We start from the raw sequence: 230,686 nt of genomic DNA, 5'->3' as shown, positions 1-230,686 counted from the left end.
TGCTCTAAAAAATTCTTCCGTTAATTCCGTGTCAAAATCTCCTAGTTTCGGATTTGTTAATTCACCTTGAAATACAATATATGAGCGTCCGCTTATATCAATCGCGACAAATCCTAACGATTCATCCATCGGTACATACGCTGAACCGTAGCGGTTAATCCCCTCTTTATTTTGCAACGCTTCTTTCAAGCAATTTCCGAGTACAATTCCAACATCTTCAATTGTATGATGCGCATCAACGAATACATCGCCTTCCGCCTCCACTTGCAAACCGAATCTTCCATGCCTTGCAAATAAAGTTAACATATGATCAAAAAATCCAACTCCCGTTTGCACAGAAACATTCTTGCTTTCATCAAGCTGCAAACTTAATTTTATTTTTGTTTCTGTCGTTTCACGTATTTGACTGGACTCACGCATTATTCTTCCTCCTCAAATCTTATTTGAATTGCTCTCGCATGCGCATGTAACCCTTCTTTATTTGCAAGTTCTACAATATGATGTTGTACATCTCTTAACGCTTCCTCCGTATAAGATAGAAAGCTTGATTTTTTCACGAAATCATCAACTGATAACGGTGAGAAAAACTTTGCCGTTCCACTTGTCGGTAACACATGATTCGGTCCTGCTAAATAATCACCGAGCGGTTCCGGTGCATATGGTCCAAGAAAAATAGATCCTGCATGTTTCACATACGCTAGAGCATTCATCGGCTCTTTTATATGTAACTCTAAATGTTCTGGAGCGATTTCATTCGATAACTTTAGTGCCTCATCTAAAGAAGGAACGATAAAGATGGCTCCATTTCTATTTATCGATTCACGTGCGATTTCACTTCTTGGTAATGTCGCTAGCTGTCTTTCTATCTCTCTTTCTACTTCTTTCGCTAACTCTATACTCGTTGTAATGCAAATTGCTGTTGCTCTCTCGTCATGCTCCGCTTGTGATAATAAATCAGCAGCAATATATTTTGCATTGCCGGTTTCATCAGCAATAACTACAATTTCTGATGGTCCAGCAATCATATCGATATTTACTATTCCGTATACTTCTCGTTTCGCTAGAGCGACGTACAAATTTCCTGGTCCAACTATTTTATCCACTTTCGGAATCGATTCCGTCCCGTATGCTAAAGCAGCAATTGCTTGCGCACCACCTATCGTATAAATTTCATCTACTCCTGCAAGGCTTGCAGCAACTAAAATATGTGGATCAATTCCTCCTTGATTCGGCGGCGTCACCATTACAATTTTTTCCACGCCTGCGATTTTTGCTGGCAATACATTCATTAATACTGACGAAGGATACGAAGCAGTTCCGCCTGGCACATATACCCCTACATTTTCTAAAGGCCGAATGATTTGTCCTCTAATGATGCCCTCACTCGTGCAATCGAACATCGATTGTCTTTTTTGCTTTTCATGATACGAAATAATATTTTTCTTTGCCTCTTTTAACGCATCTAAAAATGAATTCTCTACAAACCTACTCGCTTGTTTTATTTCTTCCTCACTTACACGAAACTCTTTAACCTCCACACCATCGAACTTTTTTGTATAGAAAGATACAGCCTCATCTTTACTCTCCCTTACATTTTGAACGATTTCGTTTACACTTCTTTGAACAGTTCCTTCTATTATATTAGCGTTTTCTCGTAGCAACTTTATTTTCGATAACGCAACTTGGAAATCCTCACAAACTATCTCCATTACAAGCCCCCCTATTTTCCTGACAAAATTTCTTGCTCCATCATATTTATAATACTGAATATTTCGTCTTTTTTAGTTTTTAATGCAGCCTTATTTACAATCATTCGAGCAGATATAGAACACATTTCCTCAAATACAATGAGTCCATTTTCTTGTAATGTTTTTCCTGTTTCAACAATATCAACAATCGCATCTGCCAATCCAAGAATAGGAGCGATTTCTACAGAACCTTCTATTTTTATAATCTCTACATCCTCCCCTTTATCATGAAAATAGTTAGAAGTAATATGTGGATATTTCGTAGCAATGCGTTTCTTCCGGTAACTCTTCGGATTATAAGTAGGAATAGAAGCAACACAAAACTTACACACGCCTACTCCTAAATCCAACATTTCATAAACATCTTTCTCGTTTTCCATTAAAATATCTTTTCCAACGACCCCAATATCAGCTACTCCATGTTCTACATAAGTAGCAACATCTACTGCTTTCACTAAAATAAATGAGATATCTGTATTTCTACTTTGAAAGACAAGCTTTCGTCCTTTATTTTTGAGCTCCGAACAATCAATTCCAATCTGCTCAAACAATGGAATCACATGCTTCTCTAATCTTCCTTTCGTTAACGCAATTTGAATGTTACGCATGAAGTTTCTCCTTCTTTCTGGAATACCCATTTCTCTTTCCATACATATTCCACTAATGATTCGTTCTTTGCCTCTACGACCGTTACTATTTTATTTTTTCTAGCAAATTGAAAGGTGTCGTTTAAATTAGGGAATAAAGATAGCTCTACTTTTTTCCCATCCTTTTGAAGTGAATTTCGTAATCTTTCCGCTTCTGCTAATCTATTTAACTCATAATGAATCATAATATCTATTTTCTTTCGTTCATATGGTTCTTGCTGCTCTTGCAGCGCCTTCACAATTTGATTGACTTGCACCGCGAGTCCAACAGCCGGTAGCATCTCTCCAAAATTCCCAATTAACTCATCATATCTTCCTCCACTAACAATTTCTTCTCCAATTTCATATATATACCCTTTGAAAATAACACCTGTATAATAATCCAAATGTTGAATCATACCTAAATCAATTGAGATGTAAGATCCATAGCCTAGTTTTTCAATCGCTTCATATATTTCTTTCACTCTGGCAATCGCCATTTTCATTTCATTACTTGAGGCGAGTTTTTCTGCTTCCTCAATAACTTCTAAATTTCCAAATAGCCTTGGCAATTTCTCAAGTAATCTTACTGTTTCATCACATCGATCTAATTTTTTTTCTCTAATAAAATTTGATAGAGCAGCATAATTTTTACTTTCAATATATGTTCTAAGCACACTCTCTTCTTCATCACAAATGGAGAGTTTTTTTACAATACATTTATATAACTGTACTTGCCCAATCTCAATTGTAAAAGATTGCACCTTTAACTTTTGAAGTGCCTGAATAACACTTATTACGCATTCAATTTCAGCTCTTACATTATCAATCCCGATAATTTCAATACCACTTTGTACGATTTCATTATATTTTCCAGAATGGGACTCATTCGCCCGAAATACATTCCCGCTATACGTCAGTTTAAGCGGAGTATCCCAGCTCTGCGTTCCCATCACTCTCGCTAAAGGAATTGTCATATCTGGGCGTAACACGATAATCCGTCCCTTTTCATCAAAAAATTTATACATCTTTTCCTCATCTATCGGCCTGCTTCGAAATGCAAAAACATCATAAAATTCTATTGTCGGTGTCCTTATTTCTTCATAACCTCGCTCTAAAAAAGTACGCCTTAATTTTTGTTCTACTTCTTCAATTAACGTACATTCTTCGAATAAATAGTCTCTCGTTCCATTTGGGTTTGCACGTTTCCATTTTGTCATCTAAATTCTCACACCTTTCCCTTTCTAATGTATGCCTATTTCATTCACCTAAACCGAAAATAAAAAGAGCCTTGTAGACAAAATACCTACAAGGCTCTTTAGTAGAGTGTAGGTACAACGGGAATAACCCTTGTACCTACACGTTTTCACGCTAGGTTCAAGGGTTTTATGTATGATGATGTAGTTGTGTAAGCATTTTAATAGATTGCACGATATTCATAATACTTACTCCCTTTCTACTCTGATTTTTACATAGTATATAACACTTAATTCTGAATGTAAATACATTTTAAAAATTCCGTTATTTCTTAATATAAAGCTACTTTCCTTTCATACTCTCCAATTTCTTGTTCATATTGCATCGTAATACTAATTTCGTCTAGACCATTTAATAATTTCTCTTTCCACATTTTCTCGATTGTAAAATGAAACCTGTGCGTACTCGTTGTAATTACTTCATTCTCTAAATCTACTTCTATTTGTTCTCTCGCATCAGTTTTGGCAAGTTGTTCTCGCATTACTTTATCCATTACAATTGGTAACATACCATTTTTCATACAATTCATATAAAAAATATCTGCAAACCCTCCGGCGATAATAACGCGGAAACCATAATCAGCAAGCGCCCACGGAGCATGTTCTCTTGAAGAACCGCACCCAAAATTATCACCTGTAATTAATATACTTGCCCCTTTTCTTTCTGGAGCATTAAGAGGGAAATTAGGATTTTCATGACGCTCATTATCGTAACGCCACTCATCAAATAAATACTGTCCAAATCCCGTCCTTTCAATTCTCTTTAAATATTGCTTCGGAATAATTTGATCTGTATCAATGTTGTCATTCATAAGTACTGCGGCAGTACCTTTATGAATACGAAATGGCTCCATCGTAACTCTCCTTTCTAATATCAACAAAATGACCATATAACGCAGCTGCTGCTGCCATTGCTGGGCTAACTAAATGCGTTCTTGCTCCTTTTCCTTGTCTTCCTTCAAAGTTACGATTTGAAGTAGATGCACAATGTTCTCCTTCCGGCACTTGATCCGGATTCATTCCAAGACACATTGAACATCCAGGCTCTCTCCATTCAAACCCCGCTTCTTCAAATATGCGATGTAATCCTTTTTGCATTGCTGCTTCTCTTACCTTTTTAGACCCAGGAACAACGAGGGCTCGCACACCGTCTTTTACCTTTTTCCCCTTTACAACAGATGCGGCAATTTCTAAATCAGATAGCCTGGAATTTGTACAAGATCCTATGAAAACATGCTGAACTGGAATTTCAAAAGTGCTTTGTCCAGGACTCAATCCCATATACGAAAATGCTCTTTCATCATTTTCATCACGCTTTTCTGGTAATTTTTCATCAATGCGAACACCCATACTAGGATTTGTTCCCCAAGTAACATACGGTGCTAAATCCGTAACGTCTATCGAAATATGCAAATCATAAATTGCATCTGAATCTGTATAAAGCTCCGACCATTTTTCCGTAAAAGTTCCATAGTCTTTCGGTGCATATTTACGCCCTTTTACATAAAAAAATGTTTTTTCATCTGGTGCAATGATACCAGCTTTCGCTCCTCCTTCAATTGCCATATTGCAAAGTGTCATTCTCTCTTCCATTTCCATAGCATGAATCGTCTCACCGTAAAATTCCATTACATATCCGGTTCCAACTGCTACGCCGTACTTTGAAAGGAGATGTAAAATAATATCTTTTGCATAAACACCTTTCTGTAACTTTCCTTTTAATTCAATACCCATCGCTTTCGGTTTTCGTTGCCACAGCGTTTGCGTTGCTAATACATGCTCTACTTCACTCGTACCAATGCCAAATGCTAACGCTCCGAAAGCACCGTGGGTTGCTGTATGACTATCACCGCAAACAATCGTTTTCCCTGGCTGCGTGAGTCCAAGTTCTGGTCCTATAACATGGACAATCCCTTGCTCTTCATCACCAATATCAGCTAATGACACTTGAAATTGTTTGCAGTTCTCACGAAGTGTATCCAATTGCTGCTTCGCAATACGATCGGTAATATTCCAAACATCTTTCGTTGGAATATTATGATCCATCGTTGCAAATGTTAATTCTGGTCTCCGAACAGTTCTATTTGTAAGCCGCAAGCCTTCAAAGGCTTGCGGTGACGTTACTTCATGAACGAGATGAAGATCGATATATAATAAATCCAATCCATTTTCGTTTGTCGCAACTACATGTCTCTCCCAAAGCTTATCTAGTAATCTTTTCCCCATTATCTTCCTCTCCCTACTAGCGCTTGCTCTTCCATCTCTTGAATAACTGCCTTCGTAAATGAAGTTGTCGTCTCATCTCCCCCAATGTCTGCTGTATATTTTCCCGATTGAAGAACTGCAGATATTGCGGATTCAATTGCAGACCCTTCTCTCATTAATCCAAATGATTGTCCAAGCATCATTGCAACAGAACGCATCATCGCAATTGGGTTCGCCTTATTTCTCCCCGCAATATCCGGTGCTGATCCGTGAATAGGCTCGTATAACGAAGGACCATTTTCAGCGTGGCTTGCTGATGGAAGCATTCCTAACGATCCCGCTAATACAGAAGCCTCGTCACTTAAAATATCACCAAATAAATTTTCTGTTACGATAACGTCAAATCGACCTGGATTACGAATTAATTCCATAGCAGCTGCATCGACTAGAATATGCTCTAATTCAACATTTGGATAGCGAAGAGCTACTTCTTCCGTAACAGTTCGCCATAATTTACTAGACTCTAAAACATTCGCCTTATCAATAGACGTAACTTTTTTCTTCCGTTTGCTCGCTAATTGAAAAGCATACGAGACGATACGTTCAATTTCATGACGATGATAAGTAAGAGTATCTGTTGCCACTTCTTCTGTTCGTTCTTTCGGATAAGAAAAATAAATGCCACCTGTTAATTCACGAACAACAACGAAATCAATTTCATCAGCGTTTTTTAATGGCGATAAATGTGCAGTTGCGCTTTCTACCGTTACAGGTCGAACATTCGCAAATACACCAAGTCCTTTCCTTAAAGCTAATAATCCTTTCTCTGGCCTTTCTTTCGCACCATCCCACCGTGGGCCACCAACCGCTCCAAGTAAAACCGCATCACTTGCTAAACAAGCGGCAAGTGTTCGCTGCGGTAATGGTTGCCCAGTTACGTCAATAGCACTCCCACCAAAGTACTCATCTTGTAAATGAAAATGATGTCCATATAGCCTCTCTACCATATGCAATACTTCCTTCGCACTTTCCATAATTTCCGGACCAACACCATCACCAGCTAAACAAACAATACGTTTTTCCAACTTAAGCACCCCTTCAACTGAATTTTCAGAACTTTAATTAGATAAGTGAGGAGAACTTTCCTCACTTATCTAACATTTACTTTACAAGCGCTATAAAAGATTTCAATTTCCCTGCCGCGTGGACATAAGCTCTCGCCGAAGCTTCCAATACGTCTTGTGCAACACCAAAACCTGATACTTGATGCATTCCTTCTTTTAATTCAACATGAACATGGGCAAGTGCGTCTTGACCTTGCGTAATAGATTGTATGCGATAATCTGCCAATTCACATTCTAATCCTAAAATTCTTTGGATTGCATTGTAAATTGCTTCAATACTACCAGAACCAGTCGCTGCATCTTCGTATACGTTTCCTTCCTCATCCTTCAGCACAACTGTCGCACATTGTGTACTATTTGATACGAAGTGCACTTGTAATTGCGTAATGTTATATTGCTGCGCCGCAAATGCTGCTTCACCAAGCATAAGCGCTCGTAAATCTTCTTCAGTAATTTCCTTCTTACGATCAGCTAATTTTTTAAAAGCTTCAAATACCGCATCACGTTCTTCCTTTGTAAATTCATAGCCTAGTTCTTTCATTTTTTCCGTAAATGCGTGACGACCAGAATGTTTTCCAAGTACAAATAGATTTTGAGATTCACCTATAAGCGTCGGTTCAATAATTTCATATGTCGTCACTTCTTTTAAAACACCATCTTGATGAATACCTGATTCATGAGCAAATGCATTCGCTCCAACAATCGCTTTATTTTTTGGTACAACCATACCTGTTAAACGACTTACTAATGTACTTGTCGCTTTAATTTCTTTTAACGTCATAGAAGACTCTGCTTCATAGAAATCTTTTCTAATATGAAGAGCAACTGCGACCTCTTCTAGAGCTGCATTCCCCGCTCTTTCTCCAATTCCATTAATCGTTCCTTCTACTTGCAATGCTCCGCCTTCAACCGCAGCTAACGAATTCGCTACTGCCATCCCAAGATCATCGTGACAGTGACAAGAGAAAATTGCTTTTTCATACGAAGGAACAGATTCTTGTAAGTATTTAAAAAGAGAATAATATTCTTCTGGATTCGTATATCCAACTGTATCAGGAATATTGATTACATTCGCTCCTGCACGAATCGCTACTTCTACTGCTTCAGCTAAAAATACTCTCGATGTTCTTGTTGCATCTTCTGCTGAAAATTGCACTGTCGGAAATAACGATTTTCCGAGCGTAACCGAGCGATGAATGCTATCTAATACATCTTCTTTTGACATACAAAGCTTATATTTCATATGAATGTCACTTGTAGCTAAAAATACGTGTAAACGAGGAGAGACAGCACCTTTCACCGCTTCATAGGCTCTTCGAATATCACTTTCTTTCGCTCTAGCTAAACTCATAACCGTAGCATTTTGAATGGTATTTGCGATACGTTTTACCGATTGAAAATCACCTTCAGAAGCTGCTGCGAATCCCGCTTCCATTACATTAATACCAAGTCTCTCTAGTTGCCTTGCAATCTGCAATTTCTCTTGTTCATTTAAATTAACTCCTGGTGATTGTTCGCCATCACGAAGCGTCGTATCCATGAACAAAATCTGCTTCATATTATTTAATCCCTACCTTTACTCGTGGCTGTACGAAAGGCATCATTTCGCGTAATTTACGTCCAACTACTTCGATTTCATGTTCATTTTCTTTCTCATTTGTCGCCTGGAAATGTGGTCTTCCTGCTTTATGCTCTGCAATCCAACCTCTTGCAAATGTACCATCTTGAATTTCTGCTAACACTTCTCCCATCGCTTTCTTCGTATCTTCAGTAACAACGCGTGGTCCTGATACGAAGTCGCCCCACTGCGCTGTATCTGAAACTGAATATCTCATATTTTCAAGTCCACCTTCGTACATAAGATCAACAATGAGTTTCAATTCATGTAAACATTCAAAATATGCAAGTTCAGGTTGATATCCTGCATCAACTAACGTTTCAAATCCAGCTTTTACTAGCGCAGTTACTCCGCCACAAAGCACAGCTTGCTCTCCAAATAAATCTGTTTCTGTTTCTTCCTTAAACGTTGTTTCTAATACACCAGCTCTCGTCGCTCCAATTCCATCAGCATAAGAAAGTGCTTTTTCAGTCGCAACTCCTGTTGCATCTTGATATACTGCAAACAATGCAGGAACAGCTCCGCCCTCAGCAAACGTACGGCGCACTAGATGCCCTGGGCCTTTCGGCGCTACTAGAAATACATCTACATTAGCTGGCGGTTTTACTTGATCAAAGTGAACATTAAAGCCATGTGCGAACACAAGAGAATTCCCGCCTTGTAAGTTTGGTGCAATTTCAGCTCCATATACTTCTGGCTGCAATTCATCAGGTAGTAGAATCATTACTACATCCGCCTGTTGTGCTGCTTCCGCTACTGTATATACAGAAAAGCCATCTTCTTTCGCCTTATCCCATGACTTTCCTTTTCTCAGTCCAACTACTACATCAAATCCGTTATCACGTAAGTTTTGCGCATGCGCATGACCTTGCGATCCATATCCGATAATTGCTACTTTCTTGTCCTTTAATACATTTACCGTTACATCTTTCTCATAATAAACTTTTGCCATTTTCATTTCCCCCTATATTTAAATAATTATTGAATTAACATCACTTGTTTATCTTGTTTTTTCATACTACGCGTAAATGCTGTTACACCTGTTCTAGCAATTTCTTTCAAACCGTATGGACGAAGCAATTCAATTAACGCTTCTACTTTCTCCTGGGTACCTGTTACTTGCACCACTATGGAATCCTTTCCAACATCTATTACAGCGGCTCGGAACGGTTCAATTAAACTATATAATTCTGCTCTTGTTACACTTGAAGTTGCCACTTTAATAAGCGCGAGTTCTCTAGCAATCATTGCCTCTTCTGTAATATCAGAGACTTTTAGGACATCGATTTGCTTATGCAGTTGTTTAATTAACTGTTCAACTTGCTGTTCACTTTCAACATGTACAACAATCGTCATCCTTGAAATATCCGACGATTCCGTATGCCCTACTGAAATACTTTCAATATTAAAATGTCTACGTGTCATAACGCCTGTAATTCGATTTAACACACCGCTTTGATTTCGAACTGTCGCTGTAACAATTCTCTTCACCTTTTCTCCACTCCCTCCATTTGGTGAACCCCTTTTCCTGGGGCAACCATCGGTATAACCTTTTCAGATTGAAGTACGCGGCAATCAATTAATACTGGTTCTTGTAATTCAATCGCATGCTTTAATTGCTTCTTTGCAAGAAGTGGATCATCAATACGGACGCCTTTTATGCCGTATGCATTCGCAAGGGCAACAAAATCTGGTTGACACGAAAGTATGGAGTGCGAATATCGTTTATTATAAAACTCATCTTGCCATTGTCTTACCATTCCTAAAGCTTCATTATTTAAAATAAACACTTTAACTGGTAAAGAATGCTCTTTTAATACACTTAGTTCTTGCAGGGTCATTTGAAATCCCGCATCACCGACAATGGCAATAACTAATTCCTCTGGCTTTGCAATTTGTGCACCAATTGCTGCTGGAAATCCAAATCCCATTGTTCCTAAGCCTCCAGAAGTTACCCATTTATCTGGATTTTTCAGCGGATAATATTGTGCTGCCCACATTTGATGTTGCCCAACGTCTGTTGTTACAATGGCTTTTCCCTTCGTAATTTCATATAGCATATCAATCGCGTATTGAGGTTTAATACTTTCAGAATTTCGTTTATAAGTTAATGGATATTTTTCTTTTCTACTCTTTAATAAAGAGAGCCATTCATGATGATTTTCTTTACTTCCTTCTGTTTGAAGTAATACTTCTAACGCCCGCTTCGCACTCGCAACAATTGGAATTTCAGTCGGCACATTTTTTCCGATTTCCGCTGGATCAATATCTATATGTGCGACAAGCGCTTCTTTAGCAAAATATGCTAAATTCCCAGTAAGACGATCGTCAAATCTTGCTCCTATATTTATAAGTAGATCACATTCATATAACGTCATATTAGCCGTGTAAGAACCGTGCATTCCTCCCATCCCAAGAAATAATTTATCATCAGGCGGAAAACCACCAAGACCAAGTAATGTATGCACAACAGGAATTTGATATTTACGAGCAAAGCTTGTTAATTCTTTCGATGCCTTTGCATGTAATACACCTGCTCCAGCTAAAATTAACGGCTTTTTTGAAGTCGCAATCGCTTGTAATAATTTGTTTATTTGTAGTAGATTCGGTTCGTAATTAGGCTGGTATCCTGGTAAATCCATTTGTACATCACTACATCGCTCACCTTTCTCTACTACCATATCTTTCGGAAGGTCAATTACAACTGGGCCCGGTCTTCCTGTTCTAGCTATATGAAATGCTTCTTTAATAATTCGAGGTAAATCCGATGCTTTTCGTACTTGATAATTATGTTTCGTCACCGGCATCGTAAGCCCCATAATATCAGCTTCTTGGAAAGCATCACTCCCGATTAACGTTGTTGCTACTTGCCCTGTAAATACAACAAGCGGTAATGAATCAATCATCGCGTCAGCTAGACCAGTAATAACATTTGTAGCACCAGGCCCGCTTGTTGCAATTACAACTCCTGGATTCCCTGTAATTCTTGCATATCCTTCAGCGGCATGAATTGCACCTTGTTCATGCCGCGTTAAAATATGCGGAATCTCACAATCATAAAGCGCATCATATAGAGGTAAAACAGCACCACCTGGATAACCGAAAATCACTTCTACTCTTTCCTTTTCTAGCGCTTCTAACAATAGCTGTGCACCAGTTGCCAGTTTCTCTTCTGTTTTTGAAGACATTTTTCTTATAAGCCCCCTTTTTATACCCTTTATAAAATAAAAAAATCCTACGTCCACACTCCAGCTATGTGCTGAAGGGACGAAAGATTTCGCGGTACCACCCTTCTTTGCAAGAATACTCTTGCCTCAGTGACTCGGGATGAGTCTAGCTAATAACGGAGCTACCGTCTAAGCCTAGACAAATGCTTCAGCTTAGCACTCAAGGGCGATGTTCGTCGACGTGAACCATCGGTTTTCAGCAACCACCGACTCTCTGTGAGGCTTCACAATCAACTACTCCTCCCTATCAACGTTTTATCATGTCATAAAGAGTTATTATCCAACTTTATTTTCTTCGTAAATTTTCTCACCATCTTCTACAACTAATTTACGAAATTCTTCTAATAGACGATTTGTATGTGGACCTGTTTTTCCTAAACCAATCGTTCTACCATCTACTGTCGTAACAGCAATGACTTCAGCAGCCGTTCCTGTTAAAAACACTTCATCAGCTACATATACATCGTGCCTTGTGAATAATTCTTCTCTTACGTCATACCCAAGCTTTTCGCCGATTTCTAAAATTGCGTTTCGTGTAATACCTTCTAACGCCCCAGCAGAACTTGGCGGTGTAATTAATTTATTTCCTTTTACAATAAATACGTTATCTCCAGAGCCTTCAGCTACATACCCTTGATCATTTAACATAAGTGCTTCTTGTACTCCAGCTAATTTCGCTTCGATGCGAACTAAAATATTATTTAAGTAATTTAAAGATTTTACTTGAGGCGACAAAACATCTGGGCGATTACGACGCGTTGCAACTGTTATAATTGGAATCCCTTTTTCATAATATTCTTGTGGGAATAAAGATAGTTGTTCTGCAATTACTACTACATTTGGTTTCGTACAAGAATCGGGATCTAATCCAAGATTCCCTGGTCCTCTTGACACAACTAGGCGGATATATCCATTAGATAGTTTGTTATGTCGAATCGTTTCAACAACGATCTTCATTGCTTCTTCTAACGTATATGGAATTTCTAACATGATGGATTTCGCTGATTCATATAACCGGACAAGATGCTCTCTCAAACGGAAAACATTACCGCTATACACCCTAATCCCTTCGAACACTCCATCGCCATATAAATAGCCATGATCATATACTGAAACTTTTGCTTCGTCTTTTGGAACAAATTCTCCATTTAAGAAAATCCATTGCTCGTTCACTGGAAAGCGCCCCCTATGTTCTATGAGTTTTTTATTGTTTCCTAGTTTACTCTCCTTTCTAAATAAATCAAGTGAATTTTTAGAAAATTTTTAATTTTTAATCGTACGTACATCTTTGATTATATTGATTTAACAGCATTGTTAACGTTTACAAAAAGTCAAAAAATTTTTTTCGCCAATTTCCACTAAAAAAAATATTTGTTTAAAAGAAGGATTTTTGTCAATTGATACGAATCTATTGTATTCAATAAACGGACGTCCGTTTTTATAAATTCGGGAATATACAACGACTTTTGCTGAAAAAGGGGGAAAATAATAAAAATAACGCTGTCTAAAAATAACATTCATATTTTTCATTTCGTAATCATAATCCTATTTTTAAAAAACAATTTGTCAAAATGAAGGAGGAAATCAATATGGCGTGTGTACAAATTAAAGGAACGAGACAAGAGGTAGTAGAAATGCTTCAACTATTTGATCTAATGGATACGAAAGGTTTTTGTAAATTCGATAATTATGTAGAGGTAGAACCAAATAATAAAGAACATAATAATTTTATTGCTTCAATCGGCATTCATTCAAATACTTCTTCCGCCCAAGATACTTTAAACGATCAGTTCGTAAGTCAAATGCTTACTGGTGTATATAACGACTAAACAAATATTCTCTTCCTACCATCTTTTCATAAATATATGGTAAAAACTTGAGCATACTAACGACTAGATGGTAGGAGGTGAGAATTATGGCTAGAATTGGCGTTGAAAACTCGTTAACAGATGTTCAACAAGCTCTTCAGCAACATGGACATGAAGTCGTTACACTTAACTCAGAACACGATGCACAGGGGTGCGATTGTTGTGTTGTAACTGGGCAAGATTCTAATATGATGGGTATTGCAGATACATCAATAAAAGGATCGGTAATTACAGCTCATGGTTTAACAACAGATGAAATTTGTCAGCAAGTTGAAAGTCGCATTTAAATTTTTACAAATTACAATACACAAAAGAAAGAGGGCTCCTTTTCAAAAGGAGCCCTCTTTTTTATATTCACCTAACGGGAAAGTAACATATACTGGATGAAAGCCCTACCTCTCTCTCATCATTACGGTTCCACTGACCGCTCCTTGATTCACTAGTATACATATAAAGCTTACATATACAATTTATAGGGTTTGTTCACAAAAGTTGTTGGTAAGACTACCCGATCTTTCGCAAACTTTTCGTATTATATTCATAAGATTTATTTACTTTACACTAGCTTTAACCGAGACACGAATTAAAATTTTAACACCAATACAATAACTTGTCAACATTTTTTACAAATTAAAAACAGACATTAACGGTTTGTCTGTTTTAGAATGGAGCTTTTTCTTTTATTACATATACAACAAAACCGCTTACTAACATAAATAAGCCAACTACTAAGTTTTTGATATTAATCATAAATTCCTCTCCCTTATTCCACACATCATATATATTTACAGTTCAATTATTCCGATCATCCTAAAGCGCACTTTTTCTAATATATCATAATTCCTAAAAAATGCAAGTTTACTTGTGACGACCATTTACAAATTTATCTACAGTGCTTGGTACAGTATTTAGAGCTTTTTCAATTAAATGTGTACTACTATTGAGATGCAATACTTGCACACCGTTAGAACCAACTACTAAAAAAGCAACTGGGCTAATAGAAACCCCAGCCCCGCTTCCGCCTCCGAATGGATGATTTTGCTTGTTCTCTTTATGCTGCCCTTGTCCGCCATTATGTTTTTCAGAAATAAACTCCCCTTTAAAGTCACTTCCACCAGCTCCAAAACCGAAAGCCACTTGAGACACTGTTAATACTACATTTCCGTCAGCTGTTGAAACTGGACTTCCAACAATCGTATTTACATCTACCATCTCTTTTAAATTTGTCATTGCTGTTTTCATTAAATTTTCAATTGGATGTTCCATTATGTATTGCACCCTTTCCTCATTATTCTTTTTTATACTTTCCAAAATAGAGGAAGTCATACTTAGTTTTCCTATTTTAAAAAAACATTTTCACTTTCCAATTGGATATTACTCCCTGTACAGGCTCGGATAAAGTGAAACTTTAATCAGTGGGGTTTTGTTCATCCCCCACTGATTATTAGCCTTCACCAATCGGGCGTTTACGGGCAGCCCGACTCCCACCTAACTTCTTCGCCCCAGCCGAATTTTGAGGCGGGAGTCTTACTGCTCGCAAATAGCGGGATAAAAACAGTAAAGAGAAACATACTATTATTGAACCTTGTTATGAAAGGAGTCCTTACTTTGACTGAGAAATTTGATGAATATAAAAAAAGAGATCGAATAGATAGTGATTATAGTGACTATAAAGAAGAATACGCGGCTGAAGTTGCACCACAACGTATTGATTATGATGATAAAGATAACGATGATGTAAGATCATCTGCAGCTGGATCGACTGCTGGTTTTATTGCTCTTGCTTTAGCAATATTATCGCTATTTACATTCCCAACACTGTTTGGTCTTGTGTCTGTTTTACTCGGTATTTACGCATATAATCGTGGGGCTACTGTAACTGGCGGTATCGCTGCCATTGTAGGTGGTATCGCTGCACTTATTGCGATTTTATTCCGAGTGGCGCTTATTGGGTTATTGTTCTCTCTTTTTTAAAATGAAAAAGGTATCTCGCTTTATGCGGGATACCTTATCCTGTAAATACATCTTCTGATGGATATTTAATTTTTTGTTTCGCTGGTCGTGCCAAAGAGAAAACAAGTGTTAACGGTCCGATTAATCCACAAAACATAACAAACATAATAATACATTTTCCAAACGCCGATAGCTTCGCAGTAATCCCCATTGTTAATCCTACTGTGCCAAACGCTGAAATTGTCTCAAATAATAACTGAATAAAACTGAAGTCTTCTGTAAGCATTAATACAAATACCGCTGTAAAAATAAGTATTTGACTAGCAACGACAATTGCTAACGCTCTCGTTACTGTCGACATTTTAATCGTACGATGAAATAAAACAAAATCCTCTTTCTTTCTAAAGAAAGAAAGAACTGATGTAATTAAAATAACGAATGTCGTTAACTTAATTCCACCACCTGTCGATACACTTCCTGCACCAATAAACATTAATATCATCGTAAATAATATCGACGACTCTTCCATGCCGCCATAATCTATCGTGTTAAAACCGGCTGTACGAGGTGTAATTCCTTGGAAGAACGAAGCCCATAACTTTTCATTTAAAGATAGTTGTCCCAAAGTCTTCACATTATTATATTCCAATACAAAAATCACAATCATCGCAATAATGTTAAGTGCTATCGTTCCAACAATCATGATCTTCGAGTGAAGTGATAATTTTCGGAAACTGCGACTATACCATATATCAATTAATACCGTAAACCCTAGCCCTCCTATTACAATTAAAGAACAAATCCCAATATTAACAATAGGATCTCCTACGTATCTTGTTAAATTATCTGGCCAAAGCGCAAAACCGGCATTATTATATGACGCAATAACGTGAAAAATACTATAGTATAAACCTTTTCCAAATCCAAACTCTGGAATAAAGCGAATCGATAAAAAGATAACTCCAATTAGCTCAATACAAATAGAAAAAATAAAAACTCGTTTCACTAATTTCACAAGACCACCAATATTTGTTTGATTAAATGCTTCTCCAATTAATAGTCGGTGACGTAAACCAATTTTTTTACCTAATACCCAAACAATTAAAATGGCTATCGTCATAAGACCGAGACCACCTATTTGAATTAAAAACATAATAACAATTTCACCAAACATCGTAAATGTACTTGCAGTATCTACAACGCCTAAACCCGTTACAGTCGCTGCCGACGTAGCTGTGAAGAAAGCATCTACCCAACTAATATGTACTTTCGTTGCAAACGGTAACTTTAATAACAATCCTCCGACCACAATTAAACAAAAAAAGCCTAATGCTAAAATTTGTGGTGGATTTAATCGTATAATGCGATTATACACCCCTTGTTTTTTTGCTACTTCCATATCACTAACTCCCTTTATCAAGTGAAGCTTTTATCCCCTCATAAATAAAGACCCTTTAAGAGCCTACAAGTAGCGGGATAACCCTTATATTCTCATAATATAGTTGAGCATAATCCTTTTTTTCATAGATTTCAACTTTTATTTATATTCAGACTCCTATTATTTTACAAAAGAATATTCTCTATTATATCTCCACTTATACTATAACTCTTACACCTACAACTATTTTACCCTTTTTTCAAATTCCCATATCTTTCACGCCAAGTTCACACGAGGGTCACATCTACCTTTTATAGTATACGTATCGGAGCTGTTCCTCCCTAATTTATAAGACATTCCCCAGTGTCTAGAAGCAGCTTCCATCCCTAATTAAATTGACATAAATTGTCCCCTTCCTTGACCATCCTATATGTGATGGTCTTATTTTTTTACTCTCTCTTTCTTCTTACTTAAAACTCCCTCCCTCTTTCACTCTATGTTCACATCTAGGTCACATCTATCTTTTATAGTGTATGTATCGAAGTTGTTCCTCCCTAATTTATAAGACATTCCCCAGTGTCTTGAACAGCTTCCATCCCTAATTAAATTGACATAAATTGTCCCCTTCCCTAGGCCATCTTTTATATGATGGTCTTATTTTTTTGTTTACTCTATCTTTTATTTGAAACTCCCTCTCTCTTTCACTCCATGTTCACATCTAGGTCACATCCACCTTTTATAGTATATGTATCGAAGTTGTTCCTCCCTAATTTATAAGACATTCCCCAGTGTCTAGAAGCAACTTCCATCCCTAATTAAATTGACATAAATTGTCCCCTTCCCTTGACCATCCTATATGTGATGGTCTTATTTTTTTGTTTACTCTATCTTTTATTTGAAACTCCCTCTCTCTTTCACTCCATGTTCACATCTAGGTCACATCCACCTTTTATAGTATATGTATCGAAGTTGTTCCTCCCTAATTTATAAGACATTCCCCAGTGTCTAGAAGCAACTTCCATCCCTAATTAAATTGACATAAATTGTCCCCTTCCCTTGACCATCCTATATGTGATGGTCTTATTTTTTTATTTTCTTATCCCTATTTCTCAGCAGAAATGCCTGCTTCACAAATCTATAAAAACAACATTATTCACGGTGTCTTCGTATACGGCGGCTTATTAAAGGTATTGGCAAAAGAAAGTATTATTCGTTTCTTTAAACATTTTGGACCGGTAATGGCAATTGGATTTAGTACATCTAGCTCTAATGCATCTCTTCCATTTGCAATGAAAACTGCACAAGAAAAACTTGGAGTTCCAAAAGCGATAAGCTCTTTTGTACAACCACTAGGTGCAACGATTAATATGGACGGCACTGCTGGTGTACCAGGTGTTGGACTTGTAATGCTTACGATGGTTTTAAATCAAGTAAACCTACCAGTAGAAGGTATTGCTTTAATTATCGGTATTGATCGCATCCTAGATATGTCTAGAACAGCTGTAAATATTTCCGGTGATGCAATTTGCGCAATGATTGTCGCGAAATCAGAAGAAAAATATAATACAGATCAATCGGCAGCATCTTAAATCAAAAAAGGAGTGAATTATCTCACTCCTTTTTTGATTTGCTTCCTTTTTTCGAACGATATTCTTTTCCTTTGTTATCATTACCTGTTTCAAATTCAGTACTAAACTCCTGCTGGAATTGTCCTGATTTTGGTGAACCTTGATTTCCGCTACCTTTACTACCATTACGATTCGTCATATTTCTACCTCCTTCCTTTACTAGTAGTATGGTACATATTTTCTTTTTTATAATCTTTTACATACGAAAGAAGACCTCCACTATATAAGGAAAGCCTTCTTTGTCATTACGTAAGCGTTTTCTTATTTATAATTATTTAAATAAGTTTTTTAGAAATAGATATCATTACATTCATTTCGTCTTCTGAAAGTGCAGAGAATCTTTCTTGTAAATATTTCTTTTTCTCCTCTTCCATTTTCGCCACTAAATCTTTCCCTTGTTCTGTAATCTCTAAATATACAACTCGGCGATCTGATGTAGAACGTGAACGAGTTACAAAGCCTTTATTAATTAATTTTTCTGTAACAGCTGTAATATGACTATTCGACACATTTAACTCATTCGCTACACGTGATACCATTTCTTTATTCGTGCGATTCAATATTCTAAGGACGATGAACTCATTCCACGGTATGTAACCACCAAATATTTTTCCAATATCATTACGCAGCGTGCGAAACATAGCAAAAACATTTGTCGATAGTTCTTCCATTAATTGCTCTCGATTTTGAGACAACTTTGACAGCCCCTTTTATTTCATTTAGTTAAATAAAAACCTTATTAATAATTTTACATGAAATCTTACTTTTTGTCACCTTATTTTCCCATAATTCGTAGTTTTTTAATAAATATTTCATGGTACAATGAAATTGTTTTTCCAGAAAAAGGAGTTGGGATAGTGAGTGGAGAAGACAAATTTTCTAATCTCAGTCTAAAAGATAAGACTATTATTATTGGTGTTGTTATTCTTATTCTCATTATATTCTTTGCATTTATATTCTTTGTATATGTAGGAATCTTTCAAATTACAGGTATAGAATATTCATCACGAACAGCTCTACTACTCTTTTTTTCACTTATCCTTTTATTAGATGGTATTACATATTTTATATTCATTTTCTTTAAAGTACTCCTATATCCAATGATGACAAACATGCCAAATTGGCTCTCAATTGCTCTTCTCTCCATTATTGAAGTTACACTAGATTGGTTCGTCATTCATACTGCCGACTACTGGATAGAGAGCGTACAAATGTCCAACATAGCTGAACTATGTGTCGCACTATTCCTTTACACACTAAATAAATTATTTAGTGATAAGAAAGAGTAAGAATACAAGCTTTTCTATATAAAAATTGGTACAATAAAAATAAATCATACTAAAGAGGTGTTACTTATGAACTTACTACAATGGGCTGATAAAGGCATGTCCTTTGATACATATGTAAATGAAATGAAAGTAAACCAATACGAGCTACTGCACATTTACAATAACTTTTTAATTCCAAATGAATTACTTCCCGTTTTAGAAGAACGTCAAAATGATGGCTGGCGCGTTATCGTACTAACAGCTGACTGGTGCGGCGACGCTCTTTTATGCGTACCTGTTATGAAACGAATTTCTGAAGTTGCAAATATTGATATGACATTATTAATTCGTGATGAAAACTTAGAATTAATGGATCAATATTTAACAAATGGAACAGCCCGCGCCATTCCAATCTTTATCTTCATTGATAAAGACGGAAATGAACAAGCCGTCTTTGGACCACGCGCTCCAAAAGTACAAGAATTAGTAACTTCCATGCGTTCTACACTGCCTGAAAAAGAAGATCCAACATTCGAGGAAAAGCAAAAAGAAATGTATGCTAATTTCCGTGCTACCTTAGCTGATGATACTTCTCTTTGGGAACATGTAATGGAAAGCATGATTGAAAAAGTAGTAAAATAAAAACCTGCCGATTTCGGCAGGTTTTTATTTTACTAAATTATAATCTTTTTTTTCTGAGAATATGCAGCATCTACGCACTCTGCTAAACGCTCCATCTCACCCATATATACCGCACGCGTCATCCATCCAGTCAACTTGTACATAATCTTATATAAAAAATTCTTCGGTTCAAATTCTACGATTAAAGTAAGCGATGTACCTTCTTCATCCTCTTCTAACATATAAGTTACGGCAGTATAACCTTGCTTCATTTCACATCCAATTGATACGATATAAGGTGCTTCACACTCTAAAATTTCCGCCTCAAACTCATATATTTTCTTACCCATCTTTTGCACAGATACATATTTATCACCTTCACGGGGATTGTTTATATCTACATTTGGAGGATACCTATTTTCTACCATAAAGGTACTCCATTCCATTATTTTCTCATCATTATTTACATAATCAAACACAACATCAATTGGTGCTGGAATTACTATTTCTATTGCAAAACTCACTAAACTGCTCCTCTCAAATACCCTATAAATTTTATTTATATAAATATACTAAAATCATTATGTCATATTTTACATAGTGAAATACAAGTAAATGAGAGCAAAATTTTTATTTTCTCCTGCTATAAAAGAAATACCCTATAGAATTGACCTTTTTCAAGCGTCTAATCTATAGGGTATTTCCGATAATTTATTCTTACATAAGGAAGAAATAGAATACCGCTGCTAAAATGAAACGATAATAAGCGAACGGTGTTAGTTTTACACGAGCTAATAATTTTAAGAATGACACGATTGCAAGCATCGCAACAACAAATGCTGTAATAAATCCAGTTGCAAATAATGGTATATCAGCCGTGCTTAAAATATCCCAACTTTTAATTAAATCTAATCCACTTGCAGCTACCATCATTGGCACTGCTAAAATAAACGTATATTCCGCTGCCGCTGTATGTGAAACACGAGCTAGCAAACCACCACTTATTGTAGATCCAGAACGAGAAAATCCTGGCCAAAGTGCTAAACATTGGAACATCCCAATTGTAAATGCTTGCTTATATGTGATTTCATCTAACGTTCTCGCTGTACTTGGTTTTGAAAACTTCTCAGCAACAATCATTAAAATACCACCAGCTACTAAGCTAATAACAACCGGTCCTGGACCGAATAAAACTTCTTTAATTGCACTATGGAATAATACACCAAGAATTCCAGCAGGAATCATCCCGATAATAATATGTAATAAATTTAACGATGGTCCATCTGTTACTTTCCCTATTCCGACTAATGACCATAAACGCTTCCAAAATATAACAACAACTGCTAAAATCGATCCCAATTGGATAACAACTTCGAAAACTTTCGCTCTCTCATCGTCAAATCCAAGTAAATGACCTGTTAAAATCATATGTCCTGTTGATGAAACTGGTAAAAACTCTGTTAAACCTTCAACAGCACCCATGATTATTCCAATTAACCAATCAGCCACAAGTAGTGCCTCCTTAATAACGAATATGTAATTTTTTCACACCTTATCATAATACCTTATCCCTTTTCAAAGTGCATCCTTTTTTTATTGATTGCATTTGTTGTATACGCGTATTTCTTTTCTATTTTTCGATTAAATTGTATGATAGTAAGAGTTTGTTTTTTACGTTGAAAGGGGATTTTATGAAAGAAACTACTTCATTCTCACAAAAGTTAAAGCAATTCGTATTACTCTTTTTCCCGATTTTTGTAACGCAAATGTCATTATTTGCGATGAGCTTTTTTGATACGACAATGTCAGGACATGCAAGTCCTACTGATTTAGCGGGTGTTGCTATCGGAACAAGTATATGGCTTCCAGTTAGTACGGGATTAACAGGTATTTTAATAGCTACTACTCCTATTGTTGCACAGCTCGTTGGATCAAAGAAAAAAGAGGACGTTCCCCACGTTGTCATACAAGCAGTATATTTAGCAATTTGTGCTAGTTTCGTTGTTATCCTTATCGGATTCTTCACTGTTTCACCTATTTTAAATGGCATGCAATTAGAAGAACCTGTGGAACGTATTGCAGCACAATTTTTAAGTATTATCGCGATTGGAATTATTCCTTTATTTACTTACACCGTCTTACGTGGATTTGTTGATGCATTAGGAAAAACTCGAACAACAATGATTATTACATTACTATCATTACCAATTAACGTAGTATTAAATTACTTATTAATTTTTGGTAACTTTGGCTTTCCAAAACTTGGTGGTGTTGGTGCGGCAATCGCTTCTGCAGCAACATATTGGTGTATTTTAATTATTACAGTCATTATTATTCGTACGAAAGAGCCTTTCGCTTCTTTCAATATCTTTAAACAGTTATACCGCCCTTCCCTTACAAGCTGGAAGGAATTCCTGAAACTTGGTGTCCCTATCGGATTTGCTATCTTTTTTGAAACAAGTATTTTCGCTGCGGTAACACTTATGATGAGTAATTTTAGTACGACAACAATAGCAGCACATCAAGCAGCTATGAACTTTGCTTCCTTGTTGTATATGACCCCTTTAAGTTTAGCAATGGCAATGACGATAGCCGTTGGATTTGAAGTCGGGGCAAAACGATACAATACTGCAAAGCAATATGGATTTATCGGCATTGGTTTAGCTCTTGCTTTTGCTCTTTTATATTCAATCCTTCTCTACTTCTTTGATGATGAAATTGCTTCTATTTATACGACAGATGCAAATGTCCACCATTTAGCAAAAGAATTTCTTATCTTCGCGATTTTGTTTCAAATTTCAGATGCGATTGCAACTCCAGTACAAGGAGCACTTCGTGGTTATAAAGATGTAAATGTTGCCTTAATTATGACATTGATCGCCTATTGGGTAATCGGTCTACCTCTTGGCTACATATTAGCAACTTATACTGATTGGGCAGCAAAAGGGTATTGGATCGGCCTTATTATCGGTCTAGCATTTGGAGCAATCTTCCTGCTTATCCGTCTCTTTCAAGTTCAGAGAAAATATACAACGCAAAACAGCCGCTAATGATATAGCGGCTGTTTTCTTCATGCATATTTTTTCTTGTAACGTGTAACATAATGAAAAAGAAAGGTGGATACATATGGACGAAAAACAAAAGAAACAATCATTCGATGAAGAATTCGCCCCTGAAATTTCACCTGGATATCGGCAAGATGTACATAAGCCACCGAAATATAAAAACACCTCTTTTTTAATGGGCATTACCATTTTTGCAGCTGTATTACTCGTACTCATTATTTTCGTCTATTTTTAATGAAAGGTGGCTTATTATATGAAGAAACAAGAATCTAATCGTTCAAAAAGAACTGTTAAAACAGAAAAAGGATATGCAGGAGATTCTGTCCATACACTGAAACAAGTTGAGCAAGGAAACTTATACATTGCTCAAAAAGAACTTGGGCAACAAAATGAAAATCTTTAAAATCCATTTGCTCTTTGAAGTGCACCCGAATAGTGGTACATGAAAAAATCCCTCCGTTGAATTCGCATACTAAGTATGTAAATTCAACGGAGGGGTTTTTCATTTGAAGAGAAGCGTACATTACCCAGAAGAAGTAAAGTGGCAAGGGATTGATTTTATATTGACGGCCCCCAGTATTTTAGACGTATCTAAAACATTGAAGGCCAATTTGTTTTCTAGTTAGTCACTTATTACAAGTAAAAGCTGTTAAGTTATCTTACAGATTTTCTGCAAAAAGTTTCGGTAAAAATATACTGAATTGACTCATTTCTTCTACATTGTGTTTATATAAACCACTTAGATTAATAAATGGTGGTAATCCTTTCGGGAAAATGAATGTAGAAGTCATTACTGTACCGTTCTCGGATTTTTCGTATTGATGTATTACTTGTGAAATTACATCGTCATCATCATCTAAACATGAACCCATTAAAACATGGCTGTAATGGGTATTTATAGGACAATCTTTAGGCTCTTCCCATCTAATTCTTAGCGGGAATTCTAGTCCATCTCCCGCAGATTCAATCGAAGCTGATATGGCTCCTACGTGTCCATGTACTTTAGGGTCAACTAACCACTTAAAATCAACATGTTCTTCTGGATGCCATAGTTTATATCGTTCAGAGTTATCAATATTATCCCACCACCAGTCAATCATTTCTGGTGTTACGTCATTCAATGCATGTTCAACTACTATTGATACTTGGTTTTTCATTTTTATACCCCCTATTTTTTAACCAACATAGTGTCGGTTATTTATATTTATTATTATAGTTTGTGTATCGCATGCGTTCAATAAACAGAAATAGCTGATCTGTTGTATTCTGAACACCTTATGAAAATATGTCTAAAAAAATTTAGGAGGAAAAAATTTAAAAATTCATATACTGATTTACGTATAGCTCATACTGATCTATAAAGTGAAACTTTAATCGGTGAGGATTTTGTTCGTCCTCTACTGATTATTAGCCCACATCAATCGGGCGTTTACCGGCAGTAAGGCTCCCACCGAACTTCTTTGCTCCAGCCGAATTTTGAAGTGCAAGTTTTACTGCCCGACAAATAGCGGGATAAAACTGCCACTTTATATGAACAAACCAAAAGCGTTACATATAGAGGGAATATTCTGATATCATAAACTGGAATACCCTAATTTTAACTTAGAAACGAGGAACAATTATGGACTCTTACAAACAATATATAAAAGAAGCTCTGCCTAATCTTTCTATACACTCATATAAACAAAATGAAGAAGGCTGGGATAACATAGCGGCTATAGTAAATGATGAACTACTATTTCGTTTCCCGCGAAAACTTGAATATGCAAAGCGGATTCCTTTAGAAAAGGAACTATGCAAACTTCTCTCTCATTCGCTACAAGAAATCGAGGTTCCACAGTATTGCCTATTATATAAAAATGATACTGATACTGCTCCGCTTTGTAGTTACTATACTCTCATTCACGGTGAACCGTTAAAAACAGAAATAGTTACGAAGTTAGAGCAAAAAGAACGGACAATAATTATTGCACAATTAGCTACTTTCCTTGCGGCTCTACATAGCATTCCTTTAAAACATGTTAAACCATTAGGATTTTCTATCGAAAAAACACTTACCTACTGGAAAGTGCTACAAACAAAATTAAATCAGTATGTTACTAACAGTCTTACTTCACTCCAAAAATCAGCCTTAAATCGTCTATTCGAAAATTTCTTTGCCAATATAGCTAAATCTACCTTTCAAAATACAATTATTCATGCTGACTTTACACATCATCACATTTTATTTAACACCCTGAACAAAAACATTTCAGGTGTTATCGATTTTGGAGATGCTCAAATTGGCGATCCCGCTTTTGATTTTGCCGGGCTATATTATGATTTCGGACATGAATTTACTACATCTGTATATGAACAATACTGTTCCCTTATTTCTCACAATGATCCATTACTTATTCACCGTATCACTACCTTTTATCAATACAGCCCTTTACTACATAATATTATTTATAACTTTGAAACAAAAAATGAGCTTGAATTCATAGCGAGTACAGATCAACTGAAAGTGATACTGCAGGGATGAGATTACATTCTCTCCCTATAGTCCCTCTCTTCATACATCATTAACTTTTTATCCATTTCAACAATGACTTTATACAGTTGAAACGCCTGTAAAATTTGCAGTTGAATTCCAAAAGGAGCATTTTGTTCTTTTAACCATTGAAATACTTTCGTTTCATCTTTCATTGATTATTCCTCCTCTTATAAAGTGAAACTTTAATCAAGGGGGGATCCCCTATTGATTATCAGCCCTCACCAATCGGGCGACCCCCAAATAGCGGGATAAAATTTACTACAAATATACCGTAAATGATGAAAAGCTTTTCATGTCAATAATAAAAAGGATGCAAAATTGCATCCTTTAATGTACAATATTTTTCTTCTGCAACACTTTCTCTTTTGCCTCTTCTACTTGGCATTCACTACGAAAGGCACAGCTCATACACTCTGAACGATAATTACGCTCTGTGTAGTGTTCAGGTTGTTGCAGCATTTCTTTCATTCTAAATAAATCATCCATCCCAGTTATAATATCTTCCTGTTTTGGAATGTACTCATACTTAGTTCCTTCTATTAAATTAATAACTTCGATTTTTCCAGGAAGAATGCCGAAAGCTTTATAACTAAATACAGTCATTAGCTTCTGACAAAGAGCAAGAATTTCCTCATCCGCATCGACAACATACTTTTTAATTGTAAATGATTCTGTACTCCACTCACCAACTTCAAATGTCAATGAAATATGAACACCTAACTCTTCCATATATGTTCGAAACTTCTCATATAAAAATAACGGTGGCGCCTGACACTCATCTCTTTCAACAAACTGTAATAAGTGATCTATTAACTTCGCTAAAACAATATAGTACTCTGCTTTGGAAGCAAACATATTAACCCTTACTTTTTTCCAATATTTCTCTATTAATATTAAAAGTAAAATTTTCGTTTGTTGGCCCGCTGGTAGTGTGTAATACTCATTAATAATTTGATTCACAATCATTTGTGCTATTTGTTGCCATTCAAATGAAGATGGTTCTCTTCTTTTTATATGACGGAAATAAAATTTATGTGGACAACGCATAAAATCATATAAATGATAATCTGTCATCGTTTTAATTGAGATTCTCTCATGCAATTGCTCTTCATCTCCCTTCTGCCATTAAGAAAGGTGTTTTACAAATTCAGCTCCAAACTGTAAACATTTCTCTACATCTTCATCTTCTGGCGTTAATTCTACTTTTAGTCCTTCTAACACAACTGTTGCCCCGCGCTCCTGCAGCTTTTCTATTAAAATATCAACCGCTACACCGTATTTCGGATAAGCCGAGTCACAAGAACCGAATGCTGCTGCTTTTTTACCAGTTAAGTTAATCGCATCCATTGCATCATAAAAATCTAAGAAATCATCAGGAAGGTCACCGTCTCCCCAAGTATAGGCTCCTAAAATAATACCATCATATTGTTCTAATATAGAAGCTTCTGGTGTATCCATAATATCAATGACTTCAATCTCATTTTCTGTTTCACGAATCACACCCGCAATATGATCGGCCATTTCCTCTGTATTTCCACTCATACTTGCATAAATCATTATTAACTTACTCAACTGAATCTCTCCCTTTACTATGTATCGCTTTTTCTGTTTGACTTGTATTCTTCTCGTCTGCATATTCAGAACGAATTACATTTCGTTGCCACTCAATATGCTTATCGACATCTTTATTTTTATTTTCTAATCCCCTTCGTAAAAGGTGAAATGTTTTTCTCATTAAAGTTCCTCATCTGTTTCATTGATAATAATTATCAATTTCAATTATATCATTAGATTAATTGAAATTGATTATCAAAGTCAATAACTATTTTTAAAAAAATAGTTAAAATGTACAAGCTTGTCCGTTAGCTATTCATATACTATAAATGAGCATAGTTCTTTCTCAGCCCTCTCTGACGGAAGAAATAGAAGCAACTGCGATAGAGCGCAGTTGCCTTTTTTTATACTTTTCTATGATTTTAGTAACCTTATCGTTGTTTCTAAAAATAATTCTACTCCATAAATTAAAGCCGATTCATCCACATCAAATTTCGGATGATGATGGGGATAACAAGTATCCATATTTGTATTCCCTGTTCCTAATTTAATGAAACAGCCAGGTGCTTTTCTTAAATATGCAGAAAAATCTTCTCCTCCCATAGAAGGTTCAAGATGCACAATACGCTGATTTCCGAACAATTTCATCGCGCTTTCTTCTACTATTTTTGTAATGTACTCATTATTAACAACTGGATCATATCCGTAACGATACGTATATGTATAATCCCCTCCATGTGCTTCTGTAATTCCTTTCACAATTTGCTCAATTTTCTCTTTTGCTTCCGCTCTTAATGTTTGATTAAAAGATCGAACAGTTCCCATTAAAGTTGCTGCACTAGGAATGATATTATCGGCCATTCCCCCATGAAATTGTGTTACTGACACTACCCTATGCATAAAAGCACTTGTGTTTCTTGATACGATATATTGTAAGTTTGTAATAATCTGTGCTCCGATAGCGATAGGATCTATCGTTTCTTCTGGCCGTGCCGCATGACCGCCCTTTCCTAAAATTTCAATTGTAAACACGTCTGGCGCTGCCATCATAGGACCATATACAATACCTATTTTCCCGCTCTCCAATCCAGACATAACATGCAAACCTATTACATAATCAACGCCGTCCATAACACCGGCCTCTACCATTTCTTGTCCGCCACCAGGGTACACTTCCTCTGCGTGCTGAAAGAATAGACGAATCTCACCATCAAAATCTTCCTTTATATTTGATAGCGCCTCTGCTGTACTTAACAAAATAGCTGCGTGAGCATCATGCCCGCATGCATGCATTATTCCTTTATTCATAGACGTATAAGGTTTCCTTGTCTCCTCTTGAATTGGTAACGCATCTATATCAGCTCGAATCGCAACTACTTTCCCTTGTTGCCTTCCTCTTTTAATTGCTAGCACACTGTACTGCGTTGGTCTCGTTACTTCAAAAGAAGAAAATGAGCATAATGTATCATATATAAATTGTGAAGTTTCTTTTTCATGAAACGATAATTCCGGATACTTATGGAAATGCCGTCTCCATTTCATTATATTTTCTTCCGAAATAAGACTCTTCCACACTCTATTCATGATAATTCCCTCCTTTTAATAGGATCTAGAAATTTAAAGTTTGCTCAGTCTCTACCGATTAATAGGAAACAAATATTATATTTTCGCGTATTCTTATAATCCACTTTTATGTATTCATACAATCCACTTTCTATTTACATGTCAAACCCATTACAAATTCATGCTGAATGTAATATAATTGCTAAGTTAGGGATTTTCTTTTTTAGTATTTAGTGCTAATATCAGAAAAGAGCCTTTTGTCTTATTTTTACCTAAAATGTGGAATTTTGTTTTTTTCACAATAATGTAGGACATGATACCTACAAAGAGCTATTATTTCATTAAGAGAGGGAAAGACATGGAAAGATTAAAAGAGATATGGTCTCGACCACTCACACAATGGGTTGCAAAAACGGTTTATTACCTTGCAATTTTATTTGCATTACTTTGGTTGTATGGATTCCATGATACAAACACAAGTACATTTATTTACAATGAATTCTAGGGTGGGAACGTTATGAAGTTATTAGAACAAATTGAAAAGTGGGCTGCAGAAACGCCTGATCAAACCGCTTTTGTTTGGCGAGATGCGAAAATTACGTACAAACAATTAAAGGAAGATTCTGATGCGTTAGCACATTGGATTTCTTCTGAGTATCCAGATGATCGTTCACCAATTATGGTGTATGGCCATATGCAACCTGAAATGATTATTAACTTTTTAGGATGTGTAAAAGCTGGACATGCTTACATTCCTGTAGATTTATCTATCCCAGCTGATCGTGTACAACGTATCGCTGAAAATTCTGGTGCGAAATTACTTTTATCAGGGACCGAAGTAACTGTAACTGATTTACCCGTTCGCATTGTAAGTGAAGACAACTTAAAAGATATTTTCTTTACTCATAAAGGGAAAACTCCAAATCCTGAACATGCGGTAAAAGGTGATGAGAACTTCTACATTATTTACACATCAGGAAGTACAGGTAATCCGAAAGGGGTCCAGATTACTTATAACTGCCTTGTTAGCTTTACAAAATGGGCTGTAGAAGATTTCAATTTACAAACAGGGCAAGTATTCTTAAATCAAGCACCTTTCTCATTCGATTTATCTGTAATGGATATTTACCCATCATTAGTAACAGGTGGTACACTTTGGGCAATCGATAAAGATATGATTGCACGTCCAAAAGACTTGTTTGCTTCTTTAGAGCAATCGGATATACAAGTATGGACTTCGACACCATCTTTCGCAGAAATGTGTTTAATGGAAGCATCTTTCTCTGAGAGTATGCTACCAAACATGAAAACATTCTTATTCTGCGGTGAAGTATTACCAAATGAAGTGGCTAGAAAATTAATTGAGCGTTTCCCAAAAGCAACAATTATGAACACTTATGGTCCAACAGAAGCTACTGTCGCTGTAACAGGTATTCATGTTACAGAAGAAGTGCTTGATCAATACAAATCACTTCCAGTTGGCTACTGTAAATCAGACTGCCGCCTTCTTATTGTGAAAGAAGATGGTACGATTGCACCTGATGGTGAAAAAGGTGAAATCGTAATTGTCGGTCCAAGCGTAAGCGTTGGATATTTAGGAAGCCCTGAATTAACAGAAAAAGCATTTACTATGATTGACGGTGAGCGCGCCTATAAAACAGGCGATGCTGGCTATGTTGAAAATGGTCTTCTATTCTATAATGGTCGTCTTGATTTCCAAATTAAGCTTCATGGTTATCGAATGGAATTAGAAGAAATTGAGCATCATCTTCGTGCGTGTTCTTACGTAGAAGGAGCAGTTATTGTTCCAATTAAAAAAGGTGAAAAATACGATTATTTATTAGCGGTTGTTGTTCCTGGAGAACATTCATTTGAAAAAGAATTCAAATTAACATCTGCAATCAAAAAAGAACTCAATGAGCGATTACCAAACTACATGATTCCACGTAAATTCATGTATCAATCTTCTATTCCAATGACACCAAATGGAAAGGTAGATCGCAAAAAATTATTGAGTGAGGTTACAGCATGACCGCATATGGATCATTTTATTTTTTCGCTATAGTGGGCATTTTATTAATACCTACTATCATAGCTGGATTAAAAGGTAAAATGTTGCGTAAATATAATGCCTTTTTAACATTATTAATGCTTGTTATTATCTTCTCTGATAAACCAAAGCAAGCAATAATGTTAGCCGCATTTATTATTTGGCAATACGCCCTTATTAAAGGCTATTTATTATTAAGAAAACAAAATAATAGTACATTTAGGTTTTATATAGCTGTTATTTTATCGATTTTACCACTTATTTTGGCAAAAATCGCACCGTTTGTACCTGAGCTAAAGTTTGTCGTATTTTTAGGAATGTCCTATGTAACATTTAGAGCAGTACAAATGGTATTTGAAGTTCGTGATGGCTTAATTAAAGAGCTTTCCTTCTTTAATTTTTGGGAATTCGTTTTATTCTTCCCAGCTATCTCAACAGGACCTATCGATCGTTACCGCAGATTCCAAAAAGATATTCAAAAGCCACCTAGTGCAGAAGAATATCAAAACTTACTATATACAGGGCTAAACCGTATTTTCCAAGGTTTCTTGTATAAATTTATTATTGCTTACTTAATAAAGCAATATTTTATGGATCCGGCATTCGCTCAGCAAGATACAATCCTATCAAATATGATCTACATGTATAGCTATAGTTTATATTTATTCTTTGACTTTGCTGGTTATAGCTCATTTGTAATTGGTGTAAGTTATATGATGGGAATTAAAACTCCAGAAAACTTTAATAAACCATTTATTAGTCGTAACATTAAAGACTTCTGGAACCGCTGGCACATGAGTTTATCATTCTGGTTCCGTGACTTTATTTACATGCGTTTCGTCTTTTTTGCAACGAAGAAAAAGCTAATTAAAAACCGTTACACAATTTCGTATATCGGTGCATTTTTAAACTTTTTCATCATGGGAATATGGCATATTACTGGTGAGCATGTGTATCAATACATTATTTATGGTCTTTATCACGCTGCCTTGTTTATCTTGTTCGATATTTTCGAACGAAGAAACAAGAAGCATAAGTTTTGGCCAAATAATAAATTTACGCATGTCCTTGCGATTGTAATTACGTTCCACGTTGTATGTTTCGGTTTCCTAATCTTCTCTGGACACCTTAACAGATACTTTTAATGCACCCTTCTTATACTATTAAGAAGTTGCACATATAATATATTTCGGATATAAAGGAGATTTTAAAAATGGCAGAATTCAAAGAACAAGTATTAGATATTTTAGAAGAAGTATGTGAAAACGATATTGTGAAAGAAAACTTAGATGTTCAATTATTTGAAGAAGGTATTCTTGATTCTTTCGCTGTAGTATCTTTATTAGTTGAATTCCAAGAGCGTTTAGATATTGAAGTTTCTATTTCTGATTTTGACCGTGATGAGTGGGCTACACCAAATATGGTTATTAAGAAGTTGGAAGAAATCCGATGAACAAAGCAAAATTTGGTCCGATGCTTTTAGCATTGGCCCTTTTTGCTGTATTCTTACTTATTCCTACGCGCTTCCTACTTCCACTTTTAAGTGATGAGAAAGTAGAACAAGCTGCGACTTCTTTAAAAGAAGAAAAGATTCAAAGTATGATTTTACAGCAAAAGATGTTAGCAGATCCGAAATATCTTCCGATGTACGGTTCATCGGAATTCGCACGTATGGATGCTTTTCATCCATCGAACTATTTCAAAGTAAAGCCTGAAGGATTCACACCATTCCTGCTTGGACGCGGCGGAACACAAGACCTTGTACATGTATTAAACTTCGCATCTACAATGGATCAATTGAAAGATAAAAAAATGATATTCGTTCTTTCTCCGCAATGGTTTGTACCACAAGGTATTGATGAGACACACTTTGCACCTAACTTTTCAAAACAACAAGGTTACCACCTCATTTTCAACGATGATTTAAAACCTGAAATGAAAAAACAAATTGCGAAGCGTTTATTAAACTTTGAGATTGTAAAAAAAGAAACTTTACTAAAAATTTCGCTTGAAGGTATCGCCTACGATGATACAAAGTATAAAGTAAAAGCACTTGCTGCTAAACCTTTCGCTTATATTTATCGTAACATTTTAGATCGTAAAGATTTATTTACAGCAATGTTTGATATTAAGCCGCATAAAGAAACGCTTGATCCATCATTGAAACAAATGAACTGGGAAGAGACTCGTAAGCATGCTGATCAAACAGGCGCAGTAGAATCAGGCTCTAACGAATATGGTATCGAAGATGATTACTTCAATAGCAAAATTAAGAAGAAATTAAAGCAACGTGAAGGTTACTTAAAAAATGATGCTTATGACCAATCACCAGAGTATGAGGATTTACAAATTGTACTTGATTTATTAAAACAATCTGGTGCAAAACCACTCTTCATTTCTGTTCCTGTAAAAGGTCCTTGGTATGATTACGCTGGCTTCCCGAAAGAAAAACGCGAATTATACTACAATAAAGTTCATGAGCAAATTAAGAAAGCTGGCTATCCAATTGCTGACTTCTCAAATCATGAATATGATAAGTACTTCTTAAAAGATCATATGCACTTAGGTTGGAAAGGCTGGGTTTACATCGACGAGGCCATCCAACAATTTTATAAAACAAACTAATGAAAAGACCGCTTGAATTATTCAAGTGGTCTTTTTCTATATATATTTTGTAATTGTTCAATTACATCTTCTACTTCTTTCATGACCCGCTCCACTACGTGCTGAGCTGGCTCTATTCGTGCTAATGATGATGCTTGTCCCGCCCAAAGCGACATATACTCTCCCTTATTTTGCTTCGCTGCTTCTTGGCGTATTTTAGAAGTTAATACATTTTGGACTGGATACATCGGAAGCCCTTCTTCTTTTTCTTCATGTCTCTCTATAAATTCATTACGAATACCCCGTGCATATTTCCCGGAAAACGCACGGGTTACAGTTGTACTCGTATCTGTACTTTGTAATACGGCCTCTTTATATGCATCATGTGTAATACTTTCTTCACTCGTTAAAAAGGCTGATCCCATTTGAACAGCTTCTGCCCCTAACGCAAATGCCGCAACAAGCCCTTGTCCGTTCATTACACCACCTGCTGCGACAATCGGAATATGAGGTACTGCTGCTACTAATTGTGGAATTAACGCAAACGTACCAATCATAGCTTCACGTTCTTTCCCGATAAACGTTCCTCTATGCCCTCCTGCCTCGCTACCTTGCCCGACGATAATATCTACCCCTAACTTAGCAAGTGCTTTCGCTTCCGCTACATGGGTAGCTGTTCCGATAACTTTTATCCCTTCCCTTTTCAAATCATCTATTTCTTCTTTTTCTAACGTTTGAAATGCAAAACTAACGACTGGTACCTTTTCCTCTAGTAGTACTTGTAATTGCGCTTTATAGCTTTTCGGCAGCTTTAGCGCCTGCTCTCCCTCTATACCTAGTTCTCTATTCACCGCTTCAAGTAATACGTTCGCCTCTTTTACCTTTTCTTCTTCTATCTTTATCTCTTTTGTTAAAAGTAAATTAACACCAAATGGTTTATCTGTTAACTCCCTTATCTTATAAATAGCTTCACGAATTTTTTCTGGGCCCATATAGCCAGCTCCAAGCGTACCTAACCCTCCGCCATTACTTACAGCTGCAACGAGATCTGGCGTTGTAATAGCACCTGCCATCCCCGCTTGAATAATAGGATTTTTCACTTGTAAGATCTCTGTAACTCGGCTTGTAAACATCTTTTCCCCTCCTACTTTCCTTATACCTTCTTTATATGACATACTTTCCCCTCCTTTTACAAGGATTGAACCATCACTACGCGAATATATTGAAAGAGAAGGAGGGAATACAATGATTTATCCAAATGCATTAAAACAAGGTGACACTGTAATGGTTATCGCTCCATCAGGCCCACCAACGTCCGAAAATGTTTTAAAAGGCGTGAAAGTATTAAAAGAGATGGGATTATCCGTAATAATTGGAAAGAGTGTTTATGAAAAATATGGATATTTAGCTGGAAGTGATCAAGTTCGTCTTGATGATATACATGAAGCATTTGCAAATACTGAGGTCAAAGCGGTTTTTTGTGCACGGGGTGGTTACGGAAGCGCTCGCCTTCTCCCTTACATCCAATATGAAATTATTCAACAGAATCCAAAAATTTTTTGGGGATATAGCGATATTACGGCTTTGCATATCGCTTTTTCACGTTATGCGGAGCTGGTTACTTTTCATGGCCCAATGATTGAAGAATTAGGCAAAGGTATAGATTCTCTCTCTTTATCTTCTTTCAATCAACTTTTCCATCCGTATTCATCTATCTTATATGCATCAGAATGTATCGTACCTACCTCTCCATGTACAGTTACAGGCGCATTAGTTGGAGGGAATTTAACTGTATTAACAAGTATAATTGGCTCGCCCTATGAGATAAATACGGCAAATAAACTTTTATTGCTTGAAGATATTGGTGAAGAACCGTACCGCATTGACCGGATGTTAAATCAACTACTTTTATCTGGACAGTTTAATGAATGCAGTGGCGTAATTTTTACAAGTTGTCACGACTGCAACCCTTCTAAACCATCCCAATCATTGCAAACAATATTATATGAATATTTCACACCATATAATATACCTGTGCTATTCGGTTTACCAATTGGACATATAAGCCCAAATATCGGTATTCCCCTCGGAGCTACAGCAACAATAAATACAAATAACAAAACTGTTTCTATTTCTACTGGTATAGCCACTCCTTGTTCAAATTAAAAAGGAAAAGCTACTAAGCTTTTCCTTTTACTTATAATAATTAAAGATTCGTCCAGATGCGATATCTGCGATTTCTTCTGGAATAAATGTTTTACTCATATCTGTTCCAACATTTAATACAGCTGTCGCATCTTTCTCGATGCTACCAAATAATTCTTTTCCACGTATCGTAATAAGGGGTGTCCCTTCTGGCAACACATCTTTTACAAATTCCAATTGCGTAAAGAATGGAACGATCCATCTGTCCTCTCCTTGGAAATGACGCAAACGAAGTGTGCCTTCTGTTGCCCCGTCCTCTGCTTCTAATGAACCAGCAACATAAAACTCCGTTGTTAAGAGCAATTCATAAAATTCCTTTTGCTTTTGTTTATCCTCTCCTGCTAAAACGAGTACTTCTTCTATTTTCTTTACTGGAATTTGCTTCATATGATGCCACCCCTATTTTCAAAATGATTATACTTAGATTATACGAAATATTCTTATTTTTTTCTACATAATTCCGCAATTATTTTCTTAAAATAATTTTAAAACATCTTCAGTCATAACGATTTTAGCAAATTCATCATGCAAGTTTACAAGTGTCATATTGTGAATGTCCTCTGCACTATACTCTATCCCGTCCAGACCTTTACGATTGAATGTAGCCGTCGCATCGCTCACTAAATACGTTGTAAATCCTAAATTACCTGCCATCCGTGTTGTAGTCTCCACACAATGATTTGTTGTTAATCCTACAATCACTACAGTATTACATTTTTGCTCTCCTAATTGTTCTTCTAAATTTGTCCCAATGAACGCGCTATTAACAGATTTCTGAATAATCACCTCATCTGGCAGTGGTTTCACTTCTTCCTTAAAATTCACCGTTTCCGCATATTGATAAAACATCGACTGAACATCTTCTTTATTTACATGTTGAATATGAAAAACTGGTAGTTTCCTTTTTCTCCACTCTTCTAACAAACTTTTCATATTTTCTTCCGCGAAAAGGTTATTCCTCATGCCCCAGTACGGCAAGTTGAATGCTTCTTGTACATCAATGATTAGAAGTGCTACTTGATTAAGCATACTATCCTCCTATTTAATTGGGCTGTAATTGAAACAGAAAACCAAGTTGCTGCGACGCAGTAATAAAACAAATATACGTGCAAAGCTCTACAATTTCTTTTTCCGTCCAATATTGTTTTAAGACATGAAACATATTATCATTTATCGCCTTTCGGTCATGGACAAATGTATGTGCAAAAGTAACTGCTACACTAATTTCTTCTACCTTTTGCATATCATCAGGTCTTCCCTTTGCCATACAGTATGGACATTCATTCCCATACGCTAATGTTCGTCTCACTTGCTCCTTCAACTCTGCTGAAAGAGTTCCTTTATTGTACATTGTATCCTCTAACGCACTCCACGAATGTAATATATCCGGATTATGACCTAATAACTTTTGAAACTTTGTATCTCCTACATTTGATAATGAAATCCTCTCCATCATTTCCCCTCCTATTTCCTTCTGTTTTATTGTAAAATAAATAAAGTTCACTTTACATTTCATATGAATCTTAATTTATATTTTTCCTTTACAAAAAATATCATTTCACTGGAGGTTTATTTACAAATGCAACTAGACCGTGTTGATCGAAAAATTTTAAATGAATTATATAATGATAGTCGCCTTTCCATGCGCGAATTAGCAAAACGAGTAAACTTATCCGCTCCGTCTACTACAGAACGTGTTCGTAAACTCGAAAGTGAAGGCGTTATTCAAAAATACACAATCGATATCGATTATAAGAAAGCTGGACTCGTTTTAGATTGCATTTTAGAAATTACTTTAAAAAATGGTGATACAACACGTATGCAACAGTTTATTCAGTCTTATCCATCTGCAAGTTTTTGTTACCGAGTAACAGGAAGCTTATGCTATATTGTAAAAATTTCTGTTCCTTCACTCGTAGAACTTGAAGAATTTATTAATGATGTTTCTTCATATGCAACGACAGTTTCTCATATCGTATTATCAGAAGTATCTCTTACTCCGGATATTGAACATATCTTCCCAGAAGTTTAATTTATTTTTATTCATAAAATATTAAAAAACCCCTTACAATAAGAATAAAAATAATATATTATGTATTAAAATACATAAAGTTCGAGAAAGGGGCTTTACATTGAAAATCTGGTTTTATGAAAAAACGGCACAATTAGACGACTTGCTTGGTATTTGGGACAATGTTCCGACCATCCCTCGAATTGGTGAAAAAGTGGAGCTTTTAAAAACAGTCCGCACTGTTACAGATATAAAATATGTAAAGAACGGTAATAATTTTCGTGTAGAAATTATTACAAATTAAAAAGTAGCTCCTAGCGAGCTACTTTTTAATTATCTATCATGTGCTTTCTTTATTATAATTTTATCTTCTTCTACAGAAACTGTTACATAATCATTTTCCTCTAACCGAAGCTTATTTACAGCTTCATCTGATAGTTCTACAGCCATTAATCTATCCGTTACGATCACTTGGCTATATATTTCATTTTCTTCTGATGTATTCACGACTTTTTCTTCGTCTATGAAGCGAACAGGTGGCACACCAACTTCTTTTACTGTACGCCATTGTTTCCAAATGTAAGGAATTAACCACAGTAGCCCAACAACCGCAAGGCCAATACCAATCCATAAATTACTTTGTGCCTGCAATTCCGTAATTGAGATTGCATCACTTCCCTCTCCACTTACAAATTGTATACTTGTCGCAATCAAATTATTAAGAGCGTGCACAGCAATATTCGTCCATATATTTTTTGTCTTTATGTATAGAAGGCACATAATAACACCGAACATGAAAGCACCGATAACATCAAAATGTCCTAGTCCAAAAATCAGAGAGGATATAATAACCGCTCGTTTAATCCCCCATTTATAAGCCATTCGCTGTAAAAAGAAGCCCCTAAATATAACTTCTTCCATAATAGGTGCTAATACACATGCTGAAATGAAAGTAAATATCGTCATATATATGTTACTCGTATTAATAACATTTCCGTCTTCTAGCATAATAATTAAGAAATCAGGTAAAGTATGTGCTAATATATAGAATTGAATTTGGGATATACCGACTGAAAAAATCATTCCCATTATCGTTGCTAATATAATTAACCCCCAATGTAACCGGCTGGGCTTATCAAAAAAACTTTTAAAAACAACATTATTTTTACTTGTTTTTAAATATAGCCATAATAGTGGAAATACGAAAAATATTGATATTTGTGACATGAACTCTATCGTATTGTCAGAAGCTCCTGATAAACTTAATGGAATCATCGTTAGGAATATCCCTATAATCATCCATCCAAAAAAACTACGTAGCCTTATACGTGAAAATGCATATTGCATATTGAACACCTCCAGAGATAGTAAAAATAAAGTGAAACTTTAATCAGTGGGGGTGTTCTTCATCCCCCACTGATTATCAGCCCTCACCAATCGGGCTTTTACGGGCAGTTGATTCCCCACCTAACTTCTTTTCTTTCGCTGAATTTTGAGGTGAGGGTCTTACTGCCCGTTAATGCGGGATAAATGGTCGGATAACTAAATTATAATATGAATATAGTTGAAAATCTTCCTATTTTTCTCAAATAATTTCAAACAACATATCTCTTAAAATACCGTATTACTTTCCAGTTAAAATCTAGGAGAGCGTTATGTAATAAAAATCCCCGTTAACACGGGGATTTTCTCTATTATAATACGTCACGTTTTTGGAATAATACACTTGATGCTACAAGTAATACAGCAAAGTATACAACTACAAGTAATAATGAAGTTGTAAACGTAAATTCTGTAAATGGTGGTTCCATTCCACCACTAACTAATTTATTGCTATCGTAAACACTTAAATTTAAATGGAAGAACACAACAAATTTCGCTACACCTTTTGCAAACATCATTAGTACCATATTAATTACTCCTTGTAAGAAAAACAGGAACATCGTAATAATTAATGGTAATACAGAATTTCTAAATACGTTTGCTAAGAAAAATGCAAGCGTCGCAAAGAAAAATGGTGATAAAAGTTGATATACAATTGTTTTTAATACAATTCCTAATGTTAATTCAGTTTTACTACCATCCATTACAATTCCGCCAATAATCATTGCGATTAACGTGCTAGCAAATATGATAAATAATATAGTAAGTAACACTGTAATATATTTAGAGAACAAAACTGTAATTCGTTTTCTCGGACGGATTAATAACTGCTTAATTGTACCTTTTTGAAACTCATCAGTAATTGTACGAGAAGCAATCGTGATTCCAAAAATTGTTGCAAATAAGATAATTAAACCAATCTCTGAGCTTACAAAATCGAAATATGATCCTTTAAACTCATTTCCTCCTCCCCATTTCAGCATCCCTAAAACTCCCAAAATCTCCAATGCTGTAATTACACCTATTAAAATGTACATACCTTTTTTCGCATGTAACTTCAAAAATTCATTTTGAATTAATTTAAACATTACGCTTTCACTCCCCCTGTAATCGCTAAGAACTCATCCTCTAACGTTTTATTTTGAACTGTCACACCGTACACAAGTACATCAGCATGCACTAACTGTTTTACAATTTGCGGAATCTCTTCTTTCATTATAGATGTCACAATTACATTTCCTTGTACTTTCCCTTTAATAATTTCGTTCGCTTTCTGAACTTGACCTACTTCAAATACAACTACAACTGTTTCATCATCTTTCGCTTGTTCATGTAAGTTATACTCTTGTACAAACTCACCTTGCTTTATAATAACAACGCGATCACACATTAATTCAATCTCACTTAATAAATGACTTGATACAATGACCGCAATATTTTCTTCTTTCGCTAATCGTTGTAAATAATCACGAATTTGGCGAATACCAGCTGGATCTAATCCATTTGTCGGTTCATCTAAAATTAATATTTTCGGCTGATGAAGTAACGCCTGTGCAATTCCTAAACGCTGTTTCATACCAAGTGAGTATGTTTTTACCTTTTTATGAATGGCATGCTCTAATTCAACAAGCTTTACAATTTCAGCGATGCGTTCTTTACTAATTGGGGTAATTGCCATGTTTGCAAACTGCTTTAAGTTCTGCATACCTGTCATATAATCATATAGCTCAGGATTTTCTACAATTGCGCCAATTTGCTCTAACGCCTTTTCACGCTCCGTGCGAATGCTATGACCACAAATTGTAATATCGCCTTCTGTCATTGATATAAGACCTGTCATCATCCGGATTGTCGTCGTCTTACCACTTCCATTTGGTCCAAGGAAACCGTACACTTCTCCTTCTTGAACTTCAAATGATAAACCGCGAATAATTTCTGTTCCACCAATTCTTTTTCGAACATTTTCTAATTTTACTACTACGTTTCCCAATGCTGATTCCTCCTTTAAACTTCTAGTTTTTTGTCGATTATGCGACCTGTTATATAAACAAGTAAAATAAATACTCCGACAGAAAAACAAATACTATATATATTCATAAGTTTTTCTTGATAGAGCAGCACATTTGCTCCTGATGATTCATCTATATACACTAACTTTGTTATTAAAGACGCTGTAGGAGCAAGACCGCCCAACATTCCGTATATAGTTCCTAATACTTTTGTTACTATTAAAAATAAGAAAAATATAATTGGATATTCTAACTTCTTCTTTTTCAAAGAAAACACTTTAACGCTAGCTACTACAAAAAGCAAAACAAGCAATATACTAGAAAAATTAAATATATATATAATAGTACTAAATAGGTGCTTTAATGGATTTAATACACTTTGGGTAAATAACACTTCATAGAGCTCTGTACCTTTTATTATTTTCATAGAAATACTATATAAAAAAATAGAACCTATTACTTCAAAAATAAATAAACCAATTGCAGTATATAACAATATTGCTAAAACAATTTTTTTACCTGATATCGGTGTTAACCGAAATAATGTGCTTTCAGTCATTTTTCCAAATGCAGAAAATGCCTGAATAAATATCAATGCTAAAAAGATTATATATACTAGGATAACCAAACCAACTATAATTGTTTGCCTTACCTCTCCTGATTCTTGCTTAATATAATTCCCCAAACTTACGAAAGCTACAGCTACAACGAATATAAATGATAACAATGAAATAATAATTTGCCTTTTATTTACATTGTACATATATATTATGCTCGACTTCACCTTCTAAACACCTCCTTAAACACATCCGTGACAGCTTTTCCTCTCTGAAAACGTAACTCTTCTACATTTTCGTGAAGTACAATTTCTCCATCTTTTAAAAAGACCACTTCATCAAAAATATTTTCAACTTCATTTATTAAATGAGTTGAGATTAGTATTGTACAATCTTCTCTATAAAATTGTAGAATGAGATCTAATACGTGCTCTCTAGAAACTAGATCAATCCCGCCAAGTGGTTCATCCAGTACATATAACTTCGCTTTTCGAGAAAACGTTAAAATAATTTGAAGCTTTTCCACCATCCCTTTTGATAATGCTGTAATTTTTTCTTCTAACGGTATTTTAAATTCCGCAATCGTATCTACTGCTTTTTGAATATCAAAATCTTTATAAAAATCTCGATAGAAAAATAAAGCATCTTTTACAGTCATCCAATCATCAAAAACTGGCTTATCAGACATAAATGAAACGATTTCTTTCGTCTCTAATCCTACTTTTTTACCGTTAATTGCTATACTACCTTCTGAAGGATGCTGCAGGCCTGCAATCATTTTCAATAACGTGGTTTTCCCACTTCCGTTATCCCCAACAAGCCCAACAATTTTTCCTTCTGTAATCTCTATATTTAACTCACGGATCACTGCTTTTAATCCGTACCGCTTCCATAAGTTTTCTATTTTTAATAACTCTGTCATTCGCTCTCCTCCCTTTTCTCATGTAACGAAGAACGAAGGATTGTAACGATTTCTTCTTCTGAAAAACCTAAATTGTCCATTCCATCTATAAAAGAATGAAGTAATTCTCTCGCCATATCTTTTCGCAGCTCCATAATTTTCTCCCCTTCATTCGTTACATATCGTCCCATTCCTCTACGCGTTACAACAACTCCATCCCGCTCTAGTTCTTGAAATGTACGTTGAATCGTATTTGGATTTACTTGTAATTCACTCGCTAATTCACGTACAGAGGGAATTTTATCGCCAGGCAATAAATGACCCGTTACAATTTCTTTTTTTATGTATTCCATTACTTGGATGTAAATTGGTGTGTTTGGAGAAAACTCGATTTTCATTTCTCCCCTCCTGTCTTAGTGTGTTAGTTAAATAGTACACTAAGACAAGCGTCATGTAAATACTTCCAATTAAAAATGTAATAAAAAGGCAGTGTAACTTTTCGTTACACTGCCTTTTTGTAATAACATATAAATATATTACTTGTTTGAATTTAAATTCATTTTACTTTTACTTGATTTAGCACGGATTTAAACGTATTAATCACTGTATCTACTTCTTCATAACTAATTGTAAGGGATGGTTCAATACGAATTGTTTTTGAGTTAATTAATGTTCCCGCAACGAGAATACCTTGATCAAACATTGCCTTTGACACTTCGTAACCAATCTCGTCTTTATGGAATTCAATACCAATCATTAAACCTTGACCACGAATTTCAAAGATTTTATCTTCGTGTCCTTCTGCTGCTTGTTTCAATCCATTTAAGAAATACGCCCCAACTTCAGCAGCACGTTCTGGTAATTTTTCTTCCAATAATACATGGATTGTTGCAATTGCAGCAGCACATGCGAGAGGATTCCCGCCAAACGTTGTTGTATGCATAAATGGATTTTCAAACCAACTTTGGAATACTTTTTCTTTCGCAACAATAGCTCCCGCTGGCATTACACCTCCACCAAACGCTTTCGCAAGACAAATAATATCCGGCACAACATCATATAAATCTGCTGCAAACATTTTTCCTGTACGGCCCATTCCAGTTTGTACTTCATCGAAAATAAGGAGCGAATCAAACTCATCACAAAGCTCTCGCACTTGTTTCAAATAATTTTCTGGAGGTAAAATAATGCCGCCCTCCCCTTGAATTGGCTCCAAAATAACTGCTGCAACATCTTCTCCTACTAATGCACATGTCTCAAATGTTTTTCTCATCATATCAATATCGCCAAATGGGACATGACGGAAACCCGGAATTAATGGTAAAAATGGCTTACGGAACATTCCTTTTGCCGTCCCAGATAAAGCACCAAGGCTCTTACCATGGAAAGCACGAGTTGTAGAAATGAAAGTTGTTCGTTCACTATACATTTTTGCTAGTTTTAATGCTGCCTCTACACTTTCTGTTCCACTATTTGTGAAGAAGGCATATTTCAAATCACCAGGTGTAATATCCGCTAAAATCTTTGCAAGAATCGCTCGAAGTGGATCTAGTAAATCCTGACTGTGCAATGCTTGACGCTTTAATTGATCTGTTACAGCTTTTACTACTTTCGGATTACGGTGACCAACATTATAAATTCCGAATCCACCTAAACAGTCAATGTATTTCTTACCATTAATATCCATAAAACAAGATCCTTCATCAGACCATTCTACTGCTGCAAATTGTCCATCTTTTGTTACTGTTTTTCTATAAGCAAGAAAACCAGGATTCACATGCTCTCTAAATCCGTCTACTGTTTCTTTTTGAATCCAATTTGCCTCTTCTTCAGATACTTTTTCTTTTTCAATTAACTGTAGTACTTTCGTAATATACTCATTTACATTTAATTCTTTCTCATTCAATTTATTTTTCACGTTCGTTTCCATCTAATTCACCTCTACATTTTTTTTATTTGCAAACCAACCAATAGGTTCTACTTCTAGATTTATATTAATCTGCTTAATTTCTTGAAATTCTTCTAAACCAAACGTTCCTAGACTACGACCTATACCACTTTGCTTATATCCGCCCCAAGGCGCCTCATTGTATGTTGGATGATAGCTATTAATCCACGTAATTCCTGCGCGAAGCTTGCGAATTACACGCATTGCTTTCGCACCATCAACAGTAAATACCCCTCCAGCTAAGCCATAATCTGTACCATTTGCTAACCCAATTGCTTCTTGTTCATTTTCAAACTTTTGAATTACTACAACAGGACCGAAGATTTCTTCCTGGACAATGCGCATATCAGGTTTTACATTAACAAAGACCGTTGGTTCAATAAAGAAACCCTGATCTTTTCCATCTGTCAGTATTCGCTTACCTCCACAAGCAATGTCTGCGCCTTCGTCTTTCCCAATTTCAATGTAGCGTAATACTTTTTCCATATGTTCTTGACTTACAAGTGGTCCCATTTCTGATTCAGGATTATCACCAGGCCCAACGTTAATTTGCTGCGCTCTCTCTACAAAACTATTAACAAATTTATCGTAAACGCTTTCTTCAACAAGGATTCTCGATCCTGCTGAACATACTTGTCCGCTACCTGCATAAATACCAAATAGTGCATAATCAATCGCCGTTTCAAAATCTGCATCTGCAAAAATAATATTTGGTGATTTGCCTCCAAGCTCTAGCGAAATCTTTTTCATATTATCTGCTGCCGTTCTCATAATGTGCTTACCTGTTTTTGTTCCACCTGTAAAGGAAATCATATCCACTTTATGACTCGCTGCAATTTCATTCCCTACTATTGGACCAGCCCCCATTACCATATTGGCAACACCTTTTGGTAGCCCTACTTTTTCAAGGATTTCGAATAGCTTTGTCGCAGTAATTGGTGTCACTTCAGAAGGTTTAAACACAATTGTATTTCCAGCTGCTAAAGCAGGTGCTATTTTCCATACACTCATCAATAGCGGATAATTCCATGGAACAATTAATCCACAAACACCAACTGGCTCTCTTACAACCATCGCTTGCATCGGATCGGCTACATGATATGTTTGACCATCTGGCTTTGTAATCAATCCGGCATAATAGCGAAAACAAGCCGCTGCATCTCCAATATCTCCTTCTGCCTCACGGTATGTTTTTCCATTATCCATTGTTTCAAGGTATACTAATTCTTCCATATTTTTATCAATTTCATCTGCTATTTTAAATAAATATGATGCCCTTTCAGCAGTAGATGTTTCTGACCAAATTCCGCTATCAAAAGCCGCTTTTGCCACTTCTATTGCGTATTTTGCATCCTCAATCGTTCCCTCAGGTGCATATGCTATACCCTTGCCATTCGCAGGGTTAATAATCATCCTTTTTTCTTGATTACTAGAGTCTCTCCATTCACCGTTTACATACATTTTTAAATCTAGCACTATATTGAATCCCCCTTTATCGATTGTTTATATATTTATAAGCAAATTTCATGCCAATATTTAAAATTCAAAAGAATCATACATAAAGTGAAACTTTAATCAGTGAGGGTTTTGTTCATCCCCACTGATTATCAGCCCTCACCAATCCGGCGTTTACGGGCAGCAGGGCTCCAACCTAACTTCTTTGCTCCACCTGAATTTTGAGGTGGGAGTTTTACTGCCCACAAATAGCGGGATAAACTGACTATTTTCTTAAAAATAACAAACATTTTATGCATTTCCGCATACACTATTCCATTTTGCATAAAGTGAGACTTTAATCATTTCCGCTACCGCCTTCACCACTCGGGACTTGAATCCCAGAGAATATGTACATGCTGTGCGCACACAAAAAGGAGAAGTCTATGTGACCTTCTCCTTTTTTAGGAATATGAGATGATATCAGCCGCTATCTCTTTTTCACTAACAATCTTTTGATATTTACGACTCACTGAAGATTGGCTGATTCCAAGAGCTTTTGCAGCCTTAGTCGTTGTTTTATACTGCTTCATTGCAAGTAAAATCAATTGTTCTTCTACAGAATGTAGTGCTTCTTGTAACGGTAATACTCTTGTAATAACTGGTTTTGATTTTTTAAAATCATAGCCAGTTGTTAAAAACTTACTAACAAACTCAGCTTCAATTACCGGATCATCTGCTGATACTACTAAACGTTCAATCATATTTTGTAATTCACGTACATTTCCTGGCCATGAATAAAACTCTAGTAAGTTAAGTGCATCCGGAGTTAGATGATAATTTTTATTATATTTTTCATTTAACTGTTGTAAAAAATGAAAGGCAAGTACTGGAACATCTTCCATTCTCTCTCGTAGAGGAGGAACTTCCAATGGAATTACATTTAAGCGATAAAATAAATCTTCACGGAACGTTCCTGCCTCTACCATCTTTTCAAGACTCTTATTTGTAGCAGCAATGATTTGCACATTTATTTTCATAGGTATTGTACTTCCGATAGGAATTACCTCTTGTTCTTGTAGGACTCTAAGTAATTTCACTTGCAAATGTAAAGGCATTTCTCCAATTTCATCTAAAAATAAAATACCTTGGTCAGCTCGCTTAAAATATCCTTCTTTTCCATTTTTATCGGCTCCTGTAAAAGCACCTTTCGTATAACCAAATAATTCACTTTCTAACAAAGTTTCTGGAATTGCACCACAATTTAATTTTAAAAATGGCTTTGAAGATCTGTTTCCAAGTTGATGAATTGCCTGGGCAATTACTTCTTTTCCGACACCAGATTCTCCAGAAATAAGAACGTTGGAAGAAAAATCTGCTATTTTTTTAGCTTGGTTAATAATTTGCTCCATTTTCGGACTACAGTAAATAAGCTTCTTAAGAAAACGATCTTTATTTTTAAAATCATCTAATTCTTTCTTATATTGCTCTGATATCTTCTTTATTTCATGTAATTCCGTCTTCAATCTCGTTGCTTCTGTAATATCTCTTGAGGCAATAATAATGCGGTGAAGCTCTCCGTTTTCATTAAATACAGGATTTCCAACTGCCAATATTTTTCTTCCGCTTTTTGTTTCTTGTACAACTGATACCTTTTTTTGTTGTTCCAGCACTAATCGTGTGACAGATGGACTAAATAATCCTTTCTTTTCTAAGTCTAAAAGATTTTTTCCTAAAAGATCTTTCAAATTACTCCCCCAAAAATCATTGATAACGGTTTCACTGTAACGAATTAATTCCCCTTTATGATTAACAACTAATATTTCATCATAAATACTAGACAAGATTGCATGTAAATCTTTATTTAAATCCTTTATATATTCAATTTCCATCGCCATGTCCTCAACCATCGGCAAATCTTGTACGATAATAACCATTCCTTCAATGCTTTGATCAAAGTTTGGAATAGGACTGTAGTCAACTAATACACCCATCTCATTTGTGATTTGTAATTGATTCAAAATTGTCTTTCCCGTTGCAAATACGCTATTAATTTGTTCTTCATTAAAAATTTGTTCCGCTGGTACATTCATCACTTTTTCAGGTGTAGATTTAATCATCTTCAAACCAGATTCATTGCAATTTACAATTTTCTTTTCACGGTCTACTACAAAAATCCCCATCGGAATAGACGTTAAAATAATTTTCAATATATCAACACTCTGATTTTCTTGTTTAAATAGTTCTGCAAAAATATCTTCTCTTCTTATATATCCTATTAACTCATCCATTTCATTTTTCACTATGGCAATCGGCGCTCCAATAATTTGAAAAAGAGCTGTTAAAGAAATATTTTTACTAAGATAACATATTGTATCTAGCGAAACTGCATTTGAAAGCAACGCCTTGGAATTTAACTCCTTACTGTTTGATAGCAGATCCTTGACATGAACGTATGCAAATAATTTCTCTCCTCTTTTTAAAAATAGAAAAGGTTCTTTTATATTTTCAACATCTATATTCCGTTCCTTTTCGGATTGATCGATAGGTAGAGAAACAATGGGTCTAATTTTATTACGAGCAATGGAAAACATTCTGCTATTCCTCCTTTGGACTACTTAATTTGTATTGTATCATTAAATACAGATTTTTTTAATTAATCTGATAATAAACTTTTTTTCCTTTATTTAATAAAAAAAGGAAGATGAGTGCCTCCATCTTCCTCATTGTTCTATCATTAATCGCTACCACTAACGAAAAGGTCTTCTTGAATATACGCTAATACCATACCTGGAATTACTTTATCGCCTGCCTCTACTTCTAAAGATTGAACTTCTCCACTACATCCCATCTTAATTACTTCCAGTTTACCATTCATATCTTTAATAGAAAATAATGGCTCCCATTCATAAACTCGAGAATCCTTATTAATAGACACTTTTTCAATTATTCCATAACACGGACTCGTAATAATATCATAATACATAATCAATCATCCCTTTCTTTTATTCTATTAATATTGTTCTTCTAACCTTTGTGACTGAAGAATCATATAGAAAAAGCTTTGAAACTCCTCTATGTCCTCTACCTCAATTCCTAGCCTTGTTGCCCAATATTGTTCCTCTCCAATATCTTCTTGGCTTAATAAAACCATTCTCCCATTTTGAATTGAGGTAACCATTGCTTTTCCAAGAAACTGTTGTGAATACGTAACAGCTATATCGTAACGATGACTATTCGACACAATACAGTAATAACTGATTTGTTGTCTCTCCACTTCTTCTAATAAAATATCCAGTTTCATTTTAGCCCTCCCTTTAGGTTAAAAATGCAACCAACCTCTTAGGCGCGATGCTTCTACAATCTTGCGAACCCCTTCAATATAAGCAGCAATTTTCATATTTACTCCAAAGCATTTAGAAGTATCAAGTACGTTAGAAAAACTAGATGTAATTTTCTCCTTTAAACATTGATCAACATATTGCTCCGTCCAGTAATATCCTTGGTTATTTTGACACCATTCAAAATATGAAACAATCACGCCACCAGAGTTTGCTAAAATATCTGGAACAACCAAAATTCCCTTTTCCTCTAACATAGTTATCGCCTCTTTTGTTGTTGGTCCATTTGCAGCCTCAATGATAATCTTACATCCAAGCTTTCCTGCATTATGCTTTGTAATGACTCCTCCAATTGCCGCCGGAATGAGTACATCACATTCTTTTTCTAACAACTCCTGATTAGAAATTGTTTTACTAAAGAGATTCGATACTACACCGAAAGAATCTCTGTTTTCTAGTAAATAAGGAACATCTAGACCGTCTGGATTATAAATTCCTCCTATAGCATCTGATACCCCGACTACTTTCACACCAATATCATATAAATATTTCGCCAAATAACCTCCAACATTCCCAAACCCTTGAATAATAACTCGCATATTTTGCAAAGGAATTTGTTTTAACTCACTTACTAACTGAAGTGTATACAATACACCTTTAGAAGTTGCTGTTTCCCGTCCTTGTGATCCTCCTAACATTAATGGCTTCCCGGTTATAAAGCCTGGAGAGTCAAACTCCCTAATATGGTCATATTCATCTAGCATCCAAGCCATAATTTGCGCATTTGTATACATATCAGGTGCCGGAATATCTTTCGTCGGTCCCACAATTTGACTTACTGCTCTTACATACCCACGACTCAGTAACTCTAGTTCTCTAAAACTCAACTCCTGTGGATTACAAATAATCCCGCCCTTTGCGCCTCCATATGGCAGTCCTGTCACTCCACATTTCAAGCTCATCCAGCCAGCAAGTGCTTTTACTTCTTCTGCCGTAACATCTGGATGAAATCTAATACCACCTTTTGTTGGCCCTGCTGCGTCGTTATGCTGAGCGCGATACCCTTGAAATACCTTTGTTGTTCCATCATCCATGCGAACAGGAATGCTTACTTCTAAAAAACGCATCGGTTTTTTCAGAAATTCGAATACTTCGTCTGGATAACCTAAAAAATGAAGTGCCTCTTTTAATATAGCTTGAAATTCCTCTAAAGGATTTTTAACTTCAACTTCAACTGTATTTGTATGCTTTTCTGATTGAATCGGCACGATAACACCCCTCTTTATATTTTTACTAATTGTACAAAGCAATAATCATGCCAAGTGAAAATACTATGTTAATCCTATCTTGTTATCCTCCTACTTATGAATCTTTGAATGACTTATGCAATACTGCATGATTACCAGATATAAAACACAAAAGACATCGAAATTTATCCGATGTCTTTTGTGTTTTACACTTCCTGTACTTCTTCAAAATGCATTTGCGGAGGAGCTGAACGGAACATATTTGTAATATATAGAAGGTACCCAATTCCAATAGTAGCCCAGCAAAGCCCTAGAATAAGTGAATGAATATTGAGGTTAAACCATAGTACTGCTACAGTACCAGCACCTAAAATAGGCATAACTAAGAAATTTAAACAATCTTTTATCGTTTTATATCTTTTTTTCTTAATTACATAGTAGGAAATTACAGATAAATTAACAAATGTAAATGCAATAAGCGCTCCAAAATTAATAAGAGATGCTGCCGTTTCTAAATCAATGAATATAGCGGAGAGCGAAATAATTCCTACAATAACAATGTTATATACTGGAGTTCTCCAGCGGGGATGAATGTATCCGAATATTTTCTTCGGAATTACATTGTCTCGCCCCATAACGTACAATAATCTGGATACACTTGTATGAGAAGCTAAACCAGACGCAAGTGTCCCCATAAGCGTTCCTACTAAAAAGAAAGCTTGAAATAGTTTTCCTCCAACATATAGCGCGATTTCTGGAGACGCTGATTCTTTATCTTTAAATACAGATGTATCTGGAAAAATAGACTGTGTAAAATACGTAGTAGTAATGAATAAAACTCCACCAATTAAAGCAGTAAGAAAAATAGCTCGAGGAATTGTTTTCTCCGCGTTTGGTGTCTCTTCTGAAAATGTAGTTACTGCATCAAAACCTAAAAATGAGAAACAAAGAATTGTCGCACCTGCAACTAACGGTGATATTTGTATATCCGATTGAAAAAACGGCTGAATGGAAAAAACTTCTCCTGTTCCCTCTCCCGCTAATAAACCTTTTATAACTAGAAAAACAAACACGGCCATTACTAACACTTGAAATATTACTAAGAACGTATTGAAATTAGCAGTAACATTTACGCTAATCATATTTATTAATGTAACCAGGAGAACAAAACCAATGACCCATACCCAACTAGGAACACTTGGAAAAAATGCTGACATATAAATTCTCGTTAATAGTGCGTTCACCATCGGTAGAAATAAATAATCCAATAACGCGGACCATCCAACAAGAAACCCAAGCCTTGCACTAATTGTCTTCTGCGTATACGTATAAGCAGATCCTGCGGTAGGAAAAACCTTTACCATTTTTCCGTAGCTTGCAGCGGTAAACAACATTCCTGCTAATGCAATAAGATAAGCTCCTGGAACATGACCGCCCGTTTTTTCAGAAACGATTCCAAATGTATCAAATCCAACCATCGGTGTCATATACCCGACCCCTAGCATAACAATTGACCAAAGTCCTAATGAACGTTTTAAACCAACTACTTTTCCCACCTATCATTCCCCCTACTTTCTCTATCTAATTTCCATTTAAAAATCGACAGTTAAAAGGAAGCGTTTTCAATTAACTAAATATCACATCAAGTATTACCTCCCTTTTCGTTACTTTTTAAATATTCATGCAATTTTTAAGCCAAAATTTCTAGACTTTGAAAATTCAATATTAAAAAGAACGTATAGGTGTAGTTGGACCTCATTTCTTCTCATTTTTTATTCATTTTTACATAAGTTATTCAATCTCTCATACCACTAAATATGAAAATAAAACTTTAACCCGTGTATTTTCTTTATCCCCACTTCCTCGCAAACTGGGCTTTTACAAGATTAAAACATTTTCATGAAATAATAACATTATGTAAACCATTCATAGCAAAAAAGCTGTCTTCTCTATAAAGACAGCTTTTTCTATAACACTATATTAAAAATTGAATACGAAGTCATCGTCAGCTAACTTTTCAACGTTCGTTGCTTTTACGTAACCATTTCCTTTTACAGAGAAGAAATCATGGTTTTTCGTATCTGTACGTAAACCATTTAAAACGATTGGGTTAATTTCTTCTTCTTCAAACTTCGGCTCAAGCCCTAAGTTCATAAGTCCTTTATTCGCATTGTAACGAACGAAACGATTTACATCCTCTACAAGACCGATAGAAGTGTAAATTTCTTCTGTATATGCCATTTCAATTTCATATAGTTCCATTAATAATTCTTGCGTTTCTTTTTGCACTTCTTGTTGATCTCCTGCAGAAAGTTCTGCGAAGATTTGTTGTGCTAAAATACCGACGAATACGCCGTGAATGGACTCATCACGAATTATTAGGTTAATAATCTCACCACTTGCCGTCAATTTCCCTTGACCTGCTAAATAAAGTGGATAGAAGAATCCACTATAGAATAAGTAACTTTCTAAGAACACACTTGCTACCATTGCCATGTATAACTCTTTTTTCGTTACTTCAGACTTTAATAAACGACGATAGTAATTAGTAACAATACCAGCTTTTTTCTCAAGTAATGGATGGTTATCTACCCATTCAAAAATATCATCAATTTCTTCTTCAGTAGCTAACGTTGTGAAAATATGACTGTAACTCTTCGCATGTACTTCTTCCATAGCGCCCATGAAAGCTAATACACTTTTCGCTTGTAAATTTTCAAGATGAACAAGCACAAGAGGCATCCCTTCGCCACCTTGTTTCGTATCTAAAAGTGTTAAACCACCTAATACACGCTTATAAGCAATTTGCTCTTCTCTTGATAATTGTGCCCAAGTATTTTTGTCAGAAGACACTGCGATTTCTTCTTCTGTCCAAAACTGAGCGATGTTTTGCTTCCAAAACATTAAACTAAAATCATCTTCTTTTTTGTTCCAGTTTACCGCACGCATTAAATCGCCCCTTCTCTAAATAAACATAAAAAAATTGATAACTAAGCATGAGCAGGGTTCAGAAAAACCCTGCTCATAATGTCTCACTTTTTATATTAAACGGTACAAGCCACGCACTCTTCTACGCTTAATTTACGTGTTCTCGTATAATAAAGACTCTTCAAGCCTTTTTTATGTGCATAAATGTAGTAACGTGCTAACTCACGTGTTGAAATATCACTATTAACATAAAGAATAGTACTAATTCCTTGGTCAATATGTTCTTGAATTTCCGCGATTAAATCAATTAATTTAAACTGATTCATATCGTAAGAAGATTTATAGTACCAGAATGTATCTTTTGATAAATACGGCATTGGATAATATGTTGTCGCATTCGCATACGTTCTTGATTCAATTTGACTTACGATCGGCATTACGCTTGAAGTTGCATTTTGAACGTAACTAATCGATTGTGTCGGAGCGATTGCAAGACGATATGAATTATATAACCCATTCTTCTTCACTTGCTCTTTTAAACTTGTCCAATCTGCTTTTGTTGGAATATGAATTCCTTCAAATAATTGCTGAACTTTTTCAGTTACTGGGCTGTAATCTGTCGTTTCATACTTTTCAAAGTATGTGCCGTTCGCATAATCAGACTTATCGAAGTCTTTAAATGTTTCGCCTTTTTCTTTAGCGATTTCCATACTTTTCTCAATCGAGTAGTAATTTAACATCATAAAGAATGTACGAGCGAACTCTTTCGCTTCTGCACTTTCATATGCGATTTTATTTTTTGATAAATATCCGTGTAAATTCATTGCTCCAAGTCCAACTGAATGAAGCTCATCATTTGCTTTTTTCACAGTTGGCGCATTCGGAATGATCGTCATATCAGAAACAGCTGTTAAAGCTTCCATCCCCGCATGAACTGCTTCACGAATTTCTTTATTTTCCATTACATTTACGATATTTAACGATCCTAAGTTACAGTTAATATCACGACGGATAATGTCATCTGTACCGTAATCATTTATTTCAGAAGTTTCTTGAAGCTGGAAGATTTCTGTCTCGAATGTTCAACCGAGTTCGCTACTACTCAGTCCGTTGCTCATGCAACTGCTGTATGTCACCATACAGGACAGACTATATCATCACCTACAGCATTACCTGGTTAGGTGCTCCGCTTTTCGAACGCCAATCGCTTGCGCTCTACTCCCAAATGGGATAGTCGTTAGGCTTTTACTTATCTTAATTCAGAAAGTCTCTTATTACTTTATGTTGTCCGATAACTCTGCTATACAAAATAATAAGATACATTCTGAACTTTTATATTTTCATTCTAAGATAAGATTTAGCACGGTAGGTTACCTCAAACTTGAGGCTTTCCCCGTTTAACGGAGTGTTCGACTAGCATTTCTACTAGAAGGTGCTACATATTTAACACAAGTTCGACATCTTCACAGTTCCAATATCCTTCAATGGATGCTGGTTATTTGCATTTGATTTAAACATTAAGTATGGATAACCAGACTCAAGCTGGATCATAGCGATTTTAATCAGCATATCACGTGCACTAATATCTAGTGGCTTCTTCTTCACTTTCGGATTGCTCATTAATTCATCGTACATTTCATCAATATCTATATCATCTAAATGTTTTCCGTACTCTTTAAATACTGTATAAGGCGCGAAAACATGGAAAGGTTCGTTTTTCTCAGCAAGTTCAAAGAACTTACTTGGAACGATAATTCCGATTGATAGAGACTGAATACGGCTCTTCTCATCGGCATTTATTTTTTTTGTATCAAGGAATTCAATAATATCCCAATGGAAAATGTTTAAGTATACAGCACCGGCACCTTTTCGTTGGCCAAGTTGATTCGCATATGAAAACGAATCTTCAAGCAATTTCATAACAGGTACTACACCACTTGCGGCGTTATCAATACCTTTAATTTGCTCACCACGTGCGCGTAGCTTAGATAAGTTTAAAGCTACTCCACCACCGATTTTCGATAATTGCATTGCAGTATTAATGTTAAAGCCAATTGAATTTAAGCTATCATCCATCTCTAACAAGAAACAAGACACCATTTCTCCTCTTCTGCTTCTTCCCGCATTTAAAAAGGTTGGTGTCGCTGGTTGGTAGTTTTGTTTTACAATCATGCTTGCGAAGTGTTTTGCCTTCGCAACATCACCGCGTCCTAAGTATAATGACACAATTGCTACACGATCTTCATAGCTTTCTAAGTATTGTTTTTGATCATTCGTTTTTAACGCATAATCTTTATAGAACTTAGATGCTGCCATATAAGATTGGAACTCGAAGTTTTCACCATAAGCGATGTTATATACTCCCTCTACTTCCTCCAAGCTATACTCGTCCAGAACGTTGTAATAGTAATCGTGTTCTTTCATATACTCCATTCGCTCTGCCACGCTATTAAAATGAACGGTATTCTCTCTAGCTTCTTCCATAAAGACTTCTAACGCCTCTTTATCTTTATGAAGCTGATAAAAACCGTCCTGCATTTGCGTGATTTCATTATTCAGTTCAATGTGTCGCAATCTCCCGCACCCTTTCTTTAAAATATTCTACATCATTATTTGTTCCAGATAACTCAAATTTTGATACAATAGGCACTTCATATTTAGTAGAAATTTTGTCAGCACTTGCACCGAACATGTCTCCCCAATTACGATTGCCGCTTGCAGATACGCCTTTTAATTTTTCATTATTGCGTTCTAAAAAGTCTAAAACACGTTCCGGTACATTGCCAAAACCTGTTGTATACGTAATAAGAATAAAGTCTTCATCTAATACTAGAGCTTCATCAATTTGAACGGCCGGCATATTTAATTTGTGGATGAAACGCTTCACGTTTCCTGTCATAGAATCATATGCAACTAACATTTCCGACCCTCCCTCTCCAATATATATTCTCTGTATGTCGTTTCTTGTTTTCTCTATATATTGTATTACGTTTCAAAATAAGACACAAGATATATGTATAAAATCTTTATTTTTTTAACTTTTACTTTTCGACATGATCATCGTTTTTTTTCAATACAAAGACTATGAAACAACATTCTAAAACTCATGTCAATAAAGTGCTTTTCAAAAAAGTTGTCAACGCATTTAACCTCATTTTAAAAAAGTTAGCAATATTTTTTGTCGTAAAACAGTAAATGCTGGAGGATTATATTTCTCCAGCATCACGCAAAAAAGAACAGACATTAAACGATAATCTGTTCTAAACAACGATTACATTTATCAATTTTACTTTATTAAATATTATACATACTCTTTCGTTCCTCGTTACATACTAAAAGATAACTATTATAGAAAAAGATTATTATTATGGAACTTCAATTTATTTATGAAAAAAATTATTCCGGGTGCTCAATACGCAAAATATCTTTTATAAATATATGATGTGGATTCTCATCTTTATCGAGCATTGTACATACAGGAGCTTCTTCATCAAAGTATACGATCATTCCTTCTACGTACTGATATGTATGTTGAACTTGTACAGTTACTTTAATTTCTACAGCTTGCTCATATGCTCTTTTTATTTTCTGAAGCATTTTTGCTGAACATTTTCGTTTCTCTGGATACATAACCATTCCCATAAACCTATTCCCAGCTCTATCTTTCCACATATAATCCCAATGCGGTAAAATGCCTTGTTTAAAATCTCCCATAATTCTCCTCCCCTTTATCTTCTATTTATGAACGTGGTGTTTCTGAATATGTATAAATTACCTGTCCACCGCGCTGTGCGTTCCCGATAATATGTTTAAAATCTTCTCGACTTACAACAACTTCCCTGAACGTATAAAATACATCTTTCGTCGCAACATACTCCTTTATTTCACCATTTTTCAGCTGATCCAAAATTGCATTTGCTAATTGTTCATCCATGTATTTCACCTCTCTGCAATAGTTTATTTTATCGCATCTTCTATAGGTCGACAACGGTAAATTTATCCCGTTACTATTATGTAATTCACTTTCATTACTTTTATAGCTATATCACTTTATTATTTTCGCACTAAATATCATATACTAACATAGCTACTTCTCTATATCAAACTTTTTGATGCTCTGTATAACAAAGTTCCAATCCACTGTTTGTTATTTTATTTTATGCTACAATATATGCATAGAACTAGGAGGGATACTATGATTCGGAAAGCAAAAAAGACAGATGCGATAGGAGTAGCACCTTTACTGTATAACGCTCTGCACGAAATTGCTGAAAAAATCACAGGTAGCACAGTTGAAGCAAAAGTGATACTAGGACTTGAAACATGGTTCGCAAAAGAAAATAATCGATTGAGCTATGAAAACTGTTTAGTGGCTGAACAAGATGGAAAGGTAGTTGGAGTTATTGTCGTTTATCACGGTAGTGACGCTGAACAACTTGATGCACCAATCGTACACCACTTAAGAGAACTACATGAAGACGAATCCATTACGTTAGAAAAAGAAGCTGAATTTGATGAGTATTATATTGACACGTTGTCAGTTTCAAATATGTACAGTGGACGTGGCATTGGCTCTAAATTAATCGATGCAGCTGAACTTCATGCAACTGAAAAAGGTCATGAAAAAATCGCCTTACTTGTTAATTTAGAAAACAAACGCGCTTTTTCACTATATGAAAAACTTGGTTACAAAAAAGATAACATCGTTATGCTCGTTGGTGAACCGTATGCCCATCTAATAAAACCATTACGGTCATTAGTTTCTATATCTTAAAAGGACAATTCTTTTTGCTTGTTATGTAAAGAAAGAGGCTGCCAAAGGGACAGCCTCTTTTATGTTAAATTCGTATTTAATACATTTCCATCCATTGCCTCACGAAATGTATACGTTGTACATCCCCATGGCTTTCTATGGAAAATAGGCGAACCTGACCACCCCATTGCCCTCAGTTCAGTCCCAATCATCACATTAAAATAACTATGACCTACAAGAGCAATACGTCCGTGTACGAGCGCATAGCGGTGTAACATATTAGCAGCTTGCCTTGCTCTTTCTCGTACTTCCTTATAAGACTCAACATCCTTACTATAAGCAGCTATCCATAGTGTACGTCCAATAAACATCCATACATTAGGTTTACATTTCAACCATTTTGGAGCATAAAAACCTGTCGGAATTTCAGCTTCCCTAAAAAGAGGATTTTGCACAAAAGATAAAGAATCCATTAATTCGGTTGCTGATCGCACAGCACGCCTCTGATCACTCGTTACGACCAATTTCGCTGTTGTAATCGCCTCAATTGTTTCAATCGGTATATGAGCTTCTTTTACCGTAGTTCCTAAATCATATTGCTTCATCCATTCACGAAATGAAATAATTGTCATTGGCTCTATAGTACTGTCCAAACGACCATGACGAATAAAAGAAATTCGCATTCTTTCCACTCCCCATTCATCACTTACGAACTATATTATGTACTATTTCTTATTGCCATCATACCATGCATAAGAAGAAAGTTATATATCATTACATATCCCCACTACTATTATGCGTTATCGATGCATGCACACCATCCAGTCCATCAAAATATGTAGTTGTTTCATGTTGACGCATTTTCTTCAACTGTATATAAGAAAATAAAAATAATAAAATCGCTATAAAGCTCCCCACAATTTCAAACATCATTTTACCGCCCCTAATTTCTCCTACTTTAGTAGGTCATTGTATCTTTTTTATTATACTCCCATATAAAGATGTATGCATTTTCATCATTCCTCTCCTAACAATATTTTTTTACATATTTTCTTACAAAAAGTGAATATTTTTTGAATTTTTACTTTGGAAACATTTACAAATTAGTAAATATAGTTCAAAATAAGAGGAAATAAAAAAAGCCCAAATTATTCTTTTTTGGGGAAAACTGTAACAAGGAGAGTTGCTTATGCAGATCGCAGAAACTGGAGATATCATTGAATTTAAAGGTGGAATGCAAGGCCGTGTTCAAAAAGTAAATCAAAATTCCGTTATTGTTGATTTAACAATTATGGAAAATTTCAGAGAACTAGATATGGAACCTCTTACAGTTGTAAGCCATAAAAACTATACTGTCATTAATCAACATGCATAATATAATAGAAAGAAAGGATCTGTATATCATACAGATCCTTTCTTTCTATATATATTAACGATTATCAACTGTTTCTGGATATAGATCGTGATTCATCATACGGTAGTCTGCCATTTTCTCATACTTAGTTCCTGGGCGACCGTAATTACAGTAAGGATCGATTGAAATCCCACCACGTGGTGTAAATTTCCCCCATACCTCAATATAACGTGGATCCATTAATTTAATTAAATCATTCATAATAACGTTCATGCAATCTTCGTGGAAGTCACCATGATTTCGGAAGCTAAATAAATATAGCTTTAAAGATTTACTCTCTACCATTCTTTGTTCTGGAATGTAGCTAATATAAATTGTTGCAAAATCTGGTTGTCCTGTTTTCGGACATAAACTTGTAAATTCAGGACAATTGAATTTTACAAAGTAATCACGATTTGGATGGTTATTATCAAATACCTCTAAAATTTCTGGACTATATTCAAATAAATATTTTGTATTTTGATTTCCTAATAATGTTACATCTTTTAAATCTTCATCTAATCTTCCTGCCATTTTAAACATCCCTTCTCATTATACGCCGCGTTTATTTCCCCATACTAACGCATGAAGCTGAGGCAATACTTTCGCATCATTCATTTCTTTACAATTAACAGCTTTTTCAATAAGCCACTCATACTTATCTAATAATTTTTTAATAAGCATTGCATCATCCACTGTTTTCGTATCATCGTTCCCTACTTGTAAGAAAAATGGTACATCCGGATAACGTTCGTGCATCTTAACTGCATATTCAAAGTCATAATCATCGAATACGACTACTTTTAAACTAATATCTTTTCCTGCTAGTTTCTGAATAACATCATCTAACTTCTGAAAATCTGTTTTCATTGTTGAACTTGGTGGTTTTGGCGAAATCGTTACCTCATCAATTTGAAGTAACCAATCTTGCCATTTACTCCCTTGTGTTTCGATCGCCGTTCGCATCCCATTTTCTTTTAATATAGAAAGAAGCGACTCAATATTTTTCAATAAAACAGGATTTCCACCCGAAATCGTAACATGAGAGAAATTTTCTCCTCCAATTTCAACAAGCTCATTCCAAATGTCTTCCGCTGGCATTTGTCTAATTTGATCTTTCGCCGATCCATCCCACGTAAAAGCCGAATCACACCAAGCACAGCTATAATCACAGCCCGCTGTACGGATAAACATTGTCTTTTGTCCTACAACCATTCCTTCACCTTGAATGGTCGGACCAAATATTTCTAAGACGGGGATTTTACTCATCGAGCATCCACTCCCGTCTCACTTCCGCATAACTAGTCGGTGTCTCAAATAGACGAACAAATTCAACACGCGCTCCTTTGTATTCATTCGCACGATTATCTTTTGTTAATGCTTCTGCCATCTTTTCATAAATCCAAACTACCATATTTTCAGCAGTCGTATTCATTGCTGGTAATGTTTCATTTAAATAACGATGATCTAAATAAATTTCTATTTCATTTTTCCAAATTTCTTTTATATCTCCAAAGTCAATTGCAAGTCCTATTTCATTTACATATCCACTAATTCCAAATACAACTTTATATGTGTGGCCATGTAAATTTTTACATTTACCTTCATAACAGTGTAAATGGTGTGCTGCATCAAATGTAAATTCCTTGCTGACCATTACTCTTTTATTATGATATTGAAGTTGTTCACGCTGAATATCCTTGTCCATTTTTTGCAAATTTTCTACGATGCGAAATCCAAAAAAGTTATCCATTAGTTGTTCGCTCCTTCGCGTTCTTGTAAGTACGTATCTAATCCTGCTTTACGAAGTTGACATGCTGGACATTCACCGCAACCATCACCAATGATTCCGTTATAACACGTTAATGTTTTTTCTCGAACAAACTCGAATGCTCCAAGTTCATCAGATAATTTCCACGTCGCTGCTTTATCAATCCACATAAGCGGTGTATGAATAACAAACGGATAATCCATGGATAAATTTAAAGTAACGTTTAACGATTTCACAAACACGTCACGGCAATCTGGATAACCACTAAAATCAGTTTCACATACACCCGTTACAATATGACGTGCTCCAACTTGTTTTGCTAATACAGCAGCAAATGATAAGAATAATAAATTTCGTCCATCTACAAATGTAGATGGCAATTCACCTTCTTCATGTGTAATCTCCATATCCGTTCTCGTTAACGCATTTGGAGCAAGTTGATTTAATAGACTCATATCTAGTACCGTATGTTTAATTCCTAGCTCTTTCGCAATTTCCACTGCACAATCAATTTCTAACTTATGACGTTGATTGTAATTAAATGTTACAGCTTCTACTTCTGCAAACTGCTCTATCGCCCAAAATAAACATGTTGTACTATCTTGTCCACCACTAAAAACAACAACTGCTTTTTCTTTTTTCATTTCACTCATTCTCCTTCTCTACTACGAATAAGAAGAAAGAACGTTCTTGAACTGTCACAATAAAAAAACAAAACAATACCTAAGGATATTGTTGTTTCCATAGTTTTTTATAGAGGGAGTTCGCGAACCTCTCCCATGCGGTGCATGGAATTTCTTCTTTCATTGACAAAACATATTGTAACATATTGTATACTACCAGAAAAAATTTCTGATTTTTCCGCCATTTCATATCTCATTTCTCTCATTTTATAGTATGATTAATTTAATGTGAGAAGAGAGGAGGCATTCCACTGAAACTCTTTATTATTTACCTCTTTTTAAATATATTATTCATTCTCGTTACGATGCTTATATATCACTTATTTTGGAATCAAAAAGGAAAACGGTCTCCTAAATTAAATTCAGCTATATTTATTGTATTGTGTTGCCTCGCTACCATACTATGTATCACATTTGCAGCAAAAACAAATAATGGTTTTCAATTTGATATGCGTCATATCGTATTAATTGTCGGTACATTAACAGGAGGACCTATTGCTGGTGGTTCTATCTTAGTTGTATTAAACATATATCGCGTATTATTAGGAGGAGTCGGTGTTTTCCCATCCATTATTGCTTCTATTCTTCTATTTACGATTCTATTGTTAACGTACAAACTATTTAATCGCAGCTCAAATCATATAAAGATTCTACTTGCTATTTTTTATAGCATCGCCTATGGAATTGGTTGGATACCTTTTTTCCTTGCAGAAGTAGCAAATAAGACCGAGTATATACCACATATTATTATATATGAGCTATGCACTATGATTGGTACCATTCTTATTTTGTATTTGCTACATATACTCCAAATGCAAATTCGTCTACAAAATGAACTTATGAACGCTGAAAAATTTCATTTAATCGGCGAAATGGCGGCTTCTATCTCGCATGAAATTCGTAATCCTTTAACATCTACGAAAGGTTTTTTACAACTATTGCAGTCCGGTACATGTACTGAGCAAGAACGGAAATTATATATCGATATAGCCATTAACGGTATCGAACAAGCAAATCATGTTCTTACAGACTACTTAACTTTTGCAAAACCGAGTATTGAAAAAGAACAACAATTACAAGTAGAGGATGAGTTACTTCATGCGTTATCTTTAATTACACCTCTCGCCAATTTAACAAATGTTCGTATGCATTACATAAAACAAAGTACATCTTTCTTTATAGCTGGTGAAAGGCAAAAGCTGAACCAATGCTTATTAAATATTTTAAAAAACTGCATTGAGGCTATGCCTAACGGTGGTGACCTTATTCTTACATTAGTTCCAGACCATAAACATATACAATTGTATATAAAAGATACAGGCGTTGGTATGGATCCAGAACAAGTAAAACGCCTCGGGTCCCCCTTCTACTCGACGAAAGAAAAAGGGACCGGACTCGGGATGATGGTCGTCTTCAGTGTCATTCAAGCAATGAATGGAAAAATTGATATTATTAGTGAAAAAGGAACAGGTACAACATTTTTATTAACTTTCCCAATCATACAAAAAACGTGATGAAATTCATCACGTTTTTTCTGTTCCTTCAACTAATTCTGCAAAAGCTTTTACTTTTCCATGTGGTTTTTGATTCTCTTTCCGAGCTTTCCAAGCGCGCTCTTCTTCTCTCTTTTTCTTTGACATACTTTTCAACTCCTTTTCTCTTCTCCATGTAGTATTCCAAAATGAGAAAGAAAACTATGCATGAGTAAAAAAGGAAAAGAAGCGGTTCACCGCTTCTTTTCCTTTTTCCCACTATTTGAGCGCATCCCGATTGGTAAAGAATAATAATCAATGCGGAATGCCACCCAATGATTAAAGTTTCACTTTATCGCTGTAAAATTGCATGTTTTGCTTCTTTTAACTGTGTAAGATGCCTTTGTTCGTGCAAATCCAGAAATTGAACCCATTGGTATAAATTCAAATCATTAAAAATAGGATGTTTCAATCCATTTTCAAATAATTCTTTTTCATCTATCACACTATGAAGTGCATGTAATAATTCTTGTCGTGAATGTTCTAGTAATTGAATTCCTTGCAGTTTTTTCATTAATGTCTCTGTTGGTTTCATTTGTTGAGGAGCTTCCCGTTTATATGTGCGATCAAGCGTAAGTTGGAGGTCTTTAAATGGAGCAAGCTTTCTTTCTTTTTTTTGCAAAGCATATACAAGGGCAGATGTGACAGACTGTTCAACTAAATGTAAATGATGCAAAATTTGAATAATACTCCATTTATCACGACGTGGCTTTACATTCACCTCAGTATCATTTAACATTTCAATTTCTGATAACAGCGTGCTTCGTGTAGACTGTAATGAGTGGACTAAAGTTTCTAAACTAACATCCATATTAGATTGAAGCATAATGCTTTCCCCCCTTTTGTTGGTGAAAAGAGGTGCTCCTTATTAGAAACACCTCTTAAATAATTCTGAATTTTCTTTTATTATCTCATCATTTTTCCATTATGTCGATGTTAAACATGTGAAAAAAAGCGCATGTTTTTTACAATTTTGTGTCGTCAACAGCACGTAACCACGCTTCAATTTCTGTAATTACACTTTTTACACAACCTTCAGCAAATGGCGATGTTAAATTTGCAACTTCTACTAATTCTAAGAATGATTTACTTCCACCTTGCTGACAAAGATTCACATAATCTTCCCAAGCCTCTTGTCTATTATCTCTTGCACGTTTCCAAAATTGCAGCGCACAAATTTGAGCTAACGTGTAGTCAATATAATAGAACGGTGAGCTATAAATGTGACCTTGACGTTGCCAGAAACCACCACGCTCTAAATAATCATTATCTTCATAATCACGATGTGGTAAATATTTCTTCTCTATGTTACGCCATGCTGACTTACGTTCTGCTGGCGATGCTTCTGGATTCTCATATACATAATGTTGATATTCATCTACAGATACACCGTACGGTAAAAATAGAAGTGCTGAACTTAAGTGTGAGAAATAATATTTTTCCGCATCTTCTTCAAAGAATAACTTCATCCATGGCCATGTAAAGAATTCCATACTCATTGAATGGATTTCACACGCTTCATATGTTGGCCAATTGTATTCTGGAATTTCATACTTACGACTTTCATATACTTGGAAAGCATGACCAGCTTCATGTGTTAGTACATCAATGTCACCAGACGTTCCATTAAAGTTTGAGAAAATGAATGGCGCTTTATAATTTTCAATATATGTACAATATCCACCACCAGCTTTTCCTTTTTTCGCAACTAAATCTAATAAATCATTATCTAGCATGAAATTAAAAAATTCATCTGTTTCAGCTGATAATTCTTTATACATCGTTTTCCCGTGATTAATAATCCAATCCGCATCACCTTTTGGAGTTGGGTTACCTGTAGCAAACTCAAAGTTTTCATCATAATAAGCGAGCTTTTCTACACCAATGCGTGCTTTTTGTCTATTTCTTAACTCTGTTGCAACCGGAACGATATAATCTAATACTTGCTGGCGATAGTTCGCAACCATTTCAGCATTATAATCTGTACGATACATTCTCGCATATCCTAATTCAACAAAGTTTTTAAAACCAAGTGTTTTTGCAATTGTTGTTCTCACTTTAACAAGCTCATCATAAATACGGTCTAACTCTTCCTCATTCCCGGCTAAAAATCCGTAGTATGCTTCACTTGCTGCTTTACGTTCGCTTCTTTCTTTTCCTTGCATGAACGGAATAAGTTGTGATAATGTTCTTTCTTCTCCTGCAAAGTCAATTTTTGCAGATGCTAACAACTGTGTATATTGTGAAGACAATTTATTCTCTAATTGCAAATCTTTCACTACTTCATCTGAATATGTTTTTAAATCACATTCAGCTAAAGCAAATAATTGCTTTCCATAATACGCTTCTAATTCTTCACGGAATGGAGAATTCATTAACGCCTTATAATATTTTGTTCCGTAGCCTTGTACAACCGGGGAGTATTCATCAAAGAAATCTTGCTCTTCTTTATAAAAAGCATCTGTCGTATCAACAGAATGACGAATGTAACAAAGATTCCCCATTGTACCAAAATCATTGCGAATTTCATTGATTGAATTAATTACTTGTTTTTGTTCTTCAACCGTTTTTGCATTATCGAACTTTTCTAAAGAAACAGTAAACTTCTCTTTTAATTCTTCAATATTTGGCCGTTTATATTCATAGTCTTTAAATGACATGAACGCGCCCCCTCTCCATTATATGTATCATTACTATAATTCAATGCTTACTTACAAATATCCTCTTATTTTTCAGCAAAATACAGTAGATACTGTCATGATTACATGTAAACAAAAAAGCCTTGGATTTCTTTATCCAAAGCTCCTTTGGAACATATTGTTATTTTTCATACTTTCCAATCTTTTTTAATAGATCAAGTAATTCATCCTTTTCATCTTTCGTTAACATTTCGAAAGACTGATGTATAACTTGCTCATGCCCAGGAAAAATAGAAGCAATAAAGCTCTCTCCAGACTCCGTTAATTGTGCATAAATAACACGTCTATCATTCGGGCACGGGATTCTCTTTACTAGTCCTTTTTTCTCTAGCTTATCTACAACGTATGTAATGCTGCCACTAGCTATTAAAATACGCTCACCGATTTGCTGAAGTGGTTGGCCTCCTTTATGATATAGTAGTTCTAATACAGCAAACTCAGTTGGATTTAATCCGTTACTTTGTATGGATTTATTTGTAGTATCCATAACAGAACGATGTACACGGGATAATGCAATAAATACTTTTAAAGATTGAGAAATATCTGCTCGCTCATTATTTGATGTCATACCATTTCAACCCTTCACTTAAATTCTCCACAACAAAAAGAAAAGCAATGTAGTACTTCATTACAATTTCCGAATGAATATTCACTCATCCCTTTTCCTCTCCCTAATGTAATGCAAATGATTCTTGAATAAAAACATGACAATTTTAACATAGTTTATATATAATGATAATAAAAAAGAAGGAGTACCAAATTTGAAATTCAAATTACAAAGCATAGTTTTTTACATACTGCTTGTTATACTGCCAACGATAGGGATTGGTGCCGCATTTTTTTCGTATCACACTTATCAAATGAAACAGGGAAACAAATTATCTGCTCATACTGTTCTCTTTTTATATAGAGACTATTTAGACCATCACCTTGGTGAAGCGATTTCTGCCTTAGAAATGCTCGCAAAAGTCGTAGGTACCGAGACTGGTAACATAAATGGAATTAAACAAATTGTACATGATACAGATGGAAACGATGCACGATTTTCTGGTCTATATTACGCTACACCAGAAGGAATCATTACAATCGCATCAGAAGGTGAATCAAGGCCTGTAGACGTCTCAGACCGTAAGTATATTCAAGACGCATTACAAACTAAGAAAACAACTGTATCATCTGTCATTACAGATCGCGTCCTTGGACATCAAGCTATTATGATTGCCTCGCCAATATTTAATAAACAAAAGGAACTCTCTGGGTTATTGTTAGCTAGTTTACGCTTTGACTACATTTCATCCTCTTTAAATGCTATTAAACCACAATATCATTTCGAAGTAACTGATAAACATGATGTAGTTTTTCTAACCGATGATAACAATGAAACAAGTGATGAGCATTCTAATATGCTTACTACCCCACTCCAAAGATTAAACTGGAAGGTCTCCGTTTCTCCGTTACCTATTCATCAACAAACCTTATACCAGTTAGTTTCAATAGAATGTATAGCTACTTTATTTTTAATGTCTATTTTATTTTTACTCGCTCAATATATGTTATTAAAACGGCAAACAAAACTAGAAAGACAACAAAATGAACTACAGAAGATTGAATTGGTTGGAACTTTTGCGGCTAGTACAGCTCACGAAATCCGTAATCCCCTTACTGGAATTAAAGGACTCGTTGCTCTATTAAAAGAGAAATATAGAGATGAACAGGATCAGTTCTACTTTTCAGTAATTGAACAAGAAATTGAACGTATTAATGAAATTGTAAGCGAATTTCTTATTCTTGGAAAGCCGACTGCCATCATTGAGCAAACATATGATGTAAGAACGATTCTTAATGAGGTAGCATTAATTATTCAATCTGAGGCGAATCTACATAACATTGTATTTCATTTACATTTGCCAGACCACCCTGTTCATATACTTTGCTCAAAAGACCATATGAAACAAGTGGTTTTAAACATTACAAAAAATGCAATTGAAGCTATGGCTTCTGGTGATACATTAACCATTGTAGTAACAAACAATGAAAAACACGCACAACTGCAAATTATTGATACTGGAAAGGGAATTCCAAAACATATTCAAAAACACCTCTTTCATCCGTTCTTTACTAATAAAGATACTGGAACAGGTCTTGGGCTTGTCATATGTAAACGAATTGTAGAGATGTACAACGGGCATATATTTATTGATAGTAAAGAAAACAAAGGAACGACAGTTCATATAGAGATTCCATTACACATAGTATAATTATCCTTATCCAAAAAGGATAATTATACTTATTTCATAAAACCAGCCACAAGCATTCTCCAAAAATTGCTCGATTTGCCTTCATACCCAATTTGAAAAATAGGGCCCTTTATAATTGAAATCCATTTCGGTGTTTGTTTTTCTTTGTAACGCTGATACTGTACGATAAGCTTGTCCAATTCTTGACTAACTTGAATGGTCTCCATACTGTTTAATCCACTTGTTAATCCTAAATGAATCATTTCTTCACGTTTCATATGAATATCATGCGAAAGCTTTTCTAATGTGTACTTCCTTTTTACATTAAACATCCATATCCCCCTTATTATTCTTCCATGCTCTAAACGTCTCTTCTACTTTAGCCCTTTAAGCATTTAATCCTATTTGAAGAATCAGAAAATTTAACATTTTCCCCCTGTAATTTACAAATCTTTACCCTCACTTTGAGAATTATTACAAATTATTCTATCTTTGTAAATACATTCGCAATAATAGACATTTTTTTCATCTTCTTTTTTTGTAAATGCTCAGTAAACAGTGGGTTCTCTATTTTTAATGTACTTTTCTTCGACATTTTTTGTTTAATTTATGTGAAAACGCAAAACATAATGATGATTGATAAAGTGAAACTTTAATCAGTAGGGATTTTTCTCCCTCCAACTGATTATTAGCCCTCACCAATCGGGCGTTTACGGGCAGTGGATCTCCCACCTAACTTCTTTGCTCTAGCCGAATTTTGAGGTGGGAATATTACTGCCCGCAAATAGCGGGATAAAATAGAAAGGAAATATTTAAATGCGCAAATATACTATTACATTTCTCGTCTTCACCCTGTTCATACCCTTCTTCCTATTTCCTATTCAAGCAAACGCTCATACGAATAAAGTTGCTATTGTCATCGATGATTTCGGCAATAATATGAAAGGAACTGATAGGATGTTATCACTTCCTATTCCACTCACTATTGCTGTTATGCCATTTCTTCCTTCTACTAAACAAGATGCAATAGCTGCCCATAAAAAAGGGCATGAAGTTATTATACATATGCCCATGGAGCCAATTAGAGGAAAAAAAGAGTGGCTTGGACCGAAAGCGATTACAACAGATTTAAGCGATGAAGAAATAAACAATCGACTCGAACAAGCAATTCAAGAAATACCTCATGCAATAGGAATGAACAATCATATGGGATCAAAAGTAACCGCTGATGAAAGGATTGTACGTCTTATACTTTCTGCCTGTAAAAAACACGGTTTATTTTATTTAGATAGTAAAACAAATCCTAATAGTGTTGTCCCAAAAATCGGTAAAGAATTAGGGGTGTCTATCATTGAAAATCAATTATTTTTTGATGATGTATATACGGCAAGTCATATTTCAAGACAAGCCCAATTACTCATCAAAAAAATTCAAGAAAAACCAATCATGGTAGCTATCGGGCACGTTGGTCCTCCAGGTGAAATTACATCACGTGTTATTGAAACTTCTATTCCTAAAGTTCGCGAACATGCAGACTTCATTTTTTTATCTGATTTAGTATTATCTCCACCTCCTGTTTCAAAATAAGATTCATTTCTCGTACTAAAAAAGGTAGCTATCTACATATAACAGATAGCTACCTTTCCTTTTTAACTTAAATATGATCTACATGACTCACCCTAAATCCCTTTTTCTCTATCTTTTCAATTAATTGCTTTAATCTTTTTTCATTTAACTCATCTGATATATTTACGATAATACGGCGAATATATTGATCACCATTATCAAGCGTAAACAGTCCACCTATATTGTATGCCTTTAACAATGTCCCCAGCTCTTTAATTGTTCCCTTACAATCTTGTGTTGCAATTGTTAATATATAACCACCCGTCCGCATACCGAACGAATCTTCAATAACATCAAATACATTAGAATGTGTTAAAATACCGACAAATTCATTATATTCATTTAAAACCGCTAAAAACGGGAGACGACGAATCACGTAAAAAGCTCTAAAAAAAGAATCCTTTTCAAAAATAAACGAATTTGAATCTTCCAGCACATCTCCTGTACTTACATGCTCTAATCCGCTATTACACTTCTTCTCTAAAAGATCTACTTTATAAATAATCCCCGTGAATTCCTTCTCATCTTCTGCTAATACGGGGATCGCCCGAAATCCCGTTTCATTCATAATTTGCAAAGCCTTTTCACCAGAATCATTCGTTTTGCAAAATGTCACCTGCTGTTTTGGCAGAAAATGATATTTAACTCGCAAAATATGTTCCTCCTTACATGTCAACATGTAATCTATATATAATAAGGAGATCTATATTTTATGAGTGAAATTTACTTTTAAAACGCTTTCATTTTTATATAATGGTAACCACTATGAATACACCTTTATATAACAGAACTTTTTGCCCCTTTTATCATTAAAAGCTTTACGTGATAGTTCATTAAATATTCTATACCTTCCAACCATTTTTTCGCTTCTTCTGGTGATTTTCCCCACACAATCATTCCGTAATTATGAACAAGGACTACTCCTCCACCTTCAGTAAAATTCGGAACATTACTTTCCAATAAATCAGCGAATTTTTTTTCATCTTCTACAATTGGAATTGTCATTTCTGTAATGCCTTCTTTGCCAAAAACACGTTCCACGCTGCGTTTTTCGAATGTTACTTCTCCTTCTTTCCCATATAGCTCTGACATTAAATGACTATCTACAGTCTGTACTTGCAAAATACATTCTGCACTGCTTTTTTTATAAATATCCGCATGCATAAACGACTCTGAAGCTGGTTTTTCTTCGTTTTCAAATACTGGCTCACACATGCAATTTACTACAATAAAGTCTTCTTCAGAAAATACTCCTTTATCTCTTCCCTCTACATTTATCAAAAATGTTAATGGCTCTTTTGACGTACACATCGATAAACTAATTTTTGTACCATAAAACCAATCGCGAAGTGCCAGTTCTGCCTTCACATCTTTTAATTCGTTCCATTTCTTCAGAAAAAATAACATTTCGTCACCCCCGGCGTAATATTAATATAATGTTCAAATCCTTTCTATGTAAAAGGAATGTTTTTTGATTATTCTAAAAATTTAATTGAATTATCACACGAGAATGCCTTTTTGTCAATATGGTTTCAGCACCTCTCGGAAAAATAGACATATCACCTATAAGTACTCCTGTCTATTTCTTACTTGATTTTGTACATATAAAAAATACGTTATTCTTCTTATTAAAGAATAACGTATTTTTCTCATTTATTATTTTTTTATTGCGTTATATAAAAATTGTGCATATTGTTCACGTGTTACGAAATTATCCCCTAAAAAGTTCCCATTCCCGTCACCTTTTGATATGTTATTATCCTCTAAAGCTTTCACATATCCTTCTGCCCAATGACCAGTTGGTACGTCTTTAAAGTTCTCCAAATTACTTTCATTTGCTTTTAACTGAAATACTTTTTGTAATACTACTGACATCTCGTACCTAGTTAATACTCCTTCTGGACGAAACTTCCCTGTACCATCTCCTTGCATAATTCTAGCTTGTGCAACTGTAGCAATATCTTGCTCAAACATATGCCCTTTCGTATCTGTAAACATTTCTTTCTGCTCTACTTTATTTTCTAATTTCAAATACCTTTGTACTAAAGATGCAACTTGTCCACGGGTAATATTATCCCCAAATCCAAATTGTCCATTTCCATATCCTTTAAAAATATTTTCTTTCGCTAAATAATTAATTGCTTCTTCTGACCAATGTCCTTTTGGTACATCTTTAAATTCTACTACTTCTACTTTTTCATCTTCTTTAGAAGTGTTATCTCCTTTACTTTCTACTACATTTTGAATTACAGATCCTGTAAAGAAGATTCCTGTATCCGCAAATGGATCTTTCACTCCAAATTCATATACTTTCTCACCTGGTGTACTCCATTTCACTACATCATTACTATACGTACCACCATCACTCTTCAGACGGATTTTTGTAGATACCTCGCCGTCTTTCTCGTATATAGGTACTTTTACTTCTTTATTTACTTCTGTATCCTCTAAAAAGACTTTTTGGTTTTGAACATTAATATAAGCTTTCTTACTTAGTTCTATTACTGGTCTAACATCACGGATTTCATTTGCAACAAAACTTAAATATACTAACTTATTCAAATTACTAACTGGCGATAAGTCTGAAATATAATTTGCTTCTAAATCAAGCTTTTGTAAGTTTACTAGATTTGATAATGGAGTAATATCCTTTAACTCATTATTAGGTAAATCTAATTCTGTAAGCTGAGTCATTTTAGCAAGTGGTGTCACATCTTCAATTTGATTACCTGCTAAAGTTAAGTATGTTACATTTTTCAACGCGCTTAATGGAGCAACATTCGTAATTTTATTATCTGCTAAATTCAAGTAATCTAGTTGTTCCATTTTCGCTAATGCTGTTACATCTTCTATTTGGTTGCCTGATAGATATAAACTTTTTACATTTTTCATTTCAATTAGTGGTGCAACGTTTGTAATTTTATTATTACTCAAATCAAGAGATTCTAAATTATCCATCTTAACAAGTGGTGTTACATCTGAAAATTCATTACCACGCAAAGCTAAATGATTTAATTGCTTTAAATTCGCAAAGAACGACGGATCTGTTATCTTCGCATTCGCAACTGTTAAAGATTTTAAATTTGGCATATATTTTAATGCACTATAATCAAGAATCTCATTCGTGTTTAAAAACAAGTCCTTTACTTGTAATAACTCTTCTTTCGTAATTGGTGTATTTAAATCTTTTCTATTAAATACTTTTTTATTAACAAGTTCTCTTAATTTGTTATCTGTTATCATATTTTGATTATCAACTGGATTATCTGTTTCCGTATTGCCTGAATTAGAGTTATCATCTGGTTTCTCTGTTTCTTTGTCGCTTACAGTTGGATCTTTAATTTCAAATTGAACTTGATATTTGTGATCGTATCCAATAGCTGGAATAAGTATATGCATTTGCATATTATGCTTCTTCTCAAATTCACCAATTTCAAATTGAACTACTTTCGTCCCATTTTTCCTCTTATCTTCTGACAAAACTTTTACATCATGAAATACACCAGGCTGGTTTCTATCTTCTATTCTAAGATATTGAAAATAATCGCTATCTTGCATTGTTACAGTAACAATTTTTTTCCCGTCTTCAATTGCTACTTTAGGATTTTTTATGTACTGAGAAACCATAGATGGCTCATCTTTTTGATCCTTATATATTTTAATCTCAGTATCATACGTGCGATCACTGGCTGCTGCTAACGACTGGTTTGCTTCAATTTTTATTGCTGCTAACGCTGGAGTAGAATACGCAGCAAATGGAATAGCCAATGTGGTTGCTACTACTAGAGCTTTAATATAACTTTTTTTCAAAATAATATCCCCTTGTCTTATATATATTTTAATTGATAATACCTATCAATTACTAACGTAATAAATGATAATGAATCTCATTATCATTATCAATGAGAATATTACATTGAGTTTATATTTCCATAGATAAAAAATTAAAAACCCTTTACTCAAAGGGCTTTTTTACCTATCGTATGAAGAATTTCACTTTTTTCCTTTTCATTAATAACACCAATTTTTTGCAAAATGTTTGCATACAATACAAGTTTATTATATATCCGTTCTGACATACTTCCCCTTCTTTCCTTCGACCAACTTTTTTTGTATTGGTAAATTATATGAACGAGATGAGAAAATGTGTCCACTTTTTGCATAAATACAAATCTTTTATTTTGTTACTTGCTGATAGTAAAACTCCCACCTAAAAATTAGGCGGGAGTCTAGAGGTATTCAATTCATTTAGCACATTGTCCATTGAATATTATGCTTTTTGACTTCTTCTTCAAAACTATAAGGCATTTTCTTATCACAAATGATATGTTGAATATGAGAAAATGCTGCTATTCTATAATTCCCTTTTACGCCTACCTTTGTATGATCACATAAAATATATGTTTTCTCAGCTAGCTTAATCATCGCTTCTGACAGTTTCGCCTTTTCTAATTCAAAGCTAGAAACCCCAAAACCTGGCAACAACCCATCAATCGAAACGAATGCTTTATGAAAATGAAATTGATGGATTACTTGCTGTGAAATAGACCCTGACACCCGTGAATGTTTTGGAGATACTTTTCCACCAATAAATAAAACCTCACCGTGAAACATCTTTTTATTAATAGAAGATATTAATTGTGTCGCTACTGGGAAAGAGCTCGTAACAATCGTCAAATTTTTACGATGAACAAGATACGGTACCATTTGAAGTGGTGTACTTCCATCATCAATTGCAATAACATCTCCATCTTCTACAAACGTTGCTGCCTTATACCCAATTCTTTTCTTTTCTTCTATATGCAGCATCTCTCGTTCTAACATTGGTGCCTCTATTCCAGCTCCCGGAAGTTGAACGGCTCCACCATACACTTTCTTCAACTTTTTTTCACGATCTAATTCTTCTAAATACCGGCGAATCGTCTCTGTTGATACAGCAAACTCTCTCGCTAATTCTGAAACTTTTACTTTCCCTTTAAACTCTACCTTCTCAAGAATTGTTCGCTTTCTTTCTTCACCTACTACAGACATAGCCTCACCCCATTTATATCTACCTCATAAACTGCCTTACTTATACAAAGTTATAATTTTCTTTGTAAGTAGAAACCTCTTCATGAATATGAATACCACGCTTTTCTAATTCGTCAAAAATGATTTGTGGATTTTCAAAAGCTTCTTCAGGAGTAATAACACCGACTTTATTAACTACTCCTTTTGCAATTAACTCTGTAGCGACTCCGAATGGGATTCCAACATTTCTTGTATAAGCTCTTAATTTCTCCCAACCTACTACAGAACCGTCAGATAGCGGATGTGTATGATATAACACATGCCTTTGTTTTTGATTATTTTTCATACCTACTACTTCTACATGAAGTGCATAACCATAAAGCTCTGTTTCTTGTCCTTCTTTCGATTTTAGTAGATACTTCGAAATACAATCCATAATACCTATTTCTTCACCATTTATTTCAATTTGATCATTACGCAATATACCATAATCATATAAAGCACGAATGAGCTGCATATTTTGCTCAGGCCAAGTACCTCTCGTTTCTATCAGCCCAACACCTTTGTCCTCCAGCGCCTTCGCCAACGTAATCGTTTCTGAATGCGGGATTATATACTGCGTTGTTTTTCCGTAAGGCGCTGGTAATTCAATTTCTCTTGGGCGCGCAAACGGAGGTACTTGCTGAAATTCACCGCCTTCATACACTGTACGCGATGGTAAATGTGGATCATATTCATATGTCGTTGTTTCTGTAATTGATGCTGAAAAAGCAATTGGGCGATATGAGCCATGGCTTACTCGAACTGACTCTACAGTATCTAGCTGATTTGCTGCATGCATAGCCATCATTTGCGTTACACCTGGCGTCATACCAAAACCAGGTAAACATGTTTTTCCGTTTTGAACAAATATAGAATGGGATTCATTCTCTTCACCAAATCCATTCAAGTTCACACCGTGACAGCCGGCATCTGCAATACAACGAGTGGACAATCCATTTAACTTTATCGTCGTGCCATCCATTACAATGTCATAGCCTTTCATTTTTGCAACAGTATCCTCATGATTTGTCACATCGACTTTTACAAAATCAACGCGAGGATCATTTAACCACTCTACTACTTTTCGGCCTTCCTCTTCATTAAAATCGGCGACCGTAATCGTCTCAAAAGATGAAAATTGAACTAAATCTAAAATTGCTTCACGACAAATTTTACCTGCTCCACCTAAGCAAAATACTTTCACCCTATAACAACCCCTTTAGCAATACTATCAACTAAACGATTAATGTCTTCTTCATGTACATCACCGATATTTCCAATACGGAACGTATCTACTTTCGAAATTTTCCCTGGGTAAATAACAAATCCGTACTGCTTTAATTCGTTATATAATTGCTGAAATTCAAATCCTGCTTCTGGATAAATGAAAGATGTAATAATAGGAGATTGATATTTTTCATCTACTAGTGGATTAAATCCGATTTCTTTCATTCTATTCACTAATAGTTTTTGATTGTTATAATATCGATTGTAACGTGCTCTTACTCCGCACTCTTTTTCTAGTTCCAGGAGCGCTTGATAAAAAGCGTGTACAACATGTGTAGGTGACGTAAAACGCCATTTTCCATTTTGGTTTTCCATCGTTTCCCACTGATCGTATAAATCTAAAGATAATGAACGTGCCTGCCCTTGACACTTCAACAATTCATCACGCTTTGCGATAACAAAGCCGAATCCAGGCACACCTTGAATACACTTATTCGCACTACTAATTAGAAAGTCAATTTGCATCTCAGCGATATCTATTTCAATACCACCGAAACTACTCATCGCGTCAACCAGTGTAACTTTTCCGTATTGTTTTCCCAATTTACATACGTCTACAATTGGATTAATAATACCTGTAGTTGTTTCACAATGAACAACTACAATATGTGTAATCTCTTTATCTTGTTGCAATAACTGTTCTACTTCTGCAATATTAGTAGGCTCCCACTCTTCTGTTTGACTGACCACCACATCTATATGTAACATCTCTGCCATTTGTACAATCCGCTTACCGTACGCACCATTTGTACAAACTAGCAGCTTTCCGTTTGTAGGAATAACAGAACCGATTACTGCTTCAACCGAAAACGTACCGCTTCCCTGCATTAAAACTGTTGTGTACTTTTCTTCTTCCTTTGTTGCTAACGATACAAGCCTATTTCTTACATCTTGCACCATCGTGTTATATTCAACATCCCACGTACACCAATCATATAACATAACTTCTTTTACAGTTTTTGTTGTCGTTAATGGTCCTGGCGTTAATAATAAGTAGTGATTTTCATTCATGATCCTATGCCCCTTTTATGAAATAATAAGTTCTTGTTTCTCGATATGTTCCAGTACGTTTTTGATTTCCTGCATCGTTTCAATCGTAAAATGTGCCCCATTTTCAATGAAACGATTACGAACTATCTCCATTTTTTCACGAAGCTCTAACAGATCCATATTCTCAACTTCCTCTTCCGTTAAACCGAGCTCACTACTGCCAAGAATTACACCAACTGTCCACATTCCAGCATTTCTACCCTCTTTCATATCTGACACGGTGTCTCCAACTTTTATCATATGATTCATTGGATATACACCAAGCTCCATCGCATTTTTATAGCACATCCACGGATAAGGACGCCCCGCTGGAACATCATCTGGCGTTACAAGAAAATCAGGTTTATATCCTTGTAGTGCTGCTTCTTTTTCTACAATGTCCATCATTTCTCTCGTATAACCAGTCGTTGAACCAATTTTAATTCCTCTTTCACGTAAAGAAGCAATCACTTCTTTTACTCCATTAATCGGCGACGCATAACGCGGTAAAATAGCGAAGAGAATCTCTTCAAATTCTTCATACATCTCCTGAATATCTGCTTCTGTTGGTAATTGTCCGAAAATACGATTCCACTCACTTGCAATACGAGGCATCTCTGTAAGTGCCCTTACATGATCTATTTTTAATAACCCCATTGGCTTACGGGCTTCTTCTGCTGTAATTTCAACACCGCGTTTATGGAAGATCTCCATAAATACTTCCAGTGGTGCAAAACATCCGTAATCAACCGTCGTACCAGCCCAATCAAAAATAACTGCTTCAATTTTCATTCTATTCATCACCCTTCTCACTTATCTTTTTTGCCATTGTGACGTTCGGTTACGAAGTGCTTTCGTTCCCCATTCATATACAACTCTTACTACAATATTTGTAACAACAATAAGTACACTCATTGCAGCTGCTGGTGCTACATTTCCTGCATCATCCATATTTACAATTGATACAGCAGCTAGTTTAAAATCAGCCGCATACAAGAACACGACTGCCGATACAGTTACCATTGAATTTACGAAGTAGTACATAACCATTTCTAAAATGGCTGGTAAACACATCGGTACCGTTACTCGAAAGAAAGTTTTATAAAACGGTATGCTCATCGACTGCGAAACAAGCTCAAACTCTCGGTCTAGTTTCTTTAAAGCCGTCGTTGCCGTAACGAATGTTACAGAGTAGAAATGAATGATATTTACTAATACTAAAATGGCAATTGTGCCATATAAAGAATGAAACGGATTTGTTATTGAAAGTCCTAGAATTTGAATTGTTGGTTGACTGAAGAAAAAGACATATCCTAATCCAAGTACTAATCCAGGAATCGCTAACGGTACAATTGAGAAGAAATAACCTACTTTTCTTAAAAATTGTAGCTGTTCTATTTTTTCAATCGCATAAGCGAACACAAATGTTAAAATCGCCCCGATAACTGCCGTAACGGCTGAGACAATTACACTATTTTTAAATGCTTCAAGTCCGTCTCCTGTCAAACTTGAAAAATTAAAATGCTCAAATGTAAAACTCATATTATATGGCCATACTTTCACACTTGCAGCAATACCAACTGCCACAAATAAAAGAATGATCATAAGCGTTACTACGCTACAATATACGAATGAAATAACATCTCTTTTCTTATTATTTATTATTCTGTAAGGTACTGCCTTTGAAGATAAGAGATTCGCCTGTTTCCTTTGCGTAATACGATCAACTGCAAATGAGAAAATAGCTGGGATTAATAAAATCATTCCGACAGTTGCGCCCATGGACATATTTTGCTGTCCAATTACTTGCTTATATACGTCAGTAGCAAGCACATTATATTGTCCACCAACAATTTTTGGTGCCCCAAAATCAGTGAAACTAAGTGTAAATACAACGAACATCGCACTAATTAATCCGTATTTCACACTAGGTAAAGTAACCGTAAGAAACTGCTTCGCTTTACTTGCACCTAACATATTAGAAGCTTCATATAAACGATAATCAGAACCTTGGAAAGCAATTAATAAAATAAGGAATGCTTGTGGAAATGTATACATAACTTCAGCCATTACAATTCCTACTGGTCCGTATAACGGTATTTGTATTCCTTCAAATAAACCAAACATCCCTTTTGTTATTAATCCTTGATTACCAAATAAATATGTAAGCGCAATACCGTGCATCATCGTTGGTGCGAATAATGGTAATAATGCTACATATTGAAATACGCGCTTTCCAAAAACATTGGTACGAGCAATCGCATATGCATAAGCGAACGCGAGTGTAACTGAAATAATTGTTGTAGCGCCCGAAATCCATATCGTATTTTGTAATGATTGTACTAGCGTTGGTGTTGTGAAATATTTACTGAAATTCGCAACACCAACGAAAGCTCCGTCTTTATCGTAAAAGGCTTGTGTAAATAGTTGTAATAGAGGCAATACAAGCATGATAAAAAATGAAAGAAGCATACCAATAATTAATAGTCTTTGTATCCACTCTTCTTTACCGATACGTCTTTTAATCTTTTTTTTCGCACTTTCCACCTTTAAATTTTCTAACATCTCCATCTATACAATGACCTTCTTTCCATATGACAACATATGATTTTCTGAGAAAGAGATTTGAATTGGCTTTCCTTTTCTAATAGCAGTTTCCTCTACTTCTGATGCCAATATATCCACTACAATTTTCTCGTTATAAAGGTGTGTTTTCTCTTCTATAACCCGCACTTCCGTCCGGTATACAGAGCCGCGAAATTCCATGCTTTCTACAACTGTTTTAATACCATTATTTTGTACAACTGTTACATGTTCCGGACGAATTGCATGTTCTTCGTTATTTTTCGAAAAGAAATTAATAGAACCAATAAAATCTGCCACAAACGGATTGGCTGGTCTTTGATAAATCTCCTCTGGTGTTCCAATCTGCATAATTTCCGCATGATTCATTACAACAATTTTATCAGCCATCGTTAATGCCTCTTCTTGATCATGCGTTACCATAATAGTTGTTACTCCCACTTTTTCTTGCAAATCGCGCATTTCTCTACGCAACTTTTCACGCACTTTTGCATCTAAAGCTGATAACGGCTCATCGAGTAACAAAATATCGGGAGACAGAGCGAGCGCACGTGCAAGTGCCACTCGCTGCTGTTGTCCACCAGACATTTGAGCAGGATATTTATCTTTTACATTCAGCAAATCAACAAGTTCTAACGCCGATAGCGCCTTCTCTTTTACTTCTGCTTTTCCATATTTTTTTGTCTTTAAGCCATATTCAATATTTTCAAGTGCTGTTAAATTCGGAAATAATGCATACGATTGAAACACCATTCCGAAGTTCCTCTTTCCGGGAGGTAATGCTGTAATATCTTTTCCATCCACAGCTATACTACCTGTTGTTGCCTCTTCTAGCCCTGCTAAAATTCGAAGCAATGTTGTTTTCCCACAACCACTTGGGCCTAATAAACATACAAACTCATTTTTTTTCACAGTAAAAGAAATATCTTTTAACGCTGTAAATGCATCAAACTGTTTTTGAATGTGTTGAATTGATAAATATTCGCTCATTTTTTCTCTCTCCCACTCACTTACTTTTTCGGTTCTGCTTTTTGGCCAAACTCTTTTTCCCATTTTTCTAAAATTTTGTCGCGATTTTCTGCTGCCCACTTAAAGTCATTCTTTTTATATAACTTTTCTGTCACATCTTTAGGGAATCCATCTGGAAGTTTATAATCATTTTTAATTGTCGCAAATCCATTTTTCTCGAAGTATAACTTCATTACATCATCAGTAATTGCCCAATCTAAAAATGCTTGCGCTAATTTATCATTTTTTGCATTATCTTTTTTAATAAGTGCGTTCGCTTCTACTTCCCAACCTAATCCTTCTTTCGGCAATACAACTTCAACTGGTGCACCTTTTTGTTTCTCTTTCAAAGCACTATAAACCATTGATACACCCACTGGATATTCACCTGCACCTGCTAATTTCGCTGGTTTTGAACCTGAATGAGTATAAGTTGCCATATTATCATGAAGTTTCTTCATGTAATCCCAGCCCTTATCTTCTCCCATAATTTGTAGCCATGCAGAAACTGTTAAAAATCCTGTTCCAGAAGAAGCTGGATGTGGCATAACTAGTGTTCCTTTATATTCTGGTTTCGTTAAATCTTCATATGATTCTGGCATCGGTAAATTTTTCTTCTTCAATTCTTCTTTATTCACAGCAATCCCCGTCATAAATGCAGTATTTCCTACCCATTTTTCTGGTTGCTTATCATCTTTAAATTGCGGAAGAACACGATCTGCTCCTTTTGGAGAGTATCCTTTTAACATATCTTTTTTATCTAAAGCTAATAGACTAGACGCTGCAGTTCCCCATACAACATCTGCTTGTGTATTTTTTCCTTCAGCTAGCAATTTCGCAGTAATTACTCCTGTTGAATCACGTACAATGTTCAACTTCACATCTGGATATTTCTTTTTAAAAGAATCAAGATAAATTGGTACAAGTTCTTCTTCGATCGCTGTGTAAACAGTTAATGATCCAGATAATTTATCATCTTTTACTTTCGCCCCAGCACTTTCTTCTTTCTTTGCACCACACCCCATTAATAACGAAAATACCATTCCAGTTGCTACAGCTTTAAAGATTGTTTTTTTCACTGTCTCTCTCTCCTTTTACAAATCTTATGTACAACTCAAATATAAACAACTAGTGTAAAAGCAGTATTAAACCAACATTAATCTTTTGTTTGTTGTTTGTTTTTGTGCAATACGTTGCTACTTCTATGTTTTTTCGCATTTTTCTGCCAATATCCAACGTGAAATTTACAAATAATTAAAAAAACCTTTATAATCCCACAAAAAAATGAGGCGTTTGTAAAAAACGCCTCATTTTTGTTTACCTTTTTTTGAATTACGATTTGCGTACTTCGCACTATTTTCTCCTTCATACTCTACTGCAAATTCTGCATCGGGTAAGCTTTCTTTCGGAGTTTTATTATTATTAATTGCTGCATTTTGTTTTACTTTCCTTTTTACCAACATACTCACCTGCTCTCACTAAATAACTTTCTATTCTAGTTTGAAACAACTTAAAGTAATTATTACTGGGAAGTGTTAACAAGTACATAAGAGCTTATATATGGAAATACTACATACGAACAAGCCATTACAAAAAGGAGCGATGACTTTGAAGGAGAAAGAAACGATCCAATCGCCAATTTTAGACGAAACGCTCCCTCATCAAATGAATTTTCCATCTTTTAAAGGCACGGGCAAAAAGATGCAACAACCTTTTATAAATCAATATGATGTTGTAATTGGAGACAGTAAATACGATTCCACTAACAGTCCTCTTAATAATTGGAGTGATGAGGTAGATCCTGCCATTATGGCTGGGGAAGAATGGATACATCCTACAAATGATATTGGGTGGATTTCAGAAGAAAATCAAGAGTTGCTAAAAAACGAAGTTGATAATAAAAATGAAGCTTTTATGCATCCGCAATTTGGCATTAACGACTAAAAAACCATTCTACCTAACATAGGTAGAATGGCTCCATACTATCCAATAATAATCCGCTCTTTCGGATATTTATAGCGAGGTGGTTGCTCTCTTCCGCCACTAGCTAATATAAATGTTAAAATACCGACACGTCCGATAAACATAAGTACAATGAGTACAAGTTTACCAACCGTTGTTAAATCTGGCGTAATGCCTGTTGATAGGCCTGTTGTCCCGAAAGCAGAACAAACTTCAACTATTAAGCTCATAAGTGGTACATTTTCTGTAATGGATAAAATAAATAGCGCTGAGGCACATAATAAAATCCCCATCGTCATAACGACAGATGCTTTCAACACATCCTCTTCATGTAGCTGACGTTTGAAAACTCGGACTGTTCTCCCGCCCCTTGCAAATGTATATAACGATAATATACTAACAGCAAATGTTGTTGTACGTATTCCACCCCCAACTGAGCTTGGAGATGCTCCAATGAACATTAATATACTCATAAATAAAAGCGTTGGTTGTGATAATTCACGGATATCCATTGTAGCCAGTCCACCACTTCGCGTCGTCACAGATTGGAATAGCGTATAAAATACAGTTTCATGCCATGACTTTCCTACTAAAAAATGATTTCGTTCTAATAGAAAAATCATAATTGTTCCAACAATAACGAGTGCAAAAAATGTCGTTGTCGTCAATTTTGTAAATAATGAAAAGCGAAATAGTTGCTGTTGCCTTTGCCTTTTACTAAGGAATTGCTTTACTTCCATTAATACCGGGAAACCAATAGCTCCTAAAATAATAAGCAACATATGAATCATTTGAACAATGTAATCTTTTTTGTACGGAATAAGTGATTGTCCTGTTAAATCAAATCCTCCGTTCGTTGTTGCACTCACAGCGGCAAAGAAACCATGAAAATAAGCTTCTTGCCAAGTCGGGAAATATAATAAAAATCTTGTACCTAACAGTATTGCTCCAATAAGTTCTATCGAAATAATTACAATTAAAATAGAACGCATTAATTCTACAAGGCCCGATAAATTTCCTTGGTTATGGTCTGCCATAATTAACCTTCTTCTTTGCAAACCTATCTTTTTACCCGTTATAATCCAAACGAATGTACCAAGTGCCATAATTCCTAATCCGCCTAATTGTAAAATCAAGGCTAAAACAATAATTCCTGCTGTTGTAAACGTATCTGAAATAGTAACAACAGAAAGTCCCGTAACACTTACAGCACTAACAGATGTAAACAGCGCATCTATAAATGTCCATTTCACACCAGGCTTCGTAACAAATGGCAAACTAAGTAAAATCACCGATACGACTACCGCTAGTAAATAAAATAAAACGATAAGTTGCACGGGACGTAATTTTTGTAAAAACTTTTTTATATCTCTCATTCCATCACTTCGCTACCTTTTTTCTATCGATTAAATAAAGAAAAATCATCACTTTCTTCATTTGTAAATAACTTCTCGAATAATTTCGCAAATACCATTCCGTATACAGTTCCATTTCCCCCATACGGCAGTGCGTAATATAAATTATGTATTTCTTTATCTTCTTTTAAAATAGGGAGACCATCATGACTGCCACCAAATGCTGCTGCCCAATAGTACTCTGCCTGTATATTTTTATACTGCGGGAACATTTCTTTTACAATATTAATAAGGATATCACGCTTATGCAATAATTTCGTATCACCGATTGGTTGAATTTGTATCGCTTCATCTAATCCACCTACAATAATGCGGTTTTGATACGTTCGAAAATATAAGTAAGGCCGTGCTGTTTCCCAAATTAATGATTGCTCATGCCAGCCTTCAAAATGATCTATTTTATTTGTTACAACAGCATAAGATGTTTCTACTGTTGTGTTTTTTTCTTTCTTTCCAAAGATTGCTTCATAACCTGTCGCCATAATAATATTCTTTGCTACGATTTTATTTCCTGTGTTCGTGTAACAAATTAAATCATTTTGGATTCGTTTAATATGTAATGCCTCTGTATGCTCATATATAGTAGCACCCATTTGTTTCGCTTTATGCAAAAGACTATGCGCTAATAAATATGGATTCACTTCTGCATCACCGTTTGTATATAACGCTGCTTGTTTTGCAAATGAATAACGCTTCTTAATATCAGACTCTGTAAAATATTCAACCGGAAACCCATAATGGCGTAACGTATTATATTCTTCTTGTAAAAATGAAATATCTTCATCTCTACTTGCATAATACAAACTATTTCGTGGAATAAAATGGGGATCAATATCGAGAGTTGGCACAACTTTCTCCATTGTTCTAAGCGCTTCATAACAAAGTCTATATGCTCGCACCCCTTTCTCTTCACCAAATGTATGAATAAGAGAGGTCAACGATTTATCATGAACAAATTGTAGTAATCCTGTATTTGCAGCTGTGCTACCACATGCAATTGCTCTTTTTTCAATGAGCATAACACGCATTCCAATTTTAGCTAACGAATACGCTATATGAGCACCCGCTTCTCCACTTCCAATTACTAGCACATCACATATCATATCATTTTCTAACGTTGGATAACAAGGTACAGAAACTCCAGCACTCCAAAACAACTTACCAGTCATAAGCTTCATAATTATACTCCTACAATGTATTTTTCTCCTCCCTATGTTTCGTCATTTTCCATAAAAAAATCCAACTAACATACGCTAGTTGGATTTCTTCTTTTTAATTAGAACGCTCTTCAAGCCAATTTCCAACCGTCGGATATGTTTGCTTTACAGCCGTTCCACCATACACAATAGACATATGTCCTGTTGGTAAACATACATACTGTTTATCTGTGCTAGAAATATGATCAAGTAAAGCCTCTACTTGACATGGCAAAGCAATATGATCACGTTTCGCGGAAATATTTAAGACATTCGCCTTAATATTTGCAAGGTCTACCTTTTGTCCGCGAATAACGAGTTCACCCTTCACTAATTTATTATTTTGATAAAAATCACGAATCCATTGTCTATAAGATTCGCCTGGGAATGGAATACCGTCACCAACCCATTTTTGAACTAACTTCCAGCTTTCGACGAAGCGCTCATTTTCTGAACGATCGACTAAAGCAACATATGGACCAACGAAGTTTGTAATTGGTTTTAACATCTTATTTCCGAAATCAATCATTTCTGGCGGAATATTTCCGAATGTATCAACCGCTTTATCTAAATTGAAATATTTCTCATCTAGTAAAGGACCGTATAATCCTGTTTCAGAGAAATCAAAAGGACTTGTCATAAAAATCAAGTTACGAATTGGCATGTGCGGATGAAGTGCTGCATAAATAGATGTTAATGTTCCACCCATGCAATAACCAAGTAAAGAAATCTCGTCCGATTTTGCAGTTCTCATTACTTTTTTCACTGCTTTTGCAATATAATCGAACACGAAATCATCAAATTTCAAATGACTATCTTCTAAACCAAATGTGCCCCAATCAAGCATATATACATCAAAACCACGATCTACTAAATATTCCACTAAACTATTTCCTGGAGTTAAATCCATAATATATGGTTTATTAATAAGAGCATATATTAATAAGATTGGAACTCTCTGCGTTTTTTCTTGTTTTGGAATGTAACGATACAGCTTCGTTTTATTCTTCGTCCAAATAACCTCTTTTGGTGTTAAACCAACTTGTGGTTCTGGTTCGCGTAATAAAATTTCGCTCGCTCTTTTCACACGACGATATGCTTTGCGATATTCTTCTGGGTACAACTCTAATTGCTTTTCCCATTCTGTTACGAATGTAGTCATTTTTTTATCCCCTTTTCGGTCGATTTCTTTCTAAAAAAAAGAAGTGCATTCCTGCTATGGATATGCACTTTTTTCTTACTTCATTACATGTATAATCCGCCGTTAATGTTTAATTGCTGACCAGTGATATACGCACCGTCACGGCATAGGTATACTACACCTTTTGCAATTTCATCAGCTTGACCAAAACGTTTTTTCGGGATTTTCGCAACGATTTTTTGACGCACTTCTTCTGGTACTTCTGCTACCATTTCAGTATCAATAAATCCTGGGCAAATTGCGTTTACAGTTACATTTGTTCTTGCAAGTTCTAAAGCTAATGATTTTGTAAATCCTAGCATACCTGCTTTTGCTGCTGAGTAATTTGTTTGTCCAAATCCACCAGCTTGGCCAATAATAGAAGAAATACTAATGATTCTTCCTTCTTCTGCTTCCGATATGTATGGAAGTACTGCGCTTGTCGTATTGAATACGCTGCTTAAGTTCACGTCAATTACGCGCTCCCAATCTTCACGATTTAATTTTTTGAATGTACGATCTCTTGTAATACCAGCATTATTAACAAGAATATCAACTTTACCAAAATGATTCACAGCTTCTTCTACAAGTCTGTTTGCATCTTCTACTTTAGAAACATCCGCTTGAACTGCATAAACGTCATGTCCTTCTTTTCCTAATTCATTTACTAAGTTTTCAGCTGCTTCTTTACTGCTGTTATAGTTAATAACAACTTTTGCTCCCTCTTGTGCTAATGCTACTGTAATTGCTTTCCCAATTCCTTTTGCCCCACCTGTTACGATTGCTACTTTGCCATTTAATTGAACCATTTCTTTTCCCCCTTAAATGAATTTGTGAACGATTGTTATGAATCATTTTGGTACTCATACTAATAGAGTCCATATATTAATTATGTTTCGTTGTTTATTCATGAAAAAGAGATTCTCCCTCTCTCTTTTACACGTTATAAACAAACGCTTTTATCATTTTTTATTTTCTGGCTTATTCGCAGGCTTTACTTCTTCTTTTACAGGTACTTGTAGTTTAGCTAGTACCGCATTTTGCTTTTCTAGTAATTCTAGAATTTGATCAACTTTCGTTTCTAACGTGCGAATATCTTGTTTTACTTTCGTAACATCACGCTTTAATGTAGGAGCTTGTCCTAATGAATCCACTTTCTCTTCTAGAACTTCCTCGATGTTATCAACTTTATTTTCTAAGTTAATAACAAGCGTAGCTACTCTAGCGATATCCTCTTTCGTTGGCACATTCACTTGTTCTAAATAACTTTTTGTCGTATCATTTAATGCTTTTTGATAAAACAAATTCAAGTCTAGAACGCTGCCCATCCAAGCAGAATATTCTTCTGTTTTAATTGTTTCATTGAGCGCTTTCCCCCAAAATGTTTCGGTTTGTTCATAAGCATTTTTCCATGCTTGCAATGGATCGAATTTTTGATCAATCACTTCGCCTACACTCCCTTTTTCGTTTTTGAAACAATTCAACCTATTCACTATTTTCTAATATTCCGAATAAAACTTCAAGTATATATTTTATTTTTCTTTATTTTCTAACAAATGTATTGACATTAAAAACAGATAGGTGTAAATTGCACTTATAAGCAAAAAATTCCATCTAACTGATTCATGAGGTGATGCACAATCATGCTACATAATGAACCAGAACACCCAGAAAGTTTGGAAAAAAACCAAGCGAAACAACCAAACTCCATGCCAAAAAACTTCTTAGTTCCTTTCTTACTTCTCTGTCTAAAAGACTGGAGTCTTCATGGTTACAAACTCATTCAAATGCTAATGGACATCGGCTTTTCTTCTGTTGACCAAGGTAATGTGTATAGAACATTGCGCAAGTTAGAAAAAGAAAATCTCATTTCTTCCACTTGGGATACAAGTGAAGGCGGGCCAGCGAAACGAATTTATTCTTTAACTGAATATGGAGAGCAATATTTATCAACATGTGCGACTTCTTTTGAACATTATCAAAATATGTTGCGGACGTTTTTCACGTTATACACCAATGCATTCTTTCCATTTTCTACTTCTCCAGAAAAGGATGAAAAGGATTCTTCATCTTCACCTGGTGGTAAAGCAGAGTAATCTGCGTTCACAATATGCAAAAAAACATTTGGAGGTCAAACAATGGAAACTAAGCCATACGAATTAGTCGATGCATTTTGGAAAAACTGGTCTCAATCTCTTTCCCTCTTCTCTTCAGCTGGGAAACAATTAGAGCAACTTACTTTAGAAACGTTAAAACAACAACAAGACGCTTTGCATAAATTAACATCAGGAGTAAATGAACTAGAAAAAGAACTACAACAATTCACAGCTCAGTTCAATAACCAATATACAGATTACGTGAAGCAATTAACTGGTAACTCCTTAAATGATCAAATTAACGAGTGGCAAGGGAAATGGAATGAGCTTTCTACTCAAATGCATCAACTTACTGTTTCTCCTACGAAAACATCTTTGTCTATTCTTACTCAAACTAGCGGTCAATTTGAAGAAACAACAAAACACTTTATTGAACAACAACAATCGCAACGCGAAGAGGTTCAAAAACAGTTAGAAGTTTTTTTGGGAGAGTTCAAGTCCAAACAACTAGAACTCGCAAAGCAGTTCGAGGAAAACTCAAAAAATCTATTTACTTCCATCAAGTAAGAAAAATGTGGCAACTAACTGCAGCACAAACAAAACTCTTTCTTCCTCCTACTACATCAAGATGGCTTACATTTTTCGATATGGAAAAGAAGGAGGACAAAATGAATCCATTCCAAGAAGCACAAACTGTTCCGGAGCTTCGTTATGATGAGATTCAAGTCGGTGATCAAGCATCTCTAACAAAAACTATTACGGATGAGGACGTTATCAATTTTGCAAAATTGACTGGAGATGTAAATCCTATTCATATTTTAGACTCTTTTGCAAAAACGACAATGTTTAAAGAACGTATTGCTCACGGTATGCTCGTTTCAAGTTTTATTTCTACCGTTCTTGGAACGAAACTCCCAGGCAAAAATACGATTTATTTATCCCAAAACGTTTCATTCCGTGCTCCTGTCAAAATCGGCGATACACTTCGTGTAGTGGCAGAAGTAATTAAAAAACGGGATGATAAAAAAATCATTACATTACAAACAAACATCTACAATCAATCCGATGATATCGTCGTGGAAGGTACAGCGACAATACTGAAAAAAGAGTAGCAAATTTGCTACTCTTTTTTCTATCCAAGAACTTCTAAACTCACCGATTACTTCCGTGTATGAGCACGTCGTTTCCACATAAAATAACGGTACCAGTTCAGATAGTACTTAGCTGAACTGGACTACTCATAAGGATGTGTATCAACATGGTAAAAACAAACAAATTACTAGTTCCAGGTGCAGAACAAGCGCTTGAACAATTTAAATATGAAATTGCGCAAGAATTTGGTGTAAGCTTAGGATCTAACACAGCATCTCGTTCTAACGGCTCAGTTGGCGGTGAAGTAACAAAACGTCTTGTTGCTTTAGCTCAACAACAATTACGCGGATAATTATATAACATATGGCTTAGAGGCAGATATTCTCTGCCTCTTTCTTTTTTAACATACATAATAGTTCTTCTTCACATACTAGTAAGAGCAAATTGAAAGGAACGATATGTGACATGAAACGGATTAACATTAGCATGAGCCCTCCCCGTGTTCTTACATTATCTTTTATTACGCTATCAATTATTGGTACATGCTTATTAAAATTGCCAATTGCTACAACAACATCTATTTCATGGCTCGATGCCTTATTTACAACGGTTTCTGCTTGTACAGTTACAGGGCTTGGTGTTGTGGACACTGGAAAAGTATTTACCTTATTTGGCCAATGCGTAATTTTAACGCTTATACAGGTTGGCGGGCTCGGCATTATGAGCTTTGCTGTTTTAATTGCAATTATGCTCGGCAGAAAAATTGGTCTTCAAAACAGAATTTTATTACAACAAGCATTAAACCAAACAAATGTCGGTGGAATCATTCGTCTTGCAAAAGCATTATTTTTATTTTCTTTTGCTGTAGAATGTATCGCTACTTTACTTCTCTCTTTTGAATGGGTGCCAAAATACGGGATTGCCAAAGGTATATATTATAGCTTTTTTCATTCTATCTCTGCCTTTAACAATGCTGGCTTTTCTGTATGGAGCGATAATTTAATGTCCCACTCTCATAGCGTTCTCGTCAATCTTGTTATTTCTTCTCTCATTATTTTAGGGGGAATTGGTTTTACAGTGATTGTAGATATAAAAAGAAAGAAAAACTTTAAAAACCTTACATTGCACTCAAAACTTATGCTCTCTTCTACTCTAATCGTCAATATTATTGCTACAGCTTTTATTTTTATATTCGAGTTCCATAATTCAATTTCCATGAGAGGTTTTACACCCTTTGAAGAAGGTATGGCTGCTTATTTTCAGGCGGTTTCGACGCGCACTGCCGGGTTTAATACTGTTGATATCTCTGCATTATCAAAACCTTCTCTTTTATTAATGATGCTTCTTATGTTTATTGGTGCTGGCAGTGCTTCAACTGGTGGTGGGATTAAGTTAACAACTTTTTTAATTATGTTTTTAGGCGTATTTAAATTTTTGCATGAACAAGATGATATTGTCGTGTTTAAAAAATCCATTAAAGATACGCTCATTGTCAAATCTTTAACGATTACCATTATTTCAATTTCGTTTATTTTTCTTTCTATTTTAATTTTAAGCATCACTGAACGAGTTCCTCTATTAATGAGTGCTTTTGAAGTATTTTCAGCATTTGGAACTGTCGGCCTTAGCATGAATTTGACACCACACTTAACAATCATCGGCAAAACAATTATTATCTTTATGATGTTTTTTGGAAAGATGGGACCTTTAACATTAGCCTTTTCATTTGCACGTAAAAAACAAAAGAAAATAAAATATCCAAACGAAGATATTTTAACAGGTTGACAACCGTATAAATTATCCATATAATGAGAGTACAATAGCATATCTCCAAAGGGGAGTAGCGTCCAAGAACTATTTCTTGGAAACAAAGTCGTCATTACGTAGAACTCAGTTCTTCCGGCTTTGTTGGCATTTTCATTACATATGTCTAGCAAGACCTTTGCCTATCAACGGCAGAGGTCTTTTTTGTTTTTACCAATTCCTTCCACCGTTGATGCGCAGGAGTATGGGGAAGCTAAACAGTGGGGAACTTCTTCACTTGTTTAGCATTTATAGAAATGAGAGGAGAATGTACATGGATGTATCATTATTATTGGAGTATGGTTGGGTATTACTCATCCTAATTGCACTAGAGGGGATTTTAGCGGCTGATAACGCTCTCGTTCTCGCAATTATGGTAAAACATTTACCAGAAGAAAAACGAAAGAAAGCACTATTTTATGGATTAGCAGGAGCGTTCGTTTTCCGCTTCGGATCACTATTTATGATTTCGTTCCTAGTCGATGTATGGCAAGTGCAAGCAATTGGTGCGATTTACCTTATGTTTATCGCGGGAAATCACTTATTTAAAACGTATGTTAAAAAGAATACACATGAAGAAACAGAAGAAAAAGAAGCAAAGAAAAAACAAGAGAACTTTTGGTGGACTGTATTTAAAGTCGAAGTTGCTGATATCGCCTTCGCTGTTGATTCAATCTTAGCTGCTGTTGCATTAGCAGTGACTTTACCGAAAACAGGATTAGGTACGATTGGCAGTCTTGATACAGGTCAATTTATCGTTATCTTTACAGGTGGACTTATCGGATTAGTTATAATGCGATTTGCAGCAACTGCTTTCGTACAAATATTAAAACGTAAACCAGGACTTGAAACTGCAGCATTCTTAATTGTAGGTTGGGTTGGTGTGAAATTAGCGATTTATACGCTAGCACACCCTGCTTTAGGTGTCCTTCCGCACTCATTCCCAGAATCTACTCCGTGGAAGCTTACATTCTGGATTGTATTAGTCGGAATCGCAGTTGGCGGTTGGTTCTTCTCAAAAGAGGTAGAAGTAAAAGTAGAAAAGAATTTAGACGAAAAAGCGCTGTAATTACAGCGCTTTTTCTTTTTTGTTTCAATTCCCTCTCTATTTTCAGAAAAAATTCCATTATACTACCTTTTGTAATCGCTTTCTTAATTTATGTATGTCCTTTTTGTGAAAGATTGCACAAACTTATTGAAACTGTGAACAATTCCATGTACTTTATTCTTATAAGGAGTATTTATAGATGATGTACTAAAGGAGCGTATTACTCATGCTAGAACAAGGATTAGACTATGTTGTAAAACTGGCTAAGAACAAAAAGCAAATACTAGATACAAATCCAATGCAATATTTCATTCGTGCTGCACTTGCTGGTATTTATATCGGTTTTGTTATTGTACTATGTTTTAAATTAGGTAACTTTTTTCACATTGCAGATTCACCAGCAACATATTTAGCTTCCTCCATGTTTTTCGGAATTGCTCTCGTACTTATTATGTATGGCGGTGCTGAATTATTTACTGGAAATACAATGTATTTCACAGTGGCAACTTTACGAAAAGAAACAACGATTTCTGATACACTTCGTAACTGGGTTACTTGTTATGCAGGTAACTTAGCTGGCGCTTTATTCTTTGCCTTACTATTTTACGCAACTGGCATTTTCGGAGCAATCGATCATGGTCATTTAATGAATACAGTCATTGAAGGAAAAATGAACACACCTACAATGCAATTATTCTTTAAAGCAATTTTATGTAACTGGCTCGTATGTCTTGCCTGCTTCTTACCTTCTCAAGTAAAAGGTGATACAGCAAAAATATTGATGATAATGATGCTCGTTTTCACATTCTTCTTATCTGGCTATGAGCATAGCATTGCAAATTTATCATTGTTTGCCTTATCTTTAGTTTCACCACATCCTGATACAATTACTTTCGCTGGGGCTATTCATAACTTAATTCCAGTTACAATCGGTAACATTATTGGCGGATCGGTATTTGTCGGTATGGTATATCATTACTTAACAAAGAAAGCACCTGTTGCTAAACAAGAAGAAACTGAATTAGTAGTAGCTCAAACAGAGGAAATTATTCCTTTACAAGCACATATGAAACATTAAAAACTCCAAAGTTTTACTTTGGAGTTTTTAGCTTCCCACATATTTAATGACAATATGAGGATTAATTTCTCCTTGCTCTTTCCCCTTCTCAATTCTCTGTTTCATCTGATGCATACCGATGACATCATTTGTATGAAGGTGAATTTCATTAACATATAGACCTTCTCTACAAAAGGCTTCTACAAATTCCGCCCCATTCTTTTGCCTCCATCCCATGTTAAAGTCAAGAGAGAGGATGTTTACCTTATTAATCCGAACAAATTGTAACGCAGATTCTACTGTAGTTGCCAAAAGATATCCATACGGGCAACTTCTTTGATCATCCATATATACATTCATTTTCTATCTCCTCTCTATTTTGCATATGTGACCAACATATAACATATTGCTCCAAGGCTAATAAAAGGTCCAAACGGCATTTTGGTTCTTATTTTTATACGTTTTAACGCTATACCTATTCCGAAAAAACAAAGACTAAAGCAAGATGCTAAAAATAAAGTTATAAAAACCCCTTTCACTCCCACTATAAATCCGAGTAACGAAAGTAATTTTACATCACCTCCGCCAAGACCATCTGGATGAATCCTTTGCATGCAATATAACAAAATGAATATAGTTCCACTACCAGCTAAACTATCTATCCAAGTAACTAACGGTACAAAAATACATTCTAAAATAAGCAAAAGTGCAAACCAAATTAAAATACGATTAGGTATTAGCATATATACTAAATCTGTAACTGAAATAATAAGAAGTAAAGAAAAGAGCGATAAAATGATGATGAGCTCTCGTTCTATTCCAATTACATATACAGTAAGAAAAAATAAACTCCCTGTAACAAATTCAAATACTATGTACAAACATGAGATTTTTCTTTTACAATTCGTACAACGCCCTTTCTGCATACAAAATGAAATGATTGGAATAAGTTCTTTCGGCTGTAACGTATACTTGCAGTAGTGACAATACGAACGCGGTGTAATAATAGATTCACCTATTGGAACCCTCATTGCGATTACCATAAAAAAAGAACCAAACACCATACCCACTAACAATGCATATAAATAAGTGAACATCCCTTCCTCTCCTTTCCAAAAGAACATAGCAAAAAAAGGAGAGAACTTCTACTTCATATTATCTTTATTCTATTAAAAAAGCAGGCCGTTTTCCGGCCTGCTTTCCCCTATTTTACACGATGAAATACACTGCTTTTAATGGTCCATGTACTCCGACAACAAGATTCATTTCAATATCCGCAGAGTTACTCGGTCCTGTAATAAAGTTAATACAAGATGCGACCGCTTCACCTTTTTCCACACGAGAGTTCATATGTTGAACTGCTTGTGTAATACGAGGTACAAGTGTTTCACGTGGAATAATAGCAAGGTATACAGTCGGTAAAAAGTGTAAAGAACGCCCTTGGCCTTTATGACTCTGTACAACAATCGTACCAGATTCAGCTAAAGTATAATCACTAAATGCGATTCCAATATTCGCTTTTTCCGCTATACGCATATTCTCTTCTTTTTTCTCAGGATCCCATACATTTACTTCAACATCTTGCTTTGGAAGCTCTTCTTTAAATAAAGAAGTCAATCCATAGGAATCAAAACGTTCATCTGCTGATAATATAATAGGTCCTCCGCCGTTTTCAACGATTACTTTTTGAATATCTTCACGTAAACGGTCGTTTGTCGTTTCCACAACAGTTGTATGAATGTTTGTACATTGATTTTTAAATACTTCTAACAATTCTTCTTGGGAATAATCTTTTAACGTTTCTACATTCACATTACTTTTCCATGCTGGACGTTCTACGCCTTCTGTTTTACGCGCGCGTCCAAGTTCTTTTGCGATATTATCTAGAAAGGACTCACGGTTTTGAATTAATCCTGTCATTATTTGTCCCCGCCTTTCTTATGATCTTTATACCAATCACGGAATCTTTCTTTACTTGGAGCCGGGAATTCACGAATATCTGTCCAGTTTTTAAGTGGCCCAACGCCTTTTGATACACGGTTGCCAGATGTAAATGGACTCATTGCTGCCGGTGCCATTTTTGATCCGATTTTATATAAAGCCGCTGAAGAAGCACCCATACTAAACATTTTCATTGCTAATTTTTCTGCAAGTGGAGCACGTCCTTCTTGCTCAACGATAACTTGACGATGTTTTAATAATAAATCATGCAATGGAATTTTTACTGGACAAGCTTCTGTACATGCTCCGCATAAACTAGATGCATAAGGAAGCTCTTTGTAATCGTCATACCCACCTAAAAGTGGTGTTAATACGGCACCAATTGGTCCTGAATAAATAGAACCATATGAATGTCCACCAACGTGACGATATACAGGACATACGTTAACACAAGCAGCACAACGAATACATTGCAATACTGAACGGAATTCTGATCCAAGAATTTGAGAGCGGCCATTATCAACAACGACTAAATGAAACTCTTCTGGTCCATCTACCTCTTCCTCTTGAATTGGTCCTGCTACTGTTACATAACTTGTTAATTTTTGACCTACTGCACTACGACATAGTAAACCAACTAAAACATCTAATTCTTCCATTGTCGGAACCATACGTTCCATACCCATTACTGCAATTTGAGTTTTCGGAATCGACATAACAAGATCGGCATTACCTTCGTTCGTTACTAAACAAAGAGAACCAGTATTTGCAACAGCGAAGTTACAACCTGTCACACCAATTTCTGCATCCATAAATTTCTCACGAAGCTGTTTACGAACAAACTTTGTCATTTCGTATGGATCATCTGAATTTTCATATCCAAGTTTTTCTTTGAATACATCGCGAATTTGCGTTCTATTTTTATGAAGTGCAGGCGCAATAATATGTGATGGTGGATCATTATCTACTTGCAAGATATACTCTCCTAAGTCACTCTCTAACACTTCACAACCAATCTCTTCAAGGGCGTGATTCATACTAATTTCTTCAGTTACCATTGATTTTGATTTTACAACTTTTTTCGCTTGTTTCTTTTTCGCAACGTCTTGAATATACTTTGCCGCATCCTCTTTCGTTTTTGCAAAGTAAACGTGACCGCCTCTTTTTGATACATTTTCACTTAACTGCATTAAATAATAATCAAGATTCTCTAACGTATGTTGACGAATTTGTTCACCTAGTTCACGCCACTCTTCCCAGTTTCCTAATTCGTCCGCTGCTTTTAATCGATTTGTATATAATCTCGTTTGTGCAGAAGATACCGCTCCGCGCATAAACGAATCTTGAATTCCATCGCCTACGCGATCATTAAATTTTTTCTCACTGATTTTCATAGACATAGCTTATGTTCCCCCTTCATGAGCGACTATTCAGTACCTCAGCAATATGCATTACTTTTACTTCTTTACCTAAACGCTCAATACGTCCGCCAATGTTTAACAAACACCCACAATCTGCACCGATTAAATAATCTGCACCTGTTTCCATTACACTATCTACTTTTTCATCCACCATTTGCTCAGAAATAGGTGTCATCTTAACTGAAAACGTTCCCCCAAACCCACAACAATTTTGCTCGTTTGGCAGTTCTCTTACAGTTAATCCTTTTACGTTTGATAATAAAATCCCTGGTGCCTCTTTTACTCCGAGCAGGCGTGTCATATGACACGATTTATGAATAGTAGCAATCCCTGGTAAACTTGCACCAACGTCTGTAACTTTTAAAACATCTACAATAAATTGTGTAAATTCATATGTTTTATCAGCAACCTTTTGTGCACGTTTAGCCCATTTTGGATCATCTTTAAAAACATGCGGATACTCATGAAACATTGTCGCACAAGAGCCAGATGGTGTGACGATATATTCTGCATCTTCGAAAGTTTCAATCATATGTTTCATCGCTTCTTTTGCCGCTTCTACATGGCCGCTATTATAAGCAGGCTGACCACAACAAACTTGTGTTTCTGGAAATTCAATTTCACAACCTAAACGCTCCAATACTTCAACTGTTGCTTTACCGACGTTTGTTTCAAACATATCGACTAAACAAGTAACAAATAAAGTAACTTTCATAACTATAATTCCCCCTCATTACAACTTCGCCAACAATCATATGGTCATCTGATGACTAAGATTAGAAGAAGTAGGCTCAACCATGGCCTATCCTCTCCCTCTTCCAAAGAAAACGCTTACTTAATCTCTCTCTATTTTATCAGAAAATTAGATTTTTAAAAGATTAAATTACGAATTTATATCGCTTTTACCTGTGACAATATGTTCTACATTTGTTAAATGATCTAGCATCGCTTGCTGCGCTAATTCCACATCTTGCTTTAACACCGCATCATATATAGATTGATGCTCCTCTAAAAGTCGTTCTGATGTTGTTTGTTCACCATATAAAATAATGCGTCTTGATTCACCAATTGTTTCAGCAATCATCTCTGAAACATGATTCATGAGCTCAAGTAAGATGCTATTATGCGAAGATTGTGCGATTCCCATATGGAACTGAAAGTCTGCTTTTTCACCAGCTTTTTCATCTCCAATGCTTTTTGCCATTTCATCTAACCAATGTTTCATATTTTGCAAATTATCATCCGTACGTTTTGCCGCAGCTGCTCGAACTGCCCCCACTTCAAGCACCTTCCGTACTTCTAATAAATTCAAAATATCCTCTTTCTTCATTAATAACTTATTATTTAATGATTTTGTTAATGAAGAAGAATCGAAATTCTTTACATATGTACCTTCTCCTTGTTTCATTTCAATTAAGCCCATTGCTCTGAGCGCACTTAGCGCTTCACGAACTGCAGATCTGCCAACTTGAAACTGCTCTGCTAATTGATGAACAGGGAGTAGCTTGTCACCAGGTTTTAACGTACCATTTTTAATCATTGTTAAAATAGCTTCAGATACTTCTTCGTAAATTTTTTTTGGTTTAATAGATTTGTACTCCAGTTAAATCACCTCAGTATCTTCCAAACAACAATTGTAACGTTTTATAAGAAATTAACATCCATAACTATTTTAGAACGAATTAGTAAGAAGTACAAATGTTTTGTTCATAAAATAGTCAAATTTTTGATATTTGTTCGATATTAATTAATATATTTCCGTGTAACTATAAAGAGCATGTCTCCGAAATTAGAACATGCTCTCCTCATCTTGTACTTTTAATTTAATAATAACTGTCGTTCCCTTACCTTTTTCACTTTCTATTCTCCACTCACCATCATGTATATGAACAATTTGCCTTACAATTGCAAGGCCTAAACCTGTTCCACCGTGTTGACGACTTCTCGCTTTATCTACTCGGTAAAAGCGTTCCCCGAGATTTTCTAAATGCTCTGTATCAATACCTATTCCTGTATCTTTTATGTGCAATTCACAGGAATCATCAATTTGCTTTAATGTTATTATGATATCCCCGTTTTGATTTGTATAACGTATCGCATTATCTAACACATTATGAAGTACTTGTTGCATGCGATCATCATCAATCATTACGATAATTTCAGGATTTAAATTCGTTGAAATACGAAGTTTTTTTTCTATAAACTGTAACTCGTACGTATCAAGTACGTCTTCAATAAGCTGTGAAAAAACGATAGGTTGTTTCTTTAGAGGAAAGTGTTCACCTTCTAGCTGCGCTAAATCTAATAAATCATGAACGAGGCGCTGCATGCGATCTGCTTCTTTATGGATGAGTTGCGTTACTTTTTCCTGCTGCGGCCCCTTTGCCACACCGTCTAAAATAGCTTCACTATATCCTTTAATATAACTAAGTGGTGTTCTAAGCTCATGCGAAACATTAGCTAAAAACTCCTTACGCTTTACATCTTCTGTTTCTAAAGAATTTGCCATTTTATTAAAAGCTTTTCCCAATCGTCCGATTTCATCTTCTGAAGAAATTGTAATCCGCTCTGAGAAATCTCCAGTAGCCAAATGATTTGCAACCCGTTCCATTTGCGAAAGCGGTCTTGTAATAGCAATAATAATTTTTCTACCAATCCATATTGTAATTAGAATCATAGCAAGTGCTAACGGCGCTAAAATAAGGCCCATATCAAATATTAAATCTTTTATACTTTTTAAAGGAATATAGGAGTATACAATACCAACTAATTTTTTATTATCTAAAACAGGAATGACAACACCCATAATATTGCGATTAAAATGTTCTTCATACCCTATCTTAGTCACAGTTTTCCCATCTAATAGTGACTGTCTATCCCCTTCACTTATAAGAGAATGATGGTGCACATCGAAAGGCAAACATGCACTTAAATCACGCGGATTATACACGAAAAGAACATCTGAACTAGATATTTGATCGTATGCTCTTACTTTCTCTTCAAAAGTGGATACTCCTTCACGTTTATCATATTGCGTAGCAAGACGCTTCCCTTCCATTACTAATGAATCTTTTAAATTGTCCACGTATAGCTTTTCATATGAGTATAAAGATACAAAATAAAGAAAGGAAACTGTTACACATACTGCACATACTACTGTAAGCCAAAGCTTTTGTACCATCGTAAACATACGTTACACCTCAAATTTATAACCTACACCCCAAACGGTTTGAATGTAGTTTCCATTTTCTCCGAGCTTTAGACGCATCGTTTTCACATGCGTATCTACTGTTCTTGTACTTCCTGCATAATCATATCCCCATACCTTTTCAAGCAATTGCTCCCGACTAAATACTTGTCCATTATGTTGGCAAAGAAAATATAGTAAATCAAACTCTTTAACTGTAAGTGACACTGCTTGTCCATCCGTCTCAATTCGTCTACTTTTTTCATTAATAAGAATCGGTCCAAATTGAATCTCTTCTTGCTGTTCTTGCTTTGTATATCGTCTTAAAACAGCTTCCATACGAGCAATTAGTTCCCCAGGACTAAACGGCTTTACAATATAATCATCTGCTCCCATACGTAAGCCGTTCACCCTATTCCACTCTTCACCTTTTGCTGTTAAAAATATAATAGGTACATCCGACGTTTTTCGAATCTCTTTACAAACTGAAAGCCCATCCATCTCTGGCATCATAATATCTAGTACAACGAAATCGTAATGATCCGTTTCTAATTTTCGAAGTGCCTCTTTTCCATTTTCAGCTTCTCCCCACTCGTATCCGAAGTTATCTAAGTACATTCCGACAAGTTGCCTCATATCACTTTCGTCATCTACAACTAGCACTTTATATTTACTCATTGTCCTTCCCCTTCTCTCTCTATGAGTTGAAACGGTCCTTTTCCGACTTTAATTGTTTGTTTTATTTTCATATTCTTCATATCCATTACGCATACTTCATCGCTATCATAACTAGCTACATATCCTTCTGCACCACTTTTCAAAAATGCAAATGGATTAGATCCTACTTCTGCAAATCCTACCTCTTGATACGTACTTGCATCAAACTTTCTAAGCGTATTCGAACCGTGACTTAGCGCATATACATACTTATCATCCTTTGTTATATTCACTGGCATAAACGGAGCATGTAAAGAACGAACCATTTCTCCGCTCTGTAATGAATACACTAATACTTTCTCATTCACCTGACTTCCATCACCATGTCCGCCAATCCATATTTCTTTCCCATCAGGACTAATCGTCGCTCCTGTTGATGCTGGGGGAATCATAAAGGATTGGATAGCCTCTTTTTTCTTTGTATCAATTGTTGTTAGTTTCGTATCATAAAAATTTAGTACAGATAACTGATTATGATGCTCTACCATCGTTATCGGTCCTTTTCCTGTTGAAACACTCCCTGTCTCTTTCCCTTCTATCGTAAAGAACCTTACCTTTTGAGCATTTTGATCGGCAGCAAATAATTGTTTTTTGTCTTCTGATACGACTACATTCACAATTCCTTTTCCTGTCTTATATTTGTCCACCTGTCTTCCTTCTGTTAGTGAGTATACATACATATATTCTAACTGCTTGCCGTATACAAGTATTTCCTCATTATTTGGAAGTAGTGCAATTCCTGCCATCGGTTCATTTAATTCCCATGTCGTGATTAACTTTTTAGATTTTTTATCAATAAAACTAATACTGCCTTCTTTTATATTCGTTGTTATAATAACATTTTTATCTTTAGCAATTGGTGTATATGAACTTCCTTGACACCCTACTAATAGAAATAAAAAACAGAGAAGAAAAATAAACTTTCTCAAAAGATTCCCTCCATCTTCGGATGATTTCGTTATAATTGTAAAATAACAAATAAATGTGTGGAAAATGTGAAATCTTCCTTTATTAATAAACTTACATATATAATGTACAACAAATAGAATTTGAGGTGTGCAAATTATGCTTTTTCCTGATTTAGCGAATAAAATTGTACGGGAAGTACGCAGACTGATTACAGAAAATATTATTATCATTAATATACAAGGTGTTATTATCGCAAGTACAGATGCGGAAAGAATCGGTCAATTTCATGAAGGCGCACTCCGCTGTGCGAAACAAAAAAAGACTGTCATTATTACAAAAGAAGATGAAAGGCGACTGCAAGGCGTAAAGGCGGGGATGAATCTTCCTTTGCTATTCCATGATGAAGTAATCGGTGTTATTGGAATCACAGGAGAACCTGAAAACATTTCCCAATATGGAGAAATATTACGTAAAATGACCGAACTATTAATTCATGAAAATTACTTTTTAGAACAGCTAGAACTTGAGCACCGTTCTTATGAAGCATTTGTTTTTGATTGGCTTCAAAATACAGACTGGTCTCCAAGTTTTTTCGATCGTGCAAAAACACTTGGTATTGATTTATATAAGAAGAAACAACTTATTTTGTTCTCTATCGATCAAAATGACACGATGCTTCAGCGTAAAATTTGGCAACACGTACGCAATATATTAACAAAGGAGCATCTATTTGTTCGCTGGGGAAATGATCGATTCATCTTATTTACGGTGATAAGCTCCAAAGAGCAAACTTATCAATTTTTAAAACGATTAAAACAAGACTGTGAAACTTTATTTTCTATTACTTTATATATCGGGATTGGGCAAACAGTTACGCCAAGCAATATGAACTTATCGTACGAACAAGCATTACAAGCTCTTTCAGTATCACTTGAAACGAAAAAAATAGTATTTAATGAAGATTTACGTTTAGAAATGTGCTTACAAGATATTTCTACTGAAACACGGGAACAGTTTCTAGAGCGTACCATCAAAAACTTAGTATCATCTCCTGAACTTATGCACACTTTACGTTTATTTATTGATTATAACCAATCCTATAAGCAAACAGCTCAGCAATTACATATACACATTAACACATTGCATTACAGGTTAAAAAAGATTGAGGAACATACAGAACTTGACCCAAAACAATTCAAAGATTTAAATGTTTTATACTTTGCACTTCTATTATTAGATAATCACACAAAAAAGAACGATAAAATAGATTAATCTTTAGATGATTACACATAGAAAGAATCCCCTGACTTTTTTATCATTATAATGAAAGCACTGTTACAACGTTTTTATTATTACTAAATACGTTAACAGTTTGAGGGGGATTCCCAATGTTAGAAAAGCAAATTATTGATTCATTCGTATCCATTGTTGGCGAAGATAATGTAGATACATCCAATATGGGGCGTTTAACTTATAGTTATGATGCCACTCCAAACTTCCAAGCGATGCCTGATGCAGTCATTGCTCCTCGTAATACAAATGAAGTAGCAGACGTGTTAAAAGTGTGTAACACTCATAGAATTCCTGTATATGTTCGCGGGTCTGGAACAAATCTTTGCGCTGGAACGTGTCCACTTGAAGGCGGCATTGTCCTTATTTTCCGCCATATGAACAATATTTTAGAAATTGACGAAGAAAATTTAACAATTACTGTACAAGCTGGTGTTATTACACTTGATATTATTAAAGCAGTAGAAGAAAAAGGTTTATTTTATCCACCAGATCCAAGCTCTATGAAAATTTCTACAATCGGCGGTAACATTAATGAAAACTCAGGTGGATTGCGTGGGTTAAAATATGGCGTAACACGTGATTATGTAATGGGACTTGAGCTTGTCTTACCAAATGGCGATATCATTCGCACTGGCGGTAAATTAGCAAAAGATGTAGCTGGTTACGATTTAACTCGTCTATTTATCGGTTCTGAAGGAACACTTGGTGTTGTTACGGAAGCGATATTAAAACTTGTTCCTATGCCTGAAACGAAGAAAACAATGCTCGCACTATATGAAGATATTAACGAAGCTGCACGTGCTGTTTCTTCTATTATTGCAAATAAAATCATTCCTGCGACACTTGAGTTTTTAGATCAACCGACAATTGAAGTTGTAGAAGAGTTTGCACAAATCGGTTTACCAACTGACGTGAAGGCAATTTTATTAATTGAACAAGATGGACCGCCCGAAGTTGTCAATCGAGATATTGAAAAAATGGCTAACGTTTGTCGTTCCATGAATGCAGTCGATGTTCGCATCGCAAAAGATGAAGCGGAAGCAGATGCCCTTCGTACAGCACGTCGTAGTGCACTATCAGCACTTGCGAGACTAAAACCTACTACAATATTAGAAGATGCAACGGTACCACGTTCACAAATTGCTCCAATGGTTGAAGCAATTAATGCAATTGCAAAGAAATATAATATTCCTATTTGTACTTTTGGTCATGCTGGTGACGGCAACCTACATCCAACTTGTATGACAGATGCTCGTAATGAAGAAGAAATGCACCGAGCTGAACAAGCTTTTGCTGAAATATTTGCGAAAGCAATTGAACTTGGTGGCACGATTACTGGTGAACATGGTGTTGGCGCGATGAAAGCTCCTTATTTAGAAATGAAATTAGGTAAAGAAGGTATTGCTGCTATGCAAGGAATTAAACAAGCCTTCGATCCAAATAACATTATGAATCCAGGTAAAATGTTCGCGAAAGACTCTCGTAAAAGAGTGGTGGTTGAGCGATGACCACATTAAATACGGAAAACATTCAAAAGGAATTTAAAGAACGATTAAGTGAAGATGAACTACTAAACTGTATGCGATGCGGCTTTTGTTTACCGACTTGCCCTACTTACATTCAATCTGGATATAAAGAATCACATTCACCACGCGGGCGTATTGCATTAATGAAAGCCGTCGTCGATGGCTTAATTGAGCCAGATGAAGATATTGAAAATACATTAAATGTTTGCCTTGGCTGCCGAGCTTGTGAGCCTGTTTGTCCATCTGGTGTGAATTATGGACATTTATTAGAAGAAGCTCGTGATATTATAAATCAAAATAAAAAGTTCTCGGTGCCCGTGAGAGCTGTTCGTAAAGTTGTATTTGAAGGACTATTCCCTCATCAAAATCGAATGAGAACATTAACAGGACTAATCGGATTTTACCAGCGTTCTGGTTTACAAACGCTAACACATAAAACAGGTATTATGAAGTTATTCCCTGAAACACTTGCAACGATGGATCTCGTTTTACCAAAAGTCCCTAAAATGAAAGCAATGCAAAATCGTCCTGAATTTTTACCTGCTGAGGTGACAAAGAAGAAACAAGTTGCCTTCTTCACAGGTTGTTTAATGGATACGATGTTTTTAGAAACAAATAACGCAACGATGAAACTTCTTCAGTTAGCTGGTTGTGATATCGTTATTCCGAAAACACAAAGTTGCTGCGGGGCGTTACATGGGCATGCTGGTGAAAAAAGTGGAGCAAAAGAATTAGCAAAACGAAATATAAAAGCATTCGAAGATTTAAACATCGACTATATTATTACGAATGCAGGTGGTTGCGGAGCTTATCTCGTAGATTATGATTATTTGTTAAAGGATGATCCTAAGTGGGCAAAGCGAGCAAAGCAGTTTGTTTCTAAAATTAAAGATATTACCGCTATACTAGTAGAATTAGATTTCCATAAACGTACTGACTTACGACTCACGCCACAAATCATTACGTATCAAGACTCTTGTCATTTACGCAATGTTATGCGAACATCTTCTGAACCTCGTATGTTACTAGAAGCCATCCAAGGCGCGACATACCGTGAAATGAAAGATGCGGACCGCTGCTGTGGTTCTGCTGGTATTTACAACATTGTTCATTCAGAGTTATCAATGGAATTCCTAGATTATAAAATGGACTGTGTACATGAAACAGATGCAGCAACGATTGTTACTGCAAATCCAGGTTGTCTATTACAAATGAAATTAGGCATTGAACGGGAAGGTCTTTCTCATAAAATGAGAGGAATTCACATCGTAGATTTATTATTAGAAGCAATTGAAACTAACTCGTAACATACGTAATAATAGGAAAACGGCTATCTCCTTCGTCTATGTAAAGAGATAGCCGCTTTTTTGTCTGCTACAACATTAAAAATATGTTACTTTATTATAAAAAAGAACAACAGAAACATTACAGTTTTGTAAAAATCAATCCATTATATTCCTCTGAAAATTGCTCAAACCATTGATACAATAGGATTCTTCATTTTCTATTTAGGTAACTTTATCCAACCCCCCCTCTTAAAACGAAGTATAAAAATGCTGAAAATTCCTTTTATACTCTATGTTTCTCTTATTTCCGCCCTTTTCTTCCTCTAGGATAAATTAGGTAATTTTGAAGTCTATGAATTTTTTTCCATCTTTTTTCTTGTAAATTGTATGCTACGATGAATTTGTCAGTCAGACAGGCTGTCAAAAACAAATCGTGTGAAAACAAATTAAAACTTTATATAGGGGGACACACATCATGAAAAAGCGTGTTTTATTATCTGTAGCTGCTGCAACAGCTCTTACTTTAGGAGTATCTTCTTTAGATGCACAAGCTGCAACAGTACAACCATCTAACATAAAGGTTCAAAATATTCAGCATTCAAAAATGATGATGAAGCAAATGAGCCAGCAAGAATTACAAGCATTCTTACAATCTATGGGAGTTGAATCATTAGCACAATGGAATCAAGGACAATTCCAACAAGATTGCTTCATTCCTGGTCAACAGCCTACTGAAAATGTTGTAACTGAGCAACCAACAGCTAAGCCAGAAACTCAAAAGCCTGCTGAACAAAAACCAGCTGAGCAAAAGCCTGCTGAAAACAACAATACTCAAAAACCTACAGAACAAAAACCAGCTGAGCAAAAGCCTGCTGAAGAAGCAAAATCTTTAAGTGAGTTCGAACAACGTGTTGTTGAATTAACAAACGCTGAGCGTACAAAACAAGGCCTACCAGCACTAAAAATCGATACTGAATTAAGCAAAGTAGCGCGCATTAAATCTGAAGATATGCAAAAAAATAACTACTTTGATCATAACAGCCCTACATACGGGTCTCCGTTTGACATGATGAAGAAATTTGGTATTTCTTATACATCTGCAGGTGAAAACATCGCTCAAGGCCAACGTACACCTGAAGAGGTAGTACAAGCTTGGATGAACAGTGCTGGACACCGTGCAAACATCTTAAATAATAGCTTCACTCACATCGGTGTTGGTTATGTAGAAAGCGGTAACTACTGGACACAACAATTTATTACGAAGTAAATAGATTAAAAGAGTCTTCTCATTAGGAGAAGACTCTTTTTTAAATTTCATAACTTTCTATTATGTACGAATATAAAATGTAGAACATAAATAAAATAGACCCGAAGCTTATCACACTAATTAATACATAAAATCCCCATTTTAGGCTCAAAAGCAATGAAAATAATATGCTACATGCCATCACTTGAAAGATTCGCCTACTAACTAAACGGATTTTTTGTAATTTGATTGGTTCTTTCTCTGTATCCTTCACCTTTTTAAACACTTTACTAAGCATAAAAAGAAACATACTAATTCCAATCGTTAGTCCTGTCTGAAAGAATATAATACTTCTCAAATTAATAAAAAGAATAAGCATATGGATAAACAACATAAATAAAGTAATACTCTTTATAAATCCGCTTACACTAAAATGCTCTCCTTCGTTAAACTTATATATATTATGTGAAATAATATACACAAATCCATGTAAAAAAATAATAAGGACAGGCAGAGATAACACGACAACTTGTTTACTTATAAACTCATTCGCTACACCATTCTCGTTCCAATGCACTGCCATACGAGTTGGTAAATATGGATAGATGCATAGAGTAAGTAAAAGACAAGCGAAAAATATTCCTAGCACGTATTTATATTTGACCAAGTGATTCTCACCTCTCTTTTCTCTTAACGGCTTCGCCTCTTTTAGAGAAATCCCTGCAAAAATCTACCTTTTTCAAGTTTAAACTTACACTTTACCCGTTTTCTCTTTCAAATTTTTTCATTGTATTGTTTAAATTTGCAGGGAAAGGTACGTCAACCATGATCTCTTCTTTCGTAATTGGATGTAAAAAATTAATCTTCATCGCATGTAGCGCTTGATGAGACATGTATTTTGTTTGTCCACCATATAATACATCCCCTACTAACGGATTTCCATTATAGCTCATATGAACACGAATTTGATGTGTTCTACCGGTTTCTAACTGTAACGTTACGAGCGTAGCATTTTGTTTGTTAAAATATTTCTCTACTTTATAATATGTTATAGCTTGGTCTCCCTTTGGAGAAACGCGGCGCCTTGTAGCGTGATGTCGATCTCTTCCGATAGCTGCATCAATTTTCCCTTGCTTCTTTTTTACTTTTCCTTCAACAAGTGCCGCATACGTTCTTTTAATTTTCCGTTCCATTAATAAACGATCCATAATTGCACCCGCAATTCTATGTTTTGCGAATACAACACCACCTGTCGTATCTTTGTCTAACCTATGAATATGGCGAACCTTAGTCTCTAAACCTTGCATTTGAAAATGAAAAGCAACAAGATTGGCAAGTGTTCCCGTCCCATCTTTTTCAGATGGATGTGTATCCATTTGCTCGGGCTTATTTACAATGAGTACGTGATCGTCTTCATACACTACATCTAATTCACCATATTCTGGATTTACGCCGTACTCCTCCTCCATAAACATATGAACTTGTAACTTATCTCCTTCTTTTAAAAGTTCATCCCATCTCCTCTGTTCTCCGTTAACCGTAATACCTTTTTCCATACGAAGCTGATGTAATAATTTTTTTGGCACTTCCCATTCTACTTTTAACAGCGATTCAATGCTTATACTATTCCATATCGCTGGAACCGTAATTTCACACCATTCGCCCTTTTTCTTTGTCTCCATACTGTATCACCTTATTTCTATTGATTCTCTCATTGTAACGGAAAATACACTTTGATGCACCGCCAAAAAGAGAAGACAGTCTTATAATAGACTGCCCCTCATGCTCTAATCCTTTTCATTTCTTGCAATACTGCTTCAGCCTTTTGTTCATACGATAAATCTTTAAAGAAATCTGCCAATCGTTTATAGTCGTTGTACGTATCTAATAAGTCGTCTATCTTCTCTCCTTTCATAACTTGCTGCTTTTGCTTCATTTTTACTGGATAACGATACCCCGATACTTCTTGTATTTTGTAATACTCATCCTCTACTTGAATGACCTTTACAAGTTCCTCTTCTTCCGCATCCATCGTATACCCATCAAATTCTCTAAGCAGTTCATAAATGATATGAGTCCATTCATCTTTTGGATAAAATCCTTTTTCTAACCGATAACCGACAATGCGATACATATGTCCATCTTTTTCAGCAAACTGTACTGTATCATTTAGCTTAAACTTAAAATAACGAAACATTGCCTTCACCTACTTGTATGTAATGTTCTTATCACATACTATTTGCAAAATATAGGCCTTGCTATTCATAAAAAAAATACTCACCTTATAGATGAGTATTTTTTAGGACGATTTTTCTTTTTTCTTTCGGAATGGTAACCACCAGTTCCAATCTCCAAACAATTTCATTAAACTTGGTACGAGCATAAGGCGAATAATTGTTGCATCAAGAAATATCGCTAATGCGACTCCAATACCCATCTGCTTTACTGGCAAAATATCAGTAAAGGCGAACGCACCGGTAACAACAATCATAATTAAAGCAGCGGATGTAATGATGCGGCTTGTCGAGACAAGCCCTTCTAGCGTTGCTTGATCGTTATCTCCAGTTTCCTCATATAACTCATGGATTCGTGAAATAAGAAATACTTCATAATCCATGCTAAGCCCAAATACGAGGCCGAAAATAAAGATTGGTAATACAAATAAAACTGAACTCTCATCTAATCCGAAATGACCACCTTCAAATAACCAAATAACAATTCCAATTGTTGCACTTAAACTAAGTACATTCATAATAATCGCCTTTATTGGAATGAGTATCGAACGGAATGCGAATAATAAAATGACAAAGGTTGACCCAAATATAACAGACATACCAATTGCAACTTTATCTTTAATTTCATCTTCCAACTCTTGTTGGAACGTTGTCATCCCGCCTAAATAATAAGTAACATCGTTTTCTTTATAATTCTTTTTGAAATCACGAACCCATTGTTTTGCAGTTTCTGTACTTGGCTTCGTATCCAAAAAGACTTCCATTGTTGTTTTATTTCCTTTCGTATACGCTTCAAATACAGGAACTATTTTCGCCGCTTCTGGTGATTGTAACATTCCCGCAACTTGATCTGCTTTCATTCCATTTAGCACGTCATATACACTTGTCACCTTATATACTTGCTTGTCATCTTTTAACTTTTGAACGACATCTTCCACCTTTTGTAAGCTTTCTTTTTCCGTTATATCATCCTTCGTCTCTACTACTAAAGTAACATCGGCGTGTGTTTTGACCGTCTTATTAAAGGCTTCTTCATACTTCTCAAATGCAACTCTCGTATCACTCTTTTCTGGTAATGCTTCAACACCAGGAAACTGCAAATTAGCTGTACGTAGTGGTAATAAACAAATAACAATAAATGTTGTAACAGCAACAATCATTACGACTGGATGTTTCATTACAAACTGTGCAAATTTACGCCATACATTCGATGGAGTAGGTGCTACCTGATTCTTTTTTAATATTCTTTTTCCGATTAAAGATAACAGTGCAGGAAGGAGTGTGAGTGAAAATAAAATACTCATAATGACAACAATCATCCCGCTAATGGCAACAGATTGAATATAGTCTATCTTAAAGAAAAATAAACCGGATAAACCGACGAATACACATAACCCTGAAAATACGATAGCGCGTCCCGCGGTTTGATACGTAATCGCGATTGCCTCTTTCACTGTTCTCTTCGCAACTTCCTCTCGAAAGCGATTTACAAATAACAGTGCAAAATCAATTGATAATGCGAGCCCAATCATCGGTGCAACATTTAACACGAAAATAGATAACTCTTTATCAACGCCGATAAAATATAAAATCCCCATCGTACTAATTACACTTAATATCCCATTTAAAATCGGTAAAATAGACGCAAGCAGACTACCAAATGAGAATAATAGTACGAGAAAAGCAATAGGTAAACCGATCATCTCTGCTACTTTTAAATCATTTTGTGTTCTTTCATTAATCTCTTGATTAATTTTCGGATACCCTGTCGGTGTTACTTTTAATACTGCACTACTTTCTTTCTTGATTTCATCAGCAAATTGCAATGTCTTTTCCATTCGATCTTTATTTGTTTTCCCGGAAAATAAAATCGTCGCATAACCGATATCATCTTGTAGCATCACTTTATTTTCTATCGGATGATGGAAAGACTCATACGTTTCTTTCTCTTGAATATGTTTTATAATTCCCTCTATACCTTTTTGAAACTCCTCATGTGAAGCATCCTTGTTCTTCTCAAAAATGAGTAAAAGTGTATCCTGAGACTGCTTAAAATCTTTATCTAAAATTTCTTTCGTCTTTTGATAATCCCCTTCCGTTTGGAAACCATCACCACCTAATACTCCCGGAAGCTTTGGAGCAAAAATACCGAGCGCTATTGCGAGTAGTAGTAATACGACGATTACTGTATAACGAAATTGATACAAAAAAGCGCCTAACTTCCCCCACTTATCAATTTTATGTACATTGGTCTTCACACATTTTCACCTACTTTATATAATTCACTTATTATTTATACTGTATCACATCTCCCTATAAACAAAAAACGTCCAGGAAAACTATAATACTAGTTTTTCTAGACGTTTTTTTATCTCTCGTTATTAAGTCCCAATCTCTCGGTAAGCAAACGATGACAATAAATTGCAATGATTAACAAAATGCCACCTGCGCAGTAACCAGCTAAAATATCAGTCGGGTAATGAACATTTAAAATAACTCTACTTAATCCAATCCATACAATTAATATGCCCATCAAAATCGTAATACCACATTTTCCAGCTATACTTTTCAAATTTGCAGCAATGATATAGGCAAGAAAACCGAATGTTATGATAGATAGCATTGCATGTCCACTTGGGAAGCTATACCCAAGTGCGTCAAGTGCCTCATTTAATGATGGACGGTCTCTTTTCACAATTTCTTTTATTCCCTTATTAACAAGATGCGTCGTTAATATAGCCATTGGATACACAATCATTGCAGCATAATAACGTTTCTTCCAAAAAACAAGCAAACTTATAACAAGCGTAGTTATGATCCCAATCTCAGATCCCATCTTTGTAAAGTATGAGAAAAATGTAATAGAGCTTTCCGTTTGTAACCCTTTTACTAATCCGCGGACATATGTATCCATCATTGTAACACCACCTACATGTACCCTCCAAGCGATGATACTAAATAAAACAAATAATAAAACGATACACATTCCCTCATACTGATGTAACTTCTTCTTCAATCGATTTCCTCCTACTATGAAAAAATGCGATTTCTACTTTAGAAACCGCATTTCCTTACTTATTTACCTTTTGTTTTTAACTCTGTCCAGTAACGATCATAGTCTTTTAACTTATCGTCTACATCAACAAGCCATTCTGTACGATTTAATTCTTCTGGTGATAAGAAGATCATATGGTTATCACGATATTCTTTACTATGAAGAGGACGAGCTTTTTCATTTGGATTACTATAACCAATTGACTCATAGTTTTTCACACTTACTTTTTCATCTAATAAGTAGTTCATAAACTTCTCTGCAAGTTCTTTATGTTTCGCACCTTTTGGAATCGCTAACGTGTCAGCCCAAATTGTGCCGCCTTCTTTTGGTACAACGTATCCTACATCTTTGTTATCTTTCGCGATAAATGCTGCATCTCCAGACCAAACTGTTCCGATCCACGCATCTTCTGTAATGAATTTTTGTTTAATATTATCTGTATCAAATGCTAATAAGTTTGGAAGTAGCTTCTGTAAATCATTAGACGCTGTCTTTAACTGTGCATCCTCTTTTGTACTATTAGAGAAACCATTTTTCTTAAGTCCCATTCCTAATACTTCACGAGAATCATTTAATAAAGTAACATGTCCTTTATATTTATCGTTCCATAAATCCGCCCAGCTTGTAGGTGCTTCTTTCACATACTTTTTATTGTATGCAATGCCTGTTACACCCCAAGTATATACTAGAGAATACTTATTCTCTGGATCAAACGCAGGTGTTTTAAAGTTAGAAACAAGATTCTCGATGTTCGGGATGTTCTTCTTATCTAAAGGCGCTAATAAGTCCATCTTCGCCATCGTTTTCACCATGTAATCAGATGGCTGAATTAAATCATATGTCGCGCCACCAGCTTGTAATTTCGCAAGCATTTCTTCATTACTTGCATATTTATCATAGTTAATTTTCACGTTATATTTCTTTTCAAAATCTTTTAAAACTTGCTCATCAAAGTTGTCAGCCCAACTATAAATATTCAATTCTTCTTTCTTCTCACCACAGCCCGCAAGTACACCTGCAACAAGGCCGAAGCTAATAGCTGCGCCAGCTAATGTCTTCATCAATTTCATTGATTTTTTACCTCCTCGTTCTTTCTATATCATTCATATTATAAAGGAAGGTGTCCTCCAGAGTTTTCTTCACCGTCTGCACCTTTATTACGGAAAATTTCCGATAGCACCATTAATCCTACAATTACAACAATTAATATTGTAGAAAGAGCATTAATTTCAGGTGATACTCCTCGCTTAACCATACTATAAATGTATAATGGCAATGTTGTTGATCCTGGTCCTGATACGAAGAAACTAATTACAAAATCATCAATCGATAATGTGAATGTTAATAATGCGGCTGAAATAACTCCTGGTGCAATTGCTGGAAACGTTACATAACGAAACGTTTGCCACGGCGTTGCTCCTAAATCGTTTGCAGCCTCTTCTAAATCACGTCCCATACCAGAAAGACGTGCCGCTAAAATAACAACAACAAATGAAATACTGAATGTAATGTGTGCAATAATAATTGTTGTTTTTCCAAGTTCCATACCTAATTGACTAAATAGGATAAGTAAAGATAATCCCATTAAAATATCAGGAATTAAAATTGGTAAATATACAAGACCGTTAATGGCACCTTCATAACGATATTTGTAACGGTGTAATGCAATAGCAAAAATCACACCAAGAACTGTCGTCACAATTGTCGTTATAAGAGCAATCGTAATACTATTTACAAACGCATCAATAACATCTTGTTTTTGAAATAAATCTGTATACCAATGGAGTGTAAAGCCCTCCCATTCCGCATTAATGCGAGAATCGTTGAAGGAATATACCATTAAAACCATCATTGGAAAATACAAAAACAATAAGATTAACCAAGAATAAGAAACTAAAAACTTCTTCATTTTTGCCTATTCCCCTCCGTTTCCATCATATTTATATACTTTCGTTGCACGATAATATAAGTAAATTAACAGAACAGAGAATAGAACAACAATCATAGATAACGCGGAACCAAACGGCCAGTCACGTGAGCCTAAGAATTGGTTTTGAATTACGTTTCCGATTAATGCTACTTTCGACCCACCCATAACGTCTGATACAACAAACATTCCGATAGAAGAAACGAATACTAAAATAGAACCAGTTGTAATCCCTGACATCGTCATCGGTACTGTTACATTCCAAAATGCCTTTACTGGTGTTGCTCCTAAATCATAAGCTGCCTCTAGCTTACGCTTATCAAGCTGCTCAATTGCTGCATACACTGGTAAAATCATAAATGGTAATAAAGAATATACCATTCCGAGTATTACAGAAGGTGTATTATATAGCAGATTTAAAGGTTCACTAATGATACCTAGTTTCAATAGCAATGTGTTTACAAGTCCTTGTGAACGTAAAATAACAATCCATGCGTACGAACGAACAAGAAAGTTAATCCAGAACGGAATCGTTGCCAATAATAGAAGGATAGAACGATATTTACGATCAACAATTGTAATTGTATAGGCAAATGGATAACCGATTAATAAACATATTACTGTAGTAATAACAGCTATCTTCACTGTTTCCCATAACGTCCCCATATATAATGGATCAAACACACGCGCTATGTTATCTAATGTAAATTTCATCTCCACTGTCCCGTATGCTCCGCGCTGCATGAAGGCAAATGCTAATACGAACAGCAGTGGAATTAGGAAGAAGAGTAACAGCCATACGACTGTAGGTAATGCGAGTAATTTCCCTTTCTTCAATTTAAGGTCACCTCGTCCTCTTGCTCCCAGCCTACATATACATTATCCCCAATGCTCCACTGCGTTGCTTCTTCAGCAGTTTGGTATGCCATTAGTAATTCTGCTGTTTTCTCCTCACGTACATATAGCTTTTCCATATTTCCAACAAATTCAATATCTTCAATATGTCCAAGGTGGTATTCTTTTAAAATTGGCTCTTCAACCGAGCGAACTTTTACATTTTCAGGGCGAACTGCTACGTAGTTTTCCCCATTTTTCACGATATTATTTTCACCGATGAACGTCGCAACAAACAATGTTTTCGGTTGATTGTAAATTTCTTTAGGCGTGCCGACTTGTTCGATATGCCCTTTATTCATAACGACAATACGATCACTCATACTCATCGCTTCTTCTTGATCGTGCGTTACATATATGAACGTAATTCCTAAATTACGTTGTAAGTTTTTCAATTCACGTTGCAAATCTTTTCTTAACTTAAAGTCAAGCGCTCCAAGTGGCTCATCTAATAATAATACACGTGGGTTGTTTACAATTGCTCTTGCAATTGCTACACGTTGCTGCTGTCCACCAGAAAGCTTCGAAGGTTTACGATTACGGAACTCAAGTAACTGCGTTAAACGCATTGCCTCTTCCGCACGTTCTTTCTGCTCTGCTGCTGGTACTTTTTGCATTTTCATACCGAAACAAATATTTTTTTCAACATTCATATGTGGGAATAGTGCGTAATGTTGGAACACTAAATTCATATGACGCTTGTATGGCGGCAAATCGTTAATCTTTTCATCATCTAATAAAAGATTCCCTTTAGTTGGCGTTTCAAATCCTGCGATCATACGAAGTAAAGTCGTTTTCCCGCAACCACTCGGTCCTAAAATTGTTAAAAATTCTCCTTCTTTAATATCTAAAGAAAGAGGGGGGATAATCACTTGATTTCCAAAATGTTTTTCTACTGCTTCAACTTTAATAATCTTTTTCATTTTCCCGTCCTATCTACCTTAAATTTTAATTTTTATATTCATGAATAAATATTTATGTTCTATAGACTATTTTTTGTTTCGATCCAAACAAAAATGGTTGTTTAGCAGCGTTCTCTTCTATTCTTTATGTAGTATGTTTGATTCATTTTCGCATGATACATATGTCGAACAGAAAAACCCCTTCAGTTGCGAAGGGGTTTTTATCATACGGCTACGCCTACTGATAAACACCATCATCATTTTAACAACTTTCGTATGAATTTTAAAGCACTTTTTGTAGAAGAGTAACGAATTTTCATATCGAATGCTGTAGATTGGGACAAAATGCTTTTATAATGGGAAAAAGTCCGAAAACTTTGTTCACCATGATAGCTACCTAACCCACTGCTCCCAACGCCCCCAAAAGGTAAATATGGCGTTGCAAGATGATAGACAACATCATTAATACAGCCTCCGCCATATGAAATATTACTCGTCACTTTCTTTTGCACTTCTTTATCTTCAGAAAATACATATAGCGCTAATGGCTTTGGATGCTGTTGAATCGTTTCAATTACCTCTTCTATTTTTTCATATTCTATAATTGGTAAAATCGGTCCGAAAATTTCATCTTCCATAACAGCACTTTCCCATGTAACATTCGTTAACACTGTCGGCTCAATTTGCAATGTTGCTTTCTTATAATCCCCGCCAATCACAGGTTTACCGTCTTGCAAAAATGTACATAAACGTTCAAAATGACGCTCACTCACAATTCTTACGTAATTGTCATTTTGTAAAGGCTCTTTTCCATATTGCTCCGTGATTTCATGCCGTAATGCCTCGATTAGCTGTTCTTTCACTGAAGAATGAACGTACATATAATCAGGTGCCACACACGTCTGCCCAGCATTTAAAAACTTGCCCCAAACGATACGTCTTGCAGTTACATCTAGCTTCGCATCTTTATGCACAATACATGGACTTTTCCCGCCAAGCTCTAACGTAAGAGGCGTTAAATTTTTCGACGCTGCTTCCATCACAACTTTTCCAACACCAACACTACCTGTAAAGAAAATATAATCAAACGGCTCCTTTAAAAGTGCAGTGCTTTCCTCAACACCGCCTTCTACTACCGATACAAGCTCTTCTGGGAATAATTCTTCTACCATTCTCGTAAGCACATTTGAAACGTTTGGTGTTAACTCTGACGGCTTTAAAACGACTGTATTTCCGGCTGCCAATGCTCCTACAAGTGGTGCAATTGCTAACTGAAACGGATAGTTCCACGGTGCGATAATAAGCGTCACACCATACGGTTCTGGCACTACTTTCCCCTTTGATCCAAAATGAGTCAGTGCTGTTCGAACTCGCTTTGGCTTACTCCAAGAGGAAATGTGCTTCATTTGAAACGAAATCTCTTTTAGTACATATCCAATTTCTGTTGTAAATGATTCGTGAACTGATTTATTCAAATCCAATTTCAATGCTTGAAAAATCTCATCCTCAAAACGCTGAATTCCTTCATAAAGCTTCTTCAAACTATTCTTTCTCGTTTCTACACTTCTTGTATGCCCTTTGTAAAAATATTCCTTTTGTTTATTTACAATAGAGGAAATACTCATTCACTCACCTTCTCCCACTATTTTTATCCAATTCTTTCATTATTTATATAGACTTCATATGTAACAAATTTCTATTCGTAAAGTTACATTATATATGACTTTTCCAGCTATATAAAATTCATTGCTCACAAAAAAACTACCGAAAGAAATTCTCTCGGTAGTTTTACTGTATTAACGATATAAACGAACAGCACCTGCAGAGTTATCATCAGCTTGTCCTACTACTTCAAACTTCAGACCAAGCTTCGGTAAAATACGTCCTGCATCTGGAATTTGCTCATTAATATACTTTTTAGAGTCATCAAACTTCGGTACTCCTGGTAATCCATCGTATACGAATGTTCCACGCGTTGGAGATACAACTTTCCAAGCTGGCGTTTTGTCGAATGAGAACGCCGAATCAGCAATTTGGAATCGCGTACTGCTCTTAAATGTTGGTTTGCCATTTAAAGTTCCTGCAATTGCTTCTGGATGAGAGTCAACTACACCAAGGAAACCATGTCCTGGATGTACGCCAACCCAGTTATCTGTGTAAGCTGAATCCGCATACCATACAACCATACCAGTGTTATATACTGGACCGCGAGCAAATTTCAATGCGTTATCTGAACCCGCATAGTTTCTCCACTCTACATAGTAGTTATGCTTTTTCTTATCCATTCCGTTAGATGCAACGAAACCGTCCAATTTGAATTGTGGTGTACCTTCTGCATCATCAGAGAATGCAACATTTCCATCTACAGTTAGTGACGCATTATCAAGTGCAAATCCATTTAACGCCAATCCACCGTCTGTAATATATTCAAATACTAGTTTCACTTTCTTACCTTTGAATTGACTTAAATCATATGATTTATCAACCCATTTTCCATTTGTCGTAGCTGCATTTCCACTATTTGCTTTCTCACCAATTCTTTCAATCAACGTTTTTTGTCCATCTTCTGTTACAGCGTGTACTTCAAGGAAATCGTACTCTGCTTCGATTTCATACAATGACTTATAATCGAATTTTGCAGTCGTTGCTTTCGTTAAATCGAATAGTGGCGTTTCCATCGTTGTATGAAGGTCATCACCTTTTGTGCTGTAGTAATACTGTTTACCAAATGCAGGCTGAATTCCTTTTACCTCTTTATCTGGTAAGTTAACACGAATCAAACCTGGACGATCTGACTTCGTAACACTTTGGTCTAAGTATGTTGCTAGACCGATACCTTTATTTAATTTCTCGTAATCTACTTCTACGATATTCGCCCAGTTACCACCGATTGTTTTTTGGAAAAACTCTTTATTTTGTGGTGAAAGACTTGTAGGTGTTGTTCCTGCAATTTTACCAGCCCAGCTACCGCCACTCATAATAGACCAAGCTTCAACCGGCTCACCCTGACCGCTATATTGTGTATCATACTCATCTGGAAGACCTAAATCATGGCCGTATTCATGTGCGAATACACCAACTGCGCCATCTTCTGGTTCAATTGTGTAGTCGAATGCTGCCATCTTTCCGCCCCAATATGGAACTTTCGCTTGTGTACCTGCGATTGGGAATGGATTTGGTCCAACTGTCCAGCGATGTGACCAAATTGCATCATCACCTAATTTCCCCCCGCCAGCTTCTTGTCCAACGCCCGCATGAATAATCATTAAGTGATCAATTAAACCGTCCGGTTGATTTTTATTTCCATCACCATTTACATCGTATTGATCAAACTGATCAAACTGTGATAAGTCAAGTCCGCTATCTACAGCTGCTTTTAATGCATCTTTTACTAGATCACGTGGTCCTTTTGGTCCTTTATTATCATGACCTGTACCAGCATCAGCACCGTAATCAGCTGCTTTACCAGGAACCGTTAACCATTTTGTAACTGTTCCATCCACTGTGTAACTACCACCTGATTGCTCTTCATAATATTGTTTAAACGTTTCAATTTTACTTCCATCATCTAGTGTAAACGGCTCGTTACCGAATAACATTTTTTCATAGTGTTCTTTATTAAAGTCGTTGGAATACATGTAACCAGGCTCTTTATCAATATTGTTATGTTTGAAATCAGCGTACTCTACAAGCAAAACAAGTACTTTATCTTTACGAACTTCACCGTTATATTCTTTTTGTTTAGCAGGTGAAGTTGGCACTTTCCCATTTAAGCCGCCTCTAACTGGACTTGTTCCTGTTGCAGTCCCGTTTGCTGGTTGCTCTGATTTTTCTTTCGTATCTGTTTTTGCATCTTTCACTTTCTTTAAAAAGTCAGATGCTTCTTTCGTAAGTGGGTCCCCATTTGTCGCTTCTTTTCCAGGATTTTCTCCCTTTTTCTTCTCTACATACTTCTCAACAGCTTTCTTTGTTTCTGTCTCTGAAGCAGATGAACCAATTACCCCACGTTTTTTCAGTGCATCTGCTAATCTCTCTTCTGGGATTAAATGATCATCAACTGGACTTGTAGCTGTCTTGTTCTCCGGCGTTTCAGCATATGTAGGCTGACTTCCAGCACCAAGTGATAAGCCTAGAACAGCTGTCAAAGCAATTGATGATAACACTTTAAATGGTTTCTTTTTCATCCCTTATTTCCTCCCCTAATATAAAATATGTATTACAAATTAAATTTTATTAAAAATTCAATATTTTTTCAATATTTAGTTATATTATGTAATTTTTTTAATATATTTGTAAAAATTTCATAGTTAATATACGAATATATCATGATTCAACAATGTTTTCTGAAAATATTGAAAAGTTTTGACGAAAACCTTATACTTTCCATAGAGGGAATTTAATGGGGATTTTATCTTTGTTTCATCTACACAATATTCGATAATTTGACACATAAAATATAAAAGTCGGTTAATTATCGTCTACTATGTAGCAGCAATTATGACCAATAATTAGGGAGGAATTACACTTGTACAAAGATAAGGCTGACTCACTAGATCAAGAATGGATTGATTTAATACTTGAAGCTCTAGATGCTGGCATTGCCCTGCAAGATATTGAACACTTTTTTCAACGTATGAAGCATACGAGCCAGGCTCAATAGCCTCGTTCTTTTTAACGAATTTTATGTTATAATAATGACATCATAAGACGACTACATATTGATAGAAAGGTGCGCAAATATGATAGGAGAACGTATAAAACGCCTTCGTTTACAAAAAGGTATTTCACTAACAGAACTTGCCGAAAAAGCTGGTGTTGCTAAATCTTACATTAGTTCTATAGAACGAAATTTACAACAAAACCCTTCCATTCAGTTTCTTGAAAAAATCGCAACAGTTCTACAAATTCCAGTTGATACTTTACTTCACGATGAAACAACTACGGAAAGTCATCTAGACTCCGAATGGACACAGCTCGTTAAAGATGCGATGAGCTCTGGTGTCTCAAAAGAACAGTTTCGTGAATTTCTCGAGTTTACACAATGGAAGAAAAACCAAAAATAATACATAGTAAGGAGTGCTTAAAACGGCACTTCTTTTTCTTTATAAAAAAAAGCGGGGGATACCCGCTTTTGATTTATTATTTTTCTTCGCCATCTGTTTGGCTTGCGTTGAATGTCCATTCTAAGTTCAATGAATCGCCTTGGAATTTATTTTGATCTTTACCATCATCTTCGAATACAAATTGTACCCATAGATAGTCTTCTGATCCAGCGTCTAAGCCACCTTTTTCACCCCACTCTGGAGCAAATATATCTTTAGCTACAAGATCAGGATCAGCATTTTGTAAATCCGCTAAAGTTGTTTCATATACAGGCTCACTTTGCTTATCCCAGTTCCAAATGAATTTCACTTTAATGTGCTTACCAAAATCTTCACCAGCATTATCGTTTTTTGCATCTGTAATGCTGTACTTTGTCGCTAGTTTAACATCTTTAATAGCTAATGTTCCTTTGTTCTGTAATAAGAACTCTTTCTTAACTGAATCCCCTGGCTTTAGGTCTTTAATATCAACGATTGTTTTAGGGTTTAAAGCAAGATCTAACGTCCCAGCTGCAAATGTATTGTTCGACACTTCTTTGTCGCTAAAGAATGCGAATGTTCCTCCACCAATTAAAGATAACCCCAGTGCTGCTGATGCAACTCCCATACCTAATTTTTTCTTTAGACTCACAATAAATTCCCCCTAGCTATTTTTTGTATTTTTACATGCTTATTTCTTATTTCAAATAAGAGGTGTAACTAAAACTATATTAGCTTAGCTAATATTTGTTCTTTTTTGAAAACCTCAAGTTCATTATAACGAACGAAACTATATAAACACAACATTTTTTTTGATTATTTTTATTTCTCAACATTTTTTGTTTTTCCCAGAAAATTATTGAGAAATAAAATAAAACTTTCATCAGTGTTTTTTGTCCATCCCCACTGATTATTAACCTGCACCAAATAGCGTGCGGCCAACTAACTTCCTCGCATTCGTTGAATTTTTTGGCCCTTATACCTTCGAAAAAAACAACGCAAATAGATGAGTAGTAGGGCTCTCTCATCTATTTGTCTTATGATTGTATTTATACCTTCCGAAATGCTGCTGTATTTTACTTGCTATTCCTATTTCTTCTGTTCTTCTTGTTTCTTGCTCTCTTCTAACTTTTTCGCTTCTTCTTGCTTCTTACTTTCCTCTAGCTTTTTCGCTTCTTCTTGCTCCTTACTTTCCTCTAGCTTTTTCGCTTCTTCTTGCTTCTTACTTTCTTCTAGCTTTTTCGCTTCTTCTTGTTTCTTACTTTCTTCTAGCTTTTTCGCTTCTTCTTGCTTCTTACTCTCTTCTAGCTTTTTCGCTTCTTCTTGCTTCTTACTCTCTTCTAGCTTTTTCGCTTCTTCTTGCTTCCTACTCTCTTCTAGCTTTTTCGCTTCTTCCTGCTTCTTACTCTCTTCTAGGTTCTTTTGCTTTTCTGTTTCATCTACTAATAATTTCTCAAAGGCTTGAATTTGTTTATCAATTACCTGTAAATTAACCTCTTTATCAACATACTCACAGTTTTCTTTCACTATATGAAAACCAGCATTCACATAAGAGAATACTTGCTTAGTGGATTCATTTTTATTTTCCTTTAACTCTTCTTTCACTTGGTTATACGGATTTTCTATTGATACATATACTCTTTGTAACAGTTCTCTCTCCGCAACAATTTTCTCACGTCCTTGTTTCCACGTAGCAAGTGTCTGTTCTACCTCTTGAGTGGAAGTGAAAGTTAATTTTGATTTCATCTCTTCATACTCATGCAAAATAACTTCCTTATGCTGATTAGCTTGATCTGTTAACTGATCAACTGTTTTTGGAAAAATACTTGCTGTAGAAATAGTAGCCTGCACTTTCGTCTCATGAGTGAAAGCTGCTTCGGTATAAGTTATCATTTGAGAACCTAAATAAAAAGTAAAAGAGCACAAACATGGCAATATAAGCATCTTTTTGAATTTGCGAGGTGTCTTCAGCATTTTAATCTCTCCTATCGAACAACTTGTTCTTTATCAAGAACTATATCTTTATTATAATAAAGTGAATTACAAAATGAAATATAAATTATGTTTCTTTTTACATTTCCCGTTCAGCACAAAAAGAGACTACTTTTGATAGTCTCTTTTCAGTATGATTATTTCTTCTCCACACCATCGCCTTGTTGTGCCTCAAATGTCCATTTTAATTGAAGTTTATCACCTTGGAATTCATTTTGAGCTTCATTTTTATTTATGAAGTGGAATTTCACTTTAAATGAATCACTAGTTCCTGCTTCAATACCTTTCTCAGGCGACAGCCAACTTACTAAATCATTTTCTGCAGCAGTCAATGTTTTACTCTTCAACTCTTTTAATGTCATTCTCTTAATTACGTCCTCTTGTTTATCAATATTTTTTAAGAAAACTACTTCAATGTCTTCACCAAAGTCTCTCTTATTATCCTTCTTCACATCTTCTACATCATACTCTGTATTTAATAATACTTTTTTAATATCTAATGTACCTTTATTCTCTAATGTAAACTCTTTTTCAATTGTATCACCTGGTTTTAAATTATCCACTTTCACAATTGTTGATGGGTTCAGCGCTAAATCCAATGTCCCAGACGCAAATGTATTATTTGACACTTCTTTATCGCTAAAGAATGCAAATGTTCCTCCACCAACTAATGCTGCTCCTAGTACTGCTGATGCGATGCCCATCCCTAATTTTTTCTTTAAAGTCATGTCCAAATCCCCCATAATATATATATATTTGTTAATTTCCTAGTAGGAAATTATAACTAGACGGATTGTTCTACTTTTTTATCTTTCTTTTCTCCGTCGATGCTACGAATAGCGCCAAAAATAGAAATCGCGGAATAGCAAAGTAAAAGGACTCCTGGAATAATAAGAAGTAATGCTGCTCCCGCTTTTGAACTCGCATAATTCAATCCATAACCAAGGTATGGAACTGTAATATCTGCATATTTTCCGATTACATTCTCTGCAAGTACTGGTGCTAAATCTGGTCCGTTGTTGTTATCCCCTTTTGTTTCATACATTACTTTTCCATTTATATCTTTCACACCGATAATACGGTGAGTGACAATTTTGTTATCTTTCTCTTTAAACGTAATAACATCACCTTTTTGATATTTAGAACCATCTTTCGTTGGCTCTATCGCAATGATTGACCCTGTCAAAAATGTTGGCTCCATCGATCCTGACAGAACGCTCTTAAATTGATATCCCATCACTGTTGGATCACCACCACTCGCTTTTGAAGAAATAACTACAAAAGCTAAACAAACCATTACCGCAAATAAAACAAATGAGATAACGTTGCTAATTACCTTCCAAATTAATTTCATCATCTCTCTCCCTCTCCGTTGTTTTATATTATTTGAAGTATGCAATATCCACATTAGTTCTTTAACAAGAACACAACTAAATAATATAACGAACGATAGAGGAATGCAATAAGAAAATTTACAATTATTAGTTATTTATAAGAGGTATATTAACGCAAAAAAGACCGTGACAAAATCTCATCACAGTCTCCATATTAGCTATTTACTTCTCTTCTGATTTCACCCCTTGGTTATTTCGGCGCAGCACTACATATAAAATCGCTCCAAATAATACAATCGCTCCTACACCAACACTTATCACTTTCACATTTGATCCCTTTACTTCAGGTTCAACTGTATCTTTTTTAGGTATCGCGAAAGTAACATCTTCTTTTGAAAGAACATTTATCGTCGCAATTGTTTGACTATTTTTCGTAATATCAACTGCACCAACTACCTCACCACGGTGGATTCCTTTCTGATACAACGAATCTTTATCTAATGAAGCGGCCCGGAAAGTCGTTCTCACATTTTTCCCTTCATCTTTCTTAAGCATAAGTTCTACACTTTTTTCAAGTTCACTATCAATATCTTTATTTAAATACGTTGTCTTTTGATGCCAACTATGCTTATCTAGTACAGTTTGCTTCGTAAATTGCCCAAAAGAATATTCCGCCATCTGCTTCAAATCTTCATAAATTTCAGGTCTTTGAGAAGCCATTACTACATTTATAATACGATTACCATCCTTCTCATTTAATAAAACGAGCGTATTGCGCGCTTCATTTGTAAATCCTGTTTTACCACCCATGCTATATGGATTTTCAAAATAAGTAGACTTATTAAAAATAGACACCGTCTGGCTAGACGTCGTAACCGTCGTCCTTTTCGTATTCATCGCTTGTAAAATCTCAGGATATTTCTGCACCCCTCTTGTAATCATGGCCATATCATATGGCGTCGTATAATGATTTGGATCATGCAACCCATTCGGCGTTACAAAATGGCTATCTTTCGCCCCTAATTGTTTCGCCTTTTCATTCATCATATTCGCGAAATTTTCAACACTTCCTCCAATACGCTCCGCAATCGCATACGACACATCATTCGCACTCAGCACCATTAAAATCATAAGTGCAGTATTTCTATTAATAGTCTCACCAGGTTGAAACTCAATCTGATAATTACTCTTCTCTTGATCTAATGCTAATTGTGAAAACGTAAATTGATCCTCTGGCTTCGTATGCTCCATCAGCAAAATCGCCGTTAACACTTTCGTCATACTAGCAGGGAACGCACGATGATGTGCATTTTTGTCGTACAACACATCTCCTGTTTTTGCATCAATTGTAGTCGCAAACTGACTAAAAACATTCGGTCCTTCCGCAGGCGGCGGTGCCACTTGCTCCGGATTTACTCCAATATTCGTCTCAGCATTTAACGTCATAGGTGTCAAAAAAAATAAACAAATAACCGTAACAAAAACCGAAATTTTCTTAAAATTTACCATATGACTCTCCCTTTTTCCTTTACTTTCACATTTTATAACATAGCTCTACCAATCTATATGTAATTTGTATTAAATTGGAAGAATATTCACTGTTTTTTACTATATCACATTTTTACGATGAGGACCATAAATATACAACAAAAAATAAGAAGGAATTACTCTTTCTTATCCTTCTCATCAATCAACGAATCTATTAACTTTTGACCAGCTTCCTCGGCTGTAATCTCATCCGTCATACCCATAAACGACCAACCTTTAGAATCGACCCACTCAACGAACTCTTGCAAAAACTCATCATGCGTCACATCCACATCAAGGATCGATCCATTAATCGAAATCGTTCTATTTCTAGACACACGCATCTTGAACGTTTTTCTTACCATTACAATAATTCTCCCTCTACTCCTGAATATTTATAAATATCTTGTACTTCATTTATACATGATTTCTTGAAAATTGTAAAAAGGATATATTGGCCAAATTGCATACTGAAAATGAAAATCTATTATTATATAATTCTCAAACTACATTCATTTGGTCATAAATTGCATAATACATCCATATAAAAAACAAAACAACTTACATTTTATCACTTCAAATACAAATGACTTTAGTACAATAAAATAGAATATACTAGAAAAAACTTAAAATGAGGAGGAACTCCATGGCGCGTTGCACGTATTGTAAAACGAAGTGGAAAGTAAAAGATGTATGGTCACTTCTCATAACATTTAAAAAAGATTGTCCGTATTGTTTCGGACGGCAATATATGTCTAATGATACCTTTCATCACGCTAACGCCGCTTTACCTTTGCTATTCTTATGTCCTTTACTTGTTGATCTAAGTGACGAAAATCCTTTAGATAAATATCGAAAATAATATAACCGCTACATTCAAAACCTACTTTCTATTCAGTTCTCTCCTTATTAATTCTCCCTTTATTCACTACTAATATACTTGCACATGTTCCCTCTTTAAAAACTTACTATAAAAATATTGTAAAATTTCAGTTAATTATATATAATTGCTTTAGCATAATGATTAGATGCTACTATATAAGTATTTTTAAAGATCCCGTAGCTCAGCAGGGAGAGCGCCACCTTGACAGGGTGGAGGTCGCTGGTTCGAGGCCAGTCGGGATCATTGTTATAAAAACCGTGTCAGATTAACGTTTGATGCGGTTTTTTATTTGTTTAAGCAACTCTCTATAGAGCCAATGGTCACAGAATTGGTCACATTCCCTACAAAATCTCTTCTATTTTGTTAACTGCATCTTCCTGCATCGTTGGTAATACATGTGAGTAAGTGTCCAATGTGATTTTGATGTTACTATGCCCTAACCGCTCGGAAATCACTTTCACATTCACACCTTTAGCCAGTAGTAAAGTTGCATGTGTATGACGTAAATCGTGAAAGCGAATCTTTGGTACAGCCGCTTTCTTAATCAAAGCATTTAAACTCCTTCTCACATTAGCAGGATTAATTGGTGTTCCAGAAGGAGTACACATCACCAAGTCATTGTCTTGGTATTCCACACCTTGACTCAGCTTCTCTTTTAATACGACTGCTCTGTGCTTCTTTAACTTTGCTATTGTGGATGCAGGTAATAGTATCTTTCTTAAACTTGATTTCGTTTTTCCTCCAACCAAGAACGTCTTCCCATCATGACTTAACGTTTGGCTAATGGTCAAATGTCCCTTTTCTAAATCAACATCTTTCCACCGTAATCCTAGCAATTCACCTTGTCGCATTCCAGTTACAAGAGCCATATGAAAGACGATAGAATATCTGCTATCCTGTACAGCCTTTAAGAACAATTGTACTTCTTGTTCGTTCCATACAGTTAACTCTTCCTTATCATCTTTGGGCAACTTCGTTTTCGCTGCAACATTTTTAGTGATTAATTCTAAATCTATTGCATGCTCAAGAGAGTTCCGAATGATTTTGATTATCTTCTCAATTGTTCCTCGCTTTAAACCTTCGTCTCGCAGTGAATTAACGTAGTTTTGCATATACAATGATGTTAACTTAGCTAGTTTGATATTGCCTAGAGAAGGGATGATACGACTGTTCAAATAGCCCTTCAGTACCTTTGCTGTTTGGTTACCAACACTGTGCTTCTTGGTATTGAACCAATCCTGTAAGTATTCACCATAAGAGATTTTGCTAGGTCCTACATATGTTCCAATATGAACTTCTGAAAGCAGCATTGTTAAAGCATTTTCTGCTTCCTTTTTGGTAGCAAATCCCCTTTTCTTCTTTTGCTTTCTCTTACCTGTTAGAGGGTTGACACCAATATCTACAATATAAAAATACTTTCCTGTTTTTTTATCTTTTTTGATGCTTCCTTTCAATGTTAAGATCCTCCTTAGAGTCCTTAACTGTAGCTGTATATGGTAATTTTATTATATCAAATAATATTATTTGATATAATAGTTGTATATGAGGTCATATGGTGGGCAAAAAGGATAGATGTAAACAGGTATAATCCCCTGTCCATCTATCCTTTCCTATTTACCCTATATAATGTTTGACATTCTTGACTTTTAATAAAAAATCTTTGTTCGAAATAGATTCTTTTTATTTATTGTAAAATATGAGTTTGTAACATATTTTTAATCAAACTTTATCCCAAAGCTACAATTGTATATCTACAGGACAAACAAATATATCCACATGGCGTTCTCTCACACCTGTATTTCCAGTAGGTTGAAGGATTCCCCTACTCATTATGCGCACTCTTATAAATCTGTATATTTTGTTTTTACACCGTAAGCTTTTTCAACAGGATATTTGCTGTTGTTCTTTTCTATTTTGTTTTTTACAATCTCTTCTACATCAAATCCCAAGTCATTTGCTAATAACATTGAATAAATAAGTACATCAGCAAGTTCATCTTTAATATTATCCATGTTTTTATTTAGAGCTTCTTCATTACTTTTCCATTGAAAATTCTCCAATAGTTCACTGGCTTCTAGTGATATGGAAATTGCTAAATCTTTCGGATTATGAAATTGCTTCCAATTACGTTCATCTCTAAATTGAATAACTTTGTTTGTTAATTCTTTAATTTCATTCATTTTTACACCTTATTCCATCAATTTATTCACTAAAATGCTGCATAAAATATAATTCTTTTATTTACATCTATTTATACGGTAGAAAAAGACCTAGAGGTAGGAACTCCTTCAGAAATTTTCTTTTCAAAATACTCCCTTACATTCGAGCTTTCGAAATATACTTTACATCCTTCGATACCTCTAGTCAGTAAAATATAATAAATGTTTAATATATAAGCTGTAAACTCTTCTTCATTAAACTCTTTTAATAAAGGTGTTCCACCTGTATCTTTATAGTTTTCTCTTACACCGACCAGATTCCCTTGATCGTTTACTTCGATATCATTTCCGATAATTACGCCAACATAATCGATGTCAGCGCCTTGAATCGCATGAATAGAGCCGATTTCTGTCTTAGAACTTTCTAATTCAACCCACTTTTCATGCTGACTATTCCAACGCCATTTATTACAGCCATCTTCCCAGTCATACGGCAACTGCGATTTTTCCTTTCCCTTATTATCGCTAGACTTCGGATTTGACTTCCATTCCTTCGTATAACCAGCAATGACACGATTTGTAGCATTGGCATGAAATTTCTCCATATCTGTCGTAAAATGGAATAATTCACCGATAGAATCTACAATTTGGAAATACGAATCTTTATTTTTATATTCAAAAATGGCAGGATCAAAATTACGATCATCTGAAATATTTAAGGCATACTGAATTCCTTGTACAAAACTTTCTCCATCAAATACTTCGTTGTTAATGATATTACTTTTAATTCGAAACTGTTGCTTTAAGTTATATTTTTTATATTCAATCGTCTGATGATTAAAATCATTACGTGTAATATCTTGTGGGCGTATGGATTGAAACGCATCGTAAAATAACACAATACCTTTTGATATTTCTTCTAGCATATGTAATTCATTAATATGAGGCTCTTTTTTATTAAAATGTCTTTTGGACACTGGATGCCCTTTTGGATAATAACGTTGCAGACGATGCGATTCATCTACTAAAACTATATCAAATTCAATTTTTTCTTTTTTCGCTCTACTAATTAACTGACCTGCTCTTTCAAACTGCAATTTCCCAGCTAAATTCAGTTGCTTTAACACTCGATTAAATTTATCAGTTAAATTCCCTGTCGTTACAATACCAATTTTTAAATCTGGATTTTCATTAATCAACTTGTACATTATAGACATTAATAAAATAGACTTACCTGTTCCTGCTCCACCGATTACCATATGTTTATTATGTATATTTTTAATAATTTCATCTTCATAATCTAATTGCTGTTGGCTTAATTGCTTAAAAGGTGAATACTTGAATAAAATTTTATTTCGAACCTTTGACAGCTCTCGTGTAACTACTAACTTTTTATCAAATAACTTATTCTCCCAAAGATCAACAAAGACAACCTGTTCCATTTCATTTCGTCCATTGTATACTGGCTGAGCCTGACCGTTATTGCGATTAAATAAATTAAATTTCGTTACATCTCTCTCAGCAAACATATGATTGATAAGCATAAATTCTAAATCTTTCACATGAGATTCTGTAAACTTTGAGGCATTGTAAATAACGATACATTGATCAAACTTTCCTTCTAAGAAATGATCTTCCCTCATATGTTGATCATGTCTTGTACAAAAATCTTTTGTCTCGCCTATATAAATATTTTTCAGCTCTAAATTATAATAAATATAAGTAACAAATACATCTTCTAATACTCTACGTTCAATATTAGATAAGCCTCGAATACTTTTTTGATGTACTATTGTTTGATTTATTTCTAATGGAAATTCTAATATACTAAAATCCATAAAAAATCCTCCTAATGTCTCTTTCTTTTGTATTCCTCAATAATATCATTAAGTCTTTGAACTGATTCTATCATTACTTGTATCTCAAATAGAGGTGAAGTATATCCTCCATAATCTGAACCCTCAACATCTATCGCTTGAACCAAGTTTTCTATAGCTATTGCAATACCTTCAATCTTCCTTCCGCTGTTATAGGTATAGTATCGAATTCGTTTGATACTAATGAAGGGTTTTTAAGTTCTTCGGAAATCATATTGCAAGTATTATACGGCACTTTTCTAATCTGCCTCAAGAAATGCTCTCATAAATATCTCCCCGTTTCCTTTAATACATTATATAGCATTCATGAGTTTATATAGGATATAAACATTAGATAGAAATAAGAAACAATAGTCTGTTGTTCATTATTATTATTTTTTGTTATAAGAAAAACCTTAACTGAAAAGAGTTAAGGCTGTAACGCAGAGTTCTCATATTAATAGTCTTGAGGATTTATCTAAGAAACTACAAGACTATGTACATTGGTTCAATCATATTCAAATTCACGGAACACTTGGATATGTAAGTCCAATTCAATACAATCTTGAACACCTTAAGAAAACTGTCTAGTTTAGTGTTAATAATCCATATATCTTTATGTAAAGTGATATTTCTATCCGCTTGTACAATATACCCTTTAAGTATATTATCTCAATTAGTGTCAAATCCCTCTCATTCTATGAATATATTTCCAAAGTTAATCAAAAGAAAAATACACACCTAGAGTTGAAGTATCTTATATAAAGCATAGAATATCCTTTAATTTCTTCTGGGCCGAATTTATTTGTTTAAAACAGTGAGTTTTACAATTACTTATTTTTAATGATTATAGGATACAGCTCACATTATTTCTGCTTATTTATTTGTCGATTACTAAGTACAAATTTTAAATTTCTACTTTTTTTCCCATAACATCCTAGAATAACTTCCGCAACAGTTCTAACTGCTATCCCTTCTTTAAATTCTACATACCCATCCTTTATCTCTAAATAGTCAGTGTCTTTTTCATGATATGAAATATCAGAAAGGATGTCCTTTCCACATATTTCCTCACCGTTATCTAATCTTACAGCTAGTTCGATTTGAAACCTTTCTCCTATACCGAGCGTTTTAGTTGCTGATTTTGGCTTTGTTATTTTTATTCGCTCACATGGCTTTCCAGGCAAATAAAATACAGTAGTCGAATTTTTATATAGTTTTTTTGTTAGTCTTAAATTATACGCTTTCATTCTACTATGCCACCCTTTACATAGAAGAAATTGCTCCCATGTAAGTTGATTGATTCGATAAAGTTCGTAGTCTTTCAATACTACTACAAGAACATAGTCAAATTGTGGCTCACTTTTTTCTTCCTCTTCATCTAATTCTATACTTTGAAAGGTTCCAGTTGTGCTTCCAGTTACAGTTTTTATACTATATCTTTTTCCGTCTTCGCTTGTAGCATCATAATGATTATGACCAACAGGAGTTGCTGTTAAATTAGGTAATTCAGAGGTCTTATTAAAATACTTTATTGCTAAATGTTCTCCTAGCTCGCCAATAAGGTTCTTTGTACGGAAGACCTCACGAGATTTTAACTCCGCAATTGAATTAGCAAAAAGATTTAATAATAGATTAGTGTCCAAATTCTTCATATCCACTATATTATTCTCCATTTTCAATCACCATTTCTGTTTATATAATCTAAATTTATACTATAAGTCTATTTTCTCTTAACACTTCTATGTTACCAAATACAGCTTTTAGAAAATTAGGAATTACAAGCAGCGTTGTAATTCCTATATTTTGATATTTTGGTTTACTAAGTCATAAATTAAATCAGCAATTTTAGATGAGCGATCTTTAATCGAGTCTTTATCAAAATGTCCCTTTGTATTAGGTACATACTTACTTTCCTTTTCGTTCACCAAGGAAACTAAATTTGCGTTCTTACCACCTTTTGTTGTGGAAATCAAATCTTTAGCAACTCTTTGCGTGATTATAAAATCTTGATCTGAATATAATTTAATCTTATCCTCAAACTTTTTATTTCCTACACTCGAATTTTCATTATTGAAAAGTAAAGTTAAATTACCAATAAGATTTTTATGATTTTTAAAATCCTCTACTGCAATAAAGCCTGCATCAGAAATATCTTTATCAAAAATAACCTCTTTAGATAAAATATGCTCTACGGTGATTTTTTGTTTTTTCGGAGGTACTATTACCGCACTATTACCATGGAAATATAATTCAATAAACTTTAAAATTACAGATGCCTTATTAGATAAGGTTCCATTTGCATTTTCAAGCTTTCTTAATGGTAATATTTGTTTAATATCTGTTGATTTACTTAAAATATTTTTCTTTGCTTCAGCATCAAGTTTTTTATAAGCATCATCTATATACTTTCCATTTTCAAGTTCTGAATAGTATTTTTGCAAAATTGTCGGAAGAATGCTTTCAATAAAATTCATTTGTGTAAATGTAAATAAAACAGAAGCTCCAAGTCTTACACCAAGGTCTAATACTTGTTCCTTCAATTTTTGATCTGCTTGGTAAAAGGGTATTAATAATGAATGTAACTGTTTAATATTGAAAAGTTTAAATATGATAAACATGTTATGATCATCTAAAAAGACTTTGTAATTTCCTTTTTCTATTTCAGAGTATATCTTAGAAACATCTTTTAAATCCCTTACTAAGTCAAATATTTCATTACTATTAAGCCTTTTAGTTTCAAAATAATCGTATACAATATCTTTTTTTATATTTTCTCCATATTTACCAATAATGTAATGCTTCAAAAAAGTTGAAGAAGATATTTTCTTTTTAGGGTTTAATTGAAGGTTAGAAATAAATTCATTCCAATCATTATTAAACTCCTCTACATCATCTTTTTTATTTATACCTTTGGATATAGTCTTAAGGAATAAATTTTTCACTAAATCAAGTGGCTCTAAGCTTCTTCCTCGATCATTAAGTACCTCAAATAATTGAAACGCTTTATTATAACTAGTTGATACAGTTACAATAAAATAGATACGACTTTTAAAATAAGAAATGAAGTTTTTCAACTGTTCATCGCTTAATGCTTCTAAATAATCTTTGGCTGTTGTATAGACTTCCTCGATTTTTGAATCAGACTCTAATTTTACTTCATATTTTTTATTGTAAAGAATATTTTTATACACCTTACCAAAATTTAGTGTTGGGTCATGTATTAATTTACAATCCTTAATTTCATCATCATTATCTAAAATTGCGTACGATTGAACGATGTCATTTAGTTTCATCTGCCATTTCTTAATTTCTTTTGCATTTTGTGATGTAGTTATTTTGGCTTCAACAATTTCCTCTAATGATTTACAAATTAATGTTGTTGTAGTAAGACGCTGTTGTCCATCAACTACAAGATAACGTTCATTGTCTGTTGGTTTTATTAGAACTATATTTCCTAATAAATATCCTTCTAGGTCATCTTCACCTACTGAAAAACCATTAGTATCTTCTGATAGATCATCTAATAGTTGTTGCACTTCTTCTTGCCCCCATACAAAATCCCTTTGAAAATCGGGTATCAAAAACTTATACGAGTCATCTGATAAAAAAGATTTAATATTTAATAGCTCTGAACTAATACCATTTTTAATCATAGTTCTATCCTCTCAGTTGGCATTTTTTCTCTTCAAAAACACTCATTAATATATACAAATGCTGCTTTTAATTATATTCTAACTTAAAATTAAAGGAAATTATTATTAATCATAACTATAACTCAACTAACTTTAAAGCAAATTCTTCATTTTTACGTTTATATTCTTACTAAATAAAAGACAGGTAGCTGTTCTGCCCCTGTCAAAATAACCCCTTTATTTTTTTGGTACGCCCCTATTGAAAAAGTGACTACTTTATATTCTATTTTGCAAACTAATAAAATCGATATTTCATTAATTAATTAAAGGTTGAAAAATCCCTGACATGTGCTTACACCCACTATGTACTGGTTCCATAAATGCAAAGGCATAAAATGTGAGAAATATCCCCCTAATATTATTCCTAAACGAATAATTAACTTTCAAGGGAGAAGGCGTAATTTATGTTGAAAAAACTACCTCATTTACCATTTTAGTAATAACGGAGTTTTCATTTAAGACTTATAAATGTAGATTTTCTACATTTATAAGTCTTAGGAGTTAATATATTCATCTATCCTAAAATCCAATATCGTAGTATTGTTTAGGCATCCACCCAGAACCTTTAATAGAAGAAGCATAATTAAAAGTTGTTTTTAAAAATTCTGCTCTTAACTTACTATTCTTTCCTGTTTTCATGATGATTGTTTCTTTAAGAGGATGATTACTTTCAATTAGATATTCATTCCGTTTGTATAATCGCTCTAACAAAGATTCATGCGGTACTCTAGCAAATTTACCATTGTGTTCTCCCCTATTACATTCTTGACAAGTTAATACAAGATTCCATACACCATTTAAATCCATATCCACCGTTGATAAATATTGAACAGAGAGCGGTATAAAATGATCTACATCACAGGTATTTGGTTGACCACTATCAATAGAAATACTTCTATAACAATAAAAACATTTTCCTTTTTGATACCCATTTAGTGGTTTTCTTACAGACGTTAAATTTACACGTTCATGAGAGTGTAAATACCTCTCTGGTGTAATAGACTTCAAAAAGAAGAATTGCTCAAGCTCCCCATCAAATCTAACTTCTAACTTTGGATTTCTTTCCGTCCAAGCACTTTCTACTAAGTTCCATCTACCTTCAATCTCATTGAACAAATTCGCTCGTTGTTCACTTTCATTCAAGATATAGATACTATCAGTTAATGCGATACCTAACGTTTTTCCCTGAACAGACTTTTCATAGAACAATGTATTAAGTTCCCCATTGGGAATGTTATGAAAAGCATCTATTACATTATTGAAGCCTACTTTTTCAGTAACTTGCAACAACTGTTCCCATGTAATTTTCTGTTCATTGTACAATTCTAACGCATTGATAAACTTAGATGATGCACTAGTAATTTGCCTTTTTCCATTCCCTATATGCTCTAACATATACTTAGCAAATATCGGTGACAACTCCTCAAGGCTTACAAAACTCTTATCACTTTTTCCTAGCTCTAATAGTGTCTTTGCAAAAGCAAACTTATATGTGGCTACATTTCTTCCAAACAAGTAAACCGATCGAAATTTAGATTCTAATGATTGGTCATTCTCAAGGAAATTATTCATACAATCCCCCCCTTAGTAATTATTAGTCCTTTACGTCAATAAGGTAGATAGCTTTCTCAAAACCACCTCGCTTTTCTTTTTTCTCCTTACGAATCGCTTCCAGCTCTTCAAAATCTACCCCATAAGCTCCCAATGAAGCATGAATTAACTCTAAAATATCTGCGAGTTCCTCAATAGCTCCCTTTTTTTCAACAGCTTCCATAAACTCATGTGCTTCCTCAATCATTTTTGCTTTTACTTCTACTAGTAGCTCATCAGATGTAAGTATTCTTGCGTTGTAGCTTAAACCCTCAGCTTTGATAATTTCCAAAATATTATCTCTTACTAATTTGTTATAGATAGGCATGTTTAATCTCCTTTGTATATATTAAGTCTTTAAATTAATCGTATCACGATAATTGCCTCATCCACCATATTACGTCAAAATTTTAACTAGTCTAAATTCTTGCTGTTTGCTAAACTATCTAGAAGGAGTGATTTGATGAGAAGCAATAAAGAATTTTGTCCGTATTGCCATTCTGATTTACAAGGAGAACCTATACCCAAAAAATCACAAAAAGCATATGGTACAACTCATTTTTCAAGAAAAATTGGGATTAGTAGCATTGAAGCTGATAAAATCGTTAAATGGAAATGTCCAGACTGCGAGAAAGAGTGGAAAGTAAAATAGTTAGCCAGCATAAAATTTCTGTCAATAACTATCGTTTCGTCGAAGCTATTTTTTTCGTGAGATGGATTTTTACCTACTCACATCTTACCTTAGGATTGGATAGGCATTAGAAGTGGGAAATACCCTCCAATCAAATGTAAATAAAAAGAGACCCCTTTAAGAGTCCCTTAACTTTCTAACTGATGTTCTTTGATTAACTTGTCTAATTTTGGTCTTGATATCCCTAGTTCTTTAGCAAGCTGCGACTTAGAAACTACTCGATTCATATATCGTTTATAATGCGTTTCAAAGTCTGAGATAGATACTTCTTTTCTTCCTTTGTAACTTTCCTTCTGCTTTTGCTTTTGCTTCTGCTTTTGCTATCGCAATGCCTTCACGCTGTCTCTCAAGCATGTTTTCACGTTCAAAATCGTTAATAGCACTAATCATCTTTAACATTAGTCTGCCAGTTGCTGTTGAAGTATCAATATTCTCCTTTATTGATACTAATTGAACTCCTTTTGATTCTAATAGTTCGACTAGTTGTAATAAGTCTTTAGTGGAACGTGCTAATCTTGAGAAGTCTGCAACAAAGATCGTGTCCCCTTCTCTCGCAAAATCTAGCATCTCTTGTAGCTTTGGTCTGTCTGTATTTTTGGCTGATGCTTTTTCTTGATACACCTTATCTATTTTATACTGTTTCATAGCTTCGACTTGTCTTGCTTCGTTCTGTTCAACTATTGATACTCTGATATATGCTATGTTCATGTTCATCATTCCTTACGTACTCATCCGATGAATCAAGGATTTAATTTTACATAGCTTATAGACAACAACATGATACAAGCAAAAACATCAATTATTTTTGGTATCAGCCTAATAGAATAACTGTTATCGGTTATCCTTGTCGAAATACATTAACTTTTTACTATAGGATGTGATTAATTTAGCACACTTAATCACATCCATTATTTTAAGTCATGTCGGAAATTTACCGATTGAATGTGTGAATGAGAGTTGTTTCTATATCTGCCTAACCCACAAACAAACTTACTCACAGCTGGCTTAAATAATGCCATCAGAATCAATTCCAACAACGAAACAATGAACAGACCTCTTAACCCCCACCACGCATGGGCGTGTGTGTATTAAAAAAAGACATCCAGCTTAGTTGGATGTCTTTTCATAACTTTACTTAACCGATATTTTTGATTAATATCACTCACCTTTAAGTGAAGTAACAGTTATAGTTTTCTCTCACAATAGTTTTTTCTTTAGATATCAATGCCTTTCTATAAATATGGCAATAGTACAGACCTTTCTCTCGAATCTTTAAGATCTAACCATCTAAGATAAAACTACCTTTCATATTTTTGCTTATATTTTTCATTAAAAGTAGTAGCTATTAAAATTGATACAATTTGATCTCCTTTACATAGTGGACAAACCGTGCCATTATATCCTACTAAACCTCTTCCGTTACACCTTGGACATTCAACTTCATCAATGCTTTCCCTATCATAATTATTTAATTCTTCGGCCGTTATCTTCTGGTCACCATTACAGTAGCCACATAAGACTCCATTAATCCCCTGAGTACCATTCCCATTACAATGCGGACATTCAACTTCATCAATATTATTAACATCATAGGATGCCGCCTTTTCTGGAGTAATCAGGGAATCTCCTTTACAAAAGATACAAATTTTATTGTTCAGCCCAGTAGTTCCCCTTCCATTACAATGGGGGCAGGGTTTTCGTAAATCCTTTTTGATATCAAATTGTTTTACAATCTCCTTTGGTAAAAATAAGGAGCCTCCACAAAATGTACATAAAGTTCCATTAATGCCTAGAAACCCGTTCCCTTCACATGCAGGACAAAAATCAATTCCTAATTCTTCAAAGTTATAATTCTCTGCTTTCTCTAGTATTACAACTTGATCTCCTTCACAATAAATACACAAATCACCTACAAATCCAGTGATTCCTTTACCATAACAATGTGGACAATCGGCTTCATTAAATTTTGTTGGATCATAGTTACCTTTTTTCTCACGAGTAACATAACCTACACTATCACAGTATGTACAAATTTTCCCATTAAGTCCCCTTATTCCTTTACCATAACAATGCGGGCATTCTTCCTCATCCAAATCAATAATTATTTCTTCAGATTGCTCTAAGATTTCATTTATTATTTTCTCAGTATGTACTTTTGAATCACTTTGCTCAAGAGTTCCGATAATATCTGAAATATAAGGAGCTTTTTCGTTTATGAATTTATCAATAGGAGCAGCTTCTTGATCTTTCCTTGCTTGTTGTAAAGCTTCTTTTGTTATAGAAGAAATGTCCTTTAGAAGTTGCTTAGACTCGGTTAAATAGACCTGTTGTAAAGTTGAATTACTTTCTTCTTCCATCTTGTCTTTTACTTCATGAATTATGTTAATTAATTGTGTCAATTTCATTGTTGCATTTGCTTCATAACGAAGGATGCGTTTTCTAGCACTTTGTTTGATAGATTTTACTTGTTTAACTTCTTCAATTGTAATATTAGTGGAAAGTTTATACCCATAATCATATTGTGTATGATGGTTAGGACATAAATATATTAAATTATATGGAGAGTTGTTTGGGTAAACACTCACTGGCTCTATATGTGCAATTTCACCATGATTCATATCTCCACATATTGCACAAGCATAAAAGGATTCACGTTTAATATCTTCTTTAATACGATCTGGTATATAAGGTCGTTGTCCTTTTGGAGAGCGTGGCCAAGGCTTATTTAGGTAATTCATAAATGAGATTACTTTGTCTCTTTCAAAGTAGAGATCTTCGCTTTTTAGATAGTAGGGGAGTGTTGTTGACTCACCTCTTTTTGGACAATATTTCATAAAATATTCAACGAGTTCTACCCCTACTTGCATAAGCATTGCTGTTTCAAGAATATTTAAATCTTTTTTCATAAAAAAAAATCTCCTCTTAAGGTTTGATTTCATGATACCATAAAGTTGTAATTATCGAGTAAAATACAAATAATTTCTTTTACTTATGTGGCTTGATTTCAGAGTATAAAAAACCTTTTCTATAATGTAAGTTGGGCAGGTTGGAGAGTGAAATTGGATTGTCTATTCTTCATAAAATCAAAATTTCATTAAACATAGCTGGACATAACAAAAGGATATGATTAATCCATACCCTTCAATCCATAAACAACAGAATTAACTTATATACAAACTAGCCAATAATTTCTTCATTCCCTCCTCTTCTTTAGCCTTTTCATGATTTTCCCGGCTATTAAAGCCTTCACGTTTCCATTCTGGTATATATGGAAGTAATTCAACTTGGTTCTGTCGCTGCTCTTTAGATTCTGATTTCTGGGCTTCGACCAATTCGGGATAAAATTTTCTTTCGTTTCCCCTTTGATTGTTTACTTCTCCCTTTCCTTCTTGCTCTTTCTTCTTCTTTTCCCTCAGAGCTTCTTTATAATCAAAGTGTTTCACCACACTATCTTCCCTATCCATCCGTTCTGATAGTTCTTTAGAGCGTTTAATACGATATTCAGCTTCCTTAATAGCATCACCATCTGCTAACTGCTTCAACATAAATCCAGTTGGATTTTTCAACCCAATTCTTCCATCCATCGCAATATGAAGAGCTTTAACTAACACTTCAACTCCATGTTTTTCTTGATATTTTTGAAGTTTAGATAACGCTTGGTCATTAGACTCACCCTCATACTTTTGGAAAGTATCTCTTATTTGTCTATCTAACGCAAGAAGCAGCTCAGGCTTTTTCATTGTAGCTTTATATTCTTTACTATCTTGAACTACAATCGTTTCAACACTTTGAGCATTACCCTTTTTAATATTTATCGTTTTCGTATTTCTTGCTATACACTCGGCAATTGCATCATCTACATCCTGCGAATACTGTGGTCTACTATAGATTTTCTTCACTTTCTCTTTTTCCATTATCAAAATGTTACTATAGAGAAATCCTTCTTCTTCCAAAATTTTCGTATAGTTTTTTACAGTTCGATCTGATCCCCCTGTCTCTTCAGAGATTTTGGCTATGTTTGGAAAGCTAATCTTTCTATAACCATTACCCTGATTAACAAATTTCAAGATGTATATGAACTGTTTAAAGATTTCAACCTTTGTACCTTTCATCTTTTTACTAATAAATCTAAGTATTTCATTCGTATAAATCTGAATAAACGGGTCATTATCCGTTACCATCCCATTTATCCTAATATATAAGATATCAGATTGTCTAGAATTATTAATTTCAACCTTATTTTTCAGATCAATTGCATCATACACTGTGATTAGTTGTTGTTCTATTAAATTAGTTAATGACTGTTCAATTTTATAGACAAGTGACCTTCCTAAATCAGAAAATTCCATCAATTGCTTCACTGATATTGAAGTAAACCCTGCTTTATTCTCAAAAGTCTTTAGAACGCCATAAAGAAATATGTCCATGGAATCCTTTTTGTACGCTTCTTTGTTAAATTTTACAAACGTGTCCTTGTTATCTTTTTCAAACATAAAATATTATTCCTCTTTTCGTATTTTTTGCTTCCTCCTTTGAAATAGTCGGGGTTATTCTCTATCATTAATCCAAGAGAAACCTAAGTAAACAACCAAAACAGAAAGCGGAGCGATGTACAAAAGCAAAGCTCCTCTCTTTATTATTTGTTTCTTTCTTATTTCTTTGTTTCTTTGTTATTAGTAGGCAAGAAGTGAGCGGAATTTTCGTTTTTCATTCCTTAGCCTCCGGAAAAATCAGTTCCGTTTTTGCTGTTTTTATTCCCTACTGTAAGGAACACATTCGCTAATTTTTCAACTAATCTTGCACACCATATAAATTGAATAAGATCCTACTATTAATAAGAATCAGCTCTAGTATCATTATACAAATCGAAGAATTGAGAAATTAGGTCTTGATCCGTTATAAAAAAGCTGACGATTCTCGTCATCAAAACTAAAAAGTCGTGTCAAGAACTTTTTTGAAAAAGGCAAATTTTTTATTCTTTATGGAATTAGTTTCGATGAAGCTCTAATGATTTAAAGGAGGATGTACAGAGAGACCCAAAGAGACAGATGAGATTATACTAGTTAGCCTTGAAAATACCTCAGGAATAAATTGTATTAATTTAGCAGATGCAGGGGATATGTCTCGTATCGACTTTTTTACAATTGGACGTGTGAAATAGGGAGGTACGATACTAAAATTAGCGGGCTGCGAATTACAATTGTAATCACTTGAAAGGGAAAATGGAGTTGTCAATTAACCTGACAACTCTCCTTTATAATACCTTCTCATTAATTACATTATATTGCTTTGTTTTTATGCAGGAAATTTTTCTATTTTAATAACTGAATTTTTATCATCGATGAGAAGTTTTTTCTCATTAATATCATTAATTAATGTCACTACAGCGACTCTAAATTGTTTAACATAGTCGTGTAAGTTGTATTTTTTTTCTATAATTTGTTCAACATCAGTCTCAATTAATTTATATAGATGACTATCCCTTAATAAGTCTGAGGTTGACCCTATCATACTCCTTTGTGATCTAGCCATAACAAAAGTTCTGTAAATTCTATCTATTATATCTTCAATAACATCTTCGTCTAAATCATATGAAACATTGAGTTTTTCATCTACTTGAATCACTAAACGTGTAGCATAGATAAAAAGAGAAAGTAAATTTTTAAAGGATAACCTAAAGTGTTTTTTTATTGCATCATTTACTTCGATTTCTGATTTTCGGTTGCCAAAAGAGTCAAAGAAATGAGATTTATACGATTCACAATTTTTCAGATCTGCCCATCGATCAATCTTGTCAAAATCTAAATTTTGTCTGAATTTTTCATCATATTTACGAACTACTTTGATCATCCTAATCAAATCTGGCATAAGATTAGCTACAATTTTTATAGCATTTTTTACTTCTGGTATGTCGGAATGGAGAAATATTATTTTTTCGAACAAGTTATACACTGGTTCTACTTTATTAGCACGTTTTCCAATGAATTTTCGAATATCCTCATCATCTTTATCAACAAACAATGTAGTAGGTAGTATTGCCCGTAGTAAATCTATTATATGTATAACCTCTTGATTATCCTTCTTTTTCTTCATTGAAAATCGACGGTATTCAATTAAAATTTCCTCTTTTGAAACTTGATAAAGCAGTTCATTTTCCAACCACTCTTTGTACCGAGTTCCAAATTTGTCATCAACTTTAACCTTTTGAGTATCATTATTACTATTTGCTATATCATATCCCAGTCTTTGTGTATCATCTTCTGAAACTAAATCATCAAGAAGTACGGCTTTAAAAGGAATTTTAATATTTAGTAAATCATCAAGAGACATCTCATTTAAACGCCTTTCAAAATTGATATTTTCCTTTTTATTAATCCATGTTAGAACATTGTTTACATCATTTATACTTACATTAACAAAGATCATATCTACCACATCTTCTATGAAATACTTTAATAGCTTCTCTCTCAGTGAAAATTCATTTTTTTTAGCTATTTTCTTATGAATAACCTTTTCTCCCTTTTCCCTTTCAATTTGATATGTTTTAATAATTATTAATATACGACCTAATGATATTGTTTGTAATCCATTTGTAATACACGCATCGGCAAACTCAAGTGTATTCTCTTTTTTTGGATTAATTTCTCCCTTGGTAATTGTTAATGAAGCCCCCGAATGATAAGCCCAGAAATCGTTCTTTTTCCCATGTAGTAAAAAACTTTCAAGAATCCGTTTATTTACTTCTGTAAGTCCTTGATATTCTCTTGGATTTGATCCCGCTTCAGTGTCTCTGTATGGGACTGGTAAAAGTTGTCCCAGGGTAGTTTGACCAAAAACTACCTCCTTGTTTGGTATGCTGTAACTCATCACACCAAACTGTATACTTTCATATCGGTTGTTCATAAAATTTCCTCCTTAAAGTAATGCTCAAGAAAATATGATGGATTTGTTAAAAACCGAATAAATTTTTCTTCAGTGATTAAAAAGAATTTATTTTTCTCAAATAAAGAAAGTTGTTTCCAAATGTTCTGACCTACGTATGGCACAATTAGAGCAAATAGTATTTCTTTATCATTCTGTTTTATTTTATCTACACTTTCGTTTAAGTACATCTCTCCAAATATTTGTTTTGCCTGCTTCTTATGTACTTTAGTATGAAACCACCACTTAAGTTGACAAATGATGACAAAGTTAAAAACTTCTATAATAAAATCGACACCACCATCATTTGATGTTCTTTTTTTATTCAATATATGAGGAATATAGCCCGCTTTCTTAAGTAATAATTCCACAAATGATTCCTCACTAAGACCACTATTCTCGAATTGAATGCGTAATAACCTTAACTGTTCAACAGATGACTTTGTCAACGATAGTTGTCCAACATCATTATAATCTGGTCGTGTTGGCATGTTTTCACCTCCATTTCGTTAAAGGTATTATTTCCCAATATCCAAATTAGTATGCAATTTCGGATATTGAAATTTGAAACTACAAATAAACAATGGCTCTATTTGTTCCATTTGACCCTACTCATAAAGAATATTCATTGTTAGGTTTTCGAAATAATAAGCTCCTATTGTTTATTAGAGGGGAGTTCGATAATAAACATACATTCTTCGTTTAAAAGGAGATGTAGAAAGAATACTACCTATCTTTAGAATAAGAAAAAGAGCAGGCGAATGGAAATTTAAGCGTGGTATTGACAACTTTACTAAGGTAATTCAAGACCTTCACTATCAACAAAATGTGAATGAAGGATGTTTTCTACCCAATGTTGTGAGACTGACTCGATACAATGACTATATAAATGAAAGTACTATTTCAGCATCTAATTTCTCTATTCCAGAGAAATTAGATGCTGTTGAGAAGTTTTGCGAGATGGCTAGTAAGTTCCCTAACATCACAGCATTCCTTGCTCATATAAGCAAGTGATCAAGGGCAAGCAAAAGAAGTCAAAAGGAAAAGATGCTGTTAATATGAAGAGGGAGTATATTCCTAAATAAATGCTACATACACGTTTCGAGATTTACTTTAAAGATACTCATTGTTGAAGTATTTTTATTAGATGAAAAGTATCAAATACCCGTCTCGTGTCGGAATTTTTTGCTCCGTGACGTGTGAAAGAAGCTACTATACCCTATTTCTGTAGTAAAAGGACTGTAATATGTCGAAAATACCCCCCACCATCATAAGTATCAAACCTACCTTTCTCAATATCACTCATGATCATAATCGCTAGTTTATCTTTTATAAGGTAGTCCGTTATCTCGCTTTGTATTGTCCCCTCCTTGCTTTCGTTCTCCATACACTTGTATAAGCTTCTTGGTCTAACTCTCCAACACTTAATTCATGCTAACTGTGTAGTTTGTTTTGTAATAAAAAATCCCCTCAAATACTGAGGAGATTTATCCATATACAAACAGCTAAGGCTAATATTTTGTGGTCACAAGTGCGGTCACAGAATTTACAATATCCATTGCTTTTTTAATAGAATTTCGTTTATACAAATCTGTGAGAATACCTTTAAATCAACTTTTCTCCCGTAGCTCAGCAGGGAGAGCGCCATCTTGACAGGGTGGAGGTCGTGAGTTCGAGCCTCTCCGGGGTCATAAAACTCAATAAATAATAACAAAAAAATACCGAGAGCACATCTCCTGAGTAATTACTCGATAAAAAAAGAAAAAGGGACCCACCTAATCAAAGTTAATCGCCTCAGAATGCGTCTCTCGTTATTGTGCTTTTGAGATATAACTAATTAATCCACAAATAGATGAATCCCATAGAGTCCCTAACACTCTCTGAGTGGTCTAACTGTAAAGAGATTTCCTCCTCTGGTTTACCCTTACAGTAATTGAAATTATAGTTTGTACACTCGTTGAAACCAGTGAGATAACTCTTGGGACTACCGTTTATTTAGCACAGATCCCCAGTTTTACCTACAGTAATCCCCCTCGGATATCCTAATTTAATGATGCTCTACTTAGTAATTCTATACAAAAAATAAAGCAAGGATTTCTCCCTGCTTCTGTTAGTTTCTTTTATTGAGAAGATTAACCACCAATATTCTTATCTGCCATTCTATACAATTTATATCTATTTTGCCCTCTTCTTTTTTCGATTTCTAAATATAACCTCTCACGTTACTACTGTGGTGAACCCTACAGTCAGTTGTAAACCTGTAAACAGCAGTTTATCATTTAGCGGAATATCAGGTGCACTCCACAGTAGTACCGGAGGGATAAGTATACCTATGATTACAAGAGTTCTCATTATCTTTCCCATTTTGTTTCCCCTATCGTGTTTTTAAAATCTATATGTATTTTTCAATCTTTTTACAATTCTACTAACCTCTCACGTAAAACTAATTCACTCTTATTCAAATACCCTCTATGTATTTCCTCTACAATTTTATCATGATTAAAACATAATACTTTTTCATCACCTAAATAACGAACCGGATAAAGAACCCCTACATAATCAAAATCACGTTTATCTGCTGTAATGACCATTCTTCCTCCTTGTTAAACATTTTCCATCTCCCTCCTAATTGTATTTAAGGGAGAAATATTTTATGCTCCATATTATTTATTATCACTACTTTTCCATGTGTTTTAATCTAAGTTCTACAGGATTCGCCCAAAAGGAAAATAACGAAAAATAATCTACAAAACTAAATTTAATATGTAATGTTGTAAATCAAAAAACAAATGTACCTATAATAAATAGTGATTTTTCCTAAACTAACGTGGATGTTCGAGGCTACTAAATCGCTCTTCAATTTTACTACGCTCTTTTAGCACTTATTGTCCCAAGCATGCACGTACATAAATTTCCTTTTTCTGTTACAGATGAAGAAACTCACCAAAATTAAATCAGCCCCTTTTATTTTGTATATTTTCCCGTAATCAAACCGTTTAACAATACGTGCTATTCGAATCCCCTCTTTATCACACAGCTTTACTCAAATATTTTTCATACTAACAATTTGTGTATACTAGGTATTCACCGTCCCTCATACCTCTAATTGGTGCATATCATATTAGTATTAAATTTATATACGGGGGGGTGACTTTTGACTTCAAATAACGAATTAATTATTTTTATTCATATTGCTAAAACTGGTGGTACAACATTAAGAGATATTTTAGACACACAGTATGGTGCTCATTCATTATTTATGTATGCACATAAAACCATTGGGCCTCTAAATAATAAGGAGCAAATAATAAACCTGCTTAAAGATCATATATATAGCGCTAAAGCTATTAGTGGTCATTATAGTTTCGGTATGAAATAGAGGGGCAACTATTATCTCAAATAAATCATTCAAGAAATATCACTTATATTTCTATGTTAAGAAAACCTGTGGATAGAATATTTTCTCAATACCATCATTACAAACGAAATAATTGGATAAATTCTGAATTAACGTTTGAACAATTTATTAAACATAAACTCTATGTTTGTAATCATCAAACTCTATGTTTATCTGGAACAGATATCCCGAATTTAAATATTGCGAAAAAAAACATAATAGATCATTTTGTTTTAGTCGGAATTACAGATATGTATAAAGAATCTTTGTTTTTAATGAAAAACCATTTTAATTGGAAAGATTTAAAATACAATAAATTAAATAGTTTTATAGCCCCCTCCATAATAAAATCAATACCTAATGAATTAATAATACAGATAAATAATGATAATAATTTAGATTTAGAATTATACGAATTCGCAAAGGATTTATTAAATAAAAAGATTAAATCATTAAGCGAATCCCAAAGAAACGAATTACATCATTTTTCACCCTTCATATAAAATGTAGAATATAACAAACTCATTGACACTCCAAAAAGAATGTCTAAGATAATTAACCTTTTTAGGAAAATACGAGTACAGTAAACTATCTCTAGAAAAATTTAATACACTTGTATAATTAGTCCATTTTAGAAACAATTAATTTCTTTTACACATTTGATTTACTTATATAAACAGCTTAATTGGTATGCTTTTCAAATCGCACTTCCCACAACACAAACCCTTAGTTATTAGTGAACATAACATCTTTTCGCACTCCATCACCTTTATATTATATATCCGGCTATTAATTCCCTAGAGCTATTCTTAAAGGTTATATGTTTTTCCATACCTCTTTGACTGCTGACTATTACTTATAGAAACTAGTGATTTGAGCGAAACACTATGTACTTACTAATTACAAAAAAACGAAAAGACACTCTCTAAAGTGTCTTTTCGTTTCGAGTCACTTCCTACCAAACATCTTATCCAAAAATTTCACATTCGCAAACAATAATTCTTTTAAGTTATCGTCAGCATACAATAGTATAAAACTTACATTACAAATGTTTTTTTAGTATAATATTTATACGATCCATTTTCCATTCTTCTCCAAAAGATAAAGAGCCTTGTAGTATTCCTACCAGGCCCTTTATCTTTCAATCCGAATCCGTAGCACAGATTAACCACATTTTATGCTCCTTACTATCTAATACCATCCAAGTTGTATCCCACGCAATACCGTAAAACCAATCTGTCCAAGGACGGTAGCTTTCGAATGCTTTAATATCCTCATATCGATCTTGGAACATATATTGACATAAATTAACCGCTAATTGCTTGGCGACAACTGGTCGTTCTTGAAATTCTACATATGCTCCGCCGCACAAAATTTGAGTGGCAATACTACCATCAAGCATGACTGCCTGACGCTCTTTAAAACGACACTTATATTTTTCTGATGTATGTATTTTTAACGCTTCTAAGTTATTGATTATATCTAAAGAGTTAAAGATTCTTCTGAAAAAACGCTTGTGTCCATCTTCTCCACGCGGTATTTCTTTGAAAAAATTTTCGTTATTTACTTTAAAACAGCTTATAACCGCACCGCCATTTAGGTTTTGTTCTTTGAATGTATGTATTAATTGCTCAATAGATGGGTCATTCGTTTCTATTTTTTCAAACGTTCCTACTTTCCATCTCATAACGCCACTACTCTCTATTACAAATTTGTTTCTTCATTTTATAGTACTTGTTTTAACATCAGCCTTGCTATTCTATATTCTTCACTATTAGGTTCTTTTACGAGTATCGGCCGCCTTTCATCCTCTTCTTCTAAAATCATTTCAAATATTTCTGTTTTTTCTTGTAATATGTTGGATTCCCTATTTTTAGTAGGTTGTTTGCTTGTTTCAATTTTCTTTGTCACTTCGCCAAGCTTTTGTCCGACTGCTTCTGCTTTGACAGGTTCATTCGTAACGTAGTATTCCTGGCCCTCCCATACTAACATAGGTGGCACTTGTTCTCGTTTGTTACATATTATGTAAGTAACACTAGCTATAAGTAGTAGACATACCGCTATAAAGAAGATAGCTTTTTTATTCATATACTATTCTCCTTACCTATCATTTTATTGGATTATATAATACAGAGAATAGATAGCAAATGGGTTTTATGGTAATTTTTGTTTTATTTTCAAAAAAGAAAAACCTTACAAAAGTAAGGTTCCATTTTTAAATTCTATAGTGACTGATTTATTAAAACGATCATTACGATAATCGCTATAAACATAACAACTAAACAGCCGATCATTTTATAAAAGCCTCTTTTCGTTAACGTCCCACCTTGAACGTCTTTACGAATAAATAAGAATACGGCTAAAAATAATACAAGTCCAATGCCAAAAGCATACATCATTTGCATATATTAATCTTCCTTTCTCTCTTCCATCTTAATATCTTTTTGATAAAACAACAAATGAGATAAAAACTGTACTCATCGTAAGTGCCATAAGTATGTTCAGTAGTTCAACCGCAGATAGTGTAATTACTTTTAAGTTTAAGCCAATCGAGAAAAGAAGATAGTATGCTGTTAGCGCAAAAAAGCTGAAGAACATTCCCTTGTAACGAATGAGTTTCATTCGCTCGTCTTTTTCTTTAAATTGCGGGTGCAAGTAGCTTAGGCAGAAACACATAATCATCATTGCAAGCACGGTATAAGTTGGAATTGGCGGTGCAGAATGCGTCATTATACCTGCTAATATCATAAATCCACTCATAAATAGAAAAATAATTCCCATAATAACAAAGTACTTTTGTGAATAGTTCATCTTTACTCCTCCCCTTCTTTTCCCTCATAAATGAACACATATTCTATCGTTGTTTGAAATGTTTTCGCTATTTCAAATGCTAACGGAAGTGATGGATCATATTTCCCTTTTTCAATTGAAATGATGGTTTGTCTGGAAACTCCAAGTTTCTCAGCCAATTTTTCTTGAGATAGTCCGAATTTTTTTCGGTATTCGACCATTTTATTTTCCAAGGAAATTTCTCCCTCCTTCCTTATACCGAGTATATATGTAAAGGAAACTTTACGTCAAGTATCCTTTACATATATTCCGATTATTTTTCATTCTATTTATATAGAAGAAACTTTTTCAACTTAATCATGTCTATTTTGAAATGAAACATGGAACAATGTATATATCCGTTACTATATCTCCTCCCCACTTTTGTGAAAATTTAATATCTCCATATTTGTTTTATCCTTTTAAACTATTTCATTCTTCTCCTTATTAGATGAAATGCGCTATTGTTTTTACGTTGTTTTTCGCCATATTTATAGAAACTAACGGTTTATGAAGCATTTTTTATGTTTAGCCACTTTTTTTGTAGAAATCCTTCATTTTCCTTTCGATATTTAACACTATCGAAATAAAGTTTACGCTAAATTCATAATTTTTTATTTTTTATACTATATTCCGTTATATTGTTGTATAATATCAATGAAAGCGCTTATTATTTCAATATACATAATTCAAACTAATATTTATCGAAACATTCTAACAATTTTACTTATATTCAAATGCAACAATTATAGTTATTAATGTAGGTATACCAAATATATCCACCCCATTTTTCTGTAAAATTACTTTATAACATGAAAGATTAACTTGGGTGATAAGTTATTGTGAATGTTTTTTTACAAAACAGATAAGTAATAGTGTTTGGTATTATGTAAATTATTGTAATAACATAAGAGTAAAGAAAACAATTACATTAATTTTTAGTTCATCAATTATTGAAAAAGAGCAAAATGCACCTTTTGTATAGGAAAAGGATTATATGCATTGGGAGGTTTAAACAAATGACGAGGAAGAATACAACGACAAACCCTTGGGCCAAGTTCCATGGTCCGAACCTTGGTTATGTTATTGAACAGTATGATCTTTACGTAACTGGAGCAGGTTCTGTTGATCCGGAATTACAAGAGCTTTTTGAAATTTTTGGAGCTCCTTCGTTTCAAGATGATGTCGTAACAGGGGACAACACAGCAACACATTTTTCTCCTCAAAACACAGGGAACATTGAAAAAATTCTTAAAGTCGTTCAACTTGTTGAGCAGATTCGTTCTTTCGGGCATACGTTGGCTCACATCAACCCGATGGAAGATGCTGCAAATGGACAATCTCTTCTTGAGAAAGCAATGAACGAACTGAGCGATGCTGATTTGAAAGCGATTCCAGCGAAAACAGTATGGCAAGATGCACCAGAAGGTATTCACACTGCACTTGATGTAATTCATAGATTAAAAGACGTTTATACAAAATCTTTAGCTTATGAATTTTCTCATATACAAGATAGTGAAGAACGCGCGTGGTTGCATCAAATGGTGGAATCAAATTCATTGCGTCAACCACTATCAAATAAAAAACGAACTGCTCTTTTAAAACGTTTAACAGCTGTTGAAGGTTTCGAGCAATTCTTGCATAAAACATTCGTTGGGCAAAAGCGTTTCTCTATCGAGGGCGTTGATATGCTTGTACCTGTTCTAGATGAAATTGTTCTAGAAGGTGCCAAGGGCGGCGTAGAAAATGTCATGATTGGTATGGCACACCGCGGTCGTCTAAGCGTACTTGCACACGTATTAGAAAAACCATATAGTCACATGTTTGCTGAGTTCAAACATGCAAAAATAGAAGGCGCAGTGGCAAATGCTGGATGGACTGGCGACGTAAAATACCACTTAGGTAGAGAACAAGTCGTTAGTAATGAAGAAGTTAGCACTCGCGTTACATTAGCAAATAACCCAAGTCATCTTGAGTTCGTTAATCCTGTAGTAGAAGGTTTCGCACGTGCGGCTCAAGAAAACCGTAAAAAATCTGGTCTTCCAGAACAAGATACGTCAAAGTCATTCGTAATTTTAGTTCATGGTGATGCTGCATTCCCTGGTCAAGGTATTGTGTCTGAGACACTCAACTTAAGCAGATTGAACGCGTACCAAACGGGCGGAACAATTCATGTTATCGCAAACAATGCAGTTGGTTTTACAACTGATAGCTATGATTCTCGTTCTACGAAATATTCAAGTGACCTTGCAAAAGGTTTTGATATTCCGATTGTTCACGTGAACGCTGATGATCCGGAAGCTTGTCTTGCTGCTGCTAACCTTGCGATTCAATATCGCATGTTGTTCAAAAAAGACTTCTTGATTGATTTAATTGGTTACCGACGCTATGGCCATAACGAAATGGATGACCCAGCGGTTACGCAACCACAAGTGTACAAAAAAATTAAAAACCACCCTACTGTAAGAGCAATTTATGCAGATCAATTACAAGCTGATGGTGTTCTAAATGCAGATGAGGTTGAAACAGTTACACAGTTTATACAAGAGCAATTAAAATCTGACTATGCACAACTACCACCAGCTGATACGAGCGATGCAACAATTCACGTTAAAGTGCCAGATGTTGTTGCACAAGGCATTCAGCCAATCGATACTGGTGTTGAGATTGACTCACTTCGTGCAATTAATGCAGGCTTATTATCTTGGCCTGAAGGATTTAACGTATATCCGAAAGTGAAGAAAATTCTTGAGCGCCGTAAAGATGCTCTTGAAGAGAACGGTAAAATTGAATGGGCACTTGCTGAGTCATTAGCATTCGCTTCTATTTTACAAGAAGGTACGCCAATTCGTTTAACTGGTCAAGATTCACAGCGTGGTACATTTGCGCATCGTCATATCGTATTACACGATACTGATACAAATGAAACATATTCACCATTACATCGCTTACCAAACATTAATGCTTCATTCTCTGTTCATAACAGTCCGTTATCAGAGGCTGCTGTTGTTGGTTATGAATATGGTTATAACGTATTCGCTCCAGAAACTCTTGTTATGTGGGAAGCGCAATATGGTGACTTCTCAAATACTGCGCAAGCATTATTTGATCAATATGTTTCAGCAGGAAGAGCAAAATGGGGTCAAAAATCAGGTTTAGTCCTTCTATTACCACACGGTTATGAAGGTCAAGGGCCAGAGCACTCTAGTGCACGTCCAGAGCGTTTCTTACAGTTAGCTGCTGAAAACAACTGGACAGTTGCAAACTTAACGAGCGCGGCTCAATACTTCCATATCTTACGTCGTCAAGCATCTATCTTAGGAACAGAAGCCGTTCGACCATTAGTACTTATGACGCCGAAGAGCTTATTACGTCACCCACTTACGCTTTCAACTGCTAGTCAGTTAAGCGAAGGACGTTTCCAACCTGCTTTAGAGCAAGAAAACCTTGGCATGAAACCAAACAAAGTAAAACGCCTTGTTTTAAGCACAGGTAAAATGGCGATTGACTTAGCAGCAGAAATCGAGTCTGGTAAACATGAATACAACTTAGATGAAGTTCATGTCGTTCGTATTGAACAGTTGTATCCATTCCCTGCTGAGAAAGTTCAATCTATTATTAAACGCTTTAAAAACTTAGAAGAAATCATTTGGGTTCAAGAAGAACCTCGTAATATGGGTGCATGGCATTACATGGCTCCAATTCTGTTCGAACTAGCTGGAGATAAAGTGAAAACAGGTTACATTGGACGCCCGGATCGTTCTAGCCCATCTGGTGGCGATCCATTCGCTCACAAAGCTGAGCAAGAACTAATTGTTGCACACGCTTTAGATGTGAAGTACAACTTCCGTCAAGATAAACAAGAAATTGAAGTTTTCAGCAACTGAAAGTAACAACGAATTTCATTAGCTCAACTTGGGCAGAATATCTGCCCAAGTCGAGCTAATACATGGAGATTACCGAAGATTAAAGAAGAAAAACACACCGTTAGGCAAATAAGGGGAGGACATTTAAAATGATCGAAATTAAAGTACCTGAGCTTGCAGAATCTATTACAGAAGGAACTATTTCACAATGGCTTATCAACGTAGGTGACAAAGTTGAGAAAGGCGGCAGCGTTGTTGAGCTTGAAACTGATAAAGTCAATGTAGAAATCATTGCAGAAGATTCAGGTATTGTATCGAAGTTACTAGGCGAACCTGGGGATACAGTTGAAGTTGGCGCAACTATCGCAATTTTAGATGCAAACGGAGCACCAGTTGCAGTAAGTACACCTGCACCACCTGCTGAGCAACCAAAACAAGAAACTACTGAAGCACCGAAAGCAGAAGCTCCAAGTGCTGAACAAAATAAAGCGTTGCAAGGTTTACCAAATACAAATCGTCCTATCGCATCACCAGCTGCTCGCAAAATGGCTCGTGAATTAGGAATTGACTTAAACGACGTGCGCAGCACAGATCCACTTGGACGTGTGAGACCACATGATGTACAAGCTCACGCTGCAGCGCCAAAAGAAGCACCAGCTGCTCCAAAAAGTCCAGCTCCTGCTCCAGTTGCAAAAACTGAATTCGAAAAACCAGTTGAGCGTGTGAAAATGTCCCGCCGCCGTCAAACAATTGCAAAACGTCTTGTAGAAGTTCAACAAACATCTGCAATGTTAACAACATTTAACGAAGTTGATATGAGTGCGATCATGGAATTACGTAAAGAACGCAAAGATGCTTTCGAGAAAAAACATGATGTGCGTCTTGGCTTTATGTCATTCTTCACAAAAGCAGTTGTTGCAGCATTAAAACAATTCCCATTATTAAATGCTGAAATTCAAGGCGATGAGCTTATCATTAAAAAATTCTATGATATCGGTATTGCAGTAGCAGCTCCAGATGGATTAGTTGTTCCAGTTGTACGTGATGCTAACCAATTGAACTTCGCTGAAATTGAAAGCGAGATTCGTAATTTAGGTCTAAAAGCACGTGATAACAAACTTTCATTAAAAGAGCTACAAGGTGGTACATTTACAATTACAAACGGTGGTGTATTCGGTTCTCTAATGTCTACGCCAATCCTAAATAGCCCACAAGTAGGTATTCTAGGAATGCATAAAATCCAAGTACGTCCAGTTGCGATTGATAACGAGCGTATGGAAAACCGTCCGATGATGTACCTTGCACTATCTTACGATCACCGTATTGTTGATGGTAAAGAAGCAGTTAGCTTCCTTGTTGCTGTTAAAGATATGCTTGAAGATCCAAAATCATTATTATTAGAAGGTTGATAGATTATTAATCTATTAAAGGCTGTAGAATGAATCATTCTACAGCCTTTTTTTATTGTGTTCATACGGGACAAATCACATGGCATAAGCTAATAATGTATGCTTAAAACGTAAGGAGGATTAAAATGAGTAACCTTCCAGCTCATGCAAAACTTAAAGCAAATAAGGATACTTTCTTCCTCCCCGACTCAAACGGGGGTGTCTATTTTCGAAATAACGCCAGTTCATTCCGCATGGACGGTGATGGGATTTATAACTGGATTGAAAAATTAATGCCTATGTTTAACGGTAATTATTCTTTAGCAGAAATAACCGATGGTCTCCCTCTCCCCTATCAAAATCGTGTATTTGAAATTGGAGAGATTTTATATGAAAATGGTTTCGCCCGTGATGTAAGTCAAGATGCTCCTCATGAATTAAACAGTACGTTACTCGACAGGTACGCTTCTCAAATTGAATTTTTAGAAGCCGATTCTCATTCAGGTGCTTTAAAATTCGAGACGTACCGTGCGGCAAATGTCCTTATAATTGGTTCTGGGGATATGCTTACTTCCTTAGTTTCTTCTTTACTAGAATCCGGATTACCTAAATTTCATTATCTTGTCACAGATTATGCGGAAACAAATTACGATCGAATTCATGAGCTAGTAGAACGTGCATATGAACTTGATGACAATGTATTTATTCAAGAAATAGATACTACAACGGATCGTCCCCTGCATGAAGTATTCGAGCCTTTCGACTGGATTTTATACGTTTCTCAAAATGGAGATATTGAAAGTTTAAGAGCAATACATGCTATTTGTAGAGATGAGGGGAAAAATTTCATACCAGCTATTTGCTTATCAAGAATCGGTTTAGCTGGCCCCGTCGTAATAGCAGATCGTGAAGAATGCTGGGAATCCGCATGGCATCGTCTACACGAAACTACTTTACAAAATGAAAATCCGCCCGAGCCTTTCTCACCAATCACATCTGCAATATTAGCAAATGTTATCGTTTTTGAATTATTTAAACATGTCGCTGACGATTTAAACCGGCAGCATAATCCTCAATTCTTTTTATTAAACTTTGAAACACTTGAAGGAAAGTGGCACCCTTTTATAAAGCATCTTCTCGCAACCGATGAAATCTTTACAATTGATACGGTGCAAAATCTTCAAGAAAACCTTGCCCATCGTTCTGGACAATATACTTCAACTGAACTTTTTCGTTTTTTTGATACATTAACTTCTAAAGAAGCTGGTATATTCCACATATGGGATGAACAAGATTTACACCAACTACCTTTATCACAATGCTATATTCAAGTTGCAAATCCATTATCAGACGGACCTACCTCTCCCCTTCCTGCTATAACTTGTGGTGGTTTAACTCATAATGAAGCACGCCGCGAAGCTGGTTTAACAGGAGTTGAAACGTATGTAGCTGAAATGATTCATCGTCTTATCCCCGAACATACTGATATCGGTATTGGTGCTGGGGAAACGATGACAGAAGGTGTATACCGTGCACTGCAAAAACATTTAAATAATAAGTTGTGTGAACGCCAATCACATATGCTAGAAGAGGTTACAGAGCTTGATTTAACCGAAATTCATGATAAACATTGTAGGTTTTACTACGATGCTCTCTCTACAATTCATGACATACCTAAAGTGGGAATGAGTGAGGAGTTACTTGGTTTTCCTGTCATTTGGATCGGTATAAATGATAGATGGTACGGTGCGGCAAATATTAATATAACATTGGCATTAAGAAACGCTCTGCAACAAGCACTCCTTCATATTCAAAATGAAGAGCTTCCTTATAAAGCTAACGTTTTGCCAGAATCATCCATTGTTTTATATAGTACGGATTCTGTTAGAGTAGCAATACAAGAAGAGGAAGAAATTCCAGGCGTACAGTCTTTACAAGCTGCCTTACAAAATTTAGCGGAAAATAATTTTTATCCATTCGTTTTTGATTTAGCTATTGAATCATTTTTAAGAGACAACTTAGACGGTGTATACGGGGTATTAATTGCAAAGGAGGACGGTCTATGATTCAAAATATATTACTTACAGGAGATGGCCTACTTGCAGACTATGTACACGATCAATTATGCAAACAGTATTCCATCATTCGCCAACATACAATTACAGAAGAAATCCCTGAAAATATTCACCTCGCTCTCGTATTACATGACGGCTCTCCTTCTACTATTCATCATGATGCTGAGCTGACATTTCGTTCGAACCATATTCCGTGGCTTCGTGCATTTACTTCATTTGGTGAAGGTGTTATTGGTCCTTTCATTCCTCCTCTTGCAACAGGATGTACCCATTGTGCCGATGGACGACGCTTTATCGCTGGATTTGATCAAAAAGAAATGTGGGAACTACAGCGGAAATATGCGTTAAAAGCGGATACCGAGACGAGGCGTGATGTACGTGCGACTCAAAATGGGATGTTACAAATGTGCCAGCTCATTCATGCTGAAACGGAAAAAATATTAGCTCACGGACATTCTTCTTTAGAAAATGAACTCATTTTACTAAACTTACAAACCCTGCAATGTACGCGGCATTCTTTCCTTCCAGACCCTCTCTGTCCTGTATGTAGTAATTTACCTGATGATACTGCGGATGCGGCAGAAATTTCTTTACAACCGAGCTTAAAAACAAGTACTGAAACGTATCGCTGTCGTTCTATTCATGAGCTAAACACATTTTTAACGAGAGACTATTTAGATTACCGGACTGGTATTTTGAATGGAAAAATGCAGCATTCTTTATTGCCATTTGCTGACGTCATTATAAACATGCCGTTAATATTCGGAAATGAAGGTGTTGCAGGCCGAACTCATTCATTTGTACTGAGTGAGGCAACTGCTATTTTAGAAGGTTTAGAACGATATTGCGGTATGTCACCTCGCGGGAAAAAGACAAATGTGCATGGTAGTTTTCATGATTTAGAGGATCATGCACTAAATCCCCTCACACTCGGTGTGCATACAAATGAACATTATAATCGTGATAGTTTTCCGTTTAAACCATTTGATCCTGATTATGAACAAAACTGGGTATGGGGATATTCTTTATCACAAAAACGGCCACTTTTAGTTCCAGAATCAATCGCCTATTATAGCCTTGGTCATAGAGATGCTTTTGTGTATGAAACATCAAATGGATGTGCGATTGGTGGTAGTTTAGAAGAGGCCATTTTTCATGGCATATTAGAAATCGTAGAGCGCGATGCTTTTTTACTCACATGGTATGCAGAATTACCTCTTCCTCGTCTTGATCTTAGTTCAGCAAATGATACAGAATTACAATTAATGATCCAGCGGTTACACACGATTACGGGGTATGAATTATACGCTTTTAACGCGACGATGGAACATGGCATCCCGAGCTTATGGGTCATTGCAAAAAATACGCGTGAAAATGGAATGAACGTTGTTTGTGCGGGAGGCGCTCATTTAGACCCAATCCGAGCTCTAAAGAGTGCAATTCATGAAATAGCTGGCATGTTACTAATAACAGACGATGAGCTCCAGCAAAAAAGAGAGTATTACGAAAACTGCTTACAAGATTCTTATCTCGTTAATAAAATGGAAGACCATAGTATGCTGTACGGATTGAAAGAAGCGGAAGAACGTCTTCACTTCCTTTTACGTGAAGATGCTCCGGTGCAAACGTTTCAAGAAATGAGGGCATTACAATCATTTGATATGGATTTAACATCTGATCTTCATCAACTTTTAAACAGGTTACATCAATCTGGACTTAAAGTAATCGTTGTAGATCAAACCGTTCCTCTCATAGAAAAGAACGGATTACATTGTGTAAAAGTATTAATTCCAGGCATGCTTCCAATGACATTCGGACATCATCTCACTCGGGTTACAGGACTGGATAGAGTGTATACCGTACCAATGACACTTGGATATATGGCTGAGCCTTTAACGAATGAACAATTAAATCCACACCCACACCCGTTTCCATAGTAAAGGAGGGGATTTCATGCAGCTGGATGCTTTTTTACATCATCTCCATTTCTCTATTGATGAAATTATGCCGAATCATGAGGTAGACTGGGACGACGCACCACTTCCTTATAAATTATATCGAAATTTACCAGTCATCCCTCTCTCTTTAGAAATCCCATTAACTTTGCGGAACTCTTCTACTAAACCTAACTTAGAGGAAATCGGGCATTATCTTTGGTACTCATTTGGTTTAACACAATTATGTCAACCTACTACTAGCCTAGAAAATAATAAAACAACGACTCTATTTCGAAGATTCATCCCTTCCGGGGGTGCTTTATATCCAAATGAATTATATATGTATTTAAAAATTGATCATTATCCAGACGGCATTTACCATTATGACGCCGCGCATCACCGTCTTATCTTACTTCGCGAGGGAAATTTCGATTCTTATCTTACAGAAGCACTCGGCAATCGTTGTAACATACATTCTTGTTTTGGCACAGTATTCGTATCCACTATGTTTTGGAAAAATTTCTTTAAATACAATAATTTTTCATACCGGCTTCAAGGGTTAGATAGTGGTGTTCTAATCGGGCATCTACTTGAATGTGCAAAACAATTCGGTTACACAAATGGAGTATATTTTCAGTTTCTAGACCGAGCAATGAATCATTTACTTGGACTGTCTGAAGGCGAGGAAAATGTGTATGGTATTATTCCTCTAAGTACAGAACCGCATAAAGATTGGTTTCATAATGATTACCGTGAAAATACAACTGTTACTTCTCATGACTTGTTGCAGCAAATCCCACCGTTAACACATGAGCATTTCGTTCGCTCAAAGCATGTAGATGAATATCCGATGATAACAAAAGTTAACGCAGCTTCTATGATTGAATCGACAGAACACTTCCAAACATTAACTCAAAAAAATCGACAGCAATACAGTGCACACGCTGTACAGCTACCTAAAATAGAACGTTTATCCTATGATTTCTTACATCTTTGTAAAAAGCGATATTCACCTGATGCTGACTTTACTTTAACAAAATGGGATACTCGTTCACTTGCTACTTTATTACAAGAAGCGAGCCTCGCATTCCCTTATTACAACGATCTTGATGGCAATTCTTTAAATGAAAACGCACGAGTCTCATTATATGGATGTTTTTATAACGTAACAGGTATTGAAAACGGTGCTTATTCTTATAACAGTAAAACGCATTCCATACAACCACTTCGATATGGAGACCTTCGTTATCCCCTTCAATCAAGTATGACGATGGATAACGTGAATCTTTTTCAAGTACCGCTTTGCCTGCATGTAGTCGGAAATAAAGATTACTATACACATACATTAGGCTATAGAGGATATCGTATTCACCAAATGGAAGCTGGTATACTCGTTCATAGACTTGTTTTAGCTGCGACCGCTATGGGAATGGGTGGTCATCCTTTACTTAGTTTTGATACAAATTCATGCGATCAATTGTACGGGATTGATACTGGAAATGAAACGTCTCTCATTCAAATTCCAGTTGGGGCGTATCGGGCGCGTAATTGGTTAAAAGGGTATTTGTATAATTAGAAGCACGCCGGTTGATGGCGTGCTTTTTTTAGAGGAGTTAAATTATTAAAAGCGAAATGAGTATATATTCTTACATAAAAGGAGCGTTTAAATTGGGCTTTACAAAAAATACATATACGTGAAGATGCAGTTATTTTAGATATTGGTTGTGGGGGTGGTAAAGCAATACATACGCTTTCTAGACTAACTCCGTTTGGGAAAATATATGGAATTGATTACTCCGATCAAGCTGTGAAAGATTCTATACATACGAATATGAAAGATGTACAAATACAAAAAGTAACTGTTCAAAAAGCAAGCGTCTCTTCTATTCCACATCATGCGAATTGCTTCGATCTCATTACCGCCTTTCAAACCCACTACTTCTGGCCTGACGTTAAACACGATATAAAAGAAGTATTTCGCATATTAAAACCGAATGGATCCTTTTTATTAGTGGCCGAAACTTTCAAAGTTCAATATCATATGGATGAATTTAAAACGACAGAATCATTAGTAAATCTCTTTTATAAAACAGGGTTTACAAGTGTGAAATATTATGAAGAAAGAGGTTGCCTTTGTGTAATAGGGAATAAGTAAAAAGCAGACCCTTTTAGGTCTGCCTTTTTCACTAGATTAATTTAAAGATACTCTTAATTTGTCTTGCAAATAACCAGTTTTTCGTACCGTAGTTATCATTTAGACTGTCTAAATCGATAGATTGTCCGTTAGCAAACTTTAATTCTAAAGTTGTATTTTTGTCATTTGTTTTTAGATTGCTATTTGTAATGTCATCATACTTTAGTTTCTCAATTTCAACATACTCTTCTTTTTCTTGTCCGATAACAACATGATCTTGGAAGAAGAACAATACTTCTACTTTCTTACCGAAACAAAATACATTTTTCGTATAAATTAATGTCGCGTTATCAAGTCCGACACATACTTCTTTCATTTCTTCCACAACGTGTCCAAAGTCTTCTTCATTTCTTGCGTTTGATTCAGCAATCCATTCTTCGATTGTTTTCATGTTAATTGCCATGTTGTACCCCCTGGTTCGTTCATTGCTTTGTTAAAAAATAAATACTATATGACAATATAAGCGATAAGTACTATGTTTTCAAGGGTGAACGGTATATTCGAAATAAAGTGAAACTTTAATCAGCCTGACTCCCACAAATAGCGGGATAAAGTTGAATTTCAGAGTAATATATCAGGGGCACCTATTTAATTATATTTTAAACGTCTGAACGAGGCATTCTTCATCATCAATTAGCTGTGTTCGCTCGTCAAATTCAATTTTCAGCTCTCTATATACTTTTTTCCAAAAAGAAACAGCTGGTATATTTTTTGTAAGTTCAATAACGAAATATTGTCCTCGTTTCTCTTCTAGTAAATTTTCAATAACCTTCTTTCCGATTCCTTTTCCCTTATATTGATTCAATATGAAAATATCATTAATACCAAAGTCGTTTTCTTTCTTCAAAAATGGACGTTCCAATAGTAATAAAAATCCTACACTACTATGATCAACTTTTATAAAATACGGAGTGATTCCATCATTTTCCCAAAACATATGCAAATCTTCGTATTCAAAAAAACCATCCGCTCCAATCGTTATATTAGTAGTGAACTTAGAGAGGTCATGTAGATATAGTGAATATAAATTACGTAAAATCATTTTTTCTGATTCTTGAACTTTTTGAAGTGCCACAACCATTTTTACAGATCCCCTTCCTTATATGTAACTATTCCCCAAACCTCTTTATTCGACAAAAACGATTACTCCCCTTTAACGAAAAAATAGCACTTAAAAAAGTGCTATTCCGCTCTCCTTGCCGCTTGTTGAATTGGATCCCAAACGCTGTTATATGGTGGTGCGTAACTTAAGTCGACATCTTCTAAATCGTGAATACTCATGTTATTGAAAAGTGCCATCGCAATCACATCAATTCGCTTATCTACACCTTCTTCTCCAATTACTTGACCGCCTAACAATTGTTTCGTATCGGCGTGATATAGTAATTTCAAGTAAAGTGGTTTGGCACTTGGGTAATAACCAGCCATATTTGTTGAATCTACTTTTACCGTCTTATACGGGATGTTTAGCCCTTTCGCTTCTTTTTCATTTAAGCCTGTTCTTGCGAGCGTCAGATTCATAAATTTAATAATCCCTGTACCTAACGTACCTTTAAATACTCTTCGTTTATCAACCATATTGAGTCCGGCAAGTCGCCCTTGTTTATTTGCAGTCGTTCCAAGCGGGATATGATCATGAATTTCCTTTATAACATGATAATGTGTAGCGCAATCACCAGCAGCATATACGTCTTGCACATTCGTTTGCATATAGGCATTTATTTCAATTGCACCTTTATGATTTTTACGTATATTTGTCCCATCAAGAAAATCAGTATTTGGCTGTACACCGACAGATACTAGAACGAGATCTGCTTTATACGTCCCTTTATCCGTCTCCAGTTGTTCTACTCTTGCTTTTCCTTTAAACGCTTTTACATTCTCATTTGTTAAAATTTCAATATTATGTTTGTCTGCTTCTTTATGTATATATTCCGCCATGTCGGCATCATAAATTGTGCCAATATGATCGTTTCGCTCAATCATTCTTACTTTCTTGCCAAGTTCTACAAATGTTTCTGCCATCTCTAGACCAATTGCACCGCCGCCAATAATTGTCACATCTTCAATTTTATTCGTTTTAAGTGTACTTAATATGCGCTCAGCGTCCGGAATTGTTTTTAAAAGATGAACACCTTGTAAATCTTTACCTTCCCAATCCGGCATAACAGGACGCACCCCGGTCGCAATTAATAAACGGTCATACGAAAATTCAAATACATCTTTCGTCTTCGTATGTACTGCATACACAATTTTCTTTTCCGTATCCACTTTTGTTACTTCATGACGTACTTTCGCATCAATTCCGTATTTATCACGAAATGTCTTCACATTCCGCGCAATTAATTTTTCAGTTGAAGCAATCGCACCGCTAATTACATAAGGTAATCCGCACTGAGCGTATGAATAGATTTCACCTTTTTCTAACGTCACAACATTCGCCGATTTATCGTTTCTAACAATTTGCATTGCTGCACTCATACCAGCTGCATCTCCGCCAATAATGACATAGTTCACTTTACCACTCCTTCTTTTTATATACTCTTTACGATTTCCATATTTTACAGAAATAACACCTACTTAAATTGTAGAGAAAAAGAATTTAATCTACAAATGTGGTGCACAAAACTATACTTTAATAGGTAACCGTCGTGTCTTATAAACAAGAAATTTAATATGCTATAACAGTTACTATTGAAAGTAGGTGAAATATACATGTGCGCAGGCCTTCTCGCCCAGCTTCCAGAGGAACCGCAAGAACCGAAAGCCGCCATATCGCTTGACCAAGAATTTTCCATTAACGCAACACTTTATAGTGCTCGCGCTTGGTTATCTAATGATGAGACTTTCGCACAAACTATTTGGAAAGGCTCTCGCTTCGCTTCAGCATCATTCGCTGGCAAGTCCATCTTACCAATCGGTACTGTTAAAATTTTAAACTTATCTGATGATACAATAACAGTTACTGCATCATCAGAATCAGATGATGCCCTCAAAATAGTCGTACCGCCTCGCTCTGAAGGTGTTTTAACATCTAGTGCATTATCTGATGTGCAAGCTAGTACATCAGGAGGAGCAAGTAAAGTCACATTCCTCTTTCACATCTTTTTCTCAAGGGATCCTGGTCCAGCTAAACAACCATAGAAAAGGTACAGTAATATACACTGTACCTTTTTCACGTACTCTATTCTCTTGATTTAATCAGTTCAACATTATAAGATTCCACACTCGTTAACGTTCCCGTAAAATACGGATTCTCTCTATACCAAGACTGTTTTGAAAAATATGCTTGCATATCTTTCGTTTGAAAAATATGTCCATGCCTTGCGTATATTTCATTTCTAGCAATTTTCAACTGTTCTTTCGATAAATATGTTAAGTCCGCACTCGTTAATTTTCGAATATCACTATCAGGGAAGATGAAACCATTATATACATAATGAGTAGTAGGCGGCGGAGTAACATTGTAAACAACTGTTTTTTCTATGCTTTTCTTTTGGAATGGAAGATTATAAGCTGACAGTGCCGTTACCGTTTCTACCTTGGTCGTTTCCCTTCCGTTTTCTCCATTTCGTTCTAAATAAATCACCGCACTTCCATCAGTCGCTACTGGTCCCCACGTAATTTCTTCTCCCGCTAGCGCTGTAACCGGCTTTTGATTCACGTACAATGTTGCACCAGGCGCATTCGTTTGAACTGTAATATATTGCCCTTGCAACGTTAAATCTACCGTTACATTATTTTGACTTTGTTTTATAAGTACAACCTTTTCCTCTCGTGATAGTTTTACATAGTCATTTTTATATTCCGCTTGAAACACTTGAGTCCCTGGAAGAAACGGTCCATATTGCTTCTCAAACTTTTTGTCATTTGTCTTATCAATTTCTTTTCCGTTCATTTTTAAAGATGTACCTTTTTCATTTGAAAGCAGAGTCGTATAATACGTCTTCGCTTTCAATTTATACCGATCAAATATAAAGAAATACTTCCCGTCTTTCGTTAAAGAAAAATCTGTTCTTTCTATTCCATCCCCTTGTTTTTCACCTTGCCTCAAATATTCTTTCAATTCATTCACGTAAGATGGATTTTCTTTTATATATGAAAATAGAGGCGTTACACTCTCTCTTGTGACAATAACGGCTGGATCATCTGCCGTGGTGATCTCAGCTAATTTCTCCCCGTCCCTCTCTTGTAAAATAGTAATCATTCGGTCTACTTGTGCGGTCTGCTTATAATACGATGATCCATACAAATACAATCCAACAATTACTATAACAAGTAATGTTAAGAGTGTAATGCCAACTTTTGTACCACCGCTCATTTTCTTCTTTACTACAAGACTTTCCCTCTTCATCCCGCAGTTTTGGCAAAATTGCACTCCGTCTTCATACTGAACTCCGCACTTAGTACATACATTCATCCATTCAACCACCTTTTCCTTAGAAGCCCGTAAATCCTCCAGTAATAGTTTGAATTATCGTATTAATGTAAGACCAAAGTACAATCCACGTTGCGATTCCGATTAAAACATTTGCGATCAGAAGAGTGTAAACAGGATCTAATCCACCGCTATCTAGTTTTAATATAGCTACGATGATACTAATTGACATATACGTTGTAGCCACCCCTAATAATATCGGTAGAAAGAAGATCAATAGGAAACTAAACAGAAAAGAAAGAACTAATATAGCAATAGCCGGAGTCGCTATCGTTCCCCATATACCGAATACTTCAAGAAACGAAAAAGAAGATTTCATCATCTTACCACTTACAAAAATAATAAATCCGACAAATAACGTTAAAATTAATAAAAAGAAAAAGATTTTTACAGATTCTCCAAAGAAAGTAGGAGTAGTTATATCTGGTACTAACGTTCTCGTAACAGCTGCCGTTGCGCTCATCATTCTATAAAAAATACATGCTCCTAAAAAACAAATAAGAACAAGACTTACAATTCCATTTCGCACTTCAATATTGCCATTTTTCATAATCGCTGTCGGTGCTTTTAAAGCATGTGTAAAAAACTGAAAATAGCCACTCGCAAATCGTTTCGCTTGCTCTACCGTTTCATTCGGGCGAGTTTCCTTTACTTGTGCTACGCGCGCTTGTCGCTCCCCTTCTTCCTGTGCACCACTTGCCATCACTTCTTCCGTTAACGAATGTCCACAATTCCCGCAAAACTTTGCTTCCGCTGCATTTTCTGTATGACACGCCGGACATTTCATTCTCTCATCCCTCCTTAAGCATATACCTTATAGGGTGTTACAAATTCAATATATGACTTTGTACATAAAACATGACTACAAGAAAAAGAATATGAAATCCTTCTTTTAAACGAAACTATGTGTGCTAGTAATATAGAAAAATAATGTTATTATGAAACAGAGCAAATAACATTTTTAAAAGATTGGATGAAGACAGTGGAATTTGTAAACTCGATTTTTCAAACACTCCTTACAAGCGTGATCCAATTATTCTCTTTAATTGGTGTCATCATTGTAATTGGATTTATATTAGGTTATTTAGAATCTCTCACACGAATGTATTGGTCGAGAGCTTTTGGTAGGAAAGGCTTCCTTTTAACTGCGTGGATTGGTGTCCCTATTCATGAACTTGGACATGCAATTATGTGTATACTATTTCGTCATAAAATTGTAGCAACGCAGTTCTTCCCGACAGATACAAGTCAAGGAGCTTTAGGTTACGTACAACATCAATACAATCAAAAAAGTATATATCAACGAATCGGTAATTTCTTTATCGGTATCGGCCCTATTATTTCTGGTATTACTACCTTAATACTTTTAATGCGCTATTTCGTACCAGGGTCATATTCTTTATTTAATACGACTCTCGAAACAACTGTTGCATCGGCTTCTATTAACTTAGACATGATCCAAAACATGCTACTATCGACGTTTGTATTATTGAAAAGCTTATTTACAATAAGCAATTTATTGAATCCTTCATTTTGGTTATTTTTATTTATCGCCATTTGTATTTCCGCACATATCGCTTTAAGTAAACCAGATATAAAAGGATCAATAGACGGTGTCATCGTCATGTTTATCATTTTATTTTTATTCAATATAATAGCAGGACTTTTTCAGTATGATAGTAACCAACTAATCGGCAAAATGATGAAATATAATATGTATCTCATTGCATTTTCTAGTGTGGCCCTGCTTTTCTCTAGTATTTCTACACTTGTGAGTTTTGGGTTTTATAAAATGAGAAGAGGGCGTTCGTTGTGAACTCCCTCTTCTTATTAGTTATTTTTCTTATAACTATAATTCTCAACCGGAACACGAGCATGCCCTTCTTCATCTGTACACCATGATTGCGACTGAAAGGCAAGGAAAATACCTACCCACTCTTCCCTCTTCTCAAAATGAATAAGTAGTCCACCGTCTTGCCATATGCCGTCATCACCTTGCCATTTCTCTACATTTCCTTGATTCATATGAATATCATGTACACCATTTCCAGGTGTAAAGTGGAAATACGAATCCGGAACCTTTTTTTCTGGTCCCCATCTTTCGCCAAACGCGTAAATAATTGCTTTTTCCTCTATCGCTCGTTTTATATAATGTTCTATTTTCTCATTCAAATCATTATCAGATCCCGTTTTTTCAGCAGGTAAAGGAATCATTTGCTTCGAATCAAATAAATTACCTCTTACATAATCTAAAGCGACTTTTGGTTCATTGTTTTTCACTTCCGTAAAACCAAACGGTAATGTCGGTAATATATGAATCGCCTCTGACCTAATATTATTACTCGCAAAATATAAAACTTCTGACGGATAACTTTGCGACTTTACGTTAATTGCAATACGATAGTCTACTCCTGCCTCGCCTTGTAAATGAACTTGATAATGAGGTGTTTTCCCTTTTCCAGTCTTTGATTGTATAACTGTACCTTTTAATACACCATAGTTTTTTAAGGGCATACCTTTCATCTCCTATTCATTTAGTAGAAGCTTTTCATATTTAAAACATTATCCAATTATAAAAAAAATCCTCCTACGTTAGGAGGATTTTTCACTTTATCAACACATACCAAATAATTACCTCCACCACTACAAGCAACACCGCACCAAAGATCATTAATGTCGTTTTCTTTAATAGTTCATTTTCACGATGAGGTATATCACATAAATAAGCACCGAGTGTAATACGTGATGGACAAGCGATCGTCGCTACTGATGATGCGGTGTTTTGAAGCGTTGTGACGTATTGCCACGGGAGTGCTACATTTTGCGCTGTTTGCATTTGTAGTTTTATAAACATTGCATTTGATCCTGCGTTACTACCGGTTAAAAAACCGCCAATTCCTCCAATGAAAGGAGCAGCGAAAACGAAAAACGTACCAAATGTTTCACCAGCTGTCTTTGCGAGTAATGAATGCATGCCAGATGCACCCATTAGCTCTGAAATCGCAATGAACATCGTTGTTGTAATAGCGAAAGGAATCCATTGTTTTATCGTTTGCGAGAGTGATTGTTTAATAATATGAGGTGGAATGCGGAAGAAAATGATTGTAAACAAACAAGTCATGGCGAGCCAAAACCCTGGCGAATATAGTAGCTCTAGTTTGTAAGAATATGATTTTAAATCGAGAACTGCATATGACCTGAGCAGATCGTGTAATACAGGAACGAGGCGAGAAAGTAAAATACAAACTGTTAAAAAGATATAAGGGTTAATAATTTTTAGAATCGATACTTCTCTCTCCGTAGCCGCCGCATGCTCTGTTAGAAGTTTTTGTTCATCTTTTCCTTTTAATTTAATGATTAAAAAACCAAATGTAATGGTAACGATAGAACTTAATATTCCCGCTAGTTCAACACTTACGTATGCGTTAGAAAGATAGATTCCGAGAGAAAATAATAGAAAGAAACCAACGCCTTCCTTCCACTTTTCTATAACTGCCTGAAAGCCACCGACAACGTATAAAGAAAGGAAGATAAAGTATGCAAAAATCGGGATACTTAATAATGCTGTATTTGTGCCAAGAGTTGTGAGCGGCATGTTAATAAGCTGCGAACCGATAATCGTACCCGTTGCCATCGCGCCCCATGAACTAGCCAGCAAACCGATAAACGAGAGCAGTACAGCTTGAAATGGTTTATAGCCTAACGAAAGAAAGATCGACGCTGCGACCATAAAACCAATACCGAATCCACTTACTGATTCAATTAGTGGGCAAATACCAAAACACATAAGAAGCATTTGTAATAAGCGGTCATGTGTGACTTGTTCCAAAAATCGTGCTACTTGATCGATGTATCCCATTTTGTTCATGAGGTGAAATAAAAAAATACCGAAAAACAAAACGTATCCGACAATAAAACAAATTAACCAACCTTTAATCGTAGCGTGCACAGTTTCACTTATCCCTAATTGAAACGTTGGCGAGAGTAAAACGATTCCAACAGAAACGGCATAAGAGATTAATGAGGCTCTTAATGACGTTTGTTTAAACAAAAATAAACAAATGAAAATCATCATAATCGGGATAAGTGCCAACAATATGGCCATGTTATCATCTCTTTTCGTAAAAAATGCAATTTTTAACTATTATATAACAGATATTGTTATTTTCAATTAATTTTATAACAGATTAAAAAAAGAGCCAAACAGCTCTTTTTTTGAATCACTCCCATGTTCTTTTATCCTGAAAAACCGTCTGCTGTCCGATTATTTTTTCTAACACAACAAACACAATATAAGCACATATTACTTGCAGTACAATATTCCCAAATTTCATTAATGCAAATGAATAAATCCCCCGAAATAACTCGTTTAATAACACAATCGAAACGATACTAAATAGTTCTATACTAATCGAAAATATACATACTTCTAAAATAGATTGCTCTTGTATTCGATTTAATTGGGAAAAGATGAATACATATCCTAAAAACAGAGCCATCAACTCTATTTTCGTCATGCTAATGAGCCAAGCGTATAATGGTACAGTTAAAAGAAGATATAATAGTTTACGTCTTAGCATGCCTTCTCACCCTCTAAATTATATGTATTTTCTGTATATTTTAACATTTATTACGTAAAACAAAAAGAAGAGACTTATGCCTCTTCTTTTTGTTTTACTGCCTGTATTAACTCACATATTTCCTCTTGTTTTTCATTTTCTAACAACTCAATAACCTTACTTCCAACGACAACACCGTCGCATATTGTAATCATTTCTTCTATTTGCTCTCGTGTTGAAATACCGAATCCTGCGACTACTGGTAAGTGGACGTGTGATTTTACTTTTTCTAAGTAACTATGAATCTCATCTTTAAAGTTTTGACGTACTCCCGTTACGCCCGCTACTGTAACGGCGTAGACGAATCCTTCTGATTCACTCGTAATTTTTTCGATTCGCTCAATTGGACTCGTTACAGTAACGAGCGGAATTAAAGCTATATTCGCCTCGCGTAGAAGCGGTGCAATGATGTCTTGTTCTTCATAAGGTAAGTCCGGAACGATAATGCCATCCACACCTGCTTCAAGACAACTCTCAATGAAACGTTCCTTTCCGAATGCGAGTACTGGATTTAAATATGTCATGAGTACAAATGGAATTTTTACTTCTTTCCTTACTTCTGCTAACGCTTGAAAAATATCTTTTAATGTTACACCGCTATCTAGCGCTCGTTTCCCTGCTCTTTGAATCGTTGGGCCGTCTGCGACTGGATCTGAAAACGGGATACCAATTTCAACAATGCTTGCTCCTGCTTCATCAAGAAAACGAATTCTTTCTTTTAGTTTTTCAAGGCCACCATCTCCGCCCATTACGTACGGAATAAATGCTTTTTTGCCATTTTCAAACGCTGCTTTAATTTTTTCTACTCCCATTTTTTACACCTCTTCCATATAACGTTTTATACTCTCTACATCTTTATCACCGCGGCCGGATAAACAAATAACAAGTCCTTCGTCTTGCTTCATTTGTGGCGCTAGCTTTAAAGCGTATGCAACAGCATGTGAACTCTCTAATGCCGGGATAATACCTTCTTTTTTCGTTAATAATTGAAATGCTTCTAACGCTTCTTCATCTGTAATGGAATGATAAGAAACGCGGCCAATATCTTTTAGCAAGCTATGTTCTGGTCCAACCCCTGGGTAATCTAGTCCGGCTGAAATAGAGTGTGCTTCTTGAATTTGTCCTTCTTCATTTTGTAGAAGGTACATCATCGATCCGTGTAAAACACCGACACTTCCTTTCGTTAAAGTGGCTGCGTGCTTTTCTGTGTGAACACCTTTTCCAGCTGCTTCAACACCGTAAAGAGTAACTTCTTCATCGTGTACGAACGGATAAAACATTCCCATTGCGTTACTACCACCGCCAATACAAGCAACGACTGCTTCTGGTAATTTCCCTTCTAATGCTTCGTATTGTTTTTTCGTTTCTTTCCCAATTACACTTTGGAAATCACGGACAATTTGCGGGAATGGATGTGGTCCAAGAACTGATCCCATAATGTAGTGTGTATCGTGCACGTGTGAAACCCAGTAGCGAAGCGCCTCGTTTACCGCATCTTTTAATGTGCCGCTACCTGCCGCTACACTTTCTACTTTCGCTCCGAGTAATTCCATTCGAAACACGTTTAATTTTTGACGTCTCACATCTTCTTCTCCCATAAAGATGACGCATTCTAATCCGAGTAGGGCACATACAGTAGCGGTTGCCACCCCGTGTTGTCCTGCTCCTGTTTCAGCGACAACTTTTTTCTTGCCCATCCGTACTGCAAGAAGTGCCTGACCAATTGTATTATTAATTTTATGAGCTCCTGTATGATTCAAATCTTCACGTTTTAAATAAATTTTTGCACCGCCGCAATACTTCGTCATATTTTCAGCGAAATAAAGCGGTGTTTCTCTTCCGACGTACGTTTTTAAATAATGATTTAATTCCTTTTGAAACGCTTCATCCTGCATCGCTTTTTTATATGCTTCTTCTAGTTCTAATACAGATTGCATTAACGTTTCTGGAACGTATCGCCCTCCGTATATACCGTAGTGACCTTTTTCATCTGGATATGCGTAATTCATTTGGAACACTCCTTCGCTTTTATAATAAATTGTTTTATTTTCTTTAGATCTTTCTTTCCTTCTGTTTCTACTCCGCTACTCACATCGACCATATATGGCTGAACGGTTTGAATGGCTTCTTCTATATTAATGATGTTTAATCCGCCAGCTAATATCGTTTTCTCTCGCAATGCTTTTGGCATATGCGCGAGTAACTCCCATGAGAATGTCTTTCCATTTCCTCCGCGGAACTTTTCTTTCGGGCTATCAAATAACATATAATCTGTTTCGTATTTTTTCGCATGTTCCATATCTTGCTCTAAAGCTACTCCTACTGCTTTTATAGACGGAATTTTCAATCTTCCGATGTAATGATTGTCTTCATCCCCATGTAGTTGAACATGCGTTAACCCGCACTCATCTGCAATTTTCTGGATCACTTCTACTGATTCATTTACGAAAACACCGACCTTTAAAACGTGGGCTGGAATTTCCTCAATAATTTCTTTCGCTTGCTCTGGAGTGATTTTTCGTTTACTTTCTGCAAAAACAAATCCGAGTGCATCTGCTCCGTATTCACAAGCACGTTTTGCTGTTTCAACATCAGTGATGCCGCAAATTTTCACTTTCATATGTTCACCTTACAGTCTTCGAAAAAATTACTTATAGAAGATGATGTCATAAGCGCTTCTCCAACTAACACACCTTTTGCACCAGCTCGTTTAACGCGAGTAATATCTTCTTTTGAATGAATACCACTTTCACTAATCCAAAGCACTTTCTCCTCATTCAGTCGTTTTCCGAGCTTTTCAGTTTGGCTTAAATCTACTTCAAATGTTTTTAAATTACGGTTATTAATTCCAATAACGTGCGGATTTAATCGGGTTGCAATTTCTAATTCCTGTTCATCATGAACTTCAACAATCGCTTCTAATCCTTTTTCTAGTACGTAGTTATAAAGCTCTTTTAATTTCTCTTTTGACAATGCTGCAACGATTAATAAAATAAGATCTGCACCAGCTTCATAAGCTCTATCAATTTGAATCTTATCAATTATAAAATCTTTACATAAAAGCGGAATGTTACTTTCTGCTCTTGCCGTTTGTAAGTCATAAAACGATCCTTTAAAAAATTGACTGTCTGTTAAAACGGAAACTGCTCCTGCGCCGCATTCTTCATATGTTTTTACTTGTTTTGGTACATCAACGTGTACATTTATATCTCCTTTTGATGGTGATGCTCGCTTTACTTCTGCAATGACAGTAAATTGTTCTAAAGCTTTTACGAGTGAGTATGTTTTTCTTTTTTCATTCCCTGGTGTATATGTTTCATATAACTCCGCAACTTCTACTTTCTTTTGCTCTACAATTTTGTCTAAAATCGTCCCCATTTTAATTCACCCTTTCTAATTTTTCGTTGCTTGCTGTAATTAATAAGTTTAGTTTGGCTAATGCTTTTCCAGAGTCAATGCTATGCGTCGCTAGTTTAATTCCCTCTTCAATCGTTTCCGTTTTTCCGTTTGCGAAAAGAGCAAGCCCTGCATTTAATAAAACGGTATCGCGGTATACACTTTTTTCTCCGTTCAATACTCCGAGCGTAATCTTTGCATTTTCTTTTGAATTCCCGCCTCTAATTTCTTCATTTTTCACTCTTGAAAAACCGTAGTTTTCTGGTGCAATACTCATTTCAATTATTTCATTGTCTTTTAAAATAGCGACGCAGTTTTCTCCTTGTAATGATGCTTCATCTAAAAATCCACTTCCGTTTACAATGAGCGCTTGTTTTCTGCCAAGTTTCTGCAATACTTCCGCTACCGGTAATAACATATCTCGTTTATAAATACCGACAAATTGTGTTTCTAAATTAACGGGATTCGTCAACGGTCCAATTAAGTTAAAGATCGTCGGAACGTTTAATTCTTTTCTTATTTTCATAATGCGTCTTAATGCTGGATGCATCGCTGGTGCGAATAAGAAGGCAATTCCTACATTTTCTAATAAATAGTCAATCTCACCTGGCGTACAGCTTATGTTTACACCGAGTTCTTCTAATAAATCAGCACTTCCTGTTTTACTAGAAACAGCGCGGTTTCCATGTTTCGCAACCTTTACGCCAGCTCCGGCAAGTACAAATGCCGATGTTGTACTAATATTAAATGTTTGCGCACCGTCACCACCCGTTCCGCAATTGTCCATTGCGCCCTTTATATGATTTGAAAACGGTAATGCCTTTTCGCGAAGAGCACGAACGAGACCGAATATTTCTTCTGCTGTCTCGCCTTTCGCTTTCAGCAATACTAAGAAAGCTGCAACTTCACTTTCCAATATGTTGTCACTTAATAAAAGGAGCCCTGCTTCATACATTTCTTCCTCTGTTAAATGCTGTCCCTCTACTAATTTTCGAAGATAACTGTTCATACTCTCTCCTCCTCTTTCACTTGTGCTAAAAAGGCACGTATTAATTTTCCGCCTTCTTCTGTTGCAATTGATTCTGGGTGAAACTGTAATCCGAAGAGCGGATAATAGTTATGACGAACTGCCATGATTTCTCCGTCATCCATCGCCGTCGCGAGTATGTCAAAGCATTGTGGTAAACTATTTTGCTCTGCGACGAGTGAATGGTAACGCATTGCCGTTAGCGGCTGCGTAACGTACGAAAAGATTGACGTTCCATTATGTTTCACACGTGATGTTTTTCCGTGTTTAATGCGCTCTGCTCTAACAATTTCTCCTCCAAATGCGGATATGATTGCTTGATGGCCAAGGCAAATTCCTAAGATGGGAACGTTCTTATAAAAGTGACGAATAACATCGATACAAATTCCAGCATCTTCTGGTTTCCCAGGTCCCGGTGAAAGCACAATTCCTTTCGGCTTCATCTCCTCTAATTGTTCAATTGTTATTTGATCATTTCTTACGACGACGATGTTTTCTTCGTACTCGCCTAATAGTTGGTACAAGTTATATGTGAAGGAATCATAGTTATCAATCAGTACAATCATTTCATAACCTCCAAAAGCGCTCTCGCTTTATTTAATGTTTCCTCATATTCAGCAACCGGATCTGAATCGTAGACGATACCCGCTCCTGCCTGAACGTACGCTTTCTCATCTTTCACAACCATCGTTCGAATTGCTAGCGCCATATCAAGGTTTCCTGAGAATGAAATATATCCAACTGCTCCGGCATATACATTTCTTTTTTCATGCTCTAATGTATTGATAATTTCCATCGCCCTTATTTTCGGGGCTCCTGACACTGTGCCAGCTGGTAAACAATACGCTAGTGCATCAAATCCACTCATTCGTTTTCGTAATGTTCCGTAAACTTCAGATACAATGTGCATAACGTGAGAGTATTTCTCTACTTTCATATATTTATCTATCGTCACAGAGCCAATTTCACTTACTCTGCCAATGTCATTTCGGCCTAGGTCCACAAGCATCATATGCTCTGCTCGCTCTTTCTCATTTCCTAACAGTTCTTTTTCGATTTCCTCATCTTCCTGCTTCGTTTTCCCTCTCGGCCTCGTACCCGCAATTGGGTTTGTCATCACCTTATCGTCTCTTACTGATAGTAAACTTTCTGGCGAAGAACCGAGTATAACATAATCTTGAAGATCGCTATAAAACATATATGGCGACGGGTTTGCAATGCGAAGTTTTCGGTATAATGCAAATGGATCACCTTTACACTCACTTTTCAAACGCTGGGATAATACGACTTGGAATATGTCTCCGGCTCGTATATGCTCTTTCGCCGCTTCTACCATTTCGCAAAACTCTTTTTCCGTTATGGAAGAAGTGAATGATAATGTTGATTGTATTTCATTTACTTCTTCTTCTTCTCCCTTTAGCACTTCCTCTTTGTATACTTGCAACCTTTCGTATACCTCTTCATAAAAAGCCGAATCATCTTCCCTGCATACATATACAAACGACAACTTTTGGCGTAAATGATCGTAAACGATAAACTCACGATATAGTAAAAGGTGTACTTCTGGAATATTTAATGGATCGTGTAAATCTGCTCCAATGTTTTCATATTGCCGAATGACGTCATAACCAATATAACCAACTGCTCCTCCGCAAAATGGGAATGGACTCTCTACTTGCGATGGTGCGATTGCCTCTTCTAACACTTGCAGTACGTTACCTTGCAACTTTTCTGTTTGCCCATACACTGTTCGTTCGACTTCCATACCAACGCTTTTCACTTCTCCATACGGATTACAACCTAGGTAAGAATAGCGCCCTTTATCTTGATGAAGCTGTGAGCTTTCTAATAAAAATTTCTTATTCCCTTTCATACGTCTATATAAAGAAATTGGCGTAATGCTATCTCCTTCTTCTTCAGCGATTACTAAAAATGTTTTTCCTTGCTCTTTTTGCTTCATAAATTCCTCTTTTGTCATCATGCCTTTCACCTCACTCTGAAAAATAAAAAAAGTCCCCTACATATCGAAATATGTAGAGGACGATAAATTTACCGTGGTACCACCTCATGTTGGACGCAAAGGCATCCCGCTTTATTCAGGTACAAAATATATACCTTATCCTTGTAACGGCGGAACCCGGGTTGCCTACTGAAAATAATTGTTCAGCATACCTCTCGTAAGCCCATTCCGTATATGGCACCGCACCCGGCTCCCACCTATCCCCGGCTCTCTGTAACGTCTCCAATATACGTACTCTTCTTACTTAAACGATTTCATTTATTTAATTTTTTGTACACAAAAAGGGAGTACTCATCCTATAGAAAGGACGGGTACTCCCGTGGTGCCACCTTAATTCGTTACGAATGTAACGCACTTTGCCGTATCAAAAAATAATACGTGTCTCTTATATCGATGAGATCATGTCGCCAAAGCCTACTTCTTTCGTTTCGGTTTGGAAGCTCCGAAGCCCATTCCACATCAATTCCATACTGATTCGCACCAACCATCAGCTCTCTGACATGTTCATCATGTGTACTCTTCTTCATCAACGCTTGCATTTTTTTAAGTTGCACTCATTATATTCCTCGCATTTCTAATAAGTCAATACTTTTTCCGAAAAAAATATTTTTTCTTCATTCAATATTATATTGACAAAACAACCGGTTTTTATGTAAATATAATAAATACTCTATTAAAATTACGGTTTTTTGTCAGAAAATCATATATTACAAAAGCGAAACATTATCAAAAAACGCTTACATTTCAGAAAATTCATATTTCTGAATGGATTTTTCTGAATAATCATGATAGATTATAAATATGCATAACGCATCAAAAGACATGACAAAAGGAAGGGGAACTACATGAGTACGCAGATGTTAACTTTAACTTCTATCTCTATTTACATGCTCGGGATGTTAGTAATCGGCTATTTCGCCTACAAACGAACGTCCAACTTAACAGATTATATGCTTGGCGGGCGTACACTAGGCCCCGCAGTAACAGCATTAAGTGCTGGAGCATCAGATATGAGCGGTTGGCTTTTAATGGGCTTACCCGGTGCAATGTTTAGCGTTGGATTAAGTAGTAGTTGGATTGCAATCGGCCTAACATTAGGCGCATACGCAAACTGGCTATATGTCGCTCCTCGCTTACGTACCTACTCTGAAATTGCAAACAACTCTATTACTATTCCAGAATTTTTGGAACACCGTTTCCACGACAAATCTCACATGCTACGCTTAGTATCCGGACTTGTTATTATGATTTTCTTTACTTTCTATGTAGCTTCAGGATTAGTTTCAGGCGCTGTATTATTTGAAAATTCATTTGGTATGAACTATCATGTTGGATTATTCATTGTAGCAGGCGTTGTTGTAGCTTACACATTATTTGGTGGTTTCTTAGCAGTAAGTTGGACAGACTTCGTGCAAGGAATCATTATGGTTGTTGCTCTTATTCTTGTTCCTATCGTAACAATTATGAATTCACACGGACTTGGACCTGCATTTGATACAATTCGATCGGTAGATCCAACACGTTTAGATATTTTTAAAGGTGCCTCTACTTTAGGAATGATTTCTTTATTCGCATGGGGCCTTGGTTATGTTGGACAACCTCATATTATCGTACGCTTTATGGCAATTTCGTCTGTAAAAGAAATTAAAAGCGCACGAAGAATTGGTATGAGCTGGATGATTTTCTCTGTTGTCGGAGCTATGTTTACTGGTCTTATTGGTATTGCTTACTATTCACAACAAGAGTTGACATTATCTAATCCAGAAACAATTTTCCTTGAACTAGGAAAAATTTTATTCCACCCACTTATTACTGGATTTTTATTAGCAGCTATTTTAGCAGCGATTATGAGTACAATCTCATCTCAGCTTCTTGTTACCTCTAGTGCTATAACAGAAGATTTATATCGTACATTCTTTAAACGCTCTGCTTCTGATAAAGAGCTTGTATTTGTCGGTCGTATGGCTGTACTTGTTATCGCCTTAGTTGGGTGCGCATTAGCGTTTAAACAAAATGATACGATTTTAGCTCTTGTTGGATACGCTTGGGCTGGATTTGGTTCTTCATTCGGACCTGCTATTTTATTAAGCTTATATTGGAAACGCATGACAAAATGGGGTGCGCTTGCTGGTATGATTTCAGGTGCCGCTACAGTAATTATTTGGACTCAATTCAAATTCTTAAAAGATTTCTTATATGAAATGATTCCTGGTTTCGCTATTAGTTTAATAGTAATCATAATTGTTAGTTTACTAACTAAACCTTCAAAAGAAGTTGAAGAGCAATTTGAGAATTTCGAAAAACAACATAGTCATAATCTATAAAAAGAAGGCTCTGCTGTTATCATAACAGTAGAGCCTTCTTTTTATTACAGTTCGACAATCTTCTTTTCAAATTTAACAAATTCTTTATGTTTCGTTAAATTTAACATAACACTACTCCTTTATAGTATTAGTATCAGCACTTATACAGAAAGGGGACTCCAACATGTTAGCAGCTTTCCAGCGACAACATATAAGAAAATTTTCACCTATCACAAATACTTCTACTTCTTGTTTAAACATACAACCTAATCCACCAAAAATTTCTATTGCTCCTTCTGTTATTTCAGTCATCGGTGTTCATATGGAAAAAAATAAGTTGAAAGTAAGAACTGGACAAAGCACTGAGTTATCAGCTTTCGTTTTGCCAGTGCAAGCAACGAATAAAGAACTTATTTGGACAAATATGAATGCTGATGTCATCACAATGTATCCAAAAGGTGATACGGTAACGATTACTGGAAAAAGTGCAGGAAGAGCAGTCGTAATTGTTACAACTGCTGAGGGAAAATTTCGTGACCTATGCGTCATTCATGTACAACCTTATATGACAAATCCAAAGTAAAAGAGTGGCCACGAAGCCACTCTTTTACTTGATTTCAATGTGTGGATTTTTACTTTTAACAAGATTGATGAATTGCTCTTTATCTTTAGGAGAAATAATTTCTGTTTGATGTGCACCGTAAACAATTTCAAGTCGATCAAATGATAGTGCATGGGCTGCAATTGGATTTTTCGTATTTGAAATTTGTTTTATATCTCGTATAAATATGCGCTTTTTAACGAAACCTGATCTAATAGTAATTATTTCTTCTCCGACGATGTATTTTGTTGAAAACCAACTCCAAATAAATAATATAGCTAATGGAATTGTAAAGAATAAAAGAAAATATTCTCTCCCTGCAAATATGGGAGCAAAACACGCTCCAATGATAACGAAAAAAATCGGATATAACCATACATCTTTTTTTGATGGAAATTCCACTAAACTTCCCCTCTCTTGATTTAAGTCAATGAATCTTCTCCTCTTCCCTATTACAATGAAAACAACATTAGAATAGGAGGATATATTATGACTGAACGAAAGTACGCCTTATTTGCTGGCTCTTCTCTTCTTGTGATGGCATTCATTGCATTTTTTTCTTACGGTTTTGTTCATGGAAATCTCATTGTACAAGAAAACGCGAGTACCACATTCCATAATATCCAAACTTCAAATTCACTTTTCAAAGCAGAAATTTTCGGCTGGATTATCATTTTTATTACTGATATTGTCGCCGCGTGGGCTCTTTATTTCTTTCTAAAACCGATTCATACTAGCCTCTCATTACTAGCTACCTTGCTTCGTCTTATGTATACAGCGATACTTGGAATCGCTATATTCAATCTAATATTAGTATTACTACTCTCAAAAAATACGATTGCGAATCCAGAAACATATACGATATTGTTTCTCAATGCATTCGAATACATTTGGTCTGTAGGGTTAATCATTTTCGGCTTACATCTTTTCGTTTTAGGATATGTAACTTTTCTAACTAAACAAATACCGAAATTTATTAGTGTATTACTATTCATCGCTGCTATCGGTTATATCGTAATTCACGTCATGAATACAATGTTTTCACAATATGATGCGATGATTTCCATTCTTAACGTTGTCTTTCAACTACCGATGATCGCAAGTGAACTAGGATTTAGTATATGGCTATTGATTAGAGGTGGAAAAAACTCTACTGTTTGAGTCGTTTCTTAATTCTACTTAATGATTCTGGCGTAATACCTAGATAACTTGCCAATTGATATTGAGGAACACGATTGATTAAATGAGGTCGTTTTTGTAACAATGATTTGTAGCGCTCTTCTGGTGTCGATGCAATAAATAATGTAAGTTCTTCTTGTACCTCCCCAAAATTGTATTCAATCATTTGACGTGTCATTTCTTCTAACTGTGAATATTTCTTATACATGTCCTTTTCACAATACAGGTCGCCAACTACAACTAGGCAGTCTTCTAGACACGTTAATGTATGTGGGGATGATTTATCTTGTTTATGATGATTGAAATTTGCAATTGCTTGTTCTTCTGTATAAAAATTTGATGTAACTTCTTTTCCGGCTTCATCTATACAATGTTGCCTCACGCATCCTTTTAATACAAAGTAACATTTAGACGGAACATCTCCTTGTCTTAGAAGTACTGTTCCTTTTTTATATTCTTCAATTTGTAATTCTTCCACGATTATACGCTGCTGCTCTTCACTTAATGTTGTAAGCTTTGTCATGTATTTCATTAAAATATCTTTCATTTGGTCTCTCCTTCCCCTTCAATATTTGTATGGGCAACGTATGATGTAACTCCACTTTATATTATCTTTTTTCATGCTATATGGCGGGAATTCCCCCTATTGATCTGTTTTATTTTCTGCATGGAACAAAAAAAGAGAAGTTACCAATAACTTCTCTTTTCGTATATTAGAATACACTCGTTATAATTCCTGTGTATAAGCCGGTTCGTTCACCACATTTTTTGATGTTCTTTTTTGTTGCTGTAGTAAGAAAACAGATACACCAAACAATACGAGCATGCTACCGATAATTTGCATTGCGTTTAATTTTTCCCCAAGTAAGAAGAACGCTAGTATAGATGCCCCAACTGGTTCTCCTAAAATACTCATTGAAATCGTTGTTGCATTTACGTAGTTTAATAACCAGTTATTAATGACATGTGACACTGTCGGCACAATCGCAAGTAAAAGAAAAACGGTCCAGTCCCACTTCGTATAACCTGTAAAAGGTACTTGCAGCACTATATTATAAATCCCCATAAAAATCCCTGCGAATGCAAAAACTGTAAAGCTGTAAATCCAGTGTGATACTTTCTTTACTGTTGTTTGCCCGATAAATAAATAACCGACAACTGCTATCACACTTAAAAAGGATAATATATCCCCATAAATCGCTTGTTCACTTAGCCCTAAATCTCCCCAGCCAATACACATTACACCTAGTATCGCAATTCCCATTGTCGCAATAGCTGAGTATGTTGTTCTTTCTTTAAATAAGAAAAAACCTCCAACTAAAGATACGATCGGTTGAAGTGCTAAAATAATCGTCGAACTAGCAACTGTTGTATGCTTTAAAGATTCAAACCATAATAGAAAATGAAGTGCTAAAAAGAATCCAGATCCAATTAAAAATCCCCAATCTTTTATTTGAATCTTATGGAACTCTTCCCGCTTGTTCCAAACGATTGGCAGCATAATAAGTACGATAATCCATAATCGGTACATACTTAAAATAGAAGATGGTGCTGAGGACATCTTTACAAAAACTGCTGCGAATGAAATTGCTATAATAGAAATTGCTAATGGTAGCGCGATTGATTTTTCTTGTTTCAAACTCTGTCTCCCCTCTCACCTGTAAAAAATCCCACTTCATTATATCCGTTTTCTTTCATAACTTAAATACTAATTTTTTAGATTCTTCGTACCATTATGGTAAAATAGAAATTGAGGCACCTATTAGTGACTATTTCTTTCCTTTTCACTACAAGCGTCGCTCTTACAATCATAGTAAATTTTTATTTAGGGGGATATACATGAATCAAACAATAGGGAGAATTGAAGAAATTTCATTTTTTAGTACATCACTTCAAGAGGAACTTACACTTCTTGTTTATTTACCAGTAAATTACACACCTCTCCATAAGCATACGGTTGTTATTGCACAAGATGGTAGAGATTATTTTCAGCTTGGTAAAGCGCACCGTGTAATTGAGCGTCTTCGTGAAACTGAAGAAATCGACCGCACAATTATTGTCGGTATTCCATATAAAAATGTACACGATCGTAAGGAAAAATATTTCCCAAATGATGTAAAGAATGCTGCTTACATTCGTTTCCTTGCTCACGAGCTTGCTCCATATATTGATGAAAATTATCCAACGTATCAAATGGGTAAAGGACGCGTTTTAATTGGAGATTCTCTTGGCGGTACAGTTTCTTTCATGACTGCACTTATGTATCCGCATACATTCGGTAAAGTCGTTATGCAATCACCATTTGTTGATGAAACAGTCATGAACTTAGCAAAAGGCTTCAAAGATCCACAGGCGTTAGAACTTTATCACGTCATTGGGACAGAAGAAACAGCTGTAAAGCGCACAGACGGACAAGTATCTGATTTCGTAGAACCAAATCGCGAGTTAAATAAACTTCTTACAGATAGAAATTTCATCACGCATTATGAAGAGTTTGAAGGGAATCACACTTGGAAGTATTGGCAAGCTGATTTACCGAAAGCTTTCTCTCATATTCTATCAATGAAATAATAGAGAGCAGTATTCAGAATAATTTGATATAATAGATAAAGAGATTTATTTTTCTCAAAATCTAACTAGACTTACAAAGGGAGGAATTGGAACATGAAATTAGGCATTGTAATTTTTCCATCTAAAATGATTCAAGATAAAGCGAACGGATTGCGTAAACGTTATGATCCGCACTACGCATTAGTTCCGCCACATATTACATTGAAAACACCCTTTGAGACGCAAGATGATCAACTAGAATCGATTGTAAACGAGTTACATACAATCGCAAGTAAAACGAACCCTTTCACCCTTCATGTTGGAAAAGTCGGTTCATTCGCACCTGTTAATAATGTCCTTTATTTTAAAGTAGAAAAAACACCTGAACTAACTTTCTTAAATGAAGAAATGCATAATGGTTTCTTTACACAAGAGCGTGAATACTCTTTCGTACCTCATTTAACAATCGGTCAAGACTTATCAGATGCAGAGCATGCTGACGTATTAGGTCGATTACGTATGAAAGATTTCTATTATGAACAACCAATCGATCGTTTCCACCTTCTATACCAATTAGAAAATGGAACGTGGACTGTACATGAAACATTCCACCTTGGAAAGGAGAACAACTAATTTGCACGCACAAATCGTACAAACAGATGAGCAGCTAAGTGATGCATTCTCTGTGCGTAAACAAGTTTTTGTGGAAGAGCAACGTGTTTCTTCTGAAGAAGAATATGATGAATTTGAAGATACTTCGGCGCACGTTGTTGTATATGACAATGACATTCCAGTCGGTGCAGGTCGCTTTCGCATTGTTGATGGAGTTGGGAAAATGGAACGCATTTGTGTACTAGCTTCCCATCGTAAAAAAGGAATTGGCAAAATCATTATGGATGCACTTGAAGCATACGCAAAGGAAGAGTCTTTACCGAAATTGAAACTTCATGCCCAAACACATGCTGAAGTTTTCTATAAAAAGCTAGGGTACGTAACAGCTTCTGATATGTTTATGGAAGCCAATATCCCGCACGTCGTAATGATAAAAGAATTATAAAGTGAAACTTTAATCAGTGGGGGTTTTGTTCATCCCCCACTGATTATCGGCCTTCACCAATCGGGCGTTTACGGGTAGTTGATCTCCCACCTGAATTTTGAGTTTGGAGTTTTACTGCCCGCAAATAGCGGGATAAATTTGTAGCAGGAGGTAACCCCTCCTGTTTTTTACATTGCTATTTTCTTTTTCTTCCGCTAAAGTTAAATGTTGATGCTATAGTTTTGAAGGTGAATATATGACACAAGAAAAATTTTCACAAAAATCGTTAACACATGCTGACATTCCGCAAGCGACATATCATATTCCAAAAACGTCTACCCATTTAATTATGGAGGAAGATGCAGATGCAGCGTACTTCCGTGCTTTAGAACAGCAAGGTATTTATTTAAATGAAAAACAGTTAGAAGCAGTGCAAACGACAGAAGGACCTGTTCTTACACTAGCTGGCGCTGGAAGTGGTAAAACATCTGTTTTAACAACTCGCGTTGGTTATTTAGTTAATGTAAAACATGTTCATCCGCGAAATATTTTACTGCTTACGTTTACACAAAAAGCAGCTGAAGAAATCCGAAGTCGTGTAGCAAACTTGCCTGGTATGAATCATGCTGCAAGTAACTATGTTGTTGCTGGTACATTCCACTCTGTCTTTTTAAAATTGCTTCGTAGTCAAGGATATAATCAGCAAATTTTAGCAAATGAAAAACATAAACAAATTATGATAAAGAAAATTTTGAAAGAATTGCGCTTAAAAGACGATTATGATGCTGAAACGATACTCGCTATGATTTCACTTGAGAAAAACAAATTGAATCGTCCGAAAGATGTAAAAGCGAAAACACCGGTTGAACAAGAATTCAAAGAAGTATACGAACGTTTTGAAGAGGTAAAACAACGATACAATTATATCGATTTTGACGATATCTTATTAGAAACGTATTATATGTTAGAAAATAATGCTCCTTTGCTTACTCAATTGCAACAACGTTTTCACTACATTGAAGTAGATGAGTTCCAAGATACATCGTATGCACAATATGAAATTGTAAAATTATTAGCCACGCCAAGAAATAATTTATTTATCGCAGGTGATGACGATCAAGCGATTTACGGCTGGCGAGGAGCAAGTCACCAAATTATTTTATCTTTTCCAAAAGAATTTGATAATACAACGATTATTGCGCTTAATACGAATTATCGATCCAATCCATTTATCGTCGGACTTGGAAATGAAGTTATCAAGCTAAATCAAGAACGTTTTGATAAAGAGCTATATTCTGTTCGTGATGAAGGTGTACAACCATTTTACGCACGACCAGCTACAACTCTTGATGAAGCAAATCAAATTTTGCAGCTCATTCAAGAGAAGGTAGATAGCGGTGAGCGAAACTATAAAGATTTTTGTTTACTGTATCGCACACATTCTGTAAGCCGTTCGTTACTTGATCAGCTTACAATTCATAAAATCCCGTTTATTAAACACGGTGCGAGTCAATCATTTTACGAGCACTCTTTAATTAAGCCTGTATTAGATCATTTACGACTCGTGCTAGAACCGTTTCGCCTAGAATCTCTTTCTAACATATTGCCGACGATGTATATCGGCCGTGATGAATGTATTTCATTTATTGAACGGGAGCAATGGAAATATGGTGAAGGGCGTTTCCCTTCTCTTCTTCATTTCTTATTATTAAATCCGAGCTTGAAACCTTTTCAAGTGAAAAAGGTCAATGAGCGCATCGATTTTATTAAATTTATAAAAGAATTAGAACCGAAAAAGGCATTAAAAGAAATTATTCATGGTAAAGGAAAATATTTAGAGTACTTACAAAGTAACGATCGTTCTTCCTTTACGATGCATAAAGACATACAAGAAGAAATGTTAGAAGAATTAATGGAGTCTGCAACTCGTTTCACCGATATTCCAGCTTACTTACAATTTATTGACGAGGCGATTCAAGGTCAAAAAGAAATGGAAGCATTAAAAACAATGCCGCAAAAAGATGCCGTATCACTTATGTCAATTCATAACGCGAAAGGCCTTGAGTTTCCATGCGTCTTTTTACTTGGTGCCAGCGATGGTATATTGCCGCACACTTCTTCTTTAAAAGATGCAAATGACCGTGTGACGGATACTTCTGAAGCATTAGAAGAAGAAAGACGATTACTCTATGTCGCCATTACACGCGCTAAAGAAGAGCTTTATATTTCCTCCCCGCAATTTTTCAGAGGAAAGAAACTAGATATATCTCGTTTTTTATATACTACGCGAAAAGATTTACCTGAAAAGACATCCATTAAGTAAGGGTGTCTTTTTGCATATCACGTTATGTACATCCCCTCTATATAAATTCCCTGTTTCTATCCTGAGAATTAACGTAATATCAATCATATCCCGTTCATATTGTAATAGTGTATGTCAGAACTCACGATAAGGAGTGAACATAATGAGCTGCAATTGTAATGAAGACCATCATCACCATGATTGTGATTTCAACTGTGTATCTAATGTCGTTCGTTTTATACATGAACTACAAGAATGTGCAACTACAACATGCGGATCTGGTTGCGAAGTCCCCTTTTTAGGAGCACATAACACTGCATCAGTAGCAAATACACGTCCTTTTATTTTATACACAAAAGATGGAACACCCTTTAAAGCATTTGCACCATTTGGAGGTCTTACTAGTTGTCAATCTCCAATTTTTCGCGTCGAGAGTATAGATGATGATGATTGTGCTGTATTGCGTGTATTAACTGTAGTATTAGGTGATAATTCTCCTGTACCACCTGGTGACGATCCAGTTTGTGCGTTTTTAAATGTTCCAAATTCCAAATTAATATCGACCCCTGCTTGTCTGACAGTTGATTTAAGTTGTTTCTGCGCTATTCAATGCTTACGTGATGTTACGATTTAAAACTAAATAACGATTTAAGCATGGATTGGGTGGCAGAAAATTCTGCCACCCAATCCATGCTTAAAAGGTATTATTATGTATTTTTTATAAAATTGGGAACTTGTCTAGAACATAGAACCTGTCCTTTTCATTAACTGGACGTAGAAACAGACAAAGGAGTAAAAAACATGTTCTCTTCTGATTGCGAATTTACTAAAATTGATTGCGAGGCGAAACCAGCTAGTACACTAACTGCCTTCGGTTTTGCTTTTAATGCTTCTACGCCTCAATTTGCTTCATTATTCACACCATTACTATTACCTAGCGTAAGCCCAAACCCAGACATTACTGTACCTGTAATAAACGATACAGTGAGTATAGGAGATGGTATTAGAATTCAACGAGCTGGTATTTATCAAATCAGTTATACATTGACAATTAGCCTTGATAATTCCAATGCAATCCCTGAAGCTGCTCGTTTCTTCTTATCATTAGATACACCAGACAATATTATTCCAGGCTCAGGTACTGCAGTCCGCTCTAACGTTATTGATACTGGTGAAGTAGACGTATCCAGTGGTATTATTCTTATTAACTTAAACCCTGGTAACTTAATTCAAATTGTACCAGTCCAATTACTCGGTAGTGTAGATGTTCGTGCTGCAGCATTAACAGTTGTACAAATCGGTTAGTAAAAAGCGGTATTTCTTAATTGAAATACCGCTTTTTATATTTATAATAAAAAACACTCACAGTAACATGAGTGTTTCATTCTTCATATTGTTTTATTATGTTCTTTTTTTTCCCACAATTACATCCCTTTTTTTTCACAAACCCTTGTTGCTGCAATTGTTCTTGATATGCTTGTTGTTGTGCTTGGTGTTGTTGCTGTATACTATACCACTGCTGCAGGTCATATAAATTTTGCCTTGGATTATTGCTCACAGCAAACATCTCCTCTACTGTCATTTCTGTCTATTCACTATATGAACAACTCCTTATTTCCGTTCCCTGATTCTTTTAAACTCCGCTTTTTCTCGTATTATGAAAATATATTATTCCCCCATAAAATATCCTGTTACTGTTTCAATGATCGCTGCTGCACCTGCAATAGCTAATAATGCAAGTAACGGCTCTGCAACGATAGGAATCCACTTATATAAAACTAATAAAAAAGCACTAACCCATACACCTGTACACCAATAACAGCTTAATAATTCGCCAATCCATTTTCTTAATCCTTTACCTTTTACTTTTGTAAAAGTTGATACACTTCCATCAGGCTCTGTAATCTCTAATTCATCAATAAACGGTCTTCGCAAAAAGGCTGTAATTTTATCATAAACAATTAAACGAGTAAGCCTAAAAGCAGCTAATGCGAAAATAAAAAATAAAAGCCAACTTGTAAACAGCATGTTTCCACCTTCCCTTATCTTCTTTCGCCTATTTAAAAAAAAAGGTCTTGAGATTGTGACCAAATCTCCTCGACTCCAATATCTTATTAATGTAAATACAAACAAGAAGATAAGGAGTGACATTAATGAGTTGTAACGAAAATAAACACCATAGCTCTTCACATTGTGTGGTTGACGTTGTAAAATTCATCAATGAACTACAAGATTGTTCTACTACAACGTGTGGATCTGGTTGTGAAATCCCATTTTTAGGAGCACACAATACTGCATCAGTAGCAAATACACGCCCTTTTATTTTATACACAAAAGCTGGAGAACCTTTTGAAGCATTTGCACCATCAGGAAGTCTTAAGAGCTGTAGATCTCCAATTTTACGTGTTGAGAGCGTAGACGATGATAGCTGCGCTGTACTACGTGTATTAACTGTAGTATTAGGTGATGGTTCTTCTGTACCACCTGGTGACGATCCAATTTGTACGTTTTTAAATGTTCCAAATGCGAGATTAAAATCGACATCTACTTGCCTTACTGTTGATTTAAGCTGTTTCTGTGCTATTCAGTGCTTACGCGACGTTTCTATCTAAATAAGTAAACTAAAAAACTATTGGGGTGGTAGAATCCTTCTACCACCTTTACATATTTATAAACCGGCCATATCAATTGATTTTATATCTTCTATAGATAACCTAATATCTCTCATACTATTTGGCGGCATAATTGATACGACCCCCTTTCGATACGATATTATCGATCCGACATATGAGACCGTCACTGTTTTTATTCTGCACCTTACTTTTGGAATATAATGAGGGCGGTTTAATAAAAAGTAAATTTTTTCTTCATTATTCATATCCTTAAATGATTTATTATATGGGACTGTTCTCACTGGCTCTTGCTGTTCTTGCTGCTCTTGTACTTGCTCCGCTTCTTCTATTTTTTCTTCTACTTGCTGCTCTTCTTGTTGTTGTTCTATTACCTCTTCCACAGCACTACTTACAACATTTTCGTTTCTATTACTTTCCTCTTTTTGATCCTCATTTTCAAAGTTTGTTAAGATAATTCTTTTTATTTTCGGTGCAGCAAGTTCTAAACTTACTTGTGCAATATATAACAACGGTTTTCCAACTGTTGAGCTTTTATTTTTATTCTTCACACTCGTCCCTCCCACTTCCATACGTAGCTGAATAAATCGTGTACTATTATAGTTATATTCATAACGTGGTAAGAACTTTCGTTAAAAATCGTTCTTTCCAAGAACAAATAAAAAGGACAATCTCAACATTTAGAGATTGTCCTTTAAAAATTAATATTATATTTATCCTAAAATATGATATCCTGAATCAACGTGAATGTTTTCTCCTGTTACGCCGCGTGCTAAATCACTGAATAAGAATACCGCTGTATCGCCAACTTCTTCTGGAGTTGTTGTACGACGCAGTGGTGCACGCTCTTCGATTTCTCTTAAGATTGAGTTGAAATCGCCTACGCCCTTCGCAGATAACGTACGAATTGGTCCTGCAGAAATAGCGTTAACGCGTATGCCATGTTGACCTAAATCGTTCGCTAAATATTTCACGCTCGCTTCTAATGAAGCTTTCGCAACACCCATAACGTTATAGTTTTTCACAACGCGCTCGCCGCCAAGGTATGTTAATGTTAAAATATTTCCGCCTTCTGTCATTACTTTCTTCGCTTCTCTTGCTACAGCCGTTAAAGAGAATGCACTAATATTTTGTGCAAGTAAAAATCCATCGCGAGAAGTATCTACAAATTCACCTTTTAAATCATCACGATTTGCAAAAGCAATACAGTGTGCAACACCGTGAATTGTACCAACTTCTTGCTTAATCGTTTCAAAGCAAGCTGTCAGTTCTTCATCATTCGTTACATCACAAGGTAATACAAGTGATTCTTGTCCTTCTAATGTGTCCGCTAATTCACGAACGTTTCTTTCTAAACGTTCTCCTGCATATGTGAAGATTAATTTTGCACCTGCATTATGCAAAGAGCGAGCAATTCCCCATGCAATACTTCTTTGGTTCGCAACGCCCATAACAACAAATGTTTTCCCTTGTAATAGTTCCATGATATATCCTCCCAGAAATACTTATACTTGTTATTAGTACCTGATACTATAATTATAGTACCATAAAACCGCTTAAAGGCAAACAAAAAAGTCATTAACATAAATTTGTTAATGACTTTTTGTTTCTATAAAAAAACGCTCTAATCCTTCTTCCCAAGAAGGCATTTGTGCAAAACCATTTAACCTGAGCATACTATGTTGAAAGATAGAATATTTTGGTCTTGCAGCCGCCGATCCAAATTCTTCGGTTGAAACAGGTAATACATTCACTTTCATATTTGCATACAAAAATATTTTTTGAGCAAATTCAAACCAAGAACATGAGCCTCTATTTGATACATGATACGTACCGTATAAAGAAGTATGAATGAGCTTATTAATAATCATATTTAAATCTGCCACATACGTAGGAGAACCGATTTGATCCGCTACAACAGACAGTTCTTCTCTTTCCTTACCTAATCGCATCATCGTTTTCACAAAATTATTTCCATACTTACCATATAGCCACGATGTACGAACGATAAAATATTTATTATGTAACGCTTTGACGAACTGCTCCCCCGCATACTTAGAAGCTCCGTATATATTTATCGGCGCTGGACTATAAAATTCATCGTATCCATCCGGTCTGTCGCCCTGAAATACATAATCGGTACTAATATAAACTAACTTTGCTCCTACTGATTGTGAAGCAACCGCTATATTTCGAGCTCCTATTGCATTGATTAAATAAGCAAGATCCTGTTCTTTTTCAGCATGATCAACCTTCGTATACGCTGCACAATGAATAATTATATGTGGATTTATTTCTTGTACCACTTGCTGAACTTGGGATATATTTGTTACATCTAGTAACTTTTTATCAAATGGATATATGTCATATTCTTCAGGATTTAACTCTTCTTGCAGCTGCTTTCCTAATTGACCATTTGCTCCTGTTATGATAACCCTCTCTTTCATTTACATGCCCCTTACTGTTACTGTTCTTTTAGTGGTTTCCACCATTCCTTATTCTTTTCATACCAATGCACCGTCTCTTGTAATCCATGTTCGAACGTATACTTCGGTTCCCAATCAAATTCGTTCTTCATTTTCTCTGCATCAATTGCATAACGGCGATCGTGCCCTAAACGGTCCGTAACATATTCAATGTCTTTTTTTGTTTTTCCTAAGAGAGTAATAATTTGTTCCACAACTTCTACATTCGTTTTTTCGTTATTTCCACCTATGTTATATACTTCTCCTACACGTCCCTTATGCAAAACAATATCAATCGCACGACAATGATCTGTTACATGTAACCAGTCTCTTATATTTAAGCCATCACCATATAACGGTAGTTTTTTTCCTTCCAGTGCATTCGTAACCATTAATGGAATTAACTTTTCAGGATATTGGTACGGTCCATAATTATTGGAACAACGCGTTACTATAACTGGTAATTGATATGTTTTATAATAAGATAAAGCTATCACATCTGAGCTCGCCTTACTTGAAGAATACGGACTATTTGGAGCTAAGGGGGTTTCCTCAGTAAACTTTCCTGTTTTCCCTAAAGAACCGTATACTTCATCTGTTGATACTTGCACGAACTTAATATGCGGATACTTTTTCACTAATTCTAATAAAGTGACTGTCCCGATTACATTCGTATCGTAAAAGGGAATCGGATTTTCAATACTACGGTCCACATGTGATTCAGCTGCAAAATTAACAATTACTTGCACATCACGCTCTTTAATAACATGCTCCAGCAGCTCTCCATTTTGAATTTTCCCTTTTACAAAAGAGTAATTAGGATGCTCTTGAATAGACTTTACATTATTCAAATTCCCGCTATATGTTAATGCATCGAAATTAATGATTTTATATGTTTCATAGCTTTGCAGCATGTAATGAACAAAATTACTTCCAATAAATCCAGCTCCACCTGTTATTAATATATTCATAAACAACTCTCCTACTTAAAAACTATCTTCATATTCCTGAAGTGATGGTAATATTCGATCCTTATCAGATAAAATAGGATCTGTTACCGGCCATGGAATTGCTAATTCTTTATCCTCCCAAAGTAATCCCGAGTCATGCTGTGCACTATAATACTCATCTACTTTATACATAACAATAGTATGTGGAACAAGCGTACAAAACCCGTGCGCAAATCCTTTTGGCACCAATAATTGCCGGTGGTTATCCGCACTTAAAATATACCCTTTCCACTGTTTAAATGTTGGTGATTCTTTTCGTAAGTCTACGATAACATCATAAATTGCCCCTTGCATAACTTGAATGAGTTTCGTTTGTGCTTTCGGATTTTTTTGAAAGTGTAATCCCCGAATCGTTCCCGACCTAACCGAATAAGACACGTTATCCTGTACAAATGAATACGTAATCCCTAATGTTTCTAGCACCTTCTGATTATAACTTTCTGTAAAAAATCCTCGATCATCTCCAAATAACCTCGGTTCTAACAATTTCGCATCGGTAAAATTTGTTTCTATAACTTTCATATTTTCACCTATTCTCCGTTAAACTGTTTTCCAAAGTTTATATCTCGGGCTAACGTATTCGCCCTTTGAAGAGAAGCATGAGTTCCCGCATCCGTCCACCAGCCGCTCATTTCGTTATAGGTAAGTATCCCTCGTTTTAAATACCAATTATTTATATCTGTAATTTCAAGTTCTCCCCTTGCGGAAGGTTTTAATTCTTTTATAAAAGCAAAAACTTTCGAATCATACAAATAAATTCCCGTAACAGCATAGGAGCTTTTCGGCTTTTTCGGCTTTTCTTCAATTTCAATTATTTTTTTGTTTTGAATATGCGCTACGCCAAATCGTTCAGGATCTTCTACAGATTGAAGCAGTACTTTTGCACCTTCTTTTTGCTTTGTAAACTCTTCAACATATGGACGAATATTATCTGAAAAAATATTATCTCCTAATATAACTACCATGCGATCATTCCCAATAAAATCCTCACAAAGCCCTAACGCTTGTGCAATTCCGCCCGCTTTATCTTGCACACGATACGTAAAGGACACACCAAATTCGTGACCACTTCCTAAGAAACTAACAACATCTCCCATATGTTCTTTGCCTGTAATAATCATAATATCTGTAATCTCACATTGTTTCATCTTATATACCGCATGATAAATCATTGGATACCGCCCAACAGGAAGCAAATGTTTATTTGTTACTTTCGTTATTGGATATAGTCTCGATCCAGTACCACCTGCTAAAATAATTCCTTTCACCCTGCATCTCTCCCTTACGATGGAGATAATATATCTTTATAATGTTCTACAAACACTTTCCGGTACTTCTCGTATATATCCGCATCAAATTCATCTCCGTTGTAATGAATACACCACAGATTTGCTTGATTAGGGATACCTACTAAATAACCAGCCTTTTGAAACTCTAAAGACTGTGACACATCATAAAAGTGGAATCCTTGAAACAAATCTTCGCGCCACGGAATATCAAACTGCGTTGCCATTAGCAAACCATCAATTGCCTGAACTGACATAAATGACTTATTTCCATAATACTCCTGGTCTAAATTTAATAATTGATAATTCTGTCTTCTGTACTCAATCACTTTCCCTACTAAATTTTTTCCTTCCCACCATATCCCATTACTCGGTAAAAATTGAGCACCAGCTACTCCAATTAAACCAAGCTTTTCATTATCTTTAAAAAGAGAAATGAGTGTATAAAACATCTCCCGATTAATAAGATAAGTATCTTGATGTATATATACTTTATACTTCGCCGGATATGAAAGTACTCGGTTGTACGCACTTGCCATACTTTTTGCATCTCGTATCGGAAAAATTTGCACAACATAACCAGGGGGAACAAAAATATTTCTTATTTGTCTCTCGCATTGCTTGAAAAGCTCTTCATTATTTATACAAACAACCACTAATATTGTATGATCTTTCATTTTTGTAGCCCCTTTATTCTTCCTTATTTACATCTGACATATAGTGCTCCACAAATACTTTCCTATGCTTTTCATAGTTCGTCATATTCACATCGAAATGATAATGAATACACCACGCATCACGTTGTACAGGTACACCGATTGTATATCCTGCTTTTTTAAATTCAAATGATTGAGATACATCATAGAAATCAAACCCGTCAAATAAGTCTTCTCGCCATGGAATATCGTATTGTGTCGCCATCAATAAACCGTCAATACATTCAACAGGGATAAACGTTTTTGATTCATGAAATGGTTGCTCTAAACCTGCCATATAAAACAAATCGTTCATATAACCAATGACTTTTCCAACAATTCCACGCCCTTCATTCCATACGCCAGTTGGAGGAACATATTGCGCTCCTACCATCCCAATCATCCCAAGGTGTTCATGTTCCTCAAATAATTGAATTAATCCATATAGAAAAGCTCCATTTATAATAAAAACATCTTGGTGTAAATACACTTTATACTTCGCTGGATGTGAAATGGCTTGATTGTATCCGCTCGTCATACTTTTTGCATTTCGAATCGGCATAAATTGTACAAGATACCCAGGAGGTACTGCCAATTGCAATATATGTCGCACACATTGTGCATACAATTTCCGATCATTTATACACGTAACAAATAATATTGTTTTTTCGGCAGTACTCATACTTGTGATTTTTCTGCTTCAATAATATATTGAAACACAACCGTCTCAGCCATGAAGCCACTTCCAAGACGATATTTTTTACACATTCCATATAACTCTTCAATAAGTGGCTCATACTTTTTATGGTCAATATATACACGATCTACTTTATTAATAGAATATCCTGCTTTTAAAAACATTCTTAGCATTTCATTAAAAGTAAAGAAGCGTACGTGCTTTTTATCTAGTAAGCCATATTCTGTATACGTCCAATTTCCAAAAAGTAAGGGAGCTAATACTGAAATGTGAGCAACATTTGGTATACTAGCTAAAATTACACCGTTTTGTTTTATATATGGTTTTACTTTTTCTATTACAGCCCACGGATCGAATAAATGCTCTAATACATCCCCAAATATGACGCAATCAAATTGCTCCTCCTCATACGGCATATCCATTGTCTCTATATCACCTAAAACAACATGATCCAGCTTTTCTTTTGCTGTTTTCGCTGCTTCTGGAAATGCCTCAATACCTGATACACGTGTGCCATTTTCTTTTATAACCGCTCCTAATGCACCACTAGAGCAACCAATATCAAGAACTTCTTTCCATTCCTTTTTTATATGCTTTAATACATCGGATTCGCTGCATTATAATAATAATCGGATTTTTCTTCATATAAAGAACTTTTTTCGCGATTCATTTCACACACTCCTTATGCAAATTGAATTTGAAATATACATCTTACAAAGGGTGTCACCTCTACTGATTTCATTACTAATACTCTAATATATAGCCAATCTATCATCATTAGAATAATAACAAGGTATTTCCTAAAAACAGCCTACATTACACTTTATATTGTTTATCAAAAACACCTCGAAAATATTTACGGTTATATTCGATTGCAGCATTATTCGGAACGTAAGAAGCTGCTAATTCATTGTAATAATAAGCTTTGTCTTGCTCTCCTAACTTGCTATAGCAAATACACATTTGCAAATATGGAAGCCATGTGTAGCTGGCTGGACTGTGAAACGGACTATCCGCTGCTAGTGGTACTTCCGTTGCTAGTTTAAACCAAAAGATCGCCTCATTATATTTTTGTTGTTCCATGTATATATGTCCTATTCTTGTACAATTCTCTCCTCTAGGAACATCGTACCGAAACGACTTTACACAAGATTCAATTGCCTTCTCCCACATTCCGAGCTTCGCATAACAATCCCCTAACTTACCGCATGCATAAATTTTCTCTTCATGCCATCCTTCATCTTGATTTAGAAATGTTTCATAGAGAAGAACCGCATCGTTGAATTTTTCGTTATCCATAGACTCGTTGGCGTAATAAAACAAATCTCTTGGACTCAATTCTTCTCCTACTGCTACAGTATTTTGAAAAATCTTCAAATTACGATCCGTCACTTCTTTTTCCTTTTTATGTGTAACAGCAACGTTACTATTATAGATTTCACCGGAAACAGCTAAATACTCATGTACCTTACCAAACCATTGAAACTGTTTTTCACGCTTTACAAGTCGATATCTTTTTGTGCAATAAAGGGGTTTCCCGTTAGAATCCATTACAAGATGATACGGCATCGAAACAGCATCTACTTTAGAATCTAATTCCCTTTTTAAAAGTTTCAATGCTTCTTGAGCATCCTCTAATAATACGTCATCTGCATCTAGCCACAATATATATTCTTGCGTCGCTTTTGAAAAAGAAAAATTTCTAGCTGCCGCAAAATCATCAATCCATTGGAAATCATATATATTAGGAGTGTATTTCTCTACAATTTCTTTCGTTTGATCAACAGAACCTGTATCAACTACTACAATTTCATCAACAATTTTTCCAATCGCATCCAAACATCGAGCTATTGTCTTTTCCTCATCCCGAACTATCATACATAAACTAATTGTAATGCCTTGCTTGTTCAATATAATCACCTTCTTCCAACTCAATCATATGTTATACAAATACAAAACTTTCCACTTTTTTATATTGTTCAAGCCATTTTAGAATTCTTTTCAATAATTCAAATGTCTGTGTCATTTTCTTACGACTTTGCATCTACTATATAATGAAAGCTTTATGGAGGTGAATTTATGTCAAATAATAATTATTCAGATGGCTTAAATCCCGATGAATCATTATCCGCTAGTGCATTTGATCCTAATCTGGTAGGACCGACCTTACCACCAATACCACCATTTACACTTCCAACTGGACCTACTGGACCTACTGGGCCGACTGGACCTACTGGACCTACTGGGCCGTCTGGTGCGACTGGGCCGACTGGACCTACTGGGCCATCTGGTGCGACTGGACCTACTGGACCTACTGGGCCGACTGGACCTACTGGACCGTCTGGATTAGGACTTCCAGCAGGATTGTACGCATTTAACTCTGCTTCTATTTCTGTGGCTCTTGGAATTAATGATCCAGTACCATTTAATACTGTTGGATCTCTGTTTGGTACTGCAATTTCTCAATTAGACCCTGATACTTTCCTCATAAATGAAACTGGATTCTATAAAATTACTGTTATCGCATATACTGCATCAGTAGGTATATTAGGCGGCCTTACAATTCAAGTTAATGGATCTAATGTACCAGGTGCAGGCACAAGCTTAATCTCACTTGGCGCACCTATAGTTATCCAAGCAATTACACAAATTACAACGACTCCATCAATGGTTGAAGCTATTGTTACAGGACTTGGATTATCGTTAGCTCTTGGTACGAGTGCATCAATTATTATTGAAAAAATCGCTTAATTTTTTACTGCTTTTTCAATTATGAATTCAATCATGAAACATACACTATTCACATAACCATATTGTTGTATGACCTTTTGAGGGAGGCACAAATATGGAAAATAGATCTGCTATTCAGCTTTATCTTGAGTTATTAAAGAAAACAATTTTGTTTGAAATATGGTTAGAGTATGAACCATATTTACCTGCTACGTTACATATATCTAAAGAATTATTATATGAACCAGTTACAGTTCCACTCCCTTTATTTATTAAGCAGTACGCAGAAAATCATAATTTAAAAATCGTTGACCCTAACGTTTCGAAAAGTGAGCGTCAAGGTGGCAACGATTGGCCAAGAGCAGCACACAGTATGATCGGGCGAAAACGTATGAATCAATTACATGAGGCTATGGAAACTGTCGTCCGTGAAAATATAGAAGGTGACTTTATTGAAACTGGTGTATGGCGCGGGGGATCATGCATCTTTATGAATGGTTTTTACAAGCAAACAACATCAAAAATCGTACTGTGTGGGTTGCTGATTCATTTGCAGGTCTACCAGCACCCAATTTAGAACAGTATCCGAAAGATTACGGTGATTATTTACACACATTCGATTACTTACGTGTTTCTTTAGAACAAGTGCAAGAGAACTTTAGAAAATATGATTTATTAAATGATCAGGTGAAATTTTTAAAGGGGTGGTTTAAGGATACATTACCTTCAGCACCAGTAGAAAAAATTGCAATTGCTCGCCTTGATGGTGATATGTATGAATCAACGATGGATAGTCTTGTAAACTTATATGACAAAGTTTCAACAGGTGGCTATATTATCATTGATGATTACGGGTTAGTAACATGTGCAGAGGCTGTGACAGATTTCAGAAATGAAAGAAACTTAAAAGCACCTATTACTAAAATTGATGATTTCGGTATTTATTGGCGAAAAGAATAGAATAAATTTTATTGAGTTGAGGGGTTCTATTGTACTAATGATCCATAAGAACCAATAGTGTAAAGCTCCCCTCACTATGGAATATTAATTTATATACAAAATAGAAATTACCTACTTTAATACAAGGAAGGAGTGAATGTATGAACGAAAATGAGAAGAAAATCACATTGATCCCACCTCCAGAACTCGTTCAATATGTAGGGGGTGACTTTGAAGCGGTTGGAAAAGAATTTATGCAGTATTTTATTGAAATTGGCAATTTAAAATCAAATGAAACAGTGTTAGATATAGGCTCTGGTATTGGCCGAATGGCGGTTCCATTAATGAATTATTTAAGTGATGATGGCACTTATTATGGATTTGACTTATTTAATGAGGGAATTACATGGTGCAGAAATAACATTTCAACGCTCCGTAGCAATTTCCATTTTGAACATGTCGATATACATAATCAGTTCTACAATCCAGAAGGAAAAGAAGATGCTTCCCAATACAAGTTTCCATATGAAGACGAGTCATTCGATTTTATTTTTTTAACGTCCGTATTCACACACCTCCTGCCGAAAGAATTAGAACACTATGTATCTGAGATTACACGAGTTCTGAAAAAAGACGGGAGATGTTTTATTACTTTCTTTTTAATTAATCCTGAATCATCCTATTACTTAAATGCAGGAGTAAGTACATTAGGCTTCTATCATCAAATTGACAATTGTTATGTTCTGAATAAAGATATTCCTAATTTCGCAGTTGCCTATCCTGAGGACGATATTCGCGTTCTATTAAATAAGTATGGGCTAGAATTAATGAATCCCCCCCATTATGGTTCATGGTGTAACAGAACTGAGTACACAAGTTATCAAGATATTATTCTTACACAAAAAATTTCTGAAAGGTAGTTGTATATGAATAACAAAAAAATCTGCCTCTCGTTTCCATCCTTATTCCCACCTTTAATCGACCACATTATTTTAAAATTGCTCTAGAAAGTGCATTAGCGCAAACTTATTCGAATATTGAAATCATTGTAGGAGATGATAGTACAAATGATGCAACAGAAATTTTAATGAAGAGACATTATTTACCTAATTATAAAAACATAACGTACATTCGAAATTCCGCTACTCTAGGACAATTTAATAACTCACTTATGCTCTTAGAACAGTCCAATGGAGAGTACATCAATTTCTTAATGGACGATGATATATTTTATAGTAATAAAATCGAAAAAATGATGTTCTATTTCCAACAAGACTTAGATCGAAACCTCGCACTTATTACATCTTATCGTACTTGGATTAATGATAATGGAGAGATAATTGAACAACACCCCTCCATGAAAAGATTATCTGATGAAGATACTCTACTAAATGGGACAGATTTTGGAAACCGTATGCTTATAAAGGGACAAAATATTATCGGTGAACCTACAATTGTACTCTTTCGAAAACACCTATTAACAGAACCTTTCGGCACTTTAAATGGTAGAAAATATGGTTGTAGTGTTGATATGGCCTCTTGGATAAGTTTACTTTCAAAAGGTGATGCGATGTATATCACTGAACCTTTAAGTTCATTCCGCCTTCATACTGGACAGCAAGTACATCACAAATTCCTTGAAGGCTGTGAAGATTTTTCACAGCTCGTTGTATCCTCGAAAAAGTATGGTTTCTTACAAGACACCAAATATTATAGAAAGGGTCTGGTAAGGGCTTATGGATGGTATAAAAATGCGGTCAAATTTTACAATCTATTTCCAAACCTCATTCCAGATATAAATACACATGCACGTCTTTCCTATTGTTTAAATATAATTACAAAAGAACTCCGTTCAATATAGCACATCACAAGGGAGGAGCTATTCCTTCCTCGTGATGTATGACTTCCCACAAATAGTGGAATAAATGTATGAACAGTCTGCTTGCATATTATTTTTATCATGACGTCATCCATATACTTACTAGGTGATAGAAAGGACTACATACATTGAAATCAAATTCTCAATATCAAATAGACTACGTATTGCTATTCATCTTATTTGCCATTGGGACTGTTAGTTGCTTTGCTATTGCAAGTGCGCAAGCCTCTTTACCACAATTTTTGCAAAACGTGAATTTTGTACTAAAGCAAATTCAATGGTATTTCATTGGATTTATTGCTATTAGCGTTATTATGATTATCGATTTCGATCGTTATCAAAAAATTGCTTGGTATTTATATAGCTTTGCAATGGTATTACTTATTGGGCTAGAACTTCAAGTACCAGGTGCCCTTACAATTAAAGGCGCTACCGCTTGGTACAGGCTTCCAGGCATCGGAAATTTCCAGCCTTCTGAAATTATGAAATTATTTTTAATTATCGTCATTGGACGAATTATAGCAAATCACAATGAGAAATATTTTTTCAGAACAATACAGGGAGATTTTTTATTACTCGGAAAGATATTCGCAACAAGTTTGCCACCACTACTCCTTATTGCAAAGGAACCGGATTTAGGAAATACGATGGTAATTTCAGCTATGCTCGCAGCAATGATACTAGTTTCAGGTATACGATGGCGTTTTATTTTCGGATTAGTCTCCGGCATTGTCACAGCAGGTTCTACATTAATATATATATTTTTTTCTCATACAGAGTTCTTTAAAGCCAACATTTTAAAAGAATATCAATTAAATCGCTTCTACGGCTGGTTAGCACCATACAAATATGATACGCAAGGCTATCAACTAAGACAAGCATTCTTAGCTGCTGGATCAGGGGAAATGCAAGGAAAGGGTTGGGAAAATGGACAAGTATATTTTCCAGAACCACATACAGATTTTATTTTCACTAATGTCGCTGAACAATTTGGTTTTTTAGGTGCAAGTGTCATTATTTCACTTTTTTTCTTACTCATTTTCCGAATGATTCATATCGCTTTAGAAAGTAATGATCCTTTCGGTAGTTATATTTGCGCTGGTACAATTGGAATGTTTACTTTTCAAGTATTCCAAAATATCGGGATGACAATCGGATTACTTCCTATTACAGGGATAACATTACCCCTTATGAGCTATGGAGGAAGTTCGCTGCTTACATACATGATTGCAATTGGATTTATTTTAAATGTTCGCTCAAGAACAAAAATCTTTATGTTTAAATAAGCCACACAAAAAGCAGTACATTTTTATCTCTATCCTTTTTTAGATATACTAATGAAAAATATGATGGAGGTTTAAATATGAAATATGACATTATAGGGGATATTCATGGGTGCTTCCAAGAGTTTCAAAATTTAACGACGAAACTTGGATACAACTGGAGTAGTGGCCTACCGATTCACCCTGACCAACGTCAGCTTGCATTCGTTGGTGATATTACAGATCGCGGTCCTCACTCATTACGTATGATTGAAATTGTATGGGAACTTGTCATAAATAAAAAAGAAGCTTATTACGCTCCTGGAAATCACTGCAATAAACTATACCGATTTTTCCTTGGGCGTAATGTAACAATCGCTCACGGACTCGAAACAACTGTCGCTGAATATGAAGCACTATCTTCTCATAAGCAAAACATTATAAAAGAAAAGTTCATCACCCTTTATGAGCAATCCCCTTTATATCACATACTAGATGAAAAAAGAGTAATCGTATGTCACGCCGGGATTCGGCAAGATTACATAGGAAGACAAGATAAAAAAGTACAAACCTTTGTATTATATGGCGATATTACAGGAGAAAAGCATCCTGACGGCTCACCTGTCCGTCGCGACTGGGCGCAAGAATATAACGAGAAAACTTGGATTATATATGGACATACTCCAGTAAAAGAACCTCGCTTTGTAAATCAAACAGTCAATATCGATACTGGTGCTGTATTTGGCGGAAAGCTAACCGGACTACGTTTTCCTGAAATGGAGACCGTTTCCGTCCCTTCCTCCCTGCCTTTTGTCGCTGAGAAATTCCGCCCAATTTCATAACTCCCCTTACTTAGTGCAATTCATGAATTGCGAGGGATTACCGTATTATTTAGGCATATCTCATATAAAAACTAGGTAATGTACTTAAAAAAAGATGCAATAAAGTGCATCTTTTTTTAAGTACACGGCATATACTGTCGCAGGAGGTGACAGAATGAAGAAAAAATCTTCTAAACAAAAAAGAAAATTCCCGCCTTTCTATCTGCCCATGTACGGAATTAACAATTGGTGTAGCATTCGAGCTGCAGCTTTAGAAGAACTGGACGAACAAGAATCATCAAAAAAAAGTAAAACAAGAACAAAATATGTCTCTTTAGAAAATGCTGTAATGAGCCGCATAATCGATAATAGAAAAACAAAGATGCAGCAAAAACATAAACCTCTCTCTAATCATAATGAACAGGTAGTACAATCTGAGCAAACAGAGCAAAATACGGAAGAAAACATACCTGTAGCAATAAATAAAAAAGCGGAACCAGAAATTCCAGCTACTATTATAAATCAAGTAAAAAAAATAAAAGAAGCATTAGCCCCATCAAATGATATACAAACGGAGAAAACTATTATAATTCAGACCCCTACACCCGAAAATACAAAAGTTAAAAAAGGGAACCGGTATGCACATGCAGAGGGGCTTCACTCTAATGCAAAAGGTACAGCTTCACATGCAGAAGGGCTTCTTACACATGCAAAAGGTTCTTTCTCTCATGCAGAAGGATCAAAAACAAAAGCAACTGGACATAGTTCGCATAGTGAAGGAAGTGAAACGACATCAGGCGGCTCTTATTCTCATGCGGAAGGAAAACATACAATTGCTTTAGGCGAAGCAGCACATGCAGAAGGAACCGCAACTATCGCTAACGGATTCTCTTCTCATGCGGAAGGTATGCATACATCAACAGATCATTTTGCAGGCAGCCATATTATGGGGCGCTTCGGCACGGCAGAAGAATCTTATTCTTGGTTTATTGCAAATGGTACAAATGACACCGACCATAATATCGGTGCAAAATGGCTTGCTCACAACGGAGAAATGTATATCGATGGTGCTTCTTACAATGCAAGTGGAACGGATTTTGCACAAATGTTTGAGACAGCGGATCATAGTTCTATTGATGTCGGTCATTTCGTTACATTTAGTAGCGAAGAAAAAATTCGAAAAGCTACTTCAAATGATTTATTCATATTAGGAATATCTAGTGCTACTCCTGCTCTCATAGGAAATAGCGGTGCTTTAAGTTGGCAAAAACGCTATAAAACAGATAGCTTTGGAAAACGTCAATATGCGCGTACGGACACGCAAGACACACAACCTCTTTTGAATACAGAATGGGATCCAGCTTGTAAATATATATCAAGAAGAGACCGCACTGAGTGGCTTCCTGTCGGATTAATTGGACAAATGTTAGTACGTGATGACGGTACTTGTGAAACACACGGATACTGTCTTCCAAATGATGACGGCATTGCTACAAAAGCTGAAAGTGGCTTTTTCGTTATTAAACGTACTGGTGAAAATCAAATTTTAATATTATTCCGCTAAAAAAAAGGGAACAAAATCCTTCGTTCAGTAAGAATTTTGTTCCCTTTAATTGTTATGTAAAGCGGATTGCATGTCATCTGGGATACCTACTGTAAAAGTCATTTCCTTTTCTAAAATAGGGTGATAAAACGTCAAAGACGTACTATGAAGCGCTTGGCGCTTCATCACATCTCTTCGACCGCCGTATAAATCATCCCCGAGTAACGGATGTCCTATATGCGCCATATGTACACGAATTTGATGCGTTCTTCCTGTTTCAAGTTCAAGTGCTACATACGTCTTATTAGAAGAGCTTCCCATCACTCTAAAATGAGTAACAGCTCTTTGACCATCTTCACAGACAGTTCGCTCGATAATACTATCCGCTTTTCGTCCGATCGGTGCGTCAATCGTCCCTATCTCTTCTAGGATTATCCCATGAACGAGCGCTTCATACGTTCGTTTCACTCCTTTTTGTTGATGCTGCTTTGATAAAAGGTGATGAACGAATCTATTTTTTGCAATTAACATAAGTCCTGAAGTATCACGATCGAGTCTCGTTACAATGTGCACTGTACTTGCAAGGTTCTGTTTATCATAATGATATAACAGAGCATTTGCAACACTTCCTGATGGATGCTCTCTAGATGGAATTGTCGACATATATGCTTCTTTATTTACAACAAGCACTGCGTCATCTTCATATACAATATTTAAAGGAATATCTTCTACTTCCATCCCTTCACTTCTTTCCTCGAATGGAAAGAAGACTTGTAATCCTTCACCGGCTTGTAACTTGTGGCGAACACTCGCATGTTGACCGTTTACTTCAATAGCTCCGCCGTGAAACTTTATATCGGTTAAAGCAGCTTTCGAAATCCCTTTCGTTTTCAAAAACTCTCTAACTAAAGTCCCCTCATCTGCAAGCTGTATATCCCATTTCAATGTAAATCTGTTCAAATATATAAACCCTCTCTATTTATCTGCAACAAACGAGTCACGGACACGTTTCCAGAACGGGAACGGACGGAAACGAACAAATCGTACTTTCTCGTTTGCAACGCGATACTGAATTGATTTCACATCTTGATGAACCATCGTCAAATGATCCACCGTAATTTGCAAGTTCATTCCTGCAGCCGGCTTTAAAACGCATGTATGATGTTTCGGCAGTACGAGCGGTGAACCTACCGTACGAAATACACGATTGTTAATTGATGCCATTTCTGCAATTTGAATCGCTTCAATAGAAGGGTGAATAATCGCTCCGCCAAGTGCCTTATTATACGCAGTACTTCCTGAAGGAGTAGAAATACAAAGACCATCTCCGCGGAACGTTTCAAAATACTCTCCGCGTATTTCCACTTCTGTTACTAATGTTCCTTCTGCACTTTTTACAGTCGCTTCATTCATCGCCAAATACTGCGACTCTTTACTACCATTCACATAGCGAATAATCACCTCTAAAAGTGGGTATTCAACTACTTGGAACGGTGTTTTAGCAATCGCAATCACTAACTTCTCTACTTCCGTCGGTAACCAATCTGCATAGAAACCTAAATGCCCTGTATGTACACCAACAAATGCGGTTTCATCTAATCGATTATAGTAACGATGAAACGCATATAAAAGCGTTCCATCTCCCCCAACAGAAATTACAATATCAGGTTCCTTTTCATCCATCGTAAAACCAAAATCTAACAAGTATTCTTTCATCGTACTTGCTAATGTATCTGATGATTGATCGCCCTTTGACATAATTGTAAATTTCATCGCCCAACACCCTTTAGTTTATGATTCAGAATCTTTCGTTTCCTGCTTTCGTGAAAAGATCTTTTGCGCTTCTTGAATTTCAAGACGAATGGAAGACATTTCTTCATCTAATAAAAATGCCGCTTCCGCTGCACGTTGTAAGCGTATTTTAATATCTTCAGGAAAACGTCCACTATATTTGTAATTTAAAGAATGCTCAATCGTTGCCCAAAAATTCATCGCTAACGTGCGAATTTGAATTTCCACTAACACTTTTTTTTCTCCCTGTATCGTTTGAACAGGATAACTAATGACAACGTGGTAAGAGCGATAGCCGCTATCTTTCTTTTGCGTTACATAATCACGTTCTTCCACAATTTCAAAATCATTTCGTTTTCGAAGATATTCTACAACAGGCTTAATCTCATCAACAAATTGACACATCATTCGAAGGCCGGCGATGTCCTGCATATCTTCTCTGAGCCGGTCTAGCGGTACATTTCTCTTCTCCGCTTTATCAATAATACTTGCAACCGATTTTACCCTTCCTGTTACAAACTCAATTGGAGAATGCTCCGTTAACATTGCAAATTGAGTACGCATTCCTTTTAGTTTCACTTTCAGCTCCGCCACCGCTTGGTGATAAGGTGCTAAAAATTCTTCCCAATTACGATTCATTTCAACCACCACCAAAATCAATCCATTTACTTATAGAAACACTTTTTCTACAGCAGTTACTAGTTCTTCTCCGTAATTTGCATTACCTTCAATATTTTCAACTAAATATTCTACTTCTTCTTTTAATCCTTCTAATTCTATTTCAACATCATTCACGTGAATAAACATCGCTGTATCTTTATTCATCGCTTCATGCATTGCTTCCCAGCATGTATGCGGCATACTTACATAAATGAAAGATGATTCGTTTTCTAAGATATATAAAAATGATAAATTGTCTGAGTCTACTAGTACGTGATTACGCGCACTTAGCTCCTTTACCTCTATTTCAGTATTTTCCGCACAAAAAATAAGCGCATTCTCTCTCTTTTCTACGCTCTTAACTTGAATTTTATTTTGCATGCTCAAACTCCTCCATCTCAACTTCCTGTCTTACTTAACAGTATTATTGTATCATAACATGGACGCAAACAAATAAAACATTGAACCAAATTTGCGAAAAAGCGATAATGTGGAAAGAATTATTTTTCAAAAGGAGCGCATACAATGACACAAGAAATTGAAATTGAATTTAAAAATATGGTTACAGAGGAAGAATTCCAAACATTATGCAAATCTTTTTCTATTGAAGCATTTACAAAACAAGTGAATCACTACTTTGAAACGCCTCACTTCTCTTTAAAAGATGCGGGCTCTGCACTTCGTATTCGTCATAAAGATGGAACTTATACATTCACATTAAAACAACCTGCTGAAATTGGTTTATTAGAAACTCATCAATCTATAACTGAAAAAGAAGCAAAACTTATGATGGAAACAAACGTAATCATTCAAGGCACTGTAATGGATCAACTTCAGAAACTACAAATTCCAGTTTCCTCTTTAACTTATATGGGAAGTTTAACAACAGAAAGAGCTGAAACATTATTTGAAGGCGGAACACTTGTCTTTGATCATAGTTTCTATTACAATCACGATGATTATGAAATTGAATACGAAGTGCAAGATGAACAGACTGGTAAAGCAGCATTTATGAGGTTATTGAAGCAACATAACGTACCAGTTCGTCATACAAATAACAAAGTAAAACGCTTTTTCCTTGCTAAACAAAACAAAGAGCGCTAAAGTAAAATTTCCATCAGTGAAGAAGTGATTTACTGGTGGTTATGTTTCGCCTTTTTGGAAAGTAAAGATTTATTAGCAACACATAAAATAAGTAACGAATGTTATGAAGGCTGTTTAGTTGCTCTTCATAACATTCCATTGCTACAATAGATATACATTTCATGGAAAAAGGAGTTTATAAAGGATGAGCAAGCAACCAATGACACCATTTGAAGCAATTGGCGGTGAACAATGCATTGCAACATTAGTGGATACATTTTATTCCTATGTCAGTGAACACCCTGACTTATCTCCGATCTTCCCGGATGATTTAACAGAAACCGCTAGGAAGCAGAAACAATTTTTAACACAATATTTAGGTGGTCCTAATTTATACACTGAAGAACATGGGCATCCCATGCTAAGAGCACGCCATCTTCCGTTTGAGATTACTCCAAAACGCGCAGAAGCTTGGCTATCATGTATGGAACAAGCGATGGATGATACAGGAGTGCACGGTCATATAAGAGAGTTTGTTTTTGAACGTTTAGCATTAACTGCTCAACATATGGTCAATACTCCAAATGAAACAGGTGAAGTGTAATGGATAAGCAGGAAGCAAAGCATATGAATATGCCTTCTCCTTTCACATGCGAGCATAAGTCTGTAGAAGCATATTTATTTATTGATCCACTTTGTAAAGATTGCTGGGATATCGAGCCATTTATTATTAAACTATGGCTCGAATATGGGAAATATTTCTCTATTCGTCATATAGTAACTGGAAAAGTGGACGGGGCAAACGCTTCCTCACACAAATGGAATAAACCTGCTAATATTCGATTTGTGTGGGAAAAGACAACAAGTTTACAAGGTTTTTCATGTGATGGAAAAGTACATATGCAAGAGGCATCGTCAACGCCGTATCTAGTTTCGATGGCAATTAAAGCGGCGGAGTTGCAAGGCCGAAAAGCAGGTTCGAAATTTTTGCGAAAACTCCAAGAATACATTTTTCTTAAAAATGTATCAAACCCAGATGGTGAACTATTGCTTACATGTGCAAAAGATAGCGACATTGATGTAGAGGAATTTAAAAAAGACCTACACTCAGTTAGCGCAAAAAAAGCTTTCCAATGCGACCTAAAATTCACAAATGAGATGCATATTACAGAAATACCTTCCCTCCTATTTTTCCATGCAAATTCAGATGAGGAAGGTATTAAAATCGCAGGAATTTATTCCTATGATGTATACGTACAGTTATTAAAAGAACTTGTAAAATGCGAGATTGAGCCAGAGCCATTACCTCCTTTAGAGGTATTACTAGAAGTAACACAATTTATTTCTTCAAAGGAAATCTCATTTATATATGACTGCCCGCAGCAAGAAATAGAGCGCGAACTAAAAAAATTACAACTAAAACGAAAAGTACAAATGATTGAAGTGAAGTGCGAGCGTTATTGGAAATGGATAGCAAAAGAAAAAGACCTGGTGTAAACACCAGGTCTTCTTCTTTACGGCTTATAAAAATATTAAAGGGGATGGGAGAAATTTTCACGTTCAAACAAAGGGGTATATGTTTGTATGTGAATTCGTTCACGCTTATTATATTACAAGATTCGACGTCAGATGACAACCCCTTTTGTCGAATTTCACACTTTTGTCACATTCTAAACGTTTTCATTCTTGAATAAGCTATAAAAAAAGCAATTTAGGAGGTTTCCTTATGAAAAAGTCTCATATTTTTCTTATCTTTCTATGTGTTATTGTTTCTTTTTTCTTGTATATCCTCTCTCTATTACAAGCTTTTCCTAAAATTATTGCCTTCCCTCTTTTATTCGGAGTTATCGTCATCGCTGTCTCTTATTTCAACTATAGAAAACGATTTAAAGGATTTTAACTACAAAAATAAGTCGTGAAAATTCCTGCTAATATAGAAAAAGTAAAGAAAATCAGCTTAATAATTCGACAAATATCGACACTATGTACTTTTGAGCAAATGTTCCAAACAAAAAAAGACGAGGATAAAATTCCTCGTCTTTTCTCATTACTTCTCTTCAAACAATAGCGCTTCTAATTCATTTAATTTCTCTTCAAATACTTGTAATGCTTCTTTTACAGGTTCTGGTGATGCCATATCTACCCCTGCTTTTTTCAACACTTCAATTGGATAATCAGAGCTTCCAGCTTTTAAGAATTCATTAATGTAACGTTCTACCGCTGGTTGTCCCTCTTCTAAAATTTGTTTTGACAAAGCTGTCGCTGCACTAAATCCTGTTGCGTATTGATATACGTAATAGTTGTAATAGAAGTGCGGAATACGAGACCATTCTAAACCGATTTCTTTATCGATCACTAACGCGTCACCGAAATACTTCTTATTTAAATCATAGTAAATTTCCGTTAACATGTCTGGCGTAACAGCATGTCCTTCTTGTACTTTCTTATGAATAATATGCTCAAACTCTGCGAACATCGTTTGACGGAATACAGTACCACGGAATCCTTCTAAATAGTGATTTAATAAATATAGACGCTCTTTCTTATCTTCTGTCGTTTTTAATAAATAGTCATTTAGAAGTGCTTCATTACAAGTTGATGCTACTTCTGCAACGAAGATTGAATAATCACCATATACGTGCGGTTGTGTCTTCCTTGTATAGTAACTATGCACTGAATGACCAAACTCATGAGCAAGTGTAAATAAATTATTTACATTATCATGCCAGTTCATTAAAATATACGGATTTGTTCCGTATGCACCAGATGAATATGCTCCGCTTCTTTTTCCCTTATTCTCATATACATCTACCCAGCGATTCTCATATGCTTCTTTTAAAATTTCAACATATTCATCACCAAGTACATTTAAAGATTTCAATAACATTTCTTGTGCTTCTTCATACTTCACATTCATTTTCACTTCTGGTACAAGTGGTGTATATAAATCATACATATGAAGCTCATCAAGACCTAGGGCACGCTTACGAATATCGATGTAGCGATGTAGTAAGTGTAAATTATCATTTACCGATTCAACAAGTTGATCATACACCGCTTCAGGAATATTATTATTACTTAATGCAGCTTGACGTGCAGAATCGTATTTACGAACGCGTGCATTGAAATTATTACGTTTCACAGCCCCACTTAACGTACTTGCAAATGTGTTCTTATATTTTCCGTACGTTTCATATACAGCTTTGAATGCATCTTCGCGCACACGACGATCATCACTTTCTAAAAATTGAATATAACGACCATGTGTCATTTCTACTTCTTCTCCATCCTCACCTTTAATAGATGGGAATTTTAAATCCGCATTATTCAACATACCAAATGTATTACTTGATGCACTCATCACTTCAGATGCTTCTGCTAATAACGCTTCTTCAGCTTCCGATAATACATGCGGGCGTTGACGTGTAATTTCTTCTAATGCATGCTCATATACACTTAGTTCTCGATTTTGTTGTAAGAATGTTTGCAATGTATCTTCTGAAATAGATAAAATTTCAGGCACGATATAAGCTGTGCTACTAGATACTTGTGAGTATAAATTTGTTGCGCGATCATTTAATGCTTGATACACAGAGTTTGTTGTATCTTGATCGTAACGCATATGTGCATATGTATATAGCTTACCTAATCTCATTGAAATTTCATCTTCATATTGCAATGCCTCAAGCAAATTGTCTGCAGAGTCACCAAGCTTCCCTTTAAATTCAGTTAACTTTGGCAATAGCTCTTTAATAGCTTGGAATTCTTTTTCCCATTCTGCATCTGTTTGAAAAATATCTTCTAATCGCCATGTGTTTGCTTCTTCAATCTCATTGCGATCTGGTAATGATTTTACTGTGTTTTGTTCAGCCATTCTTTAAGCCCTCCTTTAAATATCTCTACTTAAGTACAATTCGATTTTTCTTATGTAATTCCTTCACGATCAGTCTTTATTATATCCCCTTTTCCCTCTCTCATGTTGTACTTTGTCTCAAATAGAGATAGTGCATGCGCTAAGCAAATGTCATCATATTTCATAATTTCCTCCTCTGTTTTTAACAAAACAACATCTCTTATTTTTCGATACTTATTAGTGCCTACTTTATTTAACACACCTATATAACATAAAAATGTCATATACTCTGCAACTGCTATCTTCCATATATGTTGTGCAAAATACGGAAGTAGACGCCTCTTTGTATATTTCGCTACATAATTACATGCGTACTGAAGGGAAATATACTCCCCTACCTTAAGCTTACTTATACACTTCATATAAAGAAAAGCTTGCCATATAAATGGATTTGTTTGAAAAGCAAATGAGGATGGAAGCGGAACACCGATTTCAGAAGGGAAACTCGCTGGGGTACATTTATATTGATATAAGAGGCGTAGTAGTGACTTATGATTATAATTCCAGATAGGTAAAGCGTTTTGCCGAAAATAGTTCTTTTTTCTCTTCCATCCTTGTCCTAATACCTCTTTCCGGAAAGAAACGGGAGAAAAGAGCATTTCAACAGTAGTCGTATCGGTTGGTAAATAAATAGTATGTGAAAAAGAGATAGTTGTAGAAAACGGAGTGATAAACGCACATTTCATAAACGATTTTTGTTTCGGGCAAAAGAAAATAAGAAATGGCTGAGGATAAGGTTGTAAGGCGAATGCCATAAAAGAGGAAAATGTCATCCAATGGGCTGATTGCTTTTTTAACTGATTTCCACCGATTATCCAGATGACTTGTATACTAGCTTGCCAATACGAATATGTTCGCTTATAAAGCTGCTCTATGGAGAGATTTGCACATTGATATTCAATCGCAATTTTTCTATCCGCTCTCTCTACGTAAATATCTGGTCGTTGCTGGATTACCGGCAGATAACGCTCTATATCTACATGGAAATCTTGACGTTTTAACCATCTATATAACAATTCTTTACCGTGCATATGGTACACAGATTCTGCCTCGTAAAACGCAAGACAAGAATCTACTTTCTTATGAGCAAAATGCCAACTCTTTTGTGTCCCTAACTTCATTTGCACTTCCTTTCCGCAAGCTGTGCAAAAGAATTTTTCTCGTTTACGCATATCGCGTAAACACTCTTCATCCCGGTTATATAATAGATGAATTTTCTCTCCGTTTTCTCTCCTTGCAATAAACATCACAATCACACCCTTTCAACTCCTTGTATTCTACAATTTACTACAAATTCCTCTCAAAAAAAGAGATGTCCTAAATTAGGACATCTCTTTTTATAATAAAGGTGATAATAACCGATACGTCGATTCAACAATCCGCCTGTGAAGACGTCTCTTATGAAATCGATCAACATGAATTTCACTGGATTCTTCTAAATCGTCTTTAAAATCTTGAACGAGCTTTCGAATGCTATCTGTATCATATAAAAAGGCATTTACTTCAAAGTTTAAATGAAAACTTCTCATATCCATATTAGCTGTCCCAATTGAAGCGAGATCCGAATCAACGATAACAACTTTACTATGAAGAAAACCTTTTTCATATTCATATATTTTTACTCCTGCATCTAATAACTCTGGAAAATACGATCTTGATGCATAAAAGACAGTGCGCTTATCTGGCTTACTTGGCATTAACAAACGAACATCAATACCAGCAAGTGCAGCTACTTTTAATGCAGATAAAATATCATCGTCTGGAATAAAGTATGGTGTTGCAATCCAAATCGATTTCCTAGCTGAAGCAATCATTGCAAAATATAAATGTTTAATTGTTTCCCATTTATTATCTGGTCCACCTCCAACGAGTTGTACTCCGCCCCAATGATCACCCTCAACTGCTTTCGCTTGTAAATATTCAGGTGCTAATACTGCCTCACCAGTCATATAAAACCAATCTTGAAGGAAAATTAGCTGTAAACTTTGAACTGCTTCACCGCGCAAATATAAATGCGTATCTCGCCAAAAACCGAAGTATTTATCTTTTCCTAAATATTCATCCCCAATATTTAATCCGCCTACAAAACCTTCATTTCCATCTATAATAACGATTTTCCGATGGTTTCGATAATTAATTTTATCGTTTAAAATCGGAAAGCGCACAGGGAAAAATGGAACCATTTCTACTCCTGCATCATTCAATTCTTCAATATATGAATTTGATAATTTAAAACTTCCAACCGCATCATATAAAAAACGGACGACAACGCCTTCTTTTGCTTTTTTCATTAAAATATCTTTAATTTCTGTACCGAGCTTGTCATCACGCACAATGTAATACTCCATATGAATGTGGTGTTTCGCTCGATTTAATCCATCTAAAATTGCCTGAAACGTTTCATCTCCATTTGTTAATGTCCTCGTTTCAGTTTGAAATGAAATATTTAAAGCACCCAATCGATCAGCTAAACGAAATAACAATTCTTGATGCTTATGGTCTCGTAAAATTCGTTCTTCGTAATCTTCGTGCCCCTTATATTGTAAAAACGCCTGTTCATCGAGTAACGCCTTCTTTTGGAACATTCTTTTTCTGCGAAAGTTTTGTCCAAATAATAAATAAGCAAAGAAACCGAACACTGGAAAAATTCCTAGTACGATTAACCATGTAAGCGTTTTGGATGGATGTCTGTTTTCTAAGAAAATAACACATCCAATTAAAAATGCGGAAACCGTAAATAAAATACTAATAATACCTAAAATCGAAACGTCTTTTATACCAATGACATCCGAATAAAATGCTACATCAATAAACATACGTAACGAAACAAATAATGCGAACAATAGTAGAAAAAAGAAAAGTAGTTTTAACGTGTTTTTCATCTCTTACCTCCTTACTAAGAAAGCCTTCCTATTCTTCATAAAAAAAGCCGATTTCATACTATAGAAATCGGCCTACGTTTTAGAAGGAAAATGGTTACGAATTGTCTCAAGCGCATGCTCTTTCACAACTTGTTTTCCATACTCACTTACACGGTGAATTGTTAAAGTAGATTCTTCCCCATATTCTAAAACAATACTTAAAATACGATCAATCTCTTCCTCATCATGTAGCACTTCATCGAATTCCACATATACATAATAGCGGTCCTCAAATGAATACAGTTCATCTTTTACATCTTCAAAAATTAGACGATGACTTAATGAAATTACATCCTCAAAATCATTAAACTTAATTAAAAAGCCAAACGTACCATCTTCATTAAAGTTTGTACCTGTCGGTTCTATTTCCTCTTCCTCTAATTCTTGCTGGAATAATGATTCGATTCCTTCATCTAAAGGAATATCTATAATTTTGTCTACACCTATCGGTAGTTCTAATTTTTGTCCATCCTTTGAAAGTTCTGCTTTCGTTACAAGTACTTCAATCCCTTTGTCAACTGCTTGCACTTGAATCCATAACGGTCCATCAATAAAGAAGTCATCATGATCGCGAGCTTCATCCATCATTTCCCAAAAAAGTTCTTCACTCCGTTCGCGGTCATACCAAATTTCTTCACGGTTAAACCCTCTGTCCTCTATATCAACGTACGTAATAAAAAATTTCATCGTATGATCGTTAATTCTTTCAATTTCCAAAATACAACTCTCCCTTCCTGTTTAGAATTGTTATGAAGGGATCCCCCACTCATATGACAAATCAATAGATTCTTGTACTCTCATTTTATGATAAGATTCTCCAGAATGGAAATAAAATCGATTTATTTTACAAAAATAGTTATATACCTATCTGCATTCGGCTACTTACATAAACTGAAACTTTAATTGTTGGGGTCTTTGCTCATCCACGTTGATTATTAGCCACACTAATCGGCATTTACGGACAGGGAAGCTCAAAACGAACTCCTTTTCTTTATAGCCGGATTTTGTGACGGAATCTTACTACCCGCAGATAGTCGGCTAAAAATCATTATTCCAATTCTCTGTTCACAAAAAATTTGGACATACATTTGCGTGTTGCCCCGTACACTGTAATAAAGTGAAACTTCTATAAGAGAAGATTATTTAATCCCAAAGGCACGGGATAAAAGCTAAACAAACTTTCTTCATCACATACATATCGCTCATTAAAACATCATAAACGGAGGCAGACGAATGGACTTAGAGTTTTTAACATCTGTACTAATGATCGTCGGTATCGATGTTGTACTAGGTGGTGATAACGCAATTGTTATCGCATTAGCTAGCCGAAATTTACCTGAATCAAAGCGAAATAAAGCAATTTTGATTGGCACTATTTTAGCAATTGTGCTGCGAATTCTCCTCACAATACTAGCTGTCTATTTACTCGACATCCCATTTTTACAACTCATCGGCGGAGTTTTACTCACATTAATTGCAGTAAATTTACTAACTGATAACAACAACGACCTTTCTTCGATTCAAGGAAAAACGACTTTATTCCAAGCGGTGCGTACGATTGTATTCGCAGATCTCGTTATGGGGTTTGATAATGTTATTGCCATTGCGGGTGCAGCTCACGGAAGATTATTACTCGTAATAATCGGTCTACTCATTTCTATCCCGATTATCATTTGGGGCAGCAAACTTATTTTAATACTCATGGAACGTTTTCCGTTCCTCATTTTTTGCGGGGCAGCAGTTCTCGCCTATACAGCAGGAAAAATGATTACACATGAAGACAGACTTGCAACTTTTTTTCATAACAACCCAAGTTTCACGACAAGTATTCCTTACTTATTCATTTTCACCGTTTTATGCATCGGTATTATCGTTCAACGAGTTCGATTACGAAATGTGAAACATTAAAAGAAAACCTTCTACTATATAATAGGTAGAAGGTTTTCATATTATTATAATTAATTTACAAGACGCTGTGCTTCACGCAATTGGAACGTTCTTACTGTACGTGGTAAGAAACGGCGGATTTCGTCTTCGTTGTAACCTACTTGAAGGCGCTTCTCGTCAATCATAATTGGACGACGTAAAATCCCTGGATAGTCACGAATCATCTTATATAAATCTTGAAGTGGTAAAGACTCTAAGTTTACATTTAATTCTTGGAAAACTTTTGAACGAGTAGAAATAATCTCATCCGTTCCGCTTTCTGTCATACGTAAAATCTCTTTAATTTCCTCAATCGTTAATGGCTCTGAGAAAATATTACGTTCTGTATAAGGAATATGATTTTCCTCTAGCCATAATTTCGCCTTTCTACAAGACGTACAGCTTGGAGAACTATATAATGTTACCATACAAAGCTCACTCTCCTTAAAGAGTACAAATTCTGTACTAATTACAGTTTAAATTTCTAACTTCCGCAATTTTTCGCGATAACTTGTCTTATAGCAAAGTAAAAAATCGCAATTCATGTAAGCAACAATAATTACTTTTAATAAGTAACTTCTATAATCATTATACAATAGTTTTTGCAAGAAATATACAGTAAATTTACTGCTAGTTGAGAAAACTTCTCCGTGTATTCCACTGCTATGTAACATGATTACACTCACTTTAACTGTCATCTAACAACAATCTTCAACCCTTTTGACGCCTGCTTTTCACAATATACTTCATGTTATATACGATTGGTTTTTCATAACATGAATCGCCTAAAAGAGAACGTTTTCTTACCTTTTCCCAATAATTCAATTGAGAAATGTAAGACCAAAAGCTAAAATAAAACAAGAACACCTGTTCTTATATTAACAAATCTCATCACTCATGTCTATACGATTTCTAAAATTAATCAAATATTTTTCTGACATTTCTTTCTTTTTTACCTTTTATCTCATACAATAAAAATACAGACAGGCAAAGGGGGAATTTGCATATGATTGCTTTTTTTACTGATTTTATCATTGTTGCTACCCTCATCATCGGAATAACAGCATTGATTGGTGTCATTACAAATAGCATCGGTGAAAAACTCTTTGGTGGGAAAGAAAAAATGAAGTTTGTTAACAAAAGTTCAGATGTGCAATCTGGCTGGAATCAAGTTGGCGGAAAAGGCATTTATAAAAAACGTACGTACTAAAAAAAGCAGGTAATCACCTGCTTTTTTTGTTATTTCTCTACTGATGCCCATTTGAAGCTTACTTCGCCACCATATTTATGGTTGTACATATCTTTAATTGTTTCTCTTTGTAAATATGCTCTACCACGTTGATATACTGGAACAATCGCAGCGTCATCAAGTAACATTTTTTCCGCTTCTAATAAGTTTTTCCAGCGAGCATTTACGTCGCTTCCATCTTTCTTCGCTTTCATAATAATCTCATCGTACTTCGGATTAGAATAATTCATTTTATTCTGTGCTCCGTCAGTTACGAACATATCAAGATATGTAACTGGATCTGGGAAGTCTGCACTCCATCCAGAGAATGACATTACATAGTCACCCGCATCTTCTAATTTTAGTTTTTGCGCGAATGGCTGCTGTTTAATTTTCACTGTTAAACCTGGTAAATTCTTTTCCAACTCACCTTTTAAATATTCACCAGTTTTCTTCGATAATTCAACATCTTCATTTAACATCTCTAATTCGATTTCATTTTTACCAAGTTCTTTTTTACCAGCTTCCCAATACTTTTTCGCTTCTTTTACATTTGGTTTTATAATATCTCCATTTTCAGCACGGAAATCTTTTTTATCCGGTCCTTTAATGAAATTGTCAGGAATTAATCCCGTCGCTGGCTTAGAACCGTTATTTAATAATGTATCAACGAATGGTTTACGGTCAAAACCAAGAGAAATTGCTTTACGAATATTTTTATTTGCTAAAGCTGGGTCTTTTTGATTTAAGCGAAGGAAGAATACAGAAGTATCTTCTACCGTTTTGAAATCTGGTTTCCCTTTATATTTATCGATGAACTCAGCTAATAACGTCGCTCGATCGACTGCGTTTGTTTCATATAAATTAATTGGCGTAGACGTATCCTTTACAATATTAAAGTTTACTTCCTCAAGCTTAACTTCTTTATTGTCCCAATATGATGAGCTCTTTGTCATCTTGAAGCTACGTTCATGCTGCCAATCACTTAATGTAAATGGACCATTATAAAGTGTTGTGTTTGCCTCTAAACCAAACTTCGTACCTTGCTCTTTTACATACTTTTCATTCACAGGATAGAAGATTGGATATACCATTAAATCAACAAGATACGGAATCGAGTTGTCTAATTCCACTTCTAATGTGTGATCATCAATTGCTTTTACGCCTAATTGATCTGGACTCATCTCTTTTTTATTAATTTTTTCTGCATTTTTTATATCATACATAATGTACGCTGATTTTGCAGCTGTATCTGGATTAATCGCTCTTTGCCATCCATATACGAAATCTTTCGCTGTTACAGGTTCACCATTTGACCATTTTGCATCTTCACGTAATTTAAATGTATACTTTTTACCGTCTTCTGACTTTTGGAATTCTTTCGCTACACCTGGCACTAATTTATCATCTTTCCCAAGGCGGTATAGACCTTCCATCGTATTATTCATTACTTTTGAAGAAACTGCATCAGCTGATAACGCTGGGTCCATCGTTGGAATTTCTTGTGTTTCAATTAAATTAATAACTTGCTTCGCACCGCTTTTCCCGCTATCCCCTTTTGCGTTCGCTTGCGGTTCATCTTTTTGATAGCCACATGCCCCTAAAATCATGCTCATCGCTACTGTTGATGCTACAAAAACTGGTATCTTTTTTTTCATACTTCCACCCCTCCAAAAAATGTTAGCCCTTTCATTTTCAAACAGAAAGAAATATATATATGTTCTAATAATTCATATTATACACACAAATATATTCTTTGTATATTTATATTTCTATTTTATTAAAATTTTCTGTTAAAAAATAAACCTTTGAAAACGTTTCACATTGCTATTTTTCCTGACTGAAACGTAAAAAATATTATTTTTATATTTTTCTAAATTATCAGTGAAAAATAAATTTTATATCCTATAATATTTTATGTATAATTACCCTTCTCTTATTAACATAAAATGAAGGTCTCTTCATATTAAAAATATGTAGGTTAAAATGAGTGCAATGGCTATGAAAGTATGTTACGATACACTTTGCTAAAAATAGATATCGGTAAAGAGGGGACAGATATGACAGCAATTCACTCAAAAAGTGGGCCAACTGAGAAACTAAGTTTATTCCTATTAACATGGCCTATTTTTCTAGAAGTTTTTCTTTTTATGTTGATGGGGATCGCTGATACTTTTATGTTAAGTGCATTATCAGACGATGCTGTATCTGGGGTTGGTGCAGCGAATCAATATCTCCATATCGCTATTTTGGTACTAGAAGTAATCGGGAACGGCGCTGCAATCGTCGTATCTCAATACCTCGGTTCCAAACGTTTTATAGAAGCATCTAAAATATCAGCATTAGCCGTCACATTAAATTTAGTGGTCGGACTCGTTATAAGCGCTGCTTTTCTTTTATTTTCAAAACATATGATGATGGCAATGAATTTACAAGGCGATGTACTAACGTATGCACAAGGTTATTTATCCATTGTCGGAGGAGCTATTTTCCTTCAAGCTATTATTAACTCATTAGCCGCTATTATCCGTGTTCACGGCTTTACAAAGCAAGCAATGTTCGTTTCGCTTGGAATGAATATTATTCATATCGCCGGAAACTACGTACTTATTTTCGGGAAATTCGGTTTCCCTGAACTTGGTGTACAGGGGGCCGCTATTTCTTCCGCTGTCAGTCGACTACTGGCACTTATTGTGTTCTTCTGGTTACTATACCGCGTTATGGAATACCGTGTGAAATTACAATATTACTTCACTTTATCAAAAGAATACGTTGGTAAAATATTAAAGATCGGCATTCCATCTGCATTCGAACAAGTCATGTATCAAGCTTGTCAAATTGTCTTCTTATATTACGCAACATACTTAGGTACGGAATCATTAGCAGCAAGACAATACGCTACTAACATTTCTATGTTCACTTATTTATTCGCTATTGCTATTGGTATGGGAACAGCGATTATCGTTGGACGCCTAGTTGGTGGAAATGAAAAAGATGAAGCGTACACACGCGTATGGAAAAGTGTACAATGGGCGATTGGTGTAACTCTATTTATGGTCATTCTCGTTGTTACATTCCGCACACAATTAATGGGACTATTTACGGATAATCCACATATTATCTCTCTAGGGGCAACCGTTCTTTTACTAAGTGTACTACTGGAAACAGGACGGACGATGAACATCGTCATCATTAACTCACTCCGCGCAGCAGGCGATGCAAAATACCCTGTGTTAATCGGTGCATTCTCTATGGTATTAATGAGCTTACCGCTCGGCTACTTTTTCGTCTTCCACTTAGATATGGGTCTCGTTGGTATTTGGTTAGCAATTGCTATCGACGAATGGACGCGGGCAATTATTATGTTCTTCCGATGGAGAAGTAGAGCCTGGGAAAGTTATGCACTTGTTAAACCAAATGAACAAGAAGAAAGTGTTTCTGTTCAGGTACAGTAACGCTTGTTTGATCAAGATGTAGTTATTAGTGAATGAAATTTATATCGGCGATTCTTTCAATATATCGACTTACCGACAATGTTGACAACACATTTATATAGTAGAAAAAAGCCACCCTTCCTTAAATGGAAGAATGGCTTTTTTTATTATTGATAGATTTCTTTATATTTCTTATACTCCGCTTCAGAACATAATACGGAATGTCCTGGGCGAATTTCACGCATTGTTGGTACTTCGCTACCATAATCATGCTGCGTTGGATCGTATACGATACGTTTACGATTGCGCTCATAATCTGGATCTGGAAGTGGAATTGCTGATAGTAGTGATTTTGTATATGGATGCATTGGATTCTCATATAACTCTTCACTTGTTGTCAGCTCAACGATTTGACCACGGTACATTACACCGATGCGATCACTAATGTATTTTACCATCGATAAATCATGGGCGATGAATAGGTACGTTAAACCTTTTTCTCTTTGTAACTGTTTTAGTAAATTTACAACTTGCGCCTGAATCGATACGTCAAGTGCTGAGATTGGTTCATCAGCAATGATAAATTCAGGTTCTACAGCTAGCGCACGAGCGATACCGATACGTTGACGTTGTCCGCCTGAGAATTCATGCGGGAAACGGTTCGCGTGCTCTTTATTTAAACCAACTGTATTTAACAGCTCGTGAACACGATCCATACGCTCTTTTTTGCCTTTTGCTAGTCCGTGAATATCAATACCTTCTGCGATAATATCCCCTACTGTCATACGAGGATTTAATGATGCATATGGATCTTGGAAAATCATTTGCATTTTACGGTTGAACTTCTTAAGTTCTGCGCGTGATTTTTTACCATGTACATTTTCACCATCGAACAACACTTCACCGGCAGTTGCATCGTATAAACGAATGATCGTTCTTCCAGTAGTTGACTTACCACAACCAGATTCTCCTACAAGTCCAAATGTTTCACCGCGGTAAATATCAAATGAAATATCATTAACTGCTTTAACAACACCACCACTCACATCAAAGTGTTGTTTCACATTTTTTACTTCAATTAATTTCTCACGTTGTTTAGTCATGTTGTTCACCTGCTTTCATTTGAAGAATACGTTTTTCAACAACTGCGGGTGGTTTTACTTCTGGCGCTTGCTCATGAAGTAACCAAGTTGCCGCATAATGTGTATCACTTACTTTAAATAAAGGTGGTTCCATTTCAAAATCAATTTTCAGCGCCTGCGGGTTACGTGGTGCAAAAGCATCACCCTTTGGCGGTTTTAATAAGTCAGGAGGCGTTCCTGGAATCGCATATAGTTCGTCCTCTGAACCATCTAAGCTTGGCATAGATGCGATTAAGCCCCATGTGTATGGATGTTTTGGATTGTAGAAAATTTCATCAACAGTTCCAATTTCAACAACTTTACCAGCGTACATAACTGCCACGCGATCAGCAACGTTTGCCACTACACCTAAATCATGCGTAATGAAAATGATTGCTGCTTCTGTTTTTTGCTGAATGTCCTTCATAAGTTCTAAAATTTGCGCCTGAATTGTAACGTCTAGCGCTGTTGTCGGCTCATCGGCAATTAATAATTTCGGATTACAAGCTAACGCCATCGCAATAACTACACGTTGTCTCATACCACCTGAGAATTGGTGAGGATATTGTTTTAAGCGTGCTTCCGGATTTGGAATACCTACAAGGTCGATTAATTCTAAAGCAACTTTACGTGCATCTGCTTTACTCATCCCTTGGTGTTTAATAAGACCTTCCATAATCTGATTACCAATTGTCATCGTTGGATTTAATGATGTCATTGGATCTTGGAAAATCATCGCAATATCTTTACCGCGTACTTGCTGCATTTCTTTTTCTGTTAGTTTCGTTAAGTCACGACCTTCAAATACGATTTCACCGTTTTTAATACGTCCTGGAGGATTCGGAATTAATCCCATTAACGCTTTAGAAGTAACTGATTTACCAGAACCAGATTCTCCTACAATTGCTAATGTCTCTCCTTTTTTCAAATCAAAAGTAACACCGCGTACAGCTTGTACTTCACCTGCATGTGTATCAAAGGAGACTTGCAAATCTTTTACCTCTAGCAATGTTTTCATTTTTACTTCTCCCCTCTTTTACTTACGCATTTTTGGATCTAACGCGTCGCGTAATCCGTCTGCCATTAAGTTGAATGCTAAGATTAACATACTGATGACAACCGCTGGGATGAACATCATATGTGGATACGTTTGAATTGATTTATAACCATCGTTTACAAGAGAACCAAGTGATGCGAATGGTGGCTGAATACCTAAACCGATGAAGCTTAAGAATGCCTCACCAAACACTGCAGTTGGAATTGTAAACATTGTCATTACGATAATTGGTCCCATTACGTTCGGGATTAAGTGTTTTACAATTAATTGTGTATTTGTTGCACCTAATGTACGAGATGCTAATACATATTCTTGATTCTTTAATTTTAGGATTTGTCCACGAACGATACGCGACATTCCTATCCAACCTGTAATTGCCATCGCGAGTGTAATCGACCAAATACCTGATCCCATAATGATTACCATTAAAATAACGATGATTAAGTATGGAATACCGTTAATAATCTCCATAATACGTTGCATAATATTATCTACTCTGCCGCCATAGAAGGCCGAAATACCTCCGTATGCAACCCCAATTACTAAGTCAATCGCTGCTGCTAAAAGAGCGATATATAATGATACTCGTGTACCTTCCCATGTTCTTGTCCATAAATCACGGCCAAGATCATCTGTACCAAACCAGAAATACTCTTTAATATCACGTTTTTCATATTGGTCAACACCATATTGATCTGTACCGTCAAATGGTAGCCAATGAATATTTTCAATCACTGGAATTTTCGGCGGCATTTTCGCACGACCTAAATCCTGCTCTTTATAAGAATGCTTACTTACCATCGGTCCTATAATTGCTAGTAGTACAATAAGCATTAATAATACGAAACCAAACATTGCACCTTTATGTTGGAACAAACGTCTTCTTACATCTTGCCAAAACGTTAAGCTTGGACGGGCAATGACTTCATTATCAACATTACTTTGATTGGCTGGTTGAAATAAATCTGGAGATAATTTTTGTACATCTTTCATCATTTTTTCCCTCCCGCTAAACGAATACGAGGATCAATAATTCCGTATAAAATATCGACTATGAAAATAACTAAGATGAAGATCGCACTATAGAAAATTGTCGTTCCCATAATAACTGTATAGTCATTCACTGTAATCGATTTAACGAATTGTTCCCCAAGTCCAGGTACAGCGTAAATTTGCTCAATAACTAGTGTACCTGTAATTAATCCAGCAACCATTGGTCCTAAAATTGTTACAACTGGAATTAATGCGTTACGAAGTGCGTGCTTGATAATGATAACGCCTTGGCTAATTCCTTTCGCTTTCGCTGTTAAAATGTAGTCAGCTTGCATAACCTCAATTAACTCTGCACGAGCGAAACGTGCGATTGTTGCGATAACTGCCATCGATAAGGCAATTGTAGGCATTACTGTAAACTCAGGTCCTTTCCAGAATGCTACTGGGAACCAACCAAGTTTTACCCCTACGAAATATTGTAGTAATGCGGCGAATACGAATGATGGTACCGACATCCCGAGTACGGAAATTATTGTCGCCCCATAATCGACCCACGTATTGTTACGAAGTGCCGCAACGATTCCTAAAATTAATCCGATAAATGTTCCTAATATAATCGCTTGTAAACCAAGTTGTGCTGATGGTCCAATACGATCCACAATCATATCTGTTACTGGGCGGTTATCATATTGGAATGATACCCCTAAATCACCTTTTGCTAAGTTACCTAAGTAACGTGCATATTGAACTGGTACTGGATCATTTAATCCATATTTTTCAAGAATGATTTCTTTTTGTGCCGGTGATAGCTTCTCCTGGTTTTTAAGTGGAGAACCCGGTAGTAATTTCATCAAAAAGAAAGTCAGTGTAGTAATTAAAAATAATGTCAAAGCCATGTACACGAAACGTTTTAATACATAACGTCCCATAGTCAAGCACCTCCCCGTTTTTCTCAAAAGCAATAAGATAGTTTGAAATATTCTTACTTTTATTTTTTTAAAATAAGAGCACATGCCCATCATAGGCATATACCCTTATTCATGATGGAAACCATTTTTAGTTTTTGAGTTCAACCCACTTATAGCTAAATTCTCCGCCATATTTATGTTCTAATAGGCCTGTAATTGAACTACGTTGTAAATATGCCTTTCCAGGTTGATATACTGGAGCAATCGCTGCATCCTCAAGCAGTTGTTGTTCTGCTTTTAATAGAGCATCCCAGCGAGCTTGTACATCTACTTCTGTTTTGGCTTTCTTAATTAGCGCATCATAAGCTGGATTTGCGTAATTCACTTTATTTTGTGAATTACCTGTTGTATACATTTCAAGGAATGACATTGGATCCATATAATCTGGACTCCATCCCGCATACGACATCGCATAATCTCCACTTGCTTCAAGCTTTAATTTTTGTGCAAATGGCTGCATTTTTGTTGAAACTGTTAAACCTGGTAAGTTCTTTTCGAATTGTCCTTTTAAATACTCTCCGATTTTTTTTGCATCATCGGTATCAAAGTTTAATAACTCTAACTCTACTTTGTCTACACCAAGTTCTTTTTTACCAGCTTCCCAATATTTTTGAGCTTCTTTAACATCCTCTTTTATAAGCTTTCCGTTTTCTTCACGGAAGTCTTTTCCATTCGGACCTTTTGCTAAGCCTTTCGGAACAAAACCATATATTCCTTCTGAACCATCGTTCAAGATCACTTTCCCGATATTTTCACGTTCAAAGGACATTGCAATTGCTTTTCGGATATTTTTATTTGCTAAAAACTTATTCTTTTCATTTAAGCGAATAAATTGTGTAGACGGTCTCTTAATCGTTTTGAAATCAGCATCTGATTTGTATTTATCTACAAATTCTGATGTTAATACTACTCGATCAATCGCTTTTGTTTCATATAAATTTATAGCAGTTGAACGATCCTTAACAATATTGAAGTTTATTTCCTCAAGTTTTACTTCTTTATTTTCCCAATACGTTGGATTTTTCTTAAGTTGGAAACTTTGTTCATGCTTCCATTCATTTAAAACGAATGGGCCATTATAAAGTGTTGTATTGGATTCTAATCCAAATTTTGTTCCTTGTTCTGTTACAAATTTCTCATTCAAAGGATAAAATGTTGGATAGACTGTCAAACTTACAAAATAAGGAACAGGGTTGTCTAATTCCACTTCAAATGTGTGATCATCAATTGCCTTTACACCAAGTTCTTCAACTGGTAACTCTTTTTTGTTAACTTTCTCCGCATTTTTAACATCAAATAGTATGTAAGCAAACTTGGCACCCGTATTTGAATCTACAGCTCTTCTCCAAGAATAAACGAAGTCTTTAGCTGTTACAGGCTCACCATTGGACCATTTCGCATCTTCACGTAATTTAAATACATACTTTTTACCATCCTCTGATTTCTCATAGGATTTAGCGACACCTGGAACGAGTTTATCATCTTTCCCCAGACGATATAATCCTTCCATTGTATTATTCATGATGTTAGAAGATGCTGCATCCGTTGATAACGTCGTATCCATTGTTGGAATCTCAGCTGTTTCAGTTAGGTTTAACACTTGCTTATTTGAGGCTTTTTCTTTTGCGCCTGCTTTATTATCTTCTTTTTGATAACTACAAGCTCCTAACATACTCACTGTCAACGTTGATGCAATTAATAACGGTATCTTTTTCTTCATGTTGTATTGCCTCCCCTAATTGCACTTCCTGTACCCTCACTTGTAAAAAACAGAATTGAAAGAATAATCTCCAAGTTTCTACAATTTTCATTATACATATAATATGACGATTGTGAATATAGTTTTTTGTTTTTTTGTTAAAATTTTTAATAAATTATTTATTTTATTTTTTTTTTGTAAAGGAATACGTTAACATTGCTACCATCATCTTGAAATTAGGGCTTCAATTGCGTATAATTTTCAAAAAATTATTTATATTACTTATTATAACTTTTATAGTATAATAATTCTAGTAATATTTTGACGGAGGGGAATATTTTGAATAAAGTTTTTTTTCATTCTTGTATACTATTTTTTGTAGCGATAATCGCTTCTAGTGTTGGCGCATTCCTCGTTTCATCTCAGTTTTTGTTGAATTTTGTCAACATTTCATTCTATATCTCATTGTTATTTATTCTTATAGGTGGTTTTTTATACATATTTCAAAATGGATTTTTTAACGTAACAATTTACGCATTCCAAAGAGTATTTGGTACGAACAAAAAAATTGACTCCTTAATTGAAGAAGCAGAGGAACCTACCGATAAGAAAGAACGTATTTATAAAACATATTCATTCAAATGGACGTATCCGATTTGTATTACCGGCATCGTACTCGGTCTGTTCTCGACTCTCATTAGCTTTACTATTTTGATGTAGTTTGCAAACGCTATTCCATATGATATAATAATCAGCAAAACATTTTGTTATAAAACTTTAGTTCTTTCATATTAAAAGGGCTCAGTTAACAATAAATAAATTTATATGTATGCGATGATAAAGAAGAGTACATATTGAGGCAATTTCAGAGAGCTTGTGGTTGGTGTGAACAAGTAATTGTGCAATATGGAATGGGCTTTTGAGCACCAAACCGAACCGTGAGTAGTAGGCTTTGGCGTTATATCCAGACGTTATTATGGATCTGAGAGATTTCACAACGGTGAAATAATTAGGGTGGTACCGCGGTCCATTCGTCCCTATGTAATTTGGGATGAATGGGCTTTTTTTGTATGCCTTCTCTTCCCTATCACACATTCAAATTTAGGAGGAATTACTTATGTCAGTTATCTTTTCTGGTATTCAGCCAAGTGGAACAATTACACTTGGCAACTATTTAGGAGCTATGAAGCAATTTACAGAGCTTCAAAACGAACACGACTGTTATTTCTGCATTGTAAACCAACATGCAATTACAGTACCTCAAGATCCAGTCGGGCTTCGTAAAAACATCCGCAGTCTTGCTGCACTATATGTTGCATGCGGCATCGATCCTGAAAAAGCTACTTTATTTGTACAGTCAGAAGTACCAGCACATGCTCAACTAGGATGGATCATGCAATCAGTTGCTTACGTTGGAGAATTGGAGCGTATGACACAATATAAAGATAAAGCTTCTGGTAGAGATTCAGTTCCGGCTGGATTACTTACGTATCCACCATTAATGGCTGCTGATATTTTACTTTACAACACTGAAATCGTGCCTGTTGGTGATGATCAAAAACAACATATGGAATTAACACGTGATCTAGCAGAGCGTTTCAACAAACGCTTCCGTGAAGTGTTCACAGTTCCTGAAATTCGCATTCCAAAAGTAGGAGCTCGCGTTATGTCATTAACAGAACCTACGAAAAAAATGAGTAAATCTGATCCAAATCCAAAATCAATGATCAGTATGCTTGATGAACCAAAAACAATTGAAAAGAAAATTAAAAGTGCTGTAACTGACTCTGAAGGTATCGTAAAATTCGATAAAGAAAACAAACCTGGTATCTCTAACTTATTAACAATCTATTCTTCATTCTCTGGAAAAACAGTTGAAGAAATAGAAGCAATGTACGCAGGAAAAGGATACGGCGACTTCAAAGGCGACCTAGCACAAGTAGTCGTAGAAGCAATTCGCCCAATCCAAGACAAATATAACGAACTAATCAGCTCCCCAGAACTAGACGAGATTCTAGACAAAGGTGCAGAAAAAGCAAACCGCGTTGCATTCAAACAACTACGCAAAGTAGAAAACGCAATGGGACTGAGTAGAAAACGTAGGTAACTTATAAAGCGGAGGCGGCTCGCTCAGAATGTGAGGGGGATGGAGC

238 protein-coding genes, 1 tRNA gene, 6 pseudogenes, 2 riboswitches and 4 other annotated features (1 of these 251 cut by a window edge) are annotated in these 230,686 nt (G+C 35.4%); of the genes and pseudogenes, 78 read left to right on the top strand and 167 right to left on the bottom strand.

Going from position 1 to position 230,686, the window contains the following annotated elements; genetic code table 11:
• The 13 genes from hisB to BAQ49_RS34065 all read right to left on the bottom strand — a co-directional run.
• Window positions 1-420, bottom strand: the 5' portion of a protein-coding gene (hisB, locus tag BAQ49_RS07570) for an imidazoleglycerol-phosphate dehydratase HisB (RefSeq protein ID WP_071744826.1). 165 nt of this gene lie to the left of the window's left edge; 420 of the gene's 585 nt are visible here — the first part of the coding sequence; it begins with the start codon at window positions 418-420; its stop codon lies beyond the left edge, outside the window.
• On the bottom strand, window positions 420-1,709 hold the full coding sequence (gene hisD / locus BAQ49_RS07565) for a histidinol dehydrogenase (protein ID WP_071744825.1): 1,290 nt from the start codon (window positions 1,707-1,709) through the stop codon (window positions 420-422). The genes hisB and hisD overlap by 1 nt, the downstream gene beginning before the upstream one ends.
• An 11-nt stretch (window positions 1,710-1,720) precedes the next feature.
• Complete coding sequence (gene hisG, locus BAQ49_RS07560; RefSeq protein WP_071744824.1) at window positions 1,721-2,356, bottom strand: ATP phosphoribosyltransferase; 636 nt, start codon at window positions 2,354-2,356, stop codon at window positions 1,721-1,723.
• The gene (locus BAQ49_RS07555) at window positions 2,332-3,594 is read right to left on the bottom strand and encodes an ATP phosphoribosyltransferase regulatory subunit (protein WP_071744823.1); all 1,263 of its coding nucleotides are present in this window, start codon (window positions 3,592-3,594) and stop codon (window positions 2,332-2,334) included. Before BAQ49_RS07555 ends, hisG begins: the two co-directional genes overlap by 25 nt.
• A 308-nt stretch (window positions 3,595-3,902) precedes the next feature.
• The gene (gene leuD / locus BAQ49_RS07550; RefSeq protein ID WP_071744822.1) at window positions 3,903-4,484 is read right to left on the bottom strand and encodes a 3-isopropylmalate dehydratase small subunit; all 582 of its coding nucleotides are present in this window, start codon (window positions 4,482-4,484) and stop codon (window positions 3,903-3,905) included.
• Window positions 4,462-5,856, bottom strand: a complete 1,395-nt coding sequence (leuC, locus tag BAQ49_RS07545) for a 3-isopropylmalate dehydratase large subunit (RefSeq protein ID WP_071744821.1) — start codon at window positions 5,854-5,856, stop codon at window positions 4,462-4,464. Before leuC ends, leuD begins: the two co-directional genes overlap by 23 nt.
• Window positions 5,856-6,920, bottom strand: coding sequence for a 3-isopropylmalate dehydrogenase (gene leuB / locus BAQ49_RS07540; RefSeq protein WP_071744820.1), 1,065 nt, complete (start codon window positions 6,918-6,920; stop codon window positions 5,856-5,858). Before leuB ends, leuC begins: the two co-directional genes overlap by 1 nt.
• A 76-nt stretch (window positions 6,921-6,996) precedes the next feature.
• Window positions 6,997-8,517 (bottom strand): 2-isopropylmalate synthase, encoded by a 1,521-nt coding sequence (gene leuA, locus BAQ49_RS07535; RefSeq protein ID WP_071744819.1) that lies wholly within the window; start codon window positions 8,515-8,517, stop codon window positions 6,997-6,999.
• 1 nt (window position 8,518) lies between these two features.
• Window positions 8,519-9,529, bottom strand: coding sequence for a ketol-acid reductoisomerase (gene ilvC, locus BAQ49_RS07530; protein WP_071744818.1), 1,011 nt, complete (start codon window positions 9,527-9,529; stop codon window positions 8,519-8,521).
• A gap of 26 nt (window positions 9,530-9,555) precedes the next feature.
• Window positions 9,556-10,068, bottom strand: coding sequence for an acetolactate synthase small subunit (gene ilvN, locus BAQ49_RS07525; protein ID WP_000822951.1), 513 nt, complete (start codon window positions 10,066-10,068; stop codon window positions 9,556-9,558).
• Complete coding sequence (gene ilvB / locus BAQ49_RS07520; protein ID WP_071744817.1) at window positions 10,065-11,765, bottom strand: acetolactate synthase large subunit; 1,701 nt, start codon at window positions 11,763-11,765, stop codon at window positions 10,065-10,067. The genes ilvN and ilvB overlap by 4 nt, the downstream gene beginning before the upstream one ends.
• Before the next feature lie 72 nt (window positions 11,766-11,837).
• Window positions 11,838-12,064 (bottom strand) — a binding site (T-box leader).
• 16 nt (window positions 12,065-12,080) lie between these two features.
• A complete protein-coding gene (gene ilvE / locus BAQ49_RS07515; protein ID WP_071744816.1) occupies window positions 12,081-12,977 on the bottom strand; it encodes a branched-chain-amino-acid transaminase in 897 nt (298 codons plus the stop codon).
• Between the two features lie 141 nt (window positions 12,978-13,118).
• Window positions 13,119-13,334 carry a hypothetical protein gene (locus BAQ49_RS34065; protein WP_044739212.1) on the bottom strand — a complete coding sequence of 72 codons (216 nt, stop codon included), beginning with the start codon at window positions 13,332-13,334 and terminating at the stop codon, window positions 13,119-13,121.
• 59 nt (window positions 13,335-13,393) lie between these two features.
• Here BAQ49_RS34065 and BAQ49_RS07505 point away from each other — a divergent pair, with 59 nt between their 5' ends.
• Both BAQ49_RS07505 and BAQ49_RS07500 read left to right on the top strand, forming a co-directional pair.
• Window positions 13,394-13,633: a DUF3911 family protein gene (locus BAQ49_RS07505; protein ID WP_071744815.1), complete on the top strand. Its 240-nt coding sequence runs from the start codon at window positions 13,394-13,396 to the stop codon at window positions 13,631-13,633.
• A gap of 86 nt (window positions 13,634-13,719) precedes the next feature.
• On the top strand, window positions 13,720-13,959 hold the full coding sequence (locus tag BAQ49_RS07500) for a YkuS family protein (RefSeq protein ID WP_002149532.1): 240 nt from the start codon (window positions 13,720-13,722) through the stop codon (window positions 13,957-13,959).
• Window positions 13,960-14,332: 373 nt separating this feature from the next.
• Here BAQ49_RS07500 and BAQ49_RS07495 read toward each other — a convergent pair whose 3' ends face one another.
• The gene (locus BAQ49_RS07495; protein WP_000608227.1) at window positions 14,333-14,422 is read right to left on the bottom strand and encodes a hypothetical protein; all 90 of its coding nucleotides are present in this window, start codon (window positions 14,420-14,422) and stop codon (window positions 14,333-14,335) included.
• A 108-nt stretch (window positions 14,423-14,530) separates the two neighbouring features.
• Window positions 14,531-14,998, bottom strand: coding sequence for a GerW family sporulation protein (gene ytfJ / locus BAQ49_RS07490; RefSeq protein ID WP_071744814.1), 468 nt, complete (start codon window positions 14,996-14,998; stop codon window positions 14,531-14,533).
• Between the two features lie 282 nt (window positions 14,999-15,280).
• Here ytfJ and BAQ49_RS07485 point away from each other — a divergent pair, with 282 nt between their 5' ends.
• A complete protein-coding gene (locus tag BAQ49_RS07485; RefSeq protein ID WP_000136552.1) occupies window positions 15,281-15,646 on the top strand; it encodes a hypothetical protein in 366 nt (121 codons plus the stop codon).
• A 34-nt stretch (window positions 15,647-15,680) separates the two neighbouring features.
• Here the strand turns inward: BAQ49_RS07485 and BAQ49_RS07480 are convergent, their stop codons facing one another.
• Window positions 15,681-17,024, bottom strand: coding sequence for a TrkH family potassium uptake protein (locus BAQ49_RS07480; protein WP_071744813.1), 1,344 nt, complete (start codon window positions 17,022-17,024; stop codon window positions 15,681-15,683).
• Window positions 17,025-18,151: 1,127 nt separating this feature from the next.
• On the opposite strand from BAQ49_RS07480, the pseudogene BAQ49_RS07475 reads away from it, so the two are divergent.
• Window positions 18,152-18,592: pseudogene (locus BAQ49_RS07475) on the top strand (dicarboxylate/amino acid:cation symporter); the annotation flags it as partial.
• Between the two features lie 22 nt (window positions 18,593-18,614).
• On the opposite strand, the gene BAQ49_RS07470 reads toward BAQ49_RS07475, so the two are convergent.
• Together BAQ49_RS07470 and BAQ49_RS07465 are read right to left on the bottom strand one after the other, a co-directional pair.
• The gene (locus tag BAQ49_RS07470; RefSeq protein ID WP_000184933.1) at window positions 18,615-18,770 is read right to left on the bottom strand and encodes a hypothetical protein; all 156 of its coding nucleotides are present in this window, start codon (window positions 18,768-18,770) and stop codon (window positions 18,615-18,617) included.
• 136 nt (window positions 18,771-18,906) lie between these two features.
• A complete protein-coding gene (locus BAQ49_RS07465; RefSeq protein ID WP_071744812.1) occupies window positions 18,907-19,326 on the bottom strand; it encodes a MarR family winged helix-turn-helix transcriptional regulator in 420 nt (139 codons plus the stop codon).
• 162 nt (window positions 19,327-19,488) lie between these two features.
• Here BAQ49_RS07465 and BAQ49_RS07460 point away from each other — a divergent pair, with 162 nt between their 5' ends.
• Window positions 19,489-19,920, top strand: coding sequence for a regulatory YrvL family protein (locus tag BAQ49_RS07460; RefSeq protein ID WP_071744811.1), 432 nt, complete (start codon window positions 19,489-19,491; stop codon window positions 19,918-19,920).
• A 33-nt stretch (window positions 19,921-19,953) separates the two neighbouring features.
• Window positions 19,954-20,541 carry a thioredoxin family protein gene (locus BAQ49_RS07455; RefSeq protein ID WP_116733439.1) on the top strand — a complete coding sequence of 196 codons (588 nt, stop codon included), beginning with the start codon at window positions 19,954-19,956 and terminating at the stop codon, window positions 20,539-20,541.
• A gap of 32 nt (window positions 20,542-20,573) precedes the next feature.
• On the opposite strand, the gene BAQ49_RS07450 is transcribed toward BAQ49_RS07455, so the two are convergent.
• Window positions 20,574-21,044, bottom strand: a complete 471-nt coding sequence (locus BAQ49_RS07450; RefSeq protein WP_071744809.1) for an SRPBCC family protein — start codon at window positions 21,042-21,044, stop codon at window positions 20,574-20,576.
• Between the two features lie 193 nt (window positions 21,045-21,237).
• Entirely contained in the window at window positions 21,238-22,029 is a 792-nt protein-coding gene (uppP, locus tag BAQ49_RS07445; protein WP_071744808.1) for a bacitracin resistance undecaprenyl-diphosphatase, read from the bottom strand.
• Window positions 22,030-22,211: 182 nt separating this feature from the next.
• Here uppP and BAQ49_RS07440 point away from each other — a divergent pair, with 182 nt between their 5' ends.
• The 3 genes from BAQ49_RS07440 (at window position 22,212) to BAQ49_RS32810 (ending at window position 23,988) form a co-directional block, all read left to right on the top strand.
• The gene (locus BAQ49_RS07440; RefSeq protein ID WP_071744807.1) at window positions 22,212-23,570 is read left to right on the top strand and encodes an MATE family efflux transporter; all 1,359 of its coding nucleotides are present in this window, start codon (window positions 22,212-22,214) and stop codon (window positions 23,568-23,570) included.
• A gap of 76 nt (window positions 23,571-23,646) precedes the next feature.
• The gene (locus BAQ49_RS07435; RefSeq protein WP_000343684.1) at window positions 23,647-23,820 is read left to right on the top strand and encodes a hypothetical protein; all 174 of its coding nucleotides are present in this window, start codon (window positions 23,647-23,649) and stop codon (window positions 23,818-23,820) included.
• A gap of 18 nt (window positions 23,821-23,838) precedes the next feature.
• Complete coding sequence (locus BAQ49_RS32810; RefSeq protein ID WP_002149552.1) at window positions 23,839-23,988, top strand: hypothetical protein; 150 nt, start codon at window positions 23,839-23,841, stop codon at window positions 23,986-23,988.
• Window positions 23,989-24,244: 256 nt separating this feature from the next.
• Here the strand turns inward: BAQ49_RS32810 and BAQ49_RS07425 are convergent, their stop codons facing one another.
• Entirely contained in the window at window positions 24,245-24,742 is a 498-nt protein-coding gene (locus tag BAQ49_RS07425) for a DAPG hydrolase family protein (protein WP_071744806.1), read from the bottom strand.
• Between the two features lie 464 nt (window positions 24,743-25,206).
• On the opposite strand from BAQ49_RS07425, the gene BAQ49_RS07420 reads away from it, so the two are divergent.
• Window positions 25,207-26,109, top strand: coding sequence for an aminoglycoside phosphotransferase family protein (locus BAQ49_RS07420; RefSeq protein ID WP_071744805.1), 903 nt, complete (start codon window positions 25,207-25,209; stop codon window positions 26,107-26,109).
• 2 nt (window positions 26,110-26,111) lie between these two features.
• Here the strand turns inward: BAQ49_RS07420 and BAQ49_RS32805 are convergent, their stop codons facing one another.
• The 5 genes from BAQ49_RS32805 to BAQ49_RS07395 form a co-directional block, all read right to left on the bottom strand.
• Complete coding sequence (locus BAQ49_RS32805; RefSeq protein WP_071744804.1) at window positions 26,112-26,273, bottom strand: hypothetical protein; 162 nt, start codon at window positions 26,271-26,273, stop codon at window positions 26,112-26,114.
• 175 nt (window positions 26,274-26,448) lie between these two features.
• Window positions 26,449-27,222: a hypothetical protein gene (locus BAQ49_RS07410; protein ID WP_071744803.1), complete on the bottom strand. Its 774-nt coding sequence runs from the start codon at window positions 27,220-27,222 to the stop codon at window positions 26,449-26,451.
• A 24-nt stretch (window positions 27,223-27,246) separates the two neighbouring features.
• On the bottom strand, window positions 27,247-27,693 hold the full coding sequence (locus BAQ49_RS07405) for a flavodoxin (RefSeq protein WP_071744802.1): 447 nt from the start codon (window positions 27,691-27,693) through the stop codon (window positions 27,247-27,249).
• Window positions 27,686-27,856 carry a hypothetical protein gene (locus BAQ49_RS32800; protein ID WP_071744801.1) on the bottom strand — a complete coding sequence of 57 codons (171 nt, stop codon included), beginning with the start codon at window positions 27,854-27,856 and terminating at the stop codon, window positions 27,686-27,688. Before BAQ49_RS32800 ends, BAQ49_RS07405 begins: the two co-directional genes overlap by 8 nt.
• Before the next feature lie 233 nt (window positions 27,857-28,089).
• A complete protein-coding gene (locus BAQ49_RS07395; RefSeq protein ID WP_071744800.1) occupies window positions 28,090-29,259 on the bottom strand; it encodes a M20 metallopeptidase family protein in 1,170 nt (389 codons plus the stop codon).
• 337 nt (window positions 29,260-29,596) lie between these two features.
• Here BAQ49_RS07395 and BAQ49_RS07390 point away from each other — a divergent pair, with 337 nt between their 5' ends.
• The 5 genes from BAQ49_RS07390 to dltD all read left to right on the top strand — a co-directional run bounded on the left by BAQ49_RS07390 (window position 29,597) and on the right by dltD (window position 33,913).
• A complete protein-coding gene (locus tag BAQ49_RS07390; protein ID WP_000440293.1) occupies window positions 29,597-29,743 on the top strand; it encodes a teichoic acid D-Ala incorporation-associated protein DltX in 147 nt (48 codons plus the stop codon).
• Window positions 29,744-29,755: 12 nt separating this feature from the next.
• The gene (gene dltA / locus BAQ49_RS07385; RefSeq protein WP_071744799.1) at window positions 29,756-31,270 is read left to right on the top strand and encodes a D-alanine--poly(phosphoribitol) ligase subunit DltA; all 1,515 of its coding nucleotides are present in this window, start codon (window positions 29,756-29,758) and stop codon (window positions 31,268-31,270) included.
• Complete coding sequence (gene dltB, locus BAQ49_RS07380) at window positions 31,267-32,433, top strand: D-alanyl-lipoteichoic acid biosynthesis protein DltB (RefSeq protein WP_071744798.1); 1,167 nt, start codon at window positions 31,267-31,269, stop codon at window positions 32,431-32,433. The genes dltA and dltB overlap by 4 nt, the downstream gene beginning before the upstream one ends.
• A gap of 68 nt (window positions 32,434-32,501) precedes the next feature.
• Window positions 32,502-32,741 (top strand): D-alanine--poly(phosphoribitol) ligase subunit DltC, encoded by a 240-nt coding sequence (gene dltC, locus BAQ49_RS07375; RefSeq protein ID WP_000807310.1) that lies wholly within the window; start codon window positions 32,502-32,504, stop codon window positions 32,739-32,741.
• Entirely contained in the window at window positions 32,738-33,913 is a 1,176-nt protein-coding gene (gene dltD / locus BAQ49_RS07370) for a D-alanyl-lipoteichoic acid biosynthesis protein DltD (RefSeq protein WP_071744797.1), read from the top strand. The genes dltC and dltD overlap by 4 nt, the downstream gene beginning before the upstream one ends.
• 17 nt (window positions 33,914-33,930) lie before the next feature.
• Here dltD and BAQ49_RS07365 read toward each other — a convergent pair whose 3' ends face one another.
• The gene (locus tag BAQ49_RS07365; RefSeq protein ID WP_071744796.1) at window positions 33,931-35,067 is read right to left on the bottom strand and encodes an NAD(P)H-dependent flavin oxidoreductase; all 1,137 of its coding nucleotides are present in this window, start codon (window positions 35,065-35,067) and stop codon (window positions 33,931-33,933) included.
• Between the two features lie 70 nt (window positions 35,068-35,137).
• Here BAQ49_RS07365 and BAQ49_RS07360 point away from each other — a divergent pair, with 70 nt between their 5' ends.
• Window positions 35,138-36,058, top strand: a complete 921-nt coding sequence (locus BAQ49_RS07360; RefSeq protein WP_071744795.1) for a S66 peptidase family protein — start codon at window positions 35,138-35,140, stop codon at window positions 36,056-36,058.
• A 27-nt stretch (window positions 36,059-36,085) separates the two neighbouring features.
• Here BAQ49_RS07360 and BAQ49_RS07355 read toward each other — a convergent pair whose 3' ends face one another.
• From BAQ49_RS07355 to BAQ49_RS07345, 3 genes are all read right to left on the bottom strand, one after another.
• Window positions 36,086-36,484 carry an SseB family protein gene (locus BAQ49_RS07355; protein WP_071744794.1) on the bottom strand — a complete coding sequence of 133 codons (399 nt, stop codon included), beginning with the start codon at window positions 36,482-36,484 and terminating at the stop codon, window positions 36,086-36,088.
• Window positions 36,485-36,571: 87 nt separating this feature from the next.
• The gene (locus BAQ49_RS07350) at window positions 36,572-37,126 is read right to left on the bottom strand and encodes a cysteine hydrolase family protein (protein ID WP_071744793.1); all 555 of its coding nucleotides are present in this window, start codon (window positions 37,124-37,126) and stop codon (window positions 36,572-36,574) included.
• A 13-nt stretch (window positions 37,127-37,139) separates the two neighbouring features.
• On the bottom strand, window positions 37,140-37,613 hold the full coding sequence (locus tag BAQ49_RS07345) for a carboxymuconolactone decarboxylase family protein (protein ID WP_116733438.1): 474 nt from the start codon (window positions 37,611-37,613) through the stop codon (window positions 37,140-37,142).
• Between the two features lie 63 nt (window positions 37,614-37,676).
• Here BAQ49_RS07345 and BAQ49_RS07340 point away from each other — a divergent pair, with 63 nt between their 5' ends.
• Both BAQ49_RS07340 and BAQ49_RS07335 read left to right on the top strand, forming a co-directional pair.
• On the top strand, window positions 37,677-38,129 hold the full coding sequence (locus BAQ49_RS07340) for an Lrp/AsnC family transcriptional regulator (protein ID WP_071744791.1): 453 nt from the start codon (window positions 37,677-37,679) through the stop codon (window positions 38,127-38,129).
• A gap of 100 nt (window positions 38,130-38,229) precedes the next feature.
• Window positions 38,230-38,412 (top strand): DUF3913 family protein, encoded by a 183-nt coding sequence (locus tag BAQ49_RS07335; protein ID WP_000707110.1) that lies wholly within the window; start codon window positions 38,230-38,232, stop codon window positions 38,410-38,412.
• 29 nt (window positions 38,413-38,441) lie between these two features.
• On the opposite strand, the gene BAQ49_RS07330 is transcribed toward BAQ49_RS07335, so the two are convergent.
• The 20 genes and pseudogenes from BAQ49_RS07330 to BAQ49_RS07235 all read right to left on the bottom strand — a co-directional run bounded on the left by BAQ49_RS07330 (window position 38,442) and on the right by BAQ49_RS07235 (window position 57,790).
• Window positions 38,442-39,455, bottom strand: a complete 1,014-nt coding sequence (locus BAQ49_RS07330; RefSeq protein WP_071744790.1) for a type II CAAX endopeptidase family protein — start codon at window positions 39,453-39,455, stop codon at window positions 38,442-38,444.
• A gap of 347 nt (window positions 39,456-39,802) precedes the next feature.
• Window positions 39,803-40,579 (bottom strand): ABC transporter permease, encoded by a 777-nt coding sequence (locus BAQ49_RS07325; RefSeq protein WP_071744789.1) that lies wholly within the window; start codon window positions 40,577-40,579, stop codon window positions 39,803-39,805.
• Window positions 40,579-41,481, bottom strand: coding sequence for an ABC transporter ATP-binding protein (locus BAQ49_RS07320; protein ID WP_071744788.1), 903 nt, complete (start codon window positions 41,479-41,481; stop codon window positions 40,579-40,581). Before BAQ49_RS07320 ends, BAQ49_RS07325 begins: the two co-directional genes overlap by 1 nt.
• 14 nt (window positions 41,482-41,495) lie before the next feature.
• Window positions 41,496-42,284 (bottom strand): ABC transporter permease, encoded by a 789-nt coding sequence (locus BAQ49_RS07315; protein WP_071744787.1) that lies wholly within the window; start codon window positions 42,282-42,284, stop codon window positions 41,496-41,498.
• The gene (locus tag BAQ49_RS07310) at window positions 42,281-42,979 is read right to left on the bottom strand and encodes an ABC transporter ATP-binding protein (protein ID WP_071744786.1); all 699 of its coding nucleotides are present in this window, start codon (window positions 42,977-42,979) and stop codon (window positions 42,281-42,283) included. Before BAQ49_RS07310 ends, BAQ49_RS07315 begins: the two co-directional genes overlap by 4 nt.
• The gene (locus BAQ49_RS07305; RefSeq protein ID WP_071744785.1) at window positions 42,976-43,356 is read right to left on the bottom strand and encodes a GntR family transcriptional regulator; all 381 of its coding nucleotides are present in this window, start codon (window positions 43,354-43,356) and stop codon (window positions 42,976-42,978) included. The genes BAQ49_RS07310 and BAQ49_RS07305 overlap by 4 nt, the downstream gene beginning before the upstream one ends.
• A 158-nt stretch (window positions 43,357-43,514) precedes the next feature.
• Window positions 43,515-44,888 carry a putrescine aminotransferase gene (locus tag BAQ49_RS07300; RefSeq protein WP_071744784.1) on the bottom strand — a complete coding sequence of 458 codons (1,374 nt, stop codon included), beginning with the start codon at window positions 44,886-44,888 and terminating at the stop codon, window positions 43,515-43,517.
• Window positions 44,889-46,382 carry an aldehyde dehydrogenase family protein gene (locus BAQ49_RS07295; RefSeq protein WP_071744783.1) on the bottom strand — a complete coding sequence of 498 codons (1,494 nt, stop codon included), beginning with the start codon at window positions 46,380-46,382 and terminating at the stop codon, window positions 44,889-44,891.
• A gap of 131 nt (window positions 46,383-46,513) precedes the next feature.
• Window positions 46,514-46,687 (bottom strand): hypothetical protein, encoded by a 174-nt coding sequence (locus BAQ49_RS32795; protein WP_165616029.1) that lies wholly within the window; start codon window positions 46,685-46,687, stop codon window positions 46,514-46,516.
• Between the two features lie 117 nt (window positions 46,688-46,804).
• Window positions 46,805-48,934: a sigma 54-interacting transcriptional regulator gene (locus BAQ49_RS07290; RefSeq protein ID WP_071744782.1), complete on the bottom strand. Its 2,130-nt coding sequence runs from the start codon at window positions 48,932-48,934 to the stop codon at window positions 46,805-46,807.
• A 143-nt stretch (window positions 48,935-49,077) separates the two neighbouring features.
• Window positions 49,078-49,326: a biotin/lipoyl attachment domain-containing protein gene (locus BAQ49_RS07285; RefSeq protein WP_000291044.1), complete on the bottom strand. Its 249-nt coding sequence runs from the start codon at window positions 49,324-49,326 to the stop codon at window positions 49,078-49,080.
• Between the two features lie 27 nt (window positions 49,327-49,353).
• Window positions 49,354-49,644: an SAV0927 family protein gene (locus BAQ49_RS07280; RefSeq protein ID WP_071744781.1), complete on the bottom strand. Its 291-nt coding sequence runs from the start codon at window positions 49,642-49,644 to the stop codon at window positions 49,354-49,356.
• Window positions 49,645-49,662: 18 nt separating this feature from the next.
• Entirely contained in the window at window positions 49,663-50,949 is a 1,287-nt protein-coding gene (locus BAQ49_RS07275; protein WP_071744780.1) for a Glu/Leu/Phe/Val family dehydrogenase, read from the bottom strand.
• 185 nt (window positions 50,950-51,134) lie between these two features.
• Window positions 51,135-52,484 (bottom strand): APC family permease, encoded by a 1,350-nt coding sequence (locus BAQ49_RS07270; RefSeq protein ID WP_071744779.1) that lies wholly within the window; start codon window positions 52,482-52,484, stop codon window positions 51,135-51,137.
• 424 nt (window positions 52,485-52,908) lie between these two features.
• Window positions 52,909-53,877: a class 1b ribonucleoside-diphosphate reductase subunit beta gene (nrdF, locus tag BAQ49_RS07265; RefSeq protein WP_071744778.1), complete on the bottom strand. Its 969-nt coding sequence runs from the start codon at window positions 53,875-53,877 to the stop codon at window positions 52,909-52,911.
• Between the two features lie 95 nt (window positions 53,878-53,972).
• On the bottom strand, window positions 53,973-54,923 hold the full coding sequence (locus BAQ49_RS07260) for a ribonucleotide reductase barrel domain-containing protein (RefSeq protein WP_327818117.1): 951 nt from the start codon (window positions 54,921-54,923) through the stop codon (window positions 53,973-53,975).
• 379 nt (window positions 54,924-55,302) lie between these two features.
• Window positions 55,303-56,430: pseudogene (locus BAQ49_RS07255) on the bottom strand (ribonucleotide reductase N-terminal alpha domain-containing protein); the annotation flags it as partial.
• On the bottom strand, window positions 56,417-56,776 hold the full coding sequence (gene nrdI / locus BAQ49_RS07250) for a class Ib ribonucleoside-diphosphate reductase assembly flavoprotein NrdI (protein ID WP_000959445.1): 360 nt from the start codon (window positions 56,774-56,776) through the stop codon (window positions 56,417-56,419). The gene nrdI and the pseudogene BAQ49_RS07255, both read right to left, overlap by 14 nt.
• Before the next feature lie 476 nt (window positions 56,777-57,252).
• Window positions 57,253-57,570: a hypothetical protein gene (locus tag BAQ49_RS07240; RefSeq protein WP_071744777.1), complete on the bottom strand. Its 318-nt coding sequence runs from the start codon at window positions 57,568-57,570 to the stop codon at window positions 57,253-57,255.
• Window positions 57,571-57,595: 25 nt separating this feature from the next.
• The gene (locus tag BAQ49_RS07235) at window positions 57,596-57,790 is read right to left on the bottom strand and encodes a protein YkzS (RefSeq protein ID WP_071744776.1); all 195 of its coding nucleotides are present in this window, start codon (window positions 57,788-57,790) and stop codon (window positions 57,596-57,598) included.
• A 261-nt stretch (window positions 57,791-58,051) separates the two neighbouring features.
• Between BAQ49_RS07235 and BAQ49_RS07230 the strand changes: the two genes are divergently transcribed.
• Window positions 58,052-58,630, top strand: coding sequence for a GNAT family N-acetyltransferase (locus BAQ49_RS07230; protein WP_071744775.1), 579 nt, complete (start codon window positions 58,052-58,054; stop codon window positions 58,628-58,630).
• 59 nt (window positions 58,631-58,689) lie between these two features.
• On the opposite strand, the gene BAQ49_RS07225 is transcribed toward BAQ49_RS07230, so the two are convergent.
• On the bottom strand, window positions 58,690-59,292 hold the full coding sequence (locus BAQ49_RS07225; protein WP_071744774.1) for a histidine phosphatase family protein: 603 nt from the start codon (window positions 59,290-59,292) through the stop codon (window positions 58,690-58,692).
• A gap of 91 nt (window positions 59,293-59,383) precedes the next feature.
• On the bottom strand, window positions 59,384-59,539 hold the full coding sequence (locus tag BAQ49_RS32790) for a hypothetical protein (protein WP_098888881.1): 156 nt from the start codon (window positions 59,537-59,539) through the stop codon (window positions 59,384-59,386).
• A 259-nt stretch (window positions 59,540-59,798) separates the two neighbouring features.
• Between BAQ49_RS32790 and BAQ49_RS07215 the strand changes: the two genes are divergently transcribed.
• On the top strand, window positions 59,799-59,984 hold the full coding sequence (locus tag BAQ49_RS07215; protein WP_001165083.1) for a YkvS family protein: 186 nt from the start codon (window positions 59,799-59,801) through the stop codon (window positions 59,982-59,984).
• Window positions 59,985-60,038: 54 nt separating this feature from the next.
• Here the strand turns inward: BAQ49_RS07215 and queF are convergent, their stop codons facing one another.
• Genes queF through queC form a run of 4 tightly spaced genes read right to left on the bottom strand, consistent with a single transcriptional unit; the run spans window position 60,039 to window position 62,417 of the window.
• On the bottom strand, window positions 60,039-60,536 hold the full coding sequence (gene queF, locus BAQ49_RS07210) for a preQ(1) synthase (RefSeq protein ID WP_000918893.1): 498 nt from the start codon (window positions 60,534-60,536) through the stop codon (window positions 60,039-60,041).
• Between the two features lie 18 nt (window positions 60,537-60,554).
• Complete coding sequence (gene queE, locus BAQ49_RS07205; protein ID WP_071744772.1) at window positions 60,555-61,271, bottom strand: 7-carboxy-7-deazaguanine synthase QueE; 717 nt, start codon at window positions 61,269-61,271, stop codon at window positions 60,555-60,557.
• Complete coding sequence (gene queD / locus BAQ49_RS07200; RefSeq protein ID WP_071744771.1) at window positions 61,264-61,755, bottom strand: 6-carboxytetrahydropterin synthase QueD; 492 nt, start codon at window positions 61,753-61,755, stop codon at window positions 61,264-61,266. Before queD ends, queE begins: the two co-directional genes overlap by 8 nt.
• Window positions 61,755-62,417 carry a 7-cyano-7-deazaguanine synthase QueC gene (gene queC, locus BAQ49_RS07195; protein WP_071744770.1) on the bottom strand — a complete coding sequence of 221 codons (663 nt, stop codon included), beginning with the start codon at window positions 62,415-62,417 and terminating at the stop codon, window positions 61,755-61,757. The genes queD and queC overlap by 1 nt, the downstream gene beginning before the upstream one ends.
• A gap of 93 nt (window positions 62,418-62,510) precedes the next feature.
• Window positions 62,511-62,554: riboswitch (PreQ1 riboswitch) on the bottom strand.
• Window positions 62,555-62,761: 207 nt separating this feature from the next.
• Between queC and BAQ49_RS07190 the strand changes: the two genes are divergently transcribed.
• A complete protein-coding gene (locus BAQ49_RS07190; RefSeq protein WP_071744769.1) occupies window positions 62,762-63,970 on the top strand; it encodes an ATP-binding protein in 1,209 nt (402 codons plus the stop codon).
• 9 nt (window positions 63,971-63,979) lie between these two features.
• On the opposite strand, the gene BAQ49_RS33455 is transcribed toward BAQ49_RS07190, so the two are convergent.
• From BAQ49_RS33455 to BAQ49_RS07170, 4 genes are all read right to left on the bottom strand, one after another.
• Window positions 63,980-64,096, bottom strand: a complete 117-nt coding sequence (locus tag BAQ49_RS33455; protein WP_000038354.1) for a DUF6254 family protein — start codon at window positions 64,094-64,096, stop codon at window positions 63,980-63,982.
• 184 nt (window positions 64,097-64,280) lie between these two features.
• The gene (locus BAQ49_RS07180) at window positions 64,281-64,814 is read right to left on the bottom strand and encodes a DinB family protein (protein ID WP_000941980.1); all 534 of its coding nucleotides are present in this window, start codon (window positions 64,812-64,814) and stop codon (window positions 64,281-64,283) included.
• Between the two features lie 139 nt (window positions 64,815-64,953).
• Window positions 64,954-66,648 carry a M3 family oligoendopeptidase gene (locus tag BAQ49_RS07175; RefSeq protein ID WP_071744768.1) on the bottom strand — a complete coding sequence of 565 codons (1,695 nt, stop codon included), beginning with the start codon at window positions 66,646-66,648 and terminating at the stop codon, window positions 64,954-64,956.
• Between the two features lie 160 nt (window positions 66,649-66,808).
• On the bottom strand, window positions 66,809-67,255 hold the full coding sequence (locus tag BAQ49_RS07170) for a MarR family winged helix-turn-helix transcriptional regulator (protein WP_071744767.1): 447 nt from the start codon (window positions 67,253-67,255) through the stop codon (window positions 66,809-66,811).
• Between the two features lie 193 nt (window positions 67,256-67,448).
• Here BAQ49_RS07170 and BAQ49_RS07165 point away from each other — a divergent pair, with 193 nt between their 5' ends.
• Window positions 67,449-68,945, top strand: a complete 1,497-nt coding sequence (locus BAQ49_RS07165) for a sensor histidine kinase (protein ID WP_071744766.1) — start codon at window positions 67,449-67,451, stop codon at window positions 68,943-68,945.
• Window positions 68,946-68,974: 29 nt separating this feature from the next.
• Here the strand turns inward: BAQ49_RS07165 and BAQ49_RS07160 are convergent, their stop codons facing one another.
• The gene (locus tag BAQ49_RS07160; RefSeq protein ID WP_071744765.1) at window positions 68,975-69,256 is read right to left on the bottom strand and encodes an aspartyl-phosphate phosphatase Spo0E family protein; all 282 of its coding nucleotides are present in this window, start codon (window positions 69,254-69,256) and stop codon (window positions 68,975-68,977) included.
• A 484-nt stretch (window positions 69,257-69,740) separates the two neighbouring features.
• On the opposite strand from BAQ49_RS07160, the gene BAQ49_RS07155 reads away from it, so the two are divergent.
• The gene (locus BAQ49_RS07155) at window positions 69,741-70,511 is read left to right on the top strand and encodes a divergent polysaccharide deacetylase family protein (protein WP_071744764.1); all 771 of its coding nucleotides are present in this window, start codon (window positions 69,741-69,743) and stop codon (window positions 70,509-70,511) included.
• Between the two features lie 67 nt (window positions 70,512-70,578).
• Here BAQ49_RS07155 and cbpA read toward each other — a convergent pair whose 3' ends face one another.
• The 11 genes from cbpA to BAQ49_RS32785 all read right to left on the bottom strand — a co-directional run bounded on the left by cbpA (window position 70,579) and on the right by BAQ49_RS32785 (window position 82,972).
• Window positions 70,579-71,202: a cyclic di-AMP binding protein CbpA gene (gene cbpA, locus BAQ49_RS07150; protein ID WP_071744763.1), complete on the bottom strand. Its 624-nt coding sequence runs from the start codon at window positions 71,200-71,202 to the stop codon at window positions 70,579-70,581.
• A 125-nt stretch (window positions 71,203-71,327) separates the two neighbouring features.
• Window positions 71,328-71,957 carry a class II aldolase/adducin family protein gene (locus BAQ49_RS07145; RefSeq protein WP_000895985.1) on the bottom strand — a complete coding sequence of 210 codons (630 nt, stop codon included), beginning with the start codon at window positions 71,955-71,957 and terminating at the stop codon, window positions 71,328-71,330.
• Between the two features lie 249 nt (window positions 71,958-72,206).
• Window positions 72,207-74,360 carry an S-layer homology domain-containing protein gene (locus tag BAQ49_RS07140; protein ID WP_071744762.1) on the bottom strand — a complete coding sequence of 718 codons (2,154 nt, stop codon included), beginning with the start codon at window positions 74,358-74,360 and terminating at the stop codon, window positions 72,207-72,209.
• 438 nt (window positions 74,361-74,798) lie between these two features.
• Window positions 74,799-75,581, bottom strand: coding sequence for a DeoR/GlpR family DNA-binding transcription regulator (locus BAQ49_RS07130; protein WP_071744761.1), 783 nt, complete (start codon window positions 75,579-75,581; stop codon window positions 74,799-74,801).
• A gap of 40 nt (window positions 75,582-75,621) precedes the next feature.
• Window positions 75,622-76,806, bottom strand: coding sequence for a saccharopine dehydrogenase family protein (locus BAQ49_RS07125; RefSeq protein WP_071744760.1), 1,185 nt, complete (start codon window positions 76,804-76,806; stop codon window positions 75,622-75,624).
• Window positions 76,803-77,900, bottom strand: coding sequence for a 2-aminoethylphosphonate--pyruvate transaminase (gene phnW, locus BAQ49_RS07120; protein WP_071744759.1), 1,098 nt, complete (start codon window positions 77,898-77,900; stop codon window positions 76,803-76,805). Before phnW ends, BAQ49_RS07125 begins: the two co-directional genes overlap by 4 nt.
• Window positions 77,901-77,915: 15 nt before the next feature.
• Entirely contained in the window at window positions 77,916-78,710 is a 795-nt protein-coding gene (phnX, locus tag BAQ49_RS07115; RefSeq protein ID WP_071744758.1) for a phosphonoacetaldehyde hydrolase, read from the bottom strand.
• A gap of 21 nt (window positions 78,711-78,731) precedes the next feature.
• Entirely contained in the window at window positions 78,732-80,489 is a 1,758-nt protein-coding gene (locus BAQ49_RS07110; protein ID WP_071744757.1) for a putative 2-aminoethylphosphonate ABC transporter permease subunit, read from the bottom strand.
• Entirely contained in the window at window positions 80,490-81,491 is a 1,002-nt protein-coding gene (locus tag BAQ49_RS07105; RefSeq protein WP_071744756.1) for a putative 2-aminoethylphosphonate ABC transporter ATP-binding protein, read from the bottom strand.
• A 20-nt stretch (window positions 81,492-81,511) separates the two neighbouring features.
• The gene (locus BAQ49_RS07100) at window positions 81,512-82,588 is read right to left on the bottom strand and encodes a putative 2-aminoethylphosphonate ABC transporter substrate-binding protein (RefSeq protein ID WP_000750898.1); all 1,077 of its coding nucleotides are present in this window, start codon (window positions 82,586-82,588) and stop codon (window positions 81,512-81,514) included.
• A gap of 228 nt (window positions 82,589-82,816) precedes the next feature.
• A complete protein-coding gene (locus BAQ49_RS32785; RefSeq protein WP_000960560.1) occupies window positions 82,817-82,972 on the bottom strand; it encodes a protein YkzP in 156 nt (51 codons plus the stop codon).
• A 97-nt stretch (window positions 82,973-83,069) separates the two neighbouring features.
• On the opposite strand from BAQ49_RS32785, the gene BAQ49_RS07085 reads away from it, so the two are divergent.
• A complete protein-coding gene (locus BAQ49_RS07085) occupies window positions 83,070-83,453 on the top strand; it encodes a DUF3905 domain-containing protein (RefSeq protein WP_071744754.1) in 384 nt (127 codons plus the stop codon).
• 38 nt (window positions 83,454-83,491) lie between these two features.
• Here BAQ49_RS07085 and BAQ49_RS07080 read toward each other — a convergent pair whose 3' ends face one another.
• From BAQ49_RS07080 to phaR, 5 genes are all read right to left on the bottom strand, one after another.
• Window positions 83,492-84,847: a TrkH family potassium uptake protein gene (locus tag BAQ49_RS07080; RefSeq protein WP_071744753.1), complete on the bottom strand. Its 1,356-nt coding sequence runs from the start codon at window positions 84,845-84,847 to the stop codon at window positions 83,492-83,494.
• 23 nt (window positions 84,848-84,870) lie between these two features.
• Window positions 84,871-86,064, bottom strand: coding sequence for an NAD(P)/FAD-dependent oxidoreductase (locus BAQ49_RS07075; RefSeq protein WP_071744752.1), 1,194 nt, complete (start codon window positions 86,062-86,064; stop codon window positions 84,871-84,873).
• Window positions 86,065-86,158: 94 nt separating this feature from the next.
• Complete coding sequence (phaC, locus tag BAQ49_RS07070) at window positions 86,159-87,244, bottom strand: class III poly(R)-hydroxyalkanoic acid synthase subunit PhaC (RefSeq protein ID WP_071744751.1); 1,086 nt, start codon at window positions 87,242-87,244, stop codon at window positions 86,159-86,161.
• A gap of 83 nt (window positions 87,245-87,327) precedes the next feature.
• Window positions 87,328-88,071 (bottom strand): acetoacetyl-CoA reductase, encoded by a 744-nt coding sequence (locus BAQ49_RS07065; RefSeq protein ID WP_002117312.1) that lies wholly within the window; start codon window positions 88,069-88,071, stop codon window positions 87,328-87,330.
• Between the two features lie 153 nt (window positions 88,072-88,224).
• The gene (gene phaR / locus BAQ49_RS07060) at window positions 88,225-88,707 is read right to left on the bottom strand and encodes a polyhydroxyalkanoic acid synthase subunit PhaR (RefSeq protein WP_000566960.1); all 483 of its coding nucleotides are present in this window, start codon (window positions 88,705-88,707) and stop codon (window positions 88,225-88,227) included.
• 198 nt (window positions 88,708-88,905) lie between these two features.
• Between phaR and phaQ the strand changes: the two genes are divergently transcribed.
• From phaQ to BAQ49_RS07025, 7 genes are all read left to right on the top strand, one after another.
• Window positions 88,906-89,358 carry a poly-beta-hydroxybutyrate-responsive repressor gene (phaQ, locus tag BAQ49_RS07055; protein ID WP_071744750.1) on the top strand — a complete coding sequence of 151 codons (453 nt, stop codon included), beginning with the start codon at window positions 88,906-88,908 and terminating at the stop codon, window positions 89,356-89,358.
• Between the two features lie 42 nt (window positions 89,359-89,400).
• Window positions 89,401-89,925 carry a polyhydroxyalkanoic acid inclusion protein PhaP gene (gene phaP / locus BAQ49_RS07050; RefSeq protein WP_000448600.1) on the top strand — a complete coding sequence of 175 codons (525 nt, stop codon included), beginning with the start codon at window positions 89,401-89,403 and terminating at the stop codon, window positions 89,923-89,925.
• 101 nt (window positions 89,926-90,026) lie between these two features.
• On the top strand, window positions 90,027-90,470 hold the full coding sequence (locus tag BAQ49_RS07045; protein WP_001067920.1) for a MaoC family dehydratase: 444 nt from the start codon (window positions 90,027-90,029) through the stop codon (window positions 90,468-90,470).
• Between the two features lie 146 nt (window positions 90,471-90,616).
• Complete coding sequence (locus BAQ49_RS07040; RefSeq protein WP_000241212.1) at window positions 90,617-90,802, top strand: alpha/beta-type small acid-soluble spore protein; 186 nt, start codon at window positions 90,617-90,619, stop codon at window positions 90,800-90,802.
• A 113-nt stretch (window positions 90,803-90,915) separates the two neighbouring features.
• Window positions 90,916-92,235 carry a TrkH family potassium uptake protein gene (locus tag BAQ49_RS07035; RefSeq protein WP_071744749.1) on the top strand — a complete coding sequence of 440 codons (1,320 nt, stop codon included), beginning with the start codon at window positions 90,916-90,918 and terminating at the stop codon, window positions 92,233-92,235.
• A 38-nt stretch (window positions 92,236-92,273) separates the two neighbouring features.
• Window positions 92,274-92,448: riboswitch (yybP-ykoY riboswitch) on the top strand.
• A gap of 79 nt (window positions 92,449-92,527) precedes the next feature.
• The gene (locus tag BAQ49_RS07030; protein WP_071744748.1) at window positions 92,528-93,322 is read left to right on the top strand and encodes a TerC family protein; all 795 of its coding nucleotides are present in this window, start codon (window positions 92,528-92,530) and stop codon (window positions 93,320-93,322) included.
• 205 nt (window positions 93,323-93,527) lie between these two features.
• The gene (locus tag BAQ49_RS07025) at window positions 93,528-94,379 is read left to right on the top strand and encodes a formate/nitrite transporter family protein (protein ID WP_071744747.1); all 852 of its coding nucleotides are present in this window, start codon (window positions 93,528-93,530) and stop codon (window positions 94,377-94,379) included.
• 27 nt (window positions 94,380-94,406) lie between these two features.
• On the opposite strand, the gene BAQ49_RS07020 is transcribed toward BAQ49_RS07025, so the two are convergent.
• The 9 genes from BAQ49_RS07020 to BAQ49_RS06980 all read right to left on the bottom strand — a co-directional run bounded on the left by BAQ49_RS07020 (window position 94,407) and on the right by BAQ49_RS06980 (window position 102,553).
• Window positions 94,407-94,718 (bottom strand): cyclic-phosphate processing receiver domain-containing protein, encoded by a 312-nt coding sequence (locus BAQ49_RS07020; RefSeq protein WP_071744746.1) that lies wholly within the window; start codon window positions 94,716-94,718, stop codon window positions 94,407-94,409.
• Between the two features lie 14 nt (window positions 94,719-94,732).
• Complete coding sequence (locus BAQ49_RS07015; protein ID WP_071744745.1) at window positions 94,733-95,455, bottom strand: prepilin peptidase; 723 nt, start codon at window positions 95,453-95,455, stop codon at window positions 94,733-94,735.
• 112 nt (window positions 95,456-95,567) lie between these two features.
• Window positions 95,568-96,278: a LutC/YkgG family protein gene (locus tag BAQ49_RS07010; RefSeq protein ID WP_071744744.1), complete on the bottom strand. Its 711-nt coding sequence runs from the start codon at window positions 96,276-96,278 to the stop codon at window positions 95,568-95,570.
• Complete coding sequence (locus tag BAQ49_RS07005) at window positions 96,278-97,699, bottom strand: LutB/LldF family L-lactate oxidation iron-sulfur protein (RefSeq protein ID WP_071744743.1); 1,422 nt, start codon at window positions 97,697-97,699, stop codon at window positions 96,278-96,280. The genes BAQ49_RS07010 and BAQ49_RS07005 overlap by 1 nt, the downstream gene beginning before the upstream one ends.
• A gap of 16 nt (window positions 97,700-97,715) precedes the next feature.
• Window positions 97,716-98,435 (bottom strand): (Fe-S)-binding protein, encoded by a 720-nt coding sequence (locus BAQ49_RS07000; protein ID WP_071744742.1) that lies wholly within the window; start codon window positions 98,433-98,435, stop codon window positions 97,716-97,718.
• Between the two features lie 168 nt (window positions 98,436-98,603).
• On the bottom strand, window positions 98,604-99,293 hold the full coding sequence (locus BAQ49_RS06995; protein ID WP_255257118.1) for a FadR/GntR family transcriptional regulator: 690 nt from the start codon (window positions 99,291-99,293) through the stop codon (window positions 98,604-98,606).
• 216 nt (window positions 99,294-99,509) lie between these two features.
• A complete protein-coding gene (locus BAQ49_RS06990; protein WP_071744741.1) occupies window positions 99,510-100,910 on the bottom strand; it encodes a sensor histidine kinase in 1,401 nt (466 codons plus the stop codon).
• Window positions 100,911-100,913: 3 nt separating this feature from the next.
• Window positions 100,914-101,585, bottom strand: a complete 672-nt coding sequence (locus tag BAQ49_RS06985) for a response regulator transcription factor (protein WP_071744740.1) — start codon at window positions 101,583-101,585, stop codon at window positions 100,914-100,916.
• Window positions 101,582-102,553: a YncE family protein gene (locus BAQ49_RS06980; RefSeq protein WP_071744739.1), complete on the bottom strand. Its 972-nt coding sequence runs from the start codon at window positions 102,551-102,553 to the stop codon at window positions 101,582-101,584. The genes BAQ49_RS06985 and BAQ49_RS06980 overlap by 4 nt, the downstream gene beginning before the upstream one ends.
• A 136-nt stretch (window positions 102,554-102,689) precedes the next feature.
• Here BAQ49_RS06980 and BAQ49_RS06975 point away from each other — a divergent pair, with 136 nt between their 5' ends.
• The 4 genes from BAQ49_RS06975 to BAQ49_RS06960 all read left to right on the top strand — a co-directional run bounded on the left by BAQ49_RS06975 (window position 102,690) and on the right by BAQ49_RS06960 (window position 107,905).
• Complete coding sequence (locus tag BAQ49_RS06975) at window positions 102,690-103,805, top strand: CdaR family transcriptional regulator (protein WP_071744738.1); 1,116 nt, start codon at window positions 102,690-102,692, stop codon at window positions 103,803-103,805.
• Window positions 103,806-103,921: 116 nt separating this feature from the next.
• Window positions 103,922-105,334 (top strand): glycolate oxidase subunit GlcD, encoded by a 1,413-nt coding sequence (gene glcD / locus BAQ49_RS06970; RefSeq protein WP_071744737.1) that lies wholly within the window; start codon window positions 103,922-103,924, stop codon window positions 105,332-105,334.
• The gene (locus tag BAQ49_RS06965; RefSeq protein ID WP_071744736.1) at window positions 105,331-106,659 is read left to right on the top strand and encodes a (Fe-S)-binding protein; all 1,329 of its coding nucleotides are present in this window, start codon (window positions 105,331-105,333) and stop codon (window positions 106,657-106,659) included. The genes glcD and BAQ49_RS06965 overlap by 4 nt, the downstream gene beginning before the upstream one ends.
• A 454-nt stretch (window positions 106,660-107,113) precedes the next feature.
• Window positions 107,114-107,905, top strand: a complete 792-nt coding sequence (locus BAQ49_RS06960) for a CAP domain-containing protein (protein ID WP_071744735.1) — start codon at window positions 107,114-107,116, stop codon at window positions 107,903-107,905.
• A 40-nt stretch (window positions 107,906-107,945) separates the two neighbouring features.
• Here the strand turns inward: BAQ49_RS06960 and BAQ49_RS06955 are convergent, their stop codons facing one another.
• From BAQ49_RS06955 to inhA1, 11 genes are all read right to left on the bottom strand, one after another.
• On the bottom strand, window positions 107,946-108,551 hold the full coding sequence (locus tag BAQ49_RS06955) for a DUF1648 domain-containing protein (protein WP_071744734.1): 606 nt from the start codon (window positions 108,549-108,551) through the stop codon (window positions 107,946-107,948).
• A gap of 91 nt (window positions 108,552-108,642) precedes the next feature.
• On the bottom strand, window positions 108,643-109,566 hold the full coding sequence (locus BAQ49_RS06950) for an RluA family pseudouridine synthase (protein ID WP_071744733.1): 924 nt from the start codon (window positions 109,564-109,566) through the stop codon (window positions 108,643-108,645).
• A 98-nt stretch (window positions 109,567-109,664) separates the two neighbouring features.
• Window positions 109,665-110,081 carry a YodN-related protein gene (locus BAQ49_RS06945; RefSeq protein ID WP_071744732.1) on the bottom strand — a complete coding sequence of 139 codons (417 nt, stop codon included), beginning with the start codon at window positions 110,079-110,081 and terminating at the stop codon, window positions 109,665-109,667.
• Between the two features lie 102 nt (window positions 110,082-110,183).
• Entirely contained in the window at window positions 110,184-112,376 is a 2,193-nt protein-coding gene (locus BAQ49_RS06940; protein WP_071744731.1) for an MMPL family transporter, read from the bottom strand.
• A 110-nt stretch (window positions 112,377-112,486) separates the two neighbouring features.
• The gene (locus tag BAQ49_RS06935) at window positions 112,487-113,134 is read right to left on the bottom strand and encodes a phosphatase PAP2 family protein (protein WP_071744730.1); all 648 of its coding nucleotides are present in this window, start codon (window positions 113,132-113,134) and stop codon (window positions 112,487-112,489) included.
• A gap of 59 nt (window positions 113,135-113,193) precedes the next feature.
• The gene (locus BAQ49_RS06930; protein ID WP_071744729.1) at window positions 113,194-114,243 is read right to left on the bottom strand and encodes a polyamine ABC transporter substrate-binding protein; all 1,050 of its coding nucleotides are present in this window, start codon (window positions 114,241-114,243) and stop codon (window positions 113,194-113,196) included.
• Window positions 114,244-114,281: 38 nt separating this feature from the next.
• Entirely contained in the window at window positions 114,282-115,082 is an 801-nt protein-coding gene (gene potC, locus BAQ49_RS06925) for a spermidine/putrescine ABC transporter permease PotC (RefSeq protein ID WP_071744728.1), read from the bottom strand.
• A gap of 6 nt (window positions 115,083-115,088) precedes the next feature.
• Window positions 115,089-115,937: a spermidine/putrescine ABC transporter permease PotB gene (gene potB / locus BAQ49_RS06920; protein WP_071744727.1), complete on the bottom strand. Its 849-nt coding sequence runs from the start codon at window positions 115,935-115,937 to the stop codon at window positions 115,089-115,091.
• Window positions 115,934-116,917 carry a spermidine/putrescine ABC transporter ATP-binding protein PotA gene (potA, locus tag BAQ49_RS06915; RefSeq protein ID WP_071744726.1) on the bottom strand — a complete coding sequence of 328 codons (984 nt, stop codon included), beginning with the start codon at window positions 116,915-116,917 and terminating at the stop codon, window positions 115,934-115,936. The genes potB and potA overlap by 4 nt, the downstream gene beginning before the upstream one ends.
• 236 nt (window positions 116,918-117,153) lie before the next feature.
• Window positions 117,154-118,521 carry an aldehyde dehydrogenase gene (locus BAQ49_RS06910; protein ID WP_071744725.1) on the bottom strand — a complete coding sequence of 456 codons (1,368 nt, stop codon included), beginning with the start codon at window positions 118,519-118,521 and terminating at the stop codon, window positions 117,154-117,156.
• A 171-nt stretch (window positions 118,522-118,692) separates the two neighbouring features.
• Window positions 118,693-121,080 carry a M6 family metalloprotease immune inhibitor InhA1 gene (gene inhA1, locus BAQ49_RS06905; protein WP_071744724.1) on the bottom strand — a complete coding sequence of 796 codons (2,388 nt, stop codon included), beginning with the start codon at window positions 121,078-121,080 and terminating at the stop codon, window positions 118,693-118,695.
• A gap of 341 nt (window positions 121,081-121,421) precedes the next feature.
• On the opposite strand from inhA1, the gene BAQ49_RS06900 reads away from it, so the two are divergent.
• Entirely contained in the window at window positions 121,422-121,556 is a 135-nt protein-coding gene (locus tag BAQ49_RS06900) for an anti-repressor SinI family protein (protein ID WP_002011474.1), read from the top strand.
• A gap of 79 nt (window positions 121,557-121,635) precedes the next feature.
• Entirely contained in the window at window positions 121,636-121,959 is a 324-nt protein-coding gene (locus tag BAQ49_RS06895) for a helix-turn-helix domain-containing protein (RefSeq protein WP_071744723.1), read from the top strand.
• 76 nt (window positions 121,960-122,035) lie between these two features.
• Here the strand turns inward: BAQ49_RS06895 and calY are convergent, their stop codons facing one another.
• The 6 genes from calY to BAQ49_RS06865 all read right to left on the bottom strand — a co-directional run bounded on the left by calY (window position 122,036) and on the right by BAQ49_RS06865 (window position 127,195).
• A complete protein-coding gene (gene calY / locus BAQ49_RS06890) occupies window positions 122,036-122,629 on the bottom strand; it encodes a biofilm matrix protein CalY (protein ID WP_071744722.1) in 594 nt (197 codons plus the stop codon).
• Between the two features lie 437 nt (window positions 122,630-123,066).
• Window positions 123,067-123,951, bottom strand: coding sequence for a DUF4047 domain-containing protein (locus BAQ49_RS06885; RefSeq protein WP_071744721.1), 885 nt, complete (start codon window positions 123,949-123,951; stop codon window positions 123,067-123,069).
• Window positions 123,952-124,106: 155 nt separating this feature from the next.
• Window positions 124,107-124,697 (bottom strand): TasA family protein, encoded by a 591-nt coding sequence (locus BAQ49_RS06880; RefSeq protein WP_071744720.1) that lies wholly within the window; start codon window positions 124,695-124,697, stop codon window positions 124,107-124,109.
• Window positions 124,698-124,753: 56 nt separating this feature from the next.
• The gene (sipW, locus tag BAQ49_RS06875) at window positions 124,754-125,323 is read right to left on the bottom strand and encodes a signal peptidase I SipW (protein ID WP_071744719.1); all 570 of its coding nucleotides are present in this window, start codon (window positions 125,321-125,323) and stop codon (window positions 124,754-124,756) included.
• Between the two features lie 202 nt (window positions 125,324-125,525).
• The gene (locus tag BAQ49_RS06870; protein ID WP_071744718.1) at window positions 125,526-126,812 is read right to left on the bottom strand and encodes a D-alanyl-D-alanine carboxypeptidase family protein; all 1,287 of its coding nucleotides are present in this window, start codon (window positions 126,810-126,812) and stop codon (window positions 125,526-125,528) included.
• A 155-nt stretch (window positions 126,813-126,967) separates the two neighbouring features.
• Window positions 126,968-127,195 carry a hypothetical protein gene (locus BAQ49_RS06865; protein ID WP_000251863.1) on the bottom strand — a complete coding sequence of 76 codons (228 nt, stop codon included), beginning with the start codon at window positions 127,193-127,195 and terminating at the stop codon, window positions 126,968-126,970.
• A gap of 281 nt (window positions 127,196-127,476) precedes the next feature.
• On the opposite strand from BAQ49_RS06865, the gene BAQ49_RS06860 reads away from it, so the two are divergent.
• Window positions 127,477-127,692, top strand: a complete 216-nt coding sequence (locus tag BAQ49_RS06860; RefSeq protein WP_071744717.1) for a hypothetical protein — start codon at window positions 127,477-127,479, stop codon at window positions 127,690-127,692.
• A 191-nt stretch (window positions 127,693-127,883) separates the two neighbouring features.
• A tRNA-Val gene (locus BAQ49_RS06855) sits at window positions 127,884-127,956 on the top strand.
• A gap of 98 nt (window positions 127,957-128,054) precedes the next feature.
• Here BAQ49_RS06855 and BAQ49_RS06850 read toward each other — a convergent pair.
• The 3 genes from BAQ49_RS06850 to BAQ49_RS06840 all read right to left on the bottom strand — a co-directional run bounded on the left by BAQ49_RS06850 (window position 128,055) and on the right by BAQ49_RS06840 (window position 131,710).
• Window positions 128,055-129,167: a tyrosine-type recombinase/integrase gene (locus tag BAQ49_RS06850; RefSeq protein ID WP_071744716.1), complete on the bottom strand. Its 1,113-nt coding sequence runs from the start codon at window positions 129,165-129,167 to the stop codon at window positions 128,055-128,057.
• A 387-nt stretch (window positions 129,168-129,554) separates the two neighbouring features.
• Window positions 129,555-129,893, bottom strand: a complete 339-nt coding sequence (locus BAQ49_RS06845; protein WP_084667358.1) for a nucleotide pyrophosphohydrolase — start codon at window positions 129,891-129,893, stop codon at window positions 129,555-129,557.
• Window positions 129,894-129,964: 71 nt separating this feature from the next.
• Window positions 129,965-131,710 carry a DNA/RNA helicase domain-containing protein gene (locus BAQ49_RS06840; RefSeq protein ID WP_084667357.1) on the bottom strand — a complete coding sequence of 582 codons (1,746 nt, stop codon included), beginning with the start codon at window positions 131,708-131,710 and terminating at the stop codon, window positions 129,965-129,967.
• Window positions 131,711-132,148: 438 nt separating this feature from the next.
• On the opposite strand from BAQ49_RS06840, the gene BAQ49_RS34215 reads away from it, so the two are divergent.
• Window positions 132,149-132,319, top strand: a complete 171-nt coding sequence (locus tag BAQ49_RS34215) for an IS3 family transposase (RefSeq protein WP_084667361.1) — start codon at window positions 132,149-132,151, stop codon at window positions 132,317-132,319.
• Between the two features lie 275 nt (window positions 132,320-132,594).
• Here the strand turns inward: BAQ49_RS34215 and BAQ49_RS06830 are convergent, their stop codons facing one another.
• The 4 genes from BAQ49_RS06830 to BAQ49_RS06815 all read right to left on the bottom strand — a co-directional run bounded on the left by BAQ49_RS06830 (window position 132,595) and on the right by BAQ49_RS06815 (window position 137,341).
• The gene (locus BAQ49_RS06830) at window positions 132,595-133,389 is read right to left on the bottom strand and encodes a hypothetical protein (RefSeq protein ID WP_165616031.1); all 795 of its coding nucleotides are present in this window, start codon (window positions 133,387-133,389) and stop codon (window positions 132,595-132,597) included.
• 138 nt (window positions 133,390-133,527) lie between these two features.
• Complete coding sequence (locus BAQ49_RS06825) at window positions 133,528-135,384, bottom strand: DUF262 domain-containing protein (protein WP_071744714.1); 1,857 nt, start codon at window positions 135,382-135,384, stop codon at window positions 133,528-133,530.
• Between the two features lie 558 nt (window positions 135,385-135,942).
• Window positions 135,943-136,995: an HNH endonuclease domain-containing protein gene (locus tag BAQ49_RS06820; RefSeq protein ID WP_071744713.1), complete on the bottom strand. Its 1,053-nt coding sequence runs from the start codon at window positions 136,993-136,995 to the stop codon at window positions 135,943-135,945.
• Between the two features lie 22 nt (window positions 136,996-137,017).
• Window positions 137,018-137,341, bottom strand: coding sequence for a nucleoside triphosphate pyrophosphohydrolase (locus BAQ49_RS06815; protein ID WP_071744712.1), 324 nt, complete (start codon window positions 137,339-137,341; stop codon window positions 137,018-137,020).
• Window positions 137,342-137,476: 135 nt separating this feature from the next.
• Here BAQ49_RS06815 and BAQ49_RS06810 point away from each other — a divergent pair, with 135 nt between their 5' ends.
• Complete coding sequence (locus tag BAQ49_RS06810; RefSeq protein ID WP_071744711.1) at window positions 137,477-137,665, top strand: hypothetical protein; 189 nt, start codon at window positions 137,477-137,479, stop codon at window positions 137,663-137,665.
• A 285-nt stretch (window positions 137,666-137,950) separates the two neighbouring features.
• Here BAQ49_RS06810 and BAQ49_RS06805 read toward each other — a convergent pair whose 3' ends face one another.
• From BAQ49_RS06805 to BAQ49_RS06785, 5 genes are all read right to left on the bottom strand, one after another.
• Window positions 137,951-138,349 (bottom strand): recombinase family protein, encoded by a 399-nt coding sequence (locus BAQ49_RS06805; RefSeq protein WP_244159081.1) that lies wholly within the window; start codon window positions 138,347-138,349, stop codon window positions 137,951-137,953.
• A gap of 653 nt (window positions 138,350-139,002) precedes the next feature.
• Window positions 139,003-140,610: an HNH endonuclease signature motif containing protein gene (locus BAQ49_RS06800; RefSeq protein WP_071744710.1), complete on the bottom strand. Its 1,608-nt coding sequence runs from the start codon at window positions 140,608-140,610 to the stop codon at window positions 139,003-139,005.
• A 255-nt stretch (window positions 140,611-140,865) separates the two neighbouring features.
• The gene (locus BAQ49_RS06795) at window positions 140,866-142,197 is read right to left on the bottom strand and encodes a hypothetical protein (RefSeq protein WP_071744709.1); all 1,332 of its coding nucleotides are present in this window, start codon (window positions 142,195-142,197) and stop codon (window positions 140,866-140,868) included.
• Window positions 142,198-142,999: 802 nt separating this feature from the next.
• Window positions 143,000-144,607 (bottom strand): hypothetical protein, encoded by a 1,608-nt coding sequence (locus BAQ49_RS06790; RefSeq protein ID WP_071744708.1) that lies wholly within the window; start codon window positions 144,605-144,607, stop codon window positions 143,000-143,002.
• The gene (locus BAQ49_RS06785; RefSeq protein WP_071744707.1) at window positions 144,604-145,116 is read right to left on the bottom strand and encodes a restriction endonuclease; all 513 of its coding nucleotides are present in this window, start codon (window positions 145,114-145,116) and stop codon (window positions 144,604-144,606) included. Before BAQ49_RS06785 ends, BAQ49_RS06790 begins: the two co-directional genes overlap by 4 nt.
• Window positions 145,117-145,483: 367 nt before the next feature.
• Here BAQ49_RS06785 and BAQ49_RS32780 point away from each other — a divergent pair, with 367 nt between their 5' ends.
• Entirely contained in the window at window positions 145,484-145,639 is a 156-nt protein-coding gene (locus BAQ49_RS32780) for a hypothetical protein (protein ID WP_165616030.1), read from the top strand.
• Between the two features lie 1,400 nt (window positions 145,640-147,039).
• Here the strand turns inward: BAQ49_RS32780 and BAQ49_RS06775 are convergent.
• Window positions 147,040-147,222, bottom strand: a pseudogene (locus tag BAQ49_RS06775) (DUF4176 domain-containing protein); the annotation flags it as partial.
• 557 nt (window positions 147,223-147,779) lie between these two features.
• Between BAQ49_RS06775 and BAQ49_RS06770 the strand changes: the two are divergent.
• The gene (locus tag BAQ49_RS06770; protein WP_071744706.1) at window positions 147,780-148,004 is read left to right on the top strand and encodes a hypothetical protein; all 225 of its coding nucleotides are present in this window, start codon (window positions 147,780-147,782) and stop codon (window positions 148,002-148,004) included.
• Between the two features lie 53 nt (window positions 148,005-148,057).
• The gene (locus BAQ49_RS06765; RefSeq protein ID WP_071744705.1) at window positions 148,058-148,525 is read left to right on the top strand and encodes a hypothetical protein; all 468 of its coding nucleotides are present in this window, start codon (window positions 148,058-148,060) and stop codon (window positions 148,523-148,525) included.
• A gap of 638 nt (window positions 148,526-149,163) precedes the next feature.
• Here the strand turns inward: BAQ49_RS06765 and BAQ49_RS06760 are convergent.
• The 5 genes from BAQ49_RS06760 to BAQ49_RS06740 all read right to left on the bottom strand — a co-directional run bounded on the left by BAQ49_RS06760 (window position 149,164) and on the right by BAQ49_RS06740 (window position 151,045).
• Window positions 149,164-149,709, bottom strand: coding sequence for a hypothetical protein (locus BAQ49_RS06760; protein ID WP_071744704.1), 546 nt, complete (start codon window positions 149,707-149,709; stop codon window positions 149,164-149,166).
• 38 nt (window positions 149,710-149,747) lie between these two features.
• Window positions 149,748-150,110, bottom strand: a complete 363-nt coding sequence (locus tag BAQ49_RS06755) for a hypothetical protein (RefSeq protein WP_071744703.1) — start codon at window positions 150,108-150,110, stop codon at window positions 149,748-149,750.
• 134 nt (window positions 150,111-150,244) lie between these two features.
• A complete protein-coding gene (locus tag BAQ49_RS06750) occupies window positions 150,245-150,427 on the bottom strand; it encodes a DUF3976 domain-containing protein (RefSeq protein WP_001178300.1) in 183 nt (60 codons plus the stop codon).
• Between the two features lie 28 nt (window positions 150,428-150,455).
• Window positions 150,456-150,833, bottom strand: a complete 378-nt coding sequence (locus BAQ49_RS06745; RefSeq protein WP_071744702.1) for a permease — start codon at window positions 150,831-150,833, stop codon at window positions 150,456-150,458.
• 2 nt (window positions 150,834-150,835) lie between these two features.
• On the bottom strand, window positions 150,836-151,045 hold the full coding sequence (locus tag BAQ49_RS06740; protein ID WP_071744701.1) for a helix-turn-helix transcriptional regulator: 210 nt from the start codon (window positions 151,043-151,045) through the stop codon (window positions 150,836-150,838).
• Between the two features lie 825 nt (window positions 151,046-151,870).
• Here BAQ49_RS06740 and odhA point away from each other — a divergent pair.
• The 6 genes and pseudogenes from odhA to BAQ49_RS06710 form a co-directional block, all read left to right on the top strand.
• The gene (odhA, locus tag BAQ49_RS06735) at window positions 151,871-154,738 is read left to right on the top strand and encodes a 2-oxoglutarate dehydrogenase E1 component (RefSeq protein WP_071744700.1); all 2,868 of its coding nucleotides are present in this window, start codon (window positions 151,871-151,873) and stop codon (window positions 154,736-154,738) included.
• A 128-nt stretch (window positions 154,739-154,866) separates the two neighbouring features.
• Window positions 154,867-156,126 carry a 2-oxoglutarate dehydrogenase complex dihydrolipoyllysine-residue succinyltransferase gene (odhB, locus tag BAQ49_RS06730; RefSeq protein ID WP_071744699.1) on the top strand — a complete coding sequence of 420 codons (1,260 nt, stop codon included), beginning with the start codon at window positions 154,867-154,869 and terminating at the stop codon, window positions 156,124-156,126.
• 125 nt (window positions 156,127-156,251) lie between these two features.
• Window positions 156,252-158,171 (top strand): putative thiazole-containing bacteriocin maturation protein, encoded by a 1,920-nt coding sequence (locus BAQ49_RS06725; protein WP_071744698.1) that lies wholly within the window; start codon window positions 156,252-156,254, stop codon window positions 158,169-158,171.
• The gene (locus BAQ49_RS06720; RefSeq protein ID WP_071744697.1) at window positions 158,168-160,117 is read left to right on the top strand and encodes a TOMM precursor leader peptide-binding protein; all 1,950 of its coding nucleotides are present in this window, start codon (window positions 158,168-158,170) and stop codon (window positions 160,115-160,117) included. Before BAQ49_RS06725 ends, BAQ49_RS06720 begins: the two co-directional genes overlap by 4 nt.
• A gap of 16 nt (window positions 160,118-160,133) precedes the next feature.
• Window positions 160,134-161,693 (top strand): SagB family peptide dehydrogenase, encoded by a 1,560-nt coding sequence (locus BAQ49_RS06715; RefSeq protein ID WP_071744696.1) that lies wholly within the window; start codon window positions 160,134-160,136, stop codon window positions 161,691-161,693.
• A 90-nt stretch (window positions 161,694-161,783) separates the two neighbouring features.
• Window positions 161,784-162,272: pseudogene (locus tag BAQ49_RS06710) on the top strand (class I SAM-dependent methyltransferase); the annotation flags it as partial.
• A 31-nt stretch (window positions 162,273-162,303) separates the two neighbouring features.
• Here BAQ49_RS06710 and BAQ49_RS06705 read toward each other — a convergent pair.
• The 3 genes from BAQ49_RS06705 to BAQ49_RS06695 all read right to left on the bottom strand — a co-directional run bounded on the left by BAQ49_RS06705 (window position 162,304) and on the right by BAQ49_RS06695 (window position 164,828).
• A complete protein-coding gene (locus tag BAQ49_RS06705; protein ID WP_071744695.1) occupies window positions 162,304-162,714 on the bottom strand; it encodes a DUF3908 family protein in 411 nt (136 codons plus the stop codon).
• A 189-nt stretch (window positions 162,715-162,903) separates the two neighbouring features.
• Window positions 162,904-163,392 (bottom strand): GNAT family N-acetyltransferase, encoded by a 489-nt coding sequence (locus BAQ49_RS06700; protein WP_071744694.1) that lies wholly within the window; start codon window positions 163,390-163,392, stop codon window positions 162,904-162,906.
• Between the two features lie 101 nt (window positions 163,393-163,493).
• Window positions 163,494-164,828, bottom strand: coding sequence for an FAD-dependent oxidoreductase (locus BAQ49_RS06695; protein ID WP_071744693.1), 1,335 nt, complete (start codon window positions 164,826-164,828; stop codon window positions 163,494-163,496).
• Between the two features lie 198 nt (window positions 164,829-165,026).
• Here BAQ49_RS06695 and BAQ49_RS06690 point away from each other — a divergent pair, with 198 nt between their 5' ends.
• The gene (locus tag BAQ49_RS06690) at window positions 165,027-165,455 is read left to right on the top strand and encodes a hypothetical protein (protein WP_071744692.1); all 429 of its coding nucleotides are present in this window, start codon (window positions 165,027-165,029) and stop codon (window positions 165,453-165,455) included.
• 40 nt (window positions 165,456-165,495) lie between these two features.
• Here the strand turns inward: BAQ49_RS06690 and BAQ49_RS06685 are convergent, their stop codons facing one another.
• Together BAQ49_RS06685 and BAQ49_RS06680 are read right to left on the bottom strand one after the other, a co-directional pair.
• A complete protein-coding gene (locus tag BAQ49_RS06685; protein ID WP_071744691.1) occupies window positions 165,496-166,731 on the bottom strand; it encodes a TcaA 3rd/4th domain-containing protein in 1,236 nt (411 codons plus the stop codon).
• Window positions 166,732-166,750: 19 nt separating this feature from the next.
• Window positions 166,751-167,536, bottom strand: a complete 786-nt coding sequence (locus BAQ49_RS06680) for a zinc ribbon domain-containing protein (protein WP_071744690.1) — start codon at window positions 167,534-167,536, stop codon at window positions 166,751-166,753.
• 195 nt (window positions 167,537-167,731) lie between these two features.
• Here BAQ49_RS06680 and BAQ49_RS06675 point away from each other — a divergent pair, with 195 nt between their 5' ends.
• Window positions 167,732-168,565, top strand: a complete 834-nt coding sequence (locus BAQ49_RS06675; RefSeq protein WP_071744689.1) for a hypothetical protein — start codon at window positions 167,732-167,734, stop codon at window positions 168,563-168,565.
• 14 nt (window positions 168,566-168,579) lie between these two features.
• On the opposite strand, the gene BAQ49_RS06670 is transcribed toward BAQ49_RS06675, so the two are convergent.
• The 10 genes from BAQ49_RS06670 to trpE form a co-directional block, all read right to left on the bottom strand.
• Window positions 168,580-169,263, bottom strand: coding sequence for a DUF2278 family protein (locus BAQ49_RS06670; protein WP_071744688.1), 684 nt, complete (start codon window positions 169,261-169,263; stop codon window positions 168,580-168,582).
• Between the two features lie 91 nt (window positions 169,264-169,354).
• Complete coding sequence (locus tag BAQ49_RS06665) at window positions 169,355-170,854, bottom strand: L-lactate permease (RefSeq protein WP_071744687.1); 1,500 nt, start codon at window positions 170,852-170,854, stop codon at window positions 169,355-169,357.
• A gap of 115 nt (window positions 170,855-170,969) precedes the next feature.
• Window positions 170,970-171,329, bottom strand: a complete 360-nt coding sequence (locus tag BAQ49_RS06660; protein ID WP_071744686.1) for a DUF4029 domain-containing protein — start codon at window positions 171,327-171,329, stop codon at window positions 170,970-170,972.
• A 74-nt stretch (window positions 171,330-171,403) separates the two neighbouring features.
• Window positions 171,404-172,180: a tryptophan synthase subunit alpha gene (gene trpA / locus BAQ49_RS06655; protein ID WP_071744685.1), complete on the bottom strand. Its 777-nt coding sequence runs from the start codon at window positions 172,178-172,180 to the stop codon at window positions 171,404-171,406.
• A gap of 3 nt (window positions 172,181-172,183) precedes the next feature.
• On the bottom strand, window positions 172,184-173,377 hold the full coding sequence (gene trpB / locus BAQ49_RS06650; protein WP_071744684.1) for a tryptophan synthase subunit beta: 1,194 nt from the start codon (window positions 173,375-173,377) through the stop codon (window positions 172,184-172,186).
• Entirely contained in the window at window positions 173,374-173,988 is a 615-nt protein-coding gene (locus tag BAQ49_RS06645; protein WP_071744683.1) for a phosphoribosylanthranilate isomerase, read from the bottom strand. Before BAQ49_RS06645 ends, trpB begins: the two co-directional genes overlap by 4 nt.
• Window positions 173,985-174,746: an indole-3-glycerol phosphate synthase TrpC gene (gene trpC / locus BAQ49_RS06640; RefSeq protein WP_071744682.1), complete on the bottom strand. Its 762-nt coding sequence runs from the start codon at window positions 174,744-174,746 to the stop codon at window positions 173,985-173,987. Before trpC ends, BAQ49_RS06645 begins: the two co-directional genes overlap by 4 nt.
• 1 nt (window position 174,747) lies before the next feature.
• Window positions 174,748-175,773: an anthranilate phosphoribosyltransferase gene (gene trpD / locus BAQ49_RS06635; protein WP_071744681.1), complete on the bottom strand. Its 1,026-nt coding sequence runs from the start codon at window positions 175,771-175,773 to the stop codon at window positions 174,748-174,750.
• Window positions 175,770-176,357: an aminodeoxychorismate/anthranilate synthase component II gene (locus BAQ49_RS06630; RefSeq protein WP_071744680.1), complete on the bottom strand. Its 588-nt coding sequence runs from the start codon at window positions 176,355-176,357 to the stop codon at window positions 175,770-175,772. The genes trpD and BAQ49_RS06630 overlap by 4 nt, the downstream gene beginning before the upstream one ends.
• Window positions 176,354-177,772, bottom strand: coding sequence for an anthranilate synthase component I (gene trpE / locus BAQ49_RS06625; RefSeq protein WP_071744679.1), 1,419 nt, complete (start codon window positions 177,770-177,772; stop codon window positions 176,354-176,356). The genes BAQ49_RS06630 and trpE overlap by 4 nt, the downstream gene beginning before the upstream one ends.
• A 52-nt stretch (window positions 177,773-177,824) precedes the next feature.
• Window positions 177,825-178,069 (bottom strand) — a binding site (T-box leader).
• Window positions 178,070-178,111: 42 nt separating this feature from the next.
• Window positions 178,112-178,350, bottom strand: a binding site (T-box leader).
• A 306-nt stretch (window positions 178,351-178,656) separates the two neighbouring features.
• Between trpE and putP the strand changes: the two genes are divergently transcribed.
• Together putP and BAQ49_RS06610 are read left to right on the top strand one after the other, a co-directional pair.
• Window positions 178,657-180,135: a sodium/proline symporter PutP gene (gene putP / locus BAQ49_RS06615; protein WP_071744678.1), complete on the top strand. Its 1,479-nt coding sequence runs from the start codon at window positions 178,657-178,659 to the stop codon at window positions 180,133-180,135.
• A 163-nt stretch (window positions 180,136-180,298) separates the two neighbouring features.
• Entirely contained in the window at window positions 180,299-180,697 is a 399-nt protein-coding gene (locus tag BAQ49_RS06610; protein WP_071744677.1) for an Ig-like domain-containing protein, read from the top strand.
• A gap of 24 nt (window positions 180,698-180,721) precedes the next feature.
• On the opposite strand, the gene BAQ49_RS06605 is transcribed toward BAQ49_RS06610, so the two are convergent.
• Complete coding sequence (locus BAQ49_RS06605) at window positions 180,722-181,117, bottom strand: PH domain-containing protein (RefSeq protein ID WP_071744676.1); 396 nt, start codon at window positions 181,115-181,117, stop codon at window positions 180,722-180,724.
• An 87-nt stretch (window positions 181,118-181,204) separates the two neighbouring features.
• Between BAQ49_RS06605 and BAQ49_RS06600 the strand changes: the two genes are divergently transcribed.
• Window positions 181,205-181,876, top strand: a complete 672-nt coding sequence (locus BAQ49_RS06600; RefSeq protein WP_071744675.1) for a DUF4386 domain-containing protein — start codon at window positions 181,205-181,207, stop codon at window positions 181,874-181,876.
• On the opposite strand, the gene BAQ49_RS06595 is transcribed toward BAQ49_RS06600, so the two are convergent.
• A complete protein-coding gene (locus tag BAQ49_RS06595) occupies window positions 181,866-182,441 on the bottom strand; it encodes a Crp/Fnr family transcriptional regulator (protein ID WP_071744674.1) in 576 nt (191 codons plus the stop codon). The genes BAQ49_RS06600 and BAQ49_RS06595 overlap by 11 nt on opposite strands.
• Window positions 182,442-182,621: 180 nt before the next feature.
• Window positions 182,622-183,533: a DMT family transporter gene (locus BAQ49_RS06590; protein WP_071744673.1), complete on the bottom strand. Its 912-nt coding sequence runs from the start codon at window positions 183,531-183,533 to the stop codon at window positions 182,622-182,624.
• A gap of 200 nt (window positions 183,534-183,733) precedes the next feature.
• On the opposite strand from BAQ49_RS06590, the gene BAQ49_RS06585 reads away from it, so the two are divergent.
• The 6 genes from BAQ49_RS06585 (at window position 183,734) to exsF (ending at window position 189,087) form a co-directional block, all read left to right on the top strand.
• Entirely contained in the window at window positions 183,734-184,465 is a 732-nt protein-coding gene (locus BAQ49_RS06585) for an alpha/beta hydrolase (protein WP_071744672.1), read from the top strand.
• A gap of 93 nt (window positions 184,466-184,558) precedes the next feature.
• Window positions 184,559-185,077 (top strand): YjcG family protein, encoded by a 519-nt coding sequence (locus BAQ49_RS06580; RefSeq protein WP_000765866.1) that lies wholly within the window; start codon window positions 184,559-184,561, stop codon window positions 185,075-185,077.
• Window position 185,078: 1 nt separating this feature from the next.
• Window positions 185,079-185,501, top strand: a complete 423-nt coding sequence (locus BAQ49_RS06575; protein ID WP_071744671.1) for a GNAT family N-acetyltransferase — start codon at window positions 185,079-185,081, stop codon at window positions 185,499-185,501.
• A gap of 235 nt (window positions 185,502-185,736) precedes the next feature.
• Complete coding sequence (locus BAQ49_RS06570) at window positions 185,737-187,803, top strand: ATP-dependent helicase (RefSeq protein WP_071744670.1); 2,067 nt, start codon at window positions 185,737-185,739, stop codon at window positions 187,801-187,803.
• A gap of 142 nt (window positions 187,804-187,945) precedes the next feature.
• A complete protein-coding gene (locus BAQ49_RS06565) occupies window positions 187,946-188,416 on the top strand; it encodes a CotY/CotZ family spore coat protein (protein WP_071744669.1) in 471 nt (156 codons plus the stop codon).
• Between the two features lie 167 nt (window positions 188,417-188,583).
• Window positions 188,584-189,087: an exosporium protein ExsF gene (gene exsF, locus BAQ49_RS06560; RefSeq protein WP_071744668.1), complete on the top strand. Its 504-nt coding sequence runs from the start codon at window positions 188,584-188,586 to the stop codon at window positions 189,085-189,087.
• A gap of 76 nt (window positions 189,088-189,163) precedes the next feature.
• Here exsF and BAQ49_RS06555 read toward each other — a convergent pair whose 3' ends face one another.
• Window positions 189,164-189,364, bottom strand: coding sequence for a cytochrome C oxidase subunit III (locus tag BAQ49_RS06555; protein ID WP_071744667.1), 201 nt, complete (start codon window positions 189,362-189,364; stop codon window positions 189,164-189,166).
• Between the two features lie 86 nt (window positions 189,365-189,450).
• On the bottom strand, window positions 189,451-189,810 hold the full coding sequence (locus BAQ49_RS06550) for a DUF1360 domain-containing protein (RefSeq protein ID WP_071744666.1): 360 nt from the start codon (window positions 189,808-189,810) through the stop codon (window positions 189,451-189,453).
• A gap of 125 nt (window positions 189,811-189,935) precedes the next feature.
• Here BAQ49_RS06550 and exsY point away from each other — a divergent pair, with 125 nt between their 5' ends.
• On the top strand, window positions 189,936-190,394 hold the full coding sequence (gene exsY / locus BAQ49_RS06545; protein ID WP_071744665.1) for an exosporium assembly protein ExsY: 459 nt from the start codon (window positions 189,936-189,938) through the stop codon (window positions 190,392-190,394).
• Window positions 190,395-190,450: 56 nt separating this feature from the next.
• Here the strand turns inward: exsY and BAQ49_RS06540 are convergent, their stop codons facing one another.
• The 10 genes and pseudogenes from BAQ49_RS06540 to BAQ49_RS06495 form a co-directional block, all read right to left on the bottom strand.
• The gene (locus BAQ49_RS06540; RefSeq protein WP_084667353.1) at window positions 190,451-190,984 is read right to left on the bottom strand and encodes a spore coat CotO family protein; all 534 of its coding nucleotides are present in this window, start codon (window positions 190,982-190,984) and stop codon (window positions 190,451-190,453) included.
• 141 nt (window positions 190,985-191,125) lie between these two features.
• Complete coding sequence (fabI, locus tag BAQ49_RS06535; protein ID WP_000421885.1) at window positions 191,126-191,896, bottom strand: enoyl-ACP reductase FabI; 771 nt, start codon at window positions 191,894-191,896, stop codon at window positions 191,126-191,128.
• Between the two features lie 108 nt (window positions 191,897-192,004).
• The gene (gene rfbD, locus BAQ49_RS06530; RefSeq protein ID WP_071744663.1) at window positions 192,005-192,859 is read right to left on the bottom strand and encodes a dTDP-4-dehydrorhamnose reductase; all 855 of its coding nucleotides are present in this window, start codon (window positions 192,857-192,859) and stop codon (window positions 192,005-192,007) included.
• A 17-nt stretch (window positions 192,860-192,876) separates the two neighbouring features.
• Complete coding sequence (rfbB, locus tag BAQ49_RS06525) at window positions 192,877-193,848, bottom strand: dTDP-glucose 4,6-dehydratase (protein WP_071744662.1); 972 nt, start codon at window positions 193,846-193,848, stop codon at window positions 192,877-192,879.
• A 15-nt stretch (window positions 193,849-193,863) separates the two neighbouring features.
• Window positions 193,864-194,409 carry a dTDP-4-dehydrorhamnose 3,5-epimerase gene (gene rfbC / locus BAQ49_RS06520; RefSeq protein ID WP_071744661.1) on the bottom strand — a complete coding sequence of 182 codons (546 nt, stop codon included), beginning with the start codon at window positions 194,407-194,409 and terminating at the stop codon, window positions 193,864-193,866.
• A gap of 8 nt (window positions 194,410-194,417) precedes the next feature.
• Window positions 194,418-195,155 carry a sugar phosphate nucleotidyltransferase gene (locus BAQ49_RS06515; protein WP_071744660.1) on the bottom strand — a complete coding sequence of 246 codons (738 nt, stop codon included), beginning with the start codon at window positions 195,153-195,155 and terminating at the stop codon, window positions 194,418-194,420.
• A 14-nt stretch (window positions 195,156-195,169) separates the two neighbouring features.
• Entirely contained in the window at window positions 195,170-195,850 is a 681-nt protein-coding gene (locus tag BAQ49_RS06510; protein WP_071744659.1) for a glycosyltransferase family protein, read from the bottom strand.
• Between the two features lie 13 nt (window positions 195,851-195,863).
• Window positions 195,864-196,550, bottom strand: a complete 687-nt coding sequence (locus BAQ49_RS06505; RefSeq protein ID WP_071744658.1) for a glycosyltransferase family protein — start codon at window positions 196,548-196,550, stop codon at window positions 195,864-195,866.
• Window positions 196,547-197,235 (bottom strand): annotated as a pseudogene (locus tag BAQ49_RS06500) (class I SAM-dependent methyltransferase). Before BAQ49_RS06500 ends, BAQ49_RS06505 begins: the two are co-directional and overlap by 4 nt.
• Window positions 197,236-197,381: 146 nt before the next feature.
• Window positions 197,382-198,479 carry a glycosyltransferase gene (locus BAQ49_RS06495; RefSeq protein ID WP_071744896.1) on the bottom strand — a complete coding sequence of 366 codons (1,098 nt, stop codon included), beginning with the start codon at window positions 198,477-198,479 and terminating at the stop codon, window positions 197,382-197,384.
• A gap of 165 nt (window positions 198,480-198,644) precedes the next feature.
• On the opposite strand from BAQ49_RS06495, the gene BAQ49_RS06490 reads away from it, so the two are divergent.
• From BAQ49_RS06490 to BAQ49_RS06460, 7 genes and pseudogenes are all read left to right on the top strand, one after another.
• Window positions 198,645-199,316 carry a BclA C-terminal domain-containing protein gene (locus tag BAQ49_RS06490; protein WP_071744657.1) on the top strand — a complete coding sequence of 224 codons (672 nt, stop codon included), beginning with the start codon at window positions 198,645-198,647 and terminating at the stop codon, window positions 199,314-199,316.
• A gap of 94 nt (window positions 199,317-199,410) precedes the next feature.
• Window positions 199,411-200,255, top strand: a pseudogene (locus tag BAQ49_RS06485) (TylF/MycF family methyltransferase).
• A 140-nt stretch (window positions 200,256-200,395) separates the two neighbouring features.
• The gene (locus BAQ49_RS06480) at window positions 200,396-201,154 is read left to right on the top strand and encodes a class I SAM-dependent methyltransferase (RefSeq protein WP_071744656.1); all 759 of its coding nucleotides are present in this window, start codon (window positions 200,396-200,398) and stop codon (window positions 201,152-201,154) included.
• Between the two features lie 23 nt (window positions 201,155-201,177).
• Window positions 201,178-202,095, top strand: a complete 918-nt coding sequence (locus tag BAQ49_RS06475; RefSeq protein WP_071744655.1) for a glycosyltransferase family 2 protein — start codon at window positions 201,178-201,180, stop codon at window positions 202,093-202,095.
• Window positions 202,096-202,241: 146 nt separating this feature from the next.
• On the top strand, window positions 202,242-203,399 hold the full coding sequence (locus tag BAQ49_RS06470) for an FtsW/RodA/SpoVE family cell cycle protein (protein WP_071744654.1): 1,158 nt from the start codon (window positions 202,242-202,244) through the stop codon (window positions 203,397-203,399).
• A 77-nt stretch (window positions 203,400-203,476) separates the two neighbouring features.
• Window positions 203,477-204,217 carry a bis(5'-nucleosyl)-tetraphosphatase PrpE gene (gene prpE / locus BAQ49_RS06465; protein WP_071744653.1) on the top strand — a complete coding sequence of 247 codons (741 nt, stop codon included), beginning with the start codon at window positions 203,477-203,479 and terminating at the stop codon, window positions 204,215-204,217.
• Window positions 204,218-204,371: 154 nt separating this feature from the next.
• A complete protein-coding gene (locus tag BAQ49_RS06460; RefSeq protein WP_071744652.1) occupies window positions 204,372-205,760 on the top strand; it encodes a peptidase G2 autoproteolytic cleavage domain-containing protein in 1,389 nt (462 codons plus the stop codon).
• A gap of 45 nt (window positions 205,761-205,805) precedes the next feature.
• Here BAQ49_RS06460 and BAQ49_RS06455 read toward each other — a convergent pair whose 3' ends face one another.
• The 4 genes from BAQ49_RS06455 to BAQ49_RS06440 are packed head-to-tail and all read right to left on the bottom strand — an operon-like array spanning window position 205,806 to window position 208,571.
• Window positions 205,806-206,699, bottom strand: coding sequence for an RluA family pseudouridine synthase (locus BAQ49_RS06455; RefSeq protein WP_071744651.1), 894 nt, complete (start codon window positions 206,697-206,699; stop codon window positions 205,806-205,808).
• Between the two features lie 15 nt (window positions 206,700-206,714).
• Window positions 206,715-207,512: an NAD kinase gene (locus BAQ49_RS06450; protein WP_000673196.1), complete on the bottom strand. Its 798-nt coding sequence runs from the start codon at window positions 207,510-207,512 to the stop codon at window positions 206,715-206,717.
• Window positions 207,513-207,530: 18 nt separating this feature from the next.
• A complete protein-coding gene (gene yjbM / locus BAQ49_RS06445) occupies window positions 207,531-208,169 on the bottom strand; it encodes a GTP diphosphokinase (RefSeq protein ID WP_002170849.1) in 639 nt (212 codons plus the stop codon).
• A gap of 30 nt (window positions 208,170-208,199) precedes the next feature.
• The gene (locus BAQ49_RS06440) at window positions 208,200-208,571 is read right to left on the bottom strand and encodes a UPF0738 family protein (RefSeq protein ID WP_071744650.1); all 372 of its coding nucleotides are present in this window, start codon (window positions 208,569-208,571) and stop codon (window positions 208,200-208,202) included.
• Window positions 208,572-208,715: 144 nt separating this feature from the next.
• Between BAQ49_RS06440 and BAQ49_RS06435 the strand changes: the two genes are divergently transcribed.
• The 4 genes from BAQ49_RS06435 to BAQ49_RS32775 all read left to right on the top strand — a co-directional run bounded on the left by BAQ49_RS06435 (window position 208,716) and on the right by BAQ49_RS32775 (window position 211,173).
• Window positions 208,716-209,294, top strand: a complete 579-nt coding sequence (locus tag BAQ49_RS06435; protein WP_071744649.1) for a CYTH domain-containing protein — start codon at window positions 208,716-208,718, stop codon at window positions 209,292-209,294.
• A 184-nt stretch (window positions 209,295-209,478) separates the two neighbouring features.
• The gene (locus tag BAQ49_RS06430; protein ID WP_000043388.1) at window positions 209,479-209,877 is read left to right on the top strand and encodes a globin domain-containing protein; all 399 of its coding nucleotides are present in this window, start codon (window positions 209,479-209,481) and stop codon (window positions 209,875-209,877) included.
• On the top strand, window positions 209,877-210,770 hold the full coding sequence (locus BAQ49_RS06425; protein ID WP_071744648.1) for a ClpXP adapter SpxH family protein: 894 nt from the start codon (window positions 209,877-209,879) through the stop codon (window positions 210,768-210,770). Before BAQ49_RS06430 ends, BAQ49_RS06425 begins: the two co-directional genes overlap by 1 nt.
• A 229-nt stretch (window positions 210,771-210,999) precedes the next feature.
• The gene (locus tag BAQ49_RS32775) at window positions 211,000-211,173 is read left to right on the top strand and encodes a hypothetical protein (protein ID WP_000748141.1); all 174 of its coding nucleotides are present in this window, start codon (window positions 211,000-211,002) and stop codon (window positions 211,171-211,173) included.
• A 147-nt stretch (window positions 211,174-211,320) separates the two neighbouring features.
• Here the strand turns inward: BAQ49_RS32775 and pepF are convergent, their stop codons facing one another.
• From pepF to mecA, 4 genes are all read right to left on the bottom strand, one after another.
• A complete protein-coding gene (pepF, locus tag BAQ49_RS06420; RefSeq protein ID WP_071744647.1) occupies window positions 211,321-213,147 on the bottom strand; it encodes an oligoendopeptidase F in 1,827 nt (608 codons plus the stop codon).
• Between the two features lie 50 nt (window positions 213,148-213,197).
• The gene (locus BAQ49_RS06415) at window positions 213,198-214,433 is read right to left on the bottom strand and encodes a competence protein CoiA (RefSeq protein WP_071744895.1); all 1,236 of its coding nucleotides are present in this window, start codon (window positions 214,431-214,433) and stop codon (window positions 213,198-213,200) included.
• Window positions 214,434-214,523: 90 nt separating this feature from the next.
• Complete coding sequence (locus BAQ49_RS06410; RefSeq protein ID WP_071744646.1) at window positions 214,524-216,068, bottom strand: cardiolipin synthase; 1,545 nt, start codon at window positions 216,066-216,068, stop codon at window positions 214,524-214,526.
• Window positions 216,069-216,140: 72 nt separating this feature from the next.
• Window positions 216,141-216,824, bottom strand: coding sequence for an adaptor protein MecA (mecA, locus tag BAQ49_RS06405; RefSeq protein ID WP_071744645.1), 684 nt, complete (start codon window positions 216,822-216,824; stop codon window positions 216,141-216,143).
• Window positions 216,825-217,340: 516 nt separating this feature from the next.
• Between mecA and BAQ49_RS06400 the strand changes: the two genes are divergently transcribed.
• Window positions 217,341-218,015 carry a TerC family protein gene (locus tag BAQ49_RS06400; RefSeq protein WP_071744644.1) on the top strand — a complete coding sequence of 225 codons (675 nt, stop codon included), beginning with the start codon at window positions 217,341-217,343 and terminating at the stop codon, window positions 218,013-218,015.
• Between the two features lie 50 nt (window positions 218,016-218,065).
• Here BAQ49_RS06400 and spx read toward each other — a convergent pair whose 3' ends face one another.
• Together spx and BAQ49_RS06390 are read right to left on the bottom strand one after the other, a co-directional pair.
• A complete protein-coding gene (gene spx, locus BAQ49_RS06395; protein WP_071744643.1) occupies window positions 218,066-218,461 on the bottom strand; it encodes a transcriptional regulator Spx in 396 nt (131 codons plus the stop codon).
• A 48-nt stretch (window positions 218,462-218,509) separates the two neighbouring features.
• Window positions 218,510-218,731 (bottom strand): hypothetical protein, encoded by a 222-nt coding sequence (locus BAQ49_RS06390; RefSeq protein ID WP_165616028.1) that lies wholly within the window; start codon window positions 218,729-218,731, stop codon window positions 218,510-218,512.
• 308 nt (window positions 218,732-219,039) lie between these two features.
• Between BAQ49_RS06390 and BAQ49_RS06385 the strand changes: the two genes are divergently transcribed.
• Window positions 219,040-219,243 carry a hypothetical protein gene (locus BAQ49_RS06385; RefSeq protein WP_071744641.1) on the top strand — a complete coding sequence of 68 codons (204 nt, stop codon included), beginning with the start codon at window positions 219,040-219,042 and terminating at the stop codon, window positions 219,241-219,243.
• Window positions 219,244-219,272: 29 nt separating this feature from the next.
• On the opposite strand, the gene BAQ49_RS06380 is transcribed toward BAQ49_RS06385, so the two are convergent.
• Window positions 219,273-220,919 carry a peptide ABC transporter substrate-binding protein gene (locus BAQ49_RS06380; RefSeq protein ID WP_071744640.1) on the bottom strand — a complete coding sequence of 549 codons (1,647 nt, stop codon included), beginning with the start codon at window positions 220,917-220,919 and terminating at the stop codon, window positions 219,273-219,275.
• Between the two features lie 351 nt (window positions 220,920-221,270).
• Between BAQ49_RS06380 and BAQ49_RS06375 the strand changes: the two genes are divergently transcribed.
• Window positions 221,271-222,716, top strand: a complete 1,446-nt coding sequence (locus BAQ49_RS06375; RefSeq protein ID WP_071744639.1) for an MATE family efflux transporter — start codon at window positions 221,271-221,273, stop codon at window positions 222,714-222,716.
• 146 nt (window positions 222,717-222,862) lie between these two features.
• On the opposite strand, the gene BAQ49_RS06370 is transcribed toward BAQ49_RS06375, so the two are convergent.
• From BAQ49_RS06370 to BAQ49_RS06350, 5 genes are all read right to left on the bottom strand, one after another.
• The gene (locus BAQ49_RS06370) at window positions 222,863-223,798 is read right to left on the bottom strand and encodes an ABC transporter ATP-binding protein (RefSeq protein ID WP_071744638.1); all 936 of its coding nucleotides are present in this window, start codon (window positions 223,796-223,798) and stop codon (window positions 222,863-222,865) included.
• The gene (locus tag BAQ49_RS06365; RefSeq protein ID WP_000854345.1) at window positions 223,791-224,834 is read right to left on the bottom strand and encodes an ABC transporter ATP-binding protein; all 1,044 of its coding nucleotides are present in this window, start codon (window positions 224,832-224,834) and stop codon (window positions 223,791-223,793) included. Before BAQ49_RS06365 ends, BAQ49_RS06370 begins: the two co-directional genes overlap by 8 nt.
• 18 nt (window positions 224,835-224,852) lie before the next feature.
• Window positions 224,853-225,869 carry an oligopeptide ABC transporter permease gene (gene opp3C / locus BAQ49_RS06360; protein ID WP_000974094.1) on the bottom strand — a complete coding sequence of 339 codons (1,017 nt, stop codon included), beginning with the start codon at window positions 225,867-225,869 and terminating at the stop codon, window positions 224,853-224,855.
• Window positions 225,866-226,795: an oligopeptide ABC transporter permease gene (opp3b, locus tag BAQ49_RS06355; protein WP_000534165.1), complete on the bottom strand. Its 930-nt coding sequence runs from the start codon at window positions 226,793-226,795 to the stop codon at window positions 225,866-225,868. Before opp3b ends, opp3C begins: the two co-directional genes overlap by 4 nt.
• 127 nt (window positions 226,796-226,922) lie before the next feature.
• The gene (locus BAQ49_RS06350; RefSeq protein ID WP_071744637.1) at window positions 226,923-228,554 is read right to left on the bottom strand and encodes a peptide ABC transporter substrate-binding protein; all 1,632 of its coding nucleotides are present in this window, start codon (window positions 228,552-228,554) and stop codon (window positions 226,923-226,925) included.
• 318 nt (window positions 228,555-228,872) lie between these two features.
• Here BAQ49_RS06350 and BAQ49_RS06340 point away from each other — a divergent pair, with 318 nt between their 5' ends.
• Both BAQ49_RS06340 and trpS read left to right on the top strand, forming a co-directional pair.
• Window positions 228,873-229,253: a DUF3899 domain-containing protein gene (locus tag BAQ49_RS06340; RefSeq protein ID WP_071744636.1), complete on the top strand. Its 381-nt coding sequence runs from the start codon at window positions 228,873-228,875 to the stop codon at window positions 229,251-229,253.
• A gap of 105 nt (window positions 229,254-229,358) precedes the next feature.
• Window positions 229,359-229,575: a binding site (T-box leader), on the top strand.
• A gap of 75 nt (window positions 229,576-229,650) precedes the next feature.
• Window positions 229,651-230,640: a tryptophan--tRNA ligase gene (trpS, locus tag BAQ49_RS06335; RefSeq protein WP_071744635.1), complete on the top strand. Its 990-nt coding sequence runs from the start codon at window positions 229,651-229,653 to the stop codon at window positions 230,638-230,640.
• The last annotated feature ends 46 nt before the right edge of the window (window positions 230,641-230,686 follow it).

This window comes from Bacillus proteolyticus, assembly GCF_001884065.1.
GTDB classification, from domain to species: domain Bacteria; phylum Bacillota; class Bacilli; order Bacillales; family Bacillaceae_G; genus Bacillus_A; species Bacillus_A proteolyticus.
This window is presented reverse-complemented; position numbering and strand designations above follow the sequence as displayed.

What these genes read in the sequence shown, in the direction of transcription:
- BAQ49_RS06400 (WP_071744644.1), top strand. Translation starts at nt 217,341, where the DNA reads ATGGACTTAGAGTTTTTAACATCTGTACTAATGATCGTCGGTATCGAT.
- trpC (WP_071744682.1), bottom strand. Translation starts at nt 174,746, where the DNA reads ATGGGGACGATTTTAGACAAAATTGTAGAGCAAAAGAAAGTAGAAGTT.
- BAQ49_RS07040 (WP_000241212.1), top strand. Translation starts at nt 90,617, where the DNA reads ATGGTAAAAACAAACAAATTACTAGTTCCAGGTGCAGAACAAGCGCTT.
- BAQ49_RS06790 (WP_071744708.1), bottom strand. Translation starts at nt 144,607, where the DNA reads ATGAACAACCGATATGAAAGTATACAGTTTGGTGTGATGAGTTACAGC.
- BAQ49_RS06505 (WP_071744658.1), bottom strand. Translation starts at nt 196,550, where the DNA reads ATGAGTACTGCCGAAAAAACAATATTATTTGTTACGTGTATAAATGAT.
- BAQ49_RS06725 (WP_071744698.1), top strand. Translation starts at nt 156,252, where the DNA reads ATGAGTAACCTTCCAGCTCATGCAAAACTTAAAGCAAATAAGGATACT.
- BAQ49_RS07215 (WP_001165083.1), top strand. Translation starts at nt 59,799, where the DNA reads ATGCAGATCGCAGAAACTGGAGATATCATTGAATTTAAAGGTGGAATG.
- ilvB (WP_071744817.1), bottom strand. Translation starts at nt 11,765, where the DNA reads ATGTCTTCAAAAACAGAAGAGAAACTGGCAACTGGTGCACAGCTATTG.
- BAQ49_RS06600 (WP_071744675.1), top strand. Translation starts at nt 181,205, where the DNA reads ATGACTGAACGAAAGTACGCCTTATTTGCTGGCTCTTCTCTTCTTGTG.
- BAQ49_RS06440 (WP_071744650.1), bottom strand. Translation starts at nt 208,571, where the DNA reads ATGCAAAATAAAATTCAAGTTAAGAGCGTAGAAAAGAGAGAGAATGCG.
- spx (WP_071744643.1), bottom strand. Translation starts at nt 218,461, where the DNA reads ATGGTAACATTATATAGTTCTCCAAGCTGTACGTCTTGTAGAAAGGCG.
- BAQ49_RS06910 (WP_071744725.1), bottom strand. Translation starts at nt 118,521, where the DNA reads ATGAGTATTTCCTCTATTGTAAATAAACAAAAGGAATATTTTTACAAA.
- fabI (WP_000421885.1), bottom strand. Translation starts at nt 191,896, where the DNA reads ATGGAACTATTACAAGGGAAAACATTTGTTGTTATGGGCGTTGCGAAC.
- BAQ49_RS06945 (WP_071744732.1), bottom strand. Translation starts at nt 110,081, where the DNA reads ATGTTTCGTTATTTTAAGTTTAAGCTAAATGATACAGTACAGTTTGCT.
- BAQ49_RS07440 (WP_071744807.1), top strand. Translation starts at nt 22,212, where the DNA reads ATGAAAGAAACTACTTCATTCTCACAAAAGTTAAAGCAATTCGTATTA.
- BAQ49_RS07010 (WP_071744744.1), bottom strand. Translation starts at nt 96,278, where the DNA reads ATGACAGGATTAATTCAAAACCGTGAGTCCTTTCTAGATAATATCGCA.
- opp3C (WP_000974094.1), bottom strand. Translation starts at nt 225,869, where the DNA reads ATGATGAAAGATGTACAAAAATTATCTCCAGATTTATTTCAACCAGCC.
- rfbD (WP_071744663.1), bottom strand. Translation starts at nt 192,859, where the DNA reads ATGAAAGAGAGGGTTATCATAACAGGAGCAAATGGTCAATTAGGAAAG.
- BAQ49_RS07325 (WP_071744789.1), bottom strand. Translation starts at nt 40,579, where the DNA reads ATGTTTAAATTAATTCAAAATGAATTTTTGAAGTTACATGCGAAAAAA.
- BAQ49_RS32805 (WP_071744804.1), bottom strand. Translation starts at nt 26,273, where the DNA reads ATGAAAGATGAAACGAAAGTATTTCAATGGTTAAAAGAACAAAATGCT.
- BAQ49_RS06645 (WP_071744683.1), bottom strand. Translation starts at nt 173,988, where the DNA reads ATGAAAGTGAAAATTTGCGGCATCACTGATGTTGAAACAGCAAAACGT.
- BAQ49_RS06975 (WP_071744738.1), top strand. Translation starts at nt 102,690, where the DNA reads ATGCTTTTTCCTGATTTAGCGAATAAAATTGTACGGGAAGTACGCAGA.
- BAQ49_RS06680 (WP_071744690.1), bottom strand. Translation starts at nt 167,536, where the DNA reads ATGAAATGTCCGGCGTGTCATACAGAAAATGCAGCGGAAGCAAAGTTT.
- rfbC (WP_071744661.1), bottom strand. Translation starts at nt 194,409, where the DNA reads ATGAAAGTTATAGAAACAAATTTTACCGATGCGAAATTGTTAGAACCG.
- putP (WP_071744678.1), top strand. Translation starts at nt 178,657, where the DNA reads ATGAGTACGCAGATGTTAACTTTAACTTCTATCTCTATTTACATGCTC.
- opp3b (WP_000534165.1), bottom strand. Translation starts at nt 226,795, where the DNA reads ATGGGACGTTATGTATTAAAACGTTTCGTGTACATGGCTTTGACATTA.
- BAQ49_RS06585 (WP_071744672.1), top strand. Translation starts at nt 183,734, where the DNA reads ATGAATCAAACAATAGGGAGAATTGAAGAAATTTCATTTTTTAGTACA.
- BAQ49_RS07390 (WP_000440293.1), top strand. Translation starts at nt 29,597, where the DNA reads ATGGAAAGATTAAAAGAGATATGGTCTCGACCACTCACACAATGGGTT.
- BAQ49_RS06415 (WP_071744895.1), bottom strand. Translation starts at nt 214,433, where the DNA reads ATGTTTATTGCAAGGAGAGAAAACGGAGAGAAAATTCATCTATTATAT.
- BAQ49_RS07345 (WP_116733438.1), bottom strand. Translation starts at nt 37,613, where the DNA reads ATGAAATGTAAAGTGAACTTTATTTATTTTACAATAAAACAGAAGGAA.
- BAQ49_RS07290 (WP_071744782.1), bottom strand. Translation starts at nt 48,934, where the DNA reads ATGTTTTCCATTGCTCGTAATAAAATTAGACCCATTGTTTCTCTACCT.
- BAQ49_RS07145 (WP_000895985.1), bottom strand. Translation starts at nt 71,957, where the DNA reads ATGTTATTTTTTCTGAAGAAATGGAACGAATTAAAAGATGTGAAGGCA.
- BAQ49_RS06895 (WP_071744723.1), top strand. Translation starts at nt 121,636, where the DNA reads ATGATAGGAGAACGTATAAAACGCCTTCGTTTACAAAAAGGTATTTCA.
- BAQ49_RS07015 (WP_071744745.1), bottom strand. Translation starts at nt 95,455, where the DNA reads ATGTTCACTTATTTATATGCATTGTTAGTGGGTATGGTGTTTGGTTCT.
- BAQ49_RS07555 (WP_071744823.1), bottom strand. Translation starts at nt 3,594, where the DNA reads ATGACAAAATGGAAACGTGCAAACCCAAATGGAACGAGAGACTATTTA.
- phaP (WP_000448600.1), top strand. Translation starts at nt 89,401, where the DNA reads ATGGAAACTAAGCCATACGAATTAGTCGATGCATTTTGGAAAAACTGG.
- BAQ49_RS06765 (WP_071744705.1), top strand. Translation starts at nt 148,058, where the DNA reads ATGTTAAGAAAACCTGTGGATAGAATATTTTCTCAATACCATCATTAC.
- BAQ49_RS06965 (WP_071744736.1), top strand. Translation starts at nt 105,331, where the DNA reads ATGACCACATTAAATACGGAAAACATTCAAAAGGAATTTAAAGAACGA.
- BAQ49_RS06540 (WP_084667353.1), bottom strand. Translation starts at nt 190,984, where the DNA reads ATGGAAGTGGGAGGGACGAGTGTGAAGAATAAAAATAAAAGCTCAACA.
- BAQ49_RS07065 (WP_002117312.1), bottom strand. Translation starts at nt 88,071, where the DNA reads ATGGTTCAATTAAATGGCAAAGTAGCAATCGTAACAGGTGGGGCAAAA.
- BAQ49_RS07130 (WP_071744761.1), bottom strand. Translation starts at nt 75,581, where the DNA reads ATGTCTGTAGTAGGTGAAGAAAGAAAGCGAACAATTCTTGAGAAGGTA.
- BAQ49_RS06425 (WP_071744648.1), top strand. Translation starts at nt 209,877, where the DNA reads ATGGATAAGCAGGAAGCAAAGCATATGAATATGCCTTCTCCTTTCACA.
- BAQ49_RS06630 (WP_071744680.1), bottom strand. Translation starts at nt 176,357, where the DNA reads ATGATTGTACTGATTGATAACTATGATTCCTTCACATATAACTTGTAC.
- BAQ49_RS07230 (WP_071744775.1), top strand. Translation starts at nt 58,052, where the DNA reads ATGATTCGGAAAGCAAAAAAGACAGATGCGATAGGAGTAGCACCTTTA.
- exsF (WP_071744668.1), top strand. Translation starts at nt 188,584, where the DNA reads ATGTTCTCTTCTGATTGCGAATTTACTAAAATTGATTGCGAGGCGAAA.
- BAQ49_RS06430 (WP_000043388.1), top strand. Translation starts at nt 209,479, where the DNA reads ATGAGCAAGCAACCAATGACACCATTTGAAGCAATTGGCGGTGAACAA.
- BAQ49_RS06865 (WP_000251863.1), bottom strand. Translation starts at nt 127,195, where the DNA reads ATGGTAAGAAAAACGTTCAAGATGCGTGTGTCTAGAAATAGAACGATT.
- BAQ49_RS07340 (WP_071744791.1), top strand. Translation starts at nt 37,677, where the DNA reads ATGCAACTAGACCGTGTTGATCGAAAAATTTTAAATGAATTATATAAT.
- BAQ49_RS06825 (WP_071744714.1), bottom strand. Translation starts at nt 135,384, where the DNA reads ATGATTAAAAATGGTATTAGTTCAGAGCTATTAAATATTAAATCTTTT.
- queC (WP_071744770.1), bottom strand. Translation starts at nt 62,417, where the DNA reads ATGAAAAAAGAAAAAGCAGTTGTTGTTTTTAGTGGTGGACAAGATAGT.
- potC (WP_071744728.1), bottom strand. Translation starts at nt 115,082, where the DNA reads ATGAAGAAGTTTTTAGTTTCTTATTCTTGGTTAATCTTATTGTTTTTG.
- trpD (WP_071744681.1), bottom strand. Translation starts at nt 175,773, where the DNA reads ATGAACAGTTATCTTCGAAAATTAGTAGAGGGACAGCATTTAACAGAG.
- BAQ49_RS06870 (WP_071744718.1), bottom strand. Translation starts at nt 126,812, where the DNA reads ATGGTAAATTTTAAGAAAATTTCGGTTTTTGTTACGGTTATTTGTTTA.
- BAQ49_RS06745 (WP_071744702.1), bottom strand. Translation starts at nt 150,833, where the DNA reads ATGAACTATTCACAAAAGTACTTTGTTATTATGGGAATTATTTTTCTA.
- trpB (WP_071744684.1), bottom strand. Translation starts at nt 173,377, where the DNA reads ATGAATTACGCATATCCAGATGAAAAAGGTCACTACGGTATATACGGA.
- BAQ49_RS34065 (WP_044739212.1), bottom strand. Translation starts at nt 13,334, where the DNA reads ATGAAAAATATGAATGTTATTTTTAGACAGCGTTATTTTTATTATTTT.
- BAQ49_RS06820 (WP_071744713.1), bottom strand. Translation starts at nt 136,995, where the DNA reads ATGAATAATTTCCTTGAGAATGACCAATCATTAGAATCTAAATTTCGA.
- BAQ49_RS07030 (WP_071744748.1), top strand. Translation starts at nt 92,528, where the DNA reads ATGGATGTATCATTATTATTGGAGTATGGTTGGGTATTACTCATCCTA.
- BAQ49_RS06840 (WP_084667357.1), bottom strand. Translation starts at nt 131,710, where the DNA reads ATGGATTTTAGTATATTAGAATTTCCATTAGAAATAAATCAAACAATA.
- BAQ49_RS06490 (WP_071744657.1), top strand. Translation starts at nt 198,645, where the DNA reads ATGTCAAATAATAATTATTCAGATGGCTTAAATCCCGATGAATCATTA.
- BAQ49_RS06785 (WP_071744707.1), bottom strand. Translation starts at nt 145,116, where the DNA reads ATGCCAACACGACCAGATTATAATGATGTTGGACAACTATCGTTGACA.
- BAQ49_RS33455 (WP_000038354.1), bottom strand. Translation starts at nt 64,096, where the DNA reads ATGTCAAAGAAAAAGAGAGAAGAAGAGCGCGCTTGGAAAGCTCGGAAA.
- BAQ49_RS07300 (WP_071744784.1), bottom strand. Translation starts at nt 44,888, where the DNA reads ATGGAAACGAACGTGAAAAATAAATTGAATGAGAAAGAATTAAATGTA.
- ilvC (WP_071744818.1), bottom strand. Translation starts at nt 9,529, where the DNA reads ATGGCAAAAGTTTATTATGAGAAAGATGTAACGGTAAATGTATTAAAG.
- BAQ49_RS32800 (WP_071744801.1), bottom strand. Translation starts at nt 27,856, where the DNA reads ATGAGAAAAACATTTCACCTTTTACGAAGGGGATTAGAAAATAAAAAT.
- BAQ49_RS06450 (WP_000673196.1), bottom strand. Translation starts at nt 207,512, where the DNA reads ATGAAATTTACAATTATGTCAAAGGGCGATCAATCATCAGATACATTA.
- trpA (WP_071744685.1), bottom strand. Translation starts at nt 172,180, where the DNA reads ATGGGAGTAGAAAAAATTAAAGCAGCGTTTGAAAATGGCAAAAAAGCA.
- BAQ49_RS07355 (WP_071744794.1), bottom strand. Translation starts at nt 36,484, where the DNA reads ATGAAGCAAATTCCAGTAAAGAAAATAGAAGAAGTACTCGTTTTAGCA.
- BAQ49_RS07075 (WP_071744752.1), bottom strand. Translation starts at nt 86,064, where the DNA reads ATGAAGCTTATGACTGGTAAGTTGTTTTGGAGTGCTGGAGTTTCTGTA.
- BAQ49_RS06990 (WP_071744741.1), bottom strand. Translation starts at nt 100,910, where the DNA reads ATGTTTACGATGGTACAAAAGCTTTGGCTTACAGTAGTATGTGCAGTA.
- BAQ49_RS07225 (WP_071744774.1), bottom strand. Translation starts at nt 59,292, where the DNA reads ATGCGAATTTCTTTTATTCGTCATGGTCGTTTGGACAGTACTATAGAG.
- BAQ49_RS06885 (WP_071744721.1), bottom strand. Translation starts at nt 123,951, where the DNA reads ATGCTGAAGACACCTCGCAAATTCAAAAAGATGCTTATATTGCCATGT.
- BAQ49_RS07310 (WP_071744786.1), bottom strand. Translation starts at nt 42,979, where the DNA reads ATGACAGAGTTATTAAAAATAGAAAACTTATGGAAGCGGTACGGATTA.
- BAQ49_RS06665 (WP_071744687.1), bottom strand. Translation starts at nt 170,854, where the DNA reads ATGGCCATATTGTTGGCACTTATCCCGATTATGATGATTTTCATTTGT.
- ytfJ (WP_071744814.1), bottom strand. Translation starts at nt 14,998, where the DNA reads ATGACTTCCTCTATTTTGGAAAGTATAAAAAAGAATAATGAGGAAAGG.
- BAQ49_RS07495 (WP_000608227.1), bottom strand. Translation starts at nt 14,422, where the DNA reads ATGATTAATATCAAAAACTTAGTAGTTGGCTTATTTATGTTAGTAAGC.
- BAQ49_RS06565 (WP_071744669.1), top strand. Translation starts at nt 187,946, where the DNA reads ATGAGCTGCAATTGTAATGAAGACCATCATCACCATGATTGTGATTTC.
- phaQ (WP_071744750.1), top strand. Translation starts at nt 88,906, where the DNA reads ATGCTACATAATGAACCAGAACACCCAGAAAGTTTGGAAAAAAACCAA.
- BAQ49_RS07170 (WP_071744767.1), bottom strand. Translation starts at nt 67,255, where the DNA reads ATGACATCAAATAATGAGCGAGCAGATATTTCTCAATCTTTAAAAGTA.
- BAQ49_RS07180 (WP_000941980.1), bottom strand. Translation starts at nt 64,814, where the DNA reads ATGCTTCAATCTAATATGGATGTTAGTTTAGAAACTTTAGTCCACTCA.
- BAQ49_RS06845 (WP_084667358.1), bottom strand. Translation starts at nt 129,893, where the DNA reads ATGAATGAAATTAAAGAATTAACAAACAAAGTTATTCAATTTAGAGAT.
- BAQ49_RS32790 (WP_098888881.1), bottom strand. Translation starts at nt 59,539, where the DNA reads ATGTTTGAAATTGTGGGGAGCTTTATAGCGATTTTATTATTTTTATTT.
- BAQ49_RS32810 (WP_002149552.1), top strand. Translation starts at nt 23,839, where the DNA reads ATGAAGAAACAAGAATCTAATCGTTCAAAAAGAACTGTTAAAACAGAA.
- nrdI (WP_000959445.1), bottom strand. Translation starts at nt 56,776, where the DNA reads ATGTTAGTTGCATATGATTCTATGACAGGAAACGTGAAGCGTTTCATC.
- BAQ49_RS32775 (WP_000748141.1), top strand. Translation starts at nt 211,000, where the DNA reads ATGAAAAAGTCTCATATTTTTCTTATCTTTCTATGTGTTATTGTTTCT.
- BAQ49_RS06700 (WP_071744694.1), bottom strand. Translation starts at nt 163,392, where the DNA reads ATGGTTGTGGCACTTCAAAAAGTTCAAGAATCAGAAAAAATGATTTTA.
- BAQ49_RS06460 (WP_071744652.1), top strand. Translation starts at nt 204,372, where the DNA reads ATGAAGAAAAAATCTTCTAAACAAAAAAGAAAATTCCCGCCTTTCTAT.
- BAQ49_RS06390 (WP_165616028.1), bottom strand. Translation starts at nt 218,731, where the DNA reads ATGACAGTTAAAGTGAGTGTAATCATGTTACATAGCAGTGGAATACAC.
- BAQ49_RS06350 (WP_071744637.1), bottom strand. Translation starts at nt 228,554, where the DNA reads ATGAAGAAAAAGATACCGTTATTAATTGCATCAACGTTGACAGTGAGT.
- BAQ49_RS32785 (WP_000960560.1), bottom strand. Translation starts at nt 82,972, where the DNA reads ATGTTGGTAAAAAGGAAAGTAAAACAAAATGCAGCAATTAATAATAAT.
- hisD (WP_071744825.1), bottom strand. Translation starts at nt 1,709, where the DNA reads ATGGAGATAGTTTGTGAGGATTTCCAAGTTGCGTTATCGAAAATAAAG.
- BAQ49_RS07235 (WP_071744776.1), bottom strand. Translation starts at nt 57,790, where the DNA reads ATGGATGAACAATTAGCAAATGCAATTTTGGATCAGCTGAAAAATGGT.
- BAQ49_RS07420 (WP_071744805.1), top strand. Translation starts at nt 25,207, where the DNA reads ATGGACTCTTACAAACAATATATAAAAGAAGCTCTGCCTAATCTTTCT.
- BAQ49_RS06755 (WP_071744703.1), bottom strand. Translation starts at nt 150,110, where the DNA reads ATGAATAAAAAAGCTATCTTCTTTATAGCGGTATGTCTACTACTTATA.
- BAQ49_RS07285 (WP_000291044.1), bottom strand. Translation starts at nt 49,326, where the DNA reads ATGTATTATGATATTATTACGAGTCCGTGTTATGGAATAATTGAAAAA.
- BAQ49_RS06960 (WP_071744735.1), top strand. Translation starts at nt 107,114, where the DNA reads ATGAAAAAGCGTGTTTTATTATCTGTAGCTGCTGCAACAGCTCTTACT.
- BAQ49_RS06480 (WP_071744656.1), top strand. Translation starts at nt 200,396, where the DNA reads ATGAACGAAAATGAGAAGAAAATCACATTGATCCCACCTCCAGAACTC.
- BAQ49_RS07330 (WP_071744790.1), bottom strand. Translation starts at nt 39,455, where the DNA reads ATGCAATATGCATTTTCACGTATAAGGCTACGTAGTTTTTTTGGATGG.
- exsY (WP_071744665.1), top strand. Translation starts at nt 189,936, where the DNA reads ATGAGTTGTAACGAAAATAAACACCATAGCTCTTCACATTGTGTGGTT.
- BAQ49_RS07350 (WP_071744793.1), bottom strand. Translation starts at nt 37,126, where the DNA reads ATGCTTAATCAAGTAGCACTTCTAATCATTGATGTACAAGAAGCATTC.
- phnX (WP_071744758.1), bottom strand. Translation starts at nt 78,710, where the DNA reads ATGAAAATTGAAGCAGTTATTTTTGATTGGGCTGGTACGACGGTTGAT.
- BAQ49_RS07305 (WP_071744785.1), bottom strand. Translation starts at nt 43,356, where the DNA reads ATGAAAATCGAGTTTTCTCCAAACACACCAATTTACATCCAAGTAATG.
- BAQ49_RS07085 (WP_071744754.1), top strand. Translation starts at nt 83,070, where the DNA reads ATGGAAATACTACATACGAACAAGCCATTACAAAAAGGAGCGATGACT.
- odhA (WP_071744700.1), top strand. Translation starts at nt 151,871, where the DNA reads ATGACGAGGAAGAATACAACGACAAACCCTTGGGCCAAGTTCCATGGT.
- queE (WP_071744772.1), bottom strand. Translation starts at nt 61,271, where the DNA reads ATGAGTAAAATCCCCGTCTTAGAAATATTTGGTCCGACCATTCAAGGT.
- yjbM (WP_002170849.1), bottom strand. Translation starts at nt 208,169, where the DNA reads ATGAATCGTAATTGGGAAGAATTTTTAGCACCTTATCACCAAGCGGTG.
- BAQ49_RS06985 (WP_071744740.1), bottom strand. Translation starts at nt 101,585, where the DNA reads ATGAGTAAATATAAAGTGCTAGTTGTAGATGACGAAAGTGATATGAGG.
- BAQ49_RS06800 (WP_071744710.1), bottom strand. Translation starts at nt 140,610, where the DNA reads ATGAAAAAAGATTTAAATATTCTTGAAACAGCAATGCTTATGCAAGTA.
- BAQ49_RS07080 (WP_071744753.1), bottom strand. Translation starts at nt 84,847, where the DNA reads ATGAGAGATATAAAAAAGTTTTTACAAAAATTACGTCCCGTGCAACTT.
- BAQ49_RS07005 (WP_071744743.1), bottom strand. Translation starts at nt 97,699, where the DNA reads ATGTCTATGAAAATCAGTGAGAAAAAATTTAATGATCGCGTAGGCGAT.
- BAQ49_RS06610 (WP_071744677.1), top strand. Translation starts at nt 180,299, where the DNA reads ATGTTAGCAGCTTTCCAGCGACAACATATAAGAAAATTTTCACCTATC.
- queF (WP_000918893.1), bottom strand. Translation starts at nt 60,536, where the DNA reads ATGGCAGGAAGATTAGATGAAGATTTAAAAGATGTAACATTATTAGGA.
- BAQ49_RS07280 (WP_071744781.1), bottom strand. Translation starts at nt 49,644, where the DNA reads ATGAAACTGGATATTTTATTAGAAGAAGTGGAGAGACAACAAATCAGT.
- BAQ49_RS07035 (WP_071744749.1), top strand. Translation starts at nt 90,916, where the DNA reads ATGAAACGGATTAACATTAGCATGAGCCCTCCCCGTGTTCTTACATTA.
- BAQ49_RS06370 (WP_071744638.1), bottom strand. Translation starts at nt 223,798, where the DNA reads ATGACTAAACAACGTGAGAAATTAATTGAAGTAAAAAATGTGAAACAA.
- BAQ49_RS06380 (WP_071744640.1), bottom strand. Translation starts at nt 220,919, where the DNA reads ATGAAAAAAAAGATACCAGTTTTTGTAGCATCAACAGTAGCGATGAGC.
- BAQ49_RS06705 (WP_071744695.1), bottom strand. Translation starts at nt 162,714, where the DNA reads ATGGCAATTAACATGAAAACAATCGAAGAATGGATTGCTGAATCAAAC.
- BAQ49_RS06410 (WP_071744646.1), bottom strand. Translation starts at nt 216,068, where the DNA reads ATGAAAAACACGTTAAAACTACTTTTCTTTTTTCTACTATTGTTCGCA.
- BAQ49_RS07505 (WP_071744815.1), top strand. Translation starts at nt 13,394, where the DNA reads ATGGCGTGTGTACAAATTAAAGGAACGAGACAAGAGGTAGTAGAAATG.
- BAQ49_RS06795 (WP_071744709.1), bottom strand. Translation starts at nt 142,197, where the DNA reads ATGTTTGAAAAAGATAACAAGGACACGTTTGTAAAATTTAACAAAGAA.
- BAQ49_RS06880 (WP_071744720.1), bottom strand. Translation starts at nt 124,697, where the DNA reads ATGACTTTAAAGAAAAAATTAGGGATGGGCATCGCATCAGCAGTACTA.
- phnW (WP_071744759.1), bottom strand. Translation starts at nt 77,900, where the DNA reads ATGAATGAAAATCACTACTTATTATTAACGCCAGGACCATTAACGACA.
- dltB (WP_071744798.1), top strand. Translation starts at nt 31,267, where the DNA reads ATGACCGCATATGGATCATTTTATTTTTTCGCTATAGTGGGCATTTTA.
- BAQ49_RS06860 (WP_071744717.1), top strand. Translation starts at nt 127,477, where the DNA reads ATGGCGCGTTGCACGTATTGTAAAACGAAGTGGAAAGTAAAAGATGTA.
- rfbB (WP_071744662.1), bottom strand. Translation starts at nt 193,848, where the DNA reads ATGAATATATTAATAACAGGTGGAGCTGGATTTATTGGAAGTAATTTT.
- sipW (WP_071744719.1), bottom strand. Translation starts at nt 125,323, where the DNA reads ATGAAATTAATTTGGAAGGTAATTAGCAACGTTATCTCATTTGTTTTA.
- prpE (WP_071744653.1), top strand. Translation starts at nt 203,477, where the DNA reads ATGAAATATGACATTATAGGGGATATTCATGGGTGCTTCCAAGAGTTT.
- BAQ49_RS32795 (WP_165616029.1), bottom strand. Translation starts at nt 46,687, where the DNA reads ATGCAAAATGGAATAGTGTATGCGGAAATGCATAAAATGTTTGTTATT.
- BAQ49_RS06930 (WP_071744729.1), bottom strand. Translation starts at nt 114,243, where the DNA reads ATGAAATTGATGAAGACATTAGCTGGCGCAGCTATTAGCTTCGGCCTT.
- potA (WP_071744726.1), bottom strand. Translation starts at nt 116,917, where the DNA reads ATGAAAAAGATTATTAAAGTTGAAGCAGTAGAAAAACATTTTGGAAAT.
- BAQ49_RS06810 (WP_071744711.1), top strand. Translation starts at nt 137,477, where the DNA reads ATGAGAAGCAATAAAGAATTTTGTCCGTATTGCCATTCTGATTTACAA.
- leuC (WP_071744821.1), bottom strand. Translation starts at nt 5,856, where the DNA reads ATGGGGAAAAGATTACTAGATAAGCTTTGGGAGAGACATGTAGTTGCG.
- BAQ49_RS07110 (WP_071744757.1), bottom strand. Translation starts at nt 80,489, where the DNA reads ATGGAGATGTTAGAAAATTTAAAGGTGGAAAGTGCGAAAAAAAAGATT.
- BAQ49_RS07045 (WP_001067920.1), top strand. Translation starts at nt 90,027, where the DNA reads ATGAATCCATTCCAAGAAGCACAAACTGTTCCGGAGCTTCGTTATGAT.
- nrdF (WP_071744778.1), bottom strand. Translation starts at nt 53,877, where the DNA reads ATGCGTGCGGTAAACTGGAACAAAAAAGAAGATGATTTTAGTTTAATG.
- BAQ49_RS07365 (WP_071744796.1), bottom strand. Translation starts at nt 35,067, where the DNA reads ATGTCATATAAAGAAGGTATAAGGAAAGTAGGAGGGGAAAAGATGTTT.
- BAQ49_RS07425 (WP_071744806.1), bottom strand. Translation starts at nt 24,742, where the DNA reads ATGAAAAACCAAGTATCAATAGTAGTTGAACATGCATTGAATGACGTA.
- BAQ49_RS06805 (WP_244159081.1), bottom strand. Translation starts at nt 138,349, where the DNA reads ATGAAACAGTATAAAATAGATAAGGTGTATCAAGAAAAAGCATCAGCC.
- BAQ49_RS06570 (WP_071744670.1), top strand. Translation starts at nt 185,737, where the DNA reads ATGACACAAGAAAAATTTTCACAAAAATCGTTAACACATGCTGACATT.
- BAQ49_RS07480 (WP_071744813.1), bottom strand. Translation starts at nt 17,024, where the DNA reads ATGGAAGTAGCAAAAAAACAAGGGGTGTATAATCGCATTATACGATTA.
- BAQ49_RS07025 (WP_071744747.1), top strand. Translation starts at nt 93,528, where the DNA reads ATGCTAGAACAAGGATTAGACTATGTTGTAAAACTGGCTAAGAACAAA.
- BAQ49_RS07360 (WP_071744795.1), top strand. Translation starts at nt 35,138, where the DNA reads ATGATTTATCCAAATGCATTAAAACAAGGTGACACTGTAATGGTTATC.
- leuA (WP_071744819.1), bottom strand. Translation starts at nt 8,517, where the DNA reads ATGAAGCAGATTTTGTTCATGGATACGACGCTTCGTGATGGCGAACAA.
- BAQ49_RS06715 (WP_071744696.1), top strand. Translation starts at nt 160,134, where the DNA reads ATGCAGCTGGATGCTTTTTTACATCATCTCCATTTCTCTATTGATGAA.
- BAQ49_RS07240 (WP_071744777.1), bottom strand. Translation starts at nt 57,570, where the DNA reads ATGGGAGATTTTAAACAAGGCATTTTACCGCATTGGGATTATATGTGG.
- odhB (WP_071744699.1), top strand. Translation starts at nt 154,867, where the DNA reads ATGATCGAAATTAAAGTACCTGAGCTTGCAGAATCTATTACAGAAGGA.
- hisG (WP_071744824.1), bottom strand. Translation starts at nt 2,356, where the DNA reads ATGCGTAACATTCAAATTGCGTTAACGAAAGGAAGATTAGAGAAGCAT.
- BAQ49_RS06690 (WP_071744692.1), top strand. Translation starts at nt 165,027, where the DNA reads ATGTGCGCAGGCCTTCTCGCCCAGCTTCCAGAGGAACCGCAAGAACCG.
- BAQ49_RS06510 (WP_071744659.1), bottom strand. Translation starts at nt 195,850, where the DNA reads ATGAAAGATCATACAATATTAGTGGTTGTTTGTATAAATAATGAAGAG.
- BAQ49_RS06685 (WP_071744691.1), bottom strand. Translation starts at nt 166,731, where the DNA reads ATGAATGTATGTACTAAGTGCGGAGTTCAGTATGAAGACGGAGTGCAA.
- BAQ49_RS06580 (WP_000765866.1), top strand. Translation starts at nt 184,559, where the DNA reads ATGAAATTAGGCATTGTAATTTTTCCATCTAAAATGATTCAAGATAAA.
- inhA1 (WP_071744724.1), bottom strand. Translation starts at nt 121,080, where the DNA reads ATGAAAAAGAAACCATTTAAAGTGTTATCATCAATTGCTTTGACAGCT.
- BAQ49_RS06555 (WP_071744667.1), bottom strand. Translation starts at nt 189,364, where the DNA reads ATGACAGTAGAGGAGATGTTTGCTGTGAGCAATAATCCAAGGCAAAAT.
- BAQ49_RS06375 (WP_071744639.1), top strand. Translation starts at nt 221,271, where the DNA reads ATGTTACGATACACTTTGCTAAAAATAGATATCGGTAAAGAGGGGACA.
- BAQ49_RS07500 (WP_002149532.1), top strand. Translation starts at nt 13,720, where the DNA reads ATGGCTAGAATTGGCGTTGAAAACTCGTTAACAGATGTTCAACAAGCT.
- BAQ49_RS07155 (WP_071744764.1), top strand. Translation starts at nt 69,741, where the DNA reads ATGCGCAAATATACTATTACATTTCTCGTCTTCACCCTGTTCATACCC.
- BAQ49_RS07395 (WP_071744800.1), bottom strand. Translation starts at nt 29,259, where the DNA reads ATGAATAGAGTGTGGAAGAGTCTTATTTCGGAAGAAAATATAATGAAA.
- BAQ49_RS07160 (WP_071744765.1), bottom strand. Translation starts at nt 69,256, where the DNA reads ATGTTTAATGTAAAAAGGAAGTACACATTAGAAAAGCTTTCGCATGAT.
- BAQ49_RS06670 (WP_071744688.1), bottom strand. Translation starts at nt 169,263, where the DNA reads ATGCCCTTAAAAAACTATGGTGTATTAAAAGGTACAGTTATACAATCA.
- phaC (WP_071744751.1), bottom strand. Translation starts at nt 87,244, where the DNA reads ATGACTACATTCGTAACAGAATGGGAAAAGCAATTAGAGTTGTACCCA.
- BAQ49_RS07105 (WP_071744756.1), bottom strand. Translation starts at nt 81,491, where the DNA reads ATGAGCGAATATTTATCAATTCAACACATTCAAAAACAGTTTGATGCA.
- BAQ49_RS07190 (WP_071744769.1), top strand. Translation starts at nt 62,762, where the DNA reads ATGCTTATATATCACTTATTTTGGAATCAAAAAGGAAAACGGTCTCCT.
- BAQ49_RS07470 (WP_000184933.1), bottom strand. Translation starts at nt 18,770, where the DNA reads ATGACGAATCGTAATGGTAGTAAAGGTAGCGGAAATCAAGGTTCACCA.
- queD (WP_071744771.1), bottom strand. Translation starts at nt 61,755, where the DNA reads ATGGATAACTTTTTTGGATTTCGCATCGTAGAAAATTTGCAAAAAATG.
- BAQ49_RS07020 (WP_071744746.1), bottom strand. Translation starts at nt 94,718, where the DNA reads ATGAATGTATATATGGATGATCAAAGAAGTTGCCCGTATGGATATCTT.
- trpE (WP_071744679.1), bottom strand. Translation starts at nt 177,772, where the DNA reads ATGATGACAAAAGAGGAATTTATGAAGCAAAAAGAGCAAGGAAAAACA.
- BAQ49_RS06720 (WP_071744697.1), top strand. Translation starts at nt 158,168, where the DNA reads ATGATTCAAAATATATTACTTACAGGAGATGGCCTACTTGCAGACTAT.
- BAQ49_RS06660 (WP_071744686.1), bottom strand. Translation starts at nt 171,329, where the DNA reads ATGCTAAGACGTAAACTATTATATCTTCTTTTAACTGTACCATTATAC.
- BAQ49_RS06365 (WP_000854345.1), bottom strand. Translation starts at nt 224,834, where the DNA reads ATGAAAACATTGCTAGAGGTAAAAGATTTGCAAGTCTCCTTTGATACA.
- leuD (WP_071744822.1), bottom strand. Translation starts at nt 4,484, where the DNA reads ATGGAGCCATTTCGTATTCATAAAGGTACTGCCGCAGTACTTATGAAT.
- BAQ49_RS07435 (WP_000343684.1), top strand. Translation starts at nt 23,647, where the DNA reads ATGGACGAAAAACAAAAGAAACAATCATTCGATGAAGAATTCGCCCCT.
- pepF (WP_071744647.1), bottom strand. Translation starts at nt 213,147, where the DNA reads ATGGCTGAACAAAACACAGTAAAATCATTACCAGATCGCAATGAGATT.
- BAQ49_RS06435 (WP_071744649.1), top strand. Translation starts at nt 208,716, where the DNA reads ATGACACAAGAAATTGAAATTGAATTTAAAAATATGGTTACAGAGGAA.
- BAQ49_RS06550 (WP_071744666.1), bottom strand. Translation starts at nt 189,810, where the DNA reads ATGCTGTTTACAAGTTGGCTTTTATTTTTTATTTTCGCATTAGCTGCT.
- BAQ49_RS07175 (WP_071744768.1), bottom strand. Translation starts at nt 66,648, where the DNA reads ATGTCATTTAAAGACTATGAATATAAACGGCCAAATATTGAAGAATTA.
- glcD (WP_071744737.1), top strand. Translation starts at nt 103,922, where the DNA reads ATGTTAGAAAAGCAAATTATTGATTCATTCGTATCCATTGTTGGCGAA.
- dltD (WP_071744797.1), top strand. Translation starts at nt 32,738, where the DNA reads ATGAACAAAGCAAAATTTGGTCCGATGCTTTTAGCATTGGCCCTTTTT.
- dltC (WP_000807310.1), top strand. Translation starts at nt 32,502, where the DNA reads ATGGCAGAATTCAAAGAACAAGTATTAGATATTTTAGAAGAAGTATGT.
- BAQ49_RS07000 (WP_071744742.1), bottom strand. Translation starts at nt 98,435, where the DNA reads ATGAAAGTTACTTTATTTGTTACTTGTTTAGTCGATATGTTTGAAACA.
- trpS (WP_071744635.1), top strand. Translation starts at nt 229,651, where the DNA reads ATGTCAGTTATCTTTTCTGGTATTCAGCCAAGTGGAACAATTACACTT.
- BAQ49_RS06815 (WP_071744712.1), bottom strand. Translation starts at nt 137,341, where the DNA reads ATGCCTATCTATAACAAATTAGTAAGAGATAATATTTTGGAAATTATC.
- BAQ49_RS06750 (WP_001178300.1), bottom strand. Translation starts at nt 150,427, where the DNA reads ATGCAAATGATGTATGCTTTTGGCATTGGACTTGTATTATTTTTAGCC.
- BAQ49_RS06595 (WP_071744674.1), bottom strand. Translation starts at nt 182,441, where the DNA reads ATGAAAGATATTTTAATGAAATACATGACAAAGCTTACAACATTAAGT.
- BAQ49_RS06760 (WP_071744704.1), bottom strand. Translation starts at nt 149,709, where the DNA reads ATGAGATGGAAAGTAGGAACGTTTGAAAAAATAGAAACGAATGACCCA.
- dltA (WP_071744799.1), top strand. Translation starts at nt 29,756, where the DNA reads ATGAAGTTATTAGAACAAATTGAAAAGTGGGCTGCAGAAACGCCTGAT.
- BAQ49_RS06950 (WP_071744733.1), bottom strand. Translation starts at nt 109,566, where the DNA reads ATGGAGACAAAGAAAAAGGGCGAATGGTGTGAAATTACGGTTCCAGCG.
- BAQ49_RS06385 (WP_071744641.1), top strand. Translation starts at nt 219,040, where the DNA reads ATGATTGCTTTTTTTACTGATTTTATCATTGTTGCTACCCTCATCATC.